The sequence below is a fragment of the Piscinibacter sp. PDB1-1 genome, from assembly GCF_056675995.1.
On sequence record NZ_JBWVZJ010000001.1, the window covers coordinates 1,193,048 to 1,419,443 of the forward strand.

The window sequence follows — 226,396 nt, forward strand, 5'->3', positions numbered from 1 at the left end:
ACGTCTACGGCCCGGGCCAGTCGCTGTCCAACCCGTACACCGGCATCCTCTCGATCTTCTCGACGCGCATTAAGAACGGCAACGAGATCGTCATCTTCGAGGACGGCGAGGAAAGCCGTGACTTCGTGTACATCGACGACGTGGTCGACGCGACCGTCGCGGGCATCGAGCTGGACGATCCCGGTCAGCATGTCGTCAACGTCGGCGCGGGTGAGCGCACCAGCGTGCTGACGGTGGCGCGTTCGCTGATCGCGGCCTACGGCGCGGACGTGCCGGTGCGCATCTCCGGCAACTTCCGTCTGGGCGACATCCGCCACAACTTCGCTGACATCGAGGCGGCCCGTGCGCTACTGGGCTTCTTGCCCAAAGTCGACTTCGCAACCGGCATCCGGCGCTTCGCCGCGTGGGTTGACGGTCAGGTTGTGCGCGCCGACACCTACGACCAGAGTATCGCCGAGATGAAAGCCAAGGGGCTCTACAAATGAGCCAGGCTCCCCGCCGGGATCTGGTCGGCCGCAGGATCCTGCTAATCGGCATCGGGTTCTACGACTATGAGCACAGCATCGCGACGCGATTGCGGGAGCGTGGGGCGCAGCTCACTGTCTTCGAGGATATGCCGTATGTTCTGCGTGAAGGCCTGCTCGCGGGCCTACTGCGCCACCTGCGCTGGACCCCCGGCGGCATTGTCGCTCGCCACGAGCAGCGCATCCTCGCCGCCGCGCATGATCGCGGTTTTGACCAAGTGCTCGTGATCAGGGGCATTGGCCTGCGCGTGCCCTTCCTCCAGACGCTGCGCGCCACTCTGCCCAAAGCCGAGTTCGTGCTCTACCAGTGGGATTCGCTTAACCGCTTGGACGGCATCGAGGAACGGCTTCCGCTGTTCCATCGCGTGCTGAGCTTCGACCGCAAGGACGCCACCGAGCGCCCCGGCATCGAATTCCGCCCGCTGTTCTTCCGCGAAGCGCCCAGGCTGGATCTGCCACAGGACATCGACGTTTCCTTCGTCGGCTGGCTGCATTCGGATCGGCTCGAGTCGATCCGGCGCATGCAGGCCGACGCGCGCGCGAAGGGCCTTACCACCCACGTCTACCTCTTCACCGGCTGGTTGACTTGGCTGAAGCTGGCGCTCAAGCGCAATGCCGCCGACGTCCACACGCGGACCCTGCCCTATCGAGAGATGCTGCGGATCAACGCCCGATCGCGCTGCATTTACGATCTGCCGCACGCGCTTCAGACCGGCATGACGATGCGCACCATCGAGACCATCGGCGCTTCCCGCAAGCTCATCACGACTGCGACGGATATCGTGAACTACGACTTCTACTGCGCAGACAATATCCGCGTGATCCAAGCCGCCGGGCCCGCGCTGGACCCTTCGTTCGTGAAGACGCCGATGGCGCCCATGAGCGACGACGTGCTTCGTCGCTACACGCTGGACACTTGGCTTACTGACGTGCTGAGGCCCGCTGCATGACCACCATTCCGCGGTTTCGCGGCGTTGGCTTCCCCGCGCCCGGTGACAAGTGGCCGGTGCTGTTGTTCTCATTTTTCGTCTACATGACACTGATCGGCCCCGCAGCCGGCATCAATAAGCTGCCGTTCGCGCTGATGTTCTTGTGGCTGCTGCTGAACATGTGGCGGCGGATGGGCGTTATCACCTTTCCCTCGTTCGCACCCACCATCATCAGCAGCATCTTCTTGTACGGGTTGGCGCTGTCGTTGATAGTCAACCACGCAGATCTAGGCATTGCGGTGCAGTTCGTGACATCCACGCTGGTCTTGCCACTGATCTACTACATCAAGGCCCACGACATCGACATGGACCGGCTTGCAGAGCGCTCGGCCTACGTGCTGCTGGCCTGTACCGTGGCGTTCTGGCTGTCCATCCTAGGTTCGGGCGACTTCCCATTCGCGGGCCCAGTCTATGAGTTCTTCACCAACTACAACTTCAGCGCGGCCTCCAACCGAGATTTTTTCGAAGGCGGAGCGACCGCGACACTGCAACTGGGCACGGCGCCCTTCCTGTTCGTGGGACTGGCCGTCGTGGGCATGCGGCTGTTCTCGCCGTGGCGCCGGCAGATGGATCTAATCAAGTTGGTAGCCATCATGACCGCGATCTTGGTGAGCGGCCTGCGCGCACTGATCGGAGTTTCAGTGCTGTACTTGGCCTTCCTCGCGCTGCGCGCGCTACGGCCTGTGCAACGCTGGCTTCTGATAGTGGTGCTTGGCGCGCTGGCCTGCTTGTTCTGGTGGGCCGTGCTAGGCGACTCTCAGGTGCTGAGCCCCGGCGAGGAATCCAACGCCGTGAAGATCGGGCATTTCAACTCCTTCATCGACGACCTCACCGTCACCAGCGCCCTATTCGGGCGCGGTCTGGCCAGCTTCTACTTCTCATCCGGCTCGGGCGTCTTCAAGGCCTACACTGAGCTCACCCCCATTGACATGACCCGCTACTTCGGCATCCCGCTGACGCTGGTGCTGTACGGTTGCCTTCTGATGCCCGTGCGCGGTCTGGGACGCTACCTGCGCGACCGAGGCGGCTACACCGTGGCCGTGCTGCTCTTCGTCCTGATGTCGATGACCAACCCCGTGATGTTCAATTCGTACGGAATGCTGGTGATTCTCTGGTACTGGTCATCCCTCTACCCGCGCGCGACGGGCAGATCCGCGTCATGAAGCTGTTCTCCGTCATCGTCACCTACCACCCCACGCCAGAGGTGCTGGAGCGGCTGACCGGCACGCTACTCGCCGCCGGCGCGCAGGTGATCGTCGTGGACAACACCCCTGGCGGATCGCCGACGCCGGCCGGCTGCGCCGGCATCTCCATGGGGGACAACGCCGGCATCGCCAAGGCGCAGAACGAAGGCGTCCGACGCGCACTCGCCGAAGGCGCGGAGGCCATCCTCTTCTTCGACCAAGACAGCACCATCCACGACCGGCTAGTGGCCGACCTGGCCCGGCACCTGGACGTGACCCGACTTGGCGTCATCGGCCCGCTGCACTTCGACGAACGCCAGGGCTTCGAATGTCCAAACTACGTGCTCAACCAGTGGGGCTACCCCCGCCAGGTCGTATCGGCGGGCCGGCGCGCGCCCTACCCGGTCGACTCGCGCATCTCATCCGGATCACTTGTTACTGCGCCGACCTTCGCCGCTGTCGGGCTGTTTGACGAATCGCTCTTCCTGGATTACGTGGACATCGAGTGGTGCCTGCGCGCTCGCGCCCGCCAAGTGCCCATCCTGGTTGACCCCACGCTGGAGATGCGCCACACCATCGGCGACAAGGTCGTGCAGACGGGGCCGCTCAAGGTCTTCATCGACGGCCCCGTGCGCAGCTACTACCGCATGCGCAATGCACTGCTCCTGCTACGTCGGCGCGAGGTGCCGACCGTGTTCGCATTCAAGGAGATCGCCGCGGAGTTCGTGCACCAGACCTTGCAATTAATCATCGCCGACCAGCGCGGCGCGCGATTCGGCGCCCTCGCCTCGGGCGTCTGGCACGGTGTCATTGGTCACGGCGGACGCCACGGCAGACAACGGAGCGAGCCATGAGGAGACTCGGTTCCACTTCCCGACCACCAGAACCAGCCCGCGATTGGCAATCTACGACCATCAGCGTCTGCATGGCCACTTACAACGGCGAGAGATTCCTCGCCGAGCAGGTGGCGTCCATCCTGCCACAGCTGGGTGCGGATGACGAACTTGTCGTGCTCGATGATGCCTCGCGCGACGGCACCATCGCCTTATTGGAGCGCTTGGGCGACTCGCGCGTGAAGATCCATCGCAACGAGCGCAATCTCGGGCATGTGCAGACCTTCTCCAAAGTGCTGTCGCTTGCCGGCAATCCAGTAATCCTCATGGCCGACCAAGACGACGTCTGGCTGGATGGCCGTGTGGCCGCGATGCGCGAGGCGCTGGCCGACGCGCTGCTGGTGTCCACCAACAGCGATTTCATGGACGGCGAAGGCCAGCCAATCGCGCCGCTGCACACCGGCCTGAACGCCGCCCAGTCCGACGAGCACGTTGCCAACATTGTGCGCATTTTCTCCGGCAAGGCCTTCTACGACGGCTGCGCCATGGGCCTGCGCGCAGAGCTTCGCCCGCTCATCCTGCCCATCCCGGCCTACGTCGAGTCGCACGACCTGTGGATCGCGATGGCAGCCAACCTAGCTAAGTCCAACGTCCACCTGCCGCGCACCACGCTTCAACGTCGCGTCCACGGCGGCAACGCCAGCGTCGGGCGCCGCCCGCTGTCACGTAAGCTCTGGAGCCGATGGGTGTTCGTGCGTTCCTTGCTGACGCTGCTCGATCGCCTGAGGCATCTCCCATCCGATCTCGCCCGCTCCGCGACCTAGTCTTCTATCCGCCCTTTTCCGCTCAGCCGATACGTACGGGACCACCGTGTCAAATCAAAACTACCGCATCTGCAGCCGCTGCATCATGGACACGTCGGACCCCAACATCCGGTTCGAAGAGAACGGCCACTGCGACTACTGCATCAACTTCGACGCCATCATCAAGCCCAACTGGCGCACCGGCCCGGAAGGGGATTACCAGCTCGCGCAGATGGCCGACGCGATCCGCGAGGCCGGTAAGGGCAAGGACTTCGACTGCGTCATCGGCCTGAGCGGCGGCCTTGACAGCTCCTACGCAGCCTACGTCGCCAAGGAGAAGATGGGCCTGCGCCCGCTGCTCTTCCACGTCGATGCCGGCTGGAATACGGATCAGGCCGTAGGCAACATCGAGAAGCTTGTCGACGGCCTCGGCCTCGACCTCTACACCGAGGTCATCAACTGGGAAGAGATGAAGGATCTGCAGGTCGCCTTCTTGAAGTCCGGCATCCCGGACCAGGACCTGCCGCAGGACGCCTCCTTCTTCTCGTCGCTGTACAAGTTCGCGCACCAGTACAAGATCAAGCACATCATCACCGGTTCGAATTTCTCCACCGAGTGCTGCCGCGAGCCCGAGGAGTGGGGCGGCTACCTGGGCATCGACAAACTGCTGTTCAACGACATTCATGGCCGCTTTGGCGAGCGGCGGCTGGAGACCTTCCCGCTCAAGGACATCATGGTCTACAAGCTGTATTACCAGAAGATCCTCGGCATGAAGGTGCACCACCCGCTCAACCTCGTGCCCTTCGTCAAGAAAGATGCCGAGGATGAGCTGGGCCGCCGCTTCGGCTGGCAGCGCTTCCAGCACAAGCACCACGAATCGCGATTCACCCGCTTCTACGAGGACTACTGGCTGCCGCGCCGCTTCGGCTTCCACAAGCGTCGCGCGCACTTCTCGAGCCTGATCATGACGGGCCAGATGACGCGTGAAGCCGCCCTGGACCGCATCTCGCGGCCCGAGATGGACGAACACTTCCTCAAGCAGGAGTTCGAGTACGTCGCCCACAAGCTCGACCTGACGGTGGATGAGCTGCAGCAGATCTTCGAGCTGCCGAAGAAGACCTACCGCGACTACCGCAACAAGCGCTGGATGATCGGCTTCGGCGCCAACGCCATGCGCTGGCTGGGACTGGAAAAGAGGTACTTCCGATGATCCGCATCGTCGACTACGGCGTCGGCAACATCCAGGCGTTCCTGACGATGTTCAAGCGCCTCGGCCTGGAGGCCACGCGCGCGCGCAGCGCCGAAGAACTGGATGGTGCCAACCGCCTGGTCCTGCCCGGCGTGGGCGCGTTCGACACGGCGATGACGCTGCTCAACCAGTCGGGCATGCGCCCGCGGCTGGAAGAGTTGGTGCTGGCGCAGCAGGTACCCGTCATCGGCATCTGCGTCGGCATGCAGATGCTGGCCGGTGGCAGCGACGAGGGCGTGCTGCCCGGTCTGAACTGGGTGCCCGGCCGCGTCAAGGCGTTCGCGAACACGCCGGCCTCGCAGGACCTCCCCATGCCGCACATGGGCTGGAATGACCTCCGGGTCCGCCCCGGCCACAAACTCTTCACCGACTTCGAGCCCGAGCCCCGCTTCTACTTTCTGCACTCGTACTACTTCGACGCCGAGGACAAGACCGACGTCGCCGCCACGGCCGAGTACGGGCTGGACTTCGACTGCATCGTGTCCAAGGGTCACATCCACGGCGTGCAGTGCCACCCCGAGAAGAGCCATCACTTCGGTGCTCAGCTCTTGAAGAACTTCGCGGAGCTCTGACCCCATGCTGCGTCCCCGCATCATTCCCTGCCTGCTCGTCCACAAGGGCGGGCTGGTCAAGACCCAACAGTTCAAGGCGCCGAAGTACGTCGGAGATCCCATCAACGCCGTCAAGATCTTCAACGAGAAGGAGTCCGACGAGTTGATGGTGATCGACATTGACGCCGCGGTGAACAAGGTCGAGCCCAACTACGCGCTGATCGCCAAGCTGGCCGCCGAGTGCCGCATGCCGCTGTGCTACGGCGGCGGCGTCACCACCGCCGAGCAGGCCGCGCGCATCATCGACCTGGGCGTGGAGAAGGTCTCCGTCAGCTCCGCCGCCGTGGCCGATCCGTCGCTGCTGGGCCGCATGGCCGAGGCCATCGGCCGCCAGAGCGTCGTCGCCGTGCTGGACGTGCGCAAGAGGGGTGGCCTGTTCAGCAAGGGCTATGAGCTCTGCACGCACAACGCCGGGACCGCGCACAAGCTCGACCCCGTCGCCTTCGCGCGCCAGATGCAGGACGCGGGCGCGGGCGAGATCGTCATCAATTCCGTCGACCGCGACGGCGAGATGAAGGGCTACGACGTCGACCTGGCCCGCCAGATGCGCGCCGCACTGAAGGTGCCGCTGACCGTCCTGGGCGGCGCCGGGTCGCTCAACCACGTCGGCGAACTGCTTGGTGCCTGCGGCGTCATCGGCGCGGCCGCCGGCAGCCTCTTCGTCTTCAAGGGCCAATACCGCGCGGTCCTGATCAACTACCCGACGCCGCAACAGAAGGACGACCTCTGTCGCGCCGCGTTGAGCTCGCACTCCAAGCTCTGATACCAACCATGTTCACCGACAAGACTCTGCTCATCACGGGTGGCACTGGCAGCTTCGGCAACGCCGTGCTGCGTCGCTTCCTGGACTCCGACCTGCGCGAGATCCGCATCTTCTCCCGCGACGAGAAGAAGCAGGACGACATGCGCAAGCGCTACAACAGCCCGAAGCTGAAGTTCTACATCGGCGACGTGCGCGACGCGCGCGCCGTCGAGACCGCGATGCGCGGTGTGGACTTCTGCTACCACGCCGCGGCTCTCAAGCAGGTGCCGTCCTGCGAGTTCCACCCGATGGAAGCGGTACGCACCAACGTTCTGGGCACCGAGAACGTGCTCGAAGCCGCCATCCATGCAGGCGTCAAGCGCGTCGTGTGCCTGAGCACCGACAAGGCCGTCTATCCGATCAACGCGATGGGCATCTCCAAGGCGATGATGGAGAAGGTCATGGTTGCCGCCTCACGCAACCTCGAAGGCACCGGCACCGTCATCTGCGGCACTCGCTATGGCAACGTGATGGCCTCGCGCGGCTCAGTGATCCCGCTGTTCGTCGAGCAGGTCCGCGCCGGCAAGCCGATCACGATCACCGACCCGAACATGACACGCTTCATGATGACGCTCGACGACGCCGTCGAACTTGTCCTGTACGCGTTTCAGCACGGCAACAACGGCGACATCTTCGTGCAGAAGGCACCGGCCGCGACCGTCGCGGTGCTGACCGAGGCCATCCTGTCGCTAATGAGCAAGCCCGAGCACGAGGTGCGCGTCATCGGCACGCGCCACGGCGAGAAGCTCTACGAAGCGCTGCTGAGCCGCGAAGAACGTGCCGCAGCCGAGGACCTCGAAGGCTACTTCCGCGTGCCGCCGGACGGCCGCGACCTCAACTACGGCAAGTTCGTCGAGCAGGGTGAGGTGAGCATCTCCGAGAGCGAGGACTACAACTCCCACAACACCGACCGCCTGGACGTCGAGGGCATGAAGCGCCTGCTGCTGAAGCTGGACTTCATGCGCCGCATCTCCGCCGGTGAAGCCGCCAATCCGGAGGACTGACATGCGCATCGCCCTCACTGGCGGCCGGGGATTCATCGGTCGCAATCTGCAGGTTCGGCTCCAGGAACTGGGTCACGCGGATCTGGTGCAGATCCCGCACGACACGGCCCTTGCAGACCTCGCCGGCCTGCTCGCGGGCGTGGACGTCGTCTTCCACCTGGCCGGCGTGAACCGGCCCAAGGACCCGGCGGAATTCGCCACCGGCAACCACGCCTTCACGCAGGCGCTGTGCGCGGCGATGGCAGCGCAGCCTCAGCCGCCGCAGGTGGTCTACGCCTCGTCCACACAGGCAGCGCTGGACAACCCCTACGGCCGCAGCAAGCGCAAGGCCGAGGACGAACTGCTGGCCTACGGCAGACGCACCGGCGCGAAGGCGTACGTGTTCCGCCTGACCAATGTCTTCGGCAAGTGGTCGCGTCCGAACTACAACTCGGCTGTCGCGACCTTCTGCCACAACATCGTGCGCGGTGAGACCATCGCCGTCAACGACCCGAACGCGTCGCTCAAGCTGATCTACGTCGACGATGTGGTGCGCCACTTCACCGCACTGCTCGACGACGCGACGCCGCCGTCCGGCCAGCTACAAGCTGGACCGGAATACGACATCACCGTGGGTGCCCTCGCCGACCAGATCCGCGCCTTCCACACCAGTCGCGACAACCTGGTGAGCGAGCGCGTCGGCACCGGCCTGACGCGCGCGCTGTACGCGACCTACGTCAGCTTCCTGCCGCTGCCCGCGTTCGAGTACACAGTGGCGCGCCACGCCGATCCGCGTGGCGTGTTCGTGGAGATGCTCAAGACACCGGACTGCGGTCAGTTTGGCTACTTCACCGCCTTCCCGGGCATCACGCGCGGCGAGCACTATCACCACACCAAGACCGAGAAGTTCCTGGTAATCAAGGGCACGGCCAGCTTCGGCTACCGCCACATCATCACCAATGAGACCCACGAGATCGTCACGCAGGGCGGCGAGGGCCGCATCGTCGAGACCATCCCGGGCTGGACCCACAACGTGACCAACGTCGGCGAAGACGAACTCGTCGTGCTCGTGTGGGCCAACGAGATCTTCGACCGCCAGAAGCCCGACACCGTCGCCCAGAAGGTGCAGCAAGCATGAAGAAACTGAAAATCGTCTCGGTCGTGGGCACGCGGCCGGAGACCATCCGCCTGTCGCGCGTGCTCGCGCGCCTGGACGAGCACTGCGACCACGTGCTGGTCCACACCGGCCAGAACTACGACTACGAACTAAACCAGGTCTTCTTCGACGACCTGGGCGTGCGCAAGCCCGACCACTTCCTCAACAGCGCCGGCGCGAACGCGGCGCAGACGATCGGCAACTTGATCATCGCCGTCGACAAGGTGCTGGAAGAGGAGAAGCCCGAGGCGCTGATGGTGCTGGGCGACACCAACAGCTGCCTGGCCGTGATCCCGGCCAAGCGCCGCAAGGTCGCGATCTTCCACATGGAAGCCGGCAACCGCTGCTTCGACCTGCGCGTGCCGGAGGAGACCAACCGCCGCATCGTCGACCACATCGCCGACATCAACCTGACCTACAGCGACATCGCCCGCGAGTACCTGCTGCGCGAGGGTCTACCGCCCGACCAGGTGATCAAAACCGGCAGCCCGATGTTCGAGGTGCTCACCCACTACCGCGACCGCATTGACGCATCCGACGCGCTGGCGCGCCTGGGCGTCGAGCCCGGAAAGTACTTCGTTATCAGCGCGCACCGCGAGGAGAACATCGAGTCCGACCGCAGCTTCAACAAGCTGTGCGCAGTGCTCAACGGCCTGGCCGAGGACCACGACCTGCCGGTCATCGTGTCCACGCATCCCCGCACGCAGAAACGCATCACCGCGGTGGGTGTCAGCTTCCCTCCGCAGGTGCGGCTGCTCAAGCCGCTGGGTTTCCACGACTACGTGAAGCTGCAGATGCACGCCAAGGCGGTACTGTCGGACAGCGGCACCATCACAGAAGAATCGTCGATCCTGAACTTCCCCGCGCTCAATCTGCGCGAGGCGCACGAGCGTCCGGAAGGCATGGAGGAGGCGTCGGTGATGATGGTCGGTCTTGAACTCACCCGGGTTCGCCAGGCATTGGGAATCCTGCAGACGCAACCGCGCGGCTCCGAGCGCTCGCTGCGCCAGGTCAACGACTACAGCATGCCCAATGTCTCGGACAAGGTCGTGCGCATCGTCCATAGCTACACGGACTACATTCAGCGCGTCGTATGGCGCCGCTACGAGTAAGGCGACGGTGCGGATACTTGTCGTAAGCCAGTACTTTTGGCCGGAGACCTTTCGCGTCAACGAAATCGTCTCGGAACTGACCGCCCGCGGGCACGATGTCACCGTTCTCACCGGCAGGCCAAACTATCCGGAAGGCGTGCTGCATCCCGGCTTCGTGGCAGACCCGGCGCGCTACTCACGCTACGCCGGTGCTGATGTGCTGCGCGTGCCACTGCGACCTCGAGGCCAAGGTAGTCTGCGCTTGTTGCTGAACTACTGCAGTTTCGTGTTCTGGGGTTGCGCGCTGGGTCCACGTATGGTGAGTGGTCGCCGTTTCGATGCAATCTTCGTCTTCGAGACCTCGCCAATAACGGCAGCTCTTCCCGCGATCCTGCTGAAGCGGATCAAGCGAGCGCCGCTTTCGATGTGGGTGCTGGATCTCTGGCCGGACACACTGCAGGCCGTCGGCATGATCAAGACCGAGTGGCACCTGTGGGCTGTCGGCCTGCTGTGCCGGTTCATCTATCGCCGCTGCGACCTGATCCTCGGTCAGTCACGCGCGTTCATTGAGCCGATCCGCCGCTGGGCAGGATCCACGGAGCGGTTTCGCTACTTCCCCCAGTGGTCCGAAGAGGTCTTCGATTCACCGGCCAACCGAATCGAACCCGCAGCCGAAGTAACCGCACAAGGCGCGGCATTCAATATCGTCTTCGCCGGCAACATCGGTGAGGCACAAGACTTCCCTGCGCTGCTTCGGGCTGCTGTGCTCACGCGCGATCGCCGCGACATCCGATGGCTGATCGTTGGCGATGGCCGCGCCGCACCACAGGTACGAGCAGACATCGAACGACTCGGACTCTCAGAGTCGGTTGTGATGCTGGGCCGCCACCCGGTCGAGCGCATGCCCAGCTTCTTTGCCGCAGCCGATGCGTTGCTGGTTGCACTCAAGGCAGAACCAATCTTTGCACTGACAATCCCGGGCAAGGTCCAGAGCTATCTAGCGGGGGGCAAGCCCATATTGGGCATGTTGGACGGTGAGGGTGCTCGCGTGATTGAGGAGTCGAACGCCGGGCTTGTGGCACCGGCGGGCGACGCCGAAGCACTGGCGCGTCACGCACGGGCTCTCGCGGATATGCCAACGGAAGTACGAGCAAGAATGGGAAACAACGGTCGACGGTTCGGCCAGACGCATTTCAAGCGCAGCGCATTGATGAACCAGTTGGAAACCTGGTTGGCGGATCCAAACGCACCCTGACTTTCCAGGACCGACACGGCGAAGCTCGCTCCGCCGCGATGCGGAATTCCAATGCTGCGTGCATACGCGGTCATGCGTATACGCCCGCTAGAATCTTGTCCCTCTCGACACAGTCGTCTGACCTTTACAAAAGTTCGGTTCGGCATCTGAAAGCGACGCAGCCCCATGAGTTTTCTGATCTTAAGTTTCCTCGCGTCGCTGATCACTACCGCATTGCTCATCCGATCCGCCGTCCGCATCAATCGCCTTGCCGACCACGATCTGAGCGGCCCTCAGAAATTTCACAAGCGCCCAGTTCCTCGCGTCGGTGGCATCGGGATCATGGTGGCGCTGGCGGCTGGGCTCGGTCACCTGACCCTTGCACAAGGCACCGACCTCGATGCATTCGCGTTGCTGGTCGTCTGCAGCCTGCCTGTTTTTCTGGTCGGCATTACCGAAGACCTCACCAAGAACGTCTCGCCCCGCCGCCGCTTGATTGCCACAGCCGTGTCCGCCACCCTCGCATACTGGCTGCTCGACGGGGTGGTCGATCGCACGCAAGTCCCCCTCTTTGAAACGGCTGTGCAATGGGCGCCGTTCGCCTTCGCGCTCACGCTCTTCATCATCGTCGGCATCACGCACGCCACGAACATCATCGACGGCTTCAACGGCCTCGCCTCGATGTGCGTGTTGATGATGGTGCTTGCCATTGCCTACGTGGCCTATCAGGTGAATGATTCGTTCATCTTCACCAGCGCGCTCATCACCGCTGGCGCCATCTTCGGCTTCTTCGTCTGGAACTTCCCTGCCGGCCTGATCTTCCTGGGCGATGGCGGCGCGTATCTCATTGGCTTCCTGCTCGGCGAGTTGGGCATCCTGCTGGTTCATCGCAACCCCAGCGTCTCACCGATCTGCCCTCTTCTGCTGTGCGCCTATCCGGTGTTCGAGACGGTCTTCACGATGTACCGCCGCAAGTTCGTGCGCGGCGTGGCGACCGGCCTGCCCGACGGCATTCACCTGCACACCTTGATCCATCGCCGGCTGGTGCGCTGGACGTTGATGAACAACGCAGAACAGCGACGGCTCACACGCCGCAACTCGGCAACCTCGCCTTACCTCTGGATCCTGTGCCTGACCTCCGTAATCCCGGCGGTGCTGTGGTGGAACAACACGCGGGTGCTGACCTGCTTCTTGTTCGGCTTCATGGGCGTCTACGTGTGGCTCTACGCGAGCATCGTTCGCTTCAGGACACCGCGTTGGATGGTGTTCCGCCGCACTCGCTGAAGACTCCAATCTCAGTGAGCCTGGTACTCGGGCACGAAGCGTTGGAGCGTTGCTCGGCATGACTGCGGGGTGAGCGCGCCGTCCATGCCCTCTACCCAGGCCAGCAAGTCGGCCAACCACGCATCGCCGGCTGGCTCATGGATCTGTGCAATGCGAAGCCTCGGATGGGCCGACGCCAGAGTGTCGTCGGCATCCGCCAATAGCTCCTCGTAGAGCTTTTCGCCGGGCCGGAGGCCACTGAAAACGACGGGAATCTCGTCGAGCCGATGTCCCGACATGCGGATCAAGTCGCGCGCCAGATCCACGATCTTCACCGGCTCGCCCATGTCGAGCACGTAGACCTGTCCGCTCTCGGCCAATGCAGCTGCCTGCAACACCAGGCGCGACGCCTCGGGGATGGTCATGAAGTAGCGCGTGATGTCGGGGTGCGTCACCGTCACCGGCCCACCCCTGGCGATCTGCTCCTTGAACTTCGGGATCACGCTGCCGCTGGAGCCCAGCACGTTGCCGAAACGTACGACCGCGAATGTGGCGGCGTGGCCTCGCGTAGAGAGATGCGACAGCACCATCTCCGCCGCCCGCTTGCTTGCGCCCATCACATTGGTCGGGTTCACCGCCTTGTCGGTGGAGATGAGCACGAACCGCTCGGCGCCCGCTTGCGCCGCAGCGTTGGCGGCGTTCCAGGTGCCCAGCGTGTTGTTCTGCAGCGCCATCCAGGCGTTCTCGTCTTCCATCAGCGGCACGTGCTTGTAGGCGGCGGCGTGGAAGACCAGATGTGGCTTGTAGGTGTTGCACGCGTGGCCGATCTGCGCGGCGCTCTTCACGTCGCCGATCAGACGCACCAGTGGCAGGTGTGGATGCACCTCGCTGAGTTGCTGCTCGATCTGGTACAGCGCCAACTCGCTCAGCTCGAACAGAACGAGACGCGAGGGGCCATAGCGCGACACCTGGCGGCACAGCTCCGAGCCGATCGACCCGCCGGCCCCGGTCACCAGCACGGTCTTGCCGGAGATCAGATCGGCGATGCCGGGCTCGTCGAGAACCACCGGCTCGCGGCCGAGCAGATCTTCTGGTTCGATGCTGCGAACACGTTCGATGCGCGCGGAGCCGTCTTGCAACTCGCTCACCGAGGGCACGGTCAGCACGGGCAGGCGGGTCGCCGTCGCGAGGTCCACGGCCTTGCGGCGTTGCGCTGCGGAGGCGCCCGGCAGGGCCACGATCACGTGGGTGGAGCCGGCATGCACATCGGGCTGTGCCACGTCGGCCAGCGTGCCCAGCACCGGCACGCCACCGATGCGCGCGCCCTGCTTGGCGGGGTCATCATCGAGCAGCCCCATCACGATCCAGCCTTGTTGGTGGATGGTGGCGAGCAGGCGCTTCGCGGCTTCGCCTGCGCCCATAATTAGGGCGCGTCGCACCTCGGCATCACCGCCCGTGATGCGTGAGCGGCCGTGCTCGTAGACCATGCGGTAGGCCACCCGCACCACGCATACGCCGATGAGCGCGATGAAAGGGTGCAAGGCCAGCACGGCGCGAGGCACTTCGCGCAAGTGGGCCATCGAGACGATCACGGCGCAAGCCGCGCCGGCCCCCAGGCAAGCGATGGTCAGGCGCTTGACCTCGTCGAAGCCCGAGAAACGCCACATGCCGCGCGGGATGCGCCCAATCACGAAGGCAACAAGGTAAACCGCCACCACGCCCAGCATGACGAGGCCGTCGTAGTGCGGGCGCGCGCTCAGCCAGCGCTCGAAGCCAAGGCGGAAGAGATAGGTGATGTTCCAGCAGACCGCAATCACCAGGCCGTCGATCATCAGAGACAGTGGCCTGCGCCTTGGCCGCACGCGGGCGAGAAGGCGATCCAGTCGATGCCAGATGCCCGGCTGGGCGTTGACGGGTTCGGTACTCATCCGCGCCCCCAGACAATGTTCACAGTGCGCATGATGAGTTGCATGTCGAATCGCAATGAGGATTGGTCGACGTACTGGGCTGCGAGCATCAGCTTGGCGGGCATCACCACCTCGACGTACTCACGCTCGGGGTCGGCGGCACGCGCAAGGCGCTCGCCCTCGTCGCGGTACTCGAGCGAGGCAATGTCGGTGATGCCCGGGCGAACACTGAGCACCTTGTCGCGAAGCGCGGCGGGGTACATCGCCACGTAGCGTGGCACTTCGGGCCGGGGGCCGACCAGGCTCATCGCGCCTTGCAGCACGTCGATCAGCTGCGGCAGTTCGTCGAGCTTGGCGCGGCGAAGGAACGAGCCGGCGCGGGTGATGCGGGCATCTTGCTCCACGGTGATCTGCGCCCCATCGCTACCCTGAAACATGGTGCGGAACTTGTGGATGCGAAACGGCACACCGAAGCGACCCACCCTCTCCTGCCGAAAAAACACCGGCCCAGGCGAATCGAGCTTGATCCAGACCGCGATGGCCACGAGAACGGGGGACAAAAACACCAGCCCCAGCGCAGACAGCAGCAGATCGAACACGCGCTTGGCCATCAATCGCATCACGCGAGGGCGACCCGAACCGCCGCGATCACGCGCGCCACATCGGCGTCGCTCATGCGCGTGTACAGCGGCAACGTGGCCATGCGTTCGTACGCCTTCTGCGACTGCGGGAAGTCATTGGGAGAAAGCCGATAGCGCTCCCGCCAATAGGGCTGCAGGTGCAGCGGGATGTAGTGCACGCTGACGCCAATGCCAGCGGCGAACAGGCGCTCGATGAAGGTGTCGCGGTCGACCCTTGCGTCATCGGCGAGGCGCGTCACGTAGAGATGCCAGGCGTGCACATCGCCCTGTGCAGACAGTGGTGGCGTGATCAGCGGCAGATCGGCGAAGGCCGCGTTGAACTGCGCCGCGATCTCTTCGCGCCGCTTCTGAAACGCTCCCAGCCGCTTGAGCTGATGCAGGCCAAGTGCGGCCGCGATGTCGGTCAGGTTGTACTTGAAGCCCGGCGCCACGATCTCGTAGTACCAGCTCGGCACCTTGGCGGTGAAGCGGTCGAAGGCGTCGCGGCTCATGCCGTGCAGGCGCATCACCTTCATCCGCTTGGCGAGTTCGGCATCGCGCGTCACGACCATGCCGCCTTCGCCGGTGGTGATGGTCTTGTTGGCGTAGAAACTGAAGACCGTCGCGTCGGATTCCAGCGTGCCGACGAGCCGGCCACCGCAGGTGGTGGGCAGGGCGTGGGCGGCGTCTTCGATCACCTTCAGGCCGTGCTTCTTCGCCAGCGGCAACAAGCGCTGCATGTCTGCCGCACGCCCGCCGAAGTGCACCGGCATGACGGCCTTGGTGCGAGGCGTGATCGCCGCCTCGACGGCGTCGATGTCAATGCACAGCGTGGCCGCGTCCACATCCACCAGCACCACGTCGGCGCCCAGGTAGCGCACGACCTCGGCGGTGGCCGTGAAGGTGTGGGTGGTGGTGATGACCTCGTCGCCCGGGCCAATGCCGCTGGCTTCGAGCGCCAGGTGCAGGCCAGCGGTGGCGGAGTTGACGGCGAGCGATTGCAAGCTCGCATCACCCAGGAAAGCGGTGAAGTCGTCTTCGAAGCGCTTGGTCTTGGGGCCGGTGGTCACCCAGCCGGAGCGCAGGGTATCGACCACCTCGGCGATCTCTTCTTCGCCGATGTCGGGCAGCGCAAAGGGCAGAAAGGGGAGCTTGTCGGTCATGGGCTCAGCGCTTGGCGATCCAGCACAGCAGGTGCGTCCGCAGAAGCGGCACGGTGTTGAAGACAGTGTAGAGCGCCGGGTGCAGGCGGCACACCCTGCGCGAGATGGGCGGCGCGAGGGTGATGCGCTGGGCTTGCACTTGGCCTTGGGGGAACAACTCGCGAACTCGCGCAAGCGGCACGCCACGCACGTCGGGGTTTTGCGGGTTGTCGTAGGTGAAGTCGTACCAGAGCACGCCACCGCCGGGCTTGACGGCGGACCACATGGCCTGCGCCAAGTGGCGCTGGAAGCCGTCATCGAGCAGCGACGAGAACACGGTCGACTGCATCACGATCTCCGCGCTGGCGGATGGCGGCGCGAGTTGCAGTGCATCGCCGAGTTGCAGGCGCACCGAGTCGGGCAAGCGCGCGCGCGCCTGGGCGTGCCGCTCGGGAAGCAACTCAACGCCCGAGAGGTGTTCGGGCGCGAACCCCATCTGCAGCAACTCCAGCAGGTTGCCACCGCTGCCACTGCCGACCTCGTGCAAGGTGATGAGCGACAGGTCGTCACGACCGAGCCGCGTGAACAGCCGAAGCAACGCGCGCTGGCGCTCCTGCCACGCCATCAACGCGCTCGGGTTGAGAAGGCTGTAGCGCGCATCGCCTTGCTCGCGGCGAGCATAGCGTTCGCGCACCAGGCCGGCTTCTCGGGATTCGTCGGACGAACTCATCGCGCGCCCTTCTCTATCGCGTCAACTGGCCGTAGCGCGCGCGTCCGCTGGCTCCGCGCAAGGCATCCCACCAGCCGATGATCGAGCCGATGCCGTAGCCGAGGTGGTAGGCCGCGATCACCGCCGGGATGCGAGCCCGCACGGCGGCCTGCTGGCCCGCACCTGCGCTCGTCGACATCGCGAGCACGGCCAGCGCGTAGACAGAAACCAGCCCCATCAAAGGCCGGGCCGACAGCGGCACGAGCAGCAGCGCCCCAAGCAGCCCCAGCACGAACACGCTCGGCACCAGGTGGCGAAGCGAGGCCGGCTGGCCATGCTTCCTCATCACATAGGGCTTCCAGTAGCCGTATTGCTGGTACTGGCGAAACACTTGGGACAGGCTGGCGCGCGGCCGGTAGGTGCTGCGGATGCGCGAGGACTGCCACACGCGCCCTCCCCCTTTGACGATGCGCAGGTTGTGCTCGTCGTCCTGGTTGCGCACGAGTTGCTCGTCGAAGCCGCCGAAGCGCTCGAAGGTCTGGCGCGGCCAGCTTCCGAGGTACACGGTGTCGGCCGGGCCGTTGTAGTCGAGCTGGCGCGACAAGGCCCCCCCCGCCACCCAGCGTGACTGGAAGGCTGCCGCCACCGCGTGCTGCATCGGCCCGGCGCCCGCATCGGGCTCGGCCCGCCACGGGCCGCCCACGTTGTCGGCACCGGTCTCGGCTTGCACGGCCAGGCACTGGGCGATGTAGTCGTCGGCGTATTCGGTGTGGACATCCATGCGCACGATGGCTTCGCCGCTTGCCTGTGTCAGTGCGGCATTGAGACCAGTCGAGACGATGCGCGCGGGGTTGTCGATCCAGGTCACGCGTGGGTCGGCTTCGGCGATGCGGGCCAACAACTCGCGCGTGCCGTCATCGCTTTGCCCATCGGCTATCACCAGCTGCAGCTGCCACTCGGGCGGCAGCTGCTGGCGCATCACGCTTGCGCAAAAGCCTTCGATGTAGCGCCGCTCGTTGCGGCAGGGCACGATCACCGACACCTGCCTGACGTTCATGGGGCCGCCACCCCGTAAGCGTTGGCCACCGCAACGTCGCGCACCAGCGCAGCCCAGCCTTGCTCGTGCTGCTGTGGGCTGAACAGCTCGCGGCTGCGGGCGATGGCTGCGGGGCCCATCTGCGCACGCAGCGCAGGTGAGGCCAGCAGCTCGATGATCGCGGCCGCCAGCGCGCTCACGTCGCCCGCGGGCACGAGCCGGCCGGTTTGGGGGGTGAGGATTTCGCTCGGCCCGGTGGGGCAATCGAAGGCCACCGCAGGCACGCCCAGTGCCTGCGCTTCGAGCAGCGCGATCGGCATGCCCTCGTAGCGCGACGAGAGCACGAACACCGCGGCCTCGCGGTAGTGGCGCTCGATGTCGGCGGTGGGCTCCAGCCACTCGACCCGGCCAGCCACGCCTAGCGACTGCGCCGCGCGCTCGTGTTCGGCGCGCAAGGGCCCGTCGCCCACGATGCGCAGGCGCACCAGGGGCACGCGCGCCGCCACGAGCACCCAGGCTCTCAGAAGCAGATCGATCCCCTTTTGCGCCACATGCCGGCCCACAGCCAGCACGATGGCGTTGTCGGGCAACGCCGGCACATCGGCACGCAACGAGGCCGCGTTGTAGATCACCCGGGTGCGCGGGTTGAGGGCGCGAAAGCGCGGTGCATCGGTCTCGGTCAAGCTGACGACGGCGCCCACCTGGGGGTAAAGCCACTGGCGCAAGCGCTGCCACAGTCGCGAGCGGGCGCTGAAGTGGTTGTGGTCGCAGCAGATGCTGCGCGCAGCGTAGCGGCGGTCGAGCGCCAGCACCGAGCAGGCGGTGGTCAGTCCATTGAGCACCACCACGTCGGGCTGGTGGGTGCGGATCAGACGGCCCAGCGACCGACCGATGCGCCACTGCGCGCGAAGCATGCGCCAGGAGCGGCCGAGCGTGGATGCGGCCTTGCCGGTGTCGGCAAACAAGCGCCCTTCCTCGCCGGTCAGCACACGCACGCTTGAGTCGAGCGGGTAGCGCACGTTGGCGCGGCGTGTGGAGACGCTGCCCACGGCCACCTCCATGCCCTCGCGCGACAGGTGGTTGGCCATGGCGCAGACAAAGCGCTCCACGCCGCCCGCGATGTCGAGGCGGTCGCACAGCAGCAACACGCGGATGGGCCGGTTCATCCTGGCTTGCGGATCAACGCGTGCACATCGACACGCTGGTAATCGGGCGCCGGCAGGCTGAGCCCGCTGCGCTGCACGGCGCGCAGGCGCTCGCGGCCGGCGCGCAGCGCGTCGATCCAGCCCCATTGCGCGAAGCGGTGCACCCACGATTGCCGGGCGCTCGGCGCCACCGGGGCGTTGGCCGCTGAGGGCCCGCTCAGCCACTCGGCCTGCGCGTAATCAGACTGCTGCGGCGCGGGCAGCGGGCCCACTTCGCGCAGCTTGCGCGCCACCACCAGCATGTAGACCTCGTGGCTGTTGCACAGGTTGACGCGGCGCTTCACGTCCATCGGGTTGGCCACCCGCCACCAGTGCAGGCGATCGCCCTTCATCGCGAAGTAGAGCCCGCGCATCTCGAAGCCGTTCTTCTCTTGATAGAGGTTGAAGAAGAGCTCGGGCGAGAACTGGTAGAAGCCGTGGCCCGACAGGTTGTTGGCCGGCAGCGAATGCAGGATGTGCCCGCCCACGCGGCACAGGTCGACGCAGTTGCGCCAGGCCACGGGGAAGTTGAAGACGTGCTCCAGACAACCGAAATCGAGCACCGCGTCGAAGGCGCCTCGCTGTTCGCTGGCCTCGGGCCAAGGCAGGTTCATGTCATGGATGTGCGTGGCCTGCTCGTACGACGAAGCATCGACGGACTCCGCCTCACGTGCGACCAGCCACTGCTGCATCAGCGGCTCGAAGTAGCGCGGCGCACCGGCCGCACGTGCCGGCTCATTCAAGGTCGGCAGGCCGCGCAGGCGGCGATGGTCTTCGAGCTCGAAGGGCTCGATGAACAGCGCCTGCCGGCCGATCGCCAGCGTGCGCCCGAAGCTCACGCCCAGGTCTTGCGCGTGGGCGAGCAGGTTGAGGTTGTGGATGTCGATACCCAAGGGGCTTGCTCTCGTCTTGTTAGTCTTCAGCGCCGCGCGCGTTCGGTGAACCAGGCACCACCGAGCGCCACAGCGATCACCAGCAGCTCCACACCGATCGCCACCCAGGCCAGGCCGGTGGCACCTGCCGCCCCACCCCACGTGGCCGCACCGATCACGCCGGCGACGCCGCCCACCACCACGCAGGCCCTGTAGGCACGGTCGTAGCGTGTGCTGCCGAGCATCCAGTAGCCGATGAATTTCCAGCCCAGCAACAGCGGCAGCATGAGGCCGAGGATGGCCATGGTGGCACGCAGATGGGCCAGGTCCAGCCCTCCCGCGCCGCCCCCCCGCAATACCAGTGGTTCGATCCACGGCCAGCAAAGGTACCCGGCCGCGAGCAACAGCCCGCCTGCCAGCACGCCACCCAGCCCCCAGCCAGCGGCATAGCGCAGCGCCGATCTCGCACCGCGCTGGAAAGCACCGACGATGCGCGGGTACACCACGGCGAACACCGGCTCGGCGGCGTTGAGCACCGCGCGCACGAGGCGATCGGCCATGAAGTACGTGCCCAACTCCGCCTTGCCCATTTGCAGCGAAGCCGCGGCCGGCAAGGCGTACGAGTACGCCGCGCCAGCGATGGAGACCGGCATCATCGTCCAGCCCAGTCGCAGGCCGGCGCTTAGCTCCGCCCGCGTCCACAGCGGCTGCGGGCCGAGGTCGCGGCGCAGCCAGTGCCAGCCCAGCAGCGCGAGCGCGGCAGAAGCCAGCACCTGCAGCAGCAGGTAAGCCTGCACGCTGTGCGCGAAGGCCCAGCACGCGCAGATCAGCAAGGCATACACGACGAACTCGATGCGTGCCCAGCGGTTGAGTTGCTGCGTGGCCTGCAGGTACCAGGTGGCGGGCCAGCCTAGCGCGCAGGACAAGGCGGCGATCGCCAGCGTGTCGGCCCGGGCGTGGCCAGGCTGCCCAGCAAGCGCCACCGCCACGCCTGCGAGCAGCACTGCGGGCACGCAGAGCACGCAACGTGCCGTGAACACCTGTTGGGCGATCTGGCGTCGACGCGGCGCGTCTGCGTTCACGGCCAGGCGCGTGGCGGCGGCGAGGAAACCGCCTTCGACAACCATCGACAGCAGGCTGGCCCACACCAGCACGAAGCTCAGGCGGCCGAACTCGTCGGCACCGACGCGCGTGGCCATCAGAGGCAACACCAGCAACGGCATCAGCAACCGCACCGCCGCGGCGGCGTACACCGCAGGCAAGGTGTGCAGCAGCCGGGGAGCGGCCGTCATGCTCAATGCTTGACCATCAGGCGCGCGGTGTAGTCCACGCGGTGCAGGAAGACCGGCTCGACGCTGCCGGCAAAGTACTCGTCCACCGCCTGGCGCGCGCCCTGCCAGTGGCCGTAGTCGTCGATGATCATCACGCCGTGGCGCGAGAGCAGCGGGTAGAGGTGCTGCAACTCATGGCGCGTGGATTCGTACCAGTCGGTGTCGAGCCGCAGCAATGCAACACGCTCGGGCAGTGTGGCGGGGAGGGTGTCTTCCACCTTGCCCTGCACGTAGTGGATGCGCTCGGCGGGGTAGCCGGTCGAAGCGAGATTGGCCTTCACGTCATCCAGGCCGGCCACCGCCCACACGTTGGCGTCGCGGGTCGTTCGAGCGAGCTGCTCCTGAGCCGAGACGCCGTCGACGCTCTTGTCTTCGTCGGTGGGCTCGCTCATGCCCTGGAAGGTGTCGTACAGATAGAGGTGGCGCGAGGTATCACCGCGCGCCATCAGCGCGAGCGCGATGGCCATCATGCTGCCGCCGCGCCACACGCCGCACTCGACGATGTCGCCCGCGATGCCGTGCTTCACGATGTGGTCGACGGCACCCAGCAGGCTGGCGCGGCGCTCCAGGCCGGTCATCGTGAAGGGAGCGACACGCGCGACGATCTCGCGGTCGTCGGTCGACAGGTCGGTCAGGGCGGCGTCGTGGTCGGCCGTGCGGCTGAGTTCCAGGCCGGCGCTGGCCAAGGCGGCCTTGATGATCTTTTTCATGCCCGATGTGATGGAGAAGCCGCCCCGCGCGCGCAGGGCCAGCCGGTCGGCGATTGTCGCACCCAGACTCTGGGCCGCGCCCCTACGGAGGGCGATCGGCCGCGCCTGATTCGGCCAGCAGACGATCCCAGCGCAAGGCAGCCTGGGCACGGTTGAGGGCTTCGGTAACGGCCTCGTGGTGAGTCTGCAAATAGTCAAGGCAGGCAAGGACCGATGTGGCGCTGCGGTCGCGCAGCAGCAAGCCCTGCAGACCGTGGCGGCGCATGAAGGCTCCCAGGTCGCCCACGTCGCTGCAGATGAAGTAGCGCCCGTGATTGAGCAGCGAGTACAGCGCGCCCGATTGCGACGCGTTCTGGTACGGCAGCAAAAACACAGCGTCTCGTGCGAGCAGCTCAAGCAAATCGCTCTGGCTCAGGTAGCCGTCGTGAATGGCGACCCCCAGACCGCTCAGCTCCTGCTTCAGATCGCGCAGTTTCGGTGCCCACGCGCCGTAGATGGCGAGCGTCAAGCCACGTTGGCGGACATCTTCGTCGCGCGCCAGGTCGCCGAACAGCTCCACACCTTTGTAGCCTTGCACGCGGCCCCAGAACACGAGCGATCGCGGCGCTGCACCGCCCCCACGGTAGGGCACGACACCCGCCTGCGGCGTGACAGGCGCGAGGCCATGCGGCAGCACGCTCGACTTGCCGCGAAACACATCGCCGTAGCGCCGCATGAAATCGTCGCGGGTGGATGCACTCACGAACACCAGCCCACGCGCACGCTGCGCCAGCCGCCGTGTCGGGGCATGCTGCGTCTGCTCGAACCCATGCGGCACCGCGTTGTGGACCGTGAATACGAACTTGCGGCGCAGCAGCAGGCCGAATACCAGCCATTCCGCCGGCCAGAAGCCGCTGAACTGCAGGTTGACGACCGCATAGCGCCGAGAGCGCCACAGCAGCGTAGCCAGCAGCTTCAGGTAAGCCCAGGCGCCCCGCGCACGCGACGCCACGCTGCTTGAGATCGCTCGGTCGGTCACGCCCACGCCGGGCAGCTCGCGCATGGCGTCGAGGAACTCGGCGTTGTAGCGCGTGCTCGATCCGTAGAAATCGGCGCGCCCCGCGAGCGCCTTGACCAACTGGTAGTCGTAGGGCAGAACGAAGGAGCCCGGGTCGACGATGGCGATGCGGTCGTTCAAGCGGGGCTCAATGCGCAAACCAGAATCGGCGCTTCAGCGTGTAGGCCGGCACGCAGCCACGCTCGCCGATATCCACGGCCGGGTTGCCGCCCACCATGCGCCCGGGCGGCACGCTTTTCGTGACCACCGCGCCGGCCATCACCACCGCAGCTTGGCCGATGTGCACGCCGGGCATCACCATGGCTCCGGCGAACACCACGGCATGGTCATCGATGCGGATCGGCGCCGCCTTGGTGGCGAAGGTGGGGTCGTGTGGGTCGTGCCCCATCGTGTAAAGCCTGGCATCGTGCGCGATCGAGACATTGCGCCCGATGGTGATGCCGCCGCGGTTGTCGAGGTACACGCCGCGGTTGACAAGCGAGCCCTCGCCTACAGCCAGTCGGCCTACGTGGAAGAAGCGGATGCCGCCCTGCAGCGTGGCGCTGCGATCGATCTGGAAACCGCAGGCCCGGTAGAGCAGCGGCCGCATGAAGAACGGCAGCCAGCCATGCACGGCGTTGATCAGCGCGAGCGCAATGAAATACAGCTGATCCAGGGCATGCCTCATGGGTCCAGGATTCTAGGGCGGACACCTACAATCGCCGGTTCCGCTCAACCGCTACAAGCCCTGCCCTGCCATGGAACATGACGACAACCAGCTCATCGCCGAACGCCGTGAAAAGCTCGCCGCGATCCGCAAACAGGGCGTGGCCTTCCCGAACGACTTCAAACCCAAGGATCACGCGGTCGAACTGACCCGCAAGTACGGCGCGCTCGACAACGAGGCGCTGGAGCCGCAGGGCGTGCAGGTGAGCGTGGCCGGCCGGCTGATGCTCAAGCGCGTGATGGGCAAGGCGAGCTTCGGCACGCTGCAAGACAGCACGGGCCGGATCCAGCTGTTCGTCACCAAGGACGCGCTGGGCGAAGAGGTCTACAACGCCTTCAAGCACTGGGACCTGGGCGACATCCTGGGCGCCGTCGGCACGCTCTTCAAGACCAAGACCGGCGAGCTCTCGGTGCGCGTGACCACGCTGCGCCTGCTCACCAAGAGCCTGCGCCCGCTGCCGGACAAGTTCCACGGCATGACCGACCAAGAGCAGAAATACCGCCAGCGCTACGTCGATCTGATCACCGACGACGACGCTCGCGTGCGCTTTGCCGCGCGCAGCAAGGCCATCAGCTCGATCCGACAGTTCATGGTGGAGCACCACTTCCTCGAAGTGGAGACGCCCATGCTCCACCCCATCCCGGGTGGCGCCAACGCCAAGCCTTTCGTCACGCACCACAACGCGCTCGGCCAGGACATGTTCTTGCGCATCGCGCCCGAGCTGTACCTCAAGCGCCTGGTGGTGGGCGGGTTCGAGCGGGTGTTCGAGGTCAACCGCAACTTCCGCAACGAAGGCATCAGCGTCCGGCACAACCCGGAGTTCACGATGATGGAGTTCTACGCGGCCTACTGGAACCACCACGACCTGATGGACTTCACCGAGCAGGTGCTGCGCCACGCCGCGCGCTGCGCCACCGGATCGGCCGTCCTCACCTACGCCGGCAAGGAGGTCAACCTCGACAAGCCGTTCGCGCGCCTGACCGTGCGCGACTCCCTGGTCGCGCACGCGGGCCTGAGCGTTGCCGAGGCTGAAGACACCGAGGTGATCCGCGCACGGCTCAAGGCGCTGGGCGAGGAAGCCCCGGCGCACTGGAAGCTGCCCGAGCTGCAGTTCGGCCTGTTCGAGGCCGCGGTGGAAGAGAAGCTCTGGGACCCGACCTACATCATCGACTACCCGGTCGAAGTCTCGCCGCTGGCTCGCGCCTCCGATACCAACCCGGCGATCACCGAGCGCTTCGAGCTCTTCATCACGGGCCGCGAGTACGCCAACGGCTTCTCGGAATTGAACGACGCCGAAGACCAGGCCGCCCGCTTCCACGCCCAGGCGGCGAACAAGGAGGCTGGCGATGAGGAGGCGATGTTCTACGACGCCGACTTCATCCGCGCGCTGGAGTACGGCATGCCGCCCGCTGGCGGCTGCGGCATCGGGATCGACCGCCTGATGATGCTGCTGACCGACAGCCCGAGCATCCGCGACGTGATCCTGTTCCCGTCGCTACGCAAAGAGAGTTGACGCCCCGGCTCGCGCACGCCGTTCATCGGCGTGCACGCTGACCGCGCTTGAATGCGGTCAGCTCGCCTCTTCCAGCTCCTCGATCACCTCGGTCACCGGCTTCTCGGTGCCACCGAGCACGCCGAACACGTGCCCGTAGATCTGCACGTTGATGTAGAGCAGCAGGAACACCATCGAGATGCGGAACACCTTGACGCCCAGGCGGCGCCAATCAGAGTTGTCGAGTGCGATGAAGAGGCCCCAGCACACGCCGCTGCCGAGTAGCAGGGCGATGGCCAGGCCGAGCATAATCCACGTGAAGATGAGCATGCGAAGGGGGTTCGGGCAGGTTCGGGCAAACGAGCAAACGAGCGAAAGAGCAAACGGGCGAACGTTAACACTGCCCGCGAGCGGCAGGCATCGGGCATGCGCCCGATGGAAAAGAAGTGCTTACTATTGTGGCCCGGGTTACCAGGCCGGAGCCAACTCGGCCAACCCGGCCGGGGCCTTGCGTTCGTCGTCGAAGGTGACGATGTCGTAGGCGCTCTCGTCGGCCAGCAAGGCACGCAGGAGCTTGTTGTTCAGCGCGTGGCCGGACTTGAACCCCACGTAACCGGCGATCAGCGGGTGGCCGAGCACATGCATGTCGCCGATGGCGTCGAGGATCTTGTGCTTCACGAACTCGTCGTCGTAGCGCAGGCCGTCGTGGTTGAGCACGCGGTAGTCGTCGACCACGATCACGTTGTCCATGCTGCCACCGAGGCCCAGGCCGCGCGAACGCATCATCTCCACGTCTTTCGTGAAGCCGAAGGTGCGGGCGCGCGCAATGTCGCGTTTGTACTGGCCCGATCCCATGTCGAAGCTGAACTGCTGCCCGGTCTGATTGACGGCCGGGTGGTTGAAGTCGATCTCGAAGGTGAGCTTGTAGCCATCGAAGGGCTCCAGGCGCGCCCACTTCAGCGTGTTGCCCTCGCCCTCTCGCACCTCCACCGCCCTCTTGATGCGCACGAAGCGCTTGGGGGCCTTCTGCACTTCGATCCCTGCACTCTGCAGCAGATACACGAACGATGCCGCCGAGCCGTCGAGGATCGGCACCTCTTCGTTCGTGATGTCGATGGTCAGGTTGTCCAGGCCCAAGCCAGCGCAGGCCGACAGCAGGTGCTCGATGGTGTTGACCTTGGGCGCACCCGGGTCGCCCTGCGGCGAGATGGTCGTGGCCATGCGCGTGTCGCACACCGCCAGCGGGTTCACCGGGATATCGACCGGCACCGGCAGGTCGACCCGACGGAAGGTGATCCCGCTGTCGGCCGCAGCGGGCCGCAGGGTCAACTCGACCCGCTGGCCGCCGTGCACGCCCACGCCCACCGCGCGGGTGATCGACTTCAAGGTGCGTTGAGCAAGCATGGCCGCCATTTTAGGAGCCACGGGTTTCCCCGTGATTTGCGATTACCTACTGCCGCCATAGCGGCCGACTGACCGCCCGGGCGGCGCAGCGAGCGGGGCGAGGTGCGCCTGCAGGAGCGCAGCCGTACAGGCGTACGGCGAGCACCTCCAGGCGCAGATCGGCCCGCGCAGCCGCTGCGCGGGGGTCAGTCTGCTTGCTTGCGAAGGAACGCCGGGATCTCGATCTCGTCCATCCCGTTCGACGCCAGCGCATCCACCTTCGCTGCCGCCGTGCGGCCATTGCGCCACACGCTCGGCACCGTCATCTGGGTGTAGTCGTGGCCGGACGGGCCCGAGTGCACCGGTTGCGTCAGCACCGGGATGTTGTCGGTGCCCGTGCGTTGCGCCACGGCGCTGTGCACCACGGTCATCGGGGCCTGTTGCTGGCGCTTGGCCGGCGACAGGCCGGTGGCGATCACCGTCACGCGCAGTTGGTCGCCCAGGCTTTCGTCGTAGGCGGTGCCGTAGATCACGTGCGCATCGTCGGCGGCGTAACGGCGGATGGTGTTCATCGCGTTGCGGCTCTCGCTCAGCTTGAAGGTGCTGCGCCCGGCGGCAATCAGCACCAGCACGCCACGCGCGCCGGAGAGGTCGATGCCTTCGAGCAGCGGGCAGGCCACGGCCGACTCGGCGGCCTTGGTGGCGCGGTCCGGGCCGGTGGCGATGGCGGTGCCCATCATGGCCTTGCCGGGCTCGCTCATCACGGTCTTGACGTCTTCAAAGTCGACGTTCACAAGTCCAGGCACGTGGATGATGTCGCTGATGCCGCCCACGGCGTTCTTCAGCACGTCATTCGCGTGCGCGAAGGCCTGGTCCTGCGTCACGTCGTCGCCCAGCACGTCGAGCAGCTTGTCGTTCAGGATCACGATCAGCGAGTCGACGTTCGCTTCGAGTTCGGCCACGCCGGCGTCTGCGGCCTTCATGCGGCGGCCGCCTTCGAAGTCGAAGGGCTTGGTCACCACGCCCACGGTCAGGATGCCCATCTCCTTGGCCACGCGCGCGATCACCGGTGCAGCGCCGGTGCCGGTGCCGCCGCCCATGCCGGCGGTGATGAAGAGCATGTTCGAGCCCTTGATCGATTCGCGGATGCGGTCGACCGCTTCTTCAGCGGCAGCGCGGCCGGCTTCCGGCTTGGCGCCAGCGCCCAGTCCGGTGCAGCCGAGCTGGATCAGGTGGTGCGCACTCGAGCGGTTGAGCGCCTGGGCGTCGGTGTTGGCGCAGACGAATTCCACGCCTTGAACGCCTTGCGAAATCATGTGATCGACGGCATTGCCGCCGCCACCGCCCACGCCGATCACCTTGATCTGGGTGCCGAGGTCGAACTCTTCGATCATTTCGATTGCCATGTTGAACTCCAATCTTTTGCAGTTGCCGTGAGTGTTGAAAGATTCGTCTTTTCTTGATGTGCCGCAGTGCTTGCGCCCTCTCGTGGGCCTGCGGTCTGAGGTGGCCAGGCGCCCGGTGGGCCGTGGCCCAGGTGGCCCGCCCGTTGGAGACGATCGTTGATCTGTGGTTGGCGATTCATGTGAGCTCCCTGTGTTCTAGAAGTTGCCGAGGAACCAGTCCTTGGCTCGCCCGAACAGTGTTTTGACCGACCCTGCCTGCTGAGCGGCCTTGATGCCGCGGGCGCGTCCGAGGCGCGCCTCTTCGAGCAAGCCCATCACCGTGGCCGAGCGCGGGCTCGCCACCATGTCGTGCAGTGAGCCGTGGTACGTGGGGATGCCCTTGCGCACCGGCTTCAGAAAGATGTCTTCGCCGAGTTCGACCATGCCCGGCATCACCGCCGCGCCGCCCGTGAGCACGATGCCGCTGGACAGCAGCTCTTCGTAGCCGCTGTCGCGGATCACCTGGTGCACGAGAGAAAAGATCTCTTCCACGCGCGGCTCGATCACGCCGGCCAGCGCCTGGCGGCTCAGCATGCGCGGCGAGCGGTCGCCCAGGCCTGGCACCTCGAGCTGCTCGCTCGGGTCGGCCAGCAGTTGCTTGGCAACCCCATATTCGACCTTGATCTCTTCGGCGTCCTTGGTGGGCGTGCGCAGCGCCATCGCGATGTCGCTCGTGATCAGGTCGCCCGCAATCGGGATCACCGCGGTGTGGCGGATCGCGCCGTCGGTGAAGATGGCCACGTCGGTCGTGCCAGCACCGATGTCGACGAGCGCCACGCCCAGGTCCTTCTCGTCGTCGGTGAGCACGGCATGGCTGCTCGCGCTCGGGTTGAGCACGAGCTGATCCACTTCCAGCCCGCAACGGCGCACGCACTTCACGATGTTCTCGGCCGCGCTCTGCGCGCCGGTCACGATGTGCACCTTCACCTCGAGCCGCCCGCCGCTCATGCCGATGGGCTCCTTGACCTCGTGACCGTCGATCACGAACTCTTGCGGCTCGACCAGCAGCAGCCGCTGGTCGTTGGGGATGTTGATCGCCTTGGCGGTCTCGACCACGCGGGTCACGTCGACCGGCGTGACTTCCTTGTCGCGCACGATCACCATGCCGGTGCTGTTCTGCCCGCGGATGTGGCTGCCGGTGATGCCGGTGTAGACGCGGGTGATCTTGCAGTCGGCCATCATCTCGGCCTCTTTCAGCGCCTGCTGGATGCTCTGCACCGTGGCGTCGATGTTCACCACCACGCCGCGCTTCAGGCCATGTGCCGACGCGATGCCCAGCCCGGCGACACGCAGCTCGCCATCGGGCAGCACCTCGGCCACCACCGCCATGACCTTCGCGGTGCCGATGTCCAGGCCAACCACCAGATCCTTGTATTCCTTGGCCATCTCTTTCCTCAGTTCTTCTTGCCGGGTGTCACCGGCAGCGCTGTCGTGATGCCTTTGAGGCGCACCGCGTATCCCTCGTTGTGCCGCAGGTCGGCGTAGACCAGGGGGCGTTGGTAACGCTCGATCACCTGCGTCACCGTGCTCACGAACCGCTGGCTGCGCGCCACCATCTCGTCTTCATTGCCGCGGCCGAGTTCGATCTCGGCGCCACTGTCGAACTCGGCATGCCAGGACCCTCGCCCGCTCATGCTCAGGGTGTCGATGTTCATGTCCAAGGTCTTGAAGACCGGCGCGAGCTTCTGGTACATGGCCAGCACCTCGGCCGCACTGCCGTCGGGCCCCTGCAGCGTGGGCAGGTCTTCGTCTTCGACATCGCCGAGGTTGGCCTGGAAGACCTCGCCCTGCTGGTTGACGAGTTGGTCGTCGCCGTCCTTCATCAGCCACAGCGCAGCCGGGCGATGCTCTTCGAGTTGCACGTCCAGGCGGTTCGGCCACACGCGCCGCACGACCGCATGGCGCACCCAGGGCACGCCCTCGAACGCGCGTTGGGCACGGCCGAGGTCGATCGTGAAGTAGTTGCCGGCGAGTTGCGGCATCGCATTCGCGCGGATGGTCGAGACGCTGTTGCGTGCCACCTCGCCCTCCACCTTGACCGCGCGGATGTTGAACACCGGCTGGCGCATCAGCCACATCAGCGCGAGCGCCACCATCAGCAGCGCGCCGACCACGTACAGCATCGACGCCGTCACATTGAGCAGGCGCACCTCGGCCGGCAAGGCGTTGGCCAGTGGGTCGCGGAGGGCAGCCTGGGCGCGCATGGTGGGTCCGTCAGGCCTTCCTGGGCGCGGAGTCGAGCGCCGCGCTGGCCAGCAGGTGCAGGCACAGGTCTTCGTAGGGCATGCCGCTTGCGGCGGCCGACTTGGGCACCAGCGAATGCGACGTCATGCCCGGCGAGGTGTTCATCTCCAGCAGGAACGCCTTGCGGTCGCTCTTGCGGATCATCAGGTCGGCGCGCCCCCAGCCACGGCAGCCGAGCGAGCGGTAGGCGGCCACAACGATGCGCTGGATCTCGGCCTCTTCGGCCGCGGGCAGCCCGCTGGGTACGTGGTACTTCACGACGTCGGTGAAGTACTTGTTCTGGTAATCGTAGGCCCCTTCGGGCGCGGCGATGCGCACCACGGGCAAGGCGCGGGCATCGGCGCCCTGGCCCAGCACCGGGCAGGTCACTTCCTCGCCGTCGATGAACTCCTCGCACAACACCTCGTGGTCGTACCTGGCGGCCAGCGCCACGGCCTCGGCCATGTCGGAGTAGCCCTGCACCTTGCTCACGCCGATGGACGAGCCCTCGTGCGGCGGCTTCACGATCAGCGGCAGGCCGATCTCGTCCGGGACGGCGCGAACCTGCTCGCGCGATTGCTGGTCGGACGGCAGGCACACGTAGCGCGGCGTGGGCAGGCCATCGGCCAGCCACAGGCGCTTGGTCATGACCTTGTCCATGGCGATGCTCGACGCCATCACGCCCGAGCCGGTGTAAGGGATGCCGAGCAGCTCCAGCGCGCCCTGCACGGTGCCGTCTTCGCCGTGACGGCCATGCAGCGCGATGAAGCAGCGCGCAAAGCCTTGCTTCTTGAGTTCGGCCAGCACCTGGTTGGCAGGGTCGAACGCGTGGGCGTTGACGCCCTTCGATTGCAAGGCGGCCAGCACGCCTTCGCCCGACATCAGCGACACGTCGCGCTCGGCCGACGTGCCGCCCATCAGCACGGCCACTTTGCCAAGGCTCTTCACATCGATGGTCATGTCTGCCCCTCGTTCGCGGAAATACCGCTCACGATCCCCCGGGGGGATCTCGTCCGGCTTGGGACGGCCCGGCGCTCGGACTCGTTCATGGCGCTTCCTTCAACAACTCCGCCACCTGCCCGGCCACCGCGCCGATCGTGCCGGCGCCCATGGCGATCACGACGTCGCCATCGCGCGCCTGCTCGGCGATCACAGAAGGCATCTGCGCGATCTCGTCCACGAAGATCGGATCGACCTTGCCCGCCACGCGCAGCGCGCGCGCCAGCGAGCGGCCGTCGGCCGCCACGATGGGTGCCTCGCCGGCCGCGTAGACCTCGCCGAGCAGCACGGCATCGGCACTGCCCATCACCTTGACGAAATCCTCGAAGCAATCGCGCGTGCGGGTGTAGCGGTGCGGCTGAAAGGCGATCACCAGACGTCGCCCCGGGAACGCACCACGTGCCGCCGCGATCACCGCGGCCATCTCGACTGGGTGGTGGCCGTAGTCGTCGATCAGCGTGAACGTGCCACCGTCGCTCGCTCGCTGTTCACCGTAGCGCTGGAAGCGGCGGCCCACGCCGCGGAACTCGCCCAAGGCCTTGACCACCGGCGCATCCGGCAACTCAAGCTCCGTCGCCACGGCCACAGCGGCCAGGGCGTTGAGCACGTTGTGCTCGCCGGGCAGGTTGAGCGTGATGTCCATGTCGGGCATCACCACGCCGTTACGGCGCTGGGCGGTGAAGCGCATCTGGCCGCCTTCGAGTGCCTGCACATTCACGGCTCGCACTTGCGCCTCGGGGCCGAAGCCGTAGGTGATGACGGGGCGAGACACCATCGGAATGATGGATCGTACGCCGGGGTCGTCGCCGCATAGGATCGCGGCGCCGTAGAAGGGCATGCGGTGCAGGAACTCCACGAACGCACCCTTCAGCCGCGTGAGGTCGTGGCCGTAAGTGTCCATGTGGTCGGCGTCGATGTTGGTGACGACCGACAGGATGGGCATCAGGTTCAGGAACGACGCATCCGACTCGTCGGCCTCGACCACGATGTAGTCGCCCGAACCCAGGCGCGAGTTGGCACCGGCCGCGTTGAGCTTGCCGCCGATCACGAAGGTCGGGTCCAGGCCCGCTTCGGCCAGCGCACTGGTCACGAGCGAGGTGGTGGTGGTCTTGCCGTGCGTGCCGGCGATGGCGATTCCCTGCTTCAGGCGCATGAGCTCGGCCAGCATCACCGCGCGCGGCACCACCGGCACGCGTTTGGCGCGGGCGGCAATCACCTCCGGGTTGTCGGCCTTCACGGCGGTGGAAGTCACCACCGCCTCGGCACCGGCGATGTGGGCCGCGTCGTGGCCGGTGAACACCTTGATGCCCAGCGAGGCGAGCCGGCGCGAGGTCGGGCTGTCGCTCTGGTCGGATCCCGACACCGCGTAGCCGAGGTTGTGCAGGATCTCGGCAATGCCGCTCATGCCCGCACCGCCGATGCCCACGAAGTGGATGTGCTTGACTGCGTGTTTCATGCCGCAAGTCCTTCCAACTCATCGGCCACATGCGCGGCAGCGCGGGGCCGCGCCAAGGCGCGCGCCTTGGTCGCCATGTTGAGCAGCGCTTCGCGCGTCAGGCCCTTCAGCATCTCGGCCAGGCGCTGCGGCGTGAGTTCGTTCTGCGGCAGATGGATGGCTGCGCCCTGCCGCGCCATCCATTGCGCGTTGTCGTGCTGGTGGCTGGTGGTGCTCACCACCAGCGGCACCAGCACGCTGGCCACACCGGCGGCGCACAGCTCGCTCACCGTCACAGCACCGGCGCGGCAGACGATCACATCGCAGTCGGCCAGGCGTTCGCTCATGTTGTCGATGAAGGGCAGCACTTCGGCATTGACCCGGGCCTGTTCATACGAGACACGCACCTTGTCGAAATGCGCGTTGCCGGTCTGGTGCGTGATCCACGGGCGTTCGGCGCCCGGCAGCAGCGCGATGGCCTTGGGCAACGCGTCGTTGAGCGCGCTGGCGCCGAGGCTGCCGCCAACCACCAGCAGGCGCAGCGGGCCACGGCGGTGTTCGAAGCGCTCCAACGGCGTCGGCAGGGTCTCGATCTCTGCGCGCACCGGGTTGCCGGTGACCACACCCTGCTTCACCTTGTGCGCCGCTTCACCGTCGAATCCGAAGGCCACCTTGTCGGCCACCGGCAGCAGGCTCTTGTTGCTCATGAGTAGGCCCGCGTCGGCGTTCACCAGCATCAGCGGCTTGCCGAGCAGCGAAGCCATCAGGCCACCGGGGAAGCACACATATCCGCCCATCCCCAGCACCACCTTCGCCCGGCGCTTGCGGATGATCTGCAGGCAGCCCCAGAACGCGAGCAGCAGGCGAAAGCCACCGGTCAGCGTGTGCACGAGGCCCTTGCCGCGCAAGCCGCTGAAGGTGATGTTGTCCATCGGGATGCCCGACGGCGGCACGAGCTTGTTCTCCATGCCATGCGTGGTGCCGAGCCAACTGATGGTCCAGCCGCGCTTTTGCATCTCGGTGGCGACGGCCAGGCCGGGGATCACGTGGCCCCCGGTGCCGGCGGCCATGATGATGAGGTGCTTCGCGCTCATGTGCGGCCTCCGCATGCGAGGCTCGGAGTGGGCCTTCGATACCTCAGGCTGAGCGGACAGTGAGGATTCAATGGCCATGGCATGCCACCAACCGCTCGGGCTGAGGTATCGAAGCCGCGCACCAGGGCTCGCACGCTCATGCCCTGCCCCCCCGCATCAACTGCCGGTTCTCGATATCGATCCGCAGCACGATCGCCAGCGCCACCAGGTTCATCAGGATCCCCGAGCCGCCGAAGCTCATCAGCGGCAGCGTGAGCCCCTTGGTCGGCAGAACGCCCAGGTTCACACCCATGTTGATGAAGGCCTGCCCGCCGATCCAGATGCCGATGCCCTGCGCGAACAGCCCGGCGAACACGCGGTCGAGTGCCACCGCCTGGCGGCCGATGTGGAAGACGCGGCGCGACAGCCAGAAGAAGGCAAAGATCACCGCCGCCACGCCGATGAAGCCCAGCTCTTCGCCGATCACGGCAAGCAGGAAGTCGGTGTGTGCCTCGGGCAGGTAGTGCAGCTTCTCCACGCTGCCGCCCAGCCCCTGGCCGAAGACCTCGCCGCGGCCGAAGGCGATCAGCGAGTGCGAGAGCTGGTAGGCCTTGCCGAGCGTGTACTTCTCGTCCCAGGGGTTGAGGTACGCAAAGATGCGCTCGCGCCGCCACTCGCTGAAGCTGATCATCAGCACGAACGCACCGACGAGCACGGCCGTGATCAGGAAGAACATGCGCCCGTTCACGCCGCCGAGGAACAGGATGCCCATCGCGATGGTGGCGATCACCATGAAGGCGCCCATGTCGGGCTCGGCCAGCAACAGCAGGCCCACCACAGCCACGCTCACCGCCATCGGCATCACGGCGCGGAAGAAGTTTTCTTTCACGTCCATCTTGCGCACCATGTAGTTGGCGGCGTACAGCGCGATCGCGAGCTTGGCGAGTTCGGAGGGCTGGAAGTTGGTGAAGCCCAGCGTGATCCAGCGGCGCGCGCCGTTCACGCCCTTGCCGATGCCGGGGATCAGCACCAGCACCAGCAGCAGCAGGGCCGCAACGAACACCCATGGCGCGCTCTTCTCCCACACGCTCACCGGCACCTGCACCATCACCACCGCGGCCACCAGCCCCACCACGATCGACACCGCGTGGCGCACCAGAAAGTGGGTCTGCGCGTAGCGCGCGAACTTGGGGTTGTCGGGCAGTGCAACCGAGGCCGAATAGACCATCACCAGCCCGAGTGCGAGCAAGGCCACCACCATCCAGATCAGCGTCTGGTCGAAGCCCTGCAGCCGGGAGGGTTGGCCGGTCGCGCCCGTCCAGTCGCGGATGGGAACGTGCGTCGACGAACCGCCGCGGTTGCGCAGCGAGGCGATGCGCTCCTTCAGCGCGGCCAGCCCGAAGCGGTTCAGGACTTCGCTCACACCACCTCCCCGCCGGAGGCCGCCAAGGCCTGCACTTCGGCCACGAAGACCTCGGCGCGGTGCGCGTAGTTGCGGAACATGTCGAGACTGGCGCAGGCCGGGCTGAGCAGCACGGCGTCCCCCGCATGCGCGCGCTGGAAGGCCCACTGCGTGGCAGCCTCCAGCGTCTCGTGGCGCTGCATGGCCACGCCGGTGTCGCGCAGCGCCTGCTCGATGGCCTCGGCGTCGCGGCCGATGGTGGCCACCGCGCGGGCATGCCTTTGCACCGGTGCGGCGAGTGGCGCGAAATCCTGCCCCTTGCCGTCGCCACCGAGAATGACGACCAGCTTGCTCGGCGCCTTGTCATCGCCCAGCCCGTTGAGCGCCGCCACGGTCGCGCCCACGTTCGTGCCCTTGCTGTCGTCGTACGCCTCGACGCCGTTCACCACGGCGACGAACGCCACGCGGTGCGGCTCGCCGGCGTACTCGCGCAGGCCGTGCAGCATGGGTGCGAGCGGGCAGCCCACGGCAGTGGCCAGCGCGAGCGCGGCCAGTGCGTTGGCGGCGTTGTGGCGGCCGCGCACGCGCAGTGCGTCGGCCGGCATCAGGCGCTGGATGTGCAGGTCTTCGGGCTCGACGACTGCACCCTTCTTCGGCTTCTTGATGGTCTCGTCGGACTCCATGGCCCGCACCAACCAGGCGATGCCGTTCTCCACCAGCAGGCCGAAATCGCCCGGGTGCTGCGGGGCGTCGAGACCGAATCGCACGACACGCCGCTCGACCGGCTTGGCGAAACGCCCCTTGCCGGGAACGGGCGGCGGGATCATCTTCTCGACCGCCGCATCATCGTGGTTGACGACCATCACGGCGTCCTTGCCGTAGATGCGCGCCTTGGCTTCGGCATACGACGCCATGCTGCCGTGCCAGTCGAGGTGATCCTGCGTGACATTGAGCACCGCGGCCGCGCTGGGTTCGAAGCCCTGCACGCCATCGAGCTGAAAGCTGGACAACTCCAGCACCCAGACCTCGGGCAGCGCCTCGAACACCGGGCCCGGCGGGGGCGGCGGGATCAGGTGGGGCGGTGGGCCACCGCCGGCGGTGTCGTCTTCGGCCGGCGAGGTTTCGACCTCGACGGCAGCCTGCGCAGCCGCTTCGACCTTCGCTTCGGCATCGGCCGGGATCTCTTGCGCGGCGAGTTGCTCCGATTCGGCGGCGATCTCATCGTCGTCGACCGGTGCGGGCGGCTCAAGCACGGGCGCCTCGGGCACCGCGTCGGCAGAGTCGGCACGCGCCTCGGACGGCTCGACGCGCTCTTCTGCAGCGTCAGCGGCAGCTGCTTCGGCAAGAGCCTCATCCACCTCGGCCTCGGGCTCGGCCGCCAGCGCCTCGGCCAGCGTCTGAAGCATGGTCGGGCCGATGTTGCCGGCCACCGCCACACGGCGGTCGGCGCGCTCGACGAGCTGCGCGGTCATCGACGTGGTCGTGGTCTTGCCGTTGGTGCCGGTGATCGCAATCACCTTGGGCGCGTAGCCGCGCTCGGCCTTCAGGTCGGCCAGGGCACGGGCGAAGAGATCGAGTTCGCCCTGCACCGGCACGCCGGTGTCACGCGCGAGCGCGAGCGTGGGCGCGATGCGCTCGTCGGCGGGCGCGAGCCCGGGGCTCTTGAGCACGAGCTGCACGCCATTCAGCACATCGGCCGGCAGATCGCCATGCAGGCGCCGGGCCTGCGGCACATGCTCGGCAAGGGCGGCGTCATGCGGCGCCTGCTCGCGCGAATCCCACACGCGCACGTTCGCGCCATGGCCTGCGCACCAGCGCGCCATCGCAAGGCCCGATTCACCGAGCCCCAGTACGAGAACGTTCGAGTCCTTCAGGTAGTTCATCGTCTCAACGCAACTTGAGGCTCGCAAGGCCCACCAGGCACAGCAGCATCGTGATGATCCAGAACCGGACCACCACCTGCGTCTCCTTCCAACCGGATTTCTCGAAGTGGTGGTGCAGCGGCGCCATCTTCAGGATGCGGCGGCCGGTGCCCGTCTTCTTCTTGGTGTACTTGAACCAGCTCACCTGCAGCATCACCGAGAGTGCCTCGACGACGAAGATGCCGCCCATGATCGAGAGCACCACTTCCTGCCGCGTGATGACGGCGATGGTGCCGAGCGCGCCGCCGAGCGCGAGCGCGCCCACGTCGCCCATGAACACCTGCGCCGGGTGCGCGTTGAACCACAGGAACGCGAGGCCCGCACCCGCCATGGCGGCGCAGAAGATGAGCAACTCGCCCGCGCCCGGGATGTACGGAAAGATCAGGTACTTGCTGTAGACCGAGCTGCCCACCACATAGGCGAACACGCCGAGCGCCGAGCCGACCATCACCACCGGCATGATCGCCAGGCCGTCGAGGCCGTCGGTCAGGTTGACCGCGTTGCTCGACCCGACGATCACGAGATACGTGAGGATGATGAAGCCGAACACGCCCAGCGGGTAGCTGATCGACTTCACGAACGGGATCATCAAGTCCGCCTTGGGCGGCAGGTCATTGCTGAAGCCGCTCTGCACCCAGCGGATGAAGAGTTCGAGCACGCGCAGGTTCGAGGTTTCGGACACGCTGAACGCGAGGTAGATCGCCGCCACGAGGCCGATCAGCGACTGCCACATGTACTTCTCGCGCGACGGCATGCCTTCGGGGTTCTTGTGCACCACCTTGCGCCAGTCGTCCGACCAGCCGATGGCGCCGAAGCCGATGGTGACCAGCATGACGATCCACACGAAGCGGTTGCTCCAGTCGAACCAGAGCAGCGTGCTCACGCCGATGGCGAGGAGGATCAGAACGCCGCCCATGGTGGGCGTGCCGCTCTTGGCGATGTGCGCCTGCACGCCGTACTCGCGGATCGGCTGGCCGATCTTCAACTCCGTCAGGCGGCGGATCACCCACGGCCCCAAGGCCAGGCCGATGAGCAGCGCGGTCATGGCGGCCAGCACGGCGCGGAAGGTGAGGTATTGGAAGACGCGCAGAAAGCCCAGTTGATCGGGGTAGAGGTTCTGCAGCCACTGGGCGAGGCTAAGCAACATGGTGCGGGCCTCCTTGTTGTTGGGTTGTGTTGTTGTGAAGGAGCGCCGCCACCACCTGCTCCATCTTCATGAAGCGCGAGCCCTTGACCAGCACCGAGGCGCACTCGGGCGCCGCCTTGAGCGCACCCAGCAGATCGGCCACGCTGTTGAAGTGACGCGCGCTGCCGTTGTGTTCGCCGCCGTAGGCATCGGCGCTGTAGCGGCTCAGGCTGCCGGCCGTCCAGAGGGCATTGATGCCATGCGTGCGTGCATAGGCCCCCACCTCGCGGTGGAAGGCCGGGCCTTGGTCGCCCACCTCGCCCATGTCCCCGAGCACCAGCCAACGCGGGCCGGGCAGCGAGGCCAGCACCTCGATTGCGGCACGGGCCGAATCAGGGTTGGCGTTGTAGGTGTCGTCGACCAGCGACACAGGCACGCCCTGCACCACGCCCTGCTTGAGTTGCGAGCGTCCCTTGACCGGCTCGAAGGCTTCGAGCCCGCGCACGACCGCATCGAGCGGGCAACCCGCGGCCAGGGCGCACGCGGTGACGGCGAGCGCGTTCTTCACGTTGTGCCAGCCAGGCATGCGCAATTGCACGGCGGCAAAGCCGGCGGGCGTGTGCAGCATCAGCGACCAATGGTCGTTCGGGCCGTCTTCATGGACCCACTGCGCATCGGCGGTGACGTCGGCCACGCCTTGGAGTGCAAAGGTCAGCGTCGGCCGTGTGCCGGCGAGCTGGTGCCACAGCGGCGCGTACTCGTCGTCGGCCGGGAAGACCGCCGTGCCGCTCGGGCCGAGGGCCGCGAAGACCGAGCCGTTCTCTCGCGCCACCGCTTCGACCGTCGCCATGAACTCCTGGTGCTCACGCTGCGCGTTGTTCACCAGCGCAACGCTGGGCGCCGCCATCGCGGCCAGCCCGGCGATCTCGCCCGGGTGGTTCATGCCGAGTTCGACCACGGCGGCGTGATGCTGCTCGCGCAGGCGCAGCAACGTCAGCGGCACGCCGATGTCGTTGTTGAAGTTGCCCTCGGTCCAGAAGGCCGCATCGCCCTGCCAGGCGCGCAGCACCGACGCGGTCATCTGCGTACAGGTGGTCTTGCCGTTGCTGCCGGTGACGGCGATCACCGGCAATTGGATGCGCTCGCGCCATGCCGCCGCGAGCGCGCCCAGCGCCTGCTTGCTGTCGGCCACCTGCAGACCCGGCAGGCCGGCTTCGGCCAGACCGCGTTCGGCCAGTGCAGCCACCGCACCTGCCGCCTTGGCCTGGGCCAGGAACTCGTGCGCATCGAAGCGCTCGCCGCGCAGCGCGACGAACAGGTCGCCCGCCTTCAGCGTGCGCGTGTCGGAGTGCGCGCGGCTGATGGGCACCTGGCCGTCGCCCACGAGCGTGGAGCCGGGCAGCATGGCGTGCGCTTGGGCGAGCGTCATCATCATGACGAAGCCCTCCCGGCCAGGGCGGCCTGCGCTTCGGCCACATCGGAGAAGGGGTGCTTCACACCGGCAATTTCCTGGTCGGCCTCATGCCCTTTGCCGGCCACGAGGATCACGTCTTGCGGCTGCGCCTGCGCGATCGCCTGCGCAATGGCAGCGCGGCGGTCTTCGACGACGATGGCGCGGTCGGGCCGCGCCATGCCGGCCACGATCTGCCGCAGGATCTCGCCCGGCGCCTCGTTGCGCGGGTTGTCGCTGGTGGCGAGCACCTGGTCGGCCTGCCGCTCGGCAATCGCGCCCATCAGCGGGCGCTTGGTGGCGTCGCGGTTGCCGCCGCACCCGAACACGCACCACAGCGTGCCCTTGCGCGCGTCGGCCAGGGGGCGCACGGCCTGCAAGGCCTTCTCCAGCGCATCGGGTGTGTGGGCGTAGTCGACCACTACCACCGGCTGTTCGCCGCCGCCCATCTGCTGCATGCGGCCGGGCACCGGAGTGAGCTGGGCACACACGCGCGCAGCGTCGGCCAGCGACACCCCGAGCGCGCGAAGCCCGCCGATCACGGCAAGCAGGTTCGACACGTTGTAGTCGCCGATCAACGCGGTGCGCACAGTCACCGGCTCGCCCCCCTCAGCGACGCTGAACACGAGGCCGCCATCGACGTAGCCGATCTCGCTGGCCTGCAGCCGTGCAGGCGGCGCATTGCGCTGCGGCGGTTTGGCGCTGTATGTCCACACGCCGAGCCCATGAGGGAGCGTGGGCGCCAATTCGGCGCCGCGTTCGTCGTCGACATTGATCACCGCCGCGCGCAGGCCGGGCCACGCGAAGAGTTCGGCCTTGGCCGACCAATAGGCCTCCATGCTGCCGTGGTAGTCGATGTGATCACGGGTGAAGTTGGTGAACAGCGCCACGGCGAGCTGCGTGCCGGCCATGCGGTGCTCGACGATGCCGATCGACGAGGCCTCGATTGCGCAGGCCTTGAAGCCTTCTTGAACGAAGCCCCTGAATGCCGCCTGCAGCGTCACCGGGTCGGGCGTGGTGAGGCCGGTGGGCTTGATCTCGGCGCCCGGCGCGGCGGCCGAGGGCGCTTCGCCGACACCGAGCGTGCCCACCACGCCACAGCGGCGACCGAGCAGGCTGAGCGACTGCGACACCCACCACGCGGTCGATGTCTTTCCGTTGGTGCCGGTGACCGCCACCACGTCAAGCGCGCGGCTGGGTTGCTCGTACCAGGCGCTTGCCAGCGGCCCGGTGGCAGCCTTCAGGCCCGACAGCGCGCCAACCTGCACGCCATCGAAGTTGAAGGCCTCGGCGCCCTTGGCTTCGACCAGGCAGGCCGCGGCGCCGGCAGCCAGCGCGGCGGGCACGAACTGCCTGCCATCGTGGGCATAGCCGGGCCACGCGATGAAGGCATCGCCCGCCTGCAGGCGCCGGCTGTCGGTGCGCAGGCTGCGCACGCCGCGGCTGCGCAGCCAGGCGACGGCGCTGCCCACGTCGTGCAGGGCGGTGAGCTGCGCCATCAGAAGCTCTCCTCCACCGCCGGCAGCTTGTTGGTGACGATCTGCTGCTTGACTTCGAGGTCGGGCTGCACGCTCATGGAGCGCAGCGTCTGCTGCACCACCTCGCTGAACACCGGCGCGGCCACATCGCCGCCGAAATACTTGCCGTTGCTGGGCTCGTCGACCATCACCGCCACCACGATGCGCGGCTTGTCGATGGGCGCCATGCCAACGAACCACGAGCGGTATTTCTTCTCGGCGTAGCCCTTGCCCTCTTGCTTGTGCGCGGTGCCCGACTTGCCACCCACCGAGTAACCCATGGTCTGCGCCTTGGGCCCGGTGCCGCCGGGGCCCGCCGCCATCTGCAGCATGTGACGAACCGCCCGCGCCGTCTTGGCCGACATCACGCGCACCCCGGGCGCCTGGGCATCGCCGGGCAGGCCGTCGGTGTGCACGATCGAGGTGGGGATCAACTCGCCGTCGCGCGCGAACACGGTGTAGGCGCGAGCGAGCTGGAACAAGCTGGCCGAAAGGCCGTAGCCGTAACTCATGGTGGCCTGCTCCACCGGGCGCCACGTCTTGTAGGGGCGCAGGCGGCCCGTGACTGCGCCGGGGAACTCGATCTGCGGACGCTGGCCGAGACCCACCTGGGTGTACATCTCCCACATCTCGCGCGCCGGCATCTGCATCGCCATCTTGACGGTGCCGACGTTGCTCGATTTCTGGATCACCTCTTCGACGGTGAGGTCACCGTGCGGGTGGGCGTCGCGGATGGTCGAGCCGGTGATGTTGATCCAGCCCGGTGCGGTGGAGATCACGGTCTTGGGCGTGACACGGCCGCTCTCGAGCGCCAAAGAGATGATGAAAGGCTTCATCGTCGAGCCGGGCTCGAAGGTGTCGGTCAACGCGCGGTTTCGCAACTGGCCACCCGAGAGGTTCTGGCGGTCGCCGGGCGAGTAGCTCGGGTAGTTGGCCAGCGCCAGCACCTCGCCGGTCTGCACGTCGAGCACGACCACGCTGCCGGCCTTGGCCTTGTGCTCGGCCACTGCATCGCGGATGCGCTGGTAGGCATAGAACTGCACCTTGGAGTCGACCGAGAGCTGGATGTCGCGGCCATCGACCGGCTGAACGCTCTCGCCGATGTCTTCGACCACGCGGCCGAGCCGATCCTTCACCACGCGGCGCGTGCCGTTGCGGCCCTGCAGCTCCTTCTGGAAGGCGAGCTCGATGCCCTCCTGCCCTTTCTCTTCGACGTTGGTGAAGCCCACCACGTGCGCAGCCGCCTCGCCTTCTGGGTATTTGCGCTTGAACTCGCGCACCTGGTGCAGGCCCTTGATGCCGAGTGCCAGCGCCTCCTTGGCGACCGGCTCGTCAACCTGCCGGCGCAGCCACACGAAGTTGGGGCTGTCGTCGAGCTTTCCCGCGAGCTCGCTCGTGCTCATGCCCAGCAGGCGCGCGAGCTGCTGGCGCTGCTTCTTGTCGGCCTCGAACTCCTTGGGGATCGCCCACAGCGAGGGCGCGGGCACGCTTGCCGCCAGGATCAGGCCGTTGCGATCGGTGATGCGCCCGCGGCTGGCCGACAACTCCAGCGTGCGCGCGTAGCGGATCTCGCCTTGCTTCAGGAAGAAGTCGTTGCCGACGATCTGCACGTACACCGCCCGCCCGGCCAGCACGCAAAAGCCCAGCCCCACCAGGCCGACGAGGAACTTGGAGCGCCAGGGCGGCGTCTTCGAGGCCAGCAGCGGGCTGGTCGAATACATCACCGAGCGCACGCTGACGGCGCCGGCCTTGTTGGCTGCCTTCGCGGCCTTGCCCTGGATCTTCATCGCGCGCCCCCCGGTGCCGAGGCGGCGTAGGTGGCGTAGTACGTGACCGCGGGCGTGGCGCTGCGCATGGCCAGGCGGTCGCGCGCGACACGCTCCACGCGCAGGTGCGTTGCCTGCGATTGCTGGTCGGCCTTCAGCCGCTCGTGATCGATCTCCAGTTGGTGCGCCTCGCTCTGCGCCTTGTGAAGCGCCGCGAACAGGCGGCGCGACTCGTACGACACGCGCACGAGGTACACGCTGCTGATCACGAGCGCGACGAGCAGGATCACGTTCAACCGGGTCATGCGAGCACCTCGGTTCGTTCGGCCACGCGCATCACCGCCGAACGCGCGCGCGGGTTGGCATCGACCTCGGTGTCACCCGGCTTGACGCGCCCGATCGATTTCAGCCGCATCGCCTTCGGTGCCGCGAAGGGTGCACGGCGGTCGAAGACCTCCTTGCTTTCCTTCGCAATGAAGGTCTTGACGATGCGGTCTTCGAGCGAGTGAAAGCTGATGACCGCGAGGCGGCCACCAGGCACGAGCAGGTCGAGCGCCGCGCTCAGACCCTGCTCGAGTTCCTCAAGCTCGGCGTTGACGAAAATCCGTAGAGCTTGAAATGTGCGCGTTGCAGGGTTCTGGCCCGCTTCGCGGGTTTTGACCGCGCCAGCCACGACCGAGGAAAGCTCGGCGGTGGTTCGAACAGGATTCCCGCTCTCGCGCCGAGCAACAAGCGCCTTTGCAACCTGTAGAGCAAACCGTTCTTCCCCATAGTTCTTTATCACCTCCGCGATAAGGCGCTCGTCGGCGCGGGCCAGAAAATCCGCGGCGCTTTCGCCCCGGGTCGTGTCCATGCGCATGTCCAGCGGCCCGTCGAAGCGGAAGCTGAACCCACGATCGGGGTCGTCGATCTGCGGGGAAGACACACCCAGATCGAGCAGAAGTCCGTGCACCTTGTCCACGCCGAGCGCGGCCAGGGTGGGCACCATGTTCGCGAAGCTTGTGTGATGGATGGAAAAACGCGGGTCATCGACCCGCGTTGCACCTGATGTCGCAGCGGCAACGGCTTGGGGGTCCCGGTCGATCGCGATCAACCTCCCCTTCGGCGAAAGCCGCGAGAGCAGCAGGCGCGAATGCCCGCCGCGGCCGAAGGTGCCGTCGAGGTAGGTGCCGTCGGGCGTGGTCACGAGCGCATCCACGGCTTCATTCAGAAGCACGGTGGTGTGTTCAAACGGGGTGGCCGGCGCGGACATGAAGGTCTCGCTCAGAAGCTGAAGCTCTTCAGCGCCTCGGGCATCGGCGACTGCATCACGCGGGCCTCGTGCTCGGCGTAGCGGGCGGCGTCCCAGAGCTCGAAGTGGCTGCCCATGCCGAGCAGCATCACGTCGCGGGTGAGGCCCGCGGCAGCGCGCAGCTCAGGGGCGATCAGCACGCGCGACGAGGCATCGATCTCCACGTCCATCGCGTTGCCGAGAAAGATGCGCTTCCAGCCGGCGGCCTCCATGGGCAGCGCGGCGACGCGCTCGCGGAAGTTCTCCCACGCGGGGCGCGGGAAGATCATCAACGAGCCTTCGGGATGCTTGGTGATGGTGAGCTGGCTGCAGCCCATCGCGGACAGGACCTCGCGGTGACGCGACGGCATGGCGATACGCCCCTTGCCGTCCAGCGTCAGCCCCGCAGGCCCCTGAAACACGATGTTTGCCACAAAAACCCACTGAAGTGCACTTAATTGCACTGTAGCTCATGGAATGAGGCAGGGTCAACGGAATCTGTAAAGAAAAATCAATGGAATCAAGCACTTAGGCACGCTTCCTCAATCGGCAAAGGCACGTAAAAAGTGCTTCATAAATAAGGACTTGCGTGATGGTCTGAAAGCGGACTCTGAGCTTGGCCGGCCCAGACCACTGGGAAAGTCCCCAGGAGTGGGGTGTGTGCAGGGCACCTCGCGCGATCCGAGACTTTTGCCACGATCGCGCTGCGTTCAAGCGATCCGCCGACACCAACCCGACGCCCATTGGAAAGTGGCGCACAGAAATGAAAAATCCCGGCACACAGGCCGGGATGCAAATGGCAACGGGAAGGATCAGGCCAGTTCGGCGCGCAGCTTTTTCGCCGCCGACACCATGTGGGTCAGCGCCGGCGTCACCTCGGCCCACTGCCGGGTCTTGAGGCCACAGTCGGGGTTGACCCACAGGCGCTCGGCGGGCACCCGCTCGGCGGCCAGCCTCATCAGCTTGACCATGTAGTCCTCGTTCGGGATGTTGGGCGAGTGGATGTCGTAGACGCCCGGGCCGATCTCGTTGGGGTACTTGAAGTCCTTGAAGGCATCGAGCAGCTCCATGTCGGAGCGCGAGGTTTCGATGGTGATGACGTCGGCGTCCATGTCGGCGATGGCGCCGATGATGTCGTTGAACTCCGAGTAGCACATGTGCGTGTGTATCTGCGCTTCGTCGGCCACGCCGTTGGCGGTGATGCGGAACGACTCCACCGCCCAGTCGAGGTACTCCTTCCACTGCGCGCGGCGCAGCGGCAGGCCTTCGCGCAACGCGGCCTCGTCGATCTGGATCACGCGGATGCCGGCCTGCTCGAGATCGAGCACCTCCTGGCGGATCGCCAGGGCAAGCTGCTTGCACGACACCGAGCGGGGCTGGTCGTCGCGCACGAACGACCAGTTGAGGATCGTCACCGGGCCGGTGAGCATGCCCTTCATCGGCTTGGTGGTGAGCGATGCGGCGTACTGGATCCAGTTCACCGTCATGGCCTTCGGGCGGCTGATGTCACCGAACAGGATGGGCGGCTTCACGCAGCGCGATCCGTAGCTCTGCACCCAGCCGAACTGGCTGAACGCGTAACCGTCGAGCTGCTCGCCGAAGTACTCGACCATGTCGTTGCGCTCGGGTTCGCCATGCACCAGCACGTCCAGGCCCAAGGCCTCCTGTTCCTTCACGCAATGGGCGATCTCGGCGCGCATCGCCTCGGTGTAGGCCGCTTCGTCGATCTCGCCGGCCTTGTACTGGCTGCGGGCGTGGCGGATCTCTGCCGTCTGCGGGAACGAGCCGATGGTGGTCGTGGGGAAGGCGGGCAGCTTCAGCCCCTTGGCCTGCTTGGCGGCACGCGCGGCATAGCCACTCATGCGCTGGCCGAGCTTCGCATCGATCTTCGCGATGGCAGCCTTCACGGCGGGGTTGTTGACGCGCGGCGAGTTGCGCCGGGCCGTGATGGCGGCCTGGTTCGCAGCGAGCGCGGCCTTGACCGAATCGCGGCCGCGGTTGAGCGCGCTCGCCAGAACGTTCAACTCCTCGATCTTCTGCAGCGCGAAAGCGAGCCACGACTTGACTTCGGCATCGAGCTTGCGCTCCTGGCCCAGGTCGACCGGCACGTGCAGCAGCGAGCACGACGGCGCGATCCACAGCCGCTCGCCCAGGCGCTGCGCCAGCGGTTCGACCCAGTCGAGCACGGCGTTGAGATCGGTCTTCCAGATGTTGCGGCCGTTGATCACGCCCAGCGACAGCACCTTGTGGGCAGGCAGCATGCCGAGCAGCGGCAGCACGTCGTCACGGCCGTTGATGGCATCGACATGCAGGCCGGCCACCGGCAGGTTGGCGGCGAGGTGGGCGTTCTCCTGCAACTGGCCGAAGTAGGTGGCCAGCAGGATCTTCACCTTGCAGCCCTTGAGGTCGTGATACGCCGTGTTGAAGGCATGGCGCCAATCGGCATCGAGTTCGGTCACGAGGATGGGTTCGTCGACCTGCACCCACTCCACGCCCTGCGCGGCCAGCGTGTCCAGCAGCTCGGCGTACACCGGCAGCAGCTTGGGCAGCAGCGCGAGGCGGTTGGAGTCGTCCTTGCTCTTGCCGATGGAAAGGTACGTGACCGGTCCGACGATCACCGGCTTGGCCTTCACGCCTTGCTTCTTGGCCTCGGCCAGTTGCTCCAGCAGGCGCGAGGCATCCAGCTTGAACTCGGTGCCCGCCTTGAACTCGGGGACGATGTAGTGGTAGTTGGTGTCGAACCACTTGGTCATCTCACCAGCGGCCACGCCGCCATGGCCACCGCAGCAGGCGTTCTCCTCGGACGACTTGGCCGAGCGACCGCGCGCCACGCGGAAGTAGTTGTCGAGCGCGTCGCCATGGAAGTCACGCACGCGGTCGGGCAGATTGCCGAGCGTGAAGCTCATGTCGAGCACCTGGTCGTAGAAGGCGAAATCGCCCACGGGCGCCAGGTCGAGGTCGATCTGGTGCACCCAGTGGCGCTGGCGCAGTTGCGCGCCGATGGACTTGAGCTCGTCGCGCGACGATTGGTTCTTCCAGTACGACTCCAGCGCGAACTTCAGTTCGCGGCGAGCGCCGATGCGGGGAAAGCCGAGGTTGTGGGTCTTGATCGTGGGCATGCTGCTTCCATCAGGTTGATGGCGCGAATGCTAGGCAGCGCAAGCCATGACGTAAAATGGTCATTTCTCACCAATGGATGAATTCTGTTCATGCTTGAGCGCATCCATCTTTCCATCGTCCGGGAGGTCGACAAGCACGGGTCGCTGACAGCAGCGGCCGGCGTGCTGTGCCTCACGCAATCGGCCTTGAGCCACACCATGCGCAAGCTCGAAGAGCAGCTTGGCACGCAGATCTGGCTGCGCGAAGGCCGCAGCCTGCGGCCCACGCAGGCCGGCCAGTACCTGCTGGCCATTGCCAACCGCGTGCTGCCGCAACTCGATCTGGCCGAGGAGCGCATCAAGCAATTCGCGCAGGGCGAGCGCGGCACGCTGCGCATCGGCATGGAGTGCCACCCCTGCTACCAATGGCTGCTCAAGATCGCCGCGCCCTACCTGGCGCGCTGGCCGGACGTCGATGTGGACGTGAAGCAGAAGTTCCAGTTCGGCGGCATCGGCGCGCTGTTCGGCTACGAGATCGACCTGCTGGTGACGCCCGACCCGCTCTACAAGCCCGGCCTGCACTTCGAGCCGGTGTTCGACTACGAACAGGTGCTGGTGGTGAACCGAGAGCACGCGCTTGCGGGCGCGGCCTATGTGAAGCCGCAGCACCTCACGAACGAGGTGCTCATCACCTACCCGGTGGACATCGACCGGCTCGACGTCTATACCCAGTTCCTGATGCCCGCCGGCATCTCACCCAAGCGGCACAAGACCATCGAGACCACCGACATCATGTTGCAGATGGTGGCCAGCGGCCGCGGCGTGGCCGCGTTGCCGCGCTGGCTTGTCGAGGAGTACACCGAGACGATGGCCGTGGTGCCGGTGAAGCTCGGCCGCCACGGCATCGCCAAGCAGATCTTTCTGGGCGCGCGCGAGGCCGACGTGCAGATCGACTACCTGCAAGCCTTTGTCGAGCAGGCGAGACACCCTCAAGGCACTGGCGGCTAGCGCGATGACGCCCCCTGCTCGACCCGCCAACCCTGCGGGGAGGGGCGGGCCACTCCCCGAGAAGCGGCCCACCCTGCGGCGCGAGTCATCCCGACTCGGCGGCGCAGGGCCAGACGGTCACTCGGGCAGGCGGCCGAGCGCGTACATCACTTCGAGAACTGGCGAGGGACGGCCCAGCGGCGCGAACCACTTGCCGTACAGCTCGGGCAGCGCGGCGCTTGCGTAGATCTGCGACAGGGCCGCATTCACCGATTGCTTGAGCGCCCAATCGCCACGCGGCAATGCGATGGCGTAAGGCTCGTACGAGAAGGCATCGGCCATCAGCGCGAGCGAGCCTGAATCCTTGGACTTGCCGGCCAGGCCGACCAGCAGCACGCGGTCGCCCACGAAGGCGTCGATGGTGCCGGCTTCGAGCTGCGCAAGACCGTCTTCGCGCGTCTTGACGGGCACCACCGTGGCGGTTACGACCTTGGCCTTGAGCGCCTCGTTCAGCGCGCGCTCGTTGCTCGTGCCGGTCATCACGCCGATCTTCTTGTTGGCCAGGGCGGACAGCGACATGCCCTCGGTGCTCTTGCGCACCAGCACGCCGGCGCCGTCGACGAACACCAGCGAGGAAAAGTCGACTTCCTTCAGGCGGCCGAGCGTCACCGTGCTGGCGCCGCACTCCATGTCGGCCTGGCCGCTGTTGACGGCGCTGAAGCGCGTCTGCAGCGTCACCGGCACCCACTTGATCTCGAGCGGCGCCACGCCGATCTGCTTTTCGATCACGCCGATCACGCGGCGGCACAGGTCGACGGTGTAGCCCGTGGGCTTCTTCTCGGCGTCTTCGAACGAGAACGGCATCGCGTCGGTGCGGTAGGCCACCGAGATGGTCTTGCTGCTCTGGATCTTCTTCAGGCGGCCGTCGAACGGTGCGGCGGCCATCTGGGCGAGTGCCAGCGTGGGCGCGAGCAGGAGCGCGGCGAGCAAGGCGGCGGAGCGGGTAGTAGCCATGGGATATGTCCTCGATGCAAAGGATGCTGTGGGCTTGGCGCCGGATGGCGCGGGCGGATTGTGCCCCCAACGAGCAGCGCGTCAGCCCTGTTGCGCAACGGGCCGCGCGCGGTGCATCGCGTCGTCGATCGCGCGGTCGAGCTCGTCGATGTCGAAGGGCTTGGCGAGCTTGATGACGCCCGGCGGCAACTCGGCCTCGAGTTCGGCATAGCCGGTGGCCAGCACGGTGGCCAGCTGCGGCGACTGCCGGCGCGCGGCCTCGACCAGGCTCGCACCGGTCATCTTGGGCATGGCGTGGTCCGTCAGGAGCAGTTGCACATGCGGCCCCGCCTGCAGCACACCCAGCGCCTCTTCGGCCGAGCCCACGCCCTGCACGTGGTGGCCCAGCTCTTCGAGCAACGCGACGGTGTTGGTGAGCACGAGGCTGTCGTCGTCCACCGCGAGCACGTTCAAGGGCTCGCGTGCGGTGCGCGGTACGCGGCCTGTCGCCGCCGCGATCGGGACCGCAGTCGCACGCGCAACATCGGCCACCGGCAACCAGACCTGGGCCATGGTGCCCTCGCCCGGCACGCTCGTCAGCACCAGCGCCCCCCCCGACTGCGAGGCCAACCCTTCGACCATCGACAGGCCCAGCCCCGTGCCCTTGCCGGGCCCCTTGGTCGTGAAGAAGGGCTCCGAGGCACGCGCGAGGGTTGGCGCATCCATGCCCATGCCGCGGTCGGACAGGGTCACGCGCACATAGCGGCCAGGTGCGAGTTTCGCGGGGCCGGCGCCGGGCCTCACGTCTTCGGCCGTGGTGTGGATGCTCACCGTTCCGCCACCGGGCATGGCGTCACGCGCGTTCACGGCCAGATTGAGCAAGGCGAGCTCGAGCTGGTTCGCATCGACGAACACCAGCAGCGGCTCGCCGCGCTTGGGGATGTCGAGCGTGATGGTGGGACCGAGCGAGCGGCGCAGCAGGTCGGCCACGCCATGCACAAGCTCCACCACATCGACCGCCGTGGGTTTGAGGTCCTGCCGCCGCGCGAACGACAGCATGCGCTGCGTGAGCGAGGCTCCGCGCTTGGCGCCGCGCACGGCGTTGTCGAGGATGCTGAGCGTCTTGGGGTCGTCACCAATGCGGCGGCGCAGCAGCTCCAGGCTGCTCAGGATCACCATCAGCAGGTTGTTGAAGTCGTGTGCCACGCCGCCGGTGAGCTGGCCGATGGCGTCGAGCTTTTGCGAATGGAAGAGCGACTCGCGCGCCTCTTCGAGGGCATGCTGCGCCTCGCGCTTGGCGGTCACGTCGCGCGTGATCTTGGCAAAGCCGATCACCTCGCCCGAATCGTTGCGGATGGCGTCGATCACCACGTTGGCCCAGAACTGGCTGCCGTCCTTGCGCACGCGCCAGCCCTCGGCCTCGTAGCGCCCCTCGCGGCGCGCCACCTCCAGCGCGCGCCCTGGGTCGCCGCGGGCCTGGTCTTCTGGGCGGTAGAAGCGCGAGAAGTGCTGGCCGATCACCTCGGCGGGCTTGTAGCCCTTGATGTGCTCGGCACCTGCGTTCCAGCTGCTCACCATGCCCTGGTTGTCGAGCATGTAGATGGCGTAGTCGGTCACGCCCTGCACGAGAAGGCGGAATTGCTGCTCGCTGCGCCGCAGCGATTCTTCGGCCGCACGGCGCTCGGTCAAGTCACGCGTGATCTTGGCGAATCCGAAGAGGCGCCCCCAGGGGTCGCGCACGGCGTCGATCACGACGCTCGCCCAGAAGCGGCTGCCGTCCTTGCGCACGCGCCAGCCTTCTTCCTCGAACTTGCCGTCTGTCTTGGCCCGCAGCAGGTTGCGCGCCGGCAGATCCGCGGCCTGGTCCTCGGGCGTGTAGAAGCGCGAGAAGTGCTGCCCGATGATCTCGCGCGCCGTATAGCCCTTGAAGCGCTGCGCGCCGGGGTTCCAGCTCGTGACGCGGCCCTCGGCGTCGATCATGTAGATCGCATAGTCGGTGACAGCCTCGATGAGCAGCCGCGCCCGACCATCTTCGGTCAGGGATGCGCCAAATTTCGAGCTGTCTTCCATGTGGAGGGGTTCCCGCGGTGGGTGTCGGTCAGATCGCGATCCATAGTACACACCGGCAGAGGTCCCTGCACATGAGATCGTGGTGTCGTCTATTCTTCTGTCCGCCCTGCCCACCCACCCGAGGACGCCCATGCCCTACATGCTGCTGATCCACGAACCCCAAGGCCAGCGCGCCACGCGCACCGAGGCCGAAGGCCGCGATCTCTACGCCCAGATGCTGCACTGGCGCGAATCGCTCAAGGCGCGCGGCCTCTTGCTCGCGGGCGAATCGCTGCAGTCGCAAGACCAGCACACCGCACGCGTGGCGGTGCGCGGCGGCAAGAAGCAGGTGCTCGACGGGCCCTTTGCCGAAGCCAAGGAGCTGATCGGGGGCTTCTTCCTCGTCGACTGCGCCACGCGCGAGCAAGCCATCGCCCTCGCCGGCGAGTGCCCGGCCGCCGCCTGGGCCACGCTCGAAGTGCGCGCCGTGGCCCCCTGTTACGAATAAATCGCCAACGGCCTGTCGAATCAGGCCGGTCCTGCTCGTCGTGTGGATGTGAACACCCCACCCACCCCGCAAGGAGAGCTGACATGCGATTCATGATCATCGTGAAAGCCACCGCCGACTCAGAGGCCGGTGTGCTGCCCGAAGAGGCGCTGATGGCACAGATGGCCGACTACCACGAGGAGCTGGCACGCGCCGGCGTGCTGCTCGACGCCAACGGGCTGCTGCCCACCGCCAAGGGCTGGCGCATCAAGTTCGGCGGCGGCCGTCGCACGCTCGTCGACGGGCCCTTCACCGAATCCAAGGAGCTGGTCGCCGGCTACACGCTGATCCAGGCCCGTTCGCGCGAAGAGGCGATCGAGTGGACGCGCCGCTTCCCTTCACCCATCGGCGGCGGGCGAGACGCCGAGATCGAGGTGCGCCAACTGTTCGAACTCGAAGACTTCAACCCCGGCGAAGCGGTCAAGCGCTTTCGCGACCTGCATATCGCCACGGAGGCCCGGCCATGATCAAGTCCATTGTTGTCATCGTGGTCGTGGCGCTGGGCGCGCTGCTGATCTATGCGGCCACGCGGCCCGACACGCTGCAGGTGGAGCGCAAGCTCGTGGTCAACGCGTCGCCGGACAAGATCCGCCCGCTGATCAACGACATGCACGCCTTCAACACATGGAACCCCTACAACCGCAAGGACCCGCAGATGAAGGGCAGCTACCGCGGCCCGAATGCCGGGCCGGGCGCGGCCTTCGACTTCTCGGGCGACAAGAACGTGGGCGCCGGCAGCATCACCATCGTGGAGCCACGCGGCCCGAACACGGTGTCGATGAAGCTCGACATGACCGAGCCGATGGCCGCAAGCAACGAGGTCGACTTTCACCTGGCACCCCAGGGCCCCGCCACCGAAGTCACCTGGGCGATGCGCGGCCACACGCCCTACATCGGCAAGCTGATGGGCATCTTCTTCAACATGGACAAGATGATCGGCACCGATTTCGAGAACGGCCTGGCGACACTGAAGACGCTCGCCGAGAAGCCCTGAGCGAAGCGAGAGGAACCAACATGACCACCAACAACCAGATCTTCGTCAACCTGCCGGTGAAGGACCTGCCGAAGTCGCGCGCGTTCTTCGAGAGCCTGGGGTACGGCTTCAACCCGGACTTCAGCAACGACCAAGGCGCGTGCATGGTCGTCAGCGACGCGATCTACGTGATGCTCTTGACCGAGCCTTTCTTCCAGACCTTCATCAAGAAGCCAGTGGCCGATGCGAACAAGAGCACCGAGGTGTTGATCTGCCTCTCGTGTGCGAGCCGAGACGAGGTCGACTCGCTGGTCACCAAGGTGCTCGCGGCCGGGGGCAGCTCGCCCGAGGTGCCCAAGGACCACGGCTTCATGTACTTCCGCAGCTTCGCCGACCTCGACGGCCACCAGTGGGAGCTGATGTACATGGACCCGAACGCCCCGCCACCGAACGCCTGATGAACGGGGCCCCCGACAGCACCACGCATGCGGCGATCGAGGCGGTCTGGCGCATCGAAGCGGCCAAGATCATCGCGACCGTCGCGCGCATGGTGCGCGATGTCGGCCTGGCCGAAGAACTCGCCCAGGACGCCCTCATCGCCGCGCTCGAGCACTGGCCCGAGCGCGGCGTGCCCGACAACCCGGGCGCCTGGCTCACGGCCACGGCCAAGAACCGCGCGCTCGACCACCTGCGCCGCGACAAGCTACTACAGAGCAAACATGAAGAGATCGGCCACGAACTCGAAGCCCAGGAGGCGTTGATCGTGCCGGACTTCGTCGACGGCCTCGACGCCCGGCGTGCTGACAGCATCGGCGACGACCTTCTGCGGCTGATCTTCACCGCCTGCCACCCGGTGCTCTCGACCGAAGCGCGCGTGGCGCTCACGCTCAAGCTGCTGGGCGGCCTCTCGACGGCCGAGATCGCGCGCGCCTTCCTCGTGCCCGAGCCCACCATCGCGCAACGCATCGTGCGCGCCAAGCGCACGCTCAGCGCGGCCAAGGTGCCGTTCGAGTTGCCACCGCCCGATGCGCTCGCCGAGCGTGTGGGGTCGGTGCTCGAAGTGATCTACCTCATCTTCAACGAGGGCTACACCGCCACCTCGGGAGACGACTGGATGCGCCCTTCGCTGTGCGACGAGGCCATCCGCCTCGGCCGCGTGCTGGCGGGCCTGGCGGCCGACGAGCCCGAGGTGCATGGCCTGCTCGCGCTGATGGAACTGCAGGCCTCGCGCACCGCTGCACGTGTCGATGCCGAAGGCAGGCCCGTGCTCCTGCTGGAGCAAGACCGCGCGCGATGGGATCACCTGCTGATCCGCCGCGGCCTGAACGCGCTCGCACACGCCGAGGCGCTGGGTGGCGCGCTCGGGCTCTATGCGCTGCAGGCCGCCATCGCCGCCTGCCACGCGCGTGCGCGCACGGCTGGTGAGACCGACTGGCCGCAGATCGTGGCCTTGTACGACGCGCTCGCGCAGACGGCGCCCTCGCCCATCGTGGAGTTGAACCGTGCCGTGGCGGTGAGCATGGCCTTCGGCCCGGCCGAGGGGCTCGCGCTCATCGACGCGATGCGCGACGACCCGGCCCTGCAGAACTACCACTGGCTCCCCAGCGTGCGCGGTGACTTGCTTGCCAAGCTCGGGCGCCGCGGCGAAGCGAGGGCGGAGTTCGATCGCGCCGCGCAACTGGCGCGCAACGCGCAGGAGAGCGCGTTGCTTGCAGCGCGTGCGAAAGCGCTCGGCGACGCGCCGTAACCGCAGCGGCTAACGCTTCACCCGCCCGGTGCGCTTCCGCACCAAAAGACGACATCTCGGCGCACCACAGCAGCGCCAAATCAGTTTCGTTCATTTTCCATTCACCAAGCAAGGGCGAGAAAGCCCATTGCGGCCCGTTCCCTCGCTCGGGAATCCCCGATTTGGCTCATTTCTTGCTGAAAGGCCGTGGCATTTCTTTTCCACGCACCAATAGAAGGATTTCCCATGGCCTACCTAGCGCCCTCAGAGTTCGTGACCAAGATGGTCGACGCGGGCGAATCGAAGATCTTCATGTCCACCCGCGACACCCTGATCCGCGCCTACATGGCGGGTGCCATCCTGGCGCTGGCTGCATGGTTCGCCGTGACGATCACGGTGAACACCGGCCAGCCGCTGCTCGGCGCCGTGCTGTTCCCGGTGGGCTTCTGCATCCTGTACCTCTTCGGCTTCGACCTGTTGACCGGCGTGTTCGTGCTGTGCCCGCTGGCGCTGATCGACAAGCGGCCCGGCGTCACCCTCGGCGGGGTGCTGCGCAACTGGGGCCTGGTGTTCTGCGGCAACTTCGGCGGTGCGTTCACCGTGGCGGTGTTCATGGCCATCGTGACCACCTTCGGCTTCTCGACCGAACCCAACGCCGTCGGACACGCCATCGGCGTGATCGGCGAGAACCGCACGCTCGGCTACGCCAAGTGGGGTGCGGCCGGCATGCTCACGCTCTTCGTGCGCGGCGTGCTGTGCAACTGGATGGTGTCGGCCGGCGTGGTCGGCGCGATGGTGTCGACCACCGTCACGGGCAAGGTGCTCGCGATGTGGATGCCCATCATGCTGTTCTTCTACATGACCTTCGAGCACTCGATCGTCAACATGTTCCTCTTCCCCTCGGGCCTGCTGCTGGGCGCGAAGTTCTCGCTGCTCGACTACCTGATCTGGAACGAGATCCCCACCGTGCTGGGCAACCTGGTGGGCGGCATGGCCTTCACTGGCCTCACGCTGTACTCGACCCACGTGCGTACCGCACCGAAGCGCAAGGCCTGATCGGCCCATCCTTCCTTTACAGTGAGCCAGCCCCGGCCCCGCAAGGGCCCGGGGCTTTTTCATGAGCGCACGATGGCCAACCAGCAACTGAAGATCTCGACGGGGCAACACTCCGACAAGGGCCACAAGGAGGTCAACCAGGACTTCCATGGCGTGAGCACCCCCGAGGGCGCGCTGCTCAACTCCAAGGGCATCGTGGCCGCACTGGCCGACGGCATCGGCAGCAGCGAGGTGAGCCAGGTCGCCGCCCGCTTCGCGGTGCTGGGGCTGATCGACGACTACTACTGCACCTCGGAAGCCTGGTCGGTGAAGAAGTCGGTCGAACGCGTGCTGAGCGCCACCAACTCGTGGCTGCACGCCAAGACGCAGCAAAGCCCGCACCGCTACGACATGGACCGCGGCTATGTGTGCACGCTGAGCGCGCTGGTGCTCAAGTCGGCCACCGCGCATGTCTTCCATGTGGGCGACAGCCGGGTCTACCGGGTGCACGAACACAGCCTGGAGCAGCTCACGCAAGACCACCGCGTGCGCATCTCCGAATCGCAGAGCTACCTGAGCCGCGCGGTGGGCTTCAACCCGCGCATCGACATCGACTACCTCACGTTGCAGGTGGCGGTGGGCGACACCTTCTTGCTCGTGACCGACGGCGTCTACGAGTTCGTCGACGACGCCTTCATCGCGCACACCATCGCGCGGCACCGCAACGATCTCGACGCCGGCGCGCGCGCGCTCGTGGACGAGGCACTGGAGCGCGGCAGCACCGACAACCTCACGGCGCAAATCGTGGTGGTCGACCAACTGCCGCAACACGGCCAGGTGAGCGAGATCCAGCAGCAGCTTTCTGCCCTGCCGCTGCCACCGGCGCTTGAAGCGCGCAGCGTGATCGACGGCTACACCGTCGTGCGCGAGTTGCACGCCAGCCACCGCAGCCACATCCACCTTGCGCTGGACAACGAGACGCAGGCGGCCGTCGTCATCAAGACCCCGTCGACCGACCTGCAGGGCGATGCCGACTACCTAGAGCGCTTTCTGATGGAAGAGTGGGTGGCGCGGCGCATCAGCAGCCCGCACGTCTTGAAGCCCTACCCGCCCACGCGCGAGCGCCGCTTTCTCTATGTGGCCACCGAGTTCATCGAGGGCCAGACGCTCGCGCAATGGATGGTGGACCACCCCCGCCCGAGCCTGGACAGCGTGCGCGGCATCGTCGAGCAGATCGCGCGCGGCCTGCAGGCCTTTCACCGGCTGGAGATGCTGCACCAGGACCTGCGGCCCGAGAACATCATGATCGACCGCACCGGCACCGTGAAGATCATCGACTTCGGCTCTGTCAGCGTGGCCGGCGTCACCGAGCGCAACGGCCCGGGCGACGCGCCCGAGCCCATCCTCGGCACGGTGCAGTACACCGCGCCCGAGTACTTTCTCGGCGAGCCCGGCACCGAGCGCTCGGACTTGTTCTCGCTCGCCGTGATCACCTACCAGATGCTCAGCGGCCGACTGCCCTACGGCGCCGAGGTGGCCAAGTCACGCACACGCACGGCGCAGAAGCGCCTGCACTACGACTCGGTGCTGTCCGAAGACCGCGAGACCCCGGCGTGGATCGATGCCGTGTTGCGCAAGGCCCTGCATGTGGACCCGCTGCGCCGGTACGAGGCGCTGTCCGAGTTCACGCACGACCTGCGCCACCCCAACGCCGAGTTCGTGCGCGACACGCGGCCCGCGCTGGTGGAGCGCAACCCGGTGCTGTTCTGGAAGTGCCTGAGCGCTGCCCTCACGCTGGTGGTGCTTGCGCTCCTGTTCGCCCACTTCGGGCGCGGGTGAGTGGCGCAGTCAAGGGGCGCACCGGGCAGCCTCAGCCGCCGAGCGCGATGATCGCCGCCGTCAGGAGCACACCCACGACCGTCATCGCCAGGCCCGCCTTCCAGCCGCCGCCACCGGCATAGCGGCCGAGCGCGATCCCGCAGGCGAACAGCATGGCGAGCGTGAGGACACGCGAGGCCAGCAGCGCGGGCTTCTCGTCGAGCAGCAGAAACGGCAGCGCCACCGGGAACGTGCCCAGCACCACGATGGCGAAGACCGCGGCGGCTGCGGCGAAGTCGCGCCCGACCAGGGTGGCGCGCATCGGCAGCTCGGGCAGCGCCACGAGGCGCCGGCGCATCGGCTCGAGGTCGGCATCGCTCACCAGGGTGCGCATCACGCTGCCCAGTTCGGCGTGGACCATCTGCGTGCCGCGCACGGCGTCGGCCTCGGCGCGCACAGCGGTGGCGAGCGCGACACGGCGTGCGCGTTGTGACAGCGTTCGCACCAGGTACATCACCGCGTCGGCCAGCCCCCAGGCGAGGTTGCATCCGAGCGCGGTGTTGAACATCACCCGCCCGGCATGCGCGCCATCACTGGCCACCGACACCGCCCCCACGAAGGTCAGCGCCATGAAGAGGCCGAAGCAGAGTTCGCAGACGCGTTCGATGGTGTCGAGCACCGGCTCGCGGGTGGCTGTCGCGGCGGGGTCACGGGCCTGTGGGGCGGCGGCGGGCGGGGTGACTGTCAATGGGTCCTCCTCAGGTTCTCGGATGCAAACTGCGCACCGGGCGGCCGAGGGCTGTGGCGTCGCCGGTGCAGGCCGCATTGTTCCGGACGATAGCCCCTCAAAGGCAAACCCCATCGACAGGAACGCGCGCGCACTGTGAAATCACCGGATGAACTCAGCGATCACTCTGGATCCCGTTGCCTCGCTGCTGGCCGCGGTCGTCGTGCTGCTGATCGGCACGCTGCTCAACCGCCGGGTCAGGCTGCTCTCGCGCTACAACATTCCCGACCCCATCACCGGCGGCGTGATGTTCGCCCTGATCGCCTCGGTGGCCTGGGCGCTCTTCGACGTCAAGCTGGTGGTCGACCAGACGCTCAAGCCCTTGCTGCTGCTGATGTTCTTCGCCGGCGTGGGCATGACGGCCGACCTGCGCCAGCTCCGGCGCGGCGGGCGCGCGCTGGTGATCTTCCTGATCGTGCTGTTCCCCTACATCCTGGTGCAGAACGCGGTCGGCGTCGGCGTGGCGAAGCTGCTCGACCTGCACCCGATCTATGGCCTGGTCGCCGGCTCGATCACGCTGGTGGGCGGCCACGGCACCGGCGCGGCCTACGCCGAACGTTTCGCCGACTACAACAACCTGCAGTCGGTGATGGAGTTATCGATGACGGTGGCGACGATGGGCCTGATCGTCGGCGGCATCATCGCCGGCCCGGTCGCGCAGTTCCTGATTACGCGGCACCGGCTGCGCTCGAGCGGCACGGCGGCCGATGCACCGGGTGACAACGGGGACGAGGCTGCACCCTCGCGCGAACCCATCGGCACAGTGGCCGTGCTGCTGGCGCTGGCCGGCATCCTGACCGCGGTGCTCGGCGGGCAATGGCTGGCCTCGAGGTTCTCGGGCGGTGCCGTCACGATCCCGGGGTTCCTGTGGTGCATGCTGCTCGGCATCGCGATCCGCAACCTGGCGCCGTTCGCCCGCGTGCGCTTCGACGATCGCGCCTCGGAGCTGCTCGCGGGCGTATGCCTGTCGCTTTTTCTGGTGACGACAATGATGGTGCTCGACGTGATCGAGGTCGCCCGCGCGGCCGGGCCGATGATCGTGATACTCGTCGCCCAGGTGGCGGTCATCATCGTGTATGCGGTCTTCGTCTGCTTCCGGCTCATGGGCCGCGACTACGAAGCCGCGGTGACCAGTGCCGCGTTCATCGGCTTCAACGTCGGCTCCACCGCGACCGCGATGGCCAACATGCAGGCGATCACAGCGAAGTACGGTCCCGCGCCGCAGAGCTACCTGATCGTGCCGCTGGCCGGGGCGTTCTTCATCGACCTGATGAACGCCTTCCTGCTGACGCTGATCCTGCCGCTGCCCTTCATCGGAGGTTGACGATGCGTTGCCTGCTGCTGGTCTTCGCACTGCTTTCGGGTCTCGCGGGTTGCACCGCCGGGCCCGATGCCGAGGTGCTTCGCAAGGATGTGACGTTGCGCCTCGCGCAGGCGCTACCACCCGGGTCGGTGACGCTGGTGGAGTTCGTGCGCCGCGGCTCGCAGGCCGACACCAAGGCGCGCAACGAAACGCGCCGCGTCGTCTATTTCGACGCGGTGCTGAAGGTCGAACGCGACATCGACTTCGGCGCATGGGACGCACCCGGCATGGCCGGCCTGGTGTCGGCGCTCGGCACCGGGCCGAAGGGCATCGTCGGCGTCCAGTCGGGCGGCAACAAGGCCGGCGATCAGGTCCGCGCCCGCGGCACCGCGCTCTACCGCCGCGATGGCGACAATTGGGTTGCCGTGGCTCCGGCGGGCTACCGGCCATCCGAAGCGCCAGCCTATGCCACCAGCGCACCGGCACGCGGCCCAGCGGCGATCCTTGACGCGATGCGCAAGGTGATCGAGTCGGTGCAGAAGGACTCGTCGCCCGACACGCTTGCGGTGGTCGAGGAGGAACTGGCGCTCGCTCACGCGACGATCAACGCCCGCCTCGCGCGCGCAGCCAACGGCTACGCCATCGCTGCCGGGCCGGAGCACGGCCAGTACCTTCGCTTTGCGCGTGCGCTGTCCGAACTCAAGCCCGGCCGCACGATGCCGCTCGTCACGCTCGGCGGGGAGGAGAACCTGGATCTGCTGCGTGCCGGCAAGGTTTCGCTGGCGCTGGTGCAGGCCGATGCTGCGCTCGCCGCCTACGACGGCAAGGGCGCCTTCGCGCACGGCGGGGCCGACCCCACGCTGCGTGCACTGGGCAGCCTCTACCCCGAACCGGTACATGTACTCGTGCGGCTCGATGCGCCCTACGCAACGCCCGCCGACCTGCGCGGCCGCCGCGTGGCCATCGGGCGGCCCGGCTCGGCGTCTCGCACGACCGCGTTGCGCGTGCTCGATGCACACGGTTTGCGATCGAGCGATGTGAAGGCCATCGAACTGCCACTGGCCGATGCGCTGATCGGCCTGCAGCGGGGCGAGGTCGATGCGGTGATCCAGGTGATCGGGGTGCCGGCCGACAGCATCCGCGACGCGATCGCGGCCATACCACTGCGCCTGCTCCCGCTCAGCGCCGACGCGGCCACGAAACTGACGGCCGACAAGAGCGGCCTGTTCGCGCACACCGTGCCGGCCGGGACCTACGCCACGCAGCCGGCACCGGTTCGAAGCGTGGCCACGGCCGCCTTGATGCTGGTCGGCAGCGATCTGTCGGACGCCGAGGTCGGCGCGCTCACGCGCTTCATCTACGACAAGGGTGGCGACTTCGCGGCGCACGGCAGCGCGCAGGGCCAGCAAGTGTCGACCGCCACGGCGCAACACGGCCTGACGGTGCCGCTGCACGTCGCCGCTGCGCGTGTGCTCAACAGGGCGCCGTCTGCTGCGGCGCCCGCACCCGCCAGCGCGCCGGTGGCCCCTTTCACCGCGGCCAGCGCGAACGCGAGCAACTCCGAGACGGCCAGTTCACCGGCGCGGTGAACGACCGCCGCGCAGCGCGCGGTGCCTACCAGCGGCAGCCCGGGTCGATGCCCAGCGCACCGGCGGCCAGCGGCAGCGCGCCGAACAGGCCTTTGTCGGCGTGGGCCGTGCGGCAATCGGGCTTGCCCGACTTCTGAATCTCCTCGCTGAGCTTGGGCCGGCGATCCGGGGGTGCCTGCAACAAGGGAAGCAGGCCCGGCGCGCGTTGCGTGCTCGTCGGGCCCATCGAAGCAGACCCCGGCAGGTTCAGGTTCAAGGGCGCGGGGGGTGCACTGGCACCGGTGGCCGGTGCGGTGGCAGCGCCGCGGGTGCCAGGGACGTCGGTGGCACCCTCGGCGTCGTAGCCAGGCACACCAGGCAGGAACGGTCGCGGCGGCTTCGCCGTGGCGGGCGGCAGCGACGGTGTGGGTACCGGTACGGGCGTGGGCGGCAGTGCCGTCACGGGTGGTGATGTCGATGTCGCCGCGGCTGGGGCCACCGCCGGCCGCGCGGGTGGGATTGGCGTCGGTGCGGGCAGCGCCGGCGGGGGCAGGGCCGGAGGCGCTGCCGGCACAACGACAGGCTCGGGCGTCGGCGCCGGGCGCACAGGAGGCGCAGGCGTCACAGGGATAGGCTCCGTCACTGCTTGCGAGGCAGCGTCCGACGGTCGGGCCACCACGGGTGCAGGTGCAGGTGCAGGTGCAGGTGCAGGTGCAGGTGCAGGTGCAGGTGCAGGCGTGGGTGCGGGTGCCGGAGCAGGCGGCGCTGGCAAGGGAGCCGGCGCGGCCTCGGCCGGCTGCGTCTCGGGCGCGGGTGCTGCCGGGACGGGCTGCGCGGTGGCTGGTGCTGGTGCTGGTGCTGGTGCTGGCACTGGCACTGGCACGGGTTCGGGCGGCTCAGGCACGGGCGCTGGAGGCAGCGGACGTGAGAACGCGTCGGGACGGCGATCCTCTGCACGGGGCAACACCAGTTCCGGCGCGCGCGGGGCGGGGGTCGGCGCAGGCGCAGGCGCAGGCGCAGGCGCAGGCGCAGGCGCAGGCGAAGGCACGGGCGCGGGCGGTGATTCGGCATCTTCCAGCGGTGCGCGCGGCGCATCGGCCCCGCGCTCCGAATCTGTCGCCGGGGGTGCCGTGCGACCCGTGCCTGGAGGCGCCGCTCGCTCCGCGCTGGGACCCCGTGGGGCGGCGCGCGCCGTGTCGGCCGCGGTCGGCTGGCTGTCGCGCGGCGCGATGGCAATCAAGAGCTCGGTGGGCGCGGGCAGACCCCCCCCACCCACCGCCGAGGCCGCGTCATCCGGTTCGCGCGCGCCTTCGAGCACCAGCTGAAGGGGTGGCGCCCCGCTCCCCTGCTGCCCGGCGCCGGAGCCGGGCGCCGTGCCGACGATCAGCACCAGCAGCACATGCAGCAGCAGCGCGAGCGTCAGGCATTGAATGAGCGGCGCAGGCCGCGGCGGGGCGGGCGGCCAGGGCTGCGCCTGTGCGTGGCCTTCGCGGGCAGGCGGGGGGCTCGGGTGTTCGGTCTCGGGGCTCACTCAGGGAGGCCGTGGCGCACGCGCCGGTGCGTGCCGGCAGGGCCGTAGGTCGCGGCGATTCTCGCAGCCAGCAGCGCGCGTGCAGCGTGTACATCGCACGAGCACAGCTTGTGCCATCGCCGATCCCGCTGAACGCCCCAGGAGTCGAACCGCACTGGCACGCCATCTGCTTTGCATCTTGCATACAAGTTTGGATGCACAAATGCAGGGCGAGCCCGACATGATCGATCCCAGAACCTTGCCTGAACTGCGCGAGGCCTTGCGCACGGGCACCTTGACGGTGCGGCAGCTGATGCTGCGCTTCATGGCCGAGCAGTCGCAGCAGTCGGCCGCCGCCTGGATCTCGCGCCTGCCCGATGACGAACTGATGGCACGCGCCGATGCCTGCGACGCGCGCCTGCTCAGCGACGGGACGCAGGTCCTCGACAGCCTGCCGCTGCTGGGCATCCCCTTCGGCGTGAAAGACAACATCGACGTGGCCGGCCTGCCCACCACCGCCGCGTGCAAGGGCTTCGCCGCAGGGCCGGCCGCGCGCCACGCGCTCGCCGTGCAGAGGCTGGTGGACGCGGGCGCCATCCCTGTCGGCAAGACCAACCTGGACCAGTTCGCCACCGGTCTGGTCGGCACGCGCTCGCCGTATGGCGCCGTGCCGAACAGCTTCGATGCAACCTACGTGAGCGGCGGCTCCAGTTCGGGCACCGCGTATGCCGTTGCGATGGGCCAGGTGCCTTTCGCGCTCGGCACCGACACGGCGGGCTCGGGCCGCGTGCCGGCGGGCTTCAACAACCTCATCGGGCTCAAGCCGACGCCGGGGCGCGTGAGCACCAGCGGCCTGCTGCCCGCGTGCCGCAGCATCGACTGCATCTCGGTGATGGCGCTCACGGTGGACGACGCCGCGCAGGTGCTGTCGCTCATCGAGGGGCCCGACGCCGCCGATGCCTACAGCAACTACGCCCCCGGCCCGGCGCGCCTGAAGCCAGTGCTGCGCGTGGGCATCCCGGCGCGGCCAATGTTCCCGGGCCCGCAGGGCGAGAGCGGCTACCGGGCCGCGTTCGCCAAGGCCGCGGCGCATGTGCAATCGCTCGGCCACGAGGTGGTGCCACTCGATTTCTCGCCGCTGCACGCCACCGCCGAGTTGCTCTATGGCGGCCCGTGGGTGGCCGAGCGCCACGCGGCAGTACAAAAGCTGCTCGACCGGCAGCCCGAAGTATTCGACCCCTCGGTGCGGCAGATCGTCGAGAGCGCGCGCAACTTCACCGCCACCGATGCCTTTCGGGGCCAGTACGCGCTGCGCGCCGCGCAACGCGATGCGCAGTCGATCTGGCAACAGGCCGACGTGCTGATGGTGCCCACCGCGCCCGTGCACCCCACCATGGCCGAGGTGGCGGCCGACCCGATCGGCGCCAACGCACAGCTTGGCGCGTACACCAATTTCGTCAACCTGCTCGGCTGGTGCGCGCTGGCCCTGCCCTTCGGCTTCGCCGACAAGCGCATGCCCTTCGGCGTGACATTCATCGCGCCGCCCAACTTCGATGCCGCACTCGCGCGCTTCGGCGCCGTGTGGCAGGCGCGGCTTGGCCTGCCGCTGGGCGCCATCGGTCGCAGCACCAAGACGCCCTGCAAGCTCACCCGCCCGCCAGCGGCCGCACCCACGCTCGCGATCGCCGTGGTCGGCGCGCACCTGAGCGGCCTGCCGCTCAATGGGCAACTCACCGAACGCGGCGCCACCTTGCGCACGCCCACCACCACCGCAGCGCAGTACCGCCTGTACGCACTGCCCGGCACGGTGCCGCCCAAGCCCGGGCTGCTGCGCGTGGCGTCTGGCGGAGCCGCCATCGCCGTCGAGGTCTGGGACCTGCCCTTCGAGGCCGTCGGCTCCTTCCTTGCGCTCATCCCCGCGCCGCTCGGCCTGGGCAGCCTGACGCTCGCCGACGGCACTTCGGTGCACGGCTTCATCTGCGAGGCCCATGCGCTCGAAGGCGCGAAAGACATCACCTCGTTCGGCGGCTGGCGTGCGTACCTCGCATCGCTCAAACCGGCCGCCTGACCTCGCTGCGTTCGCCCACGCTCCCCTTCACCGACAGCCACCAGGAGTACCACCGATGACCACCGAAGCCCGCCTCAACACCCGCCGACGCCGCCTCCTCGCCGCAGGCGCCATCGCCCTGGGCGCACCCACCATCGCGCGCGCGCAAGCCGGCCCCAAGATCCGCATCGGCTACTGGCCGATCGCCGCCGGCCTGCCGCTGTACGCCGCCGTCGAGAAGGGCTACTTCAAGGACGTCGGCCTCGATGTCGAAGCCATCAAGTTTGCCGGTGCCCAGCAGGTGATGGAGGCCATGCTCTCGGGGCGCGCGGACGGCGCCGCCAACGGCACCGGCTCGGGCAACCTGGGCGTGGGCGAGATCGCATCGCCCGGGCTCTACAAGATCATCGCCACCAACCCGAGCAACGCGAAGTACGTGCTCGACCAGTTCATCGTGCCCAAGGACAGCCCGGTCAAGAGCATCGCCGAGCTGAAGGGAAAGCGCGTGGCCTCGGGCCCCGGCATCCAGAACAAGACGCTCGCCCTCACCGTGCTCGAACGTGCCGGCGCCGGTGGCACGGCAGTGACCGAACTGCCCATCAGCCAGCACGTGGCCGCACTCGCCGCCGGCCAGGTCGACGCCTGCTACACGCTGGAGCCCACCGGCACCGTGGGCCGCATGAACGGCACCACGCGCGTGCTCGAAGCGGGCGTGATCGCCAAGTACATCCTCGGCGACCCGCTCGCACCATGGCACGGCGGCTCGGCGGCACTCACCACAGAGTTCATCAAGAAGTACCCGGCCGAGACCAAGAAGTACATCGCCGCCTACGCGAAGGGCATCGAGCTCGTGCGCACCAAGCCCGACGAGGCGCGCCAGTACCTCAAGGGCTACACCGCCATCGAAGGCCCGCTGACCGGCGAGGTACCGCTGGCCTCGTACATGCTCTACAACGAGTTCAAACCGAGCGACATCGCCGCGTTCCAGAAGTTCTTCGACCTGTTCACCGAGAAGGGCGTGTTCGAGAAGAAGCTGTCCGTGGAATCGCTGATCTTCAAGGGGTGAGCGCCATGAGTGACAGCTCTGCCGTGCCGGTGACCGCTGCTGCTGCAGCGGCCGCGCCGTGGTCGCCGCCCGACTCGGCCGCACCTCCCCTGCGCAAGAAGTTCGACTGGGGCCGCCTGCTCCCCGTGCTGGGGCCGCTCGCGCTCTTCATCGTGTGGGACATCGTGGTGCGCGCGGGGTGGATCAAGCCGATCCTGCTGCCGCCGCCACTGGCCACGCTCGAAACGCTCATCACCGGCCTGCTCGGCGGTGCGCTGCTGACGGACTTTCTCGTGACGGTGTGGCGCACGGTGCAAGCCTTCGTGATCGCCGCTGTGGTGGGCGTACCGCTGGGCGTGCTGCTGGGCAGCAACGAGAAGGCGTACCGCAGCGTCGAGTTCCTGATCGACTTCTTCCGCTCCACGCCGAGTTCGGCGTTGATCCCGCTCTTCCTGCTGATCTTCGGCGTGAGCGACATCAACAAGGTGGCGATCGCGGCGTTCGGCGCGTTCCTGATCGTGGTGTTCAACAGCGCCTACGGCGTCATCAACGCCCGCAAGCAGCGGGTGATGGCGGCGAAAGTGATGGGTGCGAACCGCTGGCAGATCTTCAAGGACGTGCTGGTGTGGGAGTCGCTGCAACCGAGCTTCGTGGGCCTGCGTTCGGCGGTCTCGATGGCACTCGTGATCGTGATCGTGGCCGAGATGTTCATCGGCTCCGACAAGGGGCTGGGTCACCGCATCATCGACGCGCAACAGGTGCTGAACGTGAAGACGATGTACGCGGCGATCCTGGCGGCAGGTGCGTTGGGCTACACGCTGAACGTGCTGTTCCTGGTGGTCGAACGCAAGATTGTTCATTGGAGTGGGCGGTGATGTACGCCACGCGCGGTGCAGGGCTTCGATACCTCAGCCCGAGCGGCCGGAGGTACGCCACGGCCACACCCCGCCGACACGAGGCCAGCGCAGCTGGCGAGCGCATTCGGGGGCCCCTGAGAGCCGTCGAGCAGCGCAGGGCTTGGGGTGGCGCGCGCAGAGCGCCTCAACAACTGACTTCGCGCAGCTGTCCGAGCGCAGCGCCGGCAAGGCGCGTAGCGAGTTCTGCGCGACACCCCAAGACCGAGCAGCGCAGAGAAGTCCGCCCTAGGCGGACCGGCGAACGGGGTGCCCTTTCTTTTGCCTTCTTTTCTTTGGGCAAGCAAAGAAATGAGGGTCGGCCGCCGGGCCGAAACCCCGGCGCAGCCTCACGCAGTGCTCAACTTTTCGCAGAGTGGCGCAGGCCTTCAATACCTCAGGCTGAGCGGACAGTGGTCCGCACACAAGGGAGCAAGACATGAACGCAGTCCTCAACGGCCCCACCTACGCCGACATCCCCCAACCAAAATTCCAACCCGGCCCCGCGGGCACTCACATCACCATCCGCGGCCTCACCAAGTACTTCGCGGGCTGGCCCCTCTACGAGAACTTCGACCTCGACATCCCCAAAGGCAAGATCGTCTCCGTCTTCGGCCCCAACGGTTGCGGCAAGTCCACGCTGATCAACATGATCGCGGGCCTGATCCCCATCGACTCCGGGCAAATCCTCTTCGACGGCAAGACGCTCGAAGACACCAAGATCGGGTACGTGTTCCAGAACTACCGCGAGGCGATGTTCCCGTGGATGCGCACCATCGACAACATCGCCTACCCGCTCAAGCTCGAAGGCCGCTCGAAGGCCGAGGTCGACCGGCGCATGGAAGAACTCGTCGCCTCCTTCGACGTCAAGTTCGACCTCAAGCGCTACCCCTACGAGCTGTCCGGGGGCCAGCAGCAGACGGCCTCGATCATGCGGGCGCTGGCGCCCAACCCCGAGGTGCTGTTCCTTGACGAACCCTTCTCGGCACTCGATTTCGAGATGACGCTCTTCATCCGCGAGAAGCTGCAAGAGGTGTTCATCAAGACGGGCACCACGATGATGCTGGTCTCGCACGACCTGGAAGAAGCCGTCTACCTTGCCGACCAGGTGCTGCTGCTGACCAAGCGGCCGACCAGGGTGGCCGAAATCTTGCACTACGAAGACGCGCGGCCGCGCACCGTGGCCACGCTGTCCGAGCCGAGCTTCATCTCGACCAAGAAGCTCAGCTTGGAGATCTTCCAAAGAGAGGTGAGGCGTTGAGTTCGACAAGCACAGCGGCAGACATCCAAGACTACGTACGCGCGACCGCGCGCTTCCTGGCCCTGCCGCTCGACGAAGCGCAGGTCGGGCGGGTGTCCACGCACCTGGCGCGCACACAGGCGATGGTGGCGCTCTTGCAGAGCGAGCCGCTGCACGCCGAGCTGGAGCCGGCGGAGATCTATTGCCCGGCACCCTTCCCGCCCGTCGACGACACCATCAACGGACCTGCGGGCGAATGAGCTTCGCACGCCGGCAAGACATGACCAACGGCCTTCCCATCGTTCGCGCGGTTCACGCTGGCGAGATGCTGGCAGTCGAAGCGCTCGAGCACTGCCTGGCGCGCATCGAGGTCACCGACCCGCGCATCAACGCCTTCACCGATGGCACCTTCGAGCGCGCCACGCGCGAAGCGCAGGCCATCGACGCGCGGCGTGCGCGCGGCGAGGTGCTGCCGCCGCTGGCCGGCATGCCCTACGCGGTGAAGAACCTGTTCGACATCGAGGGCATCACCACCCGCGCGGGCAGCAAGGTACGCAATGGCGAACCGGCCGCCACGGCAGACGCCGCTCTGGTGCAACGCATGCACGCCGCTGGTGCGGTGCTGGTCGGTGCGCTGAACATGGACGAGTTCGCGTACGGCTTCACCAACGAGAACTCGCACTACGGCCCGTGCCACAACCCGCGCCGCATGGACCGCACGTCGGGAGGTTCGTCCGGCGGCTGCGGGGCAGCCGTGGCGGCCGGGCAGGTGCCTGTGGCGCTCGGCTCTGACACCAACGGCTCGATCCGCGTGCCTTCGTCGCTGTGTGGCGTGTGGGGGCTCAAGCCCACCTTCGGGCGGCTCTCGCGGCGCGGCAGCTTCCCCTTCGTCGCGAGCATCGACCACCTCGGCCCGTTCGCGCGCAGCGTGGAAGACCTGGCCTCCACCTACGACGCGCTGCAAGGCCCCGACCCGCTCGACCCCGGTTGCCATGCCGAACGCGTGCAACCCACGCTGGGCCAGATCGGCCAGAGCGTGGCGGGCTTGCGCATCGGCGTGCTGAACGGCTACTTCGAGGAGCACGCCGGCTCGGTGGCCCGCAAGGCCTTGCAAGCCGCGGCACAGGCGCTGCATGCCACGCCGGGCGTGGTGTGGCCCGACGCCGCGCTGGCCCGCGTGGCGGCCTTCGTGACCACGGCCAGCGAGGGCGGTTCGCTGCACCTGCCGCTGCTGCGCGAGCGCGCGGCCGAGTTCGAGCCGCTGTCGGTAGACCGCTTCATCGCGGGTGCCCTGCAACCGGTCGACTGGTACCTGCGCGCGCAGCGCTTCCGCCGCATCTACCGCGACAAGGTGCAGGCGCTGTTCCAGCAGTGGGACGTGCTGCTCGCACCAGCCACTCCGGTACAGGCCACGCCGATCGGCGCAGAAAGCTTCGACCTCAACGGAACGCAGATGCCTACGCGGCCGTCGATGGGCTTGCTCACGCAACCGATCTCCTTTGCGGGCTGCCCGGTGGTGGCCGCACCGCTGTGGCCGGAGGGCCGCCACAACCTGCCGCTGGGCGTGCAGGTGATCGCGGCACCCTGGCGCGAAGACCTGGCCCTGCGCGTGGCGGCCGCGCTCGAATCGAGCGGTGTGGCGAGTTCGCCAATTGCGGGGTTGTGATGAGCGGGACTTCGATGCGCACGAAGTTCGTACCCTGTCCTGAGTTTTCGAAGGATCCGCCTGAGCGGGTGGAGTGTGTACGTAGGCGCTCGCGCACCACCATTCGCTCGGCCTGAGGTATCGAAGGCCCACTCAGATCCCCGCACGCCATGCACATCAACCACCCGCAAACCCTCGCCGAAGTCACCGCCGCCTTCGAACGCTACGAAGACGCTCTGGTGAGCAACAAGGTCGAGGTGCTCGACGAGCTGTTCTGGAACAGCCCGCACACGCTGCGCTACGGCGCCACCGAGAACCTCTACGGTTTCGACGAGATCGCCGCGTTCCGTGCCGCACGCCCTTCCGCGGGCCTCGCGCGCCAACTGCTGCGCGTCGTGATCACCACGTACGGTGACAGCTGTGCCACGGCCAACTGCGAGTTCCAGCGCGAGGGCTCGACCCGCCTCGGGCGCCAGAGCCAGACCTGGTTGAAGACGCCGCAAGGCTGGCGCGTGGTGGCCGCGCATGTAAGCTTGCTCGGATGAAATCCCCGGCCGAAAGACCGACAGCGAAAAGTGCGACCGCGAAGAGTTCGGTTGCAAAGAGTTCGGCTGCAAAGCGCCCGACGGCCACACAGGCTGCCGCCCCGGCCAAAGACCCCGAGACCAACCCGCGCGACCTCACGCGCTCCGAGATGGCCTATCGCCGCCTCAAGGCCGCCATCTTCGATTTCGTGCTGCTCCCCGGCGATGGCTTCACCGAGAGCGACATGGCCGAGCGCCTTGGCATGTCGCGCACCCCCGTGCGCGAGGCGCTGTTCCGGCTCGAACTCGAAGGCTACGTGAAGGTCGCCTACCGCAGCGGATGGAGCGTGGCACCGTTCGACTTCCGCAAGCTCGAGGAGCTGTACGACCTGCGCGTGCTGATCGAATGCGCCGCCGTGGACCGCCTGTGTGCCCTCGACCCCATGCCCGAACTCGGCCTGCTCAAGGCCTTGTGGCTCGTGCCCGAGAAGGACCGCAAGACCGACACCGCCGAAGTGGCCACGATGGACGAATCCTTCCACGCCACGCTCGTGTCCGCCGCCGGCAACCTGCAGATGGGGCGCGTGCACACCGAAGTGACCGACGGCATCCGCATCGTGCGGCGGCTCGACTTCACCCAGCCCCCTCGCATTGCCGCCACCTACGACGAGCACGCCAAGATCCTGCGCGCCATCCTCGCGCGCCGCGCCGACCCGGCCAAGCTGATGCTGCGCACCCACATCGAGGCCAGCAAGGCCGAGGTGCGCAAGATCACCATCCACAAGCTGCACAGCGCCCGGCCCGCCGCGGGCAATCTGTGAGCCTGGGCGCCTGCGGCGCGGCGGCTTGGTTTCCGTGAAATTCTGCGCAGCCTGAGAGGCCCTTTCCCCTCTACCCCGGTGCTTCTTACAGGGGCCCTATTGGGGTCATCCCGGTATGCTTTCAGCCTCAGGGTCGTGCCGTTCGGGCCACCCCTGCCTCCCTGCCGCTCGAGAACCAATGAAGCCCGTCTGGAAGCGCGTCGCCTCGCTTTCGCTGTTCACATGGGTTGCCCTCAGGGTTGCCGCCTGCGTCGCCCTCGGCATCGCCCCCGCCGCCGCATGGGCGGCCGGGCCATCCCAGCCGCCGCCGCCGCTTGCCACGGTGACCATCGTCGACGGGGCGGCCGTTCTCACGCGTGACGCAACCCGCCTGCAGCTCGCCGAAGGCGTGCGCCTGCTCAAGGACGACATCGTCGAAACCGGCGCCAAGACACGGTTCGTGCGCATCGAGTACGGCGACGGCGTCATCGTCGATCTCGGCCCCGACACGCGAGTGCTGCTCTCGCCGCGCTACAGCGCCGAACGCAGCCGCATCCCGGTGCGCCTGGGGGTGCTGCGCGGCACTCTCAAGCTGACCGTGCCTGCTCCGCTGGAGGCGGCCGCCGGCGCCTTCGCCACGCCGGCATTCGACGTGGTCAGCGTGGCGCACAGCGCGGTGTTCGTGGTGCAGCCGGGCGAGGCACAGGTGTTTGCCGAATCCGGCGAGGTCAAGCTGCAGGAACGCACCGCTGGCAAGCCGGGCTCGGCCATCACCGTGCGCAAGAGCGAGTTCTACAGCCGCGCGGGCGAGGCCAAGTCGGCCGTCACGGCACGCCCCACGCCCGCGTTCATCCAGCGCCTGCCGCGCCCCTTCCTCGACACCCTGCCCGCGCGGGCCGCGCTCTACAAGGCACGCCCGATCGAGCCCAAGTCGCTCGGCACCGTCACCTACGCCGACGCCCAGGAGTGGATCGACGCCGAAGGCCTGCGCGGGCATTTCGCCACCCGCTGGAAGGCCCTCGCACGCGACCCGGCCTTTCGCGCCGGCGTGGCCGACAACCTGCGCGCACACCCCGAGTGGGACCGCATCCTCTACCCCGAGAAGTACACCCCCCGGCCCGCCCAGGCCCCCTCGCCGAGCGCGGTCGGCTCCTACCCCGGCAGCGGCAAGTACTGAAGCCTGCGCCAACGAAAGTCAGTCATGAAGCTGCTCGTCAAGTTCAACATCGTGTTCCTGGTCGTGTTCGCGCTCGGCCTGGGCGCCTCCAGCTACATCGCGCGCAAGCTGCTGCAGGAGAACGCACACGACGAAGTGCTCGACCGCGCCCGGCTGCTGATGGAAAGCGCACTCGCCGTCAGCACGTACACCTCGACGCAGATCGCGCCGCTGCTCGAAACGCAGATGAGCTACACCTTCCTGCCGCAGTCGATCCCGGCGTACTCGTCGTCCGAGGTGCTGAACGCGCTGCGCAAGAACCACCCCGAGTACGCGTACAAGCCGGCCATGCTCAACCCCACGAACCCGCGCGACCGCGCGCAGGACTGGGAAGAAGACGTGATCCACCAGTTTCGAAACTCGCCGGAGACGACCGAGTTCATCGGCCAGCGTTCCACGCCGGCGGGGCCCGTGACCTACATCGCGCGCCCGATCAAGCTCTCTGGCCCCGGCTGCCTGCGCTGCCACAGCACGGTCGAGAACGCACCCAAGCCCCTGGTCGAGAAGTACGGCCCGGCCAACGGCTTCGGCTGGAACCTCAACGAGGTGCTCGGCGCGCAGGTGGTGTCGGTGCCGATGTCGGTGCCGCTGGAGCGCGCGGACCGCGCGTTCGGCGTGGTGATGGGCCTGCTCGCGGGCGTGTTCCTGCTGATCGGCCTGGCGCTCAACCTGATGCTCTGGAAGCTGGTGATCCAGCCCGTCAGCAAACTGTCACAGCTCTCCGACCGCGTGAGCCTGGGCGAGCTCGATGCGCCCGACTTCGCGGTCAAGTCGAAGGACGAGATCGGTACTTTGGCGGAATCGTTCACGCGCATGCGCAAGAGCATGGTCCACGCGATGAGGATGCTCGATTCGTGACGCCAGAATCGGCCAGATGAGCGCTCCGACACGCCTAGGCAAATACCCGATCACTGGCGTGCTCGGCAAGGGCGCCATGGGCGTGGTCTACAAGGCGTTCGACCCGGTGATCAACCGGCCGGTGGCCATCAAGACCATCCACAAGCAACTGATCGGGCAAGACCTCTCGGGCTCGTCGACCACGGCGCGCTTCAAGAACGAGGCCCGCGCGGTAGGCCGCATGTCGCACCCGGGCATCGTGGCGATCTACGAGTACGGCGAAGACGAGAACACCGCCTACATCGCGATGGAGTACGTGGAGGGCCGCACGCTCTCGCAGATCCTGAACGGCACGCCCCGCCCGCCCGAGTGCGACGTGCTCACGCTGATGGATCAGCTGCTCGCGGCGCTCGATTGCGCACACCGCCACGGCGTATGGCACCGCGACATCAAACCCGCCAACCTGCTCGTCACGAACGACGGCCAGTTGAAGGTGACCGATTTCGGCATCGCGCGCATCGAGTCGGTGGTGCTCACGCAGATCAGCTCCACCATCGGCACGCCTGGCTACATGGCGCCCGAGCAGTACATCGGCGAGGGTGTCGACCACCGCGTCGACGTGTTCGCCGCGGGCGCGCTGCTCTACGGCATGCTGGTCGGCCACCCGCCCTTCCAGGGCAGCGCCGAGACCGTGATGTACAAGGTCGTGAACGAGCACCCCACGGCCCCGAGCCTGGTGCCCGGCTCGGGCCGCCCCGCGTTCTACGACGAGATCGTGGCCCGCGCGCTGGCCAAGAGGCCGGAAGACCGTTACGCGAGCGTCGCCGAGTTCCGCGCCGCGCTGGCCCGGCGCGACCTCTCGGCCGAACCCGACACCGGCGAGACCACCATCATCATCGTGCGCGGCGACAGCCCGCCCGCGCCCCCGGTGGGCGTGCTCGAGCCGCCGAGCGGCATCCCGCATTCGGGCAGCACGCCCATCTCGGGCTGGGACGCCGCCACGCTGCACCAGGTGGAAGTGGCCCTCGCCTCATTCGTCGGCCCGATGGCCCGCGTGATGGTGCGCCAGGCCGCGCGCGTGCACCGCGACGCGGCGAGCCTGCGGGCCAGCCTGTGCGAACACCTGCCGACCGACGACGAGCGGCAGCGCTTTCTGGCGAAGTTCGGTGCGGTCACCGGTGGCTCGCATGCGAGCGGCGCCGGTTCGCGTGCGGGTGCGAGCACCGCGGGCAGCGGGAGCGCCACCGGGGGTTCAGCGGTGTCGCCCGAAGTCACGGCCGCGGCCACGCGCGTGCTGAGCACGCACATCGGGCCCATCGCCTCCATCGTCGTCAAGAAAGCCGCCGCCAAGGCGCGCACGCGCGAGCAGCTCTACGCGATGCTCGGCGAGCAGGTGGGCGAAGGCGCCGAGCGCGACAAGCTGCTGACAGCGCTGCGCAAGCTGGTCTGATCAGAGCGCTTCGTCGCCGGTCTGGCCTTAGGGGCTGCGCCGCAACGGTCTTGCAGCACTCATACACACGCCATGTCCTTGCCGCTGCGCTTGGCCAGGTACATGGACGTGTCGGCGGCCAGCAGCAAGGAGCGCGCGTCGCCGCCGTTCTCCGGGTACAGCGCCACGCCGATGCTGGCGGTGACGCTGACCATCGCCGCCTCCAGGTCGAACGGTTCGCGGATGGCGGCCAGGATGCGATTCGACAACACACGCGCAGCGGGCAAGGCGGCATCGTCCGTCACGATCGCGACGAACTCGTCACCACTGATCCGAAACACCTCGTCTTGTCTGCGGACCGCTTGGCGCAAGCGATCGGCCACCTCCTTCAGAAGTTTGTCCCCGGCAAGGTGGCCATGCACGTCATTGATGCTCTTGAAGCCATCGAGATCGAGAAAGAGCAGCGCAAACGACGGGCCGCCAAATCGCACCGAGGCCAGGAGGCGTTCCAGGTGCTGCTCGAGCGCCTCGCGATTGGGCAGGCCGGTGAGCGAGTCCGTATAGGCCTTCCGTTCAAGCTCTAGGTTGATGCAGGCGAGCTTGCGGCGCTCGGACTCCTGCATTGCGCGCAGGCGGGAGACATCGCGGCAGACGACGATGGTGCAGGCCCCCTGCTTCGCGTGCAGCGCCGATAGCGAGGCTTCGAGGCGAATCGTGGTTCCACCGGCACGCAGGCCGATGAGCTCATGCAGCGATTCAGACGCCGCCGCAACGAGAGCGGGAAGGCCGCCTTGGATGAACCGATCAATCGATGCCCCCGTAGCCGATGCGGACGGGCAACCGAACAGCGCTTCTGCCGACCGATTGAACAACTGAACCTCGTGCCTTGAGTCGACCACCAGCACGGCGTCCCCCACCGCCCGCACGATCTCGGTCATCTCCGCATCCTTCCGGCGGATTCGTCGCAGGGTCACGCGAATGTGCGCGGCACCCAGCGTCGACAGCACTGCGCCGGTGACCACGTTGAGCCCCAGCAGGAACACCTGCACGGTACGAGAGGCCTGGCCCAGGTCGTTCGAGAAGCCCCGCTCGAGTTGGGTCAGGCGTGCATTCAGCTCGGGAGCCTTCGCCATCAACGCGCGGACTTCGGCCGCATCGGGCTGCCCCCGGACGATGCGTCCATGGGCACCATCCACCAGGCTGCGCAACTCGGCGATGGCACCGTCGGCGTCGGTCCAGGTCTGGATGGCACGGGCCATGAACGGGACGCCCTGGCCCCAGACGAACAGGCGGATCATCCCGTCAATGTCGGCGGGGTGGTTCTGCCCTGCCAGGAAGCCATCGCGCGCCGCCTCGCGGTCGGGGAATTCGCCCTGCAGGGAGCGACGCGCCCGGGCGTCGCCCTCCGGCACAGCAAGCGCCACCAGGAAGCGCTGGTAGTCGGCATCGCTGTGCGTCCGAAAGTACGCCTGCATATGCAGCAAGGCATCCTTCTGGCCCTTGGAATACAGGCTTTCACCCGAGACATAGGCACGCACCGAAGACAGCACATCGATGGTCAGTGCCGCCAGGGCAACCTGGACCCCCACGATGAAGACGAAGACACCGATGGCCGGCCTCTGGCGAGTCTCGATGACGCTCATGAGCCCCTCAGCGCCCGCTCGAACGCGTGATCGGCCACCCGCTCATTGCAAATGCTCCTGGCCGGTGCGAAACACAGAGACCGCTTCGGCCAGGCGACCGGCCTGCTGGCTGAGGCTCTCGGACGCTGCCGCGCTCTCTTCGACCAGGGCCGCGTTCTGTTGCGTGGTCGTGTCGAGGGTGGCCATGGCAATGTTCACCTGCTCGATGCCCATCCTCTGCTCCTGCGTGTGCGCCGAGACCTCGTCGATCAACTGGCTCACGCGCCTGACCTGATCCACGATGCCGTCCATGGCCGAGCCCGCGTCACCGACAAGATCGGCGCCCACGGCCACGTTCTCGGCCGACTGCGTGATCAGCTGCTTGACCTCCTTGGCCGCTTCGGCGCTTCGCTGCGCGAGGCTGCGCACCTCGGCCGCCACAACCGCGAAACCGCGACCCTGCTCGCCCGCGCGCGCCGCCTCCACGGCGGCGTTGAGGGCGAGGATGTTGGTCTGGAAGGCGATGCCGTCGATGACGCCGATGATGTCCGCGATGCGCGCGCTCGACGCCTGGATCTCCTGCATCGTCGCCACGACGCGGTGCACCACCTCGCCGCCCCGCTCCGCGGCCCGGCTTGCGCTCAGGGCCAGTTGGCTGGCGACCTGCGCGTTGTCGGCGCTCGACTGGACGGTACCAACCAGCTGTTCCATGCTGGCCGCCGTCTGCTGCAGGCTGGATGCCTGCTCTTCCGTGCGACTGGAGAGGTCGGCGTTGCCTTGAGATATCTGCGTCGACGCCGTTGACACGGCATCGACACCGCCGCGAACCTCGCCGACCACGCTTCGCAGCGACTTCACCGTGGCTTCGAGCGCAGCGATCAACTTGCCCAGTTCGTCACCGCGGCGCACGCCGGTCTCGACCGTCAAGTCTCCCGTGGCGACGCGTTCGAGCGCGCGAACCGCCTGCTCGATGGGCTGTGTGATCGAGCGCGTGACCGTCACGGCAGCGAACACGGCAATCGCCACGGCAAGGACCGTCGCGATCACGATCCAGCGCTTGCTTTGCGCGATGCCCTGCTCAAGGTCCCGCCCCGACTGAGCCATCAGCGACTCCTGATACGCCGTGAACTCGGACAACGTCTGCATGTACTCGAGCTGGCGCGGCCGCACCTCCTGAAGAAGCCGCTTGCGAGCCTCGTCGATCTGCGCGGCGCGGGCCTCCCTCGAAAACTCGGCGACGGCCTGGGAGTACGGCGCCCGTTTGGCCTGGAGTTCGGCGAACAGTTGCTTGCCTTTCTCTGATGCGAGCATCGGGTCGAGCTTGTCGTAGATGGCCGAGATCTCGTCGCGGGCCTGTTCCACGGTCTTCAGCTCCGCCTCGCGATCGGCCGGCTTCTCGAAGATCAGCACATTGCGCGCGGAGCGCGCCTGCTGGTTGACGGCGTCCTGCACATTGCCAATCAGCTTGACCTTGGCGTAGCGGTCGTCGAGCAGCAGCTTCACGGTGTCGCCGGCTTCGTGGAGCTTCTCGCCACTGGTTGCGGCCACGATCAGCAGCAGGAACACGGTGACTCCGAATCCGAGTTTCAGGCGGAGCGCGAGGCTCAGGTCATTCAAGAATTTCATGGTGGGCTTTCGATGGTGCATGGCGCCGACCAAGTACAGATCTCGCGCGCCGTTCACCAAAAGTATCGGCAGCCACCTGGCCCCGCAGCATGCAAAAGTGCCGCATAGCGGAGCTTTGTCGAGCCCTCTGAGGCCTCGATCGGCCCGATCCGCCACCTTGGCGGGGTGCGTGGCGGAAGCTGCCTTCACCCCTCGCTTCATCTGTCACCACAGCAGCGTTTGCAGGGCTAACATCCTGCCCCGACGCTTCATGACACGCGAAGGAACCAGGGAATCCGGTCATGTCAATCTCGATGCGCTTCTATCCGGAGGTCTGGGAGACGGTCCCCGGCACGCAGGTGCTGAAGGTGGTCGAAGCCTTTCGCGTGCGGGGCGTCGATGTACGCCCGACACTGGCCGCCTTCAAGATCCCGCTGGCGATGCGGGTCGACACCGCCATCAACCTGCGCGCAGCAGTCGGCTGGTTGGACCACGTCCTGGCCACCCATCCGCATCACGGGCTCGGCCTCGTCTGCGCCGGCCTCACGAACGTGCTGGACTCGGGCCTGGTCGGCTACGTGGTTTTGTCATCCGACACTGTGCGAGAGGCCATGGCCGAACGCATGCGATTCACGGCCCTGCTGCGCCCGCCTTTCGGTGTCAGCGTGGAGGAGGTCGATGGTGGACTGGTCGAGATCGCCCTGATCGAGGGCGACCCGCCCTTCCTGGGCCCGCTCGCGCGGACATTCGGCATGGAACGCGAGCTCGCCGGCTGGGCGGGCACATGGCGCTGGCTCGTGGGCAGCCGCTTCGAAAGGGTCGAATGCGCCTACCCCGACCCGCTGCTGGGTGAACTCTATCGTGAGGTATTCGGGTGCCCCGTGCGCTTTGATCAGCCACGCTCCAGAGTATTTGTTCGACGCGAGCAGCTTGATCAGCCGATGCGTTATCCGCATTCCGAGGCGCACCAGGTGTGCGTCGAGCAATGCGAGGCACTGCTCGCCAAGATGCGCACCGGAGGGGGCACGACGGCCAGCGTCAGGCGAATGCTGCTGCAGCGCCCCAATCGCAAGCTCGATCTGAGCGAGGCCGCGCAAGGCCTCGGCCTGAGCGAGCGTACGCTGGAGCGCCGCCTCTCTGCAGAGGGCACCTCGTTTACTGCTGTGCAGCTGGAGGTCCGCATGACGCTGGCCGGTGACTACCTCCGCGGCACGCCGCTGGAAATCGCCGACATCGGGCGCCTGCTCGGGTACCGCGACGAATCCTCGTTCGCCCGGGCCTTCCGGCGCAGCTTCGGCTTGACGCCGCGCGCTTGGCGCCTGCAAGGCGCTGCGTCAGTGCCCCAGGGCACCTGCTGAGTACCTTCCCTCAGCCTTGCGCGTAGTTCTCGGGGAACAGCCGCCGCTCCACCGATTCGATCAGGATGTGGATCACCTTGATGTGCAGCTCCTGCACGCGGTCGGCGAACTTGCCGCCCGGCGTGCAGATCTCGATGTCGGCCAGACCACCGAGCGTCGCGCCGGGCTTGCCGGTGAGCGCGATGACCTTCATGCCCTTTTGCCGCGCCGCCTTGGCCGCGGCCACCACATTGCCGCTGGTGCCACTGGTGCTGATGCCCAGCAGCACGTCGCCGCTGCGGCCGTGGCCCTCGATATAGCGCGAGAACACATGCTCGTAGCCGTAGTCGTTGCCCACGCAACTCAGGTGAGAAGGGTCGCTGATGGAGGCGGCGGCCAGCGCGGGGCGGTTCAGTCGGTAACGGCCCGACAGCTCTTCGGCAAAGTGCATCGCGTCGCACATCGAGCCGCCGTTGCCGCAGCTGAAGGCCCGGCCTTCACGCGTGAACACATCGGCCAGCAACTGGCCGGCCGCGTCGATGGCGCGCAAAGCAGCTTCATTGGCAATCAGGGCGTCGAGCGCGCTGCGCGCGTCGGTGAGGGTGTGCAGGATGTGAGGGCTCATCGGGTGGGCGCTCCTGTCTCGAAAGGCGTGATTGTGCCCCTCGGCGGCGCTTCTGCTTCTCTCTGACGCCTACTGCGCCTCCCCGCTGATTCGATCGATCTGCGCCGCGAGCTTTTCGGGCCGCGTGGCCTGCGCCAGCACGGCAGCGCTGGGGTCGTCGTCGGCGATTCCCAGGTGTGCCGCGATCTTGCTCACCATGCGCAGCAGCTTGGTGTTCTCCTGCTCGGTCAGCAGGTTGATCTGCAGGTCGAGCGCATTGCGGCGCTCGGTGAGGCGGGTCTCTTCGTTCTGGCTGATGAGGATGAACGTGGACAGGAAGATCGCCTCCAGCGACACCAGCAGCGTGAGGAAGGTGAAGGGGTACGGGTCGATGTGGGGCAGCGGGCCGACGGTGTTGTAGAGCACCCAGCCGGAGAACCACAGCACGTGCGCCCACATGAAGGGCAAGGTGCCGCAGAAGGTTGCCACCGCATTGGCCATGCGTTGCATGCGGCTCTCGTTGGAGCGCGCCGTGCGTTCGAGTTCCACGATGGCGCGAATGTTCTTCTCGGTGAGTTCGCCCACGCTGCGTGCGTTGCGATAGTGGTTGGCCTGCTCATGCGTCTGCTTGGTCATCGGGTCACCTGGTCTTGCTGTTGACGTGCTGTCGCTCTCTAATCGCCCGCGCTTGCGCCTGCGCACACGGGGCTTACACCTTGAACTGCCGGGCCGCGAACGTCCACGCCATGCGCGAGGCATCGGGGCCAAGAACGTCGCTGTAGGGCTGGCGGGCCGCACCTCCGCTCCACGCGTGGCCCAGGCGGTCGACCTCGACCAGCGTGGCCACCGCGCTACCGCGGCGCTTGAATTCGGTCACCGTCATGCCGTATCGCTTGCCGCGCTGCACGCTGCGACCGGGCGATGGCAGCGCGCCGGCCGCATGCGCCCAGATCTGCGCAGCCGCCTGGCCGTTGCTGGCCGCCACGACATGATCGACGCCCCCGTGGATCACCATCAGCGGCGGCCAGGCGGCGGCCGTTGGGTCGCGCGAGGTCTGCGCGTGCACCATCGCCGGTGTGCGCCTTCGGCCCTGCATGGCGCTCACGGCGGTCACGCTCGAATGCGCCGAGCCGGGCGGGATACCCGAATGCATCACCACCGCCTTGAAGCGCTCGGGGTGGCGCGTGACCAGGAGCGCCGCCATGCTCGCGCCGGCCGACAGCCCGACGACAGCAATGCGCGTGCGGTCCACGCCGTAGAGCAGGCAGGACTGGTCGATCGCATTCATGATGAGCGCCGCTTCGCTGAAGGCTCGGCCGGAGCGGGTATCGAACCAGTTCCAGCAGCCGTGCGCATTGGCCAGCCGGTCTTGCTCCGGGTAGAGCACCAGAAACCGCTCGCGCGCCGCCACACGGTTCATGCGCGTGCTCTGGGCAAAGCTCTTGGCGTCTTGACCGCAGCCGTGCAGCATCACCATCAGTGGAAGCTGCTCACCAAAGCGCACCCCGGGCGGTCGATAGAGCCGAAATCGCCGCATGCCCTGCAGGCCGACGGCCACGCCGGCGATCCAGTCGCCGTCACCGCGAGGCGGCTGCGCCTTGGCGGCGCTCATCTTGGTGGCCTGCTTCACGGCGCGCGCGCCGGCCTTCATGCCCTGGCGGGCGAACGCGGCGTAGCTGCGCTGGAAGCTCTTGGCCCAGGCGGCGGCGTGGGATCGCTTGGCCACCTGCTGCGATCCTTATTTCATGCCGAGCTGATCGAACAGAAAGGCGAGCCGGTCGGCGTGCTCGTCGATCTCGCTCGACAGCGAACTGCCGATGCCATGCCCAGTGTCGGACGACACCCGCAGCAGCACCGGCCGCCCGTTCGGGTAGGCCGCCTGCAGGCGCGCGGCCATCTTGTAGGACATCCAGGGCTCGACGCGGCCGTCGTGCTCGCCGGTGGTGAACAACACTGCGGGGTAAGGCCGGCCGTTCTCGACGTGGTGGTAGGGCGAGTAGGCCAGCAGGGCCATGAACTGCTCGCGGTCTTTCACGGTGCCGAACTCCGTGACGTTGAACGCGCCGTTGGGCGTGAGCTCCACGCGCAGCATGTCGTAGATGCCGACGGCCGTGCTGACGGCGCGGAACAGGTCGGGCCGCTGCACCATCGCCGCACCCATCAGCAACCCTCCGTTGCTGCCGCCCTCGATCGCGAGGCGGTCGGAGCGGGTGTATTTGCGCGCGATCATCATCTCGGCGCTGGCAATGAAGTCGTCGAACACCTTCTGCTTGTTGGTGAGGTTGCCGCCGAGGTGCCACTCTTTGCCGAACTCGCCGCCGCCGCGCACATTGGCCACCGCGTACACGCCACCATGGCGCAGCCAGGCGACGATGTTGCGCGAGAAGCGCGGGCGGATCGACAGGCCGTAGCCGCCGTAGGCCGTGAGCAGCACGGGGTTGGTGCCGTCGAGCACGGTGCCCTTGTTGCGCACGATGCTCACCGGCACGCGGGTGCCGTCTTTCGAGGTGGCCATCTCGCGCAAGACTTCGGCCCCCGGCAGTCCACCGTCCACCGCGAACGCAGGCGGGTCGGACAGCGCCGTCTGCACCGGCGCGGCGGCCTTGTCGGCGCCGTCGTAGGTGTACCAGCTGAACGCGCGCACATAGCTCTGGCTGCCGAAGACGATGGTGTCGCCCTCCAGGCGCGCCCCGAAGTTCACGCTCGCCACCGGCTGCGCGCTCACCGGGCCGATGGGCTTGCCATCGAGCGTGTAGCTGCGCAGCTCGCTCGGGCCGCCAACCAGCACCTCGACGTACAGCCGCGTGTCGGTGGGCATCAGGTCTTCGATCACCGCTTGCGACTCGGGCACCACGGTGGGTGCGTTGACGAGGCTGGTGGTCGAGTCGCCGAGCTTCATCGCCACGATGCGCCCGCGCGGCGAGCCCTTCGTGGCCACGGCGTAGAGCTTGCCGTCGCGGCCGAACTCCACGCGCCGGAAGCCATCGGCGTAGTTGGCGATGCGCCGCCACGGCCCGGAGTTGCTGCGCAGGTAATAGCCGTGCTCGCCACCGTCGCCGTTGGCCACATCGGCCAGCAGGTGACGACCGTCTTCGCTGGCTTGCAGGGCGATCTCGGCGATGCGCGGGAACTCCTTGCCGATCACGTAGCGGTCATCGCGCGCTGGCTTGCCCAGTTTGTGAAAGTACACCTGCTGATAGAAGTTGGCGTCGGCTGGCGGCCGCTCCTTGCCCTGCGGATAGCGGGTGTAGAAAAAGCCTTCGCCATCGGTCGCCCAGGCCACGCTGCCGCCGCCAGTCGGGTACTGCACGCGGGGCACCACGTCGGGCAGCGGCTGGCCGGTCTCGGTGTTGTAGACGTACAGGGTGCCGTCTTCGCTGCCGTTCTTGGAGAGCGAGACCGCCACGAGCTTGCCGTCGCGCGAGGGCTTGAACCAGTCGATGGTGGTCTTGCCGCTGGCGTCGACCACCGCCGGGTCGAGCACCAGGCGTTCGCTGGCGATGTCGGTCGGCCCATCGAGCACCACCAGCATCGGCTGGCTCTTGGGCGGCTGCCGCTTCATTGCGAACAGCTTGCCCCCGGCGTACTCGAATGCGTAGCGCGAGGCATTGCCCGAGCCCACCATGGCCAGCAGCTCGGCCTTGATGGCGGCGCGCTGCGGCAGCCCGTCGAGCACCTTGCGGGTCAGCGCGTTCTGTTCGGCCACCCAGGCCGCAACCTCTTTCGAATCGGTCTGCTCCAGCCACCGGTAGTCTTCGGTGACGGCGGTGCCGTGGTAGGTGTCTTCGACCGCGCGACGCGGTGAATCAGGGTAGACCAGGGGCGCGGCCAGCGCAGCCGCCTGCAGGCCGACCGAAGTGAACGCGCACAGTGCGAACTGCCATGGCTTCATGCATGCCCCAGGAGCTACCGAGATGGGGGCATCATCCTAGCCCCCGCATCAACCGGCAAGTGGCATGCCGTGCCGCGCGGGGGAATCGGGGGCCGGTCGGCCCCCGCTCTCAGCGGCTGCGGTAGAAGCGGTTCTCGCGCAAGGGGCTGCGCACCAGTCGGCCCGCAGGCTGGCCCGCGTGGGCCGCAAGCGGCTGGGCACGCCCGCTGCCGGCCGTGCAGGTGCCGGTCTGGCGGTGGCCGAGCGCCACGGCCAGGCGCAGTTCGGCCGGGTCACCCAGCGAGCGGCTGAAGTCGTCGCTGACCGTACACGTCGGCGCCAGGCCATCGGAGTAGCCGCCCTGCCCGAGGTGGTTGACACCCTCGAACTGGATGGTGAAGTAGGTGACGTTGCAGTTGTCTTGCGCAAAGAAGCCGTAAGGCTTGCCGCAGGTCGTGTCACCGATCAGCACCACGTTCACCCCGGCACCGCGCAGGCCGTTGACGATGGCCTCGCTGGCAGAGCAGGTGTCGGCCCCCGCGAGCACATAGACACGACCGAGGTTCAGGGTCGGCAGCGCCTGCCCGTCACTCGCCGAGAAGCCTTGTGCAGTGCTGTGGAAGGGCGTGCTGCGCTGCGCGAGCGTCAGGCCGAACGGGTTCTTGTCATTGAACTGCAACATCTCGAACGTCTTGCCGGCCGTGCGTGAGGGGCCCGCAATCATGTAGGCGAGTTCGGCCGCGATGTCGAGGTAGCCGCCGCCGTTGTAGCGCAGGTCGAGCACCAGGTCGCTCACGTTCGCTGTGCGCAACTGGTTGATGGCCGCGATGAGCTGCGCCTCGGCGGTGGCGATGTGCTCGTTGAACAGCAGGTAGCCCACCGACTGGTTCGGTGCGGGCAACGTGCGAACGTTCGGCACGGGTGTCGACACCACGGTGCCTGCGGTGAGCGTCACGTTACGGGGCACGCTCGCGTTCAGGTCGAGGATGCGCAAGGTGTGCGTGCCCGCCCGCGTCGGGAAAAGACCGGCGTTCAGCGTGGCGATGCCGGCGTCGCTGTTGTCGTTGGCCACGTCCACGCCATCGACCGCGAGAATCTGCGCCCCGCGCCCGATGTTGTTGGCCGCAGCGGGCGTGCCCGGGTCGGTGTACGCCACCACGGCCTGACGCGGCGGCGTGCTGGAGATCAGCGAGATCGAGAAGCCGTAGCCGTAGCTCTCACCGCGCTGCGAGACCGCGACCCAGGTGGGCGTGTCGTACACGAAGTGGAATCGGTCCTTGTCATTGCCGCTCGCGGTCGTGGCCGGCGTGCGCAGCGACTCGAAGTAGCTCACCGGGTCGCTGAATGCGGTCGGCCCGCGGTCGACCACCTCGCGATACCAAAGGTAGGTTTCGTCATGCCAGGCCTGGACCCAGCGGTTCTCGTCCGCAACGGTGCCGGGCGTGTCGGTCGCACGCGGCGCCGCGCAATGCTGCGCAAGCGTTGAAGACGGCGCCAGGTTGCGACCACCCGTGCCGGCGATGGGGCGGCTTCCGCTGCCCGAGTCGCTGCCGCCACCACCGCATGCCGCCAGGCCGGCGGCCAAGGCCAGGCCGAGACCCGCGCGACGCACCGAGGCGCCGAGTTCGAGCCCGCCGTTCGAGCGCTGTCGCGTGCTGGTGCTCGCGCCCGTGTTCTTGTTGAAGCTGTTGTTCATCCACCCTCCCTCGTCGATTTCAAAATCGTTGGAAGGAGGATGTTCCCACGGCATCAGCCACCCTGCGTCACCCAGACGAGGGGCCCGTGAAACCTGCACACCGGGGTCAACCCGTGGCTACATCAACTGCGATGTCGGCGAGACGGGCCGTCCAGCCCACGATACCGCCCTGCGCGCGGATCATCGCCAGCGCAGATTCCTTGAACTCGGGGAAGTACGAGCCCGTCGCCTCTTCGACGATCAGGCACTCGTAGCCGCGGTCATTGGCTTCGCGCATGGTGGTCTGCACGCAGACCTCGGTCGTCACCCCGCCGAAGATCAGGTGGGTGATGCCACGCGCCTTCAGCACCTCGCCGAGCTGGGTGCCGTAGAAGGCGCCCTTGCCGGGCTTGGCGATGACGAGGTCGCCCGCCTGCGGCAACAGTGCGGGCACGAAGCCCGCGCCCGGCTCGCCGTGGATGAGGATGCGCCCCATCGGCCCCGGGTCACCGATGCGCAAACTGGGCTTGCCGCGCAGCCGCTTGGCGGGCGGGCAATCCGACAGGTCGGCGGCATGGCATTCCTGCGTGTGGATCACCAGCACGCCGTTCGCGCGGCACCAGGCGATGAGCGAGGCTGCGGCAGGCACCACCGGCGCGAGCAGCGACACGTCATTGCCGAGCGTGGCGCCAAAGCCGCCAGGCTCGATGAAATCGCGCTGCATGTCGATCATCACCAGCGCCGTGCGCGCGGGGTCGAAGCTGAAGGCGCTCGGTTGGGCGGCGACGGTGATCAATGTGCACTCCCGCCCATGAAAGCGCCGAGACGGTTGCGATCGGCTTGGCGCGCATCCGTCTCGTGCACCACCTTGCCACCACTCATCACCGCGATTCGATCCGAGAGCGCGAGGAGCTCGTCGAGGTCTTCGCTGATGAGCAGCACCGCACCGCCGCGATTGCGCACGTCCATCAGGCGTTGGTGAATCTCCGCCACCGCGGCGAAATCGAGCCCGAAGACGGGGTTGCTGACGATCAGCACATCGGCGTCGTCGCTCAGCTCGCGTGCCAGCACCGCGCGCTGCACGTTGCCGCCCGAAAGCGAGCGGATCTGCGCCGACTCACCGCGTGTCTTGACGCCGAACTCGGTGATCAGCCTGCGCGCACGTTCACGCAAGGCGCCCCCGCGCAGCCAGCCCAGGCGGGCGGCCGGCGCGACATCGAAGGCGCGCAGGCCGATGTTGTCCGAGACGCTCATGTCGCCCACGCAGGCATTGCGCAGCGGCTCCTCGGGCAGGCTGCGCACCTTGAGGCGGCGGTTCTGCGAGCGCGTGCCCGTAAAGAGCTCGGCCGAGCCGTTGTAGCCCACCTTCACCTCGCCCGAGACACGGCGGCGCTGCCCGACAAGTGCCTCGGCGAACTCGCGCTGCCCGTTGCCGGAGACGCCCGCCACGCCGACGATCTCGCCGGCGTGCACGCTCACGCTCAGGCCATCGACGGCAATCTGTCCGCGGTCGCCATCGACGGTGAGCGAGGTCACGGTGAGGCGAGGCGCACCGCGTTCGCGCTCTTCGCGCTGCGGAGCCGCGAACTCGCGCTTCGATTCACCTTCGCCGCCCACCATCTCGGCCGCCAGCTGCTGCGGCGTCGTCTCGTCGACACGGTGCGCCGCCACGAGCCGACCCTTGCGCAGCACGCTCACGTCGTCGGCATAGGCTGTCACCTCGCGGAACTTGTGGGTGATGAGGATGATGCTGCACTCGCCCGCGTGCGCGCGGTCGCGCAGCAGGCCCAGCACCTCGTCGGCCTCCTGCGGCGTGAGCACCGAGGTGGGCTCGTCCAGGATCAGCAGGCGCGGCTTGAGCAGCAGCTGCTTGAGGATCTCGAGTTTCTGCTTCTGCCCGGCAGAAAGCTCCATGGGCGTGGCGTCGAGGTCGAGTTTGAAGGGCGTGGTCTTCATGAACTCGGCCAGCGCGGCGCGCTCTTTTTTCCAGTCGATCACCGCCGGCAAGTGGCCGCGCGCGAGCAGCAGGTTTTCGGCCACCGTCATGCCGGGCACCACGGTGAAATGCTGGTAGACCATGCCGATGCCCAGGTCGCGCGCGATCACCGGCGTGGCGATGTCGTGCTCGCGGCCGTCGAGCAGCACCGCGCCCTCTTCCGCCTTCTGGTAGCCGACAACGCATTTCACGAGCGTGCTCTTGCCTGCACCGTTTTCACCGAGCAAGGCGTGGACGGTGCCGGGTCTCACCTTGAGGGAGACCTTGTCCATGGCGGTGAAGGCGCCGAAGCGTTTGGTGAGCTCGAAGGTGTCGAGCGCGAGCGCGCCGGTGGGGCGGGGGACGGGGTCGAGGGGGGCGGTCATGTCCTTGTTCCTTTCGCTGGCGCGTCGCAGACCGCTTGGCCTGTGCGTGCACCACAGTCCACTTGGCCTGTACGCGCACCACAGACCGCTCGGCCTGTACGCGCACCACAGTCCGCTCGGCCTGAGGTATCGAAGGCTCGTGCCGCTCTTCGCATGGCTTGTTCACTGCGTGAGGCCGCGCCGGGGTTTCGGCCCGGCGGCCGACCCCCTTTCTTTGTGTCGACAAAGAAAGGGGGCAAAGGTCGCGAAGCGGGGGTGCGCTCACTTGGCAAAGCCAAGTTACGCGCACACCAAAGCGACCCTGCCTCCTCGGCCCTCGCTGCGCGAGGGCTGCCTTGCGCTGCTCGGTCTTGGTGGACGGGGCAGAAACTCGCTCCGTCGCCTGCGGCGACTGCGCTCAAACATCTGCCCCAAGTCAGTTGTGGATGCGCGCTGCGCGCGCGCCCACCAAGCCCTGCGCTGCTCAGCTCGTCCGAAGGGCCACCCGGCACGGCGCGTCGCTGCGCTCGCGCCCGATCAACCCTAGCCCGGTCGAGCCGATGCGCAGCGAGGCGAGTGGGGAAGAAATCGCAGCAGGTGTTCGGCGAGTCGCTCGGGCATGGCAAAGACAAGTCGCGTCTTGCCGCCACGCAGTTCGGCCAAATGACGGGCCCTTTGCTTTGGTTACTTTCATTTGGGCCAGCAAATGAAAGTGACCCGCCCGCCGGGGCGGACTCCCGGCGCACCCGCGCGAAGTACGAAGAAAACACCACGCGAAGCGCCACAAAAGGCGCGGGCCTTCGATACCTCAGGCTGAGCGGTCTGTGATGCGCGTAGAAACTGAGCGGAATGTGATGCGCGCAGACACTGAGCGGCCTCTGAGGCGCCAGCGCACTGAGCGGGCTGCGACGCGCGACGAGCGAACTCATGCCGACACCACTTCGATCACCGACTTCGAATCCGACACCGCCCCAAACACCCCTCCCTGCATCGTCACCATCTTCAACGCCGCCAGGTGGTTCCCGTAGTCAGTTGCCGCCGTGCAATCCGACAGGATCAAACACTCGTACCCGCGATCATTCGCATCCCGCATCGTCGTGTGCACGCACACATCGGTGGTGATACCAGTGAGGATCAGGTTGCGGATCCCTCGGGTGTGCAGCACCAGGTCAAAGTTGGTCGCATAGAACGACCCTTTCCCCGGCTTGTCGATCACCGGCTCACCCTGCAGCGGAGCCAACTCGGGGATGATTTCCCAGCCTGGTTCGCCAATGGTCAGGATGCGCCCGCATGGCCCCATGTCGCCGATGCCGATGCCGTGGGTACCGATCTGGCGCGAGCGCCAGCGCTTGTTGGCCGGCAGGTCGGACAGATCGGGCTTGTGGCCTTCGCGCGTGTGAATGATCGGGTAGCCCGCCGCGCGCATCGCGCCAAAGAGCTTCTTCAACGGTTCGATCGGCGCGCGTGTGAGCGAGATGTCGTAGCCCATCTTGTCCACGTAGCCCCCTTCGCCACAGAAGTCGACCTGCATGTCGATCACGACCAGCGCGGTGTTCTGCGGCGAGAGCTGCCCATCGAAGGGCCAGCGGTATGGGTCGGCGGCGATGAATCGTTGTGCCATGGCGAACTCCTAGCGTGTGACGCCCAGCTCCATCGGCGCACCCTTGAGGCTGCGCGTAGGCGAGCAGGTCCAGATCAGGATCGCCAGCGTGAGCACGTAGGGCACGGCATTGAAGAGGTAATAGCCGCTGCTGATGCCCACGGACTGCAGCGCCGGGCCGAGCGCACCCGCGCCGCCGAACAGCAGCGCCGCGCCCAGGCAGCGCCATGGGCTCCACCGCGCGAAGATCACCAGCGCCACGGCGATCAGCCCCTGTCCGCTGGAGAGGCCCTCATTCCAGCTACCCGGGTAGTAGAGCGAGAGCGATGCGCCGCCGAGCCCGGCGATGAAGCCGCCCGCGCAGGTGGCGGCGATGCGGATGCCGTTGACCGAGTAGCCGAGTGCGCGCGCGGCGTCGCTCGAATCGCCCGCCATGCGCAGCACCAGGCCGAAGCGCGTGGCCTTGAATCCCCAGGCAAGCAGGCCCGCGAGCAGCACGCCGATCGGGAACAGCATGTTGATCTGCAACGCCGACTTGATCTGCGCCGAGCTGCTCCAGTCGCCGAGGTTGAGCGACGGAATCTGAGGCGCCTGCGGCTGGATCAGCGGTTTGCCGAGGTAGAACGCCAAGCCGCTGCCGAGCAGCATCAGCGCGATGCCGGTGGCGATGTCGTTCACGCGCGGTAGCGAGCACACGAGGCCGTGCAGCAGCGCCAGCAGCGCGCCGCTTGCGCCGGCGAGCAGCACGCCGAGCCAGACGTTGCCGGTGAGGTAGGCGCCGCCGAACCCGGCCATCGCGCTGAAGACCAGCACGCCTTCGAGGCCGAGGTTGATGCGGCCCGCCTTCTCGGTGATGCATTCTCCAAGGCTCACCATCAGGAAGGGGGTGCCGACACGGATGGCGCCGCCCAGCACGGCAACGAGCACGTTGAGGAAGATGTCCATGCTGCTCATACGTTCGCCTTGATCACCGCCGGCAGCACCGGCGCAGCCACCGCAGGCTTCGGCGCCCGCGCCACGAAGAGCTTGCCCCGCAATGCCTCGCTCGCGAGGATCAGCAGGAACGCGAAGCCCTGCAGCACCATCACCGATGCATCCGGCACATCCATGCGCCGCTGGAGCAAGCTGCCCGCGGCGCCGAACCCGCCGAACAGCACGGCGACCGGGATCACCGCCCACGGGTTGTGCCGCGCCACGAACGACACCAGGATGCCGGTGTAGCCCAAGCCGGCAATCAGCGAGGCATTGGCATTCGTGTGCACCGCCGCCACCTCGATCCCCCCTGCCAGGCCGGCACAGGCGCCGCCGATTGCACACGAGAGCACGATGATCTTCGGGCTGGGCAAACCCACGAGGAGCGCCGCCCGCGCATTGCCGCCCACGATGCGCGTGGCAAAGCCCGAGGTGGTGAAGAAGAGCCACAGCCCGAGCAGCACGCACACGACCACGCCGAAGGCGAGGCCCCAATGAACGTCCGTGCCCGCGATGCCTCCAATGCGAAGGCCCTCCGCCAATGTGTGGGTCGAAGGCTTGTTGAGGCTCGACGGATCACGCATCGGGCCTTCGACGAAGTGCTTGAACAGCGCGATCGCGGTGTAGGCCAGCAGCAGGCTGCTGATGGTTTCGTTCACGCCGCGCACCTGTCGCAACACGCCGACCAACGCGATCCACACCGCCCCAGTGGCAGCCGCGGCCAGCAACAGCAAGGCCGTGCCGAAAGCGTTCTCCGGCGGTACAAACAGGTACGGCAGGCCGGCGCACGCGAGCCCACCGAGCACCAGCGCCCCCTCGCCCCCGATCACCACCAGCCCCGCCCGCGCCGGGATGGCCACGCACAGCGCCGTGAGCATCAGCGGCGCCGCGCGCTGCAAGGAGTTCTGCCACGAGAACCAGTCGCCGAAGGCCCCCTTGAAGAGCAGCCCCCAGGCTTCGACCGGGTTCTTGCCACCCGCCCAGATGAACACGCCAAAGAGCAGCAGCGCCCCGGCCATCGCCATCACGGGCAAGGCGATGGATTCGAGCGTCTCCTGTGTGCGGGTGGAAAGCGCCATGCGAGCCTGCTCCAGAGAAGATCGATCAACCTGCCTTGCCCACCACGCCTTCGACCAGGTAGTTCATGCCTTCGAGCGCGAGGTCGGTCTGCTTGTGCACCGTGCCGGCCGGCACGACCACCTTGCCGGTGTTGTCCTTGAGCGGGCCTTTGAAGATGTCGAACTTGCCGGCGATCATCGAAGCCTTCACCTCGTCGGCGTTCTTCTTCGCCGCGGCCGTGACCATCCCGCCATAGGGCGAGGGCTTCACGAAGCCTTCCTTCAAGCCGCCACGCACGAAGTTCGGATGCGGCTTGCCGCTGCGCGCCGCGTCAATGATGGTCTTGTAGGCGGTGATCCAGTTCCACTCGGCGCCGGTGAGGTAGGCGTTCGGCGCCAGCTTGGCCTGGCTCGCGTGGTAGCCGCAGACGAACTTGCCGCGCTTGGCTGCCGTCTCGACGATGACCTTGGGGCCGTCCACATGCATCGTGAACACGTCCACGCCCTGATCGGCCAGGCTGTTGGTAGCTTCGGCCTCTTTCACCGGCATTGACCAGTCGCCGGTGAAGATCACCGTGGTGGTGATGCTCGGGTCGACCGAGCGCGCGCCCATGGTGAAGGCGTTGATGTTGCGCAGCACCTGCGGGATCGGCTTGGCCGCGATGAAGCCGATCTTCTTGCTCTTGCTCATGTGGCCGGCGATCACGCCGTTGAGGTACTGGCCCTCGTCGATGTAGCCGAAGAAGCTGCCTGTGTTCTTGGGGTGCTTGCCTTCAGTCCACATGCCGCCGCAATGCGCGAAGCGGACGTTGGGGTTCTTGGCCGCGACCGCCAGCATGTGCGGGTCGAAGTAACCGAACGAGGTCGGGAACAGCAGCGTGGCGCCGTCCTGCGAAATCATGCCCTGCATGGTCTTTTGCACCGCGGTGGTCTCGGGCACGTTTTCTTCTTCCACCGTCTTGATGCCGGCGATCTTCTTGACCTCGGCCACCGCCTCGGCATGCGCTTGGTTGTAGCCGTAGTCGTCACGCGGGCCCACGTAGATGAACCCCACCGTGATGGGCGCCTGGCCCTGCACCAACCCGCTCAAGCCACCCAGCGCGGCGGTGGTACCCACCGCGCCCAGGCTCTTCAACACCCCCCGACGTCCTGCGAAATCTGATTGCGTCATTGCGCGCTCCTTGGGCCTTTGCAGCCATTGAATGAGCCTTCGCAGGAGTCGTGCCCGAGGGCATGCACCGGGAGAAGGCCGAGTTGAACACCTTCTTGTATACAAGCAATGCGTGTGCCAAGTGGCTGAGGGTGTGGAGGCCCACAAGCGGCAGACGCGGCTGCGCCGAGGCGAACGCGACAACCGTGGCGCAGGCAGCGGGATGTGTCTGATCGAGCGGGAGGCGCAGCCGCACAAAGTCGGCGCAGGAAGGAGATGGCAGCGCACGGGCGCGGTGCGGAGTGGCAAGCGTCGGGGGCCTGCATGCACCGCGTCACTGCGTTGGGTCGCGCGCCGTGGTCCGCGTGGGCCTTCGATCCGCGAAGCGGCCTCCCGTCCTGAGCCCGTCGAAAGTTCAGGCTGAGCGGTCTGAGTGTGTTCGCGGGGCGCGCTGTTCTCCGCGGCGCGCCCCGCCCGCACAAGCACCCGCACGCCGACACGAGGCCAGCGCCGCTGGCGAGCGCATTCGGGGGCCCCTGAGAGCCGTCGAGCAGCGCAGGGCTTGGGGTGGCGGGCGCAGCGCGCATCCACATCTGGCTTCGCGCAGCTGTCTGAGCGCAACGCCGGCACGGCGCGTAGCGAGTTCTGCGCGACACCCCAAGACCGAGCAGCGCAGAGAAGTCCGCCCTAGGCGGACCGGCGAACGGGGTGCCCTCTTCTTTGGTTACTTTCTTCTGGGCAAGCAGAAGAAAGTGACTGCGCCGCCGGGCGCACATCCCGGCTCGGCCTCACGCCAGTAAACAACGCCTGCTGAGCAACACAGCAAACACTCAAGTCGCCGCCAACCTGAACGTATTCCTCCCACTCGCCTTCGCTTCATACAGCGCCTTGTCCGCCGCCGCCAACAACGCCGACGGCGCCACCTGTCCATCCGCGTGGAACGCAATGCCGATGCTCGTGCTGACGTCCCACAGCCCTTCGTGCAGCACGAAGCTGCGGTTCACCGCCGCAATGATCTTGCGCGCCACGAACTGCGGCTCGGCCGGCGTGTGCAGGCCTTCGAGGATGACGACGAACTCGTCGCCCGCCAGGCGCGCCACGGTGTCCGACTCGCGCACACTGGCCTTCAGGCGCTGCGCGAACTGCGTGAGCACCTGGTCGCCCGCCGCGTGCCCCAAGGTGTCGTTGATGAGCTTGAACTTGTCGACATCCAGGAACAGCAGGCCCAGCGCCTGGCCGCTGCGGCGGCTGCGCGCGAGTGCCTCGGCCAGCTTCTCGTTGAACGACAGGCGGTTCGGCAGGCCCGTGAGCGAGTCGGTGCGGGCCGTGAGGATGAGTTGCTCCTGTGCCGCCTCGGCCACCTCGATGGCGCGCACCAGCTCCTCGTTGGTCTGCGCCAGCGCCGCCGTGCGTTCGGTGACGCGCGCCTCCAACGTGGCGTTGAGTTCGCGCAGGCGGCTGGCGTCGACCTCCTGCCGCTGGGCATGGCGAGCCAGCGCACCCGTGAGGAGCTCGGCCTCGCGGTACAGCAGCCGGCGCTCGGGCGGCATGGGCTGGTCGCCTTCGAGCCGCTGCGTCAGCTCCCACAGCGGGCCGGCGATGCGCCGCGCCAGCAGGCGCACGAGGGGCGCGAGCAGAACGCACAAAGCTGCCGCAGCAAAGAGCGTGCGCTTTTGCAGCGCATGGAAGGGCGCCATCGCCACCGCCTGGGGCTGGCGCAGCACCACTTTCCATCCAAGGCCGGGGTAGCGCCCCGCGCCGCGCGTGGCCGATTCGACCACCAGCAGATCCGACCCCACCGCCGCCAGCTTCTTGCCCTGCAACTCCGGCGCACCCAACAGCACGGTGCCATCGGCCGAGAGCACCAGCGCCTCGGCCTGGTGCCGCGCGATGGCCTGGTCGACGAGATCGCTCTTGATCTTGCCGGCCCAGGCCCAGCTCAGGTGCGCGCCCAGCACGCCGCGCATCTCGCCCTGCGGCCCCCGCACCGGCACAGCGATGTCGACGAAGCGCCACGGCTCGGACTGCGCGGGCAGCAGCTTTTCGAGCAGCACCGCGCGGTGCACGTCACCCACGTAGCTGCCGTGCTGCGCACCGCCGAACCACGGCCGCGCCGACACATTCGCGCCTTCGAGCAGGCCATCGACCGACGCGACCACCTTGCCCTGCGTGTCGGTCAGCCCGAGCCAGGTGAACTGCGGAAAGCTCGCGCGCAACTGCTCGAGCGCGCGGCGTGCGGCGGCGGTGTTCGCGCCGTTGTCGGAACTGGAGTTGGCGGCGATCTGATCGAGCTGGGCGATCACCTGCATCTCTTCGTAGTGCTGCGCCATGCCGCGATCGAGCGCATCACGCAACGCGTCGGCATTCGTCTGAAGGAAGCGCGTGGCCTGCTGGCGCGCCTCGTCGCGCACGAAGAGGTCGATCACCAGCGTGCAGGTCAGCACGGCCGCCACGATGGCGCCCATGGCGCAGAGAAACAGCCAGGTCGAGAGGGCAGGCCGCATCAGGCGGCCGGAGGGCATGGCGGGCAGCATGAGAAGAACAGGTCGCTCAGTTCGAGCCCTTGATGAGTCGGCCACTCGCCGCCTGCACAGGGCGCGCGTTCATCGGGTACAGGCGCGAGAAGATGCCGATCTGCGCGGGCGAGATCGCCACCGGCGTGCGCATCACCATCCACAGCACGCCTTCGCTGCAAGGCGGCGTGGTCATCGATCCCATGTACGTGAAGTAGCCGCGCTCGGCCGGCAGCAAGCCGCTGGGGTCGATGGGCAGCTTGGCGGGCAGTTCTTCGCCCTGCTCCAGCGGGAGGTTGTTCCACACCTGCTGCACCACCGGCTGCGCATCGCCACGCTCCAGCGGCACCGCCACCACAGCCACGCGGCCTTCGGCGTCCTTGTGCACGAGGTGAACATCCATGTCGAACTGGCGGCCGTCGATGCGGACCTCCGACGGGCGATGAAAGTGAAGCTGCTGCAGCACGTAGTGCCGCCCCATCACCTGAATGCTGTTGCCCGTCGCCACATTCACCTGCACCGTGTGCCCGGTGTCGATCACGCGGAAGCGGCTGGGCCGGTACTCGAACTCCACCGGGTCGAGCTGCACCGAGATCTGGTCGCGGATGTCGATCGGGCTCTGGCGCTGGCCGCGCCCGCAGAGCGCGAACTCGGGCTTCATCTGCCCCCAGTTCTCGGGCCCACCTTCGCCCTGGTAGGCCCAGTCGCTGGGGTACTTCTTGGCCGGGGGTTTGGCGGGTTGCGCAATCGGGCGGCCCGCGTGCTGCGGCTCGCTCCAGCGTATTCCTGGCGCGGGCGCATCACCCGGGGCGAGTGCCATCGGCGCACCGGCCGGCCCCTGCTGCGCCGCGGGGCGCGCGACCACGCGGACCACGCCGCCATCGGCCGCTTCGCCGCGCCTCGCGGCACCCAGCTTCTCGGCCAGGCGCTCGCGCAGCGAGTCGACGGAGTCGACGTCCGCATTCAACGGCGCCTTCGCGGCCGCGCCCTTGCGGGTCAGCTTGCCGAGGTTCTCTTCGGCATCGGGCTCTGCGGCACGGTTGAGGGCCGGCCGGCCGGGCGAGGTCTTGATGCCCATGTCGGACGCGAGCAGCACCGGTGCCGTCGAACACAAGCCCAGGGCAAGCAGCGCAGCCACGAGGGGCCGAGGCAGGGATCGCATGATGAAAGGCACTCCGCAACGCAACTCCGCGAAGCCGGAGCGTCTGTGCCGGTTATCGGCCGCGTGGCCGCAGTCTTTAGGTCACGCGCGGCTTGACCCAGATCCACGCCACCACGCCGATGCTCAGCATCGCGAGCGAGGCCGCAGCAAGCGCCACCGTGGAATGCATCACGAGCGGCGCGATCACGCCCGCCACGACGCCGTTGGCCATGCTGCCGATGAACGCCTGGAAGCTCGACGCCATGCCGCGCCGCTCAGGCACCAGATCGAGCACCATGAGCGTGACTACAGGCACCATCAGCGCCCAGCCGAAGGCAAAGATCGCGATCGGGAACAAGGCCCACCACGCGCTGGGTTCGAAGAGCAGGTTCAACGCGAGGTTGAGCAGCGCGATCAGCAGCATGATCAGGAAGCCATGGCGGATCTGGTGATGCGGCTTGATCTTGCCGGCCAGGCGCCCCGAGAACCACGCGCCCCCCATGATGCCGCCGATGGTGAGCAGGAAGAACCAGAAGAACTGCGCCGGCCCGAGGTGCAGGTGTTCGCCCAGGAACACCGGCGCCGACAGCACGTAGAGGAACATCCCGTTGAACGGGATGCCGCTGGCCAGTGCGAGCATCAGGAAGCGCGGGCTGCCGCCCAACTCCCAATAGCCGCGCATCAGGTGGCGCACATTGAAGGGCTGCTTGTGCTCGTGGTGCAGGGTCTCGGGCAACAGCCTGTAGTTGGCGATCCACAAGGCCACGCCGACCGAGGTGAGAAACCAGAAGATCGCGTGCCAGTTGATGTGCACGAACAGGAAGCCGCCCACCATCGGCGCGATGGCCGGAGCGATGCCGAAGTAGATCGTCACCTGCGACATCACGCGCTGCGCATCGGCAGGTGGAAACATGTCGCGGATCACCGCCCGCGAGACCACGATGCCCGCCCCGGCCGACATGCCCTGCACTGCGCGCCAGAACACCAGCGTGCCGATGTGATCGGCCAGCGCGCAACCGGCCGAGGCTATCGTGAACAGCGCGATGCCCCACAGCACCACGGGGCGACGCCCGAAGCTGTCCGACAGCGCACCATGGAAGAGATTCATGATCGCGAAGCCGAAGAGATAGGCAGACAGCGTCTGCTGCATCTCGACCGGCGTGGCGCCCACCGACTGCGCGATGCCGGTGAAGGCCGGCAGGTAGGTGTCGATCGAGAACGGCCCGAGCATGCCCAGGCACGCGAGCAGGAAGGCCAGGGCCCAGCGCGGTGCGCGCCAGAGGGTGTGGGCGTCGGGGTTCATGGGAGGCGATGAGTGTAGGGGCCGCGATCATCCCGGCGTTGACATGGGGGATCGGGCCAACCGCTTCTTGCTCGGACGGGGCCCAAGGCGCGCTCCCGCACGGAGTTGGGCTTCGATCCCTCAGCCTGAGCGGATTGCTTGTGTTTGAAGAGAGGACGAAGCGAGAAGACCGCTCAGGCTGAGGTATCGAAGCCCCGCACAGTCTCTGCGCATGCCAGACAGCCCCTTCGCCACAAAGCGAAGGGCACTGAGATAAAAGTGTGAAGCGAGCCGATAGGCCGGATTCTGTGAACCTGGTTGCCCAGGCCTGACCGCCATTCCTCTGGGCCATGCATCGCTGCATGGCTCGATGCCACCTACCCGCCAGCTCCGCGGAGCCACATCAACGCTGGCCTATTTGGTGTTGCTGCGCGTAGAGATTGCCCGTTTCATTCACCGCACGCCCTTGCGGGCGCCGTGATTCGTTTCTGTTGCTCTGATCCTCACCTCACGGTGGACAGCCGTTAGCTGCTACGCCGCCCTGCGCAGTCCGGACCTTCCTCCAGTGCCTCGTTTCCGAGATCGCACCAGCGGCGGTCTGGCTTGCTTCACGGACGGGATTATCGCCCGCGAGTCAGCGGCGCGACCGGCGAGATCGGCGTGCGGGCTTGTCGGCAGACGGCTCGGCCGGTGATGCAGTCACCGGCGGCGCGCTCGGCGGCGGGGCGCTCGGCGCCTCTGCCGCTTGCGCTGCGGCCGGCCGGCGTCGGCGCGACGAACTCTTCTTGGCGGGCGCCGGCTGCTCTTGCGGCGCTGGTTGAGGTGCCAGTTGAAGTGCCAGTTGAGGCGCCGGCTGAGTCGCGGGCTGCGGGGCCACGCGTGCAGCCCGCTGCCCCCCGCGCTGGCCGCTCGCGCGCGGCGCGGGCTTCTGCGGCAGCTTGTGCGACAGCTCGACGAAGCTGTCGTATACGGGCTTCGCCTCTTCGCCCGTCTTGCCCTGCTGGCCGATGCCGTCGACACGGCAGCCCTTCTCGCGCAGGCGGATCACGAGCGGCGCGAAGTCGGAGTCGGACGACACGATCACCGCCACATCGGGCCGCTCGCTCACAGCGAGGTCCATCGCGTCGATGGCCAGCGCAATGTCGTTCGCGTTCTTGCCGTTCGAGAGATTGACGATCGGCCGGATCGCGTGCGTCTTGAAGAACTTCTGGTGCGCCACCGCCGTCTCGGCCGTGCAGTAGGCACGCCGCAAGTGGATGGCGCCGTGCTCGGCCAGCACCCGGGCCAGGGCGTGCTCGATCACCGCCGTGGCGACGTTGTCGGCGTCGATCAGCATCATCACGCGCTTTTTCGTCATGCGAGCTTCCAGGTGAGTGTTTCGCCACCGCGCAGTGGCTTGAGTTCGGCCTCGCCGAGGGGCACGCTCACCGGCAGAGTCCACGGCTCCCTGCGCAGCGTGACGGTGCCGGTGTTGCGCGGCAGGCCATAGAAGTCGGCGCCGTGGAAGCTCGCGAACGCCTCGAACTTGTCGAGCGCACCGGCAGCCTCGAACACCTCGGCATACAACTCGAGCGCGCTCAGCGCGGTGTAGCAGCCGGCGTGGCCCATGGCGTGCTCTTTCAGGTGCGCTGCGTGGGGTGCGCTGTCGGTGCCCAGAAAGAACCTGTTGCTGCCCGAGGTGGCGGCCTTCACGAGCGCCACGCGGTGCTCCTCGCTCTTGAGCACCGGCAGGCAATAGAAATGCGGGCGCAGCCCGCCGAGAAAGATGGCGTTGCGGTTGTAGAGCAGGTGCTGCGGCGTGAGCGTGGCGCCGGTGTAAGCGCCGGCCTCGCTCACGTACTGCGCGCCCTCGCGGGTGGTGAGGTGCTCGAAAACCACCTTCAGCTCGGGGAAGTCGCGGCGCAGCGGCGTCATCACGCGGTCGATGAACACTGCTTCGCGGTCGAAGAGGTCGATGCTCGGGTCGGTCACCTCGCCGTGCATCAGGAGCGGCAGGCCGGCGCGTTGCATGGCCTCGAGCGTGGGGTAGGTCTTGCGGATGTCGGTGACGCCGTCGTCGCTGTTGGTGGTGGCACCGGCGGGGTACATCTTGACGGCGGTCACCCCGGCCGCCTTGGCGCGGGCGATCTCTTCCGGCGCGAGGCGGTCGGTCAGGTACAGCGTCATCAGTGGCTGGAAATCACTGCCCGCCGGCCGTGCGGCCAGGATGCGGTCGCGGTAAGCCAACGCCTGCTCGGCCGTGACCACCGGCGGGCGCAGGTTGGGCATGACGATCGCGCGCGCGAACTGGCGCGCTGAATGGGGCAGTACGGCGGCCAAGGCAGCGCCATCGCGCACATGCAGGTGCCAGTCGTCGGGGCGGGTGATCGTCAGCGAGTTCACGGGAGCGTGCGGGGACGCGGTGTCGGGCGTGGAGGTCATGCGGGATTCTCGCACCCGACCCGCAGCGCCTCAGGGGTTTTCCGCAGCGCAGCACACGGCCTCAGCACTTCCCATCATTGTTGTTGCACGATCGTGCGGCGATCATGCGACCCCAGCCCCAGGAGGCAAGCCATGCTCCAACGTCGCGCACAGACATCGCATCCCGGCGCGCAGCCCGCCCAGCGCGACTGCACGTACGTGTTTGGCCACCAGGGATTCATCTACGCCGGCATGGACTTGTCGAGCGACACGACCGTTCGGCATTCGGCAACGCTGCTGGTCAGCTGTGACCACAGCGTCTTCAGCCTGGGCCTGCGCGACGGCCAGTCCGTCATCGGGCCGGCCGTGCTGGTGCCGCCGCTGGTTCCACGTACGCTGCAGGCGGCCGGCGTGCCGCTGCTCAGTTTCAACGTGATGCCATCGCACGCCTCGTTCCACACCTTCAGCGCGGTGCAACGCGCCGGCGTGATGGCGCTCGATCGGCATGCTTTCGACGCACTCGACGGCGACTTGACCTTGCTGCTGACGGGCGAACTGGGGTTTCCGCGCGCCGAAGCGCTGTTCGAGCAGGCCGTGGCCGAGGCCCAACGGCAACTTCCCCCGGCGCCACCGCCCGACGCCACGGCGCTTCAGATGATCCGCCTGCTCGACGAAAACCCGCACCTCGGAGTCGACGATCTGGCGCGCTTGCTGGGGCGCTCACCACAGGCCGTGTCGCGCCTGTTCTCGTCGACGGTGGGTATGTCGGCGCGCGACTACCAGGGCTGGCTGCGCCTGCGGCGCCTGCATGACCTGCTGTACACGCCTCGCTCACTGACCGATGTGGCCTACGCGAGTGGCTTCACCGACTCGCCCCAGCTCTCGCGCAGCTTTCAGCGCTGGTACGGCAAGACGCCTTCGTTCGCCCGCGATCCGCAGCGGGTGCGAATGTTCATCCGTGGCACCGAGAGCGAACTCCCGCCTCAAGAGCCCGACTGAGAGGCCGACGCCGACGGGTCGGGAATCAGCGATTGCTGGTCAGGCGGCAATTGGGCGCGCAGCGCGTCGATCTGCTCTTTTTTCTGCTGCGCCGAGAGCTTGGGGTCCTGCTCGATGAACGACGCCTCCATGGTCAGGCGCGCATAGGCGTCGTCCTGACCGAACAGGGCATTGGCCGTGGCATCGTCGAAATGGCGCCGGCGCACGGCGTCCATCTCGGCGAAGAAGGCGCGCGCCTCCTGGATGTTGTTGGGGATGCCCTTGGGCTGCATTTCCTGGCGAATGTCGTGGGTGTAGCCACGGTAGTCACGGAAGAGCTTGAGGGCCTTCTCGGCGTCGTCTTTCGGCAGGCCTTCGCGCAGCGTGCGCTCGAGTCGCGCCAAGTCTTGTTCGGACGGCGGGTCGGGCATCGAATTCGCCACGGCCTCGATGGCGGAGAGCGTGCTGCGGTCCACCACGAGCCCTCCCGCAAAGCCCAGCTCGAACAGGCGCGCGGCGTCGAGCGTCACTCCCATGGAATCCGACACGGTCACCGCACGCGACGCGTTCGGAACCGGCGCCGCCGACCCGCTGCCCGCCGCGTCCGCCTGTGCGCCACCGGCCATGCTTGACGCCGAGGCGCTCACGCCGGTGGTGTCGCCCACCGCTTCAGAGGTCTCACCACCGGACCACCACCACGCGGCCAAGCCCACCAGCACGATGGCCGCGGCACCGACAAATACTGCACGATTGGTCATTTTGCGATCGCTTCAACATCGAGACCCGCCTCGGGCCGGAGCCGCCAGCATAGCGTCACCTCGCCCCCGACGGCCCGGCTTGGGGGCATCGACGCCCCGCCAAGCCCGGCAACCGGGCATCTCGACGGGACTCGACATCGGTATCACAAATCCGGGCCGTCAGCTTGATCTTGACCGTAGCTGGAAAGCGAGCGCACCTTTATTTGCACGATCGGCCAAAAATAATGCACCGATGGCTTCAGCAGGTTCGCCTGCGGATTGATCAACGGATCCCGAGGGGCAAACGCCAACTCACATACCTACAACGGAGACATCATGAAACTGCACAGCCTTATCAAAGCCACCGTCCTGGCAGGCGCCGCCCTGTTCTCGGCCGGCACCTTCGCCCTCGAAATCGGCCCGGCCCCGACCAAGTCGTCGCTCGAAGCCAGCCGTGGCCCGTTCTCGACCAGCCAGTTCAACGTCAGCCGCCCCAGCGGCTACCGCGCAGGCACGGTCTACTACCCCACCAACGCTGGTGCCAAGGTCGGGGTGATCGCCGTCGTTCCGGGCTACCTCTCGTACCAGAGCAGCATCAACTGGTGGGGCCCGCGCCTGGCCTCGCACGGCTTCGTGGTCGTGACCATCGACACCAACACGATCTATGACCAGCCCGACAGCCGCTCGCGCCAGCAGCTGGCCGCGATCGACCAGGTGGTCTCGCTGGGCAACACCAGCAGCAGCCCCCTCTACAACAAGGTCGATGGCACCCGCACCGGTGTGATGGGTTGGTCCATGGGCGGTGGCGGCTCGCTGATCTCGGCGAAGAACCGCCCCTCGATCAAGGCTGCCGCACCGCAAGCCCCGTGGAACAGCTCGACCAACTTCTCGTCGGTGACCGTGCCCACGCTGATCTTTGCCTGCCAGAGCGATGCCGTGGCGCCCATCGCCTCGCACGCCGTGCCCTTCTACAACAGCATGAGCCGCAACCCGAAGCAGTACCTGGAGAAGACCCTGGGTGACCACTTCTGCTTCAACTCGGCCAATGCCACCGTGGGCCTGAAGGGCGTGGCCTGGATGAAGCGCTTCATCGACGGCGACACCCGCTACACCACGTTCGCTTGCAGCAACCCCAACGCGTCGGGCTTCTCGTCCTTCCGTACCGAGCGCTGCTCCTGAGCCGCTAGCCAGACGGGCGCGACAGCGCCTGAACGGTGACGAGACGCCCGGTTCGCCCGGGCGTTTTTCATGGTCCACGCCAATTGCCGGCCCGGTGGACCGCAGCAGACAGGTGCAAAAGTTGCACGAAGGGTTATTTTTCCGCCCGATGCACCCCAAGAGGCGACATCGGGGGTCGCTCGCACTGGCGGCCGATGGGTCTCGCCGGTCGCTTCATTTCGCGTGTTTTCATAGGTGAGCGGCCTGCTCGTCATCGCGGGTGGGCGATACACACATAACACATAACTGAATGAGATGCTTGATCGGGAGGGCCCATGGAAAGCGCTGATTTCTTAAATTGCACGGTGGGTCACTATTCGATTGCGGACAGGTGGCTCCATTCGCTGAAGCCAGCAAGGCCGCTTTCCGATACGCAAAACCCCAAGATCTACAGGAGACAGACTTGAAACTTCAGCAACTCATCAAAGCCACCGTCCTGGCCGGCGCCGCCCTGTTCTCGGTCAGCACCTTCGCCCTCGAAATCGGCCCGAACCCGACCAAGGCCTCGCTCGAAGCCAGCCGCGGCCCGTTCTCGACCAGCCAGTTCAACGTCAGCCGCCCCAGCGGCTACCGCGCAGGCACCGTCTACTACCCCACCAATGCCGGTGCCAAGGTCGGCGTGATCGCCATCGTTCCGGGCTTTGTGTCGTACCAGAGCAGCATCAACTGGTGGGGCCCGCGCCTGGCCTCGCACGGTTTCGTGGTCATCACCATCGACACCAACACGATCTATGACCAACCCGACAGCCGCTCGCGCCAGCAGTTGGCCGCCATCGACCAGGTGGTCTCGCTGGGCAACACCAGCAGCAGCCCGCTTTACAACAAGGTCGATGGCACCCGCACCGGTGTGATGGGTTGGTCCATGGGTGGTGGCGGCTCGCTGATCTCGGCCAAGAACCGCCCCTCGACGATCAAGGCTGCCGCACCGCAAGCCCCGTGGGCCAGCCTGACGAGCTTCTCGTCGGTGACAGTGCCGACGCTGATCTTCTCGTGCCAGAGCGACATCGTCGCCCCGGTGGCCACGCACGCCAACTCGTTCTACAACGACATGTCGCGCAACCCGAAGCAACTGCTTGAGAAGTCGCTGGGTGACCACTTCTGCATGAACTCGGCCAACCCCACCGTCGGCCTGAAGGGCGTGGCCTGGATGAAGCGCTACATCGACGGCGACACCCGCTACACCTCGTTCGCCTGCAGCAACCCGAATGCCTTCGGCTTCTCGGATTTCCGCACGGCACGCTGCCAGTAATGATGTCGGGTTGTAGCGGCCATCGCGGCCGCACAACCCAACTTGAAGCCCCGGTTCGCCGGGGCTTTTTTCGTTCAGACGCTCGGACCTTACGGACTCAGTGCTGCAGGATCTTCGAGAGAAAGTCCTTCGCACGCGGCGAGCGCGCATCCGGGTTGCCGAAGAACTCGTCGCGCGTGCAGTCTTCAACGATCTTGCCGGCGTCCATGAAGATGACGCGGTGGCTCACCTTCTTGGCAAAACCCATCTCGTGGGTGACGACCATCATGGTCATGCCCTCTTGCGCGAGCTTGACCATCACGTCGAGCACCTCGCCCACCATCTCGGGGTCGAGCGCAGAGGTGGGCTCGTCGAACAGCATCACGATCGGGTCCATGCTGAGCGCACGCGCAATCGCCACGCGCTGCTGCTGACCACCCGACAGCTGGCCGGGGAACTTGTCCTTGTGCGCCATCAGGCCCACGCGGTCGAGCATCTTGAGGCCTCGGGTCTTGGCATCGTCGGCGCTGCGGCCCAGCACCTTGATCTGCGCGAGCGTGAGGTTCTCGGTCACCGAGAGGTGCGGGAACAGCTCGAAATGCTGGAACACCATGCCCACGCGCGAGCGCAGCTTGGGCAGGTTGGTCTTGGGGTCGGTGATCGAGGTGCCGTCCACGACGATGTCGCCCTTCTGGATCGGCTCCAGCGCATTGACCGTCTTGATGAGGGTGGACTTGCCCGAGCCGGAGGGGCCGCACACCACCACGACCTCACCCTTCTTGATGGATGTCGTGCAATCGGTGAGCACCTGGAAGGAGCCATACCACTTCGAGATGTTCTTGATGTCGATCATGGTGCTTGCTTCCTTATCGAATGATCTGGATCTTCTTCTGCAGCCGGCGCACGAGCATCGACAGGCTGAAGCAGATCACGAAGTAGACGACGGCTGCGACGAGGTAGGTCTCTACCGGCCGGTTGAAGTTCTTGCCCGCCACCTCGAAGCCCTTGAGCAAATCGTAGGCGCCGATGGCATACACGAGCGAGGTGTCCTGAAACAGGATGATGGTCTGCGTGAGCAGTACCGGCAGCATGTTGCGAAACGCCTGCGGCAGCACGATCAGCTGCATGGTCTGCCGATAGTTCATGCCCACCGCGTAGCCCGCAGACACCTGCCCGCGAGGCACGCTCTGGATGCCCGCGCGCATGATCTCGGAGTAGTAGGCCGCCTCGAACACCGTGAAGGTAACGATGGCCGACAGTTCCGCGCCCATCGGGCGCCCGATGAGCAGCGGGATCAGCAGGAAAAACCACAGGATCACCATCACCAGCGGGATGGAACGCAATGTGTTGACGTAGGCCGCGGCCGGAATCTCGAGCCATTTCTTGCCGGACAGCCGCATGAGAGCGAGCAAGGTGCCGAGCACGATGCCACCGATCATGGCCACGAGGGTGAGTTGTACCGAGTAGATGAAGCCCTTGAGAACGAAGCTGCTGATGACGCCCCAGTTGAGGAAGCCGAAGTCGAGGTTGATCATCGGGCGGCCCCCATCGTGCCTGGGATCTGCATGCGCTTCTCGATGAAGAGCGCGATGCGGTTCACCGCAAAGGCCGACACGAAGTACAGCCCGGTCACCGCCAGGTAGATCTCGATGCCGCGCGAAGTTTCTTCTTGCGCCTGCATCGCAAACATGGTGAGTTCGGCCACGCTGACCGCGAAGGCCACGGACGAGTTCTTGATGATGTTCATCGACTCGCTCGTGAGCGGCGGGATGATGATGCGAAACGCCATCGGCAGCAGCACGAAGCGGTAGGTCTGCGGCAGCGTGAGGCCCATGGCCAGGCCTGCGTAGCGCTGGCCCTTGGGCAGCGCCTGGATACCCGCCTTCACCTGCTCCGACACGCGCGCCGACGTGAAGAAGCCCAGCGCGAACACGACCAGCGCAAAGCTAGGCACCTGGCGCAGGCTGACGAAGAACGACGGCAGCACGTGGTACCAGAGGAAGATCTGGATCAGCAGCGGGATGTTGCGAAAGAGCTCGGTCCAGGCCTCACCGAGAAACGCCACCGTCTTGTTGGGCACGGTGCGCAGGATACCGACCAGCGAGCCCACCACCAGTGCGACGACCAGGCCCAGCAGCGAGACGGACAGCGTCCAGCCCCAGGCAGAAATCATCCATTCGAGATAGGTGCGCCCGCCCCCGTCATCGAGCAGGAAGACCTGCCAGTCCCATGTTTGACCCAAGGCTCACTCCCTGTTGTGCGCTGGCGTCGGACCGCACGCCGCAAACGAGAACGCGGTGTGGCGTTAGCCTACACCGCGCTCCAATGTAAGCAAGCCCTGCGCCACGCGCGCTAGGGCTTACCTGAGTGCCGATTACTTCTTGGCGTAGTCTTCCATCGGCTTGTCGTTCGGGTTCGCCCAGGCGTCCTTGGTGGCTTGCGACAGCGGCAGGCCGACCTTGGTGTTGCTCGGCGGGATCGGCTGCATGAACCACTTGTCGTACAGCTTGGCGAGGTCGCCGCTCTTGATCATGCCCTTGATGCTGTCGTCCACCGCCTTCTTGAAGGCGGCGTCGTCCTTGCGCAGCATGCAGGCGATGGGCTCGACGTTGAGCACTTCGCCCACGATCTTGAAGTCGGCCGGGTCCTTCGACTTGCTGATGTTGCCGGCGAGAATCTGGCCGTCCATCACGAACGCATCAGCGCGGCCGCTCTCAAGCAGCAGGAAGCTGTCGGCGTGGTCCTTGCCGTACAGCTCCTTGAAGTCGACACCGTTGGCGCGCTCGTTCTTGCGCAAGGTCTGCACCGAGGTCGTGCCGGTCGTGGTGGCCACGGTCTTGCCGGCAAGGTCCTTGATGGAGGTGATGCCCGAGTTCGCCTTGGTGGCGATGCGCACTTCTTCCACGTAGGTGGTCACGGCGAAGGCCACGTCTTTCTGGCGTGCCACGTTGTTGGTGGTCGATCCACACTCCAGATCGACGGTGCCGTTTTGCACCAGCGGAATGCGGTTCTGCGAAGTCACCGGCTGGAACTTCACGTCCAGCTTGGACAGGCCGAGTTGCTTCTGCAGGTCTTTGGCGATCCGCTCAGCCATCTCGGTGTGGAAACCGGCGTACTTGCCATCGCCCAGCGTGAACGCCAGGGCCCCCGAGGATTCGCGCGCGCCCAGGGTGATGGAGCCGCTGTCCTTGATCTTCTTGAGCGTGTCTTGCGCATGGGCCGCGCCGAATGCCATCAGGGCAGCCAGGGCCAGCAGGGTCTTCTTCATGGGAACTCCTTCGGGTTAGGAATCAAACGAATGGGCGGGTGAGCCAACAACGGATTCTAGGGACAGGGGGTCTACGCGGAATCACTTAGATCGCGGCGAAAGTGGTCTGCCAAGACACCCTGCGGCCCGCTGATGCACGGTCGGCACAGCAGCGAATCACAGCTGCGAATGTACGGCGGCGCATGCTGGTGCGCCATGGGTCAGCCGGCGCGCAAGAAATCCCACAGCGCCTGCGCGCCAGCCTTGGTGTGGCGCGCCATCTCGGGCCGTTCGCGGTAGATGCGCACTTCCATCGAGAGCTCGCACGCGCCGGGTGCCGCGGCCAGCACGAGGCGGTTGTTACGCGTCTCCTTCTCGACCGAGCTCTTGGGCAGGAATGCGAGTCCGTGGCCTTCGAGCGCCATCGCCTTCAGGCCCTCGGCCATGTCGGTCTCGTAGATGGATTCGAGGATCAAGGGCGCCGGCGAGAGCTTGATGATCTGCTCGACCAGCCGGCCGAGGTAAGCGCCCGAGGCATAGCTGAGGAAGGGCACTCTTTCGCCGGGCTTGGCCGGCAGGCGAAACAACGGCTGTCCATTGACGTCGGCCTTGGCATAGGGCGCAAGCGTTTCCTCACCCACTCGCAGCATCTCGTAGCGGTCGGGATTGAGCTGCAAGGGCTGGCTGGGGTGGTGGTAGGCGATGAGCAGGTCGCAGCTGCCTTCGGCCAGCAGCATCACGGCGTCATGCACGTTGAGCGCCATCAGGCGGCTCTTGAGCGCCCCGAAGCGCTGCCGCAAGTCCATCACCCAATGCGGGAAGAAGGTGACGGCCAGCGAGTGCGGCACGGCGAACTCGATCATGTCCTGCCCCGCCACCTGGTGGCTGTGCATCATGTTGCGCGTGGTCTGCAGCGCGCCCAGGATCTCGAGCGCCTGCGAGCGGAAGGTCTCGCCGGCCGGCGTGAGCCGCGTGGGGTAGGACGAGCGGTCGACGAGGTCGATGCCCGCCCAGGCTTCGAGCGCCTGGATGCGGCGCGAGAACGCCGGCTGCGTCACGTGGCGCAACTGGGCCGAACGCGAGAAGCTGTGCGTTTCGGCCAGGCTGACGAAGTCTTCAAGCCACTTGGTTTCCATCTTGTTTGGGGTCGCCTCTGGGGTCGTCTCGGATGTCGTCTTCCTGGCTGCTCTGCTGAAGCCGCCACATTTCAGCATAGCGACCGGCACGCGCCAGCAATGCTGCGTGCGTGCCACGTTCGATGATGCGGCCGTGCTCCATCACCAGGATCTGGTGCGCGTCGACCACGGTGGAAAGGCGGTGCGCGATCACCAGCGTGGTCTTGTTGCGCGCCACGCCCTGCAGCTCGGTCTGGATGGCACGTTCGTTGGCCGAGTCGAGCGCCGAGGTGGCCTCGTCGAAGATCATCAAGGGCGGGTCTTTCAGCAAGGTGCGTGCGATGGCCACGCGCTGCTTCTCGCCGCCGCTGAGCTTCAGGCCGCGCTCGCCCACTGCAGTCTCATAGCCCTTGGGTGTGCCGACGATGAAGTCGTGGATGCGCGCCGCGCGGGCCGCGGCCTCCACCTCGGCCTGGCTCGCGCCGGTGCGGCCGTAGGCGATGTTGTAGGCCACGGTGTCGTTGAAGAGCACCGTGTCTTGCGGCACGATGCCGATCGACTGGCGCAGGCTGCCTTGCGTAACCTCGCGGACATCCTGCCCGTCGATCGTGATCACGCCGCTGTTCACGTCGTAGAAGCGATAGAGCAGGCGCGCGAGCGTGCTCTTGCCCGAGCCCGACGGGCCGACCACCGCCACGGTCTTTCCGGCAGGAATCTCGAAGCTCACGTCGTGCAGGATGGGCCGCGCAGGCTCGTAGGCAAAGTCCACATGCGAGAAGCGCACCTCGCCCCGCGTGACCTGCAGCGGCCGGGCGCCCGGCGCATCGGCCACCTCGCGCTCGCGCTCCAGCAGGCCGAACATCTTGTCGAGATCGAGCAGGCTCTGCTTGATCTCGCGGTACAGCACACCCAGGAAATTGAGCGGGATGTACAGCTGGATCATGAAGGCGTTGATCATCACGAGATCGCCCAGCGTCATGCGCCCGTCGACCACACCGGACGTGGCGCGCCACAACATCGCCACCAGGCCGAAGGCAATGATGAGCTGCTGCCCGGTGTTGAGCATGGACAGGGTGGTCTGTGACTTGAGCGTGGCGCGGCGCAGGCGCTCCAGGCTCTCGTCGTAACGCTTGGTCTCGAAGCCTTCGTTGTTGAAGTACTTGACCGTCTCGTAGTTGAGCAGTGAGTCGATGGCGCGGGTGTGGCTCACCGAATCGAGCTCGTTCATCTGCTTGCGGAACTGCGTGCGCCAGTTGGTCACGGTGATGGTGAAGATCACGTAGACCACCAGCGCGGCGATCGTGATCCACGCGAACCACGCGTCGAACTTGACTGCCAGCAGGGTGAGCACCATCGTCACCTCGATGAGTGTGGGCACGATGCTGTAAAGCGAGTACGAGATGAGCGAATGCACGGCGCGCGTGCCGCGTTCGATGTCGCGCGTCATGCCGCCGGTCTGTCGCTCCAGATGAAAGCGCAGGCTGAGCGCATGCAGGTGGCGAAACACCTCCAGCGAGATGCTGCGCGCTGCGCCTTCGGTGGCTTTGGCGAAGACGAGTTCGCGCAGTTCGGTGAAGAGCGAGGTCGACAGCCGCAGCCCCCCATAGGCCAGCAACAGGCCGATCGGCACCACCATCAGCGCCTGCGGGTCCCCGGGCTTGAGAGACAGGCTGTCCACCAGCGACTTGAGCAGCAGCGGCACGCTCACGTTCGCGACCTTGGCGCCGATCATGAAGCCTAGCGCGAGCAGCACCCGCCAGCGGTAGCGCCACAGGTAGGGGAAGAGCTTGCGCAGCGTGCCCCAGTCGGAGCGGGCGGCAGGCGGGGCCGCACCCGTGTGTGGAGTGGGCACCTCAATCACGGATGAACGTCGCATGCGGGGCAGTTTGCCAGCAGCCGCGGGCCCACAATGGCGCATCCGCCGAAGCCCACACTGCGCCGCCATGAGCAACACACCGCCCCTCAGCCTGCCCACCGACCGTGATCTCGTGATGCGCGTGATGCCCATGCCGGCCGACGCCAACGGCAACGGCGACATCTTCGGCGGCTGGATCATGGCGCAGGTCGACCTGGCCGGCTCGGTGCTGCCCAACCGCATCGCCAAGGGGCGCATCGCCACGGTGGCGGTCAACCAGTTCGTCTTCAAGCAGGCGGTGTCAATCGGCGACCTGCTGAGCCTTTACGCCAAGGTCGAGCGCATCGGTCGCACCTCGATCACCGTGCATGTGGAAGTCTATGCAGAGCGCAACCCGGCCAACCTGGAGGTGGTGAAGGTGACCGAGGCCAACCTCACCTACGTCGCCATCGACGACAACGGCAAGCCGCGGCCGATCCCGACCTGAGTCAATTCACGTCAGCGCGATGCTCATGCCGTCGCGCGTGAGCGGCGGCAACGTCTCGAAGCCATTCAGCGCCTCGCCGCCCGCATCGGCCAGCAGTCGCCGTGCACGCTGGCTCTCGTCACCCGACAAACCGCGCAGCACCCGCAGCGAGCGCTGCAGCATCCACAGGCTGTAGGGGCGGATGATGCGCTGGCCGCGCTCGCCTTCGAGCTCGAAGGCATGGCTACCGATGACGCGCGGGATGCGTTCTCCCGGGTGCTCGGCGAGCCAGGCGTTCAGCTGCTCGACCGAACTTTGCAGCACCGGCAATTGCTCGCGCATCATGCGGCGAAGCACGGGCAGCAGCGTGGCGGGCGCCTCGTCGTTCGGCAGGAACTCACCGGTGCGCGGCGCCGCCTGGTCGCGCAGGCGCTCCACCCAGCGCACCAGGTTCGGCGCGATCCGTCGCATCAGCGCGCCACTCTTGGGGTCGCGGTACTGGTGGGCATAGAGCGGACCGAAGAGGCCGAAGTCTCCGAGGCAAGGGCGCGAGCCCAGCAGGTAGTCGTGCTGCGCGAAGTGGGCGTCCAACTCGGCCAGAAGCGCCTCGTACGAGCGCTCGACCGCCGCGTGCATGTGCGGCTCGGCCCCCAGCAGCACGGCCGCCTGAGCGAACGGGCCGGCGCGCTTGGTGCCGGCGGCGATCTGCTCTTCGGGCGTGGCGTCGGGCAGGTTCAGTGCGCCAAACTCCTGCAAGGCCCACTCCCGGTTGTGGTGCCAGCGGTAGTGCATGGCGGGGATGACCAGCCATTCGTCGCCGTACAGCTCGAACAGCGCCGAGACGAGCCGCTGCACGCCGCCTGCGGGCGTGATCGAGGGCCCGCCGTTCTCGCGCTCCAGCGTGTCGATGATGTCGCTCGAATCCTGCAGCGTGCGGCCGTCGGCCGTCTCGAACACCGGGATCACCGGGAAGCCCACGCGCGCCACGATCACGTTGCGGTAGACATCGGCCGTGGCCTTGACCTCGGTGTACGGCAGCCCTTTCCAGCGCAGGTAGGCGCGGACCTTGCCGGTGAAATAGCTGACCTCGGCGCCATAGAGGGTGTGCGTGCTTGTCATTCGGTATCGTTCGATGAAGTGTGGGCGCGCGGCCTCACGCCACGGCGCGTCGGCAGCGTCTCCGGCAGGCGCGGCACGATCTCGCGGCTGATCATGCCGGCCAGCTGTTCGGCCCACAGGGCGTAGAGCGCAGGGCCGGGGTGGAAGCCGTCTTCGGCCATCAGCACGCTGGTGTCGTCGAGCTGCTCGTCGTCTTCGACCGGAAGCGGTAGCCACCAGCGGTCGGCGGTGCGGCGCACCCACGCGGCCAGGGCTTCGTTGTAGCGCTGCGCATCGGCCGCCAGCACCCAGCGCAAGGGGTTGGGCAGCAGCGGGAAGGCCTGCAAGGGCGGCACGCCGCTGTGCACCACGTGCTTCACGCCGGCACGCTTGGCCACCGTGCGATTCAGTCGGTCGAGCCGCTGCAGCCAGCGGCGCGGCGTCACCTGGGCCACCACGTCGTTGAGGCCGAGCGCCGTGACCATCACATCGGCCGGGTGCAACGAGAGCGAACGCACCGCCTGCAGCGATTGCGCGGTGGTGTCGCCGGTACGGGCGATGAGCTGCCACACCACCGAGCCGCCCAGGCGCTGCGACAGCGCCTCGCTCAGCCGGCCGGCAAGGGCCTGGGTCTGGTTGTCGACGCCGACACCCGCGGCCGACGAGTCGCCCACGATGAGCAGGCGCAGCCGCACGCGGCCGGTGCCGGCCACGCCTTCACGCGGGCCTTCGGCCTCGGGCAGGCGGGTGGCGCGGCGGCGCACCTGCCAGCCTTGCCACAGCAACAAAGGCAGCAGCGCTGCCTTGGTCGCAGCGAGCAGCCAAGGGCTCACTCCCGCCCTCCGGGGCAGGCGCTGGCTCGGCGGTGATGCGCCGTGCGGATCAAGAGAACTGCGAGAAGTCGGGCTTGCGCTTCTGGAAGAAGGCGCTGAAGGCTTCCTTCGCCTCGGGGCTTTGCAGCTGCGCGGCGAAGACGGCGTTCTCGGCGTCGATGGTCGCAAAGAAGCCGTCGGCCAGGCGGCCACGCATCAGCTTCTTGGTGGCGCGGATGGCGCCCGGCGGCAGCGCGTTGAAGCGCTCGGCCACGCGGCGCGCATGCGCCATCACCTCGCCGGCCGGCAGCACCGCGTTGGCGATGCCGCACTCCACCGCTTCGGCGCCGGTGAAAGGGTCGCCCAGCATCAGCTTCTCGGCCGCCTTGCGCTGGCCCATCAGTTGCGGAATGAGCTGGCTGGAAGCGAACTCGGGCACCAGGCCCAGGCCGACGAAGGGCATCACCAGGCGGGCTTCATCGGAGACGTAGACGAAGTCGCAGTGCAGCAGCAGCGTGGTGCCGATGCCGATGGCCGCACCGGTGACGGCGGCGATCACCGGCTTGTCGCAGTTGATGAGGGCTTCCATGAAGCTGCGCGCCGGCGAGACGGCATTGGCCTCGCCCGAGCGCTTGGCGAAGTCTTCGATGTCGTTGCCCGAGGTGAAGATGCCCGGCTGGCCGGTGATCAGCACACTGCGTGCGGCGCCGTCGGCGCGGGCGTCGTTCAGGCCCTTGGCCATGGCGAGGTACATCTCGGCGGTGAGCGCGTTCTTCTTGTCGGGGCGCGCGATCTCGATGGTGTAAACGCCGTTCAACAGCGCGGTCTTGATGGTCATGGGATGTGTCTCCAGAAGATGAGGGATTGTGGCGTCAGCGGGCCGCGGCTGTCGTCAACCATTGCGACACCTGCGGCCACAAGGTGCCGGCAAAGCGATCGCGGAAGAAGCCGAAGTGGCCGATGCGCTGGGCGCCCACATCGCGCGGGGCGAAACGGCGCATCTCGCGCGGCGCGCTGGCGTAGAAGGCATGCATGTCGGCGGTGTTGCGTGCCGACATGTATTCGTCGTCGGTGAACGAGAGCGAGAGGATGGGGGTGCGGATGGCCGCGTAGTCGGCCCGCATCGTCTCGCCGCCGATGCCCACCAGGTAGTCGCGGTGGAGGCAGGCGCGCCGCCACTGCGCCATCACGCCCAGCGGCAGGTCGCCGATCTTCTTCAGGCGCTTGCCGGGGAAGTAGCCGCAGGCCTTCATCGCCAGCGGCGCGACCACGTACCACAGCCACCACACGTAGCTGCGCACGAGCGGCGCCTGGCGCAGCCAGTAGCCGGTGCCCACGCCGATGGTGACCATGCCGGACACGCGCTCGCGGTTGGGCACCATCCCGAAGATCTGGCCGCCCAGGCTGTGACCCAGCCAATGGATGGGCGTGTCCTTCGCGACGCGGGCGTCGAGCCAGGCCAGCGCCGCCGAAGTGTCCTGCCGCGCCCAGACATCGATGTCGGTGTCGAAGCCGCGCAGCGAGTGCTTCATCTGCGCCGGGCGCGATGCGCCCACGCCGCGGTAGTCGAAGCTCATCACCGCGTGGCCCTGGCTGGCCAGCCACTCGGCAAAGTCGCCATAGAAGCGCTGCGGCACGCCCATCGCGGGCACGATCAGCAGCGCCGACTTGCAGTCGGCCGGGTTGCCGTAGAGGCGGCCCTGAAGGATGAAGCCGTCCGGGGCATTGAATTCGAACGTTTGCATGGTTCCTCCTGCGTCAGTGGTGCGGGGCGGGTTCGGTGCAGGGCTTCGATACCTCAGCCTGAGCGGACTGAGGTGTGCGAACAAGAGTCTTCGCGCATCACCCACCGCTCAGGCTGAGGTATCGAAGCCCCGCTCAATCTGTGCACGTCACTCATCCCACCACCACCTCCTGCCAATGGTTCGCGAAATGCATCAGGTGGGCTCGGCGGTAGTCATCCTTCGACAAGGCGCCGTACGCAAAGTGCGGGTGCAAGACACCATCGTGGCGCTCGAAGGCCCGCAAGGCCGCGATCGCACGGTCGGCGGCCGGGCCGAGCGGCTGGCTCGGCGCGATGTCGGGTGCGCCAGGGATGGGCTCGGTGAGCGAATGGTTCATGCGCCCGCGCGCCGAGAACACAGTGGCCGCAGCCGGACCGACACTCGCGCGGAACCAGCCGGGCTTGAGCTGCGGGAAGCCCTGCAGCGAGTACTCGACGCTCTGCGCCGCATGGTGCAGCACGTGCGCCAAGTCCCACGCGCCGGTGCTGCGCGCGGGCTGGCTCTTCAATGCAGCGAGGGTGCGCAAGGCAACCTCGAAGGAATCGAAGGCCGGCGACTGCAAGGCCGCCGGCCGCGAGGCCGCCCACAACGCAGGCGCACCGACCGCCACGGCCCCGAGGCCGAGGATGGCGATGCGGCGCCCGCGCTGCATGGGCCTGCTGCGCGTCAGTGGATCAAACGCGCTCGAAGATGCCGGCTGCGCCCTGGCCTGTGCCAATGCACATCGTGACCATGCCGTACTTCAGGTTGTGGCGGCGCAGCGCGTGCACGACCGTCGCGGCGCGGATGGCACCGGTGGCACCCAGCGGGTGGCCGAGCGCAATCGCGCCGCCCATCGGGTTGACCTTCTTCGGGTCCAGCTCCAGCGTGTTGAGCACGGCAAGCGACTGGGCCGCGAAGGCTTCGTTGAGCTCGATCCAGTCGATCTGGTCCTTGGTGAGGCCGGCGTACTTGAGCGCCGCGGGGATGGCTTCGATCGGGCCGATGCCCATGATCTCGGGCGGCACGCCGCGCGCAGCAAAGCTCACGAAGCGGGCCAGCGGCTTGAGGCCGAACTGCTTGACCGCCTTCTCGCTCGCCAGGATCAGCGCACCGGCGCCGTCGCTGGTCTGCGAGCTGTTGCCGGCCGTCACGCTACCCTTGGCGGCGAACACCGGGCGCAGCTTGGCCAGGCCTTCGAGCGAGGTGTCGGGGCGCGGGCCTTCGTCGATGTCGACGGTGCGCTTCTTGGCGATCTGCTCGCCCGTGGCGAGGTTCGGCACGCGCGAGATGACGTCGATCGGGGTGATCTCGTCCTTGAACTCGCCGGCCGCGATCGCCTTCATCGCGCGCTGGTGCGATTCGAGCGCGAACGCGTCTTGCGCCTCGCGGCTCACCTTCCATTGCGCCGCGACCTTCTCGGCCGTCAGGCCCATGCCGTAGGCGATGCCGATGTTCTCGTCCTTGGCGAAGATCTCGGGGTTGAACGAGGGCTTGTTGCCGCCCATGGGCACGAGGCTCATGGATTCGGCGCCACCGGCGATCAGGATGTCGGCCTCACCCACGCGGATGCGGTCGGCCGCCATCTGGATGGCGGTGATGCCCGAAGCGCAGAAGCGGTTCACGGTCACGCCGCCCACCGGCTTCGGCAACGCGAGGCCGGCGGCGATGCGCGCCATGTTCATGCCCTGCTCGCCCTCGGGGAAGGAGCAGCCGATGATCGCGTCTTCGATCGCAGCCGGGTCCAGGCCAGGGGCCTGGGCCAGCGCGCTGCGGATGGCGGCGATCAACAGGTCGTCGGGGCGGGTGTTCTTGAAGTAGCCCCGGCCCGAGCGGCCGATGGGGGTGCGGGTGGCGGCGACGATGTAGGCGTCTTGAACTTGCTTGCTCATGATGTGTGTGTTCCTTGTGAGGCCGCTGTTTAGTTGCGCACCGGCTTGCCGGTGGAGAGCATCCCCATGATTCGCTCTTGCGTCTTGGGGTTCTCGAGCAAGCCGCAGAAGTGCTTGCGCTCCAGCGCCATCAGGTACTCCTCGCTCACCAGCGAGCCGGCGTCGACGTCACCACCGCAGACCACGTCGGCGATCAGCGAGCCGATGTAGAAGTCGTGCTGGCTGATGAAGCCGCCGTCGCGCATGTTGACGAGCTGCGCCTTGATGGTGGCGATGCCGTTGCGGCCGGCCACCGGGAACAGGGCCTTCGCCGGGGCGCGGTAGCCGCTTTCATACAGGCTCTTGGCCTGTTGAGTGGCGACGTACAGCAGTTCGTCCTTGTTAGGCACGACCACATCACTCCACAGCATGTATCCGTTCTTGCGGTTCTCGATCGCGCTGGTGCCCACCTTGGCCATGGCCGCGGCGGTGAAGCCGTCGGTCAGGAACTTCAGCACATCGGCATTCGCGTTGCCGGCCGAGGCCATCTCGGCGGCGCGGCGCGCGATGTAGGTGAGGCCGCCACCGCCCGGGATCAGGCCCACGCCCACTTCCACCAGGCCCATGTAGCTTTCCATCGCCGCGACACGCTTGGCCGAGTAGACGGCCAGCTCGCAACCACCGCCCAGGGCGATGCCGCGGATGGCCGAGACCACCGGCACCGTGGCGTAGCGGATGCGCAGCATGGCGTCCTGCAGCTTTTTCTCCTCAGGCGCGATGCCCTTGGCGCCGCTCTTCATGAAGACGGGCATCAGCGCTTCGAGGTTGGCGCCAGCCGAGAACACGTCGTCCGGTGACCAGATCACCAGACCCTTGTACTTTTCTTCCGCGATCTCGACCGCCTTGAGCAGGCCTTCGGTCACGGTCGGGCTGATCAGGTGCAGCTTGGCAGTGATGGTGGCAATGAGCACCTCGCCGTCGAGCGTCCAGACGCGCACTTCGTCGTTCTTGAACTCCTGCGTGCCGGCCTTGAGCGGATCGACCGCCGTGGCGCCGAACAGGGTTTCGGGGAACAGCTGGCGCTCGTAGACGGGCAGCGTGCTCTTGGGCAGGTACTTGTTCTGCGAAGCGCTCCACGAGCCTTCGGCGGTGTGCACGCCATCGCGGCCATCGAACACCCAGGCGGGCAGCGGTGCCTTGGAGAGCGCCTTGCCGGCGTCGATGTCGGCCTTGACCCATTCGGCCACCTGCTTCCAGCCGGCCTGTTGCCACAGCTCGAACGGGCCTTGGCTCATGCCGAAGCCCCAGCGCAGCGCGAGGTCGATCTCGCGCGCCGAGTCGGCCACGTCGGCCAGGTGCACCGCGGCGTAGTGGAAGCCGTTGCGCAGAATGGCCCACAGGAACTGCGCCTGCGGGTTGGTCGACTCGCGCAGCAGCTTCAGGCGCTCGGCCGGGGCCTTCTTGAGCATGCGGGCGACGATCTCGTCGGCCTTGCCGCCACCCGGCACGTAGTCCTTCTTGGCGAGGTCGAAGCGCTGGATGTCCTTGCCGACCTTCTTGTAGAAGCCCGCACCGGTCTTCTGGCCGAGCGCGCCGGCCGAGATCAGGCCAGCCACCGCCGCAGGCGTGGCGTAAGCCGAGTAGAACGGGTCGTCCTTCAGGTTGTCCTGCATCGTCTTCATGACGTGGGCCATCGTGTCGAGGCCCACCACGTCGGCGGTGCGGAAGGTGCCGCTCGACGCGCGGCCGAGCTTCTTGCCCGTCAGGTCATCGACCACGTCATAAGAGAGGCCGAAGTTCTCGGCTTCCTTCATGGTGGACAGCATGTTGGCGATGCCCACGCGGTTGGCCACGAAGTTGGGCGTATCTTTCGCGCGCACGACGCCCTTGCCGACGGCGGTGGTGACGAAGCTCTCGAGCTGGTCGAGGATCTCCGGGCGCGTGGTCGGGGTGGGGATCAACTCCACCAGGTACATGTAGCGCGGCGGGTTGAAGAAGTGGATGCCGCAGAAGCGCGGGCGGATCTCTTCAGGCAGCACTTCGGAGAGCTTGGTGATCGACAGGCCCGAAGTGTTGCTCGCCACGATGGCGTGCGGGGCGATGAAAGGCGCGATCTTGGTGTAGAGATCGAGCTTCCAGTCCATGCGCTCGGCAATGGCCTCGATGATGAGGTCGCAGTCCTTGAGCAGCTCGCTGTGCTCTTCGTAGTTGGCCTGCTGGATCAGCGCGGCGTCTTCGGGCACGCCCAGCGGCGAGGGCTTGAGCTTCTTCAGGCCTTCGACGGCCTTGGTGACGATGCCGTTCTTCGGGCCTTCCTTGGCCGGCAGGTCGAACAGCACCACGGGCACTTTCACATTGACGAGGTGGGCGGCGATCTGCGCACCCATCACGCCGGCGCCGAGCACGGCGACCTTGCGGACATTGAATCGACTCACGGTGTTCTCCTTGGAACGGTTTCTTGAGGGTTGAAAGAGGAGCTTGTAGTTCTTGTGTGTGTCAGGCGGCCGACAGGAACTCACGCACGGTCGGCCAGTAGGCATCGGGTTCGTCGCGCAGGCCATGCGTGTGGTCGGCGCGCTCCAGCGTCAGGCGCGTGAGCTGGGCGCCGGCGGGTGCCGCTGCCTGCAGGCGGTCGCCATGGAACACCGGCGTCCAGCGGTCGCCCTGGCTGTGGATCAGCAAGAGGCGGGCCGATGGCTTCATGTGCTGGATGCACCACTGCGCACGCAGACGCCGCTCCACGGCCGGCGCGAAGACCTTGCCGACCTGCAGCACCGCGTGGGCAAAGGGATACGCCTTCCAGAACAGCGGCAGGGTGGCGGCGCAGCCCTCGACCACGATGCGGTCGAACGGGAAATCGGCAAAGCGCATCGCGTTGAGCGTGTTCATGCCTCCGAACGACGCGCCGAGCGCATGCACCGGCAAGCCGGGATGGTGCCGGCGGGCCCATTGGCCCACGGCCACCACGTCGGCGGGCCAGTCGAAGTTGGTCGACGGGCTCTCGCCGAATCCGTTGAAGTCGAACAGCACGACATGGAAGCCGGCCTCGAGCAGCTTCTGAGCATGGCCGTTGCGCAGCCAGAAGCCCTTGGCGGCCAGACCCATCGGGTGCGCGCAGACGACCACGCCGCGCACGGGCAGCACCGAGGTCTCGGCCACCACGGCGGCCAGGTCAGCGTGGCTGCCGCTGGCGATCATCACACGCTGCCAGCCCTCGTCCGCAACACCCTGCGGCCAGCGCCAGGGTTTCATGAAGCGGCCGAAGAAGGGCTTCTTCAGCTGGCGGTGCAGCCACCAGCGGGCGCCGGGGCGCCCGTTGCTGGTCGTGCCGTGCCAGACGGCACCTGCGTAGTCACCCATGCGCGATCACTCGACGCGCAGCCAGGTCTGCGAACGGCCGAACATCGGCGCACCGACGTAGCCGCGCATCTCCAGCTTCTTGCCGTCTTCGCTGGGCTTCAAGCGCGCCTTGTACGACTTGCCGTTGGCCGGGTCGAGCACGGTGCCACCATCCCACAGGCCTTCGGTATCGGCGTTCTTCTTGATGCCGCGGATGATGACCATGCCGACGATGGGCTTGCCCTTGTCGGAACCGCTGCACTCGTCGCACACCGCGTCTGGCTTGGCCGCCGGGTCGAGGATCTTCTCGATCCGGCCGGTGTAGACACCGCCCGACTCAGTGATGCGGACCAGCGACTTCTCGACCTTGCCCGAGTCGTCGATGGTCTTCCACAGGCCGGCCGGTGTGGGCTCGGCGGCGGCACAGGTCATTGCGAAGGTGGCGGCGAGCGCCATCAGCACTTGCTTCATCTTGTCTCCTGGCTTTTGTGTGTGCGAGCGGGGCAGCTTAGAACAATGCTTCGTCCATCTCCATCAGCGGCTTCAAGCCCGTGCGCGCGGTACGGATGAGGCTGGCGGTTTCGGGGAAGAGCTTGGCGAAGTAGAAGCGCGCGGTGGCGAGCTTGGCCACGTAGAACGTGTCGCCTGAGCCCTGCTTCTCGAGCGCCACCTTGGCCATGCGGGCCCAGAAGTAGCCCATCACCAGGTGGCCGGCCACGCGCAGGTAGTCGACCGCAGCGGCGCCCACTTCGTCTTGATTGCCGAAGGCCTTCATGCCGATCTCGGTGGTCAGCTTGACGAGCTTTTCGCCCAGGTCGGCCAGCGGGTTCACGAACTCCTGCATGGCTTCGTTGGTGCCCTCTTCCTCGACGAACTCCTGCACGATCTTGCCGAACTTCTTCAGCTTGGCGCCGTTGTCGCCCAGCACCTTGCGGCCCAGCAGGTCGAGCGACTGGATGGTGTTGGTGCCCTCGTAGATCATGTTGATGCGGGCATCGCGCACGTACTGCTCCATGCCCCATTCCTTGATGAAGCCGTGGCCGCCGTAGACCTGCATGCAGTGCGAGGTCGAGATCCAGGCGTTGTCGGTCAGGAAGGCCTTGACGATCGGGGTGATCAGCGCGACCAGGTCGCCGCTTTCCTTGCGCACGTCTTCGTCGCCGCTGGAGAGTTCCTTGTCGAGTTGGAGCGAGGTCCACATGCCGAGTGCGCGGCCGCCTTCGGCATAGGCACGGGCGGTGAGCAGCATCTTGCGCACGTCGGGGTGCACGATGATCGGGTCGGCCGGCTTGTCGGTGGCCTTCGGGCCAGAGAGCGCGCGCATCTGCAGGCGGTCCTTGGCGTAGGTCACGGCGTTCTGGTAGGCGATCTCGGTCAGACCTAGGCCTTGGTTGCCCACGCCAAGGCGCGCGGCGTTCATCATCACGAACATCGCCATCAGGCCCTTGTTCGGCGCACCGACCAGCGTGCCGACGGCGTTCTCGAGCACCAGTTGGGCCGTCGCGTTGCCGTGGATGCCCATCTTCTCTTCCAGGCCGGCGCAGAAGATGCCGTTGCGCGAACCGAGCGAGCCATCGGTGTTCACGTTGAACTTGGGCACCACGAAGAGCGAGATGCCCTTGGAGCCCGCGGGCGCGTCCGGCAGGCGGGCGAGCACCAGGTGGATGATGTTCGGCGCCATGTCGTGTTCACCGGCCGAGATGAAGATCTTGGCGCCGGTGATCTTGTAGGTGCCATCACCCTGCGGCTCGGCCTTGGTGCGCAACAGGCCGAGGTCGGTGCCGCAGTGCGGCTCGGTCAGGCACATCGTGCCGGTCCACTCGCCGCTCGTGAGCTTGGGTAGGTAGGTCTTCTTCTGCTCGTCGGTGCCGTGGGCGTGCAGGGCTTCATAGGCGCCATGCGACAGGCCGGGGTACATGGTCCAGGCCTGGTTGGCCGAGTTGAGCATCTCGTAGAAGCACTGGTTCACCACGTGCGGCAGGCCTTGGCCGCCGTACTCCGGGTCGCAGCTCAGCGCGGGCCAGCCGCCTTCGACGTACTGCGCGTAGGCTTCCTTGAAGCCTTTGGGCGGGGTGACTTCGTGCGTTTCCTTGTTGAGCTTGCAGCCCTCGGTGTCGCCGCTCTGGTTGAGCGGGAAGATCACCTGCGAGGCGAACTTGCCGCCTTCTTCCAACACCGCGTTGATCGTGTCCGCATCGATGTCGGCATGCGGCGGCAACGCCTTCAGTTCCTCCGGCACGTTGAACACTTCATGCAACAGGAACTGCATGTCGCGCAACGGGGGGGTGTACTGGGCCATGGTGTGAACTCCTTGAATGTTGGAATGTGAACGAGGGACTTTGAGAACAGAAGCGAAGGTGGGGCGCGCGTCAGCGAGCCACCGCGCGCACCGCCTTGCGCGGCGCGGCCGGCACGGCCCGTTCGGCGACGGCGTAGTAGGCAAGCACCCGCTCGAAGCCGGTGCGTGCGCGGTCGAGCGCGCCAGGCGAACGCAAGAAGCGTGCGTCGTGGTGCACGGCGAGGATGTGGCCGTGGATCTCGAACAGCATCTGCTGCGCATCGGTGTCGGCGCGCAACTGGCCTTCGTCGATCGACATGCGGATGGCGCGCTCCAACGCCTCGTGCCAGGCGCGGACCATGGTCACCAAGGCATCGCGCACCGGGCCGGGCCGGTCGTCGAACTCGACGGCGCCGCTGATGTAGATGCAGCCCGAGTCGAGCTCCATCGCCACGCGTTTGATCCAGCGCTCGAACAGCGCGCGCAGGCGCGGCAGGCCGCGGTCCTCGCTCAGCGCCGGGAAGAACACTTCTTCCTCGAACTTGGCGTGGTACTCGCGAATGACGGAGATCTGCAGTTCTTCGCGCGAACCGAAGTGGGCGAAGACGCCCGACTTGCTCATCTGCATCACATCGGCGAGCGCGCCGATGGACAGGCCTTCGAGGCCCATGTGCGAGGCCAGGGTCAGCGCGGCATCCAGAATGGCGGCGCGCGTCTGCTGGCCCTTTTGCAGCTGTTTCGGGCTGTCTTGGTTCGACTTCGAGGCGACACTCATGAGGGTCCCGGTGCAGAAATAAAACGAACGATCGTTCTATTCTTACCGACTTTTTCCCGCCGTGGGGAAAGTTTTTTAGCCCCCGCCGCATCTTTTTCTAGGTGAGACCGCCTAGACCCCAGTCGGCAGCGCTCGCCCGGCCATTCGGGACAACTTCCGCACGCTCGGCAAAGTAGCCACACGATCGATGATCAACTCATGACAATGTGGCGCAATCGCTGCTCAAACTCGCACGATGGTTGAGTGAAGTCGACGGTTTGGATTACTCTCCGGCAAGGAGATTGATCCTGTGGAAGTGCTGCAACTCGATGTGTCCGGCCGCCCGCAATCGTGGATCTCGGCCAAGGAAGCGGCGATCCTCTATGCCAGCGATGGCGTAGCCTGGACGCTGGGAGACGCCTTTTACGTGCTGCGCGGAGGCATGCAACGCCGTACCGGGCTGCAATCGCGCATCGAGGTCCACCCGATCATTGCAGTGCGCGGCGCCATCCCCAGCCGCGCGTGGCGCCAGACGCCTGCGCTTTCCAACCCCAAGCTCTTCAACCGCGACCGCATGGTCTGCGCGTATTGCGGCTGCCGCTTTCACGCCGATGACCTGACACGCGAGCACATCGTCCCGAGTTCGCGTGGCGGCCACGACACCTGGATGAACTGCATCACCGCCTGCCGCCCGTGCAACGGGCGCAAGGGCAGCCGCCTGCCCGAAGAGGCAAACATGACGCTCATGTACCTGCCCTACGTGCCCAGCCTTCACGAGGACATGATCCTGCGCGGCCGGCGCATCCTGGCTGATCAGATGGAGTTCCTGCTGGCGAGCGTGCCCCGGCACAGCCGGCTGCGGAGCTAGACGAAGGGGCGCTGCGGCGCCGGGTCAGCTCAGCGCACGGAGATCGGCCTCGACCTGCCCGGCGTTGATGAACTGGATGGCATGCCACCCGAGCGAACGCGCCATGGCGACGTTGGCGGCCAGATCGTCGATGAATACCGTCTGCGCAGGCTCGATCGCAAAACGTTCAATCGCAAGCCGGAAGATCGCCGGATCGGGTTTGATCAGCTTCACGCGCGACGAGAACACGCCGTCGGTAAAGCGCGAGAAGAACGCATGCGACGACTCCAGGTGAACCGCATAGGGCTCGGGCATGTTCGAGAGGAAGTAAAGGCGGTGTCCCAGCGCGTGCAGGTGGTGCAGCAGTTCGACCGTCTCGTGCTGAACACTGAGTTCGCCCGGCACGCCGTCGATCACGGCCTGCACCTCGTCCACCGCAAAGCCCAGCCGCTCGGCCATCAAGGGGGCGAGTTCGGGCACGGTGATCAGTCCCGCGTCGAAGCGCGCCCAATCGCCGTCGTAGTTCTGGAAGAAGTCGGCCACCAGGCGCTGCACGGCCGCCTCGTCCACGGCGCGATGCGGCAGCGCGCGGCGCAGCAGCTCATGCGGGCGCCACTGGAACACGACACCGCCGAAGTCGAAGACGATGTGCTTCTTGGCGCTCACGACCGCAGCTTCGCCAGCAGGCCCGCGGTGGAGCTGTCCAGCCCTGCAGCGTCGCCGGTGGCCAGCCTTGGCAACAGGTCGTTGCACAACGCCTTGCCAAGCTCCACGCCCCACTGGTCGAAGCTGTTGATGCCCCACAGCGCGCCGCTCGTGAACACGCGGTGCTCATAGAGCGCCACCAATGCACCCAGGCTGCGCGGTGTGAGCTTGTCGAGCAGCAGGGTCGTGCTCGGGCGGTTGCCCGGAAAGATGCGATGCCGCGACAGCGTCTGCGCGTCGATCGTCTGCGAGGCGGTCGGCACCTTCTCATTCAAGGCCTGCGCGGCGCTCTTGCCGAGCATCAGCGCCTGGCTCTGCGCGAGGCCGTTGGCGAGCAGCTTGCTGTGCTGGTCGGCCAGGCTGTGGGTCGGGTGCTTGACGAGAATGAACTCGACGGGGATCACGTCGGTGCCCTGGTGCAGCATCTGGAAGTACGCGTGCTGGCCGTTGGTGCCCGGCTCGCCCCACACCACCGGGCTGGTGGCGTACGGCAGCGCTTCGCCCGCGGTATCGACGCACTTGCCGTTGCTTTCCATCTCGAGCTGCTGCAGATAGGCCGGCAGGCGCCGCAACCCCTGGTGGTACGGCGCCACGCTGCGGCTGCCAAAGCGGTGGAAGTTGCGGTACCAGACGTCGAGCAGCCCGAGCATCACGGGCAGGTTCTGCGCGAGCGGCGCCTGCGCGAAGTGCTGGTCCATGGCATGAGCGCCGGACAACAGCTCGCGAAAGTTCTCGGCACCGATGGCCAGCGCGATGGGCAGCCCGATCGCCGACCACATCGAATAGCGCCCGCCCACCCAATCCCAGAAGCCGAACGTGGTGCTGATGCCGAACTCGGCCGCCGCCTTGACGTTGGTGGTCGTCGCGACGAAGTGCTTGCTCGTATCGCTGCCCCCCTGCGCCAGGAACCAAGCCTTGGCCGCGTTCGCGTTGGCCATGGTCTCCTGCGTGGTGAATGTCTTGCTCGCGATGACGAAGAGCGTCTCGGAAGCCTTGAGCCCGCGCAGCACCGGCACGATGTCGTGGCCATCGACGTTGGAGACGAAGTGCAGCGTCAGACCCGGGTGCGAGAACGCATCGAGTGCCGGCACCGCCATCTGCGGCCCGAGGTCGCTGCCACCGATGCCGATATTGACGATGTGGCGGATGCCGCTCGCGGCGGTGTCGCGCACCGTCTCCACATAGGCGAGCATGCGATCGAGCACCTCGTGGATCTGCTCGCTGTGCGGCCCCTGCCCGCGCGGCGCACGCAGCGCGGTGTGCAGCACGGCGCGCCCTTCGGTGCTATTGATGGCATCGCCGCGCAGCATCGCATCGCGCCGGGCCTCGATCTGGCACTCGGCCGCCAGGTCGAGCAGAAAATGGCGGGTCGCCACGTCGATCAGGTTCTTGGACAGGTCCGCGTAGACCTCGGGCGCCTGCAGCCCGAAGCTGTCGAAACGGCCGGGGTCGCGCACAAAGGCATCGCGCAGATCGAACTCGCGCCCATGCGCCTCGAAATGCCCTCCGAGGGCCGCCCAGGCCTCGGTGCGGTCACAACGCAATGTCCCGCTGACCGGGGCGCTCACTTGAGCCCCTCGATCATCTTGTCGAGCTTGGCGGCGTCAGCAGCAAAGGCGCGGATCCCCTCGGCCAGCTTCTCGGTCGCCATCGCGTCTTCGTTCAACGCATAGCGAAAACTCGCCTCGTTGTAGGTGATCGCATGGATGGGCGCCTTGCAGACCGCATCGGGGTCGAGCACGCGCGGCACATGTGCATCGGCGGCCTGCAGTTGCGCCAGCAACTCAGGGCTGATGGTGAGCAGGTCGCACCCTGCCAGCCCCAGGATCTGGCCAACGTTGCGAAAGCTCGCACCCATCACTTCGGTCGTGATGTCGAACTTCTTGTAGTAGCTGTAGATCTGTGTCACCGACTTCACACCCGGGTCGTTCACCCCCGCGTTGGCGGCTTCATCCCACGCCTCGCCGGCTGACTTCTTGTACCAGTCGTAGATGCGGCCGACGAAGGGCGAAATCAGGCGCACGCCCACGTCGCCACAGGCCACCGCCTGGCAAAACGAGAACAGCAGCGTCAGATTGCAATTGATGCCTTCGCGCTGCAGGATGTGCGCCGCCTGGATGCCCTCCCAGGTGGCGGCGATCTTGATCAGCACCCGCTCGCGCGCGATGCCGCTGCCTTCATACAAGGCCATGATCCGCTTGGCCCGTGCCACCGTGCTGGCGGCATCGAAGCTCAGCCGTGCATCGACCTCGGTAGATACACGCCCCGGCACCACTTTGAGGATCTCGCGCCCAAAGCGCACCAGCACCTCGTCAACGATGGCGTCGTGCGACCGCTTTCGGTTCTGCGCCACCGTTTCGGCCAGCAAGGGCGCGTATTCGGGCTGCTGCACCGCTTTCAGGATGAGCGACGGGTTGGTCGTCGCGTCACGCGGTGCGAACGCCGCCAACTGGTTGAAGTTGCCGGTGTCGGCCACCACGGTAGTGACCTGCTTGAGCTGATCGAGTTGGTTCATGGGGCAAGCGTACAACGGTCAGGTGTCGATGGAACCGGAGCCATCACAGCGCTGTCGCGACAGGGTCGGCAGTTTGACGCTGCGAGGAAACTTCGGCATGATTTGCATGAAACTTTATTACATCCAGGGCTCGGCGCGCGCATGTCTTTCGATCTGGTGTTCTTTGGCGGTACCGGCGACCTCACCTGGCGCAAGCTCATGCCCGCGCTGTTCCAGGCGTTCCGCCACGGCAAGCTGCCCCCCGGTGCGCGCATCCTCGCAGTCGCACGTGATGACCAGAGCGATGGCAAATATCGCGCCTGGCTGAAAGAGCGCTTTCAGGACGTCGAAGGCGCCAAGCGCCCGAGCGACGAGGAGTTCGCCCGCTTCGCCGAGCTGCTGCACTACATGCGCATGGATCTGTCGCAGCCGGCCGACTACGCCAAGCTCAAGGGCTGGCTGGAGTCGCGCAATGCCGACACGGCGGTGCTGTACCTCGCCACCAGCCCGCACCTCTTTCCGCAGATCTGTGAACAGTTGGGCGCTGTCGGCCTGAACGGGCCGCACATCCGCGTGGTGCTCGAAAAGCCGCTCGGCCACGACCTGGCCAGCGCGCAGGAGATCAACCGCGCGGTGCGCTCGGCCTTCAGCGAAGCCCAGGCTCTGCGCATCGACCACTACCTCGGCAAGCCGTCGGTCCAGAACCTGATGGCGCTGCGTTTCGGCAACGCGCTCTTCGAGCCGCTGTGGCGCCGCGACAGCATCGCCAACATCCAGATTACGCTGGCCGAAGGCCTGGGTGTGGGCACGCGCGGTGACTTCTACGACCGCACTGGCGCGCTGCGCGACATGATCCAGAACCATGCGCTGCAGTTGCTGACGATGGTGGCGATGGAGCCGCCCTCCTCGAACGACGCCGACGCCATCCGCGACGAAAAGCTCAAGGTGCTGCGCTCGCTCAAACCCTTTACCGACGAAACCGTGGCGCGCGACGTGGTGCGCGGCCAGTACCGCGCCGGCACGGCAGGCGGCCAGGCCGTGCCCGGCTACCTGCAAGAGGTGAAGGTACCGCCGGCCAGCCAGACCGAGACCTTCGTGGCGCTGCGCACCGAGGTCCAGAACTGGCGCTGGGCCGGCGTGCCGTTCTACCTGCGCACCGGCAAGCGGCTGGCCGAGCGCGATGCGCAGATCGTCGTCAACTTCCGCCCGACACCGCACAACATTTTCCCGGGACACAACCAACCCAACAAGCTCGTCATCAACCTGCAGCCTGAAGACGGCTTGGAGCTGCACCTGCTGGCGGCCAAGGGCGCGGGGCAGCAGGAGAAGCTGTCGCCCGTCTCGCTCGACCTCGACTTCGACAAGGCGTTTGCCGAGAACCGCGTGGGCGCGTACGAGCGGCTGCTGCTCGATGCGATCGCCGGGCGGCTCAACCTCTTCGTGCGCAGCGATGAGCAGGAGCAGGCATGGCGCTGGGTGGAGCCGATTTTGCGCGTATGGCGGAACGACACCACCGGCCCGCGGCCCTACGCTGCTGGCACCTGGGGACCAGCAGCCGCCAGCGCCCTGGTGGCGCGCGACGGCTTCGCATGGTCCGAGGAGCAGTGATGGCAATGCACCGCCCCCTCGGAACCCGAGTCGATCCGGCGAGCGCATGCGCCGCCATCACGCCGGCGAAAACTCCATGACCATGATCGATCGCATCCGCGCCTCCATCCCGGCCCTGCCACCCGCTGAACAACGCGTCGCGCGGCTCGTGCTCGCCGACCCACGCAGCTTCGCCACGCTGCCTGTCGCCGAACTGGCCGATCGCTCGAGCGTGAGCAAGCCGACGGTGGTGCGTTTTTGCCGCAGCGTGGGCTACGACGGGTTGAGTGACTTCAAGCGCAAGCTCGCGGGCAGCGTCAACGAAGGCGTGCCCTTCGTTCATCGCGCCGTGGACGAAGACGACAAGACCGAAGACATCGTCGTGAAGGTGATCGACAACGCGGTGAGCGCCCTGCTCCGGTACCGCAACGACGCCGCGGGCCACGCCTTCGAGCGCGCCATCGAAGCGCTCACCGCCACCGGCCGCGCCGGCCAGCGCGTCGAGTTCTACGGCGTGGGCAATTCGGGCATCGTGGCGCAGGACGCGCAGCACAAGTTCTTCCGCCTGGGTGTGAATGCCATTGCCATCAGCGACAGCCATGTGCAGGTGATGAGCGCCACCATGCTCAAGCCCGGCGACTGCGCCGTGCTCATCTCGAACTCGGGGCGCAGCCGCGACATGATGGATGTGGCCGAGATCGTGCGCAAACGCGGCGCCACCACCATCTTCATCACCACCAGCGGCTCACCGCTCGCGCAGATGGGGCAATCAGGTGCGCAGCAGATCCTGCTGACGGTCGATCACCCCGAAGACTTCGACCGATACAGCCCGATGGTGTCTCGCCTGCTGCACCTGATGGTGATCGACATACTCACCACCGCCGTGGCATTGCGGCTCGGCAAGGAGTTGCGCTCGACGCTGCAGGACATCAAGCGCAATCTGCGCAACACGCGCTACGTGGCGCAGGATTGACATGAGCCCCTCGCGGGGATGCGGCCACGGCCCACGCGTGCGGCCGGATCAATCGGCAGGCATCAGCAGCGCATCAACGCCATAGAGCCGTGCCAGATCGCGCAGCTTGGGCGGCGCGTTGCGCACGACCACGCTGCGGCCCCAGGCCACGGCTTGGCGCTGGCATTCGAGCAGCACCGCAAGCGCCGCTGAATCGAACTGCTGGAGGCCCGACGCATCGATCGTCAGTTGCGCATCCGTTTGCGTCTTGCTGTCGTGCTGCAAGGCCTGCGACAGCATGCGTTGCGTGTCGCGGGCCTGCGCAGTCGTGACGATGGTGGGTAAGACCAGCACTTGGGGATTCTCCAGCCGAGGGCTCAGCTCTTGGTCTGGCCCGCAGTCTTGTTGCGCTCCGCCAGCTTGGCAATCAGGCCGTCGATTCCGCCTGCGCTGATCTCCTGCGCAAAGGTGTTGCGGTAGTTCTCGACCAGCCAGATGCCCATCACGTTCACGTCGTAGATCTTCCAGGTGTTGGCAGACTTCTCCAGGCGGTAATCGAGCTGGATCGGGTCACCCTTGCCGCGCACTTCACTGCGCACGATCACCTCGGTATCGGTCGGGCTGGCGCGCAGGGGCTTGAGTTGCACGGTCTGGTCCTTCACCTGGGCCAAGGCGCCCGAGTACGTGCGCACAAGCAGCGTCTTGAATTCTTCTTGAAGGCGCTGTTGCTGCGCGGGCGTGGCCTGACGCCAGTAGCGGCCCACCGCAGACGAGGTCATGCGCTGGAAGTTGACGTGCGGCATGACCTTGGTCTCGACCAGGGCCATCACCTTGTTGACGTCACCGACCTGGATGGACTTGTCGGCCTTGGCCGCCTCCAGCACCTCGTTCGAGACCTGCTTGACCAGCGCGTCGGGGGCTTGCTGCGCCTGCGCGGCGCCCAATGCCGCGAACGAGAGCGCAGCGGCCGAAATCCATGATGTGAAACGTTGACGAAGCATGTGGTTCCTTCTGTATTGCATGGGCAGACCGGCCCGGTGCTGGATTGGAGCACGTCCGCAAGGACGAGTTCAGCCAGTTAACGCCGCGCAGGCCGCCCGGTTGGCAGCCTTACATCACAGCAACATTGCGCTACTGCGGCAAATCAGATGCCCGAGGCCGCGGGGGCCGGCGCCTGCGCCGGGGGGTCGTCAGCCTCGTCGGGCTGTTCGGGCGGGTTGCCATCGAACACGAGGCTGCGGCGGCGCTGCAGGTAGGCGTCGCGCACGAACGCGTACTTGTCCAGCGCAATGTCGTCGAGCATGCGCGTGGCACCCAGCAGGTTGGCTCGCTGGTTCACGACCTGCAACGTACCCACCGCCCAGACGCCAACCTGATCAGTGATGACCAACGTGGGCGTGGCCTGGATATCGAACGGCAACGCCAGCGACTCGCGCAGGGACGACGGCCCCAGCAAGGGCCACACGATGTACGGCCCGGGCTCCATGCCCCACGAGCCCAGCGTCTGGCCGAAATCCTCGCCCCGCTTTTCAAGACCGAGATCGCTGGCGATGTCGAAGAACCCGCCCAGCCCAAACAGCGTGTTGGTGCCGACGCGAAACGCGTCTTCGAACCCCGCTGCCACCTTTCCCTGCAAGAGGTTGTTCACCGCCGACCAAACATCCGACACATTGCCGAAGAAATTGGTCACGCCCTGGCGGATGGGTTGGGGCACGGCCTTGGTGTAGGCGGTCGCCACCGGCTTGAGCACGGCTTCGTCCAGCGCATCGTTGAAGGCGTAGACCTTGCGGTTCCAGCCCTCCCAGGGGTCGATCTTCTGGGCCGCCGTCTTGGGCTGGAGTGGTTCGCCCGGAGCGCTGGCACCCGTGGTGGCGCAACCGGCAAGAAATGCCAGCCCCGATACCCCGACCCCCAATACAAACTGACGCATCACTTCTTGACGGCCCCTGCAGGTGCGGGTGCCTGAGCGGGTGCTGGCGAGGCCGAGCCACCGTCGGCAGCCTTGCTGTACAGGAACTGGCTGATGATGTTCTCGAGCACCACGGCCGACTGGGTTTGCGTGATGGTGTCTCCCGCAGACAGGTTCTTCTCGTCGGCACCCGGCTCCAACCCCAGGTACTGCTCGCCGAGCAGACCAGATGTGAGGATCTTGGCGGAGCTGTCCTTCGGGAAAGCGAAGCGCTTGTCCATCTGCAATACCACACGCGCCTGGTAAGACTTGTCGTCAAAGCCGATCGATTCGACACGCCCCACCACCACGCCAGCGCTCTTCACGGCAGCGCGCGGCTTCAAACCACCGATGTTGTCGAACTTGGCGGCCACCTCATAGGTTTCACCAAAGTTCAGCGACAACAGGTTGCCGGCCTTGAGCGCCAGAAACAGCACCGCCGCCGCACCGATCAGCACGAACAAGCCCACCCACACGTCGTGACGAGAGTTTTGCATCGTCATCGCTCCATCATTCATTCAAGTCAAATCGAGAACATCATCGCCGTCAAGACGAAATCGAGCGCCAACACAGCCAGCGAGGCCATCACCACGGTGCGCGTTGTCGCAGCCGACACGCCTTCTGGCGTGGGGCGGCAGGCATAGCCCTGCAGCAAAGCGATGAAGGTTACCGTGAAGCCGAACACGACGCTCTTGACCACGCCATTGCCCACGTCGGCCCAGACGGCGACACCGCCCTGCATCTGCGACCAGAAGCTGCCGGCATCGATACCGATCATCGGCACGGCGACCAGCCACCCGCCCAGGATGCCCACCGCGCTGAACACCGCCGCCAGCAAGGGCATGGCGAGAACACCTGCCCAGAAGCGCGGTGCCAGCACGCGCTGCACCGGGTCGACGGCCATCATCTCCATCGCCGCCAACTGCTCGCCGGCCTTCATCAACCCGATCTCGGCCGTCAGCGATGTCCCCGCGCGGCCAGCAAACAGCAGCGCCGTGACCACCGGGCCGAGCTCACGCACCAACGACAAGGCCACCAAGAGACCCACGGCCTCGGCCGAGCCATAGCGCTGCAAGGTGTAGTACCCCTGCAGCGCGAGCACGAAGCCAACGAACAGGCCCGACACCGTGATGATCGACAGCGATCGGTTGCCCAAGAAGAAGAGTTGATCGACCACCAGCCCGAACCGGCGGAATGCCGGGCCGGCCAGCGCGAGCAAGCGCGCAAACAAGCGCGACCCCGCGCCGACATCCGCCAGCTTGGAGCGCACCGCAAAACCGAGCACCGCCGGGTTGAGCCAGTTCATCGACCCGCCCCGATTCGAAAGTCTTCAGCCATCGGTGAAGCAGAGTAGTGAAAGCGCACCGGCCCATCGGCCTGCCCGCTCACGAACTGGCGCACCAACGGGTCGTCGCTCGCGCGCATCTCGGCCGGTGTACCTTGTGCGGCGATGCGGCCGTTGGCGATGAACACCACATGGTCGGCAATGAGGAAGGTCTCGTCCACATCGTGCGACACGATGATGCTGGTGACCCCGAGCGCCGCATTCAAGTCCTTGATGAGCGTGGCGGCCACGCTCATCGAAATCGGGTCGAGCCCCGCGAAAGGCTCGTCGTACATGATCAAGTCGGGGTCCAGCGCAATCGCCCGCGCGAGCGCCACCCGACGCGCCATTCCGCCGGAGATCTGCGACGGCAGCAAGTCACGCGCACCGCGCAAGCCCACTGCGTTGAGCTTCATCAGCACGAGGTCGCGAATCATCGACTCCGTGAGGTTCGTGTGCTCGCGAAGCGGGAAGGCAACGTTCTCGAACACAGTGAGGTCCGTGAACAGCGCCCCGAACTGAAAGAGCATGCCCATGCGCCGCCGCGCCGCCTGCAGCCCCGCGCTGTCGAGCGTGGCCATGTCCGTGCCGTCGAACAGCACCTGGCCCTTCATCGGTTGAAGTTGACGCCCGATGAGGCGGAGCACGGTGGTCTTGCCACCGCCCGAAGTACCCATCAAAGCGAGAACTTTTCCACGTGGAACGGTGAGGTTGACGTCTTCGAGGATGACTCGGTCGCCGTAGCCGCAGGTGACGTGGCGAAACTCAATGAATGGGTTGGGCATTACAGATGTCGGTGCAAGGATCAACTCCCAATGTGCAAATTTGGGAAGTACCCACGCACGAAGTGTCGGCGCATTCTGACATGGTGATGTAGTGGCGAAGTGTGACGCGGGTCGCGTAGAACGCGCCCTTCAGCCCGAGCCTCGATTCGCGCCAAAGTTCACTTCGATGCGCATGCGAGAACGTACGGGCTGACCGTCAACTTGCCCTGGCAGAAATCGAGTCGACATGAACGCAGTCAGAATCGCGTCGCGTAGCGGCGGCGGGAGATCGGGGTCGTCGAACTCAACCCGCTTGACAACACCCTGGTCATCAATGAACAAGGTGATCCTTGTCGAGTAGCGCCCCGAGTCCTCCGCAAAGTGGGGGTAGTCGATAACAACAGGTGTTTCTGGCGTCGGACCAACCGTTTGCTCGGCGCGCGGCATGAACGGGGCTTCCGCCATGAGCGACTGGTTCGCCTGGAACTCGCGCTCCGAAGGCTCGGTGGCGAGAGCTGGGAGATCTTCAACTCTGACAGGCGGGATGGCCAAGGCCGCGGCTGGGAGGAGTGGCCCCTGAACATCAGTGGCCACCGCCACGCTCAAATCCGGCGGGGCAATTGGCACGGGAAGGGTTCTCACCTGCATGGCCACGGCCCGCGATCCTGAGTTCCCGCGCCCCAATCGTTCGCGGGAGTCCCGCTCAACATCCAACGCCAGTAGGATCGTCAGATGGACCGCCACCGCCATGAGCGCACAAGACGCCCTAGCTTCAGCCCGATTCATGGCCTCCGCGGTTCACTACCGTGCCTCAGAACCACTGCCTCACTGAGGTCGCCCTTTCAGTTGACCAGTTCACGCCAAGAAGTGCGCTTCAAATTGACGCCTCCTGGTGTAGCGCCCGGTGTGTCCGGACGCACCACGCGTCTGATTGACCGGTCACTGTTCGTCGTCAGCGTGATGGTTTGAGGGTTGGTGGTATTGGACCCTTCGATCAAGGTCGTAATACCGACAATTGGCGTCGAACTCGGAGTGCTGTCCAGCACTGCGCCATTCGCACTACTGAAGTAATACAGATAGGACGAGCCACCAGGAGAACATGCAGTCGCCGTCGGAATCGTCGTCGGAACGGTAATGATGTCCAACTGGATGTCCATATCGACATTCACCCGCTCGCCCGAACTGGGGAAATCTGCGAACCAGCCCACGTTGGAGTTCCAATCCACCGTCGGGGAGGACGCTCCGGTCGTGTGCGTTGTGGCGTCGATGGTCTGCCGAACCATTGCGACATTGGAGCGCAGCACGCCCAGGCCGCTGGTTCCCAATGAGTCCTTGATCGAATAGATGGACTGCACCTGAGTGCTGGTCAGGTCTGTAGCGCCAAGATAGCGCCCCGTGCCGACCGTGACGACAGCATAGCTATTGGTACCAGACGACACCTGATGCAAAAGCGGCTGCGTAGTAATGGGTTGGCGAGTACCGCCCGCATCGCTCGTCGCTACGCCAACCACGGTAGCTTCGTTCCCTGTCGGAGCCACGTTGTCGTCGAAGTCGAAGCGCCACACATTGCCGAGCATGTCGCCGCCATAGATGCGCAATGCCGTGTTGTCCGTTTCGCGTTCGACCCAAGCGTTGATCTTGCCCAGATTGCTCGGCGAAGTTGCGGTGCCTGCCGGCGTCGAGGTCGCGGTGTTGGTGTCAATGCGCGTGCGCACAGTGGTGCCTGTCATGGCATCGAGTACATACAGATGGCCGTTGCCGTCTCCCGCGGTGTTGTTATAGCCCGAGGTGAGCGCCACCACCCACCGGCCGGTCTTGTCCTTGGTGATCACAGGCTCGCCGTAGGTGTAGCCCATGTCTGCGTCGGTGAACTCCCACAATGCCTTGGGCGACGTCGGGTCGGTGACATCAAGTGCATAGTAGCCGCGACCACCCTGACGGAACCCAGCGACGAGAATCGTGCGCCACTTGATCGTCGCGGTGCTGTCGGGGTCGTAGACGTCGGCAACGATCGGCGAACCATCGGCAAAAAATCGGTGGTCGTTGCCGTAGTCCTCGTTGGCCAAGTGATAGAGGTTGGGCATGAGCTGCGTGGGTACGAAGGCCCACTCCTCATGACCATCCGACGCTCGAACCGCGTGCAACATGCCATCGTTGGCCGCCACATACAGCATGGCCGTCCGGCCCTGATTCGCCGCCTTGAACGCTTGGTAGCCCGCATCTGTGTATGCGAACGGTGGTAGACGCACGTATGCAGGCGACGCGTTGATGACGTCCCCGAGCGGGGTCCACACGTTCGACTTGGATTGGCGCGTGCGGAACACTCGATCAGTCGCCACTGATTGCGACATCTCGTACGCCCTGGAACCTCCCAGGTAGCTCACAACGTTGGCGCCCGTGACCTTGTTGTCGATCCCGTTAGCGATGAGTGACGTACATTGACTCAACTTGTACGGCGCCACGCAGAGATTGTTGAAATACGCTTGTTGTGCTGTCGACAGGTTGTCGAACGTGAATTGGGTGAGCCGGTTCGTCGCGGACGAATCAAAGAAGTAGATTGACCGACTGGCTTGGGCCGCCAAGGTCTCGCTCAATTTCCAGATCGATGTGTTCGACACTCCGATCCGGCCTGCGGAGTCTATGCTGAAGCGGTAGGCACCCACATCACCAACCCACGTCTGGGTTTCGTAAGACGGGATAAACACCCAGTCATCCCCCGGTACAGGACGCAGCGTACTGGTCGAGGCGGCCGACGAGGAGCCCCCAACGGCGTCGATCTTTTGTAGCGCATCAGTGAGGCCAGCAACCAACTCGCCGGGATTGCGGGCGCTGTAGTACATGCCGCCACCGTTGACAGCAGCGTGCCAAAGATCATCAATGCGCGCCTTGACGTCGTTGCTAGAGTTGGGATTCCCACTGTTCGACGAACTTAAAGGATCCGGCCAATTCTTAGTACCTGCGACGATATCAAAGTAATCTCCGGATGTCGCCGTCTTGTAATCGCTACGATAGTTCAAAACCCCAGGCACACCCAGACCAAGCGAATATGTGGTCATGAACTGAAAGATCGGTGTCGCATCGCCAGGCGTCGGATCACGGTTCGCACACACGTCGACCCCTTCAGAACCGGTGCAGTTGTTCAAAGCTGGCGTTCGAATATCCGTGGTGTAGTAATACCTGGCCATATCGGCCAATGAATTTCGCGCACCGTGAATGTCAAGCATTGGACGCGCTGTCGAACCGCCATCTTGATCTCCAATAGGCGTCGTTCCGTCCAGCCGCGTTGGCGTGAATCCTGAGCCCTCGTTCGAAGTGTTCCAGTAACCATCCGTAGACAGCAACGCATAGTTGCGCTGGCATGAGTACTGGACCGGGTCGGTCGTCTGATTGGACAGTCGCTTTGCAAAATACTTCCCAACCTTGTTCAACGCAGGTCGAAGAGGTGTTGTTCCATTTGGGTTTTGCCCATACAAAGCTGTATAGAAAAGTGCTTTCTGAGACGTCGCCCCAGAGCCTGCATCGAAGTCGCCAATGCGTAGAAACTCGGAGGTGTTAGCCGTGTTTGCACTTGTACTACTACTAATAGTAGTAAACCCGACGCGAAAACGCGATGCATCAATCCCGGCAAATACCTGGCCCGAGGCACTTCGCATCGCGAGCATGCGGGTTCTGTAGTACTGATACCAATTGGCATAGTTTTGCCGCTGGACACTGTCCGTGATTTGATAGACAGGCGTGTAGCTTGCGTCGGTGCTCGACGTACCGATCGTGTCAGTGCAAACATTGGTCGCTCCGCTGTTGAGCGTTACCCAATAGGGCTTCCCCGAAATTGTGGTAGTGGTCGTTGTGGTTGTTGTAATGGTGCAGCTGTTGTTCGTGTTGCCACATGTAAGGCTTGGCGCATTACCACGCGTCTTTGTTACCACGGTTCGCACTTCTGTTGTCAAACCATCCGATGAGCTTGAGCTTGTGCTATCGGAGCCGGCGAGGGAGCAGGCCGGTTGATTCGAGCGCCCACACACGGTTGGGCCGTTGATGATCGGTGCGGACGTCGACGTATTCAACGTCGTCGAGCTAGTACTTAGATTCGAGCGATTCTCAAGATTGATTGGCGTCCCAGTTCTGTGGAATCCATCCGAGTAAACACCTGTGAAAGTCGCTGCGGGATAGTTTGCTCCAGCACTATCCACAGGCACCGCATAACTCACCGAAGGGTCGAAGAACGCATAGTTGTATCCAGAGTACGCGAAGCACCGTCTTGCCCGCCTATCCCCGACATCTTCAGGGATGTAGTCTCTCTCCATACTCAGAGAGTCATCCAGGATGAACATCAAGTTCGATCGGACTGTCGTGGTTGTCAGAACAGTCGGTGGCACGTTAGAGAGGTCGGCTGGTGCTGCGGAAGCCCCGCTTGAGTTCATAGCCAAAACCAGACCCACAGTTCCGAGCTTGAATAGTAAGACGTTGGCTGCACTGTTCTTCATAGGGAACCTCACCTCAAACATGGCTGAGCCAGAAATCGCTTAGAAATGAACCACTGTCTCGGTAATGCTCACCGCATTGCGAGCACCGAGAACGCGAACAATGATTCGGAAGTAGGTGCTGCCGCCGCCTGAAGGTTTGAACCGCTCGTACTTCCGGTAGTCGAACCCGCCGCGCGAATTGCTTTCGCCTTCGTTGCCCATGGTGATCGAGCAATCGTTGCTGCCAGCATTTGCAGGCCCGACGCCTGGGCACAAGCGCGTAATCACGTACTGAACCTGATTGCCATTGACTGCTGTGCCCGTGTGCGGTGTCACGCATCCACCCGTGAATGTCCCCGATGGATACGATGCGCAGCTATCTCCATTCCAGTCTATGACCGCGCGGTTCGTGACACTGCTGCTATTACCTGCGGCATCAAGACGATTGATGTTGCTGGCGAAGTAACCCTCCCCCGACTGGTTGCTGTCGAGTAAGGCACCCGTCACAGAACTGCCAATGAAGGCAATGGCTTGTTCTGCACCTTGATCTGCGGCAGCCAGGGCATCACGTTTGAACCCGACGTTGCCCAGGATGAGGGTCCCCGTATCAACGGAGCGGACAAGAGCCATGGTCGCCAGCGACAACACAGCCAACGCAATCAGCGAAAATATCAACGACACCCCGCGCTGGCCGCGTGCGCGTTTCCAGATCACGAAAATTTCTCTGGTGTTCATCACGAGCCCCATAAAACGTTACGCACCGGAACGAGCGTGTCATAGACCTTGTATCGGTAGTGCGTCCAATCGGGTAACCCGTCGACCTTGAGCGTGATGCAGTTGCTCGAACCGCACGTCACTGCGCCCTCCGCCGTGACACTGCTACCCACATCCCATGTGGGCTCAGCAAAGGTCACTTGCTCCTTCTCGTACTGAGTACCGCGCGTCACGATGGCCACCCGCACCGCCAACACACGACTCCATTGAACCGCGTTCGTTGGTGTGGTGGTGTCGTAAGTGTCAACCACGCCGTTCCCGTCGGTGTCTCTCCCGTACAGGGCCTGAAAATTCACGACCTCGGGGTACAACTCTCTCGCGGCTCCCGCATCGATTCCATCCTGACTGTCGAGCTCACTCACCTGCAGAGCGCGAGAGGCGCTTACCGAGTATGTTCGCCCCATGAGGCGCCCGATATTGACCAAGTAGCCACCGGCGTCGTAGCCACCGGTCGGGAAGATCGTCGTCGATGGATCCTGGTTCCAGACGCCGGTCGTCGTGTTGACGGTGTGTGCCACGTGATACCCAGCCGCATCACTCGTGACGGCAGTGGAGCTGAAAGCGGAGCACCAGGCCGTTGCCGGGTCGATGACTTCAGGGACCGCCACCATGAGATCACCCGCGTTCAGCCCGACGGAGTTGGACACTAGGAATTCCGTCGCGTCGGCAGGATGGTTCTCGACGATTCGGGTCGGCAAGGATGGGCTGAGATTGGCGCTCCACAGCACGGAGAGTGTGTCGGGCTCGCCGTTCGCTCCACCATTGGTAATGGTCACGGGGGCCAACGTCCATGTCCTGCTGACGCCACCCCGCGATGCATGCACCGGACAGCCCAGCAGATTTCGGGTCGCTGCGAAACCGTACCCGGCCATCTGCACATCTCTTTGGAGCGCATTGAGTGCCAGTGCGCCATTGACCTGGGCTTCGGAACCGGTCGCAGTGGTCCGCTTTTGGCCTTCCGCGAGCGCGAGCACCTGGGTGATGATGACCACGGAGATCAAGCCAATGGCCATACCAACCATCAACTCGATCAACGTCACACCACGCACTGCGGCACGTGGTCCGCGCTTCAGCGAAGCGGAACTGGCGAGTCTTATGCGCATGCGCTTCACGCCTGCACCGCCGTCACGGTGACGTACCGAGATGCAACGGTCTCGTCAGGCGCAGTCCACGTGATCGTGATACTGACGGTGCCACTGCTGACCGTCACCGTCGCAGCACCGCCAGGCAATTCCCTCGCGACCTTCGCCTCCCAGTCGCCGCAGCGTCCATAACTTGCGCAGAGAGCACTGTCGTAGCTAGCGACATTCGGCAGATCGGACCACATCGCCCCGACAAGTTCACCGGCGAGCGCGGCGGCATCTGCGCGGTATTTGGAGGCCGTCTGCGCACGAGTCATCACGGACTGCACACCGACGAGCGCCAATATTCCAATCGAGAAGATCAATAGGCCAACCAACGCCTCCAGCAGGGCAAAGCCCCGAAGGCTTGAAGGTCGACGCCTCGATACATGGTGGCCTGTTCTCATGAATGTTCTCAGCAGTGTCGCGGGTCTGAAGTGGCGATGCTCGCGTTGGGATCACAGCTACGCGCCGCACCACCCGGCGCGATCAGGATTCGCAAGGGGCGTGCGTCGGCTGTGCCACTTGCCGGGCTGATGTCGATTCGAGCAATGCCGGTCGTGCCCACGATGCGACCATAAGCGTCGAATGTCACTGTGTCTGCGCCACTCGTACCGTCACCTTGAAGAGCAGCGACGGTGGCGTTCCTTCCGCCGTCACCTATCGGGTGCGCATCCACGATGAACGGATCTACGGAGTCGGAGGCCGCGGCAGCGCACTTCCCTGCTGGGTCCGCCTGGCTGATGACCCACGAACCCGACGTCGCTGACAAAGCGCAACTGTTGTCCATCACAGACGGACTAGCCAGCGAGACAAGGGAGAACCGCATGGGCGCATTGCGCCGCACTGCCTCCGTTCGCGCTCGCTGCAAGCCACTAACCAGCGATTCGGTTGCGTTGCGAGCTGAGAGGTTGTGCAGCCATGTGCCAATGCTCGGCGCAACGGCAAACATCAGAATGGCAGCCAAGGCCAAGGTGACCATAAGTTCAACGAGGGTCATGCCTCGCTGAAATGCTTGCCTGACTTGCAGGCCTAGCATTCGTCACCTTTCACAAGCCAACAGTTCTTGGTCACAGCACCACCCTTGAACTCCGATGTCTGCTTCTGGTTCGCGGAGCTCTGCGTGATATCTAGGGCGTAGACATGACCAGATGCGCGACCTGACGAGCCCGTGGCTGTAATCACGTAAGCTTGACGGCCGCCGCCAGCGGTTGCGCCGGCCAACGCGCAACTGAACGTGAAGTGGCGCGCAGCGGTCGACGAGAAGCTCCAACCGGTGGGCGTATTCACATCCACACAATCCGTCGTACCGTAGTTGCGATTGTCTTGGTAGTACTGCTCCATCTTGACCTTGTACTCAGCCAAGAAGGTGAACGCTTCGACAACCTGCCCACGCCGCAAATAGTCTGTATACGAAGGAACAGCAATTGCCGCCAAGATCGCCACAATTGCGACAACGATCATGACCTCGATCAAGGTGAAGCCTCGACGCAAATGCCGAACTCGGCCACCTCGTCGCTGACAGCGAGTACGAATGGCGAGGGCGGAGTTGGATATGGGCACCATGGTTCAGCAGAATCTGATTGCGTAGACAGATTCTGGCTAGTCGGTCACTCACCCAACGTACCGAGCGTCCCCTCAGACCCGCCGCTTGTCGGCATCACGGAAGCGGTTCGGCAGGGGGACAAACACGCGAAACGGGTGGTACCGGGGCGCCCGGGGCCGGCAAGATACTTGCCGCAAGCGAAACCTCATCGAGGCAGGTCACTCGCCCCCATCAAGAACTCGTCCACCGCCCGCGCCGCCTGCCGCCCTTCGCGGATGGCCCACACCACGAGAGACTGCCCACGGCGTACATCGCCAGCCGCGAACACCTTGGCGACATTCGTCGAGTAGCCGCCTGTGAAGTCGGTCGTGGCCTTCGCGTTCCCACGCGCGTCCTTGTCGACTCCGAACGATTCCAACATCGTCGATACCGGGTTCACAAAACCCATCGCCAGCAAGACGAGGTCAGCAGGGATGATCTGTTCGCTGCCGGCCACCTCGACCATCTTGCCGCCCTGCCACTCCACGCGCACGGCCTTCAGAGCCTTGACCTTGCCTTTGTCCTTGCCCTCGCCGGCAATGAACTCCTTGGTGGCAATGGCGAACTCGCGTTCGCAGCCTTCTTCGTGGCTGGAGCTGGTGCGCAGCTTGATCGGCCAGTAGGGCCACACGAGCGGCTTGTCTTCTTGCTCGGGGGGCATGGGCATCAGTTCAAACTGGACGACGCTCGTGGCACCGTGGCGGTTGCTGGTGCCCACGCAGTCGCTGCCGGTGTCACCGCCACCGATCACGACGACGTTCTTGCCGTCGGCGCGCAGCTGGTCTTTCAGCTTGTCGCCGGCGTTGATCTTGTTCTGCTGCGGCAGAAACTCCATCGCATAGTGAACACCTTCGAGCTCGCGCCCAGGCACTGGCAGGTCGCGTGACTGTTCGGAACCACCCGCCAGCAGCACGGCGTCGAACTGCTGCTTCAGCTCGTCACCCGAGATGGTTTCCTTGGCCCAGTTGGTGACCTTGCTGCCCTCGGGCATCTTGCCCACGAGCACGCTGGTTCTGAAGACCACGCCCTCTTGCTCCATCTGCGCCACGCGGCGGTCGATGTGCAACTTCTCCATCTTGAAGTCGGGGATGCCGTAACGCAGCAGGCCACCCACGCGATCGTTCTTCTCGAACACCGTCACGTCGTGGCCGGCGCGCGCCAGTTGCTGTGCGGCAGCCATGCCGGCGGGGCCGGAGCCCACGACCGCCACCTTCTTGCCCGTCTTGGCCTTGGGAAGGCGCGGCTGCACCCAGCCCTCGGCCCAGGCGCGGTCGATGATGGCGTGCTCGATGCTCTTGATTCCCACCGCGTCGTCGTTGACGTTGAGCGTGCAGGCAGCCTCGCAGGGCGCGGGGCAGATTCGGCCGGTGAATTCGGGGAAGTTGTTGGTCGAGTGCAGGACCTCGATCGCGTTCTTCCAGTCGCCCCGGTACACCAGGTCGTTGAAGTCCGGGATGATGTTGTTGACCGGGCAGCCGCTGTTGCAGAACGGCGTGCCGCAATCCATGCAGCGTGCGCCTTGGATCTTCGATTCATCGTTGTCCAAACCGATGACGAACTCCTTGTAGTTCTTCAGGCGCTTCTGGACGGGCTCGTAGCCCTCTTCCAGACGCTCGTACTCCATGAACCCGGTGACTTTTCCCATGATGCTCTGTCTCGTTGATCCGTCTGTCGGTCGCTGCTCGTCGCGGCTGGTGGTGGCTCAGGCCTTGGCGCGGCTCTTGCCGCCCGCCTTGTTGTCGCTGCCCTTGGCGCGAGCGATCGTGTCGCCGGCTTCCTTGGCTGCGCTCATCTCACCCAGCGCCCGCTTGTATTCGTTCGGGAAGACCTTCACGAACTTGCCGCGGGCTTCGCTCCACTGGTCGAGGATCTCGCGCGCACGCAAGCTGCCCGTCCAGCGGTGGTGGTCGTTGAGCAACTTCTTGAGGATGGCCTCGTCGGTCTCACCACGGTGCCACACCGCCTTCTCTGAGGCGCCTTCTTGCTCAGCGGCCGTCAGCACCTTCTCGAGCGACACCATCGAGGTGTTGCAACGCGAGGCGAACTTGCCGTCTTCGTCGTACACGTAGGCCACGCCACCGCTCATGCCCGCGGCGAAATTGCGCCCGGTCTTGCCCAGCACGGCCACCGTGCCGCCGGTCATGTATTCGCAGCCGTGGTCACCCGTGCCTTCGATAACCGCGGTCGCACCCGAGAGCCGCACGGCGAAACGCTCGCCACCAACACCACGGAAGAACGCCTCACCGCTGGTGGCACCATAGAGCACGGTGTTGCCGACGATGATGTTGCGTGACGCATCACCCCGGAAGTCGATGCTCGGACGCACCACGACGCGGCCGCCGGAGAGGCCCTTGCCGGTGTAGTCGTTCGCGTCACCGATCAGGTACAGCGTGATGCCCTTCGCCAGGAAGGCGCCGAAGCTCTGGCCGCCGGTGCCTTCGGTCTGGATGAACACCGTTTCGTCGGGCAAGCCTTCGGGGCGGTGGCGAATGAGTTCACCCGAGAGCATCGCGCCCACCGTGCGGTTCACGTTGCGGGCCTGCTCGATGATCTGGACCTTCTCGCCGCGCTCGATAGCGGGCTTGCACTTCTCGATCAGGCGCACATCCAGCGCACGCGCCAGGCCATGGTCCTGCTTCTCGACGTGGCGGCGTGCCACCTCGGCCGGTGCAGCCGGCAGGTGGAAGACGCGGCTGAAATCGAGACCCTTGGCCTTCCAGTGCGAAATGCCCTTCTTGGTGTCGAGCAGATCGGCGCGGCCCACCAGGTCATCGAACTTGCGCACGCCCAGCTGCGCCATGATCTGGCGCGCTTCTTCGGCGACGAAGAAGAAGTAATTCACCACATGCTCGGGGCGGCCCTGGAACTTGGCGCGCAGCACCGGGTCTTGCGTGGCCACCCCCACCGGGCAGGTGTTGAGGTGGCACTTGCGCATCATGATGCAGCCCTCGACCACCAGCGGTGCCGTGGCGAAACCGAACTCGTCAGCACCCAGCAGTGCGCCGATGACGACGTCGCGCCCTGTCTTCATCTGCCCGTCGGCCTGCACGCGCACCCGGCCGCGCAGGCGGTTGAGCACGAGCGTCTGCTGCGTTTCTGCGAGGCCAAGCTCCCATGGCGTACCCGCGTGCTTGATCGACGACCAGGGTGACGCGCCCGTGCCACCGTCATGGCCCGCGATCACCACGTGGTCGGCCTTGGCCTTGGCCACGCCGGTGGCGATGGTGCCCACACCCACCTCGGACACCAGCTTGACGCTGATGTCGGCGCGCGGGTTGGCATTCTTCAGGTCGTGGATGAGCTGCGCCAGGTCTTCGATCGAGTAGATGTCATGGTGGGGCGGGGGGCTGATGAGGCCCACGCCCGGCACCGAGTAGCGCAGCATGCCGATGTAGTCAGACACCTTGCCACCCGGCAGCTGCCCGCCCTCACCCGGCTTGGCGCCCTGGGCCATCTTGATCTGGATCTGGTCGGCCGACGCGAGGTACTCGGTGGTGACACCGAAGCGGCCAGACGCCACCTGCTTGATCTTCGAACGCAGCGAGTCGCCGGCCTTCAGGTCGTAGTCGGCCTCGACCACCTTGCCGCCAACCACGTCGGACAGCTTTGTGCCGTCGGTGATCTTGATGCCCTTCAGCTCGTTGCGATAGCGGGCAGGGTCTTCCCCACCCTCACCGGTGTTGCTCTTGCCGCCGATGCGGTTCATCGCCACCGCCAATGTGGCATGGGCTTCGGTCGAGATCGAGCCGAGCGACATCGCGCCGGTGGCAAATCGCTTGACGATCTCGGCAGCAGACTCGACCTCGTCGATCGGGATCGCCTTGGCGGGATCGAACTTGAACTCGAACAAGCCGCGCAGCGTCAGGTGACGGCGCGACTGGTCGTTGATGATCTGCGCGTACTCCTTGTACGTGTCGAAGCGATTGGCGCGCGTGCTGTGCTGCAGCTTGGCGATCGCATCGGGCGTCCACATGTGCTCTTCACCGCGGGTGCGCCAGGCGTACTCGCCGCCGGCGTCGAGCATGCCGGCCAGCACCGGGTCGTCGCCGAAGGCGGCCTTGTGCATGCGGATGGCCTCTTCGGCAACATCAAACACATCGATGCCGCCGACCTGGCTGGCCGTGCCGCGGAAGTACTTGTCGATCAGCACCTTCTCCAGCCCGATGGCCTCGAAGAGCTGCGCGCCGCAGTACGACATGTAAGTCGACACGCCCATCTTGGACATGATCTTCGACAGGCCCTTGCCGATGGCCTTCACGTAGTTGTAGATGGCCTTCTCGGCCGACAGGTCACCGGGCAACTCCTTGTGCAGCGCGGTGAGCGTCTCCATCGCGAGGTACGGGTGCACGGCCTCGGCGCCGTAACCTGCAAGCACGGCGAAGTGATGCACCTCGCGCGCCGAGCCAGTCTCGACCACCAGGCCGGCGGTCGTGCGCAGGCCTTCACGCACCAGGTGCTGGTGGACGGCCGACAGCGCGAGCAGCGCAGGGATCGCCACCTTGTTGCGGTCCATCAAGCGGTCGCTGATGATCAGGATGTTGTGGCCGCTCTTGATGGCGTCGACCGATTCAGCGCACAGCGATGCAAGTTGCGCCTCCACGCCCTCGTCACCCCAGCCGAGCGGATAGGTGATGTCGAGCGCGTAGCTCTTGAACTTGCCGTTGGTGTGCTTCTCGATCTGGCGCAGGCGCGCCATGTCGTCGAAATCGAGTACAGGCTGGCTCACTTCGAGCCGCATCGGCGGGTTGATCGCGTTGATGTCGAGCAGGTTGGGCTTCGGGCCGATGAACGACACGAGCGACATCACGACCGCTTCACGGATCGGATCGATCGGCGGGTTGGTGACCTGCGCGAACAACTGCTTGAAGTAGTTGTAGAGCGGCTTGTTCTTGTCCGACAGCACCGCGAGCGGCGAGTCGTTGCCCATGGAACCGGTGCCCTCTTCGCCGGCCTGCGCCATCGGGCTCATCAGGAACTTGATGTCTTCTTGCGTAAAGCCGAAGGCTTGCTGGCGGTCGAGCAGCGATTCGCTGAAGGATGCGGGTGCTGCCGATTCGCCCTCGATCGAGTCGAGCCGGACGCGCACGTTCTCGATCCATTGGCGATAGGGCTTGGCGAGCGCGAACTGGTTCTTCAGCTCTTCGTCGTCGATGATGCGGCCCTGGTCGAAGTCGATCAGAAACATCTTGCCCGGCTGCAGGCGCCACTTCTTGACGATCTTGTTCTCGGGGATCATCGGCAGCACGCCAGACTCCGAGGCCATCACCACCAGGTCGTCTTCAGTGACGATGTAGCGCGACGGGCGCAGGCCATTGCGGTCCAGCGTGGCACCGATCTGGCGCCCGTCGGTGAAGACCATCGACGCGGGGCCGTCCCACGGCTCGATCATTGCGGCGTGGTATTCGTAGAACGCGCGGCGGCGCTCGTCCATCGTCGTGTGTTGCTCCCACGCCTCGGGGATCATCATCATCGCGGCGTGCGCGAGCGAGTAGCCGCTCATCGTCAGCAGTTCGATGGCGTTGTCGAAGGTGGCAGTGTCGGACTGGCCTTCGAAGCTGATCGGGTAGAGCTTCTGCAGGTCGTCGCCCAGCACCGGCGACTTCATCACGCCTTCGCGAGCACGCATCCAGTTGAAGTTGCCCTTGACGGTGTTGATCTCGCCGTTGTGCGCCACCATGCGGTACGGGTGGGCGAGCGGCCACTCGGGGAAGGTGTTGGTCGAGAAGCGCTGGTGCACCAGGGCAAGCGCCGAGGTCACGCGCGAGTCCTGCAGATCCTTGTAGTACTTGCCCACCTGGTCGGCGAGCAGCAGACCCTTGTAGATGATGGTGCGGCAGCTCATGCTGGGCACGTAGTACTCATGGCTGTGCGTGAGCTTGAGGCGCTGGATGGCGCTCGAAGCCGTCTTGCGGATGACGTACAGCTTGCGCTCGAGTGCATCGGGCACGATGACATCCGGGCCCCGGCCGATGAAGACCTGGCGAATGATCGGCTCCTTGGCGCGCACGGTCGGCGACATCGGCATCTCGGCGTCGACCGGCACATCACGCCAGCCAAGCAACACCTGGCCTTCGGTCTTGATGGCGCGCTCGACAGCTTGCTCGCAGGCCAGTCGGGAGGCGTGCTCCTTGGGCAGGAAGATCATGCCGACACCAAACTCGCCGGGCGGGGGCAGCTCGATGCCCTTGGCGGCCATCTCGGCGCGATAGAACTCGTCGGGGATCTGGATCAGGATGCCCGCGCCGTCGCCCATCAGCGCATCGGCACCGACAGCACCCCGGTGGTCGAGGTTCTCGAGGATCTTCAGACCCTGTTCGACGATGTGGTGCGCCTTGTGGCCCTTGATATGGGCGACGAAACCGACACCGCAGGCATCGTGCTCGTTGGCGGGGTTGTAGAGGCCGTGTTCGGCCGCGTCACGCAATTCTTCAGGGGCAGCAGTGCCTTGGGCGGCCTTGTTCATGGCGCACTCCGTCTCATGGTGTGGATAACCCGAAGAATACTGCAGCGCACCAGGCGTCACAACTTGATTTAAATGGGGTCAGACCCCTGTTAGCTAGCTTTGTGACGCAAGATCGATTAATTGGGGTCAGATAGACGAGCGCCACTTGGCGGCCGCCCGCGGGGGAGCGGCTCGATGCGCCGGTCTGTCGCCTCGGCGAGCCGACGCTTGAATTCAGGATTGACGCCCAATGGCCAACCCTTGTCGAGCGCATCCGATATCAAATCGGCCTGATCGGAAGTCAGCGCTCGCTCAATCAGCGCCTTGTATGAAGCCTCACGTTCGAATGGCGTGTTCCCGAGCAACCAATACCCCAAGTGATCACCGACCAATGGGTCCGCCGACAAGCCCAAGTGATGTCGGGCGCTAGACCACAGGTAGCCCCTCCCCATCCCGGTGCCAAGTTCCGCAGGCTGCGCCATCCCTTCCGCGTACAGCATGCAGGCTAGCAAGTGCTGTTCCGGATCGATCACGGTGGTGCGGAAGCGCCCCCCCCACAAGCTACCCGACCGTTTGTGTCGGCGATTGAACGCTGAGCCGTATCGGCGCCCCAGGCTCTGCATCAGGCGACTCAGGCTGACGGTTTCGTCCGGCGTGGCAAGCAGTCGCACTTCGCTGTCGAACAGGCCGTAAGCATGGATGGTTACGCCCGCCTCAGCCACGGCCTCACGCAGATGCCCGACAAACTGACCTCGATCGACGTCATCGAGAAAGACCGCCTGCCGGTTGTGCCCGACTTGGCGCACCAAATGAGGCCAGCCCGGAACGCACAGGCGCGGAAGGCGTGCCATTCAACTCTCAGTCGAAGAGCCGGTGGCCGGACAAGCGTTCATGCTCACGCAACGCAAACCGATCCGTCATCCCGGCGATGTAGTCCGCCACAGCCCGAAGAGACGAGCCGCGGGCCTCCGTACCCTCGGGGGGGTGCTCGCGGTAGGCTGCAAAGAGCGCCCTGATCACGTCTTTCGCCCAATCGGTATTCGTGACCACCTGGGGATGACGATAGAGATTCGCTCGCAGGAATCGTTTGAGTTCGATGCTTTCGCGCGCCATGCCCTCGCTGAAGGAAACGAGCGGGGCGCTGCTGCGGACGTCGTCGACGTTGCGCGGGGAAGCGTCGCGAAGCCTTGCGCCCGTTGCCTCAAGAACGTCGTAGACCTGCGCCGAGAGCATCAGGCGGATACTCTCGAACAGCAGGCGGCGGCCAGTGAGATGGGGGTGCGTCGACTTCGCCTTCCGCTTGAACCGTGCAAACAACGGCACCTCGTCCACTTGCTCGATCGTGATGAGGCCCGACCGAACCCCGTCGTCGACATCGTGGGCGTTGTAGGCGATCTCATCGGCCAGGTTGCACAGCTGGGCTTCCAGACTGGGCTGGGTTCGATCCAGAAATCGGCGGCCCACGCCGTGCGGCTCCTTGGCTTCCAGCCGCTGAGCGTGCCTGAGCGAACAATGCTTCAGGATGCCCTCTCGTGTCTCGAAGCACAGGTTGAGCCCGTCGAACTCGGGATAGCGCTCCTCGAGCGAATCCACGACTCGAAGGCTCTGAAGGTTGTGCTCGAAACCGCCAGACGCCTCATCGGCTCCGCGCAAGCATTCGTTCAAGGCATCCTGACCCGCGTGACCGAAGGGCGTGTGACCAAGGTCGTGCGCGAGTGCGATGGCCTCGACCAGATCTTCGTTGAGCCCCAGCGACCGCGCTATCGACCGACCGAGCTGGGCGACCTCCAGCGAATGCGTCAACCGTGTGCGGAACAGGTCGCCTTCGTGGTTCAGAAACACCTGTGTCTTGTAGACCAGACGCCGAAACGCCGTGCTGTGCACGATGCGGTCACGGTCTCTCTGGAAGTCGCTGCGGGTCGGTGCGGGCTGTTCACGGTGCCGGCGACCACGCGTTGCCTCCGGCCAGCACGCATAGGGTTGGAGCATTGCGATCGACGCCGGCCGCCGTGGAGTCAGGCGGTGTGCGCCGCGATCACGTCACGCACCATGGCATCTGGCGCCGCGCGCAGCGACGCGCGCCCTGGCGCATCGATCACGACGAAGCGGATGTCTCCGCCCTCGGCCTTCTTGTCTACGCGCATGAGCTCCAGATACCGATCGGGGCCGAGCGCCGGGCCAATAATGGGCAACCGGGCTCGCTCGATCAGTCGAGTCAGGCGGCCTACATAATCTGCATTGATGAGCCCCAGGCGATGAGAGAGATCAGCGGCCATCACCATGCCGCACCCCACCGCTTCGCCATGTAGCCAACGACCGTAACCCAGCCCCGCCTCGATCGCGTGGCCGAAGGTGTGGCCGAAATTCAGAATCGCGCGCAAGCCCGTCTCGCGTTCATCCTGCCCCACCACCCAGGCCTTGATCTCGCACGAGCGCTTGATGGCATACGCCAGCGCTGGCTTGTCTCTTGCCCAGAGTGCATCGAGATTGGCCTCGATCCAGGAGAGAAAATCATCGTCGGCAATCGGGCCGTACTTGATGACTTCAGCTAGGCCCGCCGCAAGCTCGCGGTCCGGCAAGGAATCCAACGTGTCGAGGTCGGCAATCACACGCAAGGGCTGGTAGAACGCACCGATCATGTTCTTGCCGAGCGGATGGTTGATTGCCGTCTTGCCACCGACTGACGAGTCGACCTGCGCCAGCAAGGTCGTGGGCACCTGAACGAAAGGGATGCCTCGCATGTAGCAGGCGGCGGCGAATCCTGCGACGTCGCCCACTACACCACCGCCCAATGCGAAGACGATGGTCTTGCGGTCGCACTTCGCTTGCAACATCGCCTCAAAGATCTGATTGAGAGAACCCCATTCCTTGAATTGCTCACCATCCTCGAGTTCGATCATCTGCACCGTGCCATAGGTTTGGCGCAGCACACACTCCAGGGATCTGCCGTAGAGCCTTGATACCAGCGTATTCGTGACGATGACAGCGGTCGATGCCTTGGGCAAGTCGCGGAAGGTCCCGGCATCGGCGAGCACGCCGGCCCCGAGGACGATGCGGTAGCTGCGATCTCCCAGCGAAATGTCGACGTGTCCGGTGTGTTCTGACATGCCCGCCAGTGTAGCGAAGCAGCGCAATCAGTCCTGCGCGTCCTTGGCAGGAACGACCGGGGACGGCACCATCGCAGGATCGATCGCGCCAGCCAACTCAAGCTGCATGAGGATCATGTTCACGAGAGACGGCATCGACGAACGCCCGGTATCGACTACGAAGTGCGCAGCGTCCCGGTAGAGCCCATCGCGTGCGGCAAACAGGTCGCGTAGCCGCGCCAACGGGTCGTCTACCTGCAGCAAGGGCCTGACCGAGTCATTTCGGAGTCGGCGGTACAGCTCTTCTGGCGAGGAATGAAGATAGACGACGTGACACCGCTCGCGGAGGCGTTCGCGATTGGCCGGCCGCAGCACAGCGCCGCCACCGGTACTCAGCACAGTGCGCGGCCGCTGTGATATCTCGTCAATCAAAGTCTCTTCGAGATCCCTGAAGGCAGCCTCACCTTGTTGCTCGAAGAAAAGGCGTATCGGCATTCCGATACGCCTTTCGAGCAGAGAGTCTGAATCAGCCAGCACCCATCCGAGCCGCTTCGAGAGCTGACGTCCTGCCGTCGACTTCCCGCTCCCCGGCATTCCTACCAAGGCAACGCTGGTGATTGTTGGTACTAAGTCCGAGTCGACGATGTCCGCCTCAGCTGGCACCAGAGGCAGCGTATGAAATCTTGAGGCCTATAGTACGGCCAAGTTTGTCTTGTACCGTAACAGTAGCCGGATCCCAGCACCCTGCGATGAACACTGCGAACTGTTTGTTGCGATCCGAGACTTCGAATTGAACATGGGTCGGCGCTTCGCCGCCGCCCTCACTGAATTGGACGGCCTGCTGGTGTGGGCTAAACACGGTGTATGGCGCCACGCCGCCCGCGATCACAAAGTCACCCGCCTTGATCGGAGGGCAATCTGCAGTGGGAGATTCAATATCTAACTCGGCAGGCGACACCTGAAACTCAGCCTGTTGTCCAGCTTGATCGTCGTCGCCTCCGCCGCACGCTGAGAGCCCGATCACAAGAACGGCGATTGTGAGTACTGATTTGAATGCAATTGTCTTCATTTGAATGTCCCGGTCAGCGAGCCGCGGAGCGATCTGTAACTACCTTGGGCGTAATGAACACCAAGAGTTCAGTCTTCGACGTGGAGCGAGTTTTCGTTTTGAACAGATAGCCCAGCACGGGGATGTCGCCCAGCAATGGCACCTTAGTAACATCATCCCGCTCGTTCTGCGTGAAGATCCCGCCGATCACAACCGTGCCGCCATTTTCCACCAGGACCTGGGTCCGCACGTGCTTGGTGTCGATCGCGAAGCCCGCTGCGGTAGCACGTCCCACGCTGTCCTTATTCACGTCCACGTCCAGAATCACGTTGCCTTCCGGCGTGATTTGTGGAGTCACCTCAAGCTTCAAGTTGGCCTTACGGAACTGGAGTGCCGTCGCGCCGCTCGACGTCGCCGTCTGATACGGGAGTTCTTCGCCCTGTTCAATCAAAGCCTTCACTTGGTCGGCAGTTACGACGCGAGGGCTCGAAACGATCTTGCCCTTGCCGTCGGCTTCGAGGGCGGAAATTTCGAGGTTGAGGAATCGGTTCGCCGCTGCGCTGAAGAGCGACACAGCAAACGTGGCCGCGTTGTAGCTGTTTTGGCCCACGGCAGGCAGATTTACATATTGCGTATCCACCATGGGGATCGAGGTGCCGCTGATCTGGCCGGTCTGCAAACCGATGGCATTCATCGTACCGCCAGCCGTCACGTTATTGCCATTCCCAACTGGGTAGCCAGCAACACCGCCGTTGAGGCCACGGAGGTCGGTTGAACCCAACTTAACACCGAGCGACCGGCCGAACGTATCGCCGGCCTCGACGATGCGCGCCTCGATCAGCACCTGCCGAACCGGCACGTCGATCTTCGCGATCATCGATTGCACTTCTTCGAGCTTCGACGGGATGTCGCTGACGAAGAGTTGATTGGTGCGAGATTCGGCGATGACACTGCCACGAGACGAAAGGATCCGAGTCACATTCGACCCGCCGCTTCCACCGGCGCTCTGACCAGTCAACCCCTTGGCGATATCGTCCGCCTTGGTGTAGTTCAGCTGGAACGACTGCGTACGCAACGGCTCGAGGCTGGCGATCTGGGCTTTGGATTCCAGATCCACCTTCTCCTTGGCAGCCAATTCGTCCTTCGGCGCAATCAGGATCACGTTGCCAGATTTGCGCAGACCCAAACCCTTGGCCTGGAGAATGATGTCGAGCGCCTGGTCCCAGGGGACATCCTTCAATCGCAAGGTGACATTGCCTGTGACCGTATCGCTGGTCACGACATTGAAGTTGGTGAAGTCGGCGATCACCTGCAGCAGGGCGCGCACTTCGATGTTCTGGAAATTCAGAGACAGTTTCTCGCCGGCGTAGCCGGGGCCCTGAACCAGCTTGTTCGGATCCGTCTTCTGGGGACGGACTTCAAGAACAAATTGGTTGTCGGTCTGATAGGCACTGTGCTCCCACGATCCGCGCGGCTCGACAACCATCCGCACGCGGTCGCCGTTCTGGAAGGTCGAAATTGCTTGAACCGGTGTCCCGAAGTCGGTGACGTCGAGACGACGGCGCAGCGATTCGGGTAGCGTGGACCGCAAAAACTCGACGACCAGGCTCTGGCCCTGCTGACGAATGTCTACGCCAACCTGAGTATTCGGAAGGTCGACAACGACCCGACCGGCACCATCGGGGCCACGACGGAAGTCAACACCCTTGAGAGCAAGTTGAGACTGATTCTGGCTTTCGGCGAAGTGAACTGTGCTGGTCGTCGCTGCGGCGCTCGGTGTCGTGGTGGACGCAGCCCCCCCATCCATGACCACGAGCAGCGTCTTGCCCTGAATTTGCGCCCGATAGTTGGCCGCCTGCTTCAGATTCAATACCAGGCGTGTGCGATCACCCGCCTGCGCCACGTTCACGGAGCGCAGATTGCCTTGATTGATCTCGACATTGGATCGACCCATCGCGTTACCGACATTGGGCAGATCCAGCGCGATGCGCGGTGGCGTCTGAACCGTGAAACCCGACGGTACTGCCGGAAGCGGCTCGGACAACTCGATGCGAACCACCTCCGAGCCGGCTTGTTGCGAACTGCTGATCGACTGGATCGCGTTCTGAGCGTATGCCGCTCCCGCCCCCCCGATCAGCACCGCGAGCGCAAGGACACGAGCCCTCAACTTACCCATGATCTGTATCTCCTGCATATTCTTCATCGCGCCTTCTCCTGAAGCTGAAGGGAGTTGGTGCGTTCGATCCACTCGCCGGCCGCATCCTGAACGATCTCGCGAAACGCAATCTCGGTTTCGGAAATCTTCGTGATCTTTCCGTAGTTCTGACCCAGATAGTCGCCCGACTTGACTTGATAGAGCAGGTTGTCCACCTTCAGCAGCGCATAGGGGCGCCCCTGACGGCTGACGCTGCCGACCATCGTCATGCTGTCGATCGGATAAGCCTCTAGCGGCTCCTTCCGACGGTTGATTTCTGTCGCAAGCAATGAACTCGATTGCCTGGCTTCCTGCTTAATGGCAACGGTAAGCTTCTGCGCGCTGAACGGCTCGACGGAGTTGCCAGCCAGGTACGCTTGGGGCAGAAATTTCTTCGGGGCCGACAGTGGCGTCACGTTGGGTTTGACCTCGCGACGCTGCTGCTCAATCCATTGCTGAAGTTCTTGTTGCTCGCCACTGCATCCGACAAAGAACACAGAGAATAGGGCTGCGCAAACATACTGGCCTTGGCGCTTGGATGTCGCGGTCATTTCTTCGCCCCCGGCTTCGCTCCAGCCTTTGCGTCCCGTTGCTCCAGAATCTCGCTCGCGTCCAAGTACCGATAGGTTCGCGCCGTTGCGTCCATCGAAAGCAAGCCCGATCCTTCTCGACCAGCAGCGTCTTTCGCCGCGCTGATCGTGAGGCCGTGAAGCGTCACGATGCGTGAAAGATTCGCGACATCAGCCGCAAAGTTGCCGATATCGTGGTAACGCCCGCTCACGCGCAACGCGATTGGTAGCTCTGCGTAGTAATCCTTCACCACAACCTGTCCAGGCCTGAAGAGTTCAAACTGCAGGCCACGCCCCAACCCGGCTTGGTTGATGTCCGAAAGCAATGCATCCATCTCGGCCTTGCCGGGAAGCTGCTTCTCCAGCTGAGTCACGTACTCTTCAACCTGGAGCTTTTGCTTGCGCAACTCTTCGAGGTTGACGGCTTGCGCTAATTTGCTTCGATAGTCTTGCTTGAGTGCCGGCTCCCTGGCACGCTCTGCTTCGAGCTCGTCATTGGAGTCAGAGAGCAGCAGGAACCAACCCACAACCACCATCAAGATCGCCAGCGCGATCCAGGCCAGCACCTTGGGGAGGACGGGCCACTGCCCCGGCTCGTTTGGGTTGAGATTCCGGAATTGCGATGCCGCGGCACCGAAGACCGAGTTCAGATCGACATTGACTGATTTAGCTTTGCTCGCCATGAGATCGCTCGTTAAGGCTTCACTGGCTTGGCGACGGCGGCCGAACCTTGCGTCGCTGTTCCGGGTGCACTTGCCGCAGCAGCCGCGGCATCGACGTCCTGCGGTCTCTTGATACTGACGCGCAATGCGAAGTCAAAAAGTCGCTTTTGCTCGCGATTCGCCGTTTGAACATTGGCCGCTTTGATTTCGACGAGCTCTGGGCGCATCAGCCACTCCGAGTTGTTGCCGGTATTCCTTAGCAACTCCGACACGCGCTCGTTGGTCTGCGCGACCCCCGTCAGGCTCAATACCTGACCGTCCTGCTTGATGGTTCGGTAGTAAATGCCCTCGGGCGTCTGCTTCACAAGTTCGTTGAGTACGTGCACCGGCACATTGCGGTCGATCTGCAAGTCTTCGACCGCTTTTTGCCGCGCCTTGAGCGCGTCAATCTCAGCGCGTAGTGTGGCGATGTCTTTGATCTGCACTTCGAGCTTGCGGATCTCGCCCGACAGGAATGCGTTGCGATCCTGTTGCGCGGACGTCATTTGCTGCAGGACCGCGTACCACAGACCAACCACAGCCAATCCGGCGGCCGCAGCCATACCGAGACCGACGAAGAACGCCGCTTTGCGCCGCTTGCGCTTTTCTTCCCGATGCGGGAGAAGGTTGATCAAGATCACTGCAGGAACCTCCGCATGGCTAGGCCGCAAGCAGTCAGGTACGACGGCGCTTCGCGGCGCAGCTTGCTCTCACGAACAGCGGAGCCGAGCTTCATGTTTTCGAACGGGTTGACCACCATGGACGCGAAACCGGTCAGTTCCGTCACCCGATCCTTGAGGCCCGGTAGCGTGGCCGTGCCGCCAGCGAGCATCACATAGTGAACCTTGTGATGAGGCGTGCTGGTGAAGAAGTACTGCAGCGCCCGCCCAATTTCCTGCGAGAGGCTGTCGACGAAGGGGGCGAGGATCGATGTCTCGTAATCTTCCGGCAGATCCGACGCGAGTTTCTTTTGCTCTGCCTCTTCGAAAGAGAACCCGTACTGGCGCGAGATCAGTTGCGTGAGTTGCGAGCCACCAAAAGCCTGGTCACGGTCGTAGAGCATCTCCTCGTCACGAAGCACCTTGAGACTGGTGGTATCTGCTCCGATCTCGAACAAGGCGACCAGGGCGTCCCGCCCTTCGTTCGGAAGCGACTCCACGAGGCGGCCCATGGCAAGCCGGGACGCATGGGACTCGATATCGAGAACCACAGGCTTAAGCCCCGCCGCCTCCGCCAAGCCCTGGCGATCCTGAACCCGATCCTTGCGGGAGGCAGCGATGAGCACCTCAACGTCGCCCACCGATGTGGGGCTCGGGCCGATAACGGAGAAATCGAGGCTGACTTCGTCCAGCGAGAACGGAATGTACTGATTGGCCTCTGTCTCGACCTGAAGCTCCAGCTCTTCTTCGCGGAGCCCCGCGGGCAGCATGATCTTCTTTGTGATCACGGCCGATTGGGGCATGGCCAGCACCACGTGCTTGGTCTTGGTGCCACTCTTGGTCACCACGCGTCGGACAGCATCAGCGACCTCATCGAACTTCTCGATCTGTCCGTCCGTGATCCAGCCCTTTTCGAAGCTCTCGGCAGCGAATCGCTCGAGAACGTATTCGCCGGAAGCACTCTGCCCCAGTTCGACCAATTTGACGCTGGATGAACTGATGTCCAAGCCGATCATCGGTGGATGTTTCCGGCCCAACAACATGTCTAGGAAGCTCACGACGCCCTCTCCCAACGCTCTGTTTTTGACACGCTGGACTGTTAAGAAGTTACTTCAATGCTAGCAGTAAAGTCTTTGTACAACAAAGAAATTTCCAATTTTCACAACCCCGTCTAGTTGCGAAACTCTGACGCAAAACGTCGCCAAAAATTGGCACCTTCGGGTCTTCCCTGAAACATCCTCGGAGCATTTGCCAAGCAGTTCACACTCCAAAGATGGGCAGGGTGCGCTTCCTATAATCGCGGCGACTTTTCTGGAGTTACATGAGCGAATCCGATCGATCGGCGGCCTCTTCGTCCCGTCAGTTATCTGCACTGCCTCCTTGGGGACGCTGGCTCGCTCGCGGTGCGGCGTGGATGGGCGGCCTGATTCTGGCGGGCGGCCTGACGGTAGTCATGCTTGCCGGCTTGGCGTTGGCGGTGGCCTACCCCAACCTGCCCGAAATCAGCGGCTTGCTGGACTATCGACCGAAGCTGCCCATGCGCATCTACTCGAGCGATGGGCTGCTGCTCGGCGAGTTCGGCGAAGAGCGCCGCAACTTCACACCGATCTCGCAAGTCCCCAAGGTGATGCAGGACGCCGTGCTCGCGATCGAGGACGCGCGCTTCTATCAGCACAGCGGCGTCGACTACAAGGGCGTTCTGCGAGCCGGACTGGCCCAGTTCGCAGAATCGCGCAGCCAAGGTGCCTCAACCATCACGATGCAGGTGGCGCGCAATTTTTACCTGTCGACCGAGAAGACCTTCACGCGCAAGATCTACGAGGTGCTGTTGGCACTCAAGATCGAGAGCGTGCTCTCCAAGGAGCAGATCCTCGAGGTCTACATGAACCAGATCTTTCTCGGCCAGCGCGCCTACGGGTTCGCCGCGGCGAGTGAGATCTACTTCGGCAAGCCGCTCAAGGACATCACCGTCGCAGAGGCCGCCATGCTGGCGGGCCTGCCGAAAGCGCCCTCTGCCTACAACCCGATCAACAACCCGCGGCGCGCCACCGTGCGCCAGCAATACATCATCGATCGGATGCTGGACAACGGCTTCATCACGCCGGAACAGCATGACGCGGCACGAAGCGAGACCTTGAAGTACCGCACGCCGTCGGAAGTGGCGGTCCATGCCGAGTACGTGGCAGAGGCGGCACGCCAGATGATCTTCAGTCAGTACGGTGACGACGCTTACAACCGCGGCTTGAATGTCTACCTGACACTGAACTCGACTGAGCAGTCGGTCGCCTATCGGGCCTTGCGCAAGGGCATTCTTGACTACGAGCGGCGGCAGGTCTATCGCGGGCCTGAGGCCTACATCGATCTCCCGGCCAATGCGAAGGACGTCGACGCCCGCATCGCCGAAGCGCTTGACGAGCACCCGGACAACGACGAATTGCATGCCGGGGTCGTGATGGAAGCCAGCCCGCGCAAGGTGGTGGCCGTGCTGCAAAGCGGTGAGTCGATCACGATCACAGGCGAAGGATTGAAGCCCGCCACTTCCGGGTTGGCGGAGAAAGGCAATCCGAAAACGCAGATCCGCCGCGGGGCGGTGATCCGGCTGATCAAGGGCCCCAAGGACGCCTGGTCGATCACTCAGTTGCCCGAAGTCGAGGGGGCGTTCGTCTCTCTGGACCCGCGCACGGGCGCGATCCGAACAATGGTGGGCGGGTTCGACTACGCCAAGAGCAAGTTCAACCACGTGACACAAGCCTGGCGCCAACCGGGGTCGAGCTTCAAGCCCTTCATCTACTCAGCCGCGCTTGAGAAGGGGTTCACGCCCGCCACCGTGGTCAATGACGCGCCGCTCTTTTTCGATGCGGGTACGACCGGCAGCCAACCCTGGGAGCCAAAGAACTACGACGGCAGCTTTGACGGCCCGATGTCGATCCGCCGCGGCCTGGCCAAGTCGAAGAACATGATCTCCATCCGGATCCTGCAGTCGATCACGCCACCAGTCGCGCAGGAGTGGGTTACCCGCTTCGGGTTCGATGCGGAGCGGCACCCTGCGTACCTCACCATGGCGCTGGGCGCGGGCTCGGTCACACCCCTCCAGATGGCCACGGCCTACGGCGTATTTGCGAATGGGGGCTATCGCATAAACCCTATCCTGATCGCCAAGATCACAGACGCCAAGGGCCGGGTTCTCAGCGAAGCGAAGCTTCAGCCCCTGGATGGCACCACGCGCGCGATCGATGCGCGAAACGCGTTCGTGATGTCCAGCCTGCTCCAGGAGGTCACGCGATCCGGCACAGCAGCGCGCGCGCAAGCCATGCTGAAGCGCCCAGACATCCAGGGGAAGACCGGCACGACCAACGACTCCATGGATGCGTGGTTTGCCGGCTATCAGCGCAGCGTGGTCGGAGTGGTCTGGATCGGGTACGACAACCCGCGCAAGCTCGGGGATCGCGAAACCGGCGGTGGTCTTTCACTTCCGGTGTGGATCGACTACATGTCGCAAGCGCTCAAAGGCGTCCCCGTGGATCAGCCCACTGTGCCCGAAGGCCTCGTCAACCTAGGTGGCGAGTGGTACTACGAAGAGTACACACATGGCAACGGCGTGAGCAGTCTGGGCCTTGATGACAAACTGCCGGCCGCACCGACCGAGGAAGAGAAGAAGAGCATCCTCGATCTCTTCAAGCGCTGAGCCTCAACTCAAGGCCGAAAACTTCAACGGCTGACCCGCCTGCTCGCTTGCGCAGGCGGACAAAGCTTCGAAGAATTCCCGGCCATCGCGGGTGTCGAGCCACCGATCGGCGACATACTTGAAGTGGAAGCCACCAGATCGCGCCGCCATCCAGAGTTCGTGCAGCGGCGGCTGGGTGTTCAGGACCAGCTTGCTGCCATTGGGAAAACTCAGCTCCAGCAGGCCGCCGGTGCGGTGCGTGTCGATATCGATCACGTCGTCTTGCAGCCAACCGTCCACGGTCGACTCAACCGAAGACAGCACGGCGCCCGCCAGGGCATGAAACTGGGCGTCGGTCAGGGGGGTGGGGGCAAGTTCTGCGCTCATGGCCACTAAAATTCGCTGCATGAAGAAACCAAGTTTCAGTGTAGCGACCTCGCACTTGAGACTGCGCGCAGTAGGTGCATTGATCGCCATCGCATTGGTGACCGGTTGTGGGCAGAAGGGGAGCCTGGTACTCCCTCCTCCGGCTCCCTCTGCACCCGCCACTTCCGCATCTGCCGCGCAGTAAGCGCGTTGCCACTCAGAGGCGCCGTTCCTCGACGGCGTGGCAAGCCACCTGCACACCCGCGTGGGTCAGCAAGCTCGGTCGCTCACGCCGACAACGCTCGTTCGCGTGCGGGCAGCGTGGGTGAAATGTGCAACCCGATGGCGGGCTGAGAGGGTTCGGAACCTCTCCCAGCACGGGCGCACGTTCGCGCCTCGTGGAAGAAATATCCGGGATCGCGTCCAGCAACATGCGTGTGTAGGGGTGCCGGGGCCGCTCGAACACACTGGCCTTGTCCGACAGTTCGACGATGCGCCCCAAGTACATGACCCCCACTCGGTCACTGACATGCCGCACGACAGCCAGGTTGTGAGAGATGAAGAGATAGGTCAGCCCTTGCTTTCGCTGCAGGTCTTTCATGATGTTGAGGACCTGGGCCTGCACGGACACATCGAGCGCCGACGTCGGCTCATCGCACACGATGAAGTCGGGCTGCGCAGCCAGCGCCCGGGCAATCGAAATGCGCTGGCGCTGCCCGCCTGAGAACTGATGCGGGAACTTGCCGATGTCGCCATGCCCCAAGCCGACCGACGCCAGCAGTTCGACCACGCGCTCAGTCAACTCGGTGCCGCTGTGCACCAGCCCGAACTCGTCAAGCGGCTCACCGACGATGTCTCGGACCTTCCATCGCGGGTTGAGGCTCGCGTAGGGGTCCTGAAAGATCATCTGCATGCGCCGCCGAAGTGGCTGGGCCGCCGCGCTAGATGTGCCGGCATGCATGTCGTGCCCGTCAAAGCGAACCGAGCCGGCGCTGGGTGACAGCAGCCCGACCAGGATGCGCGCCACCGTGCTCTTGCCGCACCCCGATTCGCCCACCAAGCCGAGCGTGGTGCCGCGCTCGATGGTGAAGCTGATCCCGTCAACGGCGTGAACCCACCGACGCGGCCGGCGCTCGATCACACGCTGCAGCCACGGTGCCGACACGTCGAAACGCATCGTCAGGTCGCGGACGTCGACCAGATCACTCACGTCAGCGTCTCGCTTTCGTGAAGCCAGCAGGCGGCTCGAGTCGGACCCGCATTCATCAAGTCAGGGCGCTGCTCCCGGCAGCGAGGCATGACCTGTGGGCAACGGGGATGAAACGCGCATCCGTTGGGTATGGCGGAAAGGCGCGGCATGGCGCCATCGATCTGAAGCAGGCGCTCCCGGCTTTCCTTCATCGACGGGATCGCTCCCATCAGCCCGGCGGTGTACGGGTGCGCAGGCGCATGGATTAGCTGTTGAACCGGCCCCACTTCGACGACACGCCCGGCGTACATCACCACCACTCGATCGCAGGCTTCAGCGATCACGCCCATGTCGTGCGTGATCAGCATCACCGCCGCGCCGTGCTCTTTGCAGACGCGCCTGAGCAAGGCCACGATCTGAGCCTGCACTGAAACATCCAGTGCCGTGGTGGGCTCGTCGGCAATGATGAGTCTGGGCTCGCCGGCCAAGGCGAGCGCGATCACCACACGCTGGCGCATGCCCCCCGAGAACTGATGGGGGTACTGCTCCAGGCGTTGCTCGGCCGCGGAGATGCCAGTCTCCTGGAGGAGCGCAATAGCGCGCTCTCGGGCCTGCGACGCCGTCAGCGGCAGATGCGTCCGGATGGTTTCGATCAACTGGCGACCCACGGTGTAGAGCGGGTTCAGCGAAGTCAGCGGGTCCTGGAAGATGGCGCCGATGGACTTTCCGCGCAGTTGGCGGCGCACGCGTTCCGGCAAGTCGTCGATGCGTCGACCGTCGAAGTGAATCTCCCCCCCCGACACCTGACCCGGCGCATCGAGGAGTCCAATGACCGCAGACCCGGTCAATGACTTGCCCGCACCCGATTCGCCGACCACACCCACGATCTCGCCGGGCGCGATCGCGAAAGACACCTGATCGAGTGCGCGCAGCGTGCCGTGCCGCGACGCGAACTCGACGCACAGACCTTTCAGCTCGAGCAGCGGCGACATCATCGCGTCGTCAGCGCAGGCGCGGGTTGAGCGCATCGCGTAGCCAGTCGCCCAGCAGGTTCACGCTGAGTGAGATCAGCACGAGCGCCGCGCCTGGGAAGATCGTGAGCCACCATTCGCCCGACAGGAGGAAATCACCGCCTACGCGAATGAGCGTTCCGAGCGATGGCGACGTGACCGGCATGCCCACCCCCAGAAAGGACAAGGTGGCTTCGATGAGGATTGCCGACCCCACCTGGATCGTGGCGAGCACCATCACCGGCCCCAGCACGTTGGGCAGCACGTGCCGCCGCATGATGCGCAACGGCGGCACACCGATGATGCGGGCCGCCTGAACGTACTCCTTGTCGCGTTCGACCATGGTCGAGCCCCGAACGGTCCGCGCGTACTGCACCCACCCCGTCAATGCGATCGCGGCGATCAGCACGGCAAGCGCCAGCGAGTCGTGCATTGATGGGAACAAGGCACGCCCGACTCCGTCCACGAGCAGAGCAACCAGAATCGCTGGGAACGACAGCATCACGTCGCACACACGCATGATGAACGCATCTGTTCGACCACCGACGTAGCCTGCCAGCAAGCCGAGGCTCACGCCAATCAGCAGGGACGCCAGTACCGCCCCGATACCCACCACGAGCGAGATGCGTGCTCCGTACATGATGGCTGAGAGCATGTCCCGGCCCTGGGCGTCGGTGCCGAGCGGATAGGTGATGCGACCGTCAGCCTCCCACGCGGGGGGCAAGAGCGCATCGGCCAAGTCCAACGTCGCCAGGTCCATGGGATTGTGAGGAGCGAGCACATTGGCCAGTGCGGCGCCAAGCACACAAGCGAGCAGCACCAGTGCGGCAGCAACGGCCAGCGGCGATCGCCGAAAGCTGTACCAGAGATCGCTGTCGAGAATCCTTCTCCACCGAATGCTGCACGTCATCATCGAACAGCCACATCTGTGCGTCCAATGCGCAAGCGTGGGTCGACCGCCACATAGAGCAGATCGACGATCAGGTTGATCGACACGAAGACGAGCGATATCAGGCAGAGATAGGCTGCCATGACAGGGATGTCGGAGAAGGTCACCGCCTGAATGAAAAGAAGGCCCATGCCGGGCCACTGAAACACCTGCTCGGTGACGATTGAAAAGGCGATCAAGGAGCCGAGCTGCAAGCCCGTGATCGTGATCACGGGAATCATGGTGTTCTTCAGGGCGTGGCCGAGGTAGATGGCCCGGCCAGGCAGGCCGCGGGCACGCGCAAAGCGTATGTAATCGCTTCGCAGAACCTCGAGCATCTCGGCCCGCACCAGGCGCATCGTCAGCGTGATCTGGAATGCAGCCAAAGTCGCGGCCGGGAGCACCAGATGGCGCCAGCCGTCCACTGTAAGCAGCCCTGTCGACCAGCCCCCAAGATTGATCACCTCTCCGCGCTGGAACGTCGGAAGCCATTGCAGGACCGACCCAAAGACCAGGATCAGAAGAATCCCGATGAGGAAGGTGGGGAGCGAAACGCCGAGCAAGGACACCGTCATCAAGAACTGGGTAAGCGCCGCACGGGGGCGGATCGCCGAATAGATGCCCAGCGGAATACCGATCAGCAGCGCCATGCTCGCCGCCACGAAAGTGAGCTCCACGGTCGCAGGCAGGCGCTCCGTGAGTAGTGCAGACACGGGCCGCCCCAGACGAAGACTCACGCCGAACTCTCCCTGCACCGCGTTGGCGACGAAGTGCGCGAATTGCACCGGGAAAGGTCTGTCCAGACCGAGATCCGCACGTAGCGCTACCCGCTGGGAGGGCGTGGCATCGGGCCCGAGCAGGTGAGTCAGCGGATCGCCGACGTACTGGAACAGCAGGAACGCCAAAAAGGCCACCGCGAGCATCACGATCGCAGCTTGAACGAGGCGCCGGGCAGCGAACGCAAGCATCTAGATTCCGCCTGCGCCTAAGGGGCGGCCCCCAAGCCTATCGACCACCGGCATGCGTCAGGCCGAAGACTTTGAGTACTCATGAACAAGGGGCACCCACAAAAACAAAAACGGGCCGCTAAGCGGCCCGTCGTTTCCAATCCAAACATCGGCTCAGGCGACGGCGTCGCCCAGCCGACGCAAGAATCAGAAGCGGTGACGCAGACCGAGCATGATGCCGGTGCGGTCGGTGGCGCCGTTCGTGAACACGAGGCGGTCACCCATCTTCGAGTAGTCAACTTCGAAGTACGCATCGGTACGCTTCGAGAAGGCATAGTCCGCAACGAAGGCGATCGCGCTTGCGTCGCCGTCGGTGTTGGGGGCAATGCCATCTTGCTCAACGTACCAGTAGGTCGCGCCCAGGTTCAGAGCGGGCGTCACTTGGTAGGTCGCGCCGAACATGTACAGATCACGAGTGTCAGCGGCAGCAGCCAGCGGATTCGCGTTGCCGTCGATACGGAGCGCGCCTGCGACCGAGCCCAGCAGCGTGACATTGAGCGCGGTGTTGAAGCCCGACTCAAAGTCGTTGCGGCCCCAACCGGCGTGCACGTAGAGGGGGCCGCTCGAGAAAGCGCCACCAACGGTCATTGCCTTCACGACCTTACCGGCTGTGTCTTCCAACTCCATGTATGCACCAGCAGCGGCGAACGGGCCCACTGCGTACTTCAGCATGCCACCCCACGACTTGCCGTTGGCGCCAACGGTCGTCGGGTTGCCTTCGCCAGCGCTGACTTGCGCTTCACCGGAGAACCCACCAACAGTGATGGCGTACTTGACCATGTTGTCATTGCGCGCACCCAGCGAGAAGCCGACTTCAGGCTTGAACGCTTCGATGTACGGCGAGTACTTGAACGACGGGTAGGTGCCGGTGTAGGCATCGAACAGCACGTTGTACTGACGGCCGATCGTCACGCGGCCAAAGCCGGTTTGCAGGCCAACCCACGACTGACGCCAGAAGTCGGCGGCAGATGCGTTGCCGTTGTCCGAGTTGAAGCGGTGTTCGAAATTGGCCAGAGCACGCAGGCCACCACCCAGGTCTTCATTGATGTTGAAGCCCAGGCGGCTTTGCGACAGGCCACCAGGAGCCACCGTGGTGATCGACTCACCATTGGAAGCGGCGTCTGCGCCAGCATTGGTCGTGTAACGCACAGCGGCGTCAACGATGCCGTAGATGGTGACCGACGATTGCGCCGAAGCCGTGCCAGCGAACGCGCCCAGCACTGCGAGAGCGAGAAGAGATTTTTTCATTGCGACTATCTCCTAGGTTGGATAAAAGGCCCTCGCCTACCCCTTCTGCGTGGGGTGACTGGACCGCAAACTCCTCAGCGGAAGTTGGCGTATTGCACCAGAGGGCTCCGCGGGTTGCAAAGATTCGCGGCCTGTTTGACTGAGGTTTGTTGCGAGTCAACAACGAGGGAAAATGCCGTGCTCAGAGGCGAAATGCGCTGTGTACGCCCGTTCAAAACCCATCGCAGGCGACTCTTTTTGACTAGGGTAACCTCGGGGGCATGAACATGCCTCATGCGCGCGAACGCTCGGTTCTGGATGACTGGCTGGCGGCTGCCGACAATGCCCTGCGGACCGTCTTCGCCGCGAATTCGGCCTCGAGGCCGGCGCCTCGCGCGGGTGAACGTGAGCTTCCATTGAGCGCCGAAGAGACGCGGCTTTCAGGTGCATTGATGCGGGTGAATCACGTCGGCGAGGTCTGCGCGCAGGCGCTGTACAGCGCGCAATTGCTCGCCACGAGCAACCCAGACCTTCGCGAGAGCCTTGCGCGGGCGGCCAGAGAAGAGACGGATCACCTGGCATGGACGCAGGATCGCCTGCGCGCACTGAACTCCCGGCCCAGCCTTTTGAACCCGCTCTGGTACGCAGGTGCATTTGGTATTGGATGGGTGGCCGGCCGCATGGGCGACGAGGTCAGCCTGGGCTTGGTGGCAGAAACCGAAAGGCAGGTCGAACAGCACCTCGCGTCGCACCTCGATCGATTGCCGGCATCAGACGCCGAATCGCGCGCCATCGTGCAGCAGATGAAGGAAGACGAAGCCCGCCACGGCGCCCAGGCGCGCAAGGATGGCGCGCCCGAGTTGCCGGCGCCGGTTCGCCTGGCCATGCGGGCTGCAGCCAAGGTGATGACGACGACAGCGCACTACGTTTGATGCACCTCGCGGCGCCTCAACCCAGCACTTAGGCGTCGACCACCTCGAAGCTCGTCGTGATCTCGGCTGTCTTGCCCAGCATGAAGGTGGCTGAGCAGTATTTGTCGTGGGACATCTGCACGGCGCGCTCGACGGCCTGCTGGGGCACACCCTTGCCCGCGACGACGAAGTGCATGTGGATTTTCGTGAAGACCTTCGGATCGGTAGTCGCGCGCTCAGATGTCAGCTTCACCTGGCAGCCTTCGACGGCATGCCGACCGCGCTTCAGGATGAGCACCACATCGTAGGCCGCGCAGCCGCCGGTACCAGCGAGCACGGTCTCCATCGGCCGAGGAGCGAGATTGCGCCCACCACCGTCTGGCGCGCCATCCATTACCAACACATGACCGCTGCCGGTTTCGGCCATGAACGCCATCCCGCTTGCAGCCACCCAGTTGACCGTGCATTCCATCCTTGAACTCCAATTGCTGAAAACGTCACCAAGTTGGTGATTGTCGTGCTGCCGCCGCGAGTGCCTGTGCGCGGATGCTTATGCGGAAAAATATTGCGTCGCAGCATGGCATACCGATACAATTCGTGCACTGGCGTTCAAACGCGTTATTTGGCGCCAACCCTTTGTCTCCTCCACCTCCTCCATTGGTGGATTCAACCCAAGGCAGCAATGCCTTGGGTTTTTTTCTGCCCGGCACGCAAGGCGTGCTGCGCAAGCGCTGCCTTATGATCCGGCGCCCCGGACCCCACCAGCCTCAGGAAACGCCATGACTGCCCCCGCTCGCCGCCCGAAGTCACCCATCGGGAAGGGCCGCAGCAGCGACAAGTTGGGGCTGAGCGAGTACCTGCAGCGCATCCTTACCGCCCGCGTGTACGACGTGGCGATCGAGTCCCAGCTGGAGTTGGCGAAGAACCTCTCGACCCGACTCGGCAACCAGGTGTGGCTCAAGCGCGAAGACACGCAGCCCGTATTCAGCTTCAAGCTGCGGGGCGCGTACAACAAGATGGCCGGGCTCAGCGCCGAGCAGCTCAAGCGCGGTGTCATTTGCGCATCGGCGGGCAACCATGCTCAAGGGGTCGCGCTGGGGGCTCATCGCCTCGGGTGCAAGGCCTTGATCGTCATGCCGGTCACCACGCCAAAGCTGAAGATCGACGCCGTGCGGGCACTGGGTGGCGAGGTCGTCCTGCATGGCGAGAGTTACTCCGATGCTTACCTCCACGCGCTTGAGTTGGAGAAAAAGCGCGGCCTCTGTTTCGTGCATCCGTTTGACGACCCCGATGTCATCGCCGGCCAAGGCACCATCGCCGTGGAGATCCTGCGGCAGCATCAGGCGCCCATTGACGCCGTGTTCGTTGGTATCGGCGGCGGCGGCGTGATCTCGGGCGTGGCGGCCTACATCAAATCGGTTCGGCCCGAGATCAAGGTGATCGGCGTTCAAACGGCCGACTCCGACGCCATGGTGCGCTCGGTACGCGCCGGCAAGAGGGTGCAGCTCACCGATGTCGGGCTCTTCTCGGATGGCACGGCCGTCAAGCTGGTCGGCGAAGAGACATTTCGCCTGACTCGCGCACTGGTCGACGACTACGTGGTGGTAGACACCGACGCCGTCTGCGCCGCCATCAAGGACGTCTTCCAGGACACGCGCAGCATCCTCGAGCCGGCCGGTGCGCTGGGTGTCGCCGCGATCAAGCAGTACGTCGAAACGCACAAACTCAAGGACAAGACGCTGGTGGCAATCACCTCCGGCGCCAACATGAACTTCGACCGGCTGCGCTTCGTGGCTGAACGCGCCGAGGTTGGCGAAGAGCGCGAAGCCGTGTTCGCGGTGACCATCCCCGAGGAGCGCGGCAGCTTCCGGCGCTTTTGCGAACTGATCGGCCCGCGCGCCGTCACCGAATTCAACTACCGCATTTCGGACGAGAAGAAGGCGCATGTGTTCGTCGGCTTGGCGACGAGCAACCGCGGCGAATCCGAGAAGCTCACCCGCAGCTTCACGAAGCAAGGGTTCGCTACGGTCGATCTCACCCACGACGAACTGGCCAAGCAGCACCTGCGGCACATGGTGGGCGGGCGCAGCGAACTGGCGCGCGACGAGCGCTTGTACCGGTTCGTCTTTCCGGAGCGCCCCGGCGCATTGATGCAGTTCCTGTCCAGCATGCACCCGGGCTGGAACATCAGCCTGTTCCACTACCGCAACCAAGGTGCCGACTACGGCCGCATCCTGGTCGGAATCCAGGTGCCGCGCGGCGACAAGAAGGCGTTCAAGGCGTTCCTCGAAGGCTTGGCCTACCCGTGGATCGACGAAACGGACAATCCGGCGTACCAACTGTTTCTGCGCTGAGACTTCATCCGCGTGATGGCACGGTAAGCTGCGAACCCATCTTCCCGCCCTTCAGGCATTGCCGATGTCCGTCAGCCAATCGCTCATTGCGTCCACCGCCAACCCGCTCCTTGAGCGGGCGCTGCGCGACAAGCTGAAGCGACGCAGCGAAACCACCGGTCAGCTGGGGGAACTGGAGCCCCTCGCGATCCGCCTGGGGCTGATCCAGAACTCGCTCAAGCCGCGCTTTCGCTCCCCGCAGCTTGTCTTGTTCGCGTCGGACCACGGCCTCGCGGTCGACGGCATCGGGCCGCCGGGGCAGCCCTCGACCGAGCGGCTGGTGGACAGCCTCCTCGCGTCCAAGCTGCCGGTGTCGGTGTTTGCCCGGATCCAGGGGATGGAGCTGAGCGTGGTCGACTGCGGCGTATCGGAGGTGGTGGCGCCCCATCCCCGCCTGATGGCCCGCAAGATCGCACACGGTACTCGCAACGCCCGCGTCAGCATGGCCATGTCGCTGGATCAAGCCCATGCCGCGATCCGAGCAGGCATGGAGATCGCCGATTCGTTGCCCGGCAATCTGGTTGCCTGTGCCGGCATTGGGGTGGGCTCCCATGAGAGCGCTGCCCTGGTGATTGCGGCGCTGTCGGGCGAACTCGTGCAGAACCTCGTCGTCACACCCAACCTGTCGCCTGAGGAAGAAGGCCGCTTGCTGATGGTGCTTCAGGCAGCGCAAAGCCGCCACCGAGAGCTCAGCGACCCTGTCGAGGTGCTCGCTGCCTACGGCGGCTTCGAGATCGCCATGATGGTGGGGGTGATGCTGGTCGCCTCGAGCAAGCGCCGGCTCGTGATGGTTGACGGGTTGCCCGCGTGCGCCGCGCTGATCGTCGCTGCGCGCATCGCACCGCCCGTCACCGACTACTGCGTATTCAGCCGCAGCCACAGCCACCCAGGGCTGACGACCACATTGAGTCTGTTCAAGACTCAAGCTTTGGTCGAACTGGGCATGGAAAGCACAGACGGCACCGGTGCCACACTCGCACTGCCCTTGGTGCTGAGTTCCGCCGCCCTGCTCACCGAAGTGGCTGAAGGCGAGGACGCCGGCCCCTCACAACCCGCCGACATCGGACCGTCCGAATCAGCGAGCGGCTGAAGCCTCAGCGAGCTTGGTTCGGGTTGCCCACGCCGCCGCGGCGCTGGCGCGGGCCGGGCGGAGACGCCGGCGCGGCTTCAGGTGCCGCCTGCTGCATCTGCTGCTGAACGATCTGAGGGACTTGCGGCGGCGGGACCGGCACCACAGGTGCAGGCTGCGACGGGACGGTATCCATCGCCACACTGGGCAAGGAGCCGGTCGCCGGTGGCGGCAGCGCGGGAATCTCCAGGACGAAATTCGATCCGCTGCTCTCGGCCCCGATGGATGCGGTGCGAAGGCTCACGTCCTTCAAGAAGAGTTGGTCCTCGATTCGCGCACCCGCCGCAAAGGCGCGCGGGGGCTTTCCATCAATAGAGATCAATGCGATTCCGGGCGTCATGCCCTGCGGGCTCGGCTTGGCAGCCATGACACCGAGCAACTTGAAGCGGCTGCTGATCTCGGGCGCCAGCGCCACGGCCGTCACAGGCTCGGCACCAAGCAGGCGGGACAGGTCACCACGCAGTTGCGGGGCGTCCCCGACGACGATGGCATGGGCGGGCACCGGGGTCGGACGCACCAACAGGCGCATCCCCCAGAACACGGTGGCGGCGGCCACCAACGCCCAAATCACGAAAGCTGACAATCGCGCAATCATTGGACGATTATGATTCAACGCCCCATCCGTCAGCCATCCGTGCAAGTCATGAATCAAACATTCACTCAACGTCACGCTCCGCGCCTGGCCCGCGGCTTCACCCTGATCGAACTGATGGTGGTGCTCGTGATCATTGGCGTTCTCGCCGCCTTGATCGCGCCCAACGTGCTGGACCGTGCAGACGACGCACGCGTCACGGCGGCCCGTACCGACGTGAACAACCTCATGCAGGCGCTCAAGCTGTACAAGCTGGACAACCAGCGCTACCCGTCGAGTGAGCAAGGCCTGCAGGCGCTCGTGACCAAGCCGACGGCGGGTGCGATCCCTTCGAACTGGAAGTCTTACCTGCCCAAGCTCCAGAACGATCCGTGGGGCCACCCGTACCAGTACGCCAACCCGGGCGTCAAAGGCGAGATCGACGTCTACAGCTTCGGGGCCGATGGCCAACTCGGCGGCGAAGGCAAGGACGCCGAAATCGGCTCCTGGCAGTAAAGAACACGTCGAGCCATCCGGATCATGCAAGCCCGCCATGCGCGCCGCCGCCGCGCCGGTGGCTTCACATTGATCGAGTTGCTGGTGGTGATCACGCTGATCGCCATTGCATCCGCCATGATGACCCTGGCGATTCGCGATCCGGCCAGCACGCAGTTGGAGAACGAAGCCGCACGACTCGTCGCGTTGCTCGAATCCGCAAGGGCCGAGTCGCGATCATCGGGAATGATGGTGCGGTGGGAGCCGACCACAGCCGATGGCAAGTCGGAAGACAGCTTCCTGTTCACCGGCCTCACCAACGCCAAGGATTTCCCGATGCATTGGCTGGGCAGTGGCGTTTCGGCAGAGATCGTCGGAGCGCGAGCACTCATCCTCGGGCCCGAGCCGATGATCCCGCCGCAGCGCGTGGTGCTGCGCCTCGAAGACCAACGGCTGACCATCGCCACCGATGGCCTCAACCCGTTCGCTGTTCAAGACAGCGAGACGGTCGCCCAGCAATGACACGCGTCGCACGCGGCTTCACGCTGATCGAAGTGATGGTGGCGCTCGCCATCGTCGCGGTGGCGCTCGGTGCCGGTATCAAAGCGGCTGGAGCACTGACCGACAACGCCCAGCGCGTCACCGAAGTCACGTCGGCCCAGTGGTGCGCAGAGAACGAACTCACCGAGCGCAAGCTGACCAAGTTCTTCCAGGTGCCGACCGAGGTCGAGTTCAGCTGCGACCAGTTCGGGCTCAACTTCAAGGGGAAGCTGGTCACCAGCCGCACGCCGAACCCGAACTTCCTGCGTGCCGACGCCCAGGTCACCAACGAGGACGGCCGGCACATCCTCACGCTGTCGACCATCCTCGGGCGCTGACGAACGAATCATGCGCACCTCTCACCGCAACGAACTCTCGGGCTTCACGCTGATTGAAGTGCTGGTGGCCATGATGATCATGGCCACGCTGGCGATGATGGCCTGGCAAGGGGTGGATGGCATCGTTCGCACGCGTGCCGCCAGCCAGGCCAAACTTGAGCAGGTCTTGCGCGTGAACACCGTGCTGGCGCAGTTCCAGCAGGATCTCGAATCCGCGCAGGACAGCGGCGTGTTGCCCGACCTGCCGAGCTTCGACGGCATTGCGCTGCGCCTGACGCGCCGCACACCTGACGGCCTGCAGGTGGTGGTGTGGTCCTTGCGCGGCGGCACCTGGCTGCGCTGGGCAGGCCCGGCCGTCACCACCCGGCAGGCGCTGATCGACAACTGGATGAGCACGCAGCAGTTCATCGGCAATGAAGCGGGGCAGTTGCCCACCCTCACCGGCCTCAGCGAATGGCAGGCCTACTGCTACCGGGGCAACGCGTGGAGCAATTGCCAATCGAGCGCTGGCACCGCGGCGCAGGCGCCCGCACCGGGGGCAAGCGCCGTTGCAAACGCCGACCCGCTCAAGGCCGTGCGTGTGGTGCTGAGCTTCGCCGAGAACAGCGGCTACGCGGGCAGCGTCACGCGCGAGATCGCGCTGGGGCCGCAATGATGGTGGCCTCTTCGAACGCCCGCCAACGCCAACGCGGCGCCGCGCTGCTGCTGGCGATGATCATCGTCACCTTGATCACGACGCTGGCGGTGTCCATGGTCTGGCAGCAGTGGCGCGCAGTGCAGGTTGAGATCGCAGAGCGCTCGCGGGCTCAGTCGAGCTGGCTGCTGTCCGGCGCGCTCGATTGGGTCGGCCTGATTCTGAAAGAGGACGCTCGCCCCACCTCGCAAGGCACGCACCTGTTCGACCACCTGGGTGAGCCATGGGCGGTGCCCCTGGCGGAGGCCCGCCTGTCGACCTTCCTGGCCGCGGACAAGCAGAACACCGACGACGCGCCGGATGCCTTCCTCTCGGGCAACGTCACCGATGCGCAAGCGCGTTTCAATCTGCGCAACCTCATCGATCCGTCCACGGGCAAGGTATCCGAGGCCGACGTCGAGATCCTGCGCCAGCTCTGCACCAACATCAATGTGTCGCCCAGCGTGGCCGACGTGCTGGTCGCCGGACTGAAGGCCTCGAACATTCCGTCTGGCGGCACAGGCAGCAGTGGCGACGGCCCGATCGCTCCCAAGCGCATCGACCAGCTCAAGTGGCTGGGGATCGACCCCCAGGCCCTGCAGCGCCTGACGCCATACATCGTGATGCTGCCCGAGCGGACGACGATCAACGTGAACACCGCCAGTCGGGAGGTGATCGCTGCCGCCATCAAGGGCCTCAATGTGGGGGATGCCGAACGGCTGGTCCAGTACCGCCAACGCACGCCTTTCAAGAAGCCGGCGGACGTCCAGGCTCAGCTTTCCGGCACGCCGGCCGATGCCCTCGGGGGTGTGGACGTGCGCTCCGACTATTTCGAAGTGCGCGGCCGCTTACGTCTTGAAGACCGAGTTGTCGAGCAGCGTTCCATCGTCCACCGCAGCCAGCGCCTGATCGAGGTGCTGAGCGTCGAGCGCATCAACTCGACCGACGCCGGCAGCTGAGCCCCAACTCGCAAGGCGTTGCAACAAGCACTACAAGAACAAGCCGCAAGCTGTTGATTCGGGTAGTTTTGGACGGTCGTGCGCTTACATTTCCGCTACCCTCACGCGCTGTATGAGCACGCTTGTCGTTCAAATCCCTCCCCGCCCTCGCTTGCAGGCCCGCGATGCCGGCCCTTCTGCGCCCGAAGGCACCGAATACAGCTACGCGCTGAGTCCTGACGGCCTGGCCATGGCCGCGCAGGGGCGCTGCGCCGTAGCCCTGCTGCCCAAAGCCACCACGGCCGTGGCCGTGCTCGCCGACTCCGACGTCAGCTGGCACCGGATCACCCTGCCCAAAGCGCCCGCGGCACGCATGCCTGCGGCCCTGGTCGGGGTGCTCGAAGAGGCACTGCTCGAAGAAGCCAGCACCGTCCACATCGCGGTGGCTCCGAACGCGGTCGCCGGCCAGTCGACCTGGGTTGCCGTGGTCGACCGCGCGTGGCTGACGGGCGAACTCTCCTTGCTCGAAAAGTCCAACGTGTTCATCGACCGCGTGGTCCCGACCTCGTGGCCGGACGAGCCGCCGACCGGGCATTTCGCCGAGTTGGGCGATCCATCCCAGGGCGCGACGCTCACCTGGGCCCACACCGACGGCGTGGCGCAGGTCAACCTGCAGGGCTCCCTGACGCGCGCCCTCTTGCCCAACCCGCTGCCCGAAGGCGCGCGCTGGAGCGCCACCTCGGCGACCGCCGCAGCCGCCGAGCGCTGGCTTGGCGCACCGGTCACGGTGATGGATTGGCCGCAGCGCGCGCTGATGGCGTCGCGATCGCTGTGGAATCTGCGCCAGTTCACCCTGGCCCGCAAGAACCGAGGCACCCGCGCGCTGCGAGACGTATGGCGCCAGTTCCTGACACCCGCGTGGAAGCCCATGCGCTACGGGCTCGTCGCCTTGATCGCCGTTCAGCTCGTCGGCCTCAACCTGTGGGCTGCACACCAGCGTCACACGGTGGAAAGCAAACGCAAGGCGATGGTCGCCCTGCTGCAGGCCGCTCACCCGCAAGTTCGTGGCGTGCTGGACGCGCCCCTCCAGATGCAACGTGAAACCGACACCCTGCGCGCCGCCGCCGGCAAACCAGGGGACACCGACCTCGAACCCATGCTCCTCGCCGCCGCAGGCGCCTGGCCAGGCGATCGTCCACCGGTCGACAACCTGCGCTACGAACCTGGGAAGCTCTCGCTCTCGGCGCCGGGCTGGGACCCGCAACAGGTCGAGCAATTCCGCAATCAGCTGCGCCCCAGTGGCTGGCGCGTCGAAGCGGTCAACGGCAACGTCGTCGTGACGCGCATGCCGGCTGACGCGGGGCGTTCACTGTGAGCGCGCGCGGCATGCCCTTGCCGGCCTCCGTCAAGGCGATGACCACCGAGGCACGCCAACGCTGGGCAGCTTTGCCGGCGCGCGAGCGCTCGGGCCTGACGATTGCAGCTGTCGCCCTGGGTATCCTGCTGGTGTGGTGGATCGGCGTCGCACCGGCGCTGCGAGCGCTGCGCGAGACACCGACGCAGATCAATGCCCTCGACCTGCAACTGCAATCGATGCAGCGCCTGGCCGCCGAGTCGCGCGAGTTGCGCGGCGCCGCGCCCGTGCCCGCAACCCTGGCCGTCGCTGCGCTCAAGTCGGCCACCGAGCGGCTGGGAGACAAGGGCCGCATCGCGGTTCAGAACGATCGCGCCACGCTCACGCTCAGCGGCGTCACCGGCGAAACGCTGCGTGCCTGGTTGACCGAAGCGCGTAGCGGCGCTCGCGCGCGACCCGTCGAAGCGCAACTCACGCGGGGCCCCGAGGGCTACTCCGGCACCGTGGTGCTCACCTTCGGGGGGGCGCAATGATGGCCGTGGTTCGCAAACCCTCGCGTCGTGTCGGCCTGCGCAAGCGGTTCGCATCGAGCGCCGTGCCATCGCAATGGCAGGAGTCGTCGTACGCCGAGAAGGCGTGGGAGCAACAGCGCAGCGCCGCCTCCAAATGGGCGATCGCCGGCGCCGTGCTCGGCTTGGTCGTGAGCCTCGTTGTCTTCGCGCCCGCCACCTGGCTGGCGGGTGCCGTGTCGAGCGCCACCGGCGAGCGCGTGCAGTTGGCCGATGCCCGCGGCTCCGTGTGGTCGGGCAGCGCGGTGGCCGTGCTCACCGGAGGCCCCGGCAGCCGCGACGCGAGTTCTCTGCCCGGTCGACTCGAATGGGAACTGGGGCTCAAGGGCCTCGCACTCGATCTGCGCCTGAAGCACGCCTGCTGCCTGAACGACACCGTCAACCTGCTCATCAGGCCCGGGCTGGGGCGCATCTCGGCCACGCTGGCACCCAAACCCAATTGGGTCGGCCAATGGCCGGGGGCGTTGCTCGGCGGCTTGGGCACGCCCTGGAACACCTTGCAGCTCGGCGGGTCGCTTCGACTGTCGTCCCCCGGCATCCGCATGGAATGGGTGCAGGGCCGGTGGCTGATCGACGGCCAAGCCGACATCGACATGCTGCAGGCATCGTCCCGCGTCTCGACGCTCGAGCCGCTCGGCAGCTACCGATTCACGCTCGTGGGCACCGCCGGGGCGCCCACGCAGTTGCGCCTCACCACGCTGGAAGGCGCATTGCAGCTCTCGGGTGAAGGCAGCGCGGGCGCCAACGGCGTGCGCTTCCGAGGCGAAGCCCGCGCGGCCACCGAGGCAGACGAGGCCGCACTGAACAACCTGCTCAACATCATTGGGCGGCGCAGAGGCGCCGTGTCTGTCATTTCGATCGGATAAGAAGTATGAAAACGCGCGCTCCTCTCCGCCCCCGCTTCTTGTTGTGCTCACCGCGCCGGCCGCTCACCGCCGCACTCACCGCGACCATGCTGGCCACCTCTCTCGCACCGATGCCGATCGCCATGGCGCAGCAGCCGAAAGAATCCCGCTTCAAGGGTGAGCCGGTCACGCTGAACTTCGTCAATGCCGAGATCGAAGGCGTGTCGCGCGCGATGGGCGCGATCCTCAAGCAACAGTTCGTGGTCGACCCGCGCGTCAAGGGCACGATCACGCTCTACAGCGAAGACCCGATGGCGCCGCGCGAGGCCTACCTTAACTTCCTGGCGGCGCTGCGCGGGCTGGGCTTCACGGTGGTGGAGTCGGGCGGCCTGTTCAAGGTGGTTCCCGAAGCAGACGCCAAGTTGCAATCGAGCACGGTCTCGGTGGGCGCGGTCTCGCGCCAGGGCGACCAGGTGCTGACCCAGATCTACAAGCTCAGCCACGAGAACGCCAACAACCTGGTGCCGGTGCTGCGCCCCCTCATCAGCCCCAACAACACGATCAACGCGAACCCCGGCAACAACACGCTGGTCGTCACCGACTACGCCGACAACCTCGCGCGCATCAGCAAGATCATCGCGGCGATGGACACACCAAGCGCGGGCGACGTCGAGATCATCCCGCTCAAGTACGCCGTGGCCGCGGACGTTGCCACCATGGTGCAACGCCTCAGCGATGGCGGCGGTGGTGGCGGCGTGGCCCTGCCGCAGGGCGCGCCCGGCGCCGGTGGCACCTCGTCGGTGATGGTCGATCCGCGCAGCAACGCGCTGATCGTGCGTGCATCGACGCCAGCGCGCATGGTGAGCATCAAGAGCATCGTCGCCAAGCTCGACCAGCCGACCCAGGGCAGCAACCCCATGGGCAACATCTACGTGGTCTATCTGAAGAACGCAGATGCGACCAAGCTGGCCACCGTGCTGCGTGCGGCCTACGCGGCCGGTGTACCGAATGGAAGCGCCGGCGGCATGTCGTCGGTGGGCAGCACCAGCAGCTCGCCTTCGGCCACCCAGAACACAGCGAACAACCAGCAAACCAGCGCCACCGGTGCCTCGCCGCAGGCGACCGCACCGGTTTCGCAATCAGCGGGCCCGTCGACCGGGGGCTTCATCCAGGCTGACCCGTCGTCCAACTCCCTGATCATCACCGCGCCCGAGCCGGTCTATCGCCAGTTGCGCGCCGTCATCGACCAGCTCGACTCGCGCCGCGCGCAGGTCTACATCGAGTCGATGATCGTGAAGGTCGACGCCAACAAGATCGTCGACATCGGCATCCAGTGGCAAGGCGCGTCGGGCCAGCCGGGTGACTCCCGAATCGTGGCAGGCGGCACCAACTACGGCCAGCCGAACATCATCACGTCCACGGCGGCCATCAACAGCGGCACCAACAACATCATTGCCGCGGCCGCGGCGGTCCCGGCGGGCTTCAATATCGGCCTGTTGAAGAAGATCGGCGACCTCTACAACATCGGAGCCTTGGCGCGATTCCTCGAAACGTACGCCGACGGCAACGTGCTCTCCACGCCAAACCTGATCACGCTGGACAACGAAGAGGCCAAGATCGTGATCGGCCAGAACGTGCCGTTCATCACCGGTTCGTACACCAACACGGGTGCGGCCACGGGCGCGACCAACCCCTTCCAGACCATCGAGCGCAAGGACGTGGGCCTGACGCTGCGCGTCAAGCCGCAGATCGGCGAAGGCGGCACGGTGCGCATGACGATCTATCAGGAGAACTCCACGGTCGATCCGTCGTCCAAGAACTCGCCGCAAGGCCTCACCACCGACAAGAGCTCGATCGAGACCACCGTGGTGGTCGACAACGGCCAGTTCATGGTGCTGGGCGGCCTGATGAAAGATGAATACGGCGGATCCGTGAGCAAGGTGCCCTGGCTGGGCGACCTGCCGCTGGTGGGTGCGCTGTTCCGCAGCGACAACCGCAATCGCGTGAAGAGCAACCTGATGGTGTTCCTGCGGCCGGTCGTTCTGCGCGACCAGGCCGAAGCGAACAGCATCACGATGGACCGCTACGACATCATCCGCGCCGAGCAGATGAACCGCGGCCAGCCGAGCGGCAACATCCTGATGCCGATCCGCGAGGCACCGGTGATCGCGCCGCGCCCGGTGCCCCCGGGCATGCCGGCGACGGGTGAGGTACCCGGCGCTTCGTCGGCACCACCCCCGAGCGAGCCAGTGCCCGCGCCGACCCCGGCCCCGGCGATGCCTGTGGCGCCCGCCCCTGCGCCGGTCCCGGCCCCCACGCCGGCACCCGCACCCGCGAACTGATCATCAAGACACCATGGGCTCACGTCACCCCCTGCCCTACGCCTATGCCAAGGCGCACAGCATGCTGCTCGAGGACGACGGCGAGCGGCTCGTGCTGTGGGCGCCCGAGACCGTCGCCTTCCCCGCACTGAGCGAGGTGCTGCGGCTGTACCGCATCGACGCGCTGGAGCGCGAGTCTGCAAGCTCCATCGGCAACCGCATCGCCGCGGCTTACGCCGGTGGCGAGTCGAGCGCGGCCACCGTGATCGGCGAGGTCGAGAGCAAGGTCGACCTGAGCCGCATGATGCAGGACCTGCCGGCGGTCGAAGACCTGCTCGAAGCCGCCAACGACGCGCCCATCATCCGCATGCTCAACGCCCTGCTCACGCAGGCCGCGAAGGATGGCGCGAGCGACATCCACATCGAGCCCTACGAGCGTTCGAGCTCGGTGCGCTTTCGCGTGGACGGCACGCTGCGCGAGGTGGTGCAGCCGAACAAGGCCTTGCACGCGGCGCTGATCTCGCGCCTGAAGATCATGGCCGAGCTCGACATCTCCGAGAAGCGCCTGCCACAAGACGGCCGCATCTCGCTGCGCATCGGCGGCCGTGCGGTCGACGTGCGGGTGTCCACGCTGGCGTCGTCGCACGGCGAACGTGCGGTGCTTCGTTTGCTCGACAAGGGCGAGACCAAGTTCACGCTCGAAGGCCTGGGCATGGGCGGCGACACGCTGAAGAATTTCGACAAGCTCGTGCAGCAGCCGCACGGCATCGTGCTCGTCACCGGCCCCACCGGCTCGGGCAAGACGACCACGCTCTACGCCTCGCTCGGCCGCATCGACACCAGTACGACCAACGTGCTCACGGTCGAAGACCCGGTCGAGTACGAACTCACCGGCATCGGGCAGACGCAGGTCAATTCGAAGATCGACCTCACGTTCGCGAAGGCGCTGCGCGCGATCCTGCGGCAAGACCCGGACGTGATCATGATCGGTGAAATCCGCGACTACGAAACGGCGCAGATCGCGGTGCAGGCCTCGCTGACCGGCCACTTGGTGCTGGCCACGCTGCACACCAACGACGCACCTAGCGCGGTCACCCGGCTGACCGACATGGGCATCGAGCCCTTCCTGTTGTCGTCGTCGCTGCTCGGCGTGCTCGCGCAACGCCTCGTGCGCAAGCTGTGCCCGCACTGCAAGAAGCAGGATGCCCGCGGCCGCTGGCACCCGGTCGGTTGCAGCGAGTGCGGCCAGAGCGGGTACAAGGGCCGAACCGGCGTCTACGAACTGATGGTGGCCGACGAAAAGGTTCGCAGCCTGATCCATGCCCGCGCCGCCGAATCGCAGATCTTCGTGGCGGCTGAAGCCAACGGCATGCGCTCGATGCGTGACGACGGTGCGCGCCTGGTCGAAGAGGGCGTCACCTCGGCCGAAGAAGTGATGCGCGTCACGCGCGAATGATGACCACCCCCTCGCCCGGCCTTTCGCTCCCTTGCTGCACCCCGTGGGCGCGCAGCCGGGCCTGGGCCAGCCGGGCGCCCGCCTGAGCCACCATGCCCGCATACAAGTTCGAAGCGCTCAACGCCGCCGGCAAGACGACCACCGGCTTGCTCGAAGCCGACAACCTGAAGGCTGCGCGCGCGCAATTGCGCGCGCAGGCCCTGGTGCCGCTGGACGTGACCCAGGTGGCCTCCGCAGGCACGCAGAAAGTGGGCGGCCTGCAGCTCACGCGCCGCGTCTTCTCGTCGACCAGCCTCGCCGTGTGGACACGCCAGCTTGCCGGTCTGGTCGGCTCGGGTCTGCCGCTCGAACGCGCGCTCACGGCGCTGAGCGATGAAGCCGAAGACCCGCGCCAGCGCGAACTCGTCGCTCACCTGCGCAGCGAGGTCAACGCCGGTTCGCCCTTCGCCCGCGCGCTGGCGAGCGCCCCGCGCGAGTTCGACGACGTCTACCGCGCCGTGGTCGCGGCCGGCGAGCAAAGCGGCGCGCTCGGCACCGTGCTCGAACGCCTGGCCGACGACCTGGAAGAACGCCAGGCCCTGCAGGCCAAGCTGATTGGCGCCACGCTCTACCCGGCCATCGTGTCGCTGATCGCGGTCGTGATCGTGATCTTTCTCGTCACCTACGTGGTGCCGCAGGTCGCGTCGGTGTTCACCAACTCCAAGCGTGCATTGCCCGGGTTGACGGTGGCGATGCTGGCGATCAGCGCCTTCATCCGCAACTACGGGTGGCTGATGCTCATTGCGCTGATTGCAGGTGGCGTGGGCCTGAAGCTCGCGCTGCGCAACGAAGCATTTCGCGAGCAATTCGACGCCAGCCTGCTCACGCTGCCGCTGCTGGGCAAGCTCGCGCGCGGCTACAACGCGGCGCGCTTTTCCGGCACGCTGGCCATGCTGGCCGGTGCCGGCGTGCCGATCCTGAAGGCGTTGCAGGCCGCGGCCGAGACGCTCTCCAACCGCGCGATGCGCGCCGACGCCATGGATGCCCTGGTTCAGGTGCGCGAAGGCGCCCCACTTGCCTCGGCCCTGGCCGGCAAGAAGCGCTTCCCTGGCCTGCTCTCGATGTTCGCCCGCCTGGGTGAACAGACCGGCCAGTTGCCGCAGATGCTGGATCGCGCTGCCAAGCAGACCGGCACCGAGGTGCAGCGCCGCGCGATGGCCATGGCCACCATCCTGGAGCCGCTGCTGATCGTGGCCATGGGCGGCATCGTCATGTTGATCGTGCTCGCCGTGCTCCTGCCCATCATCCAGCTCAACGCATTCGTGAAGTAGTGGCCCAGGCCGCCGCCGCGGCCTTCGGAGCGCATCGAGATGTTCACCACGCGTGGGTGGCATATCTCGTGCATGGGAACAGGTGCGTATTTCGGGTTGTTATCGATGGCTTCGCCAGCCCCGGGTTTGCTTCAATGATCCCGAGGCTTGCGTTTTCAGGAGGTCACATGAGCGCATCCAAGGACCTGGTCACGGTGTCTGCACGGGGTGGAAGCATCCCGATCGCGCGCATGCGCAGCCTCTACCGGATCGACGAGGTCGGCCGCAAGCTCGACAAGCTCCCCGGCAAGGAACACGAAGGCCTGCGCTCCACCTACGAGCGCATGCTCGAGAAGGGACCCGAGCGCTTCCAGGTCAAGCCCTCCGGCCTGCCGGCGATGGATCACCTCTACGACGACCTGCCCAACTTCGCTGACGTACTCGACGACGTGAAGCGGCAGATCGCCCTGTGCGAAGACAGCCGCGATGCGCTGGAGATCACGCCCCTCCTGCTGCTCGGACCGCCCGGCGTGGGCAAGACGCATTTCGCGCGCGAGCTGTCGCAACTGCTGGGCACCGGCATGGGCTTCATCTCGATGAGCTCACTCACCGCGGGCTGGGTGCTCTCGGGCGCCTCCAGCCAATGGAAGGGCGCGCGGCCCGGCAAGGTGTTCGAGACGCTGGTCGATGGCCAGTACGCCAACCCCGTGCTTGTGGTCGACGAGATCGACAAGGCAGGCGGCGAGCACGCTTACGACCCGCTGGGCGCGCTGTACAGCCTGCTCGAACACGACACCGCGGGAAGCTTTACCGACGAGTTTGCCGAAGTGCCGATCGATGCGAGCCAGGTGATCTGGGTCGCCACGGCAAACGATGGCCGCAGCATCCCCGAGCCCATCCTGAACCGAATGAACGTGTACGAGGTGCAGGCACCCGACCGCGACGCGGCGCGCCACATCGCCGCCAAGCTGTACCGCAGCATCCGCGCCGACCACGACTGGGGTAAGCGCTTCGAACCCGAACCTGTCAGCGACGTGCTCGACCGCATGAGCGAGATGGCTCCGCGCGAGATGCGGCGCGCGTGGATGACGGCCTTCGGCAACGCCAAGCTCGCGCGCCGCGACCGAGTCGAAGTGAGCGACCTGCCCGATGCCGGATTCAAACGATCCAGCATCGGCTTCGTGCAGTAGCAGGCAGCCCTCGCGCGCCGCACCCGCTCAGCGTGCGCGCAACTCCCTGCGCAGCACCTTGCCGACGGCGCTCTTGGGTAGCGCATCGACAAATCGAACCGAGCGCGGCAGCTTGTAGGCGACCAGTTCCTTGCGGCAGTGCTCGATCAGCGTCGCCTCGTCCAGCGTTGCACCAGGCAGCCGCACGACAACCAGGCAAACGGCTTCACCGGTCTTTTCGTCAGGCAGGCCCACGCAGGCGCATTCGGCCACGCCGGGGCAGCTGCTGGCCACGGCCTCGATCTCGTTGGGGTACACGTTGAAGCCCGAGACGAGGATCATGTCCTTCTTGCGGTCGACGATCTTCAGGAACCCGCGCGCGTCGAACACGCCGACATCGCCGGTCTTGAAGTAGCCGTCGGCCGTGAAGGCCTGTGCATTGGCCTCGGGCTGCTGCCAGTAGCCGCGCATCACCTGCGGCCCGCGGATGCAGATCTCGCCGGCCTCGCCCACGGGCTGTTCGCGGCCCTCGTCATCGCGCAGGCTGATGTCGGTGGAGGGCATGGGCAGGCCCGTTGTCGCAGTGAACTCGCGCACGGCGGCGGGGTTGAACGACGCCACCGGGCTGGTCTCCGACAGGCCGTAGCCCTCGCGGATGAACTGGCCCGTGACCTTCTGCCATCGCGCCGACACCGCCGGCACGATGGCCGCGCCACCGCCGATCGCCAGCCGCAGGCGCGACCAGTCGACCTCGGCGAGTGCCGCCTGCTGGGTGAGCCCGGCGTAAAGCGTGTTGACGCCCGTGATCACCGTCGGCCGCGCGTTGCGCAACACGCCGACGAAGGCGTTCATGTCGCGTGGATTGGCCACCAGCCAGTTCTCGGCGCCGATGCTGAAGTAGGTGATGAAGTTCACCATCAGCGCAAAGATGTGATACAGCGGAATGGCGGTGACGATCACCTCTTCGCCGGGCCGCATGGATTCCGGCATGAAGAGCGCGTACTGAGCGCAGTTGGCGAGCAGGTTGCCGTGCGACAGTGCTGCCCCCTTCGACACGCCCGTCGTGCCACCGGTGTACTGCAGGAAGATCAGGTCATCTGGCGTCGTCTTCACCGGCGTGTAGGGCAGCGCCTCGCCGGCCTGCAAGGCCGCTCCGAAGGCGATGACTTCGCAGCCCGACAAGCCACCGTCGACCGGCGGGTCGGCAGGGCCGGGCTCGGGACCCAGGCCGAAGCCCGCCGTCAGAACGCAGCGCAGCGAGGTCTCGTTCAGCGCCTCGCGCAGCACAGGGGTCGCGGCGTTGAAGATGACCAGCATCTCGGCACCGGCGTCGTGCAGTTGGTGAGCCAGTTCTCGCGCGGTGTACAGGGGGTTGACGTTCACCTGGACGGCTCCCGCACGCAGGATGCCCAGCATCGCTACCGGAAAGGCCAGGATGTTCGGCGTCATCACCGCCACGCGATCACCGCGGCCGATGCCGCGAGATTGCAGCCAGGCCGCGAACTGGCGCGACAGCCGGTCGAGCTCTGCAAAGGTCAACGCCTGCGCGCCGAACCGAAAGGCCGGGCGCTGCGCATGGCGTTGCATCGCAGCTTCGAGCATCGACGTGACGCTCTGATGCGCCGGCTCGGGCAGTTGCGCCGGGATGCCGAACTCACGGTACGTGGCCAGCCAGGGGCGTTCTTGCATGGTGTTCTCCTCGTGATGGGCGACGACTCAACGCGCTGCAACGCCAGCCACGCCGGCTGATGCAGGAGTCACGATGTCGAACAGCGGGCTGAACGTGTCCAGGTTCGCGAAGATCGCGCCCAGCGCCTTCGGGTCGCCCTCGACCTTGGCCTCGCCGCCCTCGATGAGCTTGGGCAGCGGCACGCCGCCCAGCAGCATCTTGAAGAAGGCCGGCCGGGTGAGCGACAGCGTGACGTTGGGTGACCCGAGCTTGCGGCCCTTGGTGTTGTTCAACACGGCGTTGGACAGCTCCAGCGCATAGGTCTCGTTGCTGTCGGTGAAGTTCACCTGGATCCCGGCTTGCATGCCGTCGACCTTCTGGTGGTTCAGACGCACGGCGATGAAGTCGAAGATCAGGTCGAGCGACATGCCGCGCACCATGTCCGGCCCCTGGGTGGACAGCCGCACCGGCTTGACGCCCTCGCGCAGTTCCTTGGCCGCGACCAGGTACTCGTTGCGCCACACGCCCGACTCTGCCTGGTAACCCAGCTGCTCGAGGGCGTCGGCCTGCAACGCCCGGGCCTTCTCGTTGGCGGGTTCGGCCATCACGGCGTTGTTGTTGAGTTCGACCGCCCAGCGGTACTCGCCGGCCTCGTAGGCCGCGCGTGCCTTGGCCACGACCGCATCGACACCCCCGATGGCGGCCACGTAGCGCTTGGCCGCCTCGGCTTCGGGCAGCGGGTTCAGCGTGGCCGGGTTGCCGTCGTAGAAGCCCAGGTAGAAGTTGTACACACCACGCAGGTTGTGGCTGAGCGTGCCGTAGTAGCCGTGGGTGGAGAAGTCGTTGCGCAGGCCCTTGGGGATGTAGTCCAGGTTGGCCAGGCCGTCCATCTTCACGCCCTTGTTGGCCATGTTGAGCGCCACGTCGTTGATGTAGCGGTACAGGTCACGCTGGTTCTCCAGGTGCTTCTTGATGCGCGCACCGCCCCACACCGGCCAATGGTGGCTGCGGAAGGCCACCTCGGCTTCCGGGTGGAAGTCGATCATCTCGTTGATGTACTTGCTCCACGCCAGCGAATCACGCGCCTTCGCGCCGCGCAGGGTGTAGATGTTGTGCATGTTCGCCGTCACCACTTCGGACAGGCACAGCGCCTTGAAGTCAGGGAAGTAGAACGCGAACTCCGCCGGTGCCTCGGAGCCGTTGGCCATCTGGAAGACGATGCGGCGGCCATCGATCACTCGCTCTTCGCCGGTCTTCTTGACGCTGTCGGTCGGCGCGATGAGCCCGATGGTGCCGGTCGACAGGCCCTTGCCGAGACCAGAACCCACCACGCCCTTCTCGCCGCTGGGCAAGGGTGCCCCGAACTGGTAGTGCGCGCGACGCGTCATGGCATTGCCGGCAAGCACGTTCTCGGCGACGGCATGGTCCATGAAGCCTTCGGGCGCGATGATGGGCACCTTGCCCGAACGCACGTCGGCCTCGTCGACCACGCCGCGGATGCCACCGAAATGATCGGCGTGGCTGTGCGTGAGGATCACCGCCACCACCGGCTTCCTGCCGAGCTTCTCCATGGCGAAGTCGAGCGTGACCCGGGCCACCTCGGCACTCATCAGCGGATCGATCACGATCCAGCCGGTCTTGCCGGCCACGAGCGTCATGTTCGCCAGGTCGTAGCCGCGGATCTGCCAGATGCCTTCGGTCACCTTGAACACGCCCACCGAGTTGTTGAGCCGTTCCTGGCGCCACAGGCTGGGGTTCACGGAACTGGGCGCCTCGCCCTGGATGAAGGCGAACTGGGCGGGGTCCCACACGAGATTGCCCTTGGCGTCCTTGATGGGTGTGTCGGGAAGGCGTGCGACCAGGCCGCGCGTGGCGTCTTCGAAGTCCTGCTTGTCGGCCAGGTCGTAGGCGGCGCCGAAGCGCTTGTTGGCCTGCGCTGTGGCCGCGGTCGCATCCTTGGGAGCCTCATGGGCATGAACGGAAAGTGCTGCGGCGAGGGCGGCAACCAGGGCAAGGGGCTTGGTGGACATGTGTCTCCTGTGTGAGATGGGGTGTATGGGTTGAATCGGGTTCGTCGGGGCGCGGCGGGCCCCTGTCAGGCGGGTTGCGCCTCTCGGGCGACCGGCGCACTGCTGCGACGGGCATCGGCGCGGATCATCTCGGCGGCCTTCTCGCCGATCATGATCGTCGGCGCGTTGGTGTTGCCTCCCACCACGGTGGGCATGATCGAGGCGTCGACCACGCGCAGGCCGCTGATGCCGCGCACGCGCAGGCGTTCGTCGACGACGGCCATCGCATCGTCCGCCGCACCCATCTTGCAGGTGCCCACCGGGTGGTACTGCGTGTCGGCGCGGTTGCGGATGTCGCGCTCGATGCTTGCCGGGTCGTCGGCACGCGTCGCGTAGAGCTGCTTGCCGCGCACGCTGCCGAAGGCGCGCGACTCCATGATGCGCTGCTGGATCTGCCCGCCCTTGACGAGGCGCTTCAGGTCGCGCTCGTCATCGAAGAAGCGCGGGTCGATCAGTGGTGCGTCGTGCGCGTTGGTGCTGGCCAGGCGCACCTCGCCTCGGCTGTGCGGGCGCAGCAGGTCGACGTGGCAGGAGATGCCGTGCCCGAGGTGCTGCTTGCGGGCGTGGTCGTCGACGATCGCGAGCACGAACACGAGCTGCAGGTCGGGCACGGTCACCTCGGGCGACGAGCACAGGAAGGCCCCGGCCGTGGCGATCGAGCTGGTGACCATGCCGCTGCGCTTCTTCTTCCACTCGAACATCGCGCGCGCGAGCTTCAAGCCACCGCGCGGCGAGGCGCCGAAGGTCTCGGTGTCGCTCGGCACGCGCCAGGTCTGCACGTAGTCGATGTGGTCCTGCAGGTTCTGGCCGACGCCGGGCAGGTCGTGCACGATCGGAATGCCCTTCTCGCGCAGGTGCGCCGCCGGGCCGATGCCCGAGAGCATCAGCAACTGCGGCGAACCGAAGGCGCCCGAGCTCAGCACGACCTCGGCGCGCGCACGCACCTGCAGCTTGCGGCCTTCCTGTTCGACGGCCACGCCGATCACGCGGCGGCCCTCGAAGAGCAGGCGCGTGGTCACGGCGCGCGTCAACACCTTCAGGTTGGGGCGCGACAGGTGGGGCGTGAGGTAGCCCTTGGCGGCGCTGCAGCGTTCGCCGTTCTTCTGCGTCACCTGGTACAGGAAGGCGCCGTTCTGGTTCGCGCCGTTGTAGTCGGCGATGGTCGGGATGCCCTGCTCGGCCGCGGCCGCGAGGAACATGTCGTTGATCGGGCTCGCGTGGCGCGGGTAGGTCACGTTCAGCGGGCCGCCGGTGCCGTGGAAGGCATCGCTGCCGTGGATCTCGTTGTTCTCGGAACGCTTGAAGTAGGGCAGCACCTCGTCGTAGGACCAGCCCGCGTTGCCGAGCGAGGCCCAGTGGTCGTAGTCCCAGCGGTTGCCACGCACGTAGAGCATGGCGTTGGTGGAGCTGGAACCGCCGAGCGTCTTGCCGCGCGGCTGGTAGCCGCGCCGGCCGTTCAGGCCCTTCTGCGGCACGGTCTGGAAGGCCCAGTTGTTGATGCGCGTGGGCATCATCGCCACCACGCCCACCGGTGCATGGATCAGCACGCTGGTGTCCGGGCCGCCGGCTTCGAGCAGGCAGACGCTGACGTTCGGGTCTTCGCTCAGGCGCGAGGCCACTGCACAGCCGCCGGAGCCGCCGCCGACGACGACGTAGTCGAATTCGAGATCACTCATGGTGTTACTTCCTTGAAGGGGCAGAAGGCTGCGGGGTGTGTGCACTCAGGGCGGGGTCGCCCTGGCCGAGCCAGAGGCGCAGCACCAGGCGCTGCACGAGGTTCCCGTAGGGCGGGTAGAAGAGCCCGATCGGGTAGAAGCGGTGCCGCTTGAACACCGTCTTGGCGTGCGAGAGCTCGCGGAAGCCCTCGATGCCGTGGTAGGTGCCCATGCCCGAGTTGCCGACGCCACCGAAGGGCGCGTCGTGGTTGATCACGTGCCAGCCCCAGTCGTTGACGGTCACGCCGCCGGCGTGCGTGTTCTGCAGCACGCGCTCGCGCGCTGCCGCGTCGTGGCTGAAGAGGTACATCGCCAGCGGGCGCGGGCCGCTGCGCACGTACGCCGCCGCCTGGTCGAGCGTGTCGTAGGGCAGCACCGGCAGGATGGGGCCGAATATCTCCTCCTGCGCGATCCGCATCTCGGGCGTGATGCCGGTGACGATCTGCATCGGCATGCGCCGCCCCATGCCGGGGCCGCAGGCCAGCACGGTCGCGCCCTTGGCGCGGGCATCGTCGAGCAGCGCGGTGATGCGCGCGTGGTGGCGGTCGTTGACGAGGCCGGTGTAGTCGGGGTGCTGGTCGGCGCGATCGCCGAAGCTACGCTGGAAGGCCGCGCGCACCTCGCCCACGAAGGCATCGAGCTGCTCGCGCGGCACCAGCGCGTAGTCGGGCGAGACGCAGATCTGCCCGGCGTTGGTGGCCTTGCCGTGCGCGATGCGCGCGGCCGCCTCGGCCATCGGGTAGCCGCGGTCGACGATGGCCGGTGACTTGCCGCCCAGCTCCAGCGTGACCGGCGTGAGGTTCTGCGCCGCCGTGCGCATCACGATGCGGCCCACGGCCGGCGAGCCGGTGAACACGATGTGGTCGAAGGGCAGCGAGGTGAACGTATTGGGGTCGGTGACTTCTTCGCCGAACACGGCCACGTGGTCGGTGGCGAACACCTCGCCGAGCAGGCGGCGCAGCACCGCATTGGTGGCCGGCGTCACCTCGGGCATCTTGATCATCACCCGGTTGCCGGCCGCCAGCGCCGCGGCCAGCGGGCCGATGGCCAGGTACAGCGGGAAGTTCCACGGCACGATGACGCCGACCACGCCCTTGGGCTGGTAGCGCACGCGCAGGCTGTTGCTCAGGAAGAGCAGCTCGGTGCCGCGCCGCGAGGGCCGCATCCAGCGCTTGAGGTGCGAGATCGCGTGGTTGATCTCCAGCGTGGAGCCGAGCAGGTCGAGCATCTTCGACTCCGCGTGGGCGCGGTGGCCGAAGTCGGCACTGATGGCGTCGGCGATCAGCTCCTGGTAGCGGTGGATCTGCCGCTTGAGCGCGCGCAGGTGCTCGCGCCGCTGCGCGGCCGGGGGGTAAGGCTGGCGGGCGAACGCGGCCTGTTGGGCGGCGAATCGGTCCGCCATGAGGCTCTGGACAGCGTCCGATGGGGCTTGTCGATCGTTCATCGCATCCTCGTCTGGCCTGGGGTGAAGGGCCGGGCTGGGGGACCGGCTTGGGGGCCGGCTCGGTCGACCGCGATCGTGCGCCGGGGCCCCGGGGAAGACGAGGTTGAAAGCGGTCAGGGGGAGGGTGAAAATCTGCCAGTCGCCCTCAGGAATACCCGGATGAACGGTTCCAGCACCCTCATTTCCCGCTTGTCCAAAGACACCGATTCGGCGGTGCACAGCATGCTCGGCCTGCGCGCGTTGTTCGACGAGTTCGCCGAGCACGGCATCACCGCATCGGCCCTGCTGCAGGGCACGGGCCTCACGCCTGAGCAACTCGACGATGCGCAGGCGCGCATCTCACGCCCGCAGAAGGTCACGATCTTTGGCAACGCGAAGCGCTTGTCCGTCGTGCCAGACATCGGCCTGCGCGCCGGTGCGCGCCAACGCCTGAGCGATTTCGGCGTGTACGGCTACGCGCTGGTCAGCAGCAACACCTTCGGCGACGCAGTCGCGCTGGGCATCCGGCACGTGCACCTCGCCGGGCCTGTTCTCGAGAAGCGGTTTCGCATCGAGGGCGACACCGCGGTGTTCGAGGGCCACGACGTGATGGAACTCGGCGACATCCTCCCCATCGCCACCGAGTTCTGGTTCGCCTCCATCCTCAAGCTCACGAGCGCGGTGCTCGAGCAGCCCATGCCCTCACGCCTGCTGCTGCTGCCCTACCCGCGCCCGGCGCACGCCGCGGCCTACGAGCGCGCCTTCGGCTGCCCGGTGCACTTCGATCAGACGGTCATGGAGTGGCACTTCGATGCGAGCCTGCTCGATCTTCCGTGCCCGAACGCGAACCCGATCACCGCCGACGTCTGCAAACGTTTTTGCGAACGCATGCTCGAAGGCCTTCCGCACGAAGACACGCTGGCGCGGCAAATTCGCACCGCCTGCCTCAACAGCCGTGGCGATTTCCCGAGCGCGGAGCAGATGGCGCAGCGGCTGGGCCTTTCGGTGCGCAGCCTGCACCGCAAGCTGGCCGAGAACGAGCTTCGCTACCAGGAGATCGTCGACGACGTGCGGCGCTCGCTCGCCCTCGAGTTTCTGCGCGATACCGCCATGTCAGTCGAGCAGATCGCCGCGCGGGTGGGTTTCTCCGACGCGTCGAACTTCCGCAAGGCCTTTCGCAAATGGACTGGCAACGCTCCGGCGCACTACCGAAGCGCCCCAAGCGCCGGCAACCCGCCCTGAGCCCCAAGCCGCCTGGCGAGCGGCAACCATCGAAACAATCTACCGCGGCGCGTGAAACACCGGTGAAGCCTTCGCGTCGCACCATGGCGTCTCCATTCATCCAGAGGGCCAGACCCTCGCCCAAGGAGACTCGATGACACCGACTCAGATCGGCCACGTGCGCAGCAGCTTTGCGCTGGTCGAACCCATTGCGACGCAAGCCGCGGCGCTGTTCTACGACAACCTTTTCACCGCCGACCCCCAGGTTCGCCGTCTCTTCCAGGGCAACATGACGCAGCAGGGCGCGCGGCTGATGACGATGATCGGTGCCGCGGTCGACCTGCTCGAAGACCCTGAAACCCTCACGCCCACACTGCGCAAGCTGGGCCTTCGACATGTGAACTACGGCGTGCGTGACGAGCACTACGCCACGGTGGGCGGCGCGCTGCTCAAGACGCTGGCGCAAGGCCTGGGTGATGCCTACACCGACGAGGTGCACGCCTCTTGGGTGGCGCTCTACCGCGTGGTCAGCGAGACCATGATCGACGCAGCACGAAGCGCACCTGCGCAGGCCGCCTGAACCGCACGCCCGGCCGACTCAAGCGGCGGGCAAAGGATCAGTCGGCGAAGAATCCAGCAGTTGCGCCACGGCCGTCAGCAGGTCGCTCTTGGAGAAGGGCTTGTCCAGCCCCGCGCAATGCACCTTGCGCAAGAACTCGCTGGCACCAGGCGAAAGGGTGTCACCCGTGACGAACAGCATGCGCTGCGACAGCGCCGGGTGAAGCTGCGCGACCTCGCGCCACAGCGTCGCGCCGTCCATCTCGGGCATGTGCAGGTCGGAGACGATGGCGTCGAAGCGTGCCGTCTCGAGCAGTGCCAGCGCCACTGCGCCCGATTCCGCCGTGGCCACTTCGTAGCCAGCGCCTTCGAGCATGTCGCGCATCAGGCCGGCGATCTCGGCTTCGTCGTCAACCACCAGCAGGCGGGCCTGCGATGCATCGGCGCCCTGGAGCGGGACCGGGCTGGACTCGTGCAAGGGCTCGCCGCTGATCGGCAGGTTCAGACGGAAGCTCGCGCCGCCCTGGTGGGCCGTGGGTTCGAGCGTGAGGTCGCCACCGTGGTCGCGAGCCAGCGAGCGCGATACAGCAAGGCCGAGCCCGGTGCCGATGCCTTCGGGCTTGGTGGTGAAGAAGGGCTCGAACAGCTTGGCGCGCAGGTCCGCAGGCACGCCGGGACCGTTGTCCGAGACGCGCAGCCACACACGCGGCTCGCGGTTCTCGCGCCGTGCTTCCACGCCGCTCTCGATGTGCACGTGGCGCTCACCCTCCATGCCGCCGAGCGCCTGCTGCGCGTTGACGAGCAGGTTGAGCACGATCTGGCCGATCTGGTCGGCGTCGGCCTTCACGCTCGGGATTTCATCGAGCAGGTGCAGGCGCATCTCGACGCCGTGGCTGCGGAAGCTGTAGCTCAGCATCTCGGCCGCGGCACGCGTGAGGTCGTTGAGCGACACGCTCTCACGCGTGGCCGGCTTGCTGCGCGCCATGTTCAAGAAGGTACGCACGATGCGGCCACAGCGCTCGGCCGCTTCGCGGATGCGCTGCACGTCCTGCTTGATGCCGGGGTCGTCGCACTTCTCTTCGAGCAGGCTCGCGCGGCCCATGACGATGGCCAGCGGGTTGTTCAACTCGTGGGCCACGCCGGCCAGCAGGCTGCCCATGGCGGTGAGCTTCTCGCTCTGGCGCAACGCGTCGCGCTGGCGCTCGATCTGCTGAGCCGAGTTGTGGCGCTCGGTCACGTCGACGAGCGAGGCGGTGTAGTAGACCGTGCCGCCCACGTGCGTTCGCCACAGCACCATCTCGATCGGGAACTCGGAGCCATCGGCGCGCAGTGCGTGCAGCTCCATGCGCTTGCCCAGCACGCGCGCATCACCGCCATCGCTCAATCGGCGGATGCCGGCGTCGTGCGCCGCGCGGTAGCGCTCGGGCATGATCACGTCGCTCACAAGCTGGCCGACGACATCGACGCGCGACCGGCCGAACATGGCCTCGGCGGCAGGGTTGAACTCGACGATGCGCCCGCGGGCGTCGGTGGAGATCAGCGCCGCCAGCGCGTGGTCGACGATGGCCGCCTTGAGCGCCTCGCTCGCCTGCAGCTGCCCCTCTTGCGCAACGAGCTGCTCCTCGCGCAGCTTGAGCTCGGTGTGGTCGCGACCGAACACCACCACGCCCTGCACCTCGGCCCCGGCCGGGGCAAAGGGCATGAGCGTTTCCTGCAGGTAGCGCCGGCCGTGCCGGGGGTATTCGACCCAACCCTCCCAACTGAGCGAGTCGCCCTTGAAGAGCCGCTCGGCCCATGGCAGGTAGCCCGCATAGGCGGCGTCGCCCATCACCTTGGACACATGCAGGCCGATCACGCGCTCGGGCGGCATGCCGTAGAAGTCGAGCGCCTCTCGATTGGCGTAGGTGAAGCAGTGGTCGCGCCCTACCACCACGACACGCGCCGTGATGTTGTCGAGCAGTGCGCTCATCAGCTCGGGCGCGAGCGAGGGCAGCGCGCCGGCCTCACGGTCCCAGCGCGAGGGCCCGTTCCAGACGAACTTGCCCTCGGGCCCGGTCATGCGGCGCTCGCGTTGGTGGGTACGAACACGTAGCCCACGTTGCGAACGGTCTTGAGCACCTCGGGTTTGTCGGGGTTGGTTTCGATCTTGCGGCGCAAGCGCATCACGCGCAGGTCGATGGAGCGGTCGAAGACATCCCAGCCACGGTTGTGCGCCTGCTCCATGATCTGGTCGCGGTTGAGCGGGCGATTGGGGTTGCGAGCGAAGAGCGCCAGCAGGTCGAACTCGGCCGCGCTGATCTCGATCTCGCTGCTGTCGGCACCGAAGAGGCGGCGCTCATCCAGGTCGAGCTGGCAGTGGCCGAACTGAACGCGCTTGGCGTCGAGCGCCGCCACCGCGGCAGCGGCCGCGGGCTGAGCGGCCTGCTTGAGGCGGCGCAGCACGGCGCGCACGCGGGCCAGCAACTCGCGCATCTCGAAGGGCTTGGGGATGTAGTCGTCTGCGCCGAGTTCGAGGCCCACCACGCGGTCGACCGATTCGCCCGCCGTGGTCAGCATGACCAGGCCGACACGGGGGTGAGCGTCACGCATCCAGCGGGCGAGCGAGAGGCCGTTCTCGCCGGGCATGTTGACGTCGAGGATGGCGAGGTCGGGGGGCGATTCGGCCAGCGCGGCGCGGGCGGCGAGCGCATCGGCGGCGGTGCGCACGGCAATGCCATGCCGGCTGAAGTACTCGCTGAGCAGCGAGCGCAACTCGGGTTCGTCGTCGACCACCAGGACGGTGGTGCCGGTGCTGGCTTCACCCAATGTCATGGCCTGCGCTCCGGGCGTGTGATGTGGCAGGGCCGCATCATATCGGTCGGCCACGGGCGCGCCAGTGGGCGCGGCACGGGCACGATCGGCCTGTGCGAGCACCGCGGCGATCCAGTCGCGCGAGGGTGACGAACTCACGACGGCGGGGCGCTCAGACAGCACCGTGCGCCACCGCCAGGTCTTCGGCAAAGGCTTCGCTGCGGAACACCACGGGGCGGGTGTCGGCGAAGTCCGGGCGATGCGGGCGAACGTCACCGGAGCGGACCGCGGCGCGGCGCGGCGGGTTCGCACGGCGCGTAGCCGGCAGTGCGAACAGGCGGTGCAGGGTGGCGGCGACGATCTGGTTCATGGCGTACTCCGAAGGCTGAAAGCTGAAGGCCATGCGGCCAGTGCGAGCACTGTCGCTGCGGCAGGTATCAACGGCGTTTCGCCACCTCGGCGCTTTGTTTCGTTTGTTGCGACGGCCCTTTTATGATCGCCGCATGCCTGTCACCCTGGATGGCCAACTGGTCGTCGCCATTTCCTCGCGCGCCTTGTTCGATTTCGAAGAGGAGAACCGCCTGTTCGAAGGCGGCGACGACCGTGCCTACATGCAACTCCAGCTCGAACGCGTGGCCGAACCAGCCAAACCGGGCGTCGCCTTCTCGCTGGTGAACAAGTTGCTGGCGTTCAACGCCAAGTCGCCCGCGGTCGAGGTGGTGATCCTCTCGCGCAACGACCCGGTCTCGGGCATGCGGGTGTTCCGCTCGGCCAAGCACTATGGCTTGCCCATCCAGCGCGGCGTGTTCACGCGCGGCGAGTCGCCCTGGCGCTACCTGAAGCCCCTCAACGCGAACCTGTTCCTGTCCACCAACGAGCCCGATGTACGCTCGGCGCTCGCGGCTGGCGTGCCGGCGGCGCGTGTGTACCCGCATTCGGCGCGCGCTTCCGCCGCCCACCCCGACGAGGTTCGGATCGCCTTCGACGGCGACGCGGTGCTGTTCTCCGACGAGGCCGAGCGCGTGTTCCAGCATGCCGGGCTCGACGCCTTCCAGGCCCACGAGCGAGACCGTGCCGACCTGCCGCTGGCGGCCGGCCCCTTCAAGCCGCTGCTCGAGGCCCTGCAACTGCTGCAGCGCCAGGAGTCGCCCCGCATGCGCCTGCGCACCGCGCTCGTCACCGCGCGCAGCGCCCCGGCGCACGAGCGCGCGATCCGCACGCTGATGGAGTGGGACATCGAGATCGACGAGGCCATGTTCCTCGGCGGCCTGCCCAAGGGCGCCTTCCTGCGCGAGTTCGAACCCGATTTCTTCTTCGACGACCAGACCGGCCACGTCGAGAACGCGCTGCTGCACGTGCCCTCGGGGCACGTGGCGGCGGGCGTCACGAACCTCGAATCCAGCTGAGCCCGGCCGAGGTGCCGCCACGCGGGCGGTACTCGGCACCGATGTGCCCGCCGTAGCCCAGCGAGTCGATCAGCTCGAACAGGTACGGGTAGTTCAACTCACCGCGATCCGGCTCGGCGCGCTCCGGCACGCCGGCGATCTGGATGTGGCCCACGCGGCCGGTGGGCAGGTACTGGCGCAGCTTGGTGGCCACGTCGCCCTCGACGACCTGGCAGTGATACAGATCCATCTGCACCTTGAGATTGGGCGCCCCGACCTCGGCCACGATGGCGTGGGCGTGGTCCTGCCGGTTCAGGAAGTAGCCCGGCATGTCGCGGCGGTTGATGGGCTCGATCAGCAAATCCACCCCCAGGTCGCCCGCCCGCTGCGCCGACCAGGCGAGATTGCTGAGGTAGGTGGCCTGGTGCACCGCCCGATCGGCACCCGCCGCCAGCACGCCCGCCATCACATGAATGCGGGGCACGCCCAAGGCCTGGGCGTAGTCGAGCGCCTGGCCGATGGCCCGCTTGAAATCGGCTTCGCGCCCCGGCATGCAGGCCAGGCCCCGGTCGCCGGCCGCCCAGTCGCCGGGCGGGGCGTTGAACAGCACTTGGCGCAAGCCCTGGCCGTGCAAGGCGTCTGACAGCCGCTGCGGCGCGTGTTCGTAGGGGAAAAGGAACTCGACCGCCTCGAACCCGTCGGCACGGGCCGCCGCAAAGCGTTCGAGGAAGGGGTGCTCCCCGTACATCAGCGTCAGGTTGGCGGCAAAGCGAGGCATGGGGGTCGAAGATAGCAGGCCGTCACGGCCGTAGCAGCCACTAACACATGGCAAACAGCGCTTGAATTCGTTCAGGTTGGCGTCATACTTCGAGGGCAAGGCGGGGCGTTCCCGCCATTTCCGAGACCTCGCAATGAAACGCATTCTCCTGAGCTTGTTCGTCGCCGCACTGAGCCTGGGCGTCGTGGCCACATCGGTCGAGGCCAAGCGCCTTGGCGGTGGCAGCTCTTCGGGCATGAAGCGGCAGACGCCGCCGCCCTCGAACCAGGCACCTGGGCAGAGCGCCGGGCAAGGCCCGACCGCGCCCAACCAGGCCGCCGTGCCGGCCAAGCCGGGCGCCGCACCGGCGGCGGCCGCTGCCACGCCCAAGCGCTCGTGGATGGGCCCGATCGCCGGCATCGCGGCCGGTTTGGGCATCGCTGCCCTGCTGAGCCACTTCGGCCTGGGTGAAGGCGTGGCCAGCATCCTCACGATGGTGCTGCTCGCGATGGTGGCGATCTTCGTGATCCGCTTCCTGCTGATGCGCTTCGGCCCGAATGCCGCGGCGCGCAACACGCTGGCGCCGGCCGGCGCGGGCCATGGCGCCTTCGGCCAGGCGCCCTTTGCCAAATCGCCCTTCGGCAACCAGCCGCTCGACACGTCTGCGGGCTTCGGGTCGGGCTCGGGTGCGAGCACGCAGCCCGCGGCGTTCCAGCCGGCACAAGCCGACGTGACGGGCTCTGTCGGCCTGCCCGCTGGTTTCGACGCCCCGGCCTTCGAGCGCATCGCCAAGCTGATCTTCATCCGCATGCAGGCGGCCAACGACGCCGGCAACCTGGATGACCTGCGCCAGTTCGCCACCCCCGAGATGTTTGCGACCTTCCGCCTCGACCTGCAAGACCGCTCTGGCGGCACGCAGAAGACCGACGTGGTGCAGCTCAACGCGCAGGTGCTCGACTTCGTCCAGGAAGCCGACCAGCAGATCGTCAGCGTGCGCTTCCACGGGCTGATCCGCGAAGAGAACGAAGGCCCGACCACGACCTTCGACGAGGTCTGGCACCTGGTGAAGCCCACCGACGGCAGCCGCGAGTGGGCGATTGCGGGCATTGCGCAGAGCGACGCCGTTTGAAGCGTTCCTGACGCTCAGGGCCGGGGCAGCGGCTCCCAGCCCAGCAGCTCGGCCAGCCGCTGGATCACCCAGCCGGCTTCGGCCTCTTCCACGCCCACCTGCCCTTCGCGCAGGCCGGTGTGGATACGTTCCAGCACATCCCGCTCGGCGATGCCCAGCTCCCACAGGCGGCTCTGCGCCGTCTCGGTCAGCATGCTGGCGAGGTCTTCGCAGTACTCGTAGCGCTGCTGGATCTCGTGACGCGGGGCGGTCGGCTTGATGCGCCCCGGCGGCACGAACAGCGCGATGAACGAGGGCGGGATCTCGATCTGGTTCTCGTCGGACATCGGCGGCTGTGTGTTCAGGCCTCGCGCGAGCGTTCGTTGAACTGCCAGATCCGGCCGCCATCGACCACCAGATCGTGCGCGTTGACGAAGCTGCCTTCATCGCTGGCCAGGAAGAGCGCCGCATTGGCGATGTCGTCGGCCAGGCCCGAGCGCGGCGTCGGCGTGGCATGCGCGAGGTTCTGCTGCAACTTGGCCAGGCGCTTGGCGTTCACCTCGTCGGTGGTGGTGCTCGCACCGCCCCAGAAGATAGGCGTGGCAATGGCGCCCGGCGAGATCGAGTTGACGCGGATGTTGTCCGGCCCCAGTTGCACCCCCATCAGGCGCGTGAGGTGGCTCACCGCCGCCTTGGCGCACGAATAGAGCATGGCACCCTGTGCCAGCCGGTGCGCGGCGATGCTGGAGTTGTTGATGATGCTGCCGCCGCCCGTGGCCTTCATCACGCGCGCCGCGTGCTTGATGCCGAAGAGCGCACTGCCGTAGAGCAGCTTCATGGCGTAGTCGACCTGCTGCTCGGTCACGTCGTCGAGCGAGCCCGGCGTGTTGCCGCCGGCGTTGTTGAACATGCAGTCGAGGCGGCCGAATCGGGCCACCGCGGTGTCGGCCAGCGCAGCGACGTCGGCTTCGCGCATGACGTCGGCAGCCTGGAAGACCACGCTCTCGCCCAGCTCGCGCGCCAGCGCTTCGCCGCGCTCCACGCTGCGCCCGGCGATCACCACCTTGGCCCCTTCGGCCGCAAAACGCCGCGCCGTCGCCTCGCCGATGCCGCTGGTAGCGCCCGTGATCACCGCCACCTTGCCCTGCAATCTGTTGCCCATGAACCCGTCCTCTGTGTATTGGTATTGAGAATGCGAAGCACGGAGCCTAGCAGCGGCCGGAAATCACGCCCGACGATGAAGAAAGTGGGAACCGAGTCGCGCTCACCCGCTCAAACCCCGCTCTTCAGCAGTACCGGGAGACTCGCTTGGCCTACGACGTGCAAGTTTTGCCAGATCGCTCGCAGCACAAGCGGCGCCTCCAATCGATGCTCATCACCGGCCTGGTGGCAGCTGCCCTGGTCACCGCCGCGGCGAGCACGGCGCACGCCAAGGCCGAGCCCGCGCAAGAGCTCCGAGACCGCCACAGCCAGCTTGCCGCCCAGATCGAGCGCAGCCCCTTCCAGCGTCCCCTGGTGGTGCAAAGCAGTGATTCGGGCAACGCGCTGAGCGGCAGCGTCGATGCCGTGATGCCGCAACCTTATGCGCTTGCCCGCGAGCACCTGCAGCAACCGGCCGCGCTGTGCGAAATCCTCATGCTGCAGGTGAACACAAAGCAGTGCGTGGTCAACGGGCAAGAGCTCGTGCTGCACATCGGCCGCAAGAACGACCAGCCGGTCGAAGATGCCTACCGCGTGTCCTTCACGATGCAGCCGCAGGCGAGCAGCGGCGACTACATGAGCATGCGCCTGGGTGCCGACGCCGGCCCGTTCTCGACGCGCGATTTCCGCATCCAGCTCCAGGCGATCCCGCTCGACGGCGGCAAGCGCACCTACCTGCACCTGGGCTACTCGTACGGCATCGGCACCGCCGCCAAGCTGGCCATGCAAGGCTACTTCGCCACGGCAGGTGCCAGCAAGGTCGGCTTCACGCGCACCGAGGGCGACGACTACATCGGCGGCATGCGCGGTGCGGTCGAACGCAACACCATGCGCTACTACCTCGCGATCGAGGCCTACCTCGCGTCGCTCGCCGCCCCGCCGGCCCAGCAGCGAGCCAACCGGCTGGATCGCTGGTTCGCCGCCACCGAGCAGTACGCACGCCAGTTGCACGAGGTCGACCGGGCCGAATACCTGGCGATGAAGCAGCGCGAGTTCAAGCGCATGACGACGGCCTCGGGCTGACGGTCAACACCCGGCAACAGCACCGCAGCCGAACTGCCCCTGCCCGCGCCTGCGCTCCACACCGGCGCGCGCGCCGCGCGGCGCGATCAAGTGCAATGTCCCGAGTCATTGAGGGCCTTTCAGAACCAACCCACAAGCTGCCAAATCTTCGGCATTTCACGACGTAACTAGTGGCCCCAGTCCACCCGTCGGAAAAGGCCGCTCGATAAAATTCGCCCGCTATTCAACCCTGCCTGCCGAGGCGGCTTCGAGCCCGGCGCCATCTGCACATGACCCCATCGTTCTTCGCCCCGCGCCGCTGGGCCGCTGTCGCCGCACTCCTCCTCTGTTCGCTGGGTGCGAAGGCGCAAGCCCTCCCCGACCTGCGCCAGGCTGGCGACCCCGCCCTGCAAAAGGGCCTGGAGCAAGTGATCGGTGAACTCGGCCTGAACCAGGAAGTCGCACGCGGCAACCTCGCTGTGAGCCTGGTCGATGTGACAGAAGCGCAGCACCCGCGCATGGCCATGCTCAACGGCGACGAGATGCTCTACGCCGCAAGCCTGCCCAAGATCGCCATCCTGCTCGGCACCTTCGTCGAAGCCGAGCGCGGCCGCATCACGCTCGATGACAAGCACATCGACACCCTCACCCGCATGATCCGCGTCTCGAGCAACGAGGCCGCGAGCGAGGCGCTGCGCTGGGTCGGCGGGCAGCGTCTGATCGAGATCCTCGAGTCGCCACGCTTCCGCCTGTACGACGCGCGCGGCAAGGGTGGGCTGTGGGTCGGCAAGTCGTACGGCCCCGATGCGGCCTATCAGCGCGACCCGGTGCGCAACCTCTCGCACGGCGCCACGGCCTTCCAGGTGGCGCGCTTCTATCAGATGCTCGAAGCCAATGCGCTCGTGAGCGCCGATCTGTCGGCCAAGATGAAAAGCATCATGTCGAACCCCGGCATCGTCCACAAGTTCGTGAAGGGCCTCTCGGGCATCCCCGGCCTCGCGATCTTCCGCAAGTCGGGCAGCTGGCGCGACACCCACGCCGACAGCGCGCTGGTCGAGGCCAACGGCCGCAAATACATCATGGTCGGCCTCGCGCACAGCGATCAAGGCGGCGACTGGCTGGTGCGCCTCGCACCGAAGCTGCATCAGTTGGTGATGGCGAACGCGCCGGCGACCACCCAGGTGTCGATGCGTTGAGCGTGTACCGCGTCGATTGACGCGCCCCCGGGGCGGTCAGCGCTCCGGGCCGGCAGGGCTGTCGGCATCTGAACCGCGCACAGCCCCACCTGCCGAAGCATCGCGCGCCCCTGCCACGCTGGCGCCACCCGCACCGACGCCCAGGCCCAGCCCTATTCCTGCGGTACCAACTGCGGTCCCACCGGCGCCCCCACCGCCGCCACCGCGGGCACCACCAGGACTCGAGTCCGCACCACCGCGGCCGCCCCCTCCAGCCGAGCCAGGCCGCAGCGGGCCTTGCGCCGGGATGTCGACCGTGCCTGGAATCTCGTCAAGGTCGAGCACGTCCCGGATGAAGGTTCGCAGCGACACCACCAGCGGTGCGAGGTGCACGCGCCTCCCGGCCACCATCTCGCGCGCCGCGTGCGCCGCAAGGCCCACCTGCTCTTCGGTGCCCAGAAGGATCACGTCGGACAGCGCTGCCTCGACCGCATCGCGCACACGCCGGCGGCGATCGGACCCCAGGCCTTGCGGTCGCAGGGCTTCATCTTCCTCTCGCAACTCGCTCGCGTCCGACGCAGTGGCGCGGGTGTCGCCCTGCGCCACGTCGGGCGTCTCCAACGATCGCAGCTCGCGGAGGTGCCGGGGATCGACCGAGAGGTCGCCCGTGAACGAGCTGCCGAGCGTTTTGTACGCCGCGATCAGGGTCTTCAGTCGTTCGTTGATCTGGCGGTTCTGGCGCTCGCGCCGCTGCTGCACCCGCTGCATCACGAGCAGGCGGATACCGACGGCCACCAGCGACACGACCGCGATGCCGAACAGCGTCGACACGATGGCCTGCCAGGAACTGAAATCAAGCCCGCGCATGGCGTCTCAGCTTAGGGCAACTGCGATCTACTTGCCCGGCGTGCCGCCCATCAACTGATGGATCCGCGCCGCCAGGGCCTGGTGGTCGGCCGCCGAGTTCTTGCCGAGCACGTTGGAGATCAGCGTGACCATGTAGTACCGATCGAGCCGACCAGCCGGCGACTCGACGATGGCGATCGAGTTCATGTAGTTCTTGACGTTGCCGCGATACTGCCCGCACGCACCCTTGCTGTAGTCGCACTGGTATAGCGAGCCCGACTTGAAGTACACCGCCGAATCGTTGAGCGACGGCGCCGAGGCGTAGCGGATGCGCCGCTCGGTCACGTAGAGCAATCGCTTGATCTCGCGGCTGGACCATTCGTCGACCAGCCGGCCCTGCTCCACGCGCAACAGGTAGCGCATCAGCTCGCTCGCGGTGCCGTAGCTGTCGCCGCCGCCGGGCACGATGGATTTGCCGCCAGCGGTAAAGAAGCTCCCCTGGCGCAGGCGCTCGATGCTCAGGCCGTTGCGGGTGACAGGCTCGAAGAACGTGGTCTCGAACAACTTGGTGAGATCGGCCTTGGGCGTCTCCTTGAAGAATCGCTTGATCTCTTCCTCAGCTGGCGGGTAGGCACGGCCGTACTGGCGCAGCAGCATCGCCTCGCGCATCACCATGCCGGCAGCCGAGTTGGAGCTGGGCGAGAGCATCCAGTCGACATACTCGAACAGCGACGCCTTGTCGCCGACCTGGATGGCGCGACGCGTGAGCTTGCCGGTCTTCATGTCGTACATGCGCACGGTGTGGTGGTCGTGCTGCGAGAACGCATCGGCAGTCACCGTGGTCGTCATGAGCACACGGCGGCGCGCCTCGATGTCGTTCGGGTACAGGTCGGCCAGCGCCTGGAAGAGCGCCAGCACCACCGCCACCTTGCCGACACTGCCCACGTTCTGCTTGTAGTCGCCGCGCAGTTCGGCGTAGCGCGGTTGCTCGGGGTTGGCCAGGTCGAGCACGCCCACGGCGTAGCCGTCCATGGTGCCGCCGAGGAGGGCCTGCACCTTCTTGCTGAACTCCGCGTCGGGCGCCGGCAGGTCCCAGGTCTTGCCGACCAGACGCAGGTCGACGTCCTTGAGCGCGAGCGTGGCGCCAGCCGGTTGCTTCACGTCCTTGAACTTGCCTTCATTGGCCAAGCGCAGCTCTTCGAGCCGACGAATGCCCGTGGACTCGTAGCCGTCGAGCGGATAGGCATGCACTGCCGTCGCTGCGCACAGAGAGAGCAGTGCCGAGGTGATCGTGCGAGCGAGAAACGTGTGGCTCATTTCGCAGGCTCCTGCAGGTTGATTCGTTGCTTGCGGCCTTCGGCAAGGGCGCGGTCCATGTCGATGAGGTGCTGGTTGCCGCGCGCTTTCTGGCTCTCGTTGAAGGGCCGGATCTGCAGCAGCCACAACTTGCCGCCGACGAAGGCGAACTCGACATCAGCCGCGGCCAGCCCACCGTTTGCATCGTGCTGCGGGAACTGCTTGGGGATCTCGCGTGCAAATGCGATGAGCTCGCGGATCTCGGCTTCGGTGAGCACACGGTCGGCACCCGACGCAGGCATGAGGGCCACGCCGCCCTTGGCCTGCGGCACCATGCGCGTGGGTGCGGTGGCGCGCGCCATCAGGGTCGTCTGGCCGGTGGACATGCGCACGCGCAGCGATTCGGCCGCCTGGCCGTCGACCGCGCCGCTCACGCCCTCGTTGATGGCCACCGAGAGCACGTCGCGGTCGCCGGTGTCGACGTCTTGCGTGATCATCACGCCCGACTTCTCGGACGGCACGGTCTGCATCAGCAGCACCGCCGGGTACACATGCTCGGGGCCGCGCATGTGGGCCTGCCGCCAGGCCCACGCGCGAGGCGTGTAGGGCGAGGCCCACACCGAGGCCAGCGCCTTCATCAGGTTGTCGAAACCCACCACGTTGGGCAGCGTGAGGTTGAGGCCGGCGCCGGTGAAGCCGGGCAGGTCTTCGACGTTGGTGTCGGAGCGCACGAATACGCCGCCCTTGAAGTCGGCGCCGAACTCCTTGGCCATGGCCGCACGCAGCTTCTCGCGGAACTGCGGGCCCGGGTCGGTGGTCATGATGGTGTTGTAGATCTCGGCGCGCAGCTTCTCGGAGGCCTGAGCCGACTCGGGCGAGCCGGCGGGCAGGGCCTCGAGCGAACGAAAGCTCGCCACCATCCACTCATAGAAGGTCTTGCCGGTGTTCTTGTAGGGCCGGTCCATCACCACCTCGCGGTACAGACCGAAGGGGATGCCGACGCCACCGACCACATGGCCGGGGAAGCGAGTCTTGAGTTCACCCACCTTGGCGGCCTTGGGCCCGACGATGCGGCCCGAGTCGTCGGCGCGCAGTTGATCCAGCGTGACGAAATCGCGCCGCGAGAGATCGAGCTTCTTCAGATCGGCCTCGAAGCTCACGTTGGCCGTGGCGGCCGATGCACCGCTGCCGAATACCTTCGACCACGCGGGGCCGTCATCGGCAATCTCGACCAGGCCCGATGCGCTCACCGCGAGCACGATGGGCTTGCCTTCACGCGACTGCAGCGTGGGCAACACCGACTCGTCGATCGACACGTTGGGGATGCCCAGATTGCGCGCCAGCAATTGCACGTGCGAGAGCGGGTTGCCCGCGCCGGTGGTGAGGATGCCGCCAACCGGCGTGAGTTCGGCCACCGTTTCAGGCAGCACATAGATGTTGCTTGCACGGAAGGTGTCGAGCCGCTTCATGTCGGGCCTGGTGACGAGCACGCCGCGGGCGAGGCCGGGATTGAGTGCATGCAGGCCCACGCCGGCGGGCTGGCCAAACACCTTGTGCTGCACGCCGGCCGCGCGGTCGGCGTCGCGGCTCAGGATGTCGAGCACCTGGCTGTACAGCAGCAGCGAGCTGCCACGCAACTGGTCTTGCACGAAGAGATCGGCCTTGGGCTCGATGTCATCGAGCTTCTCCATGGCCTGCCCGAAGTAGAAGCGCAACCCTTGCGTGGCCCAGCCGGGCACGAGGCCGAGGTAGCGCAGGCGATCGAGGTAGTTGCCGAGCACCTGGTTGTCGTCTGACAGCTCCTTGAGCGCCGCGTTGGCGCTGCTCACCTCGCGATCGGCCAGCAGGCCGGCGCCGTAGGCCGAGTCGATCGCTGCGCCCAAGAGCTGCAGGTTCGCGCGTCGGCTCGCCTTGGGCACATCGGCCAGCAGCTTGGTGCCCAGCCGGAAGTTCTCGGCCTCGGCCGCGAGCGACAGGTCGATCACCGCCAGGCGGGTCGAGCCTGTCTTGACGCTGGGCAACACCGCGCGCAATTTGCTCATGAGCTGCGCACTGACGGCGTAGCGTTGCGCGTCGGTGCCTGCCTGGCCCCAGGTGCGGCTCGCGTCGTCGAGCAGGGTCTTGAGGGCTCCTTCCTTGCGGTTGGTGGCCGTGCGCGAGGTGCTGGCGATCTGGTCGCCCAGGGGCTGCGGGCTGTAGACCTTCTCGATCTCGGCGGCAAGCGCTGCGTAGCCTTGGCGCAGGTTCCCATCCGAGACGCGCTCCGCGTAGCTGCGCACACGCTGCGCATCCGAAAGCTCGGGCGTGTTGTGGATCTTGGCGCGCAAGTTCTGGAAGCCGTTGTCGCGCCCGGCCATGGTGGCGGCCATCTGACGCACCTTCTGCATCGACGACTCGTCGGTGCCGTGCGGCAGCGTGCGTGCCGAGATGCGCAGCAGCGGGTAGCGCACACCCACCCAGTCAGCGCGGCCGGCCAGGGCGGTGAGCAACTCGCGCGCGGCCTTGCGTTCGTCTTCTTCCTGCACCGCACCGCGGTAGAACTGCGCGCGGCGGAAGATCCAGCCGTCGTCTGAAGCAATCAGGAACTTCTCGATCAGCAACTGCGCCTGGCTGTCTGGCGCATCGGGCGCCGCAGCGGCCTGGGCGGCCGCCTTGGCCGCGTCACCCGACGCCAGGATGTTGGCGACCTTGTACCCATGCGCGCGAAGCTCCTTGGTGCGAGCGTTCCACTCGCCGTGCTGGATGCCGCCGCCGCGCTTGGCGCAGGCGTACTCGGTGGGTGGCCACGTGGTGCCGTCCTTGCAGTACCAGCGGATCGACTCGAAGGGCCCGCGGTCGCTGTGCTTCATCTCCTCGACCCAGGCTCGGTAGGTGGCGGCAGACCCCGAAGCGCTGTGCCCCTTCTCCTGCGCCTGCGCCCGCGCCTGCACCGCCATGCCGCTCGCAAAGCAGGCCGCAGCCAGCCAGGGGAGCGCGTGGAAACGACGAACCATCTTCATCCTCCTTGGAACAACCCGATCGCGCCTGTGCGCGGCGTGCTCAGACCGCCGGCTGTGCCGGCGCAAGCTGCTGGAACCTGCGCCCCACCCACCAGGCCAGCAACAGCCAGATGGTGACGAGCGCCATGTTGATCATCGCGAACTGCGATACCCCGAGCGACAACCACACCGCGCCGGCGTACACCGTACCGGCAGACAGCAGATCACCGATGCGCACGAAGAAGGTGTCGATCGTGGCCTTGGCCTTGTACTTCTCGTCGCGCGTGGTGGGCAGGTAGAGCATGTGGCCGGCCGTGTTCTGCAACGAGTAGTCGATCGAGTTCTCGACCGTCTTCACCCAGCGCACCGCCGCCAGCACGGGCAGCAAAGCCGCCATGAGATAACTGCCGAAGGCCATCACCGGCAGCACGCAGATCGCCCAGCGCACGCCGATGTACTTGATGAGACGCGACACCACGAACAGCTGCAGCAGCATGCCGATCAGGTTGACGAGCTGGAAGTACTGGGCGTAGAAGCCGCCGATGAACTCGCCCTGCAGGCGGGCATCGAGCGTGCCGGCGGCGATCTGCTCTTGCGCCGTCTCGCGCACGATGCGCCCGAGGATGTACTCGCCCGACGCGTTCACCCAGTTCAGGAACAGAATCACCATCGCAATGCCCAGCAGATAGCGGTTGCCGAACACCACGGCAAACGGGCTGCGCCCACCAATCTTGGCAGCGGCCTCGGCAGCATCCAACGGCTGGTTGGCCGCGCCGCGCTTGCGGGCGAGCTGGTCGATGAGATTGAACAGCACGAGGCTCGCCGCCAGCACCGCCGAGCCGATCAGCATCAGCGGGCGCACGCCGACCGCATGGATGAGCGAGCCCGAGATGAAGGCGCCGAACACCGCGCCGACCGACGCGCCGAAGGCAATCAGCGCAAACAGGCGCTTGCCCGACTCGGTGGTGTAGAGGTCGTTGCAGAAGGCCCAGAACTGGGCGATGACCATCAGGCTGAAGATGCCCAGCCACAAGAAGAACGCCAGCGCCACGTTGGCGCCCTGGCCGCTGAGTACATAGAAGCCGATCGGGCACGCCACGAAAAACAACGTGACCACATTGATGAGGGTGCGGCGGTTCATGTGCTTGGCGAGCGCCCCGTAGAGCGGCACGATCACCACCAGCAAGGCCGCCTGCGCCGCCATCGCGTAGCTCTTGACCTCGGCCCCGTGCGGCAACGCGAGGATGAGCGCCTCGCGCACCGGCTTCATCACGTAGTAGGCCGAAAGAATCAGGAACACATTGAGCGCCAGCAGCACAACCTGCAGGCCTTCGCCCTCGCGCACGTCGGCAAACAGGCGGAGAAAGCGTTCGAGCGGGCTGCGAGGAGGTTGCGGCGGCGGAGCAGAGGGCGACATCGGGCGGGCAAGGAAAATGCCCAACGGCGAAGGGCTCCGCGCCGACTGTACGGGGCATCCTGCCCCCGCTGCAAGCGCGTGCAATGTCGGCGCGCACAGCGCGCGAGCCTGGGCGGCTCAGGGTGCAGCCGGCAACCCGAACAGCGCGGCGCCGTTGTCCCAGGCAATGCGGCGCGCGGCGGCGGGTGGCAGATCACCCAGCCAGACTCGGGCTTCGCGCATCAGGCTTTCGTAGTCGCCCCAGCGGCTGTTGGTCCAGGTGTCCGACCCGACGAGAAAGCGCTCGGACCGCTCCATCAGCAGGGCTCGCCACGCCGGGCTCAGGCGACCGTCTTCGACTGTCAAGCCCGGCCGGTACGAGAGCTCGCCATACAGATCCGGATGCTTGGACATCAGCGCCCGGACGCGCTCGACCGGCACGCCACCGATGCCAGTGTGCGCCCAGATCATCGTGACCTTCGGCGCATGGGCGTAGAGCTTCTCGACCGCCACGTCATCCACATGCGCCAACACCACGAGCTTGCGCTCCTGCGCGAGTTGCATCAGTCGCCTGGCGGTCGGGCCATCGGCGTGCGCACTGTCATACAGGTGAAACTCGCCCAGCCCCCGATACGGCCCCGCCTCGGTGCCAGCCGCCAGTTCGCGCATCACCATCTCGACGATGCTCGGATCGGTGGGCCAGCCGGTGTAGTCGGCCCGGTCTCGGTAAAGGCGCACGAAGGGCACCACCGTCACACCGGCCTTCTTCGTTGCATCGCCTGCCGCGGCAAGCGCCTTCGTGCCGTCATTCGGCCGGCTGTTCGCCACGATCGCACGCACGCCACTGCGCTGCATGCGGCCGAGCACATCGGCCAGCGGGTACGGCGTGGCGGCCTCGACGTTGTAGTGCAGGTGCGCGTCGAACAAAGGGCCGGTGTAGGGCGCGCCTCGTGAAGATTGCGCCCCTGCAGGGCCGACTCCACAACCCAGCGCGAGCACCATACACGCTGCAAGAACCCGCCGACGCGTCGTCACCATGCCTGCGCCCCAAGAGATGTGCTGGTAGGCCGTGTTGGACTTGAACCAACGACCAAAGGATTATGAGTCCTCTGCTCTAACCAACTGAGCTAACGGCCCGAAGGGGTTGGATTGTAGGGAGCGGGCGGGCGCTACTTCACGCTCAACGCATTGCTGACGAGGCGCGAGGTGATGTCGACGATCTGGATCATGCGGTCGTAGGCCATGCGCGTGGGCCCGATCACGCCCAGCGTGCCGACGACCTGGCCGTTCACTTCATACGGGGCCGACACGACCGACAGCTCTTCGAAGGGCACGACCATGCTCTCGCCGCCGATGTAGATGCGCACGCCTTCGGCACGGCTGCTCACGTCGAGCAGGCGCATGAGTTGCGTCTTCTGCTCGAAGAGGTCGAACAGCTTGCGCAGGCTGCTCATGTCGCTCGAGAAATCACGCACGGTGAGCAGGTTGCGCTCGCCTGAGATCACGACCTGCTCTTCTTCGGCCACCGCATCGGCGCCAGCCTGCACGGCCGCCTGCATCAGCGTGGCGATCTCGCCGCGCAAGGTATCGACCTCGTTCTTCAGGCGCTCGCGCACCTCGTCGAGGGTGAGGCCGGCGTACTGCACGGTGAGGTAATTGCTGGCTTCAACGAGTTGACTCTGGGTGTAGTCCTGCGCTGTGAGGATGACGCGGTTCTGCACGTCGCCATCGGGCGTGACGAGGATCACCAGGATGCGCCGTTCGGACAGGCGCAGGAACTCGATATGGTGAAACACGCCCACCTTGCGCGGAGCCGTGACCACGCCGACGAAGCTGGAGAGGCTGGACAGCAGTTGTGCCGCGTTGGCGATCACGCGCTGGGGCTGATCGGGCTGCAGTTGCGTCTCGATTGGTCGGTGGGCCGTGCTCAGGTCGAGCGGCTGCGCCGTGAGCATGGTGTCGACGAAGAGCCGGTAGCCGCGCGCCGTGGGGATGCGCCCGGCGCTGGTGTGGGGGCTGGCGATGAGGCCGAGCTCTTCGAGATCGGCCATCACGTTGCGGATGGTGGCGGGCGAAAGATCGAGCCCGGACGCGCGCGAAAGCGTGCGCGAACCGACGGGTTGGCCGTCGGCGATGTAGCGCTCCACGAGCGCTTTGAGCAGGGTTCTGGCGCGGTCGTCCAACATGGTTTTCATTGTAGGCCGCAGGGGCGTCCTGACCCCGTTCGTTCACAGTCGCTGTGGTGTAATCCGCCGCATGCCTTCACGCTTTCGACACGCTGCTCTCGTTGGCAAGTACCAGGCCCGAGGCATCCGCGGGGTGCTCGAAGAGGTCGCACATTTTCTGGTTCGACAAGGCATGGAGGTCTCGCTCGAACGCGAGACTGCGCTGAATACCGGCATCTCTGATTTCCACTGGCTGAGCACCACCGAACTCGGCAAGAACTGCGACATGGCGGTGGTCGTCGGTGGCGACGGCACCATGCTCGGATTTGCTCGCCAGCTCGCGCGCTTCAACCTGCCGATGGTGGGTATCAACCAGGGCCGCCTGGGCTTCATCACCGATGTGCCGATTGGCGAACACGCGGAGGCGCTGGCGCCGATCATTCACGGTGACTACGAAGAAGAACACCGCACCATGCTCGAAGGCAATGTGCTGCGTGACGATCAGAAGATCTTCGACGGCTTTGCCCTGAACGACGTGGTGGTGAGCCGCAATGCGACGGCGAGCATGATCGAGGTGAAGGTCGACATCGGTTCCGAGTTCGTGGCCAATGTGCGCGCCGACGGCGTGATCATCGCCTCGCCCACCGGCTCGACGGCCTATGCCTTGTCGGCAGGCGGGCCGATCCTGCACCCGGGCATCGGCGGCTGGTTGCTGGTGCCCATTGCGCCGCATGATCTGTCCAACCGCCCCATCGTGCTGCCCGATCACCTGGAGATCACGCTCGAAGTGGTGACGGGCCGCGACGCGAGCGTCAACTTCGACATGCAGAGCCTGGCGAGCCTGTTGCCGGGCGACCGCATCGTGATCCGCCGCTCGGGGCACCAGGTTCGGTTCCTGCACCCACGCGGCTGGAGCTACTACGCCACCTTGCGGCGCAAATTGCACTGGAATTCTGGAGTGACCGGGTGATGTCGCCCACATCGTTTCATGCATTCCCCACGAGGGGGTGGAGGCCGCAGACATGCTGAGGCGCCTGGGGCTGCGCGATTTCGTGATCGTGACTGCACTTGAAGTCGAACTCGCCACGGGCTTCTCGGTGCTGACGGGCGAGACGGGTGCCGGCAAGTCCATCCTGATCGACGCGTTGCAGCTTGCGCTCGGCAGCCGGGGCGATGCCGGCGTGGTGCGAGAAGGCGCCGCGCGGGCAGAGATCACGGCCGAGTTCGACACACCGTCGAGCCTCGTTCAGTGGCTCGACGAGGCCGGATTCGAACCCGCCGACACCCTGCTGCTGCGCCGCGTGATCGATGCGCAAGGCAAGAGCCGGGCATGGGTGAACGGCAGCGCAGCGACTGTCACGCAGTTGCGCGAGGCGGCCGATCACCTGGTCGACATCCATGGCCAGCACGCATGGCAGAGCTTGACCCGCGCCGCTTCGGTGCGCGGGCTGCTCGATGCCTACGCCGGCGTCGACACGTCCCCTGTGTCCGCCGCATTCAGCCAGTGGAAGGCCGCTGGCGACTTGCTGAGCCAGGCACGCACGCAGCAGGCCGGTCTGGAGCGTGAACGCGAGCGCCTGGCCTGGCAGGTGGGCGAGGTCGACAAGTTGGCACCTGCCGCCGGCGAGTGGGACGAACTCAACGCGACGCACCAGCGCCTGGCAAACGCCCAGTCCTTGATGGACGCCGCACGTAGCGCGCTCGATGCCGTCAGCGACGCCGACGAAAGTGCCGACGCGCTGACCGCCCGCGCGGTCGACGTGCTGCAGGACGTCGCCGACATCGACCCGCGTCTGGCTGACGTGGCCGCGGTTCTGCAAAGCGCGCAGACGCAGCTGCAGGACGCGGCGCACACGCTCAACAGCTACCTCAGCCACGCCGAGCTCGACCCCGAGCGCCTGCAGGAGCTCGACGAACGACTGTCCGCGTGGATCGGCCTGGCCAAGCGCTACCGCCACCAACCCGCAGAGCTGCCGGCCCTGCTCGATCAATGGCGCGAGGAGCTGCGCGCGCTCGAAGCGGCGGCCGATCTCGATGGCCTGGAGCGTGCCCTGGCGAGCGCACACGCGGCGTATGCCGCCGAAGCCCGCCGCGTGTCGGCGCAACGCCAGAGTGCCGCGCCCAGGCTCGCGGCGGCCATCACGCAAGCGATGCAGCAACTCGGCATGGCGGGTGGTCGTTTTGACGTGGCCTTGGTCCAACAAGACGCGCCTCAGTCGTTCGGCCTGGAGTCGGCCGAGTTCCTGGTCGCGGGCCACGCGGGCAGCACGCCGCGGCCTTTGGCCAAGGTCGCCTCGGGCGGCGAACTCTCGCGAATCGCGTTGGCCATCGCGGTGACCACGAGCCAGCTCGCACCGGCAGGTGAAGCCGCCGGCACACTGATCTTCGACGAGGTCGATGCCGGCGTCGGCGGCGCGGTCGCCGATACGGTGGGGCGCCTGATGAAACAGCTCGGGCGCGATCGGCAGGTGATGGCCGTCACCCACCTGCCGCAGGTGGCCGCCTGCGCCGACCACCACTTCGTCGTGAGCAAGGCGCTGCGCGACGGCAGCACGCGCAGCGAGGTCAACGCGGTCATTGGTGAAGCGCGTGTGGCAGAAGTCGCACGCATGCTGGGTGGTGAGCGGCAGTCGGGCACCACACTTGCTCATGCACAGGAGCTTTTGTCCGTGGCGGCAGAGGTCACCCCCGCCCCCGCGGGGCGAAACAGCAAGCGCAAGTGAACCCACAGACGACGATGAGCGCATTACCCACCGCGGGCGAAACGCCCTCACTGGACACCTCGCCACCCGCCTCGCCACACGAGGTGGTACTCGTGACCGGCATCTCCGGCTCGGGCAAGTCGGTGGCCTTGCATGCCCTCGAAGATGCCGGGTTCTTCTGCGTGGACAACCTCCCGCCCGAGCTGCTGCGCGACTTTCTGCGCCTCGAGCACGAACGGCTGCAACGCCGCGTGGCCATCGCGGTGGACGTGCGCAGCGCCGGCTCGCTGCCGCATCTGCTCAAGCTGATCGAAGAGTTGCGAGGCGAGGGTGTGGTCATCCGCTCGATCTTTCTCGATTCGAGCACCGAGGCGTTGGTGAGGCGCTTCTCTGAATCGCGCCGGCCGCACCCGCTGACCCAGATCGCCCAGACCACCCGGACCCTGCAGTCGCCCTCGCCTGGGCGCGACGAGGAGCCCGCGGCCAACCACCACGCGCTCAATGACGCGATCGAACTTGAACGCGAACTGCTTGCCGGGCTGCGCGAGGTCTCGACCGTGGTCGACACCAGTTCGCTGCGACCGGCACAACTGCGCATCTGGGTGCGCGATCTCGTTCAGGCCAAGACCCGCGCGCTCACCCTGGTGTTCGAGTCGTTCGCGTTCAAGCATGGCGTGCCGCTCGACGCCGACTATGTGTTCGATGTCCGCGTGCTGCCCAATCCGCACTACATCCGCGAACTTCGCCCCCAAACCGGACGCGACGGCGAAGTGGCGGCCTACCTCCAGGCGCAACCCGAAGTCGGCGAAATGTTGTCGCAGATCGAGGGGTTCTTGCGCCGTTGGCTTCCCGCATTCGAAAACGACCAGCGCAGCTACCTCACCGTGGCCATTGGCTGCACCGGAGGCCAGCACCGCTCGGTCTACTTCGTCGAGACCCTGGCCAAGCGCTTCGCCCACCGCGGCATCACCTTGATCCGCCATCGAGAACTCGATGCCAGAGACTGAATTCCTGTCGATTCCCCTGTTTCCGCTGCAAGCGGTGTTGTTCCCGGGTGGCTTGCTGAACTTGAAGGTGTTCGAGGCACGCTACCTCGACTTGGTCAGCACCTGCCTGCGCGAGGGCACGTCCTTCGGCGTGGTGGCGCTTCGCCAGGGCAGCGAAGTGCGCAAGCCCGGCCAGGCCGTCGCGCTCGAAACCATCGGCACCTTGGCCGAGCTCATCGATGTCGACAGCACTCAGCCCGGCATCCTTCAAGTGCGCTGCCGCGGCACGGAGCGCTTCGAGACGCAATCACTCGAACAGCAAAGCGATGGCTTGTGGCTCGCCCAGGCCAAGCGGCTCGAAGGCGACGATAGTGTGGCGCCCGATGCCGCCCTGCTCGACACCGTGCGCGGGCTCGCCAACGCCATCGCCACGCTCAAGCAGCAGGGCTCGGAGCCATTCCTCAAGCCGTTCACCTTCGAGAGGGCCGGCTGGGTCGCCAACCGCTGGTGCGAGATCCTGCCGATCTCGGTGGCAGCCAAGCAGAAGCTGATGGAGTTGCCAGACCCGCAGGTGCGGCTTCAACTGGTGGATGAGTTCCTGCGCTCGAAGGGCGTGGTCAAGTAGCCCAACAAGGTAGCGCGGCCCGCTCGCGCGAATCAGCTCGCCTGGGCCTGCGTCAGCAACTTGCGCAGCGGCGCGGGCAGCCCCATCGCCAAGGCCTCGTCGAGCCCGAACCAGGCACCGACTGGCAGCGTGCCGGTGATGGCCGCGAGTGATTTCTTCGAGGTGCGCGCAGGCAGGGTCCAGCGCAGCGGGTGCAAGGCCCAGTCGAGATGCGTGAGCACGTGGGTGAAGCTCGGCAGCACGGAGCCCTCGCCCGGCCAGGCTGCGCATGCGGCTTCGAGCGCTTGCGGGCTCTCGAACTCGGGCAGGCTCCACAGACCGGCCCACACACCGGTGTCCGGGCGCTGGCACAGCCAGAGTTGATCATCGTGCATGAGCCACAGCCACGCGTTCGCACGCGCGCCGCGCTTGATCTTGCGGGTCTTGACCGGGTAGTTCTCTTGCGTGCCAGCGCGGCGCGCGGCGCAATGCGGGTGAACCGGGCACAGCAGGCACTGCGGAGAGCGCGCCAGGCACACCGTGGCCCCCAGGTCCATCAGCCCTTGCGTGTAGGCCTCGATGTCTTCGTGGGGCAGCAGTTCGGTGGCGCGCTCCCACAAGTCGCGCTCATGGCGAGCAACGGCCAGGTCACCATCGAACGCGAGAAATCGCGTCAACACGCGCTTCACGTTGCCATCAAGAATCGCCACCCGCTCGCCAAAGCAGAAGGCCGCGATCGCCGCCGCGGTAGACCGGCCAATGCCGGGCAGCGTCTGCAACTGCGCGCTGCTGCGCGGGAACATCCCGCCGTGCAACGCCACCACCGCCTTGGCACAGGCGTGCATGTTGCGCGCGCGGCTGTAGTAGCCCAGACCGCTCCACAGGCTCATCACCTCGTCCTGCGACGCGGCGGCCAGGGCGTTCACGTTCGGGAAGCGATCGAGAAATCGCTGGTAGTAGCCGAGCACGGTGCCAACCTGCGTCTGCTGCAGCATGATCTCCGAGAGCCACACGCGGTACGGGTCGGTCGTGCGCTGCCAGGGCAAGGTGTGGCGGCCATGCTCGCGCTGCCACGCGATCAGGGGCGTGGCGAATCGCGCCGGCTCGGGAGATAGGCTCAGGCTTGTGCCGCGTAAAGCGCGCCGGTCTCGCTCGCGCCGGCGTCATCGGCAGGCGCTTGCGGTTCGAGCCGCGCCTGCTCCTTCACGCGAACGGCCAGTTCGGCGCTGCGTGCGAGCAGGGTTTGCAGTTGGGTGTCTTGTGCTTCGAGCTCGGAGATGCGCTGCTCCAGATCACCCGACGCGGCCTGGATACGCTCCAGCGCCTCGCGCCTGCGGCGGAAGCCACGGCGACGCTCACGCAGTTGTGAATCCACCTGCGACGAAGCCACCTTGTTCCACAGCTCGAGTTCGCTGCTGGCGTTCTCGAACACCACACGCAGCTTGGACACCAGCATGCGCCGGAACTGCTCCATGAACTTGGGCTGCGACAGGCGCAGGGCCTGCGTGAGGCCCAGGTACTGAACGTAGTTGCGCTGAATGAGCTGCAACTCCTGCACGAAGCGCCCCAGCTCAGGCACCTTGCCAACCGCCAGGCTGAACCCGAACTCGGCATTCAACTTGGTGAACGAGGCGTTGAGCATGTCGTGGATCTCTCCGGCGCGCACCTGCGAGACCTCGAGCAGCTCGCGCAGGCGCGAGCACAACGCCAGGAATGCCTTCTTCGCACCCAGATTGAGCAACGAGGCATTCATCGACTTCTGCATCTCGTTGACTTCTTCGCGCAGGCGGTCGCTCGTCAGATCGACGAGCGCGTTCTTCAGCATGCGGCTGTGCACCATGCGCATGGCTTGCAGCCGCGAGGTGCACTGCTCGAACTCGGCGGTCTCGGCGTCGACGCGCTCGAGCATCAGGCGGGTCTTGGCGCTGCTCTTGCCACGCAGGCCACGCAACTCGAGCATCTGCTCGGCCGTCTGGCGGCGGCGGTCGCTCAAGCGGCGTGTCACCTGGGACTCCATGCGCTGCGTGGCGTCGGAGACCATCATCTGCAAGGTGTCGCGGCGTTGCGGCAGCAATTGCGCGCTGAGCGCGGCTTCAAGCGCCGGCAGACGGCTCTCGGCCAGCCCGCGCGAGTCACCATCGATGCGCGCGGCCAAGGCCTGGCGCGCCGACAGCGGGAACACGCGTGCAGCATCGGTGTCGAGCGTGCGCGCCGTGTTCTGGCGCTGCATCTCGATCTGGTCACGCACCTGCTCGGCGGTGGCCAGCGGGTCGAGCAGCGCATCGATCTTGTTGAGCACCACGAAGCTCGCGCCCGAAGGCGAGCCGAGGTGATCGCGCCAGATGGCCATGTCGGACTTGGTCACGCCGGTGTCGGCACCCAGGATGAACACCACAGCATGCGCCGAAGGCAGCAGGCTCAGGGTCAACTCCGGCTCGGCACCGATGGCGTTCAGGCCCGGCGTATCGAGCACCACCAGGCCCTGCTTGAGCAAAGGGTGCGGATAGTTGATGACCGCGTGGCGCCAGGCCGGCACTTCGACCAGCCCTTCGTCATTGATCGGCGGGTTGTCTTCGGGGTGCTCGTCGTCCCAGAAGCCCAGGCCCCTCGCGTCGTCCACGCTCACCCACTCGGTGCGCATGACTTCGCGCAGCGCGTCGGTGAGCTTGTCGGCCGACGACACATCGAGCGGCACGTGCGTCCAGCGCTTGGCCTGGCCACGAAGTTCGGTCAGCGAGAGGCCTTCGAGCCGCGTCGAAATGGGCAGCAGTGCGAGCGCAGGCGCTTCGCCCGCTTCGTAGCCGAGTTCGACCGGGCACATCGTGGTGCGGCCCGGTGTGGCGGGCAGCACACGGCGGCCGGTGTCGGCAAAGAAGATCGCGTTGATGAGTTCGGACTTGCCGCGCGAGAACTCCGCCACGAAGGCCACGATGAGCTTCTCGCCGGAAAGTCGCTTGCGCAGCGTGTCGAGGGATTCCTGGGCGGCGGGGTCGGCAACGTCTTGCTCACCGATGAAACGGCTGTACTCGTCAAGACGCTGCCCGAGCGTTGCGCGCCACTGGGAAAGCTCGTCAAGACTGCTTGCAAAAGAAGAAGCCATGGGTAGATCGCGGCCCAGCAAAATTAGCGTCAGGCATGGTAGCCCGAGAGTTCTTTGCTGCAGCCCAACAGAAACATCTGGACACCGGAGTGACTCTTCCGGTGTGCGCTTTTTGGCTTTATCCAGCGCCTTTTTTTCAGCGTTTCTGGCAGGTCGGGCAGTAAAAAGTAGAGCGCTGCCCCTGGATGAGCCTCCGGATGGGCGTACCGCATACATGGCAAGGCAAACCCTCGCGTCCGTACACCTGCGCCTGCAGCTGGAACTCGCCCGCCATGCCGTGGGCATCGCGAAAGTCGCGCAGGGTCGATCCCCCGAGCGCCAGGGCGCGCGCCAGCGTTTCCCGAACCGCATGCGCCAGCCGCTCGGCGCGCGGGCGGCTCAGCTTGTCGGCGCGCGTGCGGGGGTCGATGCCTGCGGCGAAGAGCGCCTCGCAGGCGTAGATGTTGCCGGCACCCACGACGATGTCACCCGCCAGCAAGGCGAGCTTCACGGCCACGCGCCGGCGCTGCAAGGCAGCGTGCAGGTAGCTGCCCTTGAATGCCGCGTCGAAGGGTTCCACGCCCAGGCCGGCGAGCAGTTTGCTCGCCATGCCTTCGCTCTGGCTGGGCGACCACACCACCGCGCCGAAGCGGCGCGGGTCGGTGAGGCGCAGGGTGCCCTGCGTGGTGACGAGGTCGAAATGGTCGTGGTTGCCGTGCGGCGCGCCGTCTTCCCGGAACGCCAGCGAACCCGACATGCCCAGGTGCATCAGCAGCCCACCGCGGGACAGCGGCAGCCACAGGTACTTGCCGCGTCGCAGCGCATCGCCCACGGTCTGCGCCAGCAGACTGTCGGGATCGCAGCCCAGGGGCCACCGCAGCGGCTTGCCCACGCGCACGCCCGTCACCCGCGCGCCGGCAATACGGTGCGCAAAGCTTTGTCGGGTGACCTCGACCTCGGGAAGTTCTGGCATGCAGGGAATTATCGTGACGATGTCGAGTCGCATCAGCTGACTAGAATCTTTGCAGCACCAGGAGCAGACCATGCGACCCCTTTTCCCGATCCCCCGCGCCACCTTGGCGGCGGCCTGTGCCTTGGTGCTCATGAATGGCGGGGCATGGGCCCAACCCGAGTCGCCCCAGCAGGTCGTGGCCAACTCGAAGCTCGACGCGCCCTTGTTCTACGAGCTGCTGGTCGGCGAGATGGAGTTGCGCTCCGGGCAACCCGGCATTGCCTACCAGGCTCTCCTCGATGCCGCCCGCAAGACGCGCGACGAAGCCCTGTTCCGCCGGGCCACCGACATTGCCCTTCAGCAACGGGCCGGCAACGAAGCGCTGACCGCAGCGCAAGCCTGGCGCGCTGCTCTGCCGCAGTCGATCGAGGCGGTGCGCTATGAATTGCAGATCCTGGTGGCGCTCAACCGATACACCGACGCGGTGGAGCCGGCACGCACGATGCTCACCATGGCGTCGCCCGCAGATCGACCGACGGCAATCGCCTCGCTGCCAAGGCTGTTCGAACGCAACCCCGACAAGGCGCAATCGGCCAAGCTGATCGAGTCGATCCTCGAGCCCTCACTCTCGACGGCCGACACACGCATCGCTGCGCAGGTGGCCATGGGTCGCACATGGTTCGCGGCAAACGATGCCCCTCGCGCCCTCGAACTGGCCAAGAGCGCACACGCGCAGGATCGCGCTGCCGATGCCCCCGCCCTGCTGGCCCTCGAGCTGATGCAGACCACGCCAGAGGCCGAGGCCATCGTCACCGACTACCTGCAGGCCAAGCCCGACACCACGCCGCTGCGCCTGGTCTACGCGCGGGTTTTGAGCAGCGGCCAACGCTATGCCGATGCCGTGCCGCAACTCGAAGCCGTCGTGCGCGGTGAAGGGGCGCCCGCCGCTGCCTGGCTGACGCTCGCGGCCATCCAGCTCGAACTGAAGCACCCCAAGGAGGCCACCACCGTGTTGCAGGACTATCTGCAGCGCGTGCAGGCCGGGACCATCGCCCCCGCCACGCCGGCCGGCCAGCCCGATGACGACGAGAACGCCGACCCCGGCGCCGCCGAAGCGGGCACGACGCAGGCCTACCTTCTGCTCGCGCAGGCGGCCGAACAACAGCGCGATTACGCCGGTGCCGAGGCCTGGCTGTCCAAGGTGACCAACCCGCAGCGCGCGCTGGATGTGCAAGCGCGCCGCGCCTCCTTGCTGGCCAAGCAGGGCAAATTGAAGCAAGGCCGCGAGTTGATCCAACGTGCGCCCGAGCGCTCTGCCGAAGATGCCCGCGCAAAGTTCCTCGCAGAGGCGCAGTTGCTGCGCGACATGAAGCAATGGAGCGACGCCAACGCCGTGCTCGCCAACGCCAACAAGCGCTTCCCTGACGACGCCGACCTGCTCTACGAGCAGGCCATGATGGCCGAGAAGCTCAACAATCTCGACGAGATGGAGCGGCTCCTGCGCCGCACGATCGAACTCAAGCCCGACCACCATCACGCCTACAACGCGCTGGGCTATTCATTGGCCGAGCGCAACCTGCGCCTGCCCGAGGCGCGCGACCTGATCAAGAAGGCACTCGAGCTTTCACCCGGTGAGCCGTACATCACCGACAGCCTGGGCTGGGTCGAGTACCGCATGGGCAATCGCGACGAAGCGCTGCGCCTGCTGCAGCAGGCCTACAAGGCGCGGCCCGATGTCGAGATCGGCGCACACCTCGGTGAAGTGCTGTGGGTGAGCGGCCGGCAAGAAGAGGCACGCCAGATCCTGCGCGACGTGCGCAAGAAGGACGACAGCAACGACGTTCTCAAGGAAACGCTGGCTCGCTTGCGGGTCGATCTGTGAAACTGGTGGCGCGCGCCCTGCGCACTTTCGCCGGCGCGTGTATCGCAGGCGTGATGGCCGGTCTGGTCGCAGGCTGCGCGACGGTGGGCGAGCAGGCGGCCGTCGGCACCGACACGCTCTCCGGAAAGCTCTCGGTACGGGTCGATGCCAGCGCCAGCGAACCCGCGCGCAGCGAAAGCGGCAACTTCGAGCTGAGGGGTACACCCGAAAGCGGCCAACTCAACCTGTCGTCACCCTTCGGCACCGTGCTCGCGCAGGCGCGATGGTCTGGCCAGCGCGCCTGGTTGACCACCTCGCAAGGCGAAACCGCGTACCCGAACCTCGACGCACTCACGCAAGAGATGCTCGGCGAGCGCCTTCCGATTGCCGCGCTGTTCGACTGGCTGCGCGGGCGCCCCTGGCCAGGCGCCCCAAGCCAGCCGAACGTCGCGCCGGCCGATGCCGGCTTCGAGCAGCTGGGCTGGTCGGTCGACCTCGCCCGATTCGACGAAGGCTGGATCGCCGCCCAGCGCAAGCTGCCACGCGCAGTCACCGTGCGCGTCCGACTCGACCCTCTTGACCGACCATGGCCCTGACCGCGCTCTACGAAGTCGCCGCTCCTGCCAAGCTGAATCTCTTTCTGCATGTGGTGGGCCGGCGCCCGGACGGCTACCACCTTCTGCAGTCGGCCTTTGTGCTCATCGACTGGGCCGACACCTTGCACTTCGAGCGCCGTACGGACGGAGCCGTCGCTCGCCACGACCTCGGTGCAGCATTACCCGCCGACGACCTGTGCCTTCGCGCCGCCCGTCTCTTGCAGGCCGAATCCGGCACCTCGTGGGGCGCCGACATCTCCATCGACAAGCAAGTGCCGTGGGGCGCGGGCATGGGCGGTGGCAGCTCCGATGCCGCCAGCACCTTGCTCGCCCTCAACCGCTTGTGGCAACTGGACTGGCCTCTGCAGCGCCTGCTCGACCTCGGGCTGAAGCTAGGCGCCGATGTTCCGTTCTTCCTGGGTGGGCACAACGCCTGGGTCGAAGGCGTCGGCGAGCAGCTCACGCCGATCGCGCTCGCGCCGCAGTGGCTGGCCGTGATCAAGCCCGCTGCCAGCATCGAAACCCGTGCCATATTTACCAGCCCTGTGTTGGCTAGAAATACCGAACCTGTTATAGTGTCGGGCTTCCTTGCAGGGACCGGCATTGATGCCCTGGTGGATGGTTTTGGTCGCAACGACCTGCAGCCTCCCGCCGAGCAGCAATGCGCTGACGTGGCGCAAGCCGCACGGTTGCTCCAGGCTCGATTCGGCAACGGCCGCATGACGGGCTCCGGCAGCGCAGTCTTCGCAAGGGCAGGCAGAATCAGCGACGCATCGGCCGCACCCACGGCGACACTCCCGGCGGATCTTCCACCGGGCTGGGTGAGCAGAATGTGTCGCAGTCTGGAGCGCCACCCCTTGTTGGGTTGGGCATCAGACTGAGCAGGTTTCAGGTGAACCGCGCAAGCGGCAAACCGGTGTAGGGGAGTCGCCAAGTTGGTTAAGGCATCGGATTTTGATTCCGACATCCGAGGGTTCGAATCCTTCCTCCCCTGCCAAAGTTTCTTGTTTCCCGGTGCCTGAGGGCCGACCACAAGGCCGGGACCTGAAGGCACGCCGGGGCTGAAGTAGATGGGCGCGTTTGCCCCCACGGAATGCGCCCAATGAGCCTCGACGGAGGGAACGTGCTTTTCAATACCGTGCTGTTTACCGGGAATGCCAATCCGGCGCTTGCGCAGGAAATGGCCGCCAATCTCGGCATCGAACTCGGCAAGGCCAAGGTCGGCCGCTTCTCCGACGGGGAAGTCGACATCGAGATCCAGCAGAACGTTCGCGCCCGCGACATCTTCGTCGTGCAGCCGACCTGCGCGCCGACGAACGAGAACCTGATGGAGTTGTGCATCATGGTCGACGCGCTGAAGCGCGCTTCGGCCCGGCGTGTCACGGCAGTCATCCCCTACTTCGGTTATGCCCGCCAGGACCGCCGCCCGCGCTCCACGCGCGTGCCGATCAGCGCCAAGGTCGTGGCCAACATGCTCGAAGCCGTGGGCGTCGAGCGGCTGCTGACGATGGACCTGCACGCCGACCAGATCCAGGGCTTCTTCAACATTCCCGTCGACAACATCTATGCGTCACCGGTGTTGTTGTCCGACCTGCAGGGCAAGCGCTATTCCGACCTCGTGGTCGTGTCGCCTGACGTCGGTGGCGTGGTGCGCGCACGTGCGCTGGCCAAGCAACTCGGCTGCGACCTCGCCATCATCGACAAGCGCCGTCCGCGCGCCAACGTGTCCGAAGTGATGCACGTCATCGGCGACATCGACGGGCGCAACTGCGTGATCATGGACGACATGATCGACACCGCTGGCACGCTCGTGAAGGCCGCCGAGGTGCTCAAGGAGCGCGGCGCGAAGAGCGTCTATGCGTACTGCACGCACGCCGTGTTCTCCGGCCCCGCCATCGAGCGCATCAAGGGCTCGGCGCTCGACGAAGTCGTCATCACCAATACCGTCCCGCTCAGCGAGGACGGCAAGAAATGCTCGAAGGTGCGCCAACTGTCGGTGGCCTTCCTGTTCGCCGAAACCATCCGTCGCATCTCCGACGGCGAGTCGGTGACCTCCCTGTTCGCGGAACAGAACAACAACTTCTGATCCGCTTGCCGGCGCACACGTTGCGCTGTTCGTGGCCGCAAGGCCGTCATCGGGAAGCCTGGTCGCGGGCTCCCATCCATCACTGGAGTACTACATGAAATTCGTCGCTTTCGAGCGCACCAAGCAGGGGACCGGAGCGAGCCGCCGCCTGCGCAATGCCGACAAGGTGCCCGGCATCGTTTATGGCGCTGGCACGCCCACCATGATCGAACTCGATCACAACGCCCTCTTCCACGCGCTGAAGAAGGAAGCCTTCCACTCGACCATTCTCGAGATGGAACTGGGTGGCAAGAGCCAGCAAGTGCTGCTGCGCGACTACCAGTTGCACCCCTTCCGCCAGATCGTGCTGCACATCGACTTCCAACGCGTCGACGGCACCACCAAGATCACCAAGAAGATCCCGCTGCACTTCGTGAACGAAGAAAACTCGCCGGCCGTCAAGACCGACAAGTGCCTCGTGAACCACGTGGCGACCGAGCTGCGCATCCAGTGCCTGGCTTCCGCTCTGCCTGAGTTCATCACCATCGACCTCGGCGAACTGACCAAGGGCCAATCGCTGCACGTGAGCGACCTCAAGCTGCCCGCCGGCATCACCGTGGTGACGCAAGGCAAGCCGAACCCCGTGATCGTGTCGACCTCGCTGCCGGTCGAGGAAGAGGAAGCCGCTCCTGTCACGCAAGTCGCAGCAGCGCCTGCCGCCAAGCCGAAGAAGAACGAAAAGCAGAACAAGCGGTAATCCCCGCGATCCGCCTGCCTGAAGGCCCCGCTTTGGCGGGGCCTTTTTCATTCTTACCCCCCACGGCTCCCTGCTTCGGCGGGATGAGTTCTCACCACTCGGGCCGGGATAATCCGCACCATCATGATTCGACTGCTGGTCGGCCTGGGCAACCCAGGCCATGAATACGAAGCCACCAACCACAACGCCGGGTTCTGGTGGATCGACGCCGTGGCGCGCGAGCTCAAGACCTCGCTTTCGCCGGAGCGCGCGTATTTCGGCCTCGTCGCCCGGGTAAACCGGCCTGGAGAACAAGGCCCCTTGTGGTTGCTGGAGCCCCAAACCTACATGAATCTGTCCGGCAAATCGGTGGCTGCGCTGGCGCGCTTTTTTAAGATCGCGCCCGAGGAGATCCTGGTGGCGCACGACGAGCTCGACCTGCAGCCGGGGCAGGTCAAGTTCAAGCGCGGGGGCGGGCACGCCGGCCACAACGGCCTGCGCGACATTCACGCGCAGCTCGGCACGCCCGACTACTGGCGCCTGCGAATTGGCATCGGGCACCCCGGTGTGAAGGCCGAAGTGGTCGACTATGTTTTGCGCAAGCCTAGCCCCACGGCGCGCGACGCGATCCACGACGCCATCACCAAGACGCTGCCTGCGCTCGACCTGATCCTCGCCGGCGAGATGGAGCGCGCCACCATGAAGATCAACGCCAAGCCGCCTCGGCCCAAGCCACCACGCGCCGACGGCCCGGGGTCCGCCTCTACGCCGTGAAGCGATCGGTCGCTGTCTGGGGCCTGATGCTGGCAGGCGCCTGTGCCTCGGCTCAGACGGTGTACCGCTGTGGCCCGGAGGGTCGCGAATACTCGCATGTCCCGTGCACTGGCGGTCGCGTGGTGAACGCCGCAGACGAACGCAGCGCCGAGCAACAAGCCGACGCGGCTGCGCAGGTTCGACGTGAGCAAGTCTTGAGCGACACCATGGCCCGCGATCGCCTGGGGCGCGAGGCGGCCGCACCGCTCGCCGCGGGCAGCTTCAACGCCAGGTCGTCACTGGCGCCGGCCGACGCACCCCCGACCCAACCGCGCAAGGGCAGCAAGAAGTCTTCACGGAATCGCGCCTCAACCCGCAACGGAACCGGTGCAGACAATGGCAACTTCAAGGCCGTGGCCCCAGGTATGGCCAATGCCAGGAAGCAAGCGCGCGGCTAAGGCTTCGCGGCTGCAGCCTGCAGTTGCTCGAACTTGCCCCACAGCATCTCGCGTGTCTCGATGTGTTCGGGGTTCACGGGGATGCAGCTCACCGGGCAGACCTGCACGCACTGGGGCTCGGGAAAGTGCCCGACGCACTCGGTGCATTTGGCCGGGTCGATCTCGTAGATCTGCGGTCCGAGCGAGATCGCCTGGTTCGGGCACTCAGGCTCACAGACATCGCAATTGATGCAGTCGTCCGTGATCCACAGTGCCATGGCCTATCGCTCCCCAGCGCTCACGCGCTGTTGCAGTCGTCTGAGCACCGAGGGTGACACGAACTTGGAGACATCACCTTTCAAGGTGGCAATTTCGCGCACGAAGGTTCCGGAGACGAACTGGAATTGATCGCTGGGCGTGAGAAAGACCGTTTCGACCTTGGGCATGAGATGGCGGTTCATGCCAGCCATCTGGAATTCGTATTCGAAGTCGCTCACCGCACGCAGGCCGCGCACCACGACCTTGCCGCCGTGGCTGGTCACGAAGTCGCTCAGCAAGCCGTCGAACGCGATGACCTCGACATTGGGGTGAACCGAAGCCAGTTCCTGAGCAATCTCCAGGCGCTCCGACAGGTTGAACATCGTGCGCTTGTGGTGGCCGGTCGCCACCGCCAGGATCAGCCGCTCGAACAGCCGGCTGGCACGAGCCATCAGGTCTTCATGGCCCAGCGTCATGGGATCGAAAGTCCCCGGGTACACGGCGGTGAGGCGGGTCGCGGAGGTCAAGGCAGCTTCCTTCTGTTCGGCTCGGGAAAGTGATGTCAGTTTAGCCGGGCATGCCGCGCTGCATCAGGTGGAAGTGCACGGCCCCAGCCCGACCTTGCCGGTGCAGGCGCAGGCCTAGTGCGGCCAAACACGCCTCGTCGGCCAGCGAACGATCGGCCTCCAGATAGGTGTAGCCACCCGGGGCGAGCACACGCACGGCAGCCTGCAACGCCGGCAGGAACAGGTCTGCTCCGAAGGGCGGGTCGATCAGCACGAGGTCAAAGCGCTCCGGGGCACAGCGCGCCATCCACCCCATCGCGTCGCCCACTTCGATCTGGACGGCAGCAGCCTGCAGGCGGTCTTTGACCGTGCGCAGGTTTCGCGCCAGACGGGCATCGCGTTCGATCAGCACGACCTCGCTGGCGCCGCGGGAGGCCGCCTCGAAACCCAGCGCACCACTGCCGGCGAACGCATCGAGGCAGCGCCAACCGGCCAGGTCCTGGCCCAGCCAGTTGAAGAGGGTTTCTCGCACGCGATCGGGCGTCGGGCGCAGGCCGGGCGCATCGGCCACCGGCAGCTTGCTGCGCTTCCATTGCCCGCCAATGATGCGGACTTCAGCCATCGATCCCGCTCAGTGGCGAACCGGGATGCCGCGGCTGGCCATGAGCGCCTTGGCTTCGGCCACGGTGTGCTCGCCGTAATGGAAGATGCTGGCGGCCAGCACGGCATCGGCACCGCCTTGCTGGATGCCTTCAGCCAAGTGCTCCAGGTTGCCGACGCCACCGGAGGCGATCACGGGGATGTCGACCGCGTCGCTTACGGCACGGGTCAGCGGGAGGTTGAAACCGATCTTGGTGCCGTCGCGGTCCATGCTGGTCAGCAGGATCTCGCCCGCGCCGTGCTCGGCCATCTGGCGCGCCCATGCCACGGCATCGATGCCGGTGTTCTTGCGACCGCCGTGGGTGTAGACATCCCAGCCGGAGCCGTCGGCCCGCCCTTTGGCGTCGATGGCGACCACGATGCACTGCGCACCGTACTTCTGCGAGGCATCACGGATGACCTGCGGATTGGCGACCGCCGCAGAGTTGAAGCTGACCTTGTCGGCCCCTGCGTTGAGCAGGCGCCTCACGTCGTCAACGGTACGCACGCCCCCCCCCACCGTCAGCGGGATGAACACCTGGGAAGCCACCGCTTCGATGATCGGCAGGATCAGGTCGCGCCCGTCGCTCGTGGCCGTGATGTCGAGAAAGGTAAGTTCGTCGGCGCCCTGCTCGTTGTAGCGGGCGGCAATCTCGACCGGGTCGCCAGCGTCGCGTAACTCGACGAAGTTGACGCCCTTGACGACGCGCCCGCCCGTCACGTCGAGGCAAGGGATGATGCGCTTGGCCAGCATCGGGTTCAGGCCGCGCCGTTGAGTTCGTCGGCGCGCTTCTGCGCGGCGGCGAAATCGAGCGCACCGGTGTAGATGGCACGCCCGCAGATCACGCCTTCCACGCCTTCGCCTTCGACGGCGCAGAGCTTCTCGATGTCGGCGAGGTTGGACAGCCCGCCCGAGGCGATCACCGGGATGCTCAGCGACTGCGCGAGCTTCACGGTGGCATCGATGTTGATGCCGGTGAGCATGCCGTCGCGGCCGATGTCGGTGTAGATCACGCCTTCGACGCCGTAGTCCTCGAACTTCTTGGCAAGGTCAATGACTTCATGGCCGGTGAGCTTGCTCCAGCCGTCGGTAGCGACCTTGCCGTCCTTTGCGTCGAGGCCGACGATGATGTGCCCGCCGAAGGCGCTGCAAGCGTCCTTCAGGAAGCCGGGGCTCTTGACCGCCGCCGTGCCGATGATGATGAAGCTCAGGCCGTCATCCAGGTAGCGCTCGATGGTGTCGAGGTCGCGGATGCCACCGCCGAGCTGCACCGGGATCTCGTCGCCGACCTCGGCGAGGATCGCCTTGATGGCAGGTTCGTTGAC

The 226,396-nt window shown here is 66.0% G+C and carries 206 protein-coding genes, 2 tRNA genes and 1 other RNA gene (2 of these 209 cut by a window edge); 78 read left to right on the top strand and 131 right to left on the bottom strand.

Going from position 1 to position 226,396, the window contains the following annotated elements:
* From AC1KAR_RS05435 to AC1KAR_RS05495, 13 genes are all read left to right on the top strand, one after another.
* Positions 1 to 485, top strand: partial view of an NAD-dependent epimerase/dehydratase family protein gene (locus AC1KAR_RS05435; protein WP_480315303.1) — the final stretch only. The gene continues 637 nt to the left of window position 1, outside the view; the window shows 485 of its 1,122 coding nt (coding positions 638-1,122); its start codon lies beyond the left edge, outside the window; the stop codon is at positions 483 to 485.
* Positions 482 to 1,474 carry a WaaS/CpsH family glycosyltransferase gene (locus AC1KAR_RS05440; protein ID WP_480315305.1) on the top strand — a complete coding sequence of 331 codons (993 nt, stop codon included), beginning with the start codon at positions 482 to 484 and terminating at the stop codon, positions 1,472 to 1,474. Before AC1KAR_RS05435 ends, AC1KAR_RS05440 begins: the two co-directional genes overlap by 4 nt.
* Positions 1,471 to 2,676 carry a hypothetical protein gene (locus tag AC1KAR_RS05445; RefSeq protein ID WP_480315307.1) on the top strand — a complete coding sequence of 402 codons (1,206 nt, stop codon included), beginning with the start codon at positions 1,471 to 1,473 and terminating at the stop codon, positions 2,674 to 2,676. Before AC1KAR_RS05440 ends, AC1KAR_RS05445 begins: the two co-directional genes overlap by 4 nt.
* Positions 2,673 to 3,551 carry a glycosyltransferase family 2 protein gene (locus AC1KAR_RS05450; protein ID WP_480315309.1) on the top strand — a complete coding sequence of 293 codons (879 nt, stop codon included), beginning with the start codon at positions 2,673 to 2,675 and terminating at the stop codon, positions 3,549 to 3,551. The genes AC1KAR_RS05445 and AC1KAR_RS05450 overlap by 4 nt, the downstream gene beginning before the upstream one ends.
* 71 nt (positions 3,552 to 3,622) lie before the next feature.
* Positions 3,623 to 4,354, top strand: a complete 732-nt coding sequence (locus tag AC1KAR_RS05455; protein WP_480315311.1) for a glycosyltransferase — start codon at positions 3,623 to 3,625, stop codon at positions 4,352 to 4,354.
* A gap of 46 nt (positions 4,355 to 4,400) precedes the next feature.
* Positions 4,401 to 5,543 carry an N-acetyl sugar amidotransferase gene (locus AC1KAR_RS05460; protein ID WP_480315313.1) on the top strand — a complete coding sequence of 381 codons (1,143 nt, stop codon included), beginning with the start codon at positions 4,401 to 4,403 and terminating at the stop codon, positions 5,541 to 5,543.
* A complete protein-coding gene (gene hisH / locus AC1KAR_RS05465) occupies positions 5,540 to 6,154 on the top strand; it encodes an imidazole glycerol phosphate synthase subunit HisH (RefSeq protein WP_480315315.1) in 615 nt (204 codons plus the stop codon). The genes AC1KAR_RS05460 and hisH overlap by 4 nt, the downstream gene beginning before the upstream one ends.
* A gap of 4 nt (positions 6,155 to 6,158) precedes the next feature.
* Entirely contained in the window at positions 6,159 to 6,956 is a 798-nt protein-coding gene (locus AC1KAR_RS05470) for an AglZ/HisF2 family acetamidino modification protein (protein ID WP_480315317.1), read from the top strand.
* A gap of 8 nt (positions 6,957 to 6,964) precedes the next feature.
* The gene (locus AC1KAR_RS05475; protein WP_480315319.1) at positions 6,965 to 7,999 is read left to right on the top strand and encodes a polysaccharide biosynthesis protein; all 1,035 of its coding nucleotides are present in this window, start codon (positions 6,965 to 6,967) and stop codon (positions 7,997 to 7,999) included.
* A gap of 1 nt (position 8,000) precedes the next feature.
* Positions 8,001 to 9,116 (top strand): UDP-2-acetamido-2,6-beta-L-arabino-hexul-4-ose reductase, encoded by a 1,116-nt coding sequence (wbjC, locus tag AC1KAR_RS05480; protein WP_480315321.1) that lies wholly within the window; start codon positions 8,001 to 8,003, stop codon positions 9,114 to 9,116.
* Positions 9,113 to 10,246: a non-hydrolyzing UDP-N-acetylglucosamine 2-epimerase gene (gene wecB, locus AC1KAR_RS05485; protein WP_480315323.1), complete on the top strand. Its 1,134-nt coding sequence runs from the start codon at positions 9,113 to 9,115 to the stop codon at positions 10,244 to 10,246. Before wbjC ends, wecB begins: the two co-directional genes overlap by 4 nt.
* A 7-nt stretch (positions 10,247 to 10,253) precedes the next feature.
* Positions 10,254 to 11,480 (top strand): glycosyltransferase family 4 protein, encoded by a 1,227-nt coding sequence (locus tag AC1KAR_RS05490; protein WP_480315325.1) that lies wholly within the window; start codon positions 10,254 to 10,256, stop codon positions 11,478 to 11,480.
* A 165-nt stretch (positions 11,481 to 11,645) separates the two neighbouring features.
* Positions 11,646 to 12,743 (top strand): MraY family glycosyltransferase, encoded by a 1,098-nt coding sequence (locus tag AC1KAR_RS05495; RefSeq protein ID WP_480315327.1) that lies wholly within the window; start codon positions 11,646 to 11,648, stop codon positions 12,741 to 12,743.
* An 11-nt stretch (positions 12,744 to 12,754) separates the two neighbouring features.
* Here the strand turns inward: AC1KAR_RS05495 and AC1KAR_RS05500 are convergent, their stop codons facing one another.
* The 11 genes from AC1KAR_RS05500 to AC1KAR_RS05550 all read right to left on the bottom strand — a co-directional run bounded on the left by AC1KAR_RS05500 (position 12,755) and on the right by AC1KAR_RS05550 (position 23,957).
* Positions 12,755 to 14,650 carry a polysaccharide biosynthesis protein gene (locus AC1KAR_RS05500; protein WP_480315329.1) on the bottom strand — a complete coding sequence of 632 codons (1,896 nt, stop codon included), beginning with the start codon at positions 14,648 to 14,650 and terminating at the stop codon, positions 12,755 to 12,757.
* The gene (locus AC1KAR_RS05505; RefSeq protein ID WP_480315331.1) at positions 14,647 to 15,240 is read right to left on the bottom strand and encodes a sugar transferase; all 594 of its coding nucleotides are present in this window, start codon (positions 15,238 to 15,240) and stop codon (positions 14,647 to 14,649) included. The genes AC1KAR_RS05500 and AC1KAR_RS05505 overlap by 4 nt, the downstream gene beginning before the upstream one ends.
* An 8-nt stretch (positions 15,241 to 15,248) precedes the next feature.
* Positions 15,249 to 16,412: a DegT/DnrJ/EryC1/StrS family aminotransferase gene (locus AC1KAR_RS05510; protein WP_480315333.1), complete on the bottom strand. Its 1,164-nt coding sequence runs from the start codon at positions 16,410 to 16,412 to the stop codon at positions 15,249 to 15,251.
* A 4-nt stretch (positions 16,413 to 16,416) separates the two neighbouring features.
* Positions 16,417 to 17,121, bottom strand: a complete 705-nt coding sequence (locus AC1KAR_RS05515) for a class I SAM-dependent methyltransferase (RefSeq protein ID WP_480315335.1) — start codon at positions 17,119 to 17,121, stop codon at positions 16,417 to 16,419.
* Positions 17,122 to 17,134: 13 nt separating this feature from the next.
* Positions 17,135 to 18,157 (bottom strand): glycosyltransferase family 2 protein, encoded by a 1,023-nt coding sequence (locus tag AC1KAR_RS05520; protein WP_480315337.1) that lies wholly within the window; start codon positions 18,155 to 18,157, stop codon positions 17,135 to 17,137.
* Positions 18,154 to 19,302, bottom strand: coding sequence for a glycosyltransferase family 4 protein (locus tag AC1KAR_RS05525; RefSeq protein WP_480315339.1), 1,149 nt, complete (start codon positions 19,300 to 19,302; stop codon positions 18,154 to 18,156). The genes AC1KAR_RS05520 and AC1KAR_RS05525 overlap by 4 nt, the downstream gene beginning before the upstream one ends.
* Complete coding sequence (locus AC1KAR_RS05530; RefSeq protein WP_480315341.1) at positions 19,299 to 20,213, bottom strand: class I SAM-dependent methyltransferase; 915 nt, start codon at positions 20,211 to 20,213, stop codon at positions 19,299 to 19,301. Before AC1KAR_RS05530 ends, AC1KAR_RS05525 begins: the two co-directional genes overlap by 4 nt.
* Before the next feature lie 26 nt (positions 20,214 to 20,239).
* A complete protein-coding gene (locus AC1KAR_RS05535; RefSeq protein ID WP_480315343.1) occupies positions 20,240 to 21,484 on the bottom strand; it encodes a lipopolysaccharide biosynthesis protein in 1,245 nt (414 codons plus the stop codon).
* Positions 21,485 to 21,486: 2 nt separating this feature from the next.
* Positions 21,487 to 22,233, bottom strand: coding sequence for a TylF/MycF/NovP-related O-methyltransferase (locus AC1KAR_RS05540; protein WP_480315345.1), 747 nt, complete (start codon positions 22,231 to 22,233; stop codon positions 21,487 to 21,489).
* Between the two features lie 82 nt (positions 22,234 to 22,315).
* The gene (locus AC1KAR_RS05545; protein ID WP_480315347.1) at positions 22,316 to 23,410 is read right to left on the bottom strand and encodes a glycosyltransferase; all 1,095 of its coding nucleotides are present in this window, start codon (positions 23,408 to 23,410) and stop codon (positions 22,316 to 22,318) included.
* Positions 23,411 to 23,417: 7 nt separating this feature from the next.
* Entirely contained in the window at positions 23,418 to 23,957 is a 540-nt protein-coding gene (locus tag AC1KAR_RS05550; RefSeq protein ID WP_480315349.1) for an acyltransferase, read from the bottom strand.
* Between the two features lie 70 nt (positions 23,958 to 24,027).
* On the opposite strand from AC1KAR_RS05550, the gene lysS reads away from it, so the two are divergent.
* Positions 24,028 to 25,509, top strand: coding sequence for a lysine--tRNA ligase (gene lysS / locus AC1KAR_RS05555; RefSeq protein WP_480315351.1), 1,482 nt, complete (start codon positions 24,028 to 24,030; stop codon positions 25,507 to 25,509).
* 57 nt (positions 25,510 to 25,566) lie between these two features.
* Here lysS and AC1KAR_RS05560 read toward each other — a convergent pair whose 3' ends face one another.
* The 18 genes from AC1KAR_RS05560 to metE all read right to left on the bottom strand — a co-directional run bounded on the left by AC1KAR_RS05560 (position 25,567) and on the right by metE (position 47,618).
* Positions 25,567 to 25,818, bottom strand: coding sequence for a hypothetical protein (locus tag AC1KAR_RS05560; protein WP_480315353.1), 252 nt, complete (start codon positions 25,816 to 25,818; stop codon positions 25,567 to 25,569).
* Between the two features lie 138 nt (positions 25,819 to 25,956).
* Positions 25,957 to 26,892 carry a UDP-3-O-acyl-N-acetylglucosamine deacetylase gene (lpxC, locus tag AC1KAR_RS05565; protein ID WP_480315355.1) on the bottom strand — a complete coding sequence of 312 codons (936 nt, stop codon included), beginning with the start codon at positions 26,890 to 26,892 and terminating at the stop codon, positions 25,957 to 25,959.
* Positions 26,893 to 27,077: 185 nt separating this feature from the next.
* Positions 27,078 to 28,277, bottom strand: a complete 1,200-nt coding sequence (ftsZ, locus tag AC1KAR_RS05570) for a cell division protein FtsZ (RefSeq protein ID WP_480315357.1) — start codon at positions 28,275 to 28,277, stop codon at positions 27,078 to 27,080.
* A gap of 195 nt (positions 28,278 to 28,472) precedes the next feature.
* On the bottom strand, positions 28,473 to 29,702 hold the full coding sequence (gene ftsA, locus AC1KAR_RS05575; RefSeq protein ID WP_480315359.1) for a cell division protein FtsA: 1,230 nt from the start codon (positions 29,700 to 29,702) through the stop codon (positions 28,473 to 28,475).
* Between the two features lie 8 nt (positions 29,703 to 29,710).
* Positions 29,711 to 30,520: a cell division protein FtsQ/DivIB gene (locus tag AC1KAR_RS05580; RefSeq protein ID WP_480315361.1), complete on the bottom strand. Its 810-nt coding sequence runs from the start codon at positions 30,518 to 30,520 to the stop codon at positions 29,711 to 29,713.
* A 10-nt stretch (positions 30,521 to 30,530) separates the two neighbouring features.
* Positions 30,531 to 31,499, bottom strand: a complete 969-nt coding sequence (locus AC1KAR_RS05585; RefSeq protein ID WP_480315363.1) for a D-alanine--D-alanine ligase — start codon at positions 31,497 to 31,499, stop codon at positions 30,531 to 30,533.
* 85 nt (positions 31,500 to 31,584) lie between these two features.
* Positions 31,585 to 32,994 carry a UDP-N-acetylmuramate--L-alanine ligase gene (murC, locus tag AC1KAR_RS05590; protein ID WP_480315365.1) on the bottom strand — a complete coding sequence of 470 codons (1,410 nt, stop codon included), beginning with the start codon at positions 32,992 to 32,994 and terminating at the stop codon, positions 31,585 to 31,587.
* Complete coding sequence (murG, locus tag AC1KAR_RS05595; protein WP_480315366.1) at positions 32,991 to 34,067, bottom strand: undecaprenyldiphospho-muramoylpentapeptide beta-N-acetylglucosaminyltransferase; 1,077 nt, start codon at positions 34,065 to 34,067, stop codon at positions 32,991 to 32,993. The genes murC and murG overlap by 4 nt, the downstream gene beginning before the upstream one ends.
* A 136-nt stretch (positions 34,068 to 34,203) precedes the next feature.
* Complete coding sequence (gene ftsW, locus AC1KAR_RS05600) at positions 34,204 to 35,442, bottom strand: putative lipid II flippase FtsW (RefSeq protein ID WP_480317765.1); 1,239 nt, start codon at positions 35,440 to 35,442, stop codon at positions 34,204 to 34,206.
* Between the two features lie 23 nt (positions 35,443 to 35,465).
* Positions 35,466 to 37,331, bottom strand: coding sequence for a UDP-N-acetylmuramoyl-L-alanine--D-glutamate ligase (murD, locus tag AC1KAR_RS05605; protein WP_480315368.1), 1,866 nt, complete (start codon positions 37,329 to 37,331; stop codon positions 35,466 to 35,468).
* 4 nt (positions 37,332 to 37,335) lie between these two features.
* Positions 37,336 to 38,517 (bottom strand): phospho-N-acetylmuramoyl-pentapeptide-transferase, encoded by a 1,182-nt coding sequence (gene mraY, locus AC1KAR_RS05610; RefSeq protein ID WP_480315370.1) that lies wholly within the window; start codon positions 38,515 to 38,517, stop codon positions 37,336 to 37,338.
* Positions 38,507 to 39,928, bottom strand: a complete 1,422-nt coding sequence (locus AC1KAR_RS05615; protein WP_480317767.1) for a UDP-N-acetylmuramoyl-tripeptide--D-alanyl-D-alanine ligase — start codon at positions 39,926 to 39,928, stop codon at positions 38,507 to 38,509. The genes mraY and AC1KAR_RS05615 overlap by 11 nt, the downstream gene beginning before the upstream one ends.
* A complete protein-coding gene (locus AC1KAR_RS05620; RefSeq protein ID WP_480315372.1) occupies positions 39,928 to 41,445 on the bottom strand; it encodes a UDP-N-acetylmuramoyl-L-alanyl-D-glutamate--2,6-diaminopimelate ligase in 1,518 nt (505 codons plus the stop codon). The genes AC1KAR_RS05615 and AC1KAR_RS05620 overlap by 1 nt, the downstream gene beginning before the upstream one ends.
* Positions 41,445 to 43,250, bottom strand: a complete 1,806-nt coding sequence (locus AC1KAR_RS05625; protein ID WP_480315374.1) for a peptidoglycan D,D-transpeptidase FtsI family protein — start codon at positions 43,248 to 43,250, stop codon at positions 41,445 to 41,447. The genes AC1KAR_RS05620 and AC1KAR_RS05625 overlap by 1 nt, the downstream gene beginning before the upstream one ends.
* Positions 43,247 to 43,534 (bottom strand): cell division protein FtsL, encoded by a 288-nt coding sequence (ftsL, locus tag AC1KAR_RS05630; RefSeq protein ID WP_480315376.1) that lies wholly within the window; start codon positions 43,532 to 43,534, stop codon positions 43,247 to 43,249. Before ftsL ends, AC1KAR_RS05625 begins: the two co-directional genes overlap by 4 nt.
* Positions 43,531 to 44,481: a 16S rRNA (cytosine(1402)-N(4))-methyltransferase RsmH gene (gene rsmH / locus AC1KAR_RS05635; protein WP_480315378.1), complete on the bottom strand. Its 951-nt coding sequence runs from the start codon at positions 44,479 to 44,481 to the stop codon at positions 43,531 to 43,533. The genes ftsL and rsmH overlap by 4 nt, the downstream gene beginning before the upstream one ends.
* 11 nt (positions 44,482 to 44,492) lie before the next feature.
* Positions 44,493 to 44,933 (bottom strand): division/cell wall cluster transcriptional repressor MraZ, encoded by a 441-nt coding sequence (locus AC1KAR_RS05640; RefSeq protein WP_480315380.1) that lies wholly within the window; start codon positions 44,931 to 44,933, stop codon positions 44,493 to 44,495.
* 378 nt (positions 44,934 to 45,311) lie between these two features.
* Entirely contained in the window at positions 45,312 to 47,618 is a 2,307-nt protein-coding gene (gene metE, locus AC1KAR_RS05645; protein WP_480315382.1) for a 5-methyltetrahydropteroyltriglutamate--homocysteine S-methyltransferase, read from the bottom strand.
* Between the two features lie 90 nt (positions 47,619 to 47,708).
* Here metE and AC1KAR_RS05650 point away from each other — a divergent pair, with 90 nt between their 5' ends.
* Positions 47,709 to 48,605, top strand: a complete 897-nt coding sequence (locus AC1KAR_RS05650) for a LysR family transcriptional regulator (RefSeq protein WP_480315384.1) — start codon at positions 47,709 to 47,711, stop codon at positions 48,603 to 48,605.
* A 117-nt stretch (positions 48,606 to 48,722) separates the two neighbouring features.
* Here the strand turns inward: AC1KAR_RS05650 and AC1KAR_RS05655 are convergent, their stop codons facing one another.
* Together AC1KAR_RS05655 and AC1KAR_RS05660 are read right to left on the bottom strand one after the other, a co-directional pair.
* Positions 48,723 to 49,598, bottom strand: a complete 876-nt coding sequence (locus AC1KAR_RS05655) for an amino acid ABC transporter substrate-binding protein (RefSeq protein ID WP_480315386.1) — start codon at positions 49,596 to 49,598, stop codon at positions 48,723 to 48,725.
* Between the two features lie 81 nt (positions 49,599 to 49,679).
* The gene (locus tag AC1KAR_RS05660; protein ID WP_480315387.1) at positions 49,680 to 51,647 is read right to left on the bottom strand and encodes a hybrid sensor histidine kinase/response regulator; all 1,968 of its coding nucleotides are present in this window, start codon (positions 51,645 to 51,647) and stop codon (positions 49,680 to 49,682) included.
* A 130-nt stretch (positions 51,648 to 51,777) separates the two neighbouring features.
* Here AC1KAR_RS05660 and AC1KAR_RS05665 point away from each other — a divergent pair, with 130 nt between their 5' ends.
* The 7 genes from AC1KAR_RS05665 to AC1KAR_RS05695 all read left to right on the top strand — a co-directional run bounded on the left by AC1KAR_RS05665 (position 51,778) and on the right by AC1KAR_RS05695 (position 57,746).
* A complete protein-coding gene (locus AC1KAR_RS05665; protein WP_480315389.1) occupies positions 51,778 to 52,134 on the top strand; it encodes a YciI family protein in 357 nt (118 codons plus the stop codon).
* An 83-nt stretch (positions 52,135 to 52,217) separates the two neighbouring features.
* Entirely contained in the window at positions 52,218 to 52,640 is a 423-nt protein-coding gene (locus AC1KAR_RS05670) for a YciI family protein (protein WP_480315391.1), read from the top strand.
* Positions 52,637 to 53,167, top strand: a complete 531-nt coding sequence (locus AC1KAR_RS05675; protein ID WP_480315393.1) for an SRPBCC family protein — start codon at positions 52,637 to 52,639, stop codon at positions 53,165 to 53,167. Before AC1KAR_RS05670 ends, AC1KAR_RS05675 begins: the two co-directional genes overlap by 4 nt.
* 20 nt (positions 53,168 to 53,187) lie before the next feature.
* Positions 53,188 to 53,604 carry a VOC family protein gene (locus AC1KAR_RS05680; RefSeq protein ID WP_480315395.1) on the top strand — a complete coding sequence of 139 codons (417 nt, stop codon included), beginning with the start codon at positions 53,188 to 53,190 and terminating at the stop codon, positions 53,602 to 53,604.
* Positions 53,604 to 54,893: an RNA polymerase sigma factor gene (locus AC1KAR_RS05685; RefSeq protein ID WP_480315397.1), complete on the top strand. Its 1,290-nt coding sequence runs from the start codon at positions 53,604 to 53,606 to the stop codon at positions 54,891 to 54,893. The genes AC1KAR_RS05680 and AC1KAR_RS05685 overlap by 1 nt, the downstream gene beginning before the upstream one ends.
* A gap of 225 nt (positions 54,894 to 55,118) precedes the next feature.
* On the top strand, positions 55,119 to 55,928 hold the full coding sequence (locus AC1KAR_RS05690) for a formate/nitrite transporter family protein (protein WP_480315399.1): 810 nt from the start codon (positions 55,119 to 55,121) through the stop codon (positions 55,926 to 55,928).
* 72 nt (positions 55,929 to 56,000) lie between these two features.
* Positions 56,001 to 57,746: a bifunctional protein-serine/threonine kinase/phosphatase gene (locus AC1KAR_RS05695; protein WP_480315401.1), complete on the top strand. Its 1,746-nt coding sequence runs from the start codon at positions 56,001 to 56,003 to the stop codon at positions 57,744 to 57,746.
* A gap of 31 nt (positions 57,747 to 57,777) precedes the next feature.
* Here AC1KAR_RS05695 and AC1KAR_RS05700 read toward each other — a convergent pair whose 3' ends face one another.
* Positions 57,778 to 58,473, bottom strand: a complete 696-nt coding sequence (locus AC1KAR_RS05700; RefSeq protein ID WP_480315403.1) for a hypothetical protein — start codon at positions 58,471 to 58,473, stop codon at positions 57,778 to 57,780.
* A 148-nt stretch (positions 58,474 to 58,621) separates the two neighbouring features.
* Here AC1KAR_RS05700 and gltS point away from each other — a divergent pair, with 148 nt between their 5' ends.
* Together gltS and AC1KAR_RS05710 are read left to right on the top strand one after the other, a co-directional pair.
* Positions 58,622 to 59,836: a sodium/glutamate symporter gene (gene gltS / locus AC1KAR_RS05705; RefSeq protein WP_480315405.1), complete on the top strand. Its 1,215-nt coding sequence runs from the start codon at positions 58,622 to 58,624 to the stop codon at positions 59,834 to 59,836.
* Between the two features lie 2 nt (positions 59,837 to 59,838).
* Positions 59,839 to 61,404 (top strand): TAXI family TRAP transporter solute-binding subunit, encoded by a 1,566-nt coding sequence (locus AC1KAR_RS05710; protein WP_480315407.1) that lies wholly within the window; start codon positions 59,839 to 59,841, stop codon positions 61,402 to 61,404.
* A 25-nt stretch (positions 61,405 to 61,429) separates the two neighbouring features.
* On the opposite strand, the gene AC1KAR_RS05715 is transcribed toward AC1KAR_RS05710, so the two are convergent.
* A complete protein-coding gene (locus tag AC1KAR_RS05715; RefSeq protein WP_480315409.1) occupies positions 61,430 to 61,846 on the bottom strand; it encodes a hypothetical protein in 417 nt (138 codons plus the stop codon).
* 1,288 nt (positions 61,847 to 63,134) lie between these two features.
* Between AC1KAR_RS05715 and atzF the strand changes: the two genes are divergently transcribed.
* The 11 genes from atzF to AC1KAR_RS05770 all read left to right on the top strand — a co-directional run bounded on the left by atzF (position 63,135) and on the right by AC1KAR_RS05770 (position 74,590).
* A complete protein-coding gene (gene atzF / locus AC1KAR_RS05720; protein WP_480315411.1) occupies positions 63,135 to 64,961 on the top strand; it encodes an allophanate hydrolase in 1,827 nt (608 codons plus the stop codon).
* A gap of 55 nt (positions 64,962 to 65,016) precedes the next feature.
* Positions 65,017 to 66,006, top strand: coding sequence for an ABC transporter substrate-binding protein (locus AC1KAR_RS05725; RefSeq protein ID WP_480315413.1), 990 nt, complete (start codon positions 65,017 to 65,019; stop codon positions 66,004 to 66,006).
* A 5-nt stretch (positions 66,007 to 66,011) separates the two neighbouring features.
* Positions 66,012 to 66,860, top strand: a complete 849-nt coding sequence (locus AC1KAR_RS05730; RefSeq protein ID WP_480315415.1) for an ABC transporter permease — start codon at positions 66,012 to 66,014, stop codon at positions 66,858 to 66,860.
* 457 nt (positions 66,861 to 67,317) lie between these two features.
* Positions 67,318 to 68,139 carry an ABC transporter ATP-binding protein gene (locus AC1KAR_RS05735; RefSeq protein WP_480315417.1) on the top strand — a complete coding sequence of 274 codons (822 nt, stop codon included), beginning with the start codon at positions 67,318 to 67,320 and terminating at the stop codon, positions 68,137 to 68,139.
* A complete protein-coding gene (locus AC1KAR_RS05740) occupies positions 68,136 to 68,378 on the top strand; it encodes a DUF4089 domain-containing protein (RefSeq protein ID WP_480315419.1) in 243 nt (80 codons plus the stop codon). Before AC1KAR_RS05735 ends, AC1KAR_RS05740 begins: the two co-directional genes overlap by 4 nt.
* On the top strand, positions 68,375 to 69,784 hold the full coding sequence (locus AC1KAR_RS05745) for an AtzE family amidohydrolase (RefSeq protein ID WP_480315421.1): 1,410 nt from the start codon (positions 68,375 to 68,377) through the stop codon (positions 69,782 to 69,784). The genes AC1KAR_RS05740 and AC1KAR_RS05745 overlap by 4 nt, the downstream gene beginning before the upstream one ends.
* A gap of 149 nt (positions 69,785 to 69,933) precedes the next feature.
* Positions 69,934 to 70,308 carry an oxalurate catabolism protein HpxZ gene (hpxZ, locus tag AC1KAR_RS05750; protein ID WP_480315423.1) on the top strand — a complete coding sequence of 125 codons (375 nt, stop codon included), beginning with the start codon at positions 69,934 to 69,936 and terminating at the stop codon, positions 70,306 to 70,308.
* A 149-nt stretch (positions 70,309 to 70,457) separates the two neighbouring features.
* A complete protein-coding gene (locus AC1KAR_RS05755; RefSeq protein WP_480315425.1) occupies positions 70,458 to 71,108 on the top strand; it encodes a GntR family transcriptional regulator in 651 nt (216 codons plus the stop codon).
* Positions 71,109 to 71,286: 178 nt separating this feature from the next.
* Positions 71,287 to 72,264: a hypothetical protein gene (locus AC1KAR_RS05760; RefSeq protein ID WP_480315428.1), complete on the top strand. Its 978-nt coding sequence runs from the start codon at positions 71,287 to 71,289 to the stop codon at positions 72,262 to 72,264.
* 24 nt (positions 72,265 to 72,288) lie between these two features.
* Positions 72,289 to 73,161: a c-type heme family protein gene (locus AC1KAR_RS05765; RefSeq protein WP_480315430.1), complete on the top strand. Its 873-nt coding sequence runs from the start codon at positions 72,289 to 72,291 to the stop codon at positions 73,159 to 73,161.
* A gap of 16 nt (positions 73,162 to 73,177) precedes the next feature.
* A complete protein-coding gene (locus AC1KAR_RS05770; protein WP_480315432.1) occupies positions 73,178 to 74,590 on the top strand; it encodes a serine/threonine-protein kinase in 1,413 nt (470 codons plus the stop codon).
* 59 nt (positions 74,591 to 74,649) lie between these two features.
* Here AC1KAR_RS05770 and AC1KAR_RS05775 read toward each other — a convergent pair whose 3' ends face one another.
* Positions 74,650 to 76,212: a diguanylate cyclase domain-containing protein gene (locus AC1KAR_RS05775; RefSeq protein WP_480315434.1), complete on the bottom strand. Its 1,563-nt coding sequence runs from the start codon at positions 76,210 to 76,212 to the stop codon at positions 74,650 to 74,652.
* 42 nt (positions 76,213 to 76,254) lie between these two features.
* Positions 76,255 to 77,817 (bottom strand): methyl-accepting chemotaxis protein, encoded by a 1,563-nt coding sequence (locus tag AC1KAR_RS05780; RefSeq protein WP_480315436.1) that lies wholly within the window; start codon positions 77,815 to 77,817, stop codon positions 76,255 to 76,257.
* Positions 77,818 to 78,155: 338 nt separating this feature from the next.
* Between AC1KAR_RS05780 and AC1KAR_RS05785 the strand changes: the two genes are divergently transcribed.
* Positions 78,156 to 79,154 (top strand): helix-turn-helix domain-containing protein, encoded by a 999-nt coding sequence (locus tag AC1KAR_RS05785; RefSeq protein WP_480315438.1) that lies wholly within the window; start codon positions 78,156 to 78,158, stop codon positions 79,152 to 79,154.
* Positions 79,155 to 79,164: 10 nt separating this feature from the next.
* Here AC1KAR_RS05785 and gmhA read toward each other — a convergent pair whose 3' ends face one another.
* The 17 genes from gmhA to pyrC all read right to left on the bottom strand — a co-directional run bounded on the left by gmhA (position 79,165) and on the right by pyrC (position 99,760).
* Entirely contained in the window at positions 79,165 to 79,758 is a 594-nt protein-coding gene (gene gmhA / locus AC1KAR_RS05790; RefSeq protein WP_480315440.1) for a D-sedoheptulose 7-phosphate isomerase, read from the bottom strand.
* Between the two features lie 69 nt (positions 79,759 to 79,827).
* Positions 79,828 to 80,373, bottom strand: a complete 546-nt coding sequence (locus tag AC1KAR_RS05795) for a DUF1003 domain-containing protein (RefSeq protein ID WP_480315442.1) — start codon at positions 80,371 to 80,373, stop codon at positions 79,828 to 79,830.
* Positions 80,374 to 80,446: 73 nt separating this feature from the next.
* Entirely contained in the window at positions 80,447 to 81,463 is a 1,017-nt protein-coding gene (locus AC1KAR_RS05800) for an extracellular catalytic domain type 1 short-chain-length polyhydroxyalkanoate depolymerase (RefSeq protein ID WP_480315444.1), read from the bottom strand.
* Between the two features lie 12 nt (positions 81,464 to 81,475).
* Positions 81,476 to 83,629, bottom strand: a complete 2,154-nt coding sequence (locus AC1KAR_RS05805; RefSeq protein WP_480315446.1) for a prolyl oligopeptidase family serine peptidase — start codon at positions 83,627 to 83,629, stop codon at positions 81,476 to 81,478.
* A 109-nt stretch (positions 83,630 to 83,738) separates the two neighbouring features.
* Positions 83,739 to 85,304, bottom strand: a complete 1,566-nt coding sequence (locus AC1KAR_RS05810; protein WP_480315448.1) for a S41 family peptidase — start codon at positions 85,302 to 85,304, stop codon at positions 83,739 to 83,741.
* A 106-nt stretch (positions 85,305 to 85,410) separates the two neighbouring features.
* On the bottom strand, positions 85,411 to 86,076 hold the full coding sequence (locus AC1KAR_RS05815; RefSeq protein ID WP_480317769.1) for a cysteine hydrolase family protein: 666 nt from the start codon (positions 86,074 to 86,076) through the stop codon (positions 85,411 to 85,413).
* Positions 86,076 to 87,644 (bottom strand): ABC transporter ATP-binding protein, encoded by a 1,569-nt coding sequence (locus AC1KAR_RS05820; protein WP_480315450.1) that lies wholly within the window; start codon positions 87,642 to 87,644, stop codon positions 86,076 to 86,078. The genes AC1KAR_RS05815 and AC1KAR_RS05820 overlap by 1 nt, the downstream gene beginning before the upstream one ends.
* A gap of 904 nt (positions 87,645 to 88,548) precedes the next feature.
* Positions 88,549 to 89,244 carry a biuret amidohydrolase gene (gene biuH, locus AC1KAR_RS05825; RefSeq protein WP_480315452.1) on the bottom strand — a complete coding sequence of 232 codons (696 nt, stop codon included), beginning with the start codon at positions 89,242 to 89,244 and terminating at the stop codon, positions 88,549 to 88,551.
* A 9-nt stretch (positions 89,245 to 89,253) separates the two neighbouring features.
* Positions 89,254 to 90,168 carry an ABC transporter permease gene (locus tag AC1KAR_RS05830; protein ID WP_480317771.1) on the bottom strand — a complete coding sequence of 305 codons (915 nt, stop codon included), beginning with the start codon at positions 90,166 to 90,168 and terminating at the stop codon, positions 89,254 to 89,256.
* Positions 90,169 to 90,173: 5 nt separating this feature from the next.
* The gene (locus AC1KAR_RS05835; RefSeq protein WP_480315454.1) at positions 90,174 to 91,274 is read right to left on the bottom strand and encodes an ABC transporter permease; all 1,101 of its coding nucleotides are present in this window, start codon (positions 91,272 to 91,274) and stop codon (positions 90,174 to 90,176) included.
* Between the two features lie 25 nt (positions 91,275 to 91,299).
* Positions 91,300 to 92,424: a BMP family ABC transporter substrate-binding protein gene (locus AC1KAR_RS05840; RefSeq protein WP_480315456.1), complete on the bottom strand. Its 1,125-nt coding sequence runs from the start codon at positions 92,422 to 92,424 to the stop codon at positions 91,300 to 91,302.
* Positions 92,425 to 93,233: 809 nt separating this feature from the next.
* Positions 93,234 to 94,925, bottom strand: a complete 1,692-nt coding sequence (locus AC1KAR_RS05845; protein WP_480315458.1) for a sensor domain-containing diguanylate cyclase — start codon at positions 94,923 to 94,925, stop codon at positions 93,234 to 93,236.
* 28 nt (positions 94,926 to 94,953) lie between these two features.
* Positions 94,954 to 96,078, bottom strand: a complete 1,125-nt coding sequence (locus tag AC1KAR_RS05850) for a carbonic anhydrase (protein WP_480315460.1) — start codon at positions 96,076 to 96,078, stop codon at positions 94,954 to 94,956.
* A 76-nt stretch (positions 96,079 to 96,154) separates the two neighbouring features.
* A complete protein-coding gene (locus AC1KAR_RS05855; protein ID WP_480315462.1) occupies positions 96,155 to 97,360 on the bottom strand; it encodes a multidrug effflux MFS transporter in 1,206 nt (401 codons plus the stop codon).
* 258 nt (positions 97,361 to 97,618) lie between these two features.
* Positions 97,619 to 97,949: RNase P RNA component class A (gene rnpB / locus AC1KAR_RS05860), an RNA gene on the bottom strand.
* Between the two features lie 24 nt (positions 97,950 to 97,973).
* Positions 97,974 to 98,696: an NYN domain-containing protein gene (locus AC1KAR_RS05865; RefSeq protein WP_480315464.1), complete on the bottom strand. Its 723-nt coding sequence runs from the start codon at positions 98,694 to 98,696 to the stop codon at positions 97,974 to 97,976.
* Positions 98,693 to 99,760: a dihydroorotase gene (gene pyrC, locus AC1KAR_RS05870; protein ID WP_480315466.1), complete on the bottom strand. Its 1,068-nt coding sequence runs from the start codon at positions 99,758 to 99,760 to the stop codon at positions 98,693 to 98,695. The genes AC1KAR_RS05865 and pyrC overlap by 4 nt, the downstream gene beginning before the upstream one ends.
* A 132-nt stretch (positions 99,761 to 99,892) precedes the next feature.
* Here pyrC and AC1KAR_RS05875 point away from each other — a divergent pair, with 132 nt between their 5' ends.
* Positions 99,893 to 100,738 carry a helix-turn-helix domain-containing protein gene (locus tag AC1KAR_RS05875; RefSeq protein ID WP_480315468.1) on the top strand — a complete coding sequence of 282 codons (846 nt, stop codon included), beginning with the start codon at positions 99,893 to 99,895 and terminating at the stop codon, positions 100,736 to 100,738.
* Here the strand turns inward: AC1KAR_RS05875 and AC1KAR_RS05880 are convergent.
* On the bottom strand, positions 100,723 to 101,475 hold the full coding sequence (locus AC1KAR_RS05880) for a lipase secretion chaperone (protein WP_480315470.1): 753 nt from the start codon (positions 101,473 to 101,475) through the stop codon (positions 100,723 to 100,725). The genes AC1KAR_RS05875 and AC1KAR_RS05880 overlap by 16 nt on opposite strands.
* A 315-nt stretch (positions 101,476 to 101,790) precedes the next feature.
* On the opposite strand from AC1KAR_RS05880, the gene AC1KAR_RS05885 reads away from it, so the two are divergent.
* On the top strand, positions 101,791 to 102,633 hold the full coding sequence (locus tag AC1KAR_RS05885) for a poly(ethylene terephthalate) hydrolase family protein (protein WP_480315472.1): 843 nt from the start codon (positions 101,791 to 101,793) through the stop codon (positions 102,631 to 102,633).
* Between the two features lie 442 nt (positions 102,634 to 103,075).
* Positions 103,076 to 103,921, top strand: coding sequence for a poly(ethylene terephthalate) hydrolase family protein (locus tag AC1KAR_RS05890; RefSeq protein ID WP_480315474.1), 846 nt, complete (start codon positions 103,076 to 103,078; stop codon positions 103,919 to 103,921).
* Positions 103,922 to 104,018: 97 nt separating this feature from the next.
* On the opposite strand, the gene AC1KAR_RS05895 is transcribed toward AC1KAR_RS05890, so the two are convergent.
* From AC1KAR_RS05895 to AC1KAR_RS05920, 6 genes are all read right to left on the bottom strand, one after another.
* Complete coding sequence (locus tag AC1KAR_RS05895; protein WP_480315476.1) at positions 104,019 to 104,753, bottom strand: amino acid ABC transporter ATP-binding protein; 735 nt, start codon at positions 104,751 to 104,753, stop codon at positions 104,019 to 104,021.
* Positions 104,754 to 104,766: 13 nt separating this feature from the next.
* Entirely contained in the window at positions 104,767 to 105,435 is a 669-nt protein-coding gene (locus AC1KAR_RS05900; RefSeq protein ID WP_480315478.1) for an amino acid ABC transporter permease, read from the bottom strand.
* Positions 105,432 to 106,142 carry an amino acid ABC transporter permease gene (locus AC1KAR_RS05905; protein ID WP_480315480.1) on the bottom strand — a complete coding sequence of 237 codons (711 nt, stop codon included), beginning with the start codon at positions 106,140 to 106,142 and terminating at the stop codon, positions 105,432 to 105,434. The genes AC1KAR_RS05900 and AC1KAR_RS05905 overlap by 4 nt, the downstream gene beginning before the upstream one ends.
* A 132-nt stretch (positions 106,143 to 106,274) precedes the next feature.
* On the bottom strand, positions 106,275 to 107,168 hold the full coding sequence (locus AC1KAR_RS05910; protein WP_480315483.1) for an amino acid ABC transporter substrate-binding protein: 894 nt from the start codon (positions 107,166 to 107,168) through the stop codon (positions 106,275 to 106,277).
* Between the two features lie 200 nt (positions 107,169 to 107,368).
* The gene (locus AC1KAR_RS05915; protein ID WP_480315485.1) at positions 107,369 to 108,283 is read right to left on the bottom strand and encodes a LysR substrate-binding domain-containing protein; all 915 of its coding nucleotides are present in this window, start codon (positions 108,281 to 108,283) and stop codon (positions 107,369 to 107,371) included.
* Positions 108,264 to 110,138, bottom strand: a complete 1,875-nt coding sequence (locus tag AC1KAR_RS05920) for an ABCB family ABC transporter ATP-binding protein/permease (protein ID WP_480315487.1) — start codon at positions 110,136 to 110,138, stop codon at positions 108,264 to 108,266. Before AC1KAR_RS05920 ends, AC1KAR_RS05915 begins: the two co-directional genes overlap by 20 nt.
* Positions 110,139 to 110,205: 67 nt before the next feature.
* Between AC1KAR_RS05920 and AC1KAR_RS05925 the strand changes: the two genes are divergently transcribed.
* Positions 110,206 to 110,604 carry an acyl-CoA thioesterase gene (locus AC1KAR_RS05925; RefSeq protein WP_480315489.1) on the top strand — a complete coding sequence of 133 codons (399 nt, stop codon included), beginning with the start codon at positions 110,206 to 110,208 and terminating at the stop codon, positions 110,602 to 110,604.
* A gap of 6 nt (positions 110,605 to 110,610) precedes the next feature.
* Here the strand turns inward: AC1KAR_RS05925 and AC1KAR_RS05930 are convergent, their stop codons facing one another.
* The 11 genes from AC1KAR_RS05930 to AC1KAR_RS05980 form a co-directional block, all read right to left on the bottom strand.
* Positions 110,611 to 111,702 (bottom strand): glutathione S-transferase family protein, encoded by a 1,092-nt coding sequence (locus AC1KAR_RS05930; RefSeq protein ID WP_480315491.1) that lies wholly within the window; start codon positions 111,700 to 111,702, stop codon positions 110,611 to 110,613.
* Positions 111,699 to 112,514: an SGNH/GDSL hydrolase family protein gene (locus AC1KAR_RS05935; protein WP_480315493.1), complete on the bottom strand. Its 816-nt coding sequence runs from the start codon at positions 112,512 to 112,514 to the stop codon at positions 111,699 to 111,701. The genes AC1KAR_RS05930 and AC1KAR_RS05935 overlap by 4 nt, the downstream gene beginning before the upstream one ends.
* 49 nt (positions 112,515 to 112,563) lie before the next feature.
* The gene (locus AC1KAR_RS05940) at positions 112,564 to 113,331 is read right to left on the bottom strand and encodes an enoyl-CoA hydratase (protein WP_480315495.1); all 768 of its coding nucleotides are present in this window, start codon (positions 113,329 to 113,331) and stop codon (positions 112,564 to 112,566) included.
* A 34-nt stretch (positions 113,332 to 113,365) separates the two neighbouring features.
* The gene (locus tag AC1KAR_RS05945) at positions 113,366 to 114,238 is read right to left on the bottom strand and encodes an alpha/beta hydrolase family protein (protein WP_480315497.1); all 873 of its coding nucleotides are present in this window, start codon (positions 114,236 to 114,238) and stop codon (positions 113,366 to 113,368) included.
* Positions 114,239 to 114,389: 151 nt separating this feature from the next.
* Positions 114,390 to 114,929, bottom strand: a complete 540-nt coding sequence (locus AC1KAR_RS05950; RefSeq protein ID WP_480315499.1) for a DUF1569 domain-containing protein — start codon at positions 114,927 to 114,929, stop codon at positions 114,390 to 114,392.
* A gap of 22 nt (positions 114,930 to 114,951) precedes the next feature.
* Entirely contained in the window at positions 114,952 to 116,148 is a 1,197-nt protein-coding gene (locus tag AC1KAR_RS05955; RefSeq protein WP_480315501.1) for an acetyl-CoA C-acyltransferase, read from the bottom strand.
* A 29-nt stretch (positions 116,149 to 116,177) separates the two neighbouring features.
* Entirely contained in the window at positions 116,178 to 118,562 is a 2,385-nt protein-coding gene (locus AC1KAR_RS05960; protein ID WP_480315503.1) for a 3-hydroxyacyl-CoA dehydrogenase/enoyl-CoA hydratase family protein, read from the bottom strand.
* 61 nt (positions 118,563 to 118,623) lie between these two features.
* Entirely contained in the window at positions 118,624 to 119,487 is an 864-nt protein-coding gene (locus AC1KAR_RS05965) for an alpha/beta hydrolase (protein WP_480315505.1), read from the bottom strand.
* Between the two features lie 6 nt (positions 119,488 to 119,493).
* Entirely contained in the window at positions 119,494 to 119,937 is a 444-nt protein-coding gene (locus AC1KAR_RS05970; RefSeq protein ID WP_480315507.1) for a DUF2147 domain-containing protein, read from the bottom strand.
* A gap of 37 nt (positions 119,938 to 119,974) precedes the next feature.
* Positions 119,975 to 121,765: an acyl-CoA dehydrogenase C-terminal domain-containing protein gene (locus AC1KAR_RS05975; RefSeq protein ID WP_480315509.1), complete on the bottom strand. Its 1,791-nt coding sequence runs from the start codon at positions 121,763 to 121,765 to the stop codon at positions 119,975 to 119,977.
* 70 nt (positions 121,766 to 121,835) lie between these two features.
* The gene (locus tag AC1KAR_RS05980) at positions 121,836 to 122,519 is read right to left on the bottom strand and encodes a TetR/AcrR family transcriptional regulator (RefSeq protein ID WP_480315511.1); all 684 of its coding nucleotides are present in this window, start codon (positions 122,517 to 122,519) and stop codon (positions 121,836 to 121,838) included.
* A 289-nt stretch (positions 122,520 to 122,808) separates the two neighbouring features.
* On the opposite strand from AC1KAR_RS05980, the gene AC1KAR_RS05985 reads away from it, so the two are divergent.
* Positions 122,809 to 123,366, top strand: coding sequence for an HNH endonuclease (locus tag AC1KAR_RS05985; RefSeq protein WP_480315513.1), 558 nt, complete (start codon positions 122,809 to 122,811; stop codon positions 123,364 to 123,366).
* Positions 123,367 to 123,390: 24 nt separating this feature from the next.
* Here the strand turns inward: AC1KAR_RS05985 and AC1KAR_RS05990 are convergent, their stop codons facing one another.
* From AC1KAR_RS05990 to tal, 3 genes are read right to left on the bottom strand one after another with little or no spacing between them, the layout of a single operon-like run.
* Positions 123,391 to 124,011: an HAD family hydrolase gene (locus AC1KAR_RS05990; RefSeq protein ID WP_480315515.1), complete on the bottom strand. Its 621-nt coding sequence runs from the start codon at positions 124,009 to 124,011 to the stop codon at positions 123,391 to 123,393.
* A complete protein-coding gene (pgi, locus tag AC1KAR_RS05995) occupies positions 124,008 to 125,618 on the bottom strand; it encodes a glucose-6-phosphate isomerase (RefSeq protein ID WP_480315517.1) in 1,611 nt (536 codons plus the stop codon). Before pgi ends, AC1KAR_RS05990 begins: the two co-directional genes overlap by 4 nt.
* Complete coding sequence (gene tal / locus AC1KAR_RS06000) at positions 125,615 to 126,565, bottom strand: transaldolase (protein WP_480315519.1); 951 nt, start codon at positions 126,563 to 126,565, stop codon at positions 125,615 to 125,617. Before tal ends, pgi begins: the two co-directional genes overlap by 4 nt.
* Positions 126,566 to 126,706: 141 nt before the next feature.
* Between tal and zwf the strand changes: the two genes are divergently transcribed.
* Both zwf and AC1KAR_RS06010 read left to right on the top strand, forming a co-directional pair.
* Positions 126,707 to 128,152 carry a glucose-6-phosphate dehydrogenase gene (zwf, locus tag AC1KAR_RS06005; protein WP_480315521.1) on the top strand — a complete coding sequence of 482 codons (1,446 nt, stop codon included), beginning with the start codon at positions 126,707 to 126,709 and terminating at the stop codon, positions 128,150 to 128,152.
* An 82-nt stretch (positions 128,153 to 128,234) separates the two neighbouring features.
* A complete protein-coding gene (locus AC1KAR_RS06010) occupies positions 128,235 to 129,104 on the top strand; it encodes a MurR/RpiR family transcriptional regulator (RefSeq protein WP_480317773.1) in 870 nt (289 codons plus the stop codon).
* A 48-nt stretch (positions 129,105 to 129,152) separates the two neighbouring features.
* On the opposite strand, the gene AC1KAR_RS06015 is transcribed toward AC1KAR_RS06010, so the two are convergent.
* From AC1KAR_RS06015 to AC1KAR_RS06135, 25 genes are all read right to left on the bottom strand, one after another.
* Positions 129,153 to 129,437: an STAS domain-containing protein gene (locus tag AC1KAR_RS06015; RefSeq protein WP_480315523.1), complete on the bottom strand. Its 285-nt coding sequence runs from the start codon at positions 129,435 to 129,437 to the stop codon at positions 129,153 to 129,155.
* 23 nt (positions 129,438 to 129,460) lie between these two features.
* Entirely contained in the window at positions 129,461 to 130,084 is a 624-nt protein-coding gene (locus AC1KAR_RS06020) for an MlaC/ttg2D family ABC transporter substrate-binding protein (RefSeq protein ID WP_480315525.1), read from the bottom strand.
* Positions 130,085 to 130,227: 143 nt separating this feature from the next.
* A complete protein-coding gene (locus AC1KAR_RS06025; protein WP_480315527.1) occupies positions 130,228 to 131,013 on the bottom strand; it encodes an MlaA family lipoprotein in 786 nt (261 codons plus the stop codon).
* Positions 131,013 to 131,528: an outer membrane lipid asymmetry maintenance protein MlaD gene (mlaD, locus tag AC1KAR_RS06030; protein ID WP_480315529.1), complete on the bottom strand. Its 516-nt coding sequence runs from the start codon at positions 131,526 to 131,528 to the stop codon at positions 131,013 to 131,015. The genes AC1KAR_RS06025 and mlaD overlap by 1 nt, the downstream gene beginning before the upstream one ends.
* 26 nt (positions 131,529 to 131,554) lie before the next feature.
* Entirely contained in the window at positions 131,555 to 132,337 is a 783-nt protein-coding gene (gene mlaE, locus AC1KAR_RS06035) for a lipid asymmetry maintenance ABC transporter permease subunit MlaE (RefSeq protein WP_480315531.1), read from the bottom strand.
* Positions 132,334 to 133,140, bottom strand: coding sequence for an ABC transporter ATP-binding protein (locus AC1KAR_RS06040; protein WP_480315533.1), 807 nt, complete (start codon positions 133,138 to 133,140; stop codon positions 132,334 to 132,336). Before AC1KAR_RS06040 ends, mlaE begins: the two co-directional genes overlap by 4 nt.
* Positions 133,141 to 133,269: 129 nt before the next feature.
* Positions 133,270 to 133,773 carry an energy transducer TonB gene (locus tag AC1KAR_RS06045; RefSeq protein ID WP_480315535.1) on the bottom strand — a complete coding sequence of 168 codons (504 nt, stop codon included), beginning with the start codon at positions 133,771 to 133,773 and terminating at the stop codon, positions 133,270 to 133,272.
* Between the two features lie 188 nt (positions 133,774 to 133,961).
* Positions 133,962 to 136,343 carry a pilus assembly protein gene (locus AC1KAR_RS06050; RefSeq protein WP_480315537.1) on the bottom strand — a complete coding sequence of 794 codons (2,382 nt, stop codon included), beginning with the start codon at positions 136,341 to 136,343 and terminating at the stop codon, positions 133,962 to 133,964.
* Between the two features lie 1,299 nt (positions 136,344 to 137,642).
* Entirely contained in the window at positions 137,643 to 138,317 is a 675-nt protein-coding gene (locus AC1KAR_RS06055) for a pilus assembly PilX family protein (RefSeq protein ID WP_480315539.1), read from the bottom strand.
* Positions 138,317 to 139,459, bottom strand: coding sequence for a PilW family protein (locus AC1KAR_RS06060; RefSeq protein WP_480315541.1), 1,143 nt, complete (start codon positions 139,457 to 139,459; stop codon positions 138,317 to 138,319). Before AC1KAR_RS06060 ends, AC1KAR_RS06055 begins: the two co-directional genes overlap by 1 nt.
* 5 nt (positions 139,460 to 139,464) lie before the next feature.
* The gene (locus AC1KAR_RS06065; protein ID WP_480315543.1) at positions 139,465 to 139,884 is read right to left on the bottom strand and encodes a type IV pilus modification PilV family protein; all 420 of its coding nucleotides are present in this window, start codon (positions 139,882 to 139,884) and stop codon (positions 139,465 to 139,467) included.
* A gap of 8 nt (positions 139,885 to 139,892) precedes the next feature.
* On the bottom strand, positions 139,893 to 140,516 hold the full coding sequence (locus tag AC1KAR_RS06070; protein WP_480315545.1) for a GspH/FimT family pseudopilin: 624 nt from the start codon (positions 140,514 to 140,516) through the stop codon (positions 139,893 to 139,895).
* Positions 140,510 to 140,971 carry a type IV pilin protein gene (locus tag AC1KAR_RS06075; protein ID WP_480317775.1) on the bottom strand — a complete coding sequence of 154 codons (462 nt, stop codon included), beginning with the start codon at positions 140,969 to 140,971 and terminating at the stop codon, positions 140,510 to 140,512. The genes AC1KAR_RS06070 and AC1KAR_RS06075 overlap by 7 nt, the downstream gene beginning before the upstream one ends.
* A gap of 257 nt (positions 140,972 to 141,228) precedes the next feature.
* A complete protein-coding gene (locus AC1KAR_RS06080) occupies positions 141,229 to 142,707 on the bottom strand; it encodes a glutamate synthase subunit beta (protein WP_480315547.1) in 1,479 nt (492 codons plus the stop codon).
* Between the two features lie 57 nt (positions 142,708 to 142,764).
* Positions 142,765 to 147,525 (bottom strand): glutamate synthase-related protein, encoded by a 4,761-nt coding sequence (locus AC1KAR_RS06085; RefSeq protein WP_480315549.1) that lies wholly within the window; start codon positions 147,523 to 147,525, stop codon positions 142,765 to 142,767.
* Positions 147,526 to 147,641: 116 nt separating this feature from the next.
* Entirely contained in the window at positions 147,642 to 148,355 is a 714-nt protein-coding gene (locus tag AC1KAR_RS06090) for a transposase (RefSeq protein ID WP_480315551.1), read from the bottom strand.
* Positions 148,356 to 148,362: 7 nt separating this feature from the next.
* A complete protein-coding gene (locus AC1KAR_RS06095; RefSeq protein ID WP_480315553.1) occupies positions 148,363 to 149,493 on the bottom strand; it encodes a deoxyguanosinetriphosphate triphosphohydrolase in 1,131 nt (376 codons plus the stop codon).
* Positions 149,494 to 149,519: 26 nt separating this feature from the next.
* Positions 149,520 to 150,611 carry a 3-dehydroquinate synthase gene (gene aroB / locus AC1KAR_RS06100; RefSeq protein WP_480315555.1) on the bottom strand — a complete coding sequence of 364 codons (1,092 nt, stop codon included), beginning with the start codon at positions 150,609 to 150,611 and terminating at the stop codon, positions 149,520 to 149,522.
* A 27-nt stretch (positions 150,612 to 150,638) separates the two neighbouring features.
* The gene (locus tag AC1KAR_RS06105; protein WP_480315557.1) at positions 150,639 to 151,253 is read right to left on the bottom strand and encodes a shikimate kinase; all 615 of its coding nucleotides are present in this window, start codon (positions 151,251 to 151,253) and stop codon (positions 150,639 to 150,641) included.
* Positions 151,243 to 151,659: a hypothetical protein gene (locus AC1KAR_RS06110; protein WP_480315559.1), complete on the bottom strand. Its 417-nt coding sequence runs from the start codon at positions 151,657 to 151,659 to the stop codon at positions 151,243 to 151,245. The genes AC1KAR_RS06105 and AC1KAR_RS06110 overlap by 11 nt, the downstream gene beginning before the upstream one ends.
* Positions 151,660 to 151,672: 13 nt before the next feature.
* Entirely contained in the window at positions 151,673 to 153,841 is a 2,169-nt protein-coding gene (locus AC1KAR_RS06115; protein ID WP_480315561.1) for a type IV pilus secretin PilQ, read from the bottom strand.
* The gene (locus AC1KAR_RS06120; RefSeq protein WP_480315563.1) at positions 153,838 to 154,383 is read right to left on the bottom strand and encodes a pilus assembly protein PilP; all 546 of its coding nucleotides are present in this window, start codon (positions 154,381 to 154,383) and stop codon (positions 153,838 to 153,840) included. Before AC1KAR_RS06120 ends, AC1KAR_RS06115 begins: the two co-directional genes overlap by 4 nt.
* Entirely contained in the window at positions 154,380 to 155,084 is a 705-nt protein-coding gene (locus AC1KAR_RS06125) for a type IV pilus inner membrane component PilO (protein WP_480315565.1), read from the bottom strand. Before AC1KAR_RS06125 ends, AC1KAR_RS06120 begins: the two co-directional genes overlap by 4 nt.
* An 11-nt stretch (positions 155,085 to 155,095) precedes the next feature.
* Positions 155,096 to 155,743: a PilN domain-containing protein gene (locus tag AC1KAR_RS06130; protein WP_480315567.1), complete on the bottom strand. Its 648-nt coding sequence runs from the start codon at positions 155,741 to 155,743 to the stop codon at positions 155,096 to 155,098.
* Positions 155,740 to 156,804 carry a pilus assembly protein PilM gene (locus AC1KAR_RS06135; RefSeq protein WP_480317777.1) on the bottom strand — a complete coding sequence of 355 codons (1,065 nt, stop codon included), beginning with the start codon at positions 156,802 to 156,804 and terminating at the stop codon, positions 155,740 to 155,742. The genes AC1KAR_RS06130 and AC1KAR_RS06135 overlap by 4 nt, the downstream gene beginning before the upstream one ends.
* 278 nt (positions 156,805 to 157,082) lie before the next feature.
* On the opposite strand from AC1KAR_RS06135, the gene AC1KAR_RS06140 reads away from it, so the two are divergent.
* Complete coding sequence (locus tag AC1KAR_RS06140) at positions 157,083 to 159,446, top strand: penicillin-binding protein 1A (protein WP_480315569.1); 2,364 nt, start codon at positions 157,083 to 157,085, stop codon at positions 159,444 to 159,446.
* 3 nt (positions 159,447 to 159,449) lie between these two features.
* Here the strand turns inward: AC1KAR_RS06140 and cyaY are convergent, their stop codons facing one another.
* On the bottom strand, positions 159,450 to 159,902 hold the full coding sequence (gene cyaY / locus AC1KAR_RS06145; protein WP_480315571.1) for an iron donor protein CyaY: 453 nt from the start codon (positions 159,900 to 159,902) through the stop codon (positions 159,450 to 159,452).
* Here cyaY and lptM point away from each other — a divergent pair.
* Positions 159,832 to 159,996, top strand: a complete 165-nt coding sequence (lptM, locus tag AC1KAR_RS06150; RefSeq protein WP_480315573.1) for an LPS translocon maturation chaperone LptM — start codon at positions 159,832 to 159,834, stop codon at positions 159,994 to 159,996. The two genes, cyaY and lptM, sit on opposite strands and share 71 nt — an antisense overlap.
* Positions 159,997 to 160,008: 12 nt before the next feature.
* On the opposite strand, the gene AC1KAR_RS06155 is transcribed toward lptM, so the two are convergent.
* The 5 genes from AC1KAR_RS06155 to AC1KAR_RS06175 all read right to left on the bottom strand — a co-directional run bounded on the left by AC1KAR_RS06155 (position 160,009) and on the right by AC1KAR_RS06175 (position 165,173).
* On the bottom strand, positions 160,009 to 160,968 hold the full coding sequence (locus tag AC1KAR_RS06155) for an ABC transporter ATP-binding protein (RefSeq protein ID WP_480317779.1): 960 nt from the start codon (positions 160,966 to 160,968) through the stop codon (positions 160,009 to 160,011).
* 29 nt (positions 160,969 to 160,997) lie between these two features.
* Positions 160,998 to 161,975 (bottom strand): ABC transporter ATP-binding protein, encoded by a 978-nt coding sequence (locus AC1KAR_RS06160; protein ID WP_480317781.1) that lies wholly within the window; start codon positions 161,973 to 161,975, stop codon positions 160,998 to 161,000.
* Between the two features lie 7 nt (positions 161,976 to 161,982).
* Entirely contained in the window at positions 161,983 to 162,903 is a 921-nt protein-coding gene (locus AC1KAR_RS06165; RefSeq protein WP_480315575.1) for an ABC transporter permease, read from the bottom strand.
* Positions 162,900 to 163,886: an ABC transporter permease gene (locus AC1KAR_RS06170; RefSeq protein WP_480315577.1), complete on the bottom strand. Its 987-nt coding sequence runs from the start codon at positions 163,884 to 163,886 to the stop codon at positions 162,900 to 162,902. The genes AC1KAR_RS06165 and AC1KAR_RS06170 overlap by 4 nt, the downstream gene beginning before the upstream one ends.
* A 186-nt stretch (positions 163,887 to 164,072) precedes the next feature.
* Positions 164,073 to 165,173: a porin gene (locus AC1KAR_RS06175; protein WP_480315579.1), complete on the bottom strand. Its 1,101-nt coding sequence runs from the start codon at positions 165,171 to 165,173 to the stop codon at positions 164,073 to 164,075.
* A gap of 266 nt (positions 165,174 to 165,439) precedes the next feature.
* Here AC1KAR_RS06175 and coq7 point away from each other — a divergent pair, with 266 nt between their 5' ends.
* The gene (gene coq7 / locus AC1KAR_RS06180) at positions 165,440 to 166,084 is read left to right on the top strand and encodes a 2-polyprenyl-3-methyl-6-methoxy-1,4-benzoquinone monooxygenase (protein WP_480317783.1); all 645 of its coding nucleotides are present in this window, start codon (positions 165,440 to 165,442) and stop codon (positions 166,082 to 166,084) included.
* Between the two features lie 28 nt (positions 166,085 to 166,112).
* On the opposite strand, the gene AC1KAR_RS06185 is transcribed toward coq7, so the two are convergent.
* Entirely contained in the window at positions 166,113 to 166,535 is a 423-nt protein-coding gene (locus tag AC1KAR_RS06185) for an OsmC family protein (RefSeq protein WP_480315580.1), read from the bottom strand.
* Between the two features lie 307 nt (positions 166,536 to 166,842).
* Between AC1KAR_RS06185 and ilvA the strand changes: the two genes are divergently transcribed.
* Positions 166,843 to 168,417: a threonine ammonia-lyase, biosynthetic gene (gene ilvA / locus AC1KAR_RS06190; protein WP_480315581.1), complete on the top strand. Its 1,575-nt coding sequence runs from the start codon at positions 166,843 to 166,845 to the stop codon at positions 168,415 to 168,417.
* Positions 168,418 to 168,481: 64 nt separating this feature from the next.
* Positions 168,482 to 169,546, top strand: coding sequence for a nicotinate-nucleotide--dimethylbenzimidazole phosphoribosyltransferase (locus AC1KAR_RS06195; protein ID WP_480315582.1), 1,065 nt, complete (start codon positions 168,482 to 168,484; stop codon positions 169,544 to 169,546).
* Positions 169,547 to 169,550: 4 nt separating this feature from the next.
* On the opposite strand, the gene AC1KAR_RS06200 is transcribed toward AC1KAR_RS06195, so the two are convergent.
* On the bottom strand, positions 169,551 to 170,225 hold the full coding sequence (locus tag AC1KAR_RS06200; RefSeq protein WP_480315583.1) for a type II secretion system protein N: 675 nt from the start codon (positions 170,223 to 170,225) through the stop codon (positions 169,551 to 169,553).
* A gap of 3 nt (positions 170,226 to 170,228) precedes the next feature.
* Here AC1KAR_RS06200 and gspG point away from each other — a divergent pair, with 3 nt between their 5' ends.
* The 12 genes from gspG to AC1KAR_RS06260 all read left to right on the top strand — a co-directional run bounded on the left by gspG (position 170,229) and on the right by AC1KAR_RS06260 (position 182,164).
* The gene (gene gspG, locus AC1KAR_RS06205; RefSeq protein ID WP_480315585.1) at positions 170,229 to 170,672 is read left to right on the top strand and encodes a type II secretion system major pseudopilin GspG; all 444 of its coding nucleotides are present in this window, start codon (positions 170,229 to 170,231) and stop codon (positions 170,670 to 170,672) included.
* Between the two features lie 24 nt (positions 170,673 to 170,696).
* Positions 170,697 to 171,173, top strand: a complete 477-nt coding sequence (locus AC1KAR_RS06210; RefSeq protein WP_480315587.1) for a pilus assembly FimT family protein — start codon at positions 170,697 to 170,699, stop codon at positions 171,171 to 171,173.
* Entirely contained in the window at positions 171,170 to 171,529 is a 360-nt protein-coding gene (gspI, locus tag AC1KAR_RS06215; protein ID WP_480315589.1) for a type II secretion system minor pseudopilin GspI, read from the top strand. The genes AC1KAR_RS06210 and gspI overlap by 4 nt, the downstream gene beginning before the upstream one ends.
* 10 nt (positions 171,530 to 171,539) lie before the next feature.
* Positions 171,540 to 172,184 carry a prepilin-type N-terminal cleavage/methylation domain-containing protein gene (locus AC1KAR_RS06220; protein ID WP_480315591.1) on the top strand — a complete coding sequence of 215 codons (645 nt, stop codon included), beginning with the start codon at positions 171,540 to 171,542 and terminating at the stop codon, positions 172,182 to 172,184.
* Positions 172,184 to 173,161, top strand: coding sequence for a type II secretion system minor pseudopilin GspK (gspK, locus tag AC1KAR_RS06225; protein WP_480315593.1), 978 nt, complete (start codon positions 172,184 to 172,186; stop codon positions 173,159 to 173,161). Before AC1KAR_RS06220 ends, gspK begins: the two co-directional genes overlap by 1 nt.
* A gap of 151 nt (positions 173,162 to 173,312) precedes the next feature.
* A complete protein-coding gene (gene gspL, locus AC1KAR_RS06230) occupies positions 173,313 to 174,515 on the top strand; it encodes a type II secretion system protein GspL (RefSeq protein WP_480315595.1) in 1,203 nt (400 codons plus the stop codon).
* Positions 174,516 to 174,526: 11 nt separating this feature from the next.
* The gene (gene gspM / locus AC1KAR_RS06235) at positions 174,527 to 175,027 is read left to right on the top strand and encodes a type II secretion system protein GspM (protein ID WP_480315597.1); all 501 of its coding nucleotides are present in this window, start codon (positions 174,527 to 174,529) and stop codon (positions 175,025 to 175,027) included.
* Positions 175,024 to 175,929 (top strand): type II secretion system protein N, encoded by a 906-nt coding sequence (gene gspN / locus AC1KAR_RS06240; protein ID WP_480315599.1) that lies wholly within the window; start codon positions 175,024 to 175,026, stop codon positions 175,927 to 175,929. The genes gspM and gspN overlap by 4 nt, the downstream gene beginning before the upstream one ends.
* 86 nt (positions 175,930 to 176,015) lie before the next feature.
* Positions 176,016 to 178,250 carry a type II secretion system secretin GspD gene (gene gspD / locus AC1KAR_RS06245; RefSeq protein WP_480315601.1) on the top strand — a complete coding sequence of 745 codons (2,235 nt, stop codon included), beginning with the start codon at positions 176,016 to 176,018 and terminating at the stop codon, positions 178,248 to 178,250.
* 13 nt (positions 178,251 to 178,263) lie between these two features.
* On the top strand, positions 178,264 to 179,685 hold the full coding sequence (gene gspE, locus AC1KAR_RS06250; protein ID WP_480315603.1) for a type II secretion system ATPase GspE: 1,422 nt from the start codon (positions 178,264 to 178,266) through the stop codon (positions 179,683 to 179,685).
* A gap of 92 nt (positions 179,686 to 179,777) precedes the next feature.
* Positions 179,778 to 180,995, top strand: a complete 1,218-nt coding sequence (gspF, locus tag AC1KAR_RS06255) for a type II secretion system inner membrane protein GspF (protein WP_480315605.1) — start codon at positions 179,778 to 179,780, stop codon at positions 180,993 to 180,995.
* A 167-nt stretch (positions 180,996 to 181,162) separates the two neighbouring features.
* A complete protein-coding gene (locus AC1KAR_RS06260) occupies positions 181,163 to 182,164 on the top strand; it encodes an AAA family ATPase (RefSeq protein WP_480315607.1) in 1,002 nt (333 codons plus the stop codon).
* Between the two features lie 27 nt (positions 182,165 to 182,191).
* Here AC1KAR_RS06260 and AC1KAR_RS06265 read toward each other — a convergent pair whose 3' ends face one another.
* The 4 genes from AC1KAR_RS06265 to AC1KAR_RS06280 form a co-directional block, all read right to left on the bottom strand.
* The gene (locus AC1KAR_RS06265; protein WP_480315609.1) at positions 182,192 to 183,832 is read right to left on the bottom strand and encodes an AMP-binding protein; all 1,641 of its coding nucleotides are present in this window, start codon (positions 183,830 to 183,832) and stop codon (positions 182,192 to 182,194) included.
* Between the two features lie 27 nt (positions 183,833 to 183,859).
* Positions 183,860 to 185,842 (bottom strand): alkyl/aryl-sulfatase, encoded by a 1,983-nt coding sequence (locus tag AC1KAR_RS06270; protein ID WP_480315611.1) that lies wholly within the window; start codon positions 185,840 to 185,842, stop codon positions 183,860 to 183,862.
* 65 nt (positions 185,843 to 185,907) lie between these two features.
* Complete coding sequence (locus tag AC1KAR_RS06275; RefSeq protein WP_480315613.1) at positions 185,908 to 187,557, bottom strand: GMC family oxidoreductase; 1,650 nt, start codon at positions 187,555 to 187,557, stop codon at positions 185,908 to 185,910.
* Positions 187,558 to 187,561: 4 nt separating this feature from the next.
* Positions 187,562 to 189,040 (bottom strand): coniferyl aldehyde dehydrogenase, encoded by a 1,479-nt coding sequence (locus AC1KAR_RS06280; protein ID WP_480315615.1) that lies wholly within the window; start codon positions 189,038 to 189,040, stop codon positions 187,562 to 187,564.
* A gap of 159 nt (positions 189,041 to 189,199) precedes the next feature.
* On the opposite strand from AC1KAR_RS06280, the gene AC1KAR_RS06285 reads away from it, so the two are divergent.
* Positions 189,200 to 190,261, top strand: coding sequence for an AraC family transcriptional regulator (locus AC1KAR_RS06285; RefSeq protein WP_480315617.1), 1,062 nt, complete (start codon positions 189,200 to 189,202; stop codon positions 190,259 to 190,261).
* 133 nt (positions 190,262 to 190,394) lie between these two features.
* Positions 190,395 to 190,820, top strand: a complete 426-nt coding sequence (locus AC1KAR_RS06290) for a globin family protein (RefSeq protein ID WP_480315619.1) — start codon at positions 190,395 to 190,397, stop codon at positions 190,818 to 190,820.
* Between the two features lie 18 nt (positions 190,821 to 190,838).
* Here AC1KAR_RS06290 and AC1KAR_RS06295 read toward each other — a convergent pair whose 3' ends face one another.
* Genes AC1KAR_RS06295 through AC1KAR_RS06305 form a run of 3 tightly spaced genes read right to left on the bottom strand, consistent with a single transcriptional unit; the run spans position 190,839 to position 193,958 of the window.
* On the bottom strand, positions 190,839 to 192,857 hold the full coding sequence (locus AC1KAR_RS06295; protein ID WP_480315621.1) for a hybrid sensor histidine kinase/response regulator: 2,019 nt from the start codon (positions 192,855 to 192,857) through the stop codon (positions 190,839 to 190,841).
* Positions 192,854 to 193,747: a response regulator gene (locus AC1KAR_RS06300; protein WP_480315623.1), complete on the bottom strand. Its 894-nt coding sequence runs from the start codon at positions 193,745 to 193,747 to the stop codon at positions 192,854 to 192,856. Before AC1KAR_RS06300 ends, AC1KAR_RS06295 begins: the two co-directional genes overlap by 4 nt.
* Before the next feature lie 13 nt (positions 193,748 to 193,760).
* Complete coding sequence (locus AC1KAR_RS06305) at positions 193,761 to 193,958, bottom strand: hypothetical protein (RefSeq protein ID WP_480315625.1); 198 nt, start codon at positions 193,956 to 193,958, stop codon at positions 193,761 to 193,763.
* Between the two features lie 133 nt (positions 193,959 to 194,091).
* Between AC1KAR_RS06305 and AC1KAR_RS06310 the strand changes: the two genes are divergently transcribed.
* On the top strand, positions 194,092 to 194,994 hold the full coding sequence (locus AC1KAR_RS06310) for a 5'-nucleotidase (protein WP_480315627.1): 903 nt from the start codon (positions 194,092 to 194,094) through the stop codon (positions 194,992 to 194,994).
* Here AC1KAR_RS06310 and otnI read toward each other — a convergent pair.
* A complete protein-coding gene (gene otnI, locus AC1KAR_RS06315; RefSeq protein WP_480315629.1) occupies positions 194,972 to 195,751 on the bottom strand; it encodes a 2-oxo-tetronate isomerase in 780 nt (259 codons plus the stop codon). The two genes, AC1KAR_RS06310 and otnI, sit on opposite strands and share 23 nt — an antisense overlap.
* A 133-nt stretch (positions 195,752 to 195,884) precedes the next feature.
* On the opposite strand from otnI, the gene AC1KAR_RS06320 reads away from it, so the two are divergent.
* Positions 195,885 to 196,859: a Tim44 domain-containing protein gene (locus AC1KAR_RS06320; RefSeq protein WP_480315631.1), complete on the top strand. Its 975-nt coding sequence runs from the start codon at positions 195,885 to 195,887 to the stop codon at positions 196,857 to 196,859.
* 14 nt (positions 196,860 to 196,873) lie between these two features.
* Here AC1KAR_RS06320 and AC1KAR_RS06325 read toward each other — a convergent pair whose 3' ends face one another.
* Together AC1KAR_RS06325 and AC1KAR_RS06330 are read right to left on the bottom strand one after the other, a co-directional pair.
* Positions 196,874 to 197,185 carry an ATPase with chaperone activity gene (locus AC1KAR_RS06325; protein ID WP_480315633.1) on the bottom strand — a complete coding sequence of 104 codons (312 nt, stop codon included), beginning with the start codon at positions 197,183 to 197,185 and terminating at the stop codon, positions 196,874 to 196,876.
* Between the two features lie 14 nt (positions 197,186 to 197,199).
* Complete coding sequence (locus AC1KAR_RS06330; RefSeq protein ID WP_480315635.1) at positions 197,200 to 198,000, bottom strand: SDR family NAD(P)-dependent oxidoreductase; 801 nt, start codon at positions 197,998 to 198,000, stop codon at positions 197,200 to 197,202.
* Between the two features lie 146 nt (positions 198,001 to 198,146).
* Here AC1KAR_RS06330 and AC1KAR_RS06335 point away from each other — a divergent pair, with 146 nt between their 5' ends.
* Together AC1KAR_RS06335 and AC1KAR_RS06340 are read left to right on the top strand one after the other, a co-directional pair.
* Positions 198,147 to 199,061 carry a hypothetical protein gene (locus AC1KAR_RS06335; RefSeq protein WP_480315637.1) on the top strand — a complete coding sequence of 305 codons (915 nt, stop codon included), beginning with the start codon at positions 198,147 to 198,149 and terminating at the stop codon, positions 199,059 to 199,061.
* A 269-nt stretch (positions 199,062 to 199,330) separates the two neighbouring features.
* Entirely contained in the window at positions 199,331 to 200,236 is a 906-nt protein-coding gene (locus AC1KAR_RS06340; protein WP_480315639.1) for a serine hydrolase, read from the top strand.
* A gap of 36 nt (positions 200,237 to 200,272) precedes the next feature.
* Here the strand turns inward: AC1KAR_RS06340 and AC1KAR_RS06345 are convergent, their stop codons facing one another.
* From AC1KAR_RS06345 to hrcA, 7 genes are all read right to left on the bottom strand, one after another.
* Entirely contained in the window at positions 200,273 to 201,082 is an 810-nt protein-coding gene (locus AC1KAR_RS06345) for a hypothetical protein (protein ID WP_480315641.1), read from the bottom strand.
* Positions 201,083 to 201,109: 27 nt separating this feature from the next.
* Positions 201,110 to 202,378 carry a serine hydrolase gene (locus AC1KAR_RS06350; RefSeq protein WP_480315643.1) on the bottom strand — a complete coding sequence of 423 codons (1,269 nt, stop codon included), beginning with the start codon at positions 202,376 to 202,378 and terminating at the stop codon, positions 201,110 to 201,112.
* Positions 202,375 to 205,350, bottom strand: coding sequence for a PEP/pyruvate-binding domain-containing protein (locus AC1KAR_RS06355; protein ID WP_480315645.1), 2,976 nt, complete (start codon positions 205,348 to 205,350; stop codon positions 202,375 to 202,377). The genes AC1KAR_RS06350 and AC1KAR_RS06355 overlap by 4 nt, the downstream gene beginning before the upstream one ends.
* Before the next feature lie 46 nt (positions 205,351 to 205,396).
* Entirely contained in the window at positions 205,397 to 206,752 is a 1,356-nt protein-coding gene (locus AC1KAR_RS06360; RefSeq protein ID WP_480315647.1) for an NTP/NDP exchange transporter, read from the bottom strand.
* A gap of 117 nt (positions 206,753 to 206,869) precedes the next feature.
* Positions 206,870 to 207,733: an amidohydrolase family protein gene (locus AC1KAR_RS06365; protein WP_480315649.1), complete on the bottom strand. Its 864-nt coding sequence runs from the start codon at positions 207,731 to 207,733 to the stop codon at positions 206,870 to 206,872.
* Between the two features lie 58 nt (positions 207,734 to 207,791).
* Positions 207,792 to 207,868, bottom strand: a tRNA-Ile gene (locus AC1KAR_RS06370).
* A gap of 32 nt (positions 207,869 to 207,900) precedes the next feature.
* Entirely contained in the window at positions 207,901 to 208,917 is a 1,017-nt protein-coding gene (gene hrcA, locus AC1KAR_RS06375) for a heat-inducible transcriptional repressor HrcA (RefSeq protein ID WP_480315651.1), read from the bottom strand.
* 70 nt (positions 208,918 to 208,987) lie between these two features.
* Here hrcA and AC1KAR_RS06380 point away from each other — a divergent pair, with 70 nt between their 5' ends.
* The 4 genes from AC1KAR_RS06380 to AC1KAR_RS06395 are packed head-to-tail and all read left to right on the top strand — an operon-like array spanning position 208,988 to position 213,209.
* On the top strand, positions 208,988 to 209,866 hold the full coding sequence (locus tag AC1KAR_RS06380) for an NAD kinase (RefSeq protein ID WP_480315653.1): 879 nt from the start codon (positions 208,988 to 208,990) through the stop codon (positions 209,864 to 209,866).
* 52 nt (positions 209,867 to 209,918) lie between these two features.
* Positions 209,919 to 211,619, top strand: a complete 1,701-nt coding sequence (gene recN / locus AC1KAR_RS06385) for a DNA repair protein RecN (protein WP_480315655.1) — start codon at positions 209,919 to 209,921, stop codon at positions 211,617 to 211,619.
* 14 nt (positions 211,620 to 211,633) lie between these two features.
* Positions 211,634 to 212,605 (top strand): RNase adapter RapZ, encoded by a 972-nt coding sequence (gene rapZ, locus AC1KAR_RS06390; RefSeq protein WP_480315657.1) that lies wholly within the window; start codon positions 211,634 to 211,636, stop codon positions 212,603 to 212,605.
* The gene (locus AC1KAR_RS06395; RefSeq protein ID WP_480315659.1) at positions 212,592 to 213,209 is read left to right on the top strand and encodes an LON peptidase substrate-binding domain-containing protein; all 618 of its coding nucleotides are present in this window, start codon (positions 212,592 to 212,594) and stop codon (positions 213,207 to 213,209) included. The genes rapZ and AC1KAR_RS06395 overlap by 14 nt, the downstream gene beginning before the upstream one ends.
* A gap of 32 nt (positions 213,210 to 213,241) precedes the next feature.
* On the opposite strand, the gene mutY is transcribed toward AC1KAR_RS06395, so the two are convergent.
* From mutY to mutM, 3 genes are all read right to left on the bottom strand, one after another.
* Complete coding sequence (gene mutY, locus AC1KAR_RS06400; protein WP_480317785.1) at positions 213,242 to 214,309, bottom strand: A/G-specific adenine glycosylase; 1,068 nt, start codon at positions 214,307 to 214,309, stop codon at positions 213,242 to 213,244.
* Complete coding sequence (locus tag AC1KAR_RS06405) at positions 214,306 to 216,288, bottom strand: dynamin family protein (protein ID WP_480315661.1); 1,983 nt, start codon at positions 216,286 to 216,288, stop codon at positions 214,306 to 214,308. The genes mutY and AC1KAR_RS06405 overlap by 4 nt, the downstream gene beginning before the upstream one ends.
* 136 nt (positions 216,289 to 216,424) lie before the next feature.
* Positions 216,425 to 217,240: a bifunctional DNA-formamidopyrimidine glycosylase/DNA-(apurinic or apyrimidinic site) lyase gene (gene mutM, locus AC1KAR_RS06410; protein WP_480315663.1), complete on the bottom strand. Its 816-nt coding sequence runs from the start codon at positions 217,238 to 217,240 to the stop codon at positions 216,425 to 216,427.
* A gap of 70 nt (positions 217,241 to 217,310) precedes the next feature.
* On the opposite strand from mutM, the gene AC1KAR_RS06415 reads away from it, so the two are divergent.
* The 8 genes from AC1KAR_RS06415 (at position 217,311) to AC1KAR_RS06450 (ending at position 223,688) form a co-directional block, all read left to right on the top strand.
* Entirely contained in the window at positions 217,311 to 219,101 is a 1,791-nt protein-coding gene (locus AC1KAR_RS06415; protein ID WP_480315665.1) for a tetratricopeptide repeat protein, read from the top strand.
* A 53-nt stretch (positions 219,102 to 219,154) separates the two neighbouring features.
* Positions 219,155 to 219,676, top strand: a complete 522-nt coding sequence (locus tag AC1KAR_RS06420; protein WP_480315667.1) for an outer membrane lipoprotein LolB — start codon at positions 219,155 to 219,157, stop codon at positions 219,674 to 219,676.
* Positions 219,667 to 220,557 carry a 4-(cytidine 5'-diphospho)-2-C-methyl-D-erythritol kinase gene (gene ispE, locus AC1KAR_RS06425; protein ID WP_480315669.1) on the top strand — a complete coding sequence of 297 codons (891 nt, stop codon included), beginning with the start codon at positions 219,667 to 219,669 and terminating at the stop codon, positions 220,555 to 220,557. The genes AC1KAR_RS06420 and ispE overlap by 10 nt, the downstream gene beginning before the upstream one ends.
* A 39-nt stretch (positions 220,558 to 220,596) precedes the next feature.
* Positions 220,597 to 220,673, top strand: a tRNA-Gln gene (locus AC1KAR_RS06430).
* Between the two features lie 105 nt (positions 220,674 to 220,778).
* Positions 220,779 to 221,762, top strand: coding sequence for a ribose-phosphate pyrophosphokinase (locus AC1KAR_RS06435; protein WP_480315671.1), 984 nt, complete (start codon positions 220,779 to 220,781; stop codon positions 221,760 to 221,762).
* A 94-nt stretch (positions 221,763 to 221,856) separates the two neighbouring features.
* A complete protein-coding gene (locus AC1KAR_RS06440) occupies positions 221,857 to 222,498 on the top strand; it encodes a 50S ribosomal protein L25/general stress protein Ctc (RefSeq protein ID WP_480315673.1) in 642 nt (213 codons plus the stop codon).
* Between the two features lie 123 nt (positions 222,499 to 222,621).
* Positions 222,622 to 223,251, top strand: coding sequence for an aminoacyl-tRNA hydrolase (pth, locus tag AC1KAR_RS06445; protein ID WP_480315674.1), 630 nt, complete (start codon positions 222,622 to 222,624; stop codon positions 223,249 to 223,251).
* 194 nt (positions 223,252 to 223,445) lie between these two features.
* Complete coding sequence (locus tag AC1KAR_RS06450; protein WP_480315676.1) at positions 223,446 to 223,688, top strand: hypothetical protein; 243 nt, start codon at positions 223,446 to 223,448, stop codon at positions 223,686 to 223,688.
* Here the strand turns inward: AC1KAR_RS06450 and AC1KAR_RS06455 are convergent.
* The 5 genes in view from AC1KAR_RS06455 to hisA are tightly spaced (at most 40 nt apart) and all read right to left on the bottom strand, a layout consistent with a single transcriptional unit that may run on beyond the window.
* Positions 223,685 to 223,945: a YfhL family 4Fe-4S dicluster ferredoxin gene (locus tag AC1KAR_RS06455; RefSeq protein ID WP_480315678.1), complete on the bottom strand. Its 261-nt coding sequence runs from the start codon at positions 223,943 to 223,945 to the stop codon at positions 223,685 to 223,687. The two genes, AC1KAR_RS06450 and AC1KAR_RS06455, sit on opposite strands and share 4 nt — an antisense overlap.
* Positions 223,946 to 223,948: 3 nt before the next feature.
* On the bottom strand, positions 223,949 to 224,452 hold the full coding sequence (gene coaD / locus AC1KAR_RS06460; protein WP_480315680.1) for a pantetheine-phosphate adenylyltransferase: 504 nt from the start codon (positions 224,450 to 224,452) through the stop codon (positions 223,949 to 223,951).
* Positions 224,453 to 224,492: 40 nt separating this feature from the next.
* Entirely contained in the window at positions 224,493 to 225,053 is a 561-nt protein-coding gene (gene rsmD / locus AC1KAR_RS06465; RefSeq protein WP_480315682.1) for a 16S rRNA (guanine(966)-N(2))-methyltransferase RsmD, read from the bottom strand.
* Positions 225,054 to 225,062: 9 nt separating this feature from the next.
* Complete coding sequence (gene hisF, locus AC1KAR_RS06470; RefSeq protein ID WP_480315684.1) at positions 225,063 to 225,824, bottom strand: imidazole glycerol phosphate synthase subunit HisF; 762 nt, start codon at positions 225,822 to 225,824, stop codon at positions 225,063 to 225,065.
* A gap of 5 nt (positions 225,825 to 225,829) precedes the next feature.
* On the bottom strand, positions 225,830 to 226,396 hold the 3' portion of the coding sequence (gene hisA, locus AC1KAR_RS06475; protein WP_480315686.1) for a 1-(5-phosphoribosyl)-5-[(5-phosphoribosylamino)methylideneamino]imidazole-4-carboxamide isomerase. Its footprint extends 180 nt past the window's final position; 567 of the gene's 747 nt are visible here — the last part of the coding sequence; its start codon lies off the right edge, out of view — the gene reads right to left on this strand; the stop codon is at positions 225,830 to 225,832.

Excerpts from the sequence above, each read along its gene's own strand:
- AC1KAR_RS05765 (WP_480315430.1), top strand. The coding sequence starts at position 72,289 with ATGAAGCTGCTCGTCAAGTTCAACATCGTGTTCCTGGTCGTGTTCGCG.
- AC1KAR_RS06365 (WP_480315649.1), bottom strand. The coding sequence starts at position 207,733 with ATGGTGCTCGCGCTGGGTTGTGGAGTCGGCCCTGCAGGGGCGCAATCT.
- AC1KAR_RS05840 (WP_480315456.1), bottom strand. The coding sequence starts at position 92,424 with ATGACGCAATCAGATTTCGCAGGACGTCGGGGGGTGTTGAAGAGCCTG.
- AC1KAR_RS05805 (WP_480315446.1), bottom strand. The coding sequence starts at position 83,629 with ATGAAGCCATGGCAGTTCGCACTGTGCGCGTTCACTTCGGTCGGCCTG.
- AC1KAR_RS06110 (WP_480315559.1), bottom strand. The coding sequence starts at position 151,659 with ATGAAGACAATTGCATTCAAATCAGTACTCACAATCGCCGTTCTTGTG.
- AC1KAR_RS06185 (WP_480315580.1), bottom strand. The coding sequence starts at position 166,535 with ATGGAATGCACGGTCAACTGGGTGGCTGCAAGCGGGATGGCGTTCATG.
- AC1KAR_RS06270 (WP_480315611.1), bottom strand. The coding sequence starts at position 185,842 with ATGTCCACCAAGCCCCTTGCCCTGGTTGCCGCCCTCGCCGCAGCACTT.
- tal (WP_480315519.1), bottom strand. The coding sequence starts at position 126,565 with ATGAACCAACTCGATCAGCTCAAGCAGGTCACTACCGTGGTGGCCGAC.
- gspD (WP_480315601.1), top strand. The coding sequence starts at position 176,016 with ATGCTGGCCACCTCTCTCGCACCGATGCCGATCGCCATGGCGCAGCAG.
- AC1KAR_RS05580 (WP_480315361.1), bottom strand. The coding sequence starts at position 30,520 with ATGCGCGCCCAGGCTGCCCTCCGCGACCCACTGGCCAACGCCTTGCCG.
- AC1KAR_RS06455 (WP_480315678.1), bottom strand. The coding sequence starts at position 223,945 with ATGGCACTGTGGATCACGGACGACTGCATCAATTGCGATGTCTGTGAG.
- AC1KAR_RS05780 (WP_480315436.1), bottom strand. The coding sequence starts at position 77,817 with ATGAAATTCTTGAATGACCTGAGCCTCGCGCTCCGCCTGAAACTCGGA.
- AC1KAR_RS05910 (WP_480315483.1), bottom strand. The coding sequence starts at position 107,168 with ATGAAGAAGACCCTGCTGGCCCTGGCTGCCCTGATGGCATTCGGCGCG.
- lysS (WP_480315351.1), top strand. The coding sequence starts at position 24,028 with ATGGAACATGACGACAACCAGCTCATCGCCGAACGCCGTGAAAAGCTC.
- AC1KAR_RS05695 (WP_480315401.1), top strand. The coding sequence starts at position 56,001 with ATGGCCAACCAGCAACTGAAGATCTCGACGGGGCAACACTCCGACAAG.
- hpxZ (WP_480315423.1), top strand. The coding sequence starts at position 69,934 with ATGCACATCAACCACCCGCAAACCCTCGCCGAAGTCACCGCCGCCTTC.
- AC1KAR_RS06120 (WP_480315563.1), bottom strand. The coding sequence starts at position 154,383 with ATGACCGCGACATCCAAGCGCCAAGGCCAGTATGTTTGCGCAGCCCTA.
- AC1KAR_RS05520 (WP_480315337.1), bottom strand. The coding sequence starts at position 18,157 with ATGAACGTCAGGCAGGTGTCGGTGATCGTGCCCTGCCGCAACGAGCGG.
- biuH (WP_480315452.1), bottom strand. The coding sequence starts at position 89,244 with ATGGCACAACGATTCATCGCCGCCGACCCATACCGCTGGCCCTTCGAT.
- AC1KAR_RS05710 (WP_480315407.1), top strand. The coding sequence starts at position 59,839 with ATGCGTTGCCTGCTGCTGGTCTTCGCACTGCTTTCGGGTCTCGCGGGT.
- aroB (WP_480315555.1), bottom strand. The coding sequence starts at position 150,611 with ATGTCAGAACACACCGGACACGTCGACATTTCGCTGGGAGATCGCAGC.
- AC1KAR_RS05930 (WP_480315491.1), bottom strand. The coding sequence starts at position 111,702 with ATGACAAGCACGCACACCCTCTATGGCGCCGAGGTCAGCTATTTCACC.
- AC1KAR_RS05475 (WP_480315319.1), top strand. The coding sequence starts at position 6,965 with ATGTTCACCGACAAGACTCTGCTCATCACGGGTGGCACTGGCAGCTTC.
- AC1KAR_RS05500 (WP_480315329.1), bottom strand. The coding sequence starts at position 14,650 with ATGAGTACCGAACCCGTCAACGCCCAGCCGGGCATCTGGCATCGACTG.
- AC1KAR_RS05795 (WP_480315442.1), bottom strand. The coding sequence starts at position 80,373 with ATGACCAAGCAGACGCATGAGCAGGCCAACCACTATCGCAACGCACGC.
- AC1KAR_RS06440 (WP_480315673.1), top strand. The coding sequence starts at position 221,857 with ATGAAATTCGTCGCTTTCGAGCGCACCAAGCAGGGGACCGGAGCGAGC.
- pth (WP_480315674.1), top strand. The coding sequence starts at position 222,622 with ATGATTCGACTGCTGGTCGGCCTGGGCAACCCAGGCCATGAATACGAA.
- AC1KAR_RS06380 (WP_480315653.1), top strand. The coding sequence starts at position 208,988 with ATGCCTTCACGCTTTCGACACGCTGCTCTCGTTGGCAAGTACCAGGCC.
- AC1KAR_RS06155 (WP_480317779.1), bottom strand. The coding sequence starts at position 160,968 with ATGCGTTTCGACGTGTCGGCACCGTGGCTGCAGCGTGTGATCGAGCGC.
- AC1KAR_RS06095 (WP_480315553.1), bottom strand. The coding sequence starts at position 149,493 with ATGCTCCAACCCTATGCGTGCTGGCCGGAGGCAACGCGTGGTCGCCGG.
- AC1KAR_RS06140 (WP_480315569.1), top strand. The coding sequence starts at position 157,083 with ATGAGCGAATCCGATCGATCGGCGGCCTCTTCGTCCCGTCAGTTATCT.
- AC1KAR_RS05955 (WP_480315501.1), bottom strand. The coding sequence starts at position 116,148 with ATGAGCAAGCAAGTTCAAGACGCCTACATCGTCGCCGCCACCCGCACC.
- ftsA (WP_480315359.1), bottom strand. The coding sequence starts at position 29,702 with ATGGCCAAGGAATACAAGGATCTGGTGGTTGGCCTGGACATCGGCACC.
- ftsZ (WP_480315357.1), bottom strand. The coding sequence starts at position 28,277 with ATGGCAATCGAAATGATCGAAGAGTTCGACCTCGGCACCCAGATCAAG.
- gspM (WP_480315597.1), top strand. The coding sequence starts at position 174,527 with ATGCCCTTGCCGGCCTCCGTCAAGGCGATGACCACCGAGGCACGCCAA.
- gspE (WP_480315603.1), top strand. The coding sequence starts at position 178,264 with ATGGGCTCACGTCACCCCCTGCCCTACGCCTATGCCAAGGCGCACAGC.
- AC1KAR_RS05665 (WP_480315389.1), top strand. The coding sequence starts at position 51,778 with ATGCCCTACATGCTGCTGATCCACGAACCCCAAGGCCAGCGCGCCACG.
- AC1KAR_RS06070 (WP_480315545.1), bottom strand. The coding sequence starts at position 140,516 with ATGCTAGGCCTGCAAGTCAGGCAAGCATTTCAGCGAGGCATGACCCTC.
- AC1KAR_RS05970 (WP_480315507.1), bottom strand. The coding sequence starts at position 119,937 with ATGAAGCAAGTGCTGATGGCGCTCGCCGCCACCTTCGCAATGACCTGT.
- gspG (WP_480315585.1), top strand. The coding sequence starts at position 170,229 with ATGAATCAAACATTCACTCAACGTCACGCTCCGCGCCTGGCCCGCGGC.
- AC1KAR_RS06330 (WP_480315635.1), bottom strand. The coding sequence starts at position 198,000 with ATGGGCAACAGATTGCAGGGCAAGGTGGCGGTGATCACGGGCGCTACC.
- AC1KAR_RS06435 (WP_480315671.1), top strand. The coding sequence starts at position 220,779 with ATGAGCCTCGACGGAGGGAACGTGCTTTTCAATACCGTGCTGTTTACC.
- AC1KAR_RS06135 (WP_480317777.1), bottom strand. The coding sequence starts at position 156,804 with ATGTTGTTGGGCCGGAAACATCCACCGATGATCGGCTTGGACATCAGT.
- AC1KAR_RS05735 (WP_480315417.1), top strand. The coding sequence starts at position 67,318 with ATGAACGCAGTCCTCAACGGCCCCACCTACGCCGACATCCCCCAACCA.
- AC1KAR_RS06265 (WP_480315609.1), bottom strand. The coding sequence starts at position 183,832 with ATGCAAGAACGCCCCTGGCTGGCCACGTACCGTGAGTTCGGCATCCCG.
- AC1KAR_RS05820 (WP_480315450.1), bottom strand. The coding sequence starts at position 87,644 with ATGACCGCCCCCCTCGACCCCGTCCCCCGCCCCACCGGCGCGCTCGCG.
- AC1KAR_RS06090 (WP_480315551.1), bottom strand. The coding sequence starts at position 148,355 with ATGGCACGCCTTCCGCGCCTGTGCGTTCCGGGCTGGCCTCATTTGGTG.
- AC1KAR_RS06405 (WP_480315661.1), bottom strand. The coding sequence starts at position 216,288 with ATGGCTTCTTCTTTTGCAAGCAGTCTTGACGAGCTTTCCCAGTGGCGC.
- AC1KAR_RS05755 (WP_480315425.1), top strand. The coding sequence starts at position 70,458 with ATGGCCTATCGCCGCCTCAAGGCCGCCATCTTCGATTTCGTGCTGCTC.
- AC1KAR_RS05915 (WP_480315485.1), bottom strand. The coding sequence starts at position 108,283 with ATGGAAACCAAGTGGCTTGAAGACTTCGTCAGCCTGGCCGAAACGCAC.
- AC1KAR_RS05745 (WP_480315421.1), top strand. The coding sequence starts at position 68,375 with ATGAGCTTCGCACGCCGGCAAGACATGACCAACGGCCTTCCCATCGTT.
- AC1KAR_RS05625 (WP_480315374.1), bottom strand. The coding sequence starts at position 43,250 with ATGAAGATCCAGGGCAAGGCCGCGAAGGCAGCCAACAAGGCCGGCGCC.
- AC1KAR_RS06275 (WP_480315613.1), bottom strand. The coding sequence starts at position 187,557 with ATGAGTGATCTCGAATTCGACTACGTCGTCGTCGGCGGCGGCTCCGGC.
- AC1KAR_RS06115 (WP_480315561.1), bottom strand. The coding sequence starts at position 153,841 with ATGAAGAATATGCAGGAGATACAGATCATGGGTAAGTTGAGGGCTCGT.
- AC1KAR_RS05470 (WP_480315317.1), top strand. The coding sequence starts at position 6,159 with ATGCTGCGTCCCCGCATCATTCCCTGCCTGCTCGTCCACAAGGGCGGG.
- gmhA (WP_480315440.1), bottom strand. The coding sequence starts at position 79,758 with ATGAGCCCTCACATCCTGCACACCCTCACCGACGCGCGCAGCGCGCTC.
- AC1KAR_RS05775 (WP_480315434.1), bottom strand. The coding sequence starts at position 76,212 with ATGAGCGTCATCGAGACTCGCCAGAGGCCGGCCATCGGTGTCTTCGTC.
- AC1KAR_RS06165 (WP_480315575.1), bottom strand. The coding sequence starts at position 162,903 with ATGATGACGTGCAGCATTCGGTGGAGAAGGATTCTCGACAGCGATCTC.
- AC1KAR_RS05540 (WP_480315345.1), bottom strand. The coding sequence starts at position 22,233 with ATGAAAAAGATCATCAAGGCCGCCTTGGCCAGCGCCGGCCTGGAACTC.
- AC1KAR_RS05965 (WP_480315505.1), bottom strand. The coding sequence starts at position 119,487 with ATGGGTGACTACGCAGGTGCCGTCTGGCACGGCACGACCAGCAACGGG.
- AC1KAR_RS06080 (WP_480315547.1), bottom strand. The coding sequence starts at position 142,707 with ATGGGAAAAGTCACCGGGTTCATGGAGTACGAGCGTCTGGAAGAGGGC.
- AC1KAR_RS05670 (WP_480315391.1), top strand. The coding sequence starts at position 52,218 with ATGCGATTCATGATCATCGTGAAAGCCACCGCCGACTCAGAGGCCGGT.
- AC1KAR_RS05685 (WP_480315397.1), top strand. The coding sequence starts at position 53,604 with ATGAACGGGGCCCCCGACAGCACCACGCATGCGGCGATCGAGGCGGTC.
- AC1KAR_RS06340 (WP_480315639.1), top strand. The coding sequence starts at position 199,331 with ATGACCCCATCGTTCTTCGCCCCGCGCCGCTGGGCCGCTGTCGCCGCA.
- AC1KAR_RS05975 (WP_480315509.1), bottom strand. The coding sequence starts at position 121,765 with ATGGCCCAGTACACCCCCCCGTTGCGCGACATGCAGTTCCTGTTGCAT.
- hrcA (WP_480315651.1), bottom strand. The coding sequence starts at position 208,917 with ATGTTGGACGACCGCGCCAGAACCCTGCTCAAAGCGCTCGTGGAGCGC.
- AC1KAR_RS06060 (WP_480315541.1), bottom strand. The coding sequence starts at position 139,459 with ATGCGCATAAGACTCGCCAGTTCCGCTTCGCTGAAGCGCGGACCACGT.
- pyrC (WP_480315466.1), bottom strand. The coding sequence starts at position 99,760 with ATGACCTCCACGCCCGACACCGCGTCCCCGCACGCTCCCGTGAACTCG.
- AC1KAR_RS05920 (WP_480315487.1), bottom strand. The coding sequence starts at position 110,138 with ATGCGACGTTCATCCGTGATTGAGGTGCCCACTCCACACACGGGTGCG.
- AC1KAR_RS06065 (WP_480315543.1), bottom strand. The coding sequence starts at position 139,884 with ATGAGAACAGGCCACCATGTATCGAGGCGTCGACCTTCAAGCCTTCGG.
- wbjC (WP_480315321.1), top strand. The coding sequence starts at position 8,001 with ATGCGCATCGCCCTCACTGGCGGCCGGGGATTCATCGGTCGCAATCTG.
- AC1KAR_RS06415 (WP_480315665.1), top strand. The coding sequence starts at position 217,311 with ATGCGACCCCTTTTCCCGATCCCCCGCGCCACCTTGGCGGCGGCCTGT.
- AC1KAR_RS05615 (WP_480317767.1), bottom strand. The coding sequence starts at position 39,928 with ATGATGACGCTCGCCCAAGCGCACGCCATGCTGCCCGGCTCCACGCTC.
- AC1KAR_RS05515 (WP_480315335.1), bottom strand. The coding sequence starts at position 17,121 with ATGAGTTCGTCCGACGAATCCCGAGAAGCCGGCCTGGTGCGCGAACGC.
- AC1KAR_RS05680 (WP_480315395.1), top strand. The coding sequence starts at position 53,188 with ATGACCACCAACAACCAGATCTTCGTCAACCTGCCGGTGAAGGACCTG.
- AC1KAR_RS05585 (WP_480315363.1), bottom strand. The coding sequence starts at position 31,499 with ATGACCATCGATGTGAAGAGCCTTGGCAAAGTGGCCGTGCTGATGGGC.
- wecB (WP_480315323.1), top strand. The coding sequence starts at position 9,113 with ATGAAGAAACTGAAAATCGTCTCGGTCGTGGGCACGCGGCCGGAGACC.
- murG (WP_480315366.1), bottom strand. The coding sequence starts at position 34,067 with ATGAGCGCGAAGCACCTCATCATCATGGCCGCCGGCACCGGGGGCCAC.
- AC1KAR_RS05760 (WP_480315428.1), top strand. The coding sequence starts at position 71,287 with ATGAAGCCCGTCTGGAAGCGCGTCGCCTCGCTTTCGCTGTTCACATGG.
- AC1KAR_RS05440 (WP_480315305.1), top strand. The coding sequence starts at position 482 with ATGAGCCAGGCTCCCCGCCGGGATCTGGTCGGCCGCAGGATCCTGCTA.
- AC1KAR_RS05725 (WP_480315413.1), top strand. The coding sequence starts at position 65,017 with ATGACCACCGAAGCCCGCCTCAACACCCGCCGACGCCGCCTCCTCGCC.
- AC1KAR_RS05900 (WP_480315478.1), bottom strand. The coding sequence starts at position 105,435 with ATGATCAACCTCGACTTCGGCTTCCTCAACTGGGGCGTCATCAGCAGC.
- AC1KAR_RS05845 (WP_480315458.1), bottom strand. The coding sequence starts at position 94,925 with ATGCCCTCCGGCCGCCTGATGCGGCCTGCCCTCTCGACCTGGCTGTTT.
- mlaD (WP_480315529.1), bottom strand. The coding sequence starts at position 131,528 with ATGCAAAACTCTCGTCACGACGTGTGGGTGGGCTTGTTCGTGCTGATC.
- AC1KAR_RS05950 (WP_480315499.1), bottom strand. The coding sequence starts at position 114,929 with ATGCAGCGCGGGCGCCGCATCGCCATCCTCGGCCTCGGGGCCGTGGCG.
- AC1KAR_RS06325 (WP_480315633.1), bottom strand. The coding sequence starts at position 197,185 with ATGTCCGACGAGAACCAGATCGAGATCCCGCCCTCGTTCATCGCGCTG.
- ftsL (WP_480315376.1), bottom strand. The coding sequence starts at position 43,534 with ATGACCCGGTTGAACGTGATCCTGCTCGTCGCGCTCGTGATCAGCAGC.
- AC1KAR_RS06025 (WP_480315527.1), bottom strand. The coding sequence starts at position 131,013 with ATGCGTCAGTTTGTATTGGGGGTCGGGGTATCGGGGCTGGCATTTCTT.
- AC1KAR_RS06395 (WP_480315659.1), top strand. The coding sequence starts at position 212,592 with ATGCCAGAGACTGAATTCCTGTCGATTCCCCTGTTTCCGCTGCAAGCG.
- gspI (WP_480315589.1), top strand. The coding sequence starts at position 171,170 with ATGACACGCGTCGCACGCGGCTTCACGCTGATCGAAGTGATGGTGGCG.
- hisF (WP_480315684.1), bottom strand. The coding sequence starts at position 225,824 with ATGCTGGCCAAGCGCATCATCCCTTGCCTCGACGTGACGGGCGGGCGC.
- AC1KAR_RS05535 (WP_480315343.1), bottom strand. The coding sequence starts at position 21,484 with ATGACGGCCGCTCCCCGGCTGCTGCACACCTTGCCTGCGGTGTACGCC.
- murC (WP_480315365.1), bottom strand. The coding sequence starts at position 32,994 with ATGAAACACGCAGTCAAGCACATCCACTTCGTGGGCATCGGCGGTGCG.
- gspK (WP_480315593.1), top strand. The coding sequence starts at position 172,184 with ATGGTGGCCTCTTCGAACGCCCGCCAACGCCAACGCGGCGCCGCGCTG.
- AC1KAR_RS05505 (WP_480315331.1), bottom strand. The coding sequence starts at position 15,240 with ATGGCCAAGCGCGTGTTCGATCTGCTGCTGTCTGCGCTGGGGCTGGTG.
- AC1KAR_RS05730 (WP_480315415.1), top strand. The coding sequence starts at position 66,012 with ATGAGTGACAGCTCTGCCGTGCCGGTGACCGCTGCTGCTGCAGCGGCC.
- AC1KAR_RS06210 (WP_480315587.1), top strand. The coding sequence starts at position 170,697 with ATGCAAGCCCGCCATGCGCGCCGCCGCCGCGCCGGTGGCTTCACATTG.
- atzF (WP_480315411.1), top strand. The coding sequence starts at position 63,135 with ATGATCGATCCCAGAACCTTGCCTGAACTGCGCGAGGCCTTGCGCACG.
- AC1KAR_RS06175 (WP_480315579.1), bottom strand. The coding sequence starts at position 165,173 with ATGAAAAAATCTCTTCTCGCTCTCGCAGTGCTGGGCGCGTTCGCTGGC.
- AC1KAR_RS05835 (WP_480315454.1), bottom strand. The coding sequence starts at position 91,274 with ATGGCGCTTTCCACCCGCACACAGGAGACGCTCGAATCCATCGCCTTG.
- AC1KAR_RS05495 (WP_480315327.1), top strand. The coding sequence starts at position 11,646 with ATGAGTTTTCTGATCTTAAGTTTCCTCGCGTCGCTGATCACTACCGCA.
- AC1KAR_RS05875 (WP_480315468.1), top strand. The coding sequence starts at position 99,893 with ATGCTCCAACGTCGCGCACAGACATCGCATCCCGGCGCGCAGCCCGCC.
- AC1KAR_RS05660 (WP_480315387.1), bottom strand. The coding sequence starts at position 51,647 with ATGGAAGACAGCTCGAAATTTGGCGCATCCCTGACCGAAGATGGTCGG.
- AC1KAR_RS05650 (WP_480315384.1), top strand. The coding sequence starts at position 47,709 with ATGCTTGAGCGCATCCATCTTTCCATCGTCCGGGAGGTCGACAAGCAC.
- gltS (WP_480315405.1), top strand. The coding sequence starts at position 58,622 with ATGAACTCAGCGATCACTCTGGATCCCGTTGCCTCGCTGCTGGCCGCG.
- AC1KAR_RS06040 (WP_480315533.1), bottom strand. The coding sequence starts at position 133,140 with ATGCCCAACCCATTCATTGAGTTTCGCCACGTCACCTGCGGCTACGGC.
- AC1KAR_RS06125 (WP_480315565.1), bottom strand. The coding sequence starts at position 155,084 with ATGGCGAGCAAAGCTAAATCAGTCAATGTCGATCTGAACTCGGTCTTC.
- AC1KAR_RS06305 (WP_480315625.1), bottom strand. The coding sequence starts at position 193,958 with ATGAACCAGATCGTCGCCGCCACCCTGCACCGCCTGTTCGCACTGCCG.
- AC1KAR_RS05770 (WP_480315432.1), top strand. The coding sequence starts at position 73,178 with ATGAGCGCTCCGACACGCCTAGGCAAATACCCGATCACTGGCGTGCTC.
- mutM (WP_480315663.1), bottom strand. The coding sequence starts at position 217,240 with ATGCCAGAACTTCCCGAGGTCGAGGTCACCCGACAAAGCTTTGCGCAC.
- AC1KAR_RS05895 (WP_480315476.1), bottom strand. The coding sequence starts at position 104,753 with ATGATCGACATCAAGAACATCTCGAAGTGGTATGGCTCCTTCCAGGTG.
- AC1KAR_RS06360 (WP_480315647.1), bottom strand. The coding sequence starts at position 206,752 with ATGTCGCCCTCTGCTCCGCCGCCGCAACCTCCTCGCAGCCCGCTCGAA.
- AC1KAR_RS05830 (WP_480317771.1), bottom strand. The coding sequence starts at position 90,168 with ATGGACATCTTCCTCAACGTGCTCGTTGCCGTGCTGGGCGGCGCCATC.
- mlaE (WP_480315531.1), bottom strand. The coding sequence starts at position 132,337 with ATGAACTGGCTCAACCCGGCGGTGCTCGGTTTTGCGGTGCGCTCCAAG.
- AC1KAR_RS05675 (WP_480315393.1), top strand. The coding sequence starts at position 52,637 with ATGATCAAGTCCATTGTTGTCATCGTGGTCGTGGCGCTGGGCGCGCTG.
- AC1KAR_RS06050 (WP_480315537.1), bottom strand. The coding sequence starts at position 136,343 with ATGCTTGACATTCACGGTGCGCGAAATTCATTGGCCGATATGGCCAGG.
- hisH (WP_480315315.1), top strand. The coding sequence starts at position 5,540 with ATGATCCGCATCGTCGACTACGGCGTCGGCAACATCCAGGCGTTCCTG.
- AC1KAR_RS06355 (WP_480315645.1), bottom strand. The coding sequence starts at position 205,350 with ATGGTTCGTCGTTTCCACGCGCTCCCCTGGCTGGCTGCGGCCTGCTTT.
- AC1KAR_RS06320 (WP_480315631.1), top strand. The coding sequence starts at position 195,885 with ATGAAACGCATTCTCCTGAGCTTGTTCGTCGCCGCACTGAGCCTGGGC.
- AC1KAR_RS05445 (WP_480315307.1), top strand. The coding sequence starts at position 1,471 with ATGACCACCATTCCGCGGTTTCGCGGCGTTGGCTTCCCCGCGCCCGGT.
- gspF (WP_480315605.1), top strand. The coding sequence starts at position 179,778 with ATGCCCGCATACAAGTTCGAAGCGCTCAACGCCGCCGGCAAGACGACC.
- murD (WP_480315368.1), bottom strand. The coding sequence starts at position 37,331 with ATGAACTACCTGAAGGACTCGAACGTTCTCGTACTGGGGCTCGGTGAA.
- AC1KAR_RS05690 (WP_480315399.1), top strand. The coding sequence starts at position 55,119 with ATGGCCTACCTAGCGCCCTCAGAGTTCGTGACCAAGATGGTCGACGCG.
- AC1KAR_RS05525 (WP_480315339.1), bottom strand. The coding sequence starts at position 19,302 with ATGAACCGGCCCATCCGCGTGTTGCTGCTGTGCGACCGCCTCGACATC.
- recN (WP_480315655.1), top strand. The coding sequence starts at position 209,919 with ATGCTGAGGCGCCTGGGGCTGCGCGATTTCGTGATCGTGACTGCACTT.
- AC1KAR_RS05945 (WP_480315497.1), bottom strand. The coding sequence starts at position 114,238 with ATGCAAACGTTCGAATTCAATGCCCCGGACGGCTTCATCCTTCAGGGC.
- AC1KAR_RS05810 (WP_480315448.1), bottom strand. The coding sequence starts at position 85,304 with ATGAACAACAGCTTCAACAAGAACACGGGCGCGAGCACCAGCACGCGA.
- AC1KAR_RS05620 (WP_480315372.1), bottom strand. The coding sequence starts at position 41,445 with ATGGCGCAGCTCACCGCCCTGCACGACGTGGGCAGCGCCGTCGCCTGG.
- AC1KAR_RS06220 (WP_480315591.1), top strand. The coding sequence starts at position 171,540 with ATGCGCACCTCTCACCGCAACGAACTCTCGGGCTTCACGCTGATTGAA.
- AC1KAR_RS06295 (WP_480315621.1), bottom strand. The coding sequence starts at position 192,857 with ATGACCGGGCCCGAGGGCAAGTTCGTCTGGAACGGGCCCTCGCGCTGG.
- AC1KAR_RS05880 (WP_480315470.1), bottom strand. The coding sequence starts at position 101,475 with ATGACCAATCGTGCAGTATTTGTCGGTGCCGCGGCCATCGTGCTGGTG.
- otnI (WP_480315629.1), bottom strand. The coding sequence starts at position 195,751 with ATGCCTCGCTTTGCCGCCAACCTGACGCTGATGTACGGGGAGCACCCC.
- AC1KAR_RS06010 (WP_480317773.1), top strand. The coding sequence starts at position 128,235 with ATGATCGATCGCATCCGCGCCTCCATCCCGGCCCTGCCACCCGCTGAA.
- AC1KAR_RS06290 (WP_480315619.1), top strand. The coding sequence starts at position 190,395 with ATGACACCGACTCAGATCGGCCACGTGCGCAGCAGCTTTGCGCTGGTC.
- ispE (WP_480315669.1), top strand. The coding sequence starts at position 219,667 with ATGGCCCTGACCGCGCTCTACGAAGTCGCCGCTCCTGCCAAGCTGAAT.
- coq7 (WP_480317783.1), top strand. The coding sequence starts at position 165,440 with ATGCCTCATGCGCGCGAACGCTCGGTTCTGGATGACTGGCTGGCGGCT.
- AC1KAR_RS05550 (WP_480315349.1), bottom strand. The coding sequence starts at position 23,957 with ATGAGGCATGCCCTGGATCAGCTGTATTTCATTGCGCTCGCGCTGATC.
- AC1KAR_RS05510 (WP_480315333.1), bottom strand. The coding sequence starts at position 16,412 with ATGACCGACAAGCTCCCCTTTCTGCCCTTTGCGCTGCCCGACATCGGC.
- AC1KAR_RS05850 (WP_480315460.1), bottom strand. The coding sequence starts at position 96,078 with ATGCGATCCCTGCCTCGGCCCCTCGTGGCTGCGCTGCTTGCCCTGGGC.
- AC1KAR_RS06055 (WP_480315539.1), bottom strand. The coding sequence starts at position 138,317 with ATGAACACCAGAGAAATTTTCGTGATCTGGAAACGCGCACGCGGCCAG.
- AC1KAR_RS06020 (WP_480315525.1), bottom strand. The coding sequence starts at position 130,084 with ATGCTTCGTCAACGTTTCACATCATGGATTTCGGCCGCTGCGCTCTCG.
- AC1KAR_RS05885 (WP_480315472.1), top strand. The coding sequence starts at position 101,791 with ATGAAACTGCACAGCCTTATCAAAGCCACCGTCCTGGCAGGCGCCGCC.
- rapZ (WP_480315657.1), top strand. The coding sequence starts at position 211,634 with ATGAGCGCATTACCCACCGCGGGCGAAACGCCCTCACTGGACACCTCG.
- zwf (WP_480315521.1), top strand. The coding sequence starts at position 126,707 with ATGTCTTTCGATCTGGTGTTCTTTGGCGGTACCGGCGACCTCACCTGG.
- AC1KAR_RS06170 (WP_480315577.1), bottom strand. The coding sequence starts at position 163,886 with ATGCTTGCGTTCGCTGCCCGGCGCCTCGTTCAAGCTGCGATCGTGATG.
- gspN (WP_480315599.1), top strand. The coding sequence starts at position 175,024 with ATGATGGCCGTGGTTCGCAAACCCTCGCGTCGTGTCGGCCTGCGCAAG.
- AC1KAR_RS05855 (WP_480315462.1), bottom strand. The coding sequence starts at position 97,360 with ATGAACCCCGACGCCCACACCCTCTGGCGCGCACCGCGCTGGGCCCTG.
- AC1KAR_RS06310 (WP_480315627.1), top strand. The coding sequence starts at position 194,092 with ATGCCTGTCACCCTGGATGGCCAACTGGTCGTCGCCATTTCCTCGCGC.
- rsmH (WP_480315378.1), bottom strand. The coding sequence starts at position 44,481 with ATGTCCGCGCCGGCCACCCCGTTTGAACACACCACCGTGCTTCTGAAT.
- AC1KAR_RS05560 (WP_480315353.1), bottom strand. The coding sequence starts at position 25,818 with ATGCTCATCTTCACGTGGATTATGCTCGGCCTGGCCATCGCCCTGCTA.
- AC1KAR_RS06345 (WP_480315641.1), bottom strand. The coding sequence starts at position 201,082 with ATGCGCGGGCTTGATTTCAGTTCCTGGCAGGCCATCGTGTCGACGCTG.
- AC1KAR_RS05455 (WP_480315311.1), top strand. The coding sequence starts at position 3,623 with ATGGCCACTTACAACGGCGAGAGATTCCTCGCCGAGCAGGTGGCGTCC.
- AC1KAR_RS06160 (WP_480317781.1), bottom strand. The coding sequence starts at position 161,975 with ATGATGTCGCCGCTGCTCGAGCTGAAAGGTCTGTGCGTCGAGTTCGCG.
- AC1KAR_RS05865 (WP_480315464.1), bottom strand. The coding sequence starts at position 98,696 with ATGACGAAAAAGCGCGTGATGATGCTGATCGACGCCGACAACGTCGCC.
- cyaY (WP_480315571.1), bottom strand. The coding sequence starts at position 159,902 with ATGGCGATCAATGCACCTACTGCGCGCAGTCTCAAGTGCGAGGTCGCT.
- AC1KAR_RS05655 (WP_480315386.1), bottom strand. The coding sequence starts at position 49,598 with ATGGCTACTACCCGCTCCGCCGCCTTGCTCGCCGCGCTCCTGCTCGCG.
- AC1KAR_RS06420 (WP_480315667.1), top strand. The coding sequence starts at position 219,155 with ATGGCCGGTCTGGTCGCAGGCTGCGCGACGGTGGGCGAGCAGGCGGCC.
- AC1KAR_RS06280 (WP_480315615.1), bottom strand. The coding sequence starts at position 189,040 with ATGAACGATCGACAAGCCCCATCGGACGCTGTCCAGAGCCTCATGGCG.
- lptM (WP_480315573.1), top strand. The coding sequence starts at position 159,832 with ATGAAGAAACCAAGTTTCAGTGTAGCGACCTCGCACTTGAGACTGCGC.
- AC1KAR_RS06350 (WP_480315643.1), bottom strand. The coding sequence starts at position 202,378 with ATGAGCCACACGTTTCTCGCTCGCACGATCACCTCGGCACTGCTCTCT.
- rsmD (WP_480315682.1), bottom strand. The coding sequence starts at position 225,053 with ATGGCTGAAGTCCGCATCATTGGCGGGCAATGGAAGCGCAGCAAGCTG.
- lpxC (WP_480315355.1), bottom strand. The coding sequence starts at position 26,892 with ATGCTTGCTCAACGCACCTTGAAGTCGATCACCCGCGCGGTGGGCGTG.
- AC1KAR_RS05940 (WP_480315495.1), bottom strand. The coding sequence starts at position 113,331 with ATGACCATCAAGACCGCGCTGTTGAACGGCGTTTACACCATCGAGATC.
- AC1KAR_RS05450 (WP_480315309.1), top strand. The coding sequence starts at position 2,673 with ATGAAGCTGTTCTCCGTCATCGTCACCTACCACCCCACGCCAGAGGTG.
- AC1KAR_RS06285 (WP_480315617.1), top strand. The coding sequence starts at position 189,200 with ATGAACGGTTCCAGCACCCTCATTTCCCGCTTGTCCAAAGACACCGAT.
- mraY (WP_480315370.1), bottom strand. The coding sequence starts at position 38,517 with ATGTTGCTTAGCCTCGCCCAGTGGCTGCAGAACCTCTACCCCGATCAA.
- AC1KAR_RS06195 (WP_480315582.1), top strand. The coding sequence starts at position 168,482 with ATGTCCGTCAGCCAATCGCTCATTGCGTCCACCGCCAACCCGCTCCTT.
- AC1KAR_RS05925 (WP_480315489.1), top strand. The coding sequence starts at position 110,206 with ATGAGCAACACACCGCCCCTCAGCCTGCCCACCGACCGTGATCTCGTG.
- AC1KAR_RS06260 (WP_480315607.1), top strand. The coding sequence starts at position 181,163 with ATGAGCGCATCCAAGGACCTGGTCACGGTGTCTGCACGGGGTGGAAGC.
- ilvA (WP_480315581.1), top strand. The coding sequence starts at position 166,843 with ATGACTGCCCCCGCTCGCCGCCCGAAGTCACCCATCGGGAAGGGCCGC.
- AC1KAR_RS05980 (WP_480315511.1), bottom strand. The coding sequence starts at position 122,519 with ATGAGTGTCGCCTCGAAGTCGAACCAAGACAGCCCGAAACAGCTGCAA.
- AC1KAR_RS06085 (WP_480315549.1), bottom strand. The coding sequence starts at position 147,525 with ATGAACAAGGCCGCCCAAGGCACTGCTGCCCCTGAAGAATTGCGTGAC.
- metE (WP_480315382.1), bottom strand. The coding sequence starts at position 47,618 with ATGCCCACGATCAAGACCCACAACCTCGGCTTTCCCCGCATCGGCGCT.